We start from the raw sequence: 230,686 nt of genomic DNA, 5'->3' as shown, positions 1-230,686 counted from the left end.
ATTTGCTCAAAATGCAGATATGATGAAATCTGAATCAAAGGATAATGAAAACTTTGTCCTTGAAGATAAAGAAAATAAATATAGCTATTCACAGGCCACAATTTGGTTTAGTAAGGTGAATCAATTTTTTATAGACTTTCCTCAAGGACCTGACGAATTTCATAGTCCCTACCAAATGGGCCATTGGTATCCTAAAGCAAAATTCCCTATAGAAATGACCCACAAAGGGATATTAGATACAATCGGTTTTGAATTCAAATTCGAAATCCCCATTTTCTTCCATAATAATTATCCTGCAATGCTCCAATTTTACCATAGCTACTATGGCCTTTGGATAGATCGTAGCTTTGAGCGCAGAAAAAGAATCCATGTATTTCAGCGAAATTAATCTATATATGCCGATGAAATATAAATCCACTCTTTCCACTTTCTTCCTTACTTTGTCAGCGGCTTGTATTATTGCAAAGCCTTCCATTACACTTGATACGATGCCGAATTTCGGTCGTGCAGATATAATTCTTACAGATTTCTGTGGCGTGAATGGAAGAGATATAGTATTCGATAATTTATTGCCTGAACAACTTCCCCAAATAGAAATAAAAAACTGCCTCAGAACTAAAAACTCTCAGCAGAAAAAAATAAATTTTGTCAAAAAGAAATTGAATAAACTAGGGTACAATTTAGAAGCATCCTTTGACTCCATTGAAATATGGAAGATTTACGTATATGACACTCTCCAATTTTATCAGAGTGCGCATGTCAGGTCTATCAGTCAATTAAAAGACTCCCTGATCAATCCCGGTGAAAGACTGGATTCCAATGCATATTTCCAGAAAGTAATGCTGAGAAAAAATTATACTAAATTTGAGATCTCTTTGAACTTAAAGTTCCATCCTTCCGAGTACGGCTATTATTACGACAGCATCTTTTGGTTTCCAAAAGCGATCTACCCCATAGAGATCGACTATCAGGGCATTTTAGACAGTGATGACCTGATCTTCGACTATATCATACCCATTTTCTTTCAAAACAATTTTCATGGGATGCAGCACTATTATGCCATGTACTATGGTCTTGAAACTATGAGAGAATATAGGCTCAGGAAAAGAATCCATATTTCCAGAAAAATTAATAGTAATTATTCAAAAAGATATATCTTGATATATTGAATGCTTACTTTTAAAGCCGAAAGCAACTATAGAATTAAATATATTTTATATATGCCCTTCTTGAATGTGCAGACTATAATATATAGTCGATTTTGATTAATCTATAAAGGATTCATTTTTTATTGGAATAGCTATAAATTTGACTTTATTATATCAAAAATTATTGATTATTAAAAATACCCAAGATAGGGTATTTTTTCGCACGCTGTATTCTGATATCTTTGTTTCTAAATACTAATTCTCATCAAATTACAAATTTTTAAAAAACAAAATACTACTATGAATAAATTCTATGTCTTTATTGTTTTTCTTAATTCTAATGTCCATAATCTTTGGGGCCTGTGAGAAAAAAAATGAGATTGCTGAGTATAATATTATTCCTATTACTGTGGAAAATGCAAAAGAATATTATATTAAATCAAAACCTCTCACAATTCGGTCTGATGAACAAACCATGCCTACTGCCCTTCCTGATGTAAAACTGGCTTGGAATTTAGCTTATTACCCTTACCCTTCTACTCAAGCTATATTATTTGTCCCTATAAAAGATACTTCGCTTAACACAAATAAATATTGTGACGCTACAATGGTATTCTTGAGAGATTCACTCCAGAATATATCAAAAAGAATGCTCGTTTTATTGATGGATAAAAATTACTATAATTCCCTCAACATCTCACCTACTTTAGATAATTTCACCGGAATTTCCTTCCAAATTAACGAGGACTTTGAAGCAGGTGTTCTCTGTGAATATTATCATGGAGAAATGTACAATTATCTTGATACTTGCTTTTCACAATTAGAAACTAATCTTAATACTATAACAACACGTGGATGGCCTATAAAATGTCCTCGCTTTAGTAATTCATGGTGGGAATCATTCAGATCTGGATTTGGGGATTTACTTTCCGATTTCTTCGATTGGCTAGGAGATATATTTAATGGGAAAGGATCCGGAACTGGTGGTGGAGGTACCGGTACCGGAAATACTTCCGGTTATAATGGGCAATTTGGGGGTTCTGGTGGCCCATCTGAAGGAAACTATGGTAGCGGAGGTGGTGGAACTTCTAACAATAATCCAAGAATAAATATAAGAGATATCTTTGGAGAATATGAACTCAAACTCATTACAAAAGTCATTGATAAACTAAATAACTACTTCCAGGTCGAGTTTGACATCTACCAATGGTTGCTTTTGGTCGATCCTGATTGTCTCTTTGAAATAGCAGGATTAAAGCAAATTTCAATAGATAGCATAGGGGAACTAGATTGCATCCAAGAATATCTTAAATTTAGAGATTCTGGACTCACTGCTGAGGAGTGGGAGGATTACAAAGAAGATAAAGAATGTAAGCGGAATACCGCAAATAAAACAAAAGTAGATGAATTTAAGGCCGAGATTTCAGAGATTCTTAAGAATGAACTTCAGCAATTAGCATTAGACTTTCCAGGGGCAGAATTAGATGCCGACTTGCTAAAAAAGATTGCTTCAAAAGTTATACTAAAGAAGACAGGGAAATTAATACCATTTGTTGGAATAGGATTCGACTTAGTTGAATTGAAAGCTGCTTATGCGGCAGGTGATTATCTTGCAGCAGGGTTAGCATTCGGGTCGATTCTAACAGAAATCATTCCATGCACTATGCTTGCTGATGTAGCTATTGATGCAGCTTCAATTGGAAATGCTATTTTTAAAGCTTATAAGTCATTGAGTGAATTAAAGACTTTTCTTGGTGCAAATAGCTCTATCTTTAAGGCTATTTCGGAGATAATAGATGAATTAGGTCTTATAGACGCACTCGAATGGGTAAAAAAAGGATCTAGCAATGTTGGGCAATTTGCTGTGTCTCTAGGTAGTAAATCTGTTGAAGAATTCTTAGAATTACTAGGTACAAAGTTAGGTAAAAATTGGATTCAAAATGGAAATGTGAAAATTCTTGATTATAGTGGAATTATATTAACAAGTTATATTGATGCAAGTTTTAATGGACCAGCTATTCAGATTCAATTACCTGGAGGTGTTAAATTCAAAATAAGATTGCAATGACAAGTATTACAAAAGAAATTTTCATTTCTAATACGAATTTAAGATTATTAAAATCATTATTAGGAAAAAGCTTAACAAGTTTTGATTTTGATCAGTCTCAATATATAAGATTTAATTCGCAAGACAAGTTAATAGAAGTTGCTTGGCCAGGTGTTTTAACTTTAGTATCTCTAAATGGAATTGAATCAGTTGTCAACTTAGATTTTGGAGGTGAAAATACTTTAGATGAATGTGGATATGAAATTGTAAATTTAAGAATTAGCAATAGTAATAAGGATTACTCTAAAGGGCAAGGAATATCAATGGACTGGTTTGAAGTTTCAAAAATAGAAGTTTATAGTAATCATATATCGGCACATTTGAATGACGATGAATTTTTTATAAACCCAGCAGCAAATTTTGTAAAATCTCATAATTGTCATGAACTGGAATATATAGTTAATATTGACGAAATATTATTATTTTATTCATCTAATAATAAGAAAATAATGTTACAAGTAATTGAGAGTATGAATGGCTCTGTTAAAATGCATTTTAATGAGACACTAATAGATAAAATACTTGCAAATGAATATCATGTTCATTCGCCTAAGAAAAATTTTGTAAAACGATTGACATTATAATAAATTGAGGTTGAAATGATATGAAGTTGAAAGCTTTACATGCCTCTGCTGGTACAAGGTGTGACTGTGCTGGCATTCCCTCTGCTGGCGCAAGTTTTCAAACTTGTGTCAGCTTGGCATTGACTAGTGTTACGGGTCTGGTTGATGCTGTGCAAACTTTAGGCAATAATAAAATTCCATCATTTTTGTGTTATAAAATGATATTAGAAACGTTTAAATTCAATTTAACCCAGTCTTCTTGTGCAACTGGTTATAATACGGCGACAGAATGTAACAGTCAGAATTGTGTAAGTTATAAAAATGCAATATACATGCCTGGATGTGGCTGGACATTGTCAGAATCTGATTATGGGTGTCGATAAAATAATATTATTATTAATAGTCAAATTAATACTTTTAATGAATGAAGTTAATGCTCAAGAACAAAATATTGATTCATTGCCAAATGATCTAAATGAATCCTTACAGAATTTTTTCAATGAGTATTTACTTCTAGATAAAAAGTATAATATTAATTACTTCACTAACCACAATAGTAGATTTTACATTGAAGAATTAGATTCAAATGAATTTACTAAGCCTCTTAGTTTAATTACGCCGAACGGCGATTGTATGTTGGTTGATTATATGCCTTTTGTTATCAGATCATTGTATCAATTATTTCCTGAGAATAATTATACTATTCCAGAGCAATACAAGAATAAAATAGTAAAAATAGTGAATGTGTCTACAGGTAGATTTAAGTCAGATGTTCTGCATGAAATTCTATCAAAGTATAATTTACTCCTTGAAGAATCAAAGTATGCTGCTCAAGTCTTGGAATTAGACTTTAACAGTTTCAATGGTCAAGATATACCTGAAATCGATTCAATTTCCTTTAATTCGTTGAATGGCTATATGGAAGATAGTATTTCTTATCTTAAAGATTTTAATTCTTCTGAATTAGAGTATCATTATTATTTCATGACCAAGCATCAATTGAAAACTATTAATTCTGATGATGTTGTTCTTCCTTATATCAAGTTAGATGTTTCAACTAAAGAAAAACTTGACGAGCAACTTAAAAAGTTATTTCATAAAAGTAGATTTGTTGAAGTTGAGCAGGATTTCATTACAATTTCGGAAAGATAAATATTTAAAAATTCTTAAATCAAAAACTAGTAGAATGGAGCACGAGAGCTGTAAGTATAGTTTCTTTAATATCCAATGCCAAACCATACAAAATTAAGTATTAAAAATGAAAGTTTCAAGCTTTTTAAATTGCAAAATAGTTCTAATCTTAAGTTGGATAATTTTTCTATTTTTTTCTATGTGTAGAGACAAAAGCACAAGAGAATAGAGGATCTAATAAACATACCTATAAGTAGAGCATACGATATATATGACTACAATGAAAGTAAGAGATTGACCTATTCTTTCAATGGAAAATTGTCATTATCAAATTTTAAACCGATGGAATCACGAGTGGAACTATTGGAAAAAAATATCATGAAATTACTTATGATTCATTAGTCTATTTTATTGAGAAAGATAGTTTAGAAACTATATTAAGTGATAATATTTTTAGAGTAGATAAAAATGAAATAAAGGACATACTAAAACCAAACGAAAGCTTGTTTTACAAAAAAAATACTTATTATAGAATTGTCATTTATCAAGATACAATCTATTTCCGTCAATATGATGAAATTTTTGATTGAGTGTGAGGTAAATTATAACGTATCTCTTCAAGGGGATATATAATATTGAAGAAGTTGACCATATTCTTACTAATTTTCATTTTAACCCACCGCGATCTAATGCACAAATTTCGACTGCAAAAGCTGATTCTCCTTCTATTTTAAATGTGATCTGATTCTGAAAGTGCAGATGCGAAACTGGACTTACTCCTGACTTTCTAACTGTTCATTGTTTGGATTGTTGAAATTGCATTGATCGCATGAGTATTAGAAATTTTTCTTTCGCTCCCAATAATTTTTTCCTTCTATCTCATCAAGAATGTTGAGGTAATTCTGGTACCTGATAGGACTGATTTGACCTTCTGCCAAAGCCTGGAGAACAGCACAATATGGCTCATTGCGATGAAGGCACGCTCCTCCGAATTTGCAATTTTGCGAATACTGAAAAAATTCTCTGAAGTTGTGTGCGACATCCATCGTACTCAGGTTATTGTAACTCAGGGTTTTGATACCCGGCGTATCAATGATAAAATGAGCGGTGTCAATACTGAACATTTCTGCGAAAGTCGTCGTGTGGGTTCCTTTACCGCTACTCTCTGATATTTCTCCGGTTTTCAACTGTAACTGAGGATACAGTATATTGAGTACACTGCTCTTCCCGACACCGGATTGCCCTGAAATTAATGTCGTTTTGTCTTGAAGCAGACTTGCGAGAAGCTTGATTTCTCGTTCATCAAACAGCGATGTAGATATCACCGACCTGGTGATTCCCTTATAAATTCCAACCTGCTCCTCAAAAAATAATCGTTCCTCTTCTTGCCATAAATCTGACTTGTGAAAGGCAATGATAACAGGTATATTTTGTGGCTCTGTCAATAAAAGAAATCGATCGACAAAGCCCGCCTTGTAATGGGGTTGAATGAGGGTAGTGATCAATAATACTTGATCCACGTTTGAGGCGAGCAAGTGCAATTGGTGTTTATTGCGTGGTGATTCTCTCGCGATATAATTTTCCCGTGTCCCTATAGAATGAATGATACCATTTGTCTCGCCTTCGGGTTCAAACTCCACTACGTCACCTACTGCGACAGGATTTGTGAGATCACGATGCTCCAATTTCATTTTACCGGCAAGTCTGCATGCAAAAGTTTTCATACTGACTGTTTCCAACACTTCATACCAACTGCCTGTGGATCGCATTACCTTGCCTGTATTCATCCTTTATTTTTTGGCAGTAAGGCTCACAGCTTCTTGTACAGCATGAGACAATGACCGGATCAACGAAGGATCTTCTTCGATAGCATTGCCTACGACAATGACATCCGCTCCTGCTCTTAAGATCTGATATGCATTCTCGCCATCCCGAATTCCGCCACCGATTACCAGGGGGACCTCGAGCACTCTTGACAACTTTGTGACCATATCTAGTGGAACAGTTTGTCTGGCACCACTCCCTGCATCCATAAATATGGTCTTCAAACCAAGAAACTGGCCTGCCAGTGCTGTCGCCTGTGCGATTTCGGGCTTGTCATAAGGGATTGGTTGAGTTTGACTGATGTAGGCTGCAGTGTTATTGCTTTTGCCATCAATCAGCATGTAACCCGTAGGTATCACCTCAAGGGACGATGCATGCAATCTAGCTGAAGCCTCAACCTGTTTGCCGATTAGATACTCCGGGTTGCGTCCTGAGATCAGCGACAAAAAAAGTAAAGCATCGGCATTAAGACTAATTTGAAATCCACTTCCCGGAAACAGTACCACCGGAATCCTGGAATTTTCCCGAATCAGCTTAATACTCTCTTCAAGACGATCCTGAAAAATAAGACTGCCACCAAGAAAAAAATAATCGACATTACTTCTTATAGACAGGTCAATGATGAGTTCTAGATGCCTTAATTTCTGATGGTCAGGATCTATCAACACCGCAAGGCTCTTTCTTCCCTGAGTTTTTCTCTTCTGCCATTCCGTTAGAATATGAGGTTTCATTTACCCAAAGGTAGTTTTTTTCAACAAATCCGACTACACCCTGATTCATTCAATCCATTTTGATTCATAGTCATCTTCCCGTATTATAAAATTTTTAGCAAATCCATACTATACATACTCTTATTTTCTAACTCGCCAAATTGAAAACAAAAAAAACGCATAGAAATATCAATACAAATTACAAATTTGAAAATAATTTTTCTGAAAATTTAAAGATAAAATCCCGCTTCAGATTAAAAATAACCTTCGATGAATTCGCAAATTATTTTAAAAGCCACCAAATGATAGGTGCGGTCCAAACAATGTAACAAACTACAATCCAAAAATCAATATGAGCTGTTGTATTTTTAATTAATCACTTCATCAAAAAAAAAATACCTCGCTTCCAATTTACTCGATCTCTGAAAACGAAAAAATTTTGGTTAAGATTCAGCTCCAATAAAAGTATAATTAAATACCTAAAAATATAATCCTCCGATGCAAATTTTTAAACCTGCCAAAGCGAAAATAAACAAATAAACACATAGAACAAATGAATACTTGCAAATACAATTCCTCAGCGACGATAATTGGAAAACGGAGATCAGTAGTCAAAATTGAATATAAAAAATGAACGGCTGGCTCAAATTCAAATTATAAAGGCAGTCCTAAATACGTCGATATTGCGCAAAAACCAGCTTGAATGAAATTCAAGCTTTTCATTCAACTTCACAGAATTTCGGTGTTCAACAGTCAGTTAGAATGCCGTATTAATATCTTTGTCAGGTCTTATTCTGTTTTGTATTATGAATTTTTGAATCAAAGAAGGTTTTTGGAAGTATCCTTAATTTGAAAATTCTTAGTTTTACAGTCGAATCAGCTCAAAACCAAGACCGAATGAGTCCTTCAGTACATCGTTGGTATATCGGAATTCTTACCGCAATAGTCGTCGCAGTCACGATTGGCTTGGGAATTGGTGGATACAGTTATTACAATACCGCATTGGAAGAGAGATTTTATCATCCTTTACATCAATTACTAGATCCGGCGGGAACCCTGGGTCATGGGCTTGGGATTAGCGGAACATTGCTGATAATGATTGGTGTTTTTGGCTACATGATACGCAAAAGGTCCCCAAGATTGAGAAGAATCGGAGTTTTAAAATATTGGTTGGAGTTCCACATCTTTTTGTGCACTCTCGGGCCTGTCCTGATCTTATATCATACTGCATTTAAATTTGGGGGAATTGTTTCGATTGCATTCTGGAGCATGGTAGCTGTAGTCGCATCGGGTGTTGTTGGCCGGTTCATTTATATTAGAATTCCCAGAACCATTCAAGGTAGGGAACTCAGTCTCGCAGAAATCAATGCTGACATATCCACTTTCCAACAGAAAATCAAAGAATCCCTCCCACAAGGTATTGAAGTATTTGAATCAAATAACTATCAAGTAGGCACTTCAAATTCAGCAAATAATCCCATATCATCCAGGGAACAAATCAAACACATCAAAAAACAACTCAGGGAAAATAAAATTCCTGAATCTCTGCAATCAAAAATTATCTCCTTGCACAAATCCCAATTTTCCTTGCAAAATCGCATCAAAAATCTGTCTCAAATGCAGCGGCTCTTCCGGTACTGGCACGTGGCACATTTGCCCTTTGCAATCATCATGTTCGTCATTGTACTTATTCATGTTATTGCCACTTTAGCCTTTGGGGTGATGTGGAACAATTGACAAGCATATGATCGAGTGGTTGATTTATATTGCGGTATTGATTTTTGCAGTGGCAGTATTCTATTTTTATATTGGGAAGATAAAGAAAGAATCAGCCAGATCAACACATAAAATTGAACAAGCCAAAGAAGCCGGCACATTCGAACCCATTTCATTACATCCTCATATAGATACCAATACATGTATACGCAGTGGAGCTTGCCTAAAGGCCTGCCCGGAACACGATGTCATTGGTATTGTCAACGGCAGAGCTACCTTGGTCAATGCGAGTCTCTGTATAGGACATGGAGCTTGTTTTCACGCTTGTCCCGTTGAAGCCATTTCTCTGCGAATCGGCACAGAAAAAAGAGGTGTTGATTTGCCTCATCTCAACCAAAACTTTGAAACCAACGTGCAGGGAATTTTCATTGCTGGAGAGCTTGGAGGTATGGGTCTGATCAAAAATGCAGTCGAGCAGGGCAAGCAAGCTATGGACGCCATCGTTGCAAGCCTTCCCTCAAAACGAAGACATCCGGTGGATGTTATCATCGTTGGCGCAGGTCCGGCAGGAATCGCTGCGGCACTTCAAGCAAAAAAATCAGGTGTAAAATATCTATTATTGGAACAAGATACACTAGGAGGTACCGTGTTCAGTTTCCCTAGAGAAAAAATAGTGATGACAGCTCCAATGGATCTCCCCCTTTATGGTAAAATAAAATTATTTCAAACAAAAAAAGCAGAACTGCTACAGCTGTGGAGCAATGTATTTTCTAAACATGAAATAGAAATCAAGGAAAATCAAAAAGTGGAAAAAATCCTAATGGTCGAAGATGGATTTGAGATGATTACAAATCGATGCTTGACTTTTTATAGCCACAAGGTTCTACTTTGTTTGGGTCGTAGAGGTACTCCGCGAAAATTGGGTGTTCCGGGAGAACACCTGGAAAAAGTTGCCTACCGCTGTCTGGAACCTGAGAGAATATTGAATCGGAAAATAATGGTTGTAGGTGGTGGAGATTCCGCTATAGAAAATGCGCTACTACTTTCGGAACACAATGCGGTAAGCTTATCTTACAGAAGTGATAAATTCAGTAGACTCAAACCACAAAACAAAATAAATATTGAATCAGCTATCGCCTCCGATAAAATCAAAATTTATTTCAACTCCCAAATTGTTGAAATAGAGCCTGACAAGATAAAACTCAACTGGACCGAAAAAAGTGAATCTATCACTTTGGAAAATGACCTCGTGTTCATTTTTGCAGGAGGTGAACTTCCCACTCAGTTTCTACAAAATGCAGGAATCGAAATCAAAAAACGTTTTGGTTATACTGTAAAATCACATGCAAAAAGTTGAAGTAAATATTAAAATCATTATTCTCTTCTTCAGCTGCATCACCGGTGGCTATCAAATCAATGCACAGATTTCACCTGGCAAACTCAGTGCAGCACATAGCCATTTGGAGGGCTTGTCCAATTGTACACAATGCCATGAAATTGGTAAAAAAACTCCGGACTCAAAATGTCTGAGCTGTCACGCTGAACTGAATAACAGGATAAAAAACAATAAAGGATACCATGCTTCTTACGAGATAAAAGGCAAAGAATGTATCAGCTGCCATAGTGAGCACCATGGAGTGAAATTTGAAATGATCCGTTTTGATACAAAAAATTTTAAGCATGAATTGACAGCTTACAAACTGACGGGTTCGCACCAATCTGTAGATTGCCGGAAATGTCATGATCCAAAATACAATCAAAATGCTGAACTCAAAAAAAACAGCAAAACCTACCTCGGTCTATCTCAAAAATGCAATACTTGTCATGAGGACTTTCACCAGAATACACTTTCTTCAGATTGTGCATCTTGCCACCAAACGGACAAATTCAGGCCTGCTCCATTATTCAATCATCAAAAAAGCAACTTTGCTTTAAATGGTGCCCATAAGAACCTTGATTGCAAAAGTTGCCACCCTACTGAAATGCGCGGTGGAAAAGAATTCCAAAAATTTTCAGGCATTGCTTTTCAGTCTTGTGCATCTTGTCACAAAGACGCACATGCAGGCAAATTTGGAAGCAATTGTAAAGCATGTCACAGCGAAGAATCTTTCCAAAAAATTTCCGGAAACTCCGGATTCAATCATAATCTCACCGGTTACAAACTCGAAGGAAAACACAAGCATCTGGACTGCAGATCCTGTCATGACAACAGAAATCAGCCACCACATAAGTTTCAAGAGTTTTTGCTGATCAAAGATATACAATGTGTCGCTTGTCATAAGGACGTGCACGATGGCAAATTTGGTATTGACTGCAAAAACTGCCACCAGCAGGAGTCATTTCGTATAAACTCTATTCCTTCCACTTTTGACCATGACCTGACGACATTCAAGCTGGAGGGAAAACATGAACAGGTGAATTGCAAGAACTGTCACAAAACCAAGATGACGGACCCTGTTGCACACCAACAATGCAATGATTGTCACACTGATTATCACCAGGGAGAAATCTACCGGAATGCGGAATACAAAGATTGTGATGACTGCCATAGTGTACAAGGGTTTGCAGGCAGCCGATATGGCTTAGATCAACACCAGAAAGGAAATTTTCCACTTCGTGGAGCACATCAGGCAGTCGATTGTAAATCCTGTCACCTGAAACGAGACCGATGGACTTTCAACCTGCCAAATCAAGAGTGCAGGAACTGTCATGGAGACCAACATAAAGGCCTTCTCCCTGAAGAATATTACAAACCTACAGATTGTCGATCCTGCCACAATGAGGATTCCTGGCAGTCAATCACGAGCTTTGACCACAGTCGTACCGATTTTGCTTTGAAAGGCAAGCATTTGAGTGCAAATTGTGGGGCTTGCCACACCGTACAAAAACCTGAAGGCAAAAAAGAACAATATTTCCAAAAAGAGAGCAAGCAGTGCTCTTCCTGCCATGATAATCCGCACGGCAATCAATTCCAGCAAACCACTGCCAAATCTTGTAATGACTGTCATGGTTTTGACAATTGGACCGCAGCAAATTTTAATCATGATTCAACCCGATTTCCATTAACAGGCGAACACAAAGTCGTATCTTGCGCTAAATGTCATTTTCCCACAGTGGTGGATGGCTTAGAATTTGTCTTGTACAAATCAGGAAAAGTAGAATGCAAAGATTGTCATTTATAGTCTTCTTTTGCTTTATTGGATTAGGTCTGGGATATGCTCAGTCACCTCACGGTGATTTTCTCAAAATAGACTGCGCCTCCTGTCACAATCCGGATTCTTGGGGATTTTCTGCTCAGGCAAATTTCAACCACGACAGCACCCATTTTCCACTGACAGGACAACATCGAGCTCTCAACTGTAAAAATTGCCATCAAAGTTTAAAATTTGAACAAGCAGACGAGACTTGTATAAGCTGCCATGCAGACATTCATCAAAACTCCGTTGGCACAGATTGTAAGCGATGTCATTCAAGTCAAAATTGGCTTATCCCAAGCGCGCTGCAAATGCATGAAAATGTAGCTTTTCCATTGATAGGTGTACATAGAAATGCAGACTGTAGACAATGCCATACATCTGCTTCCGGTCTGGACTTTACAGTCTCAGGAGTACAATGCATAGACTGCCATCTTCAAGATTTCAAGGGCAGTACCTCCCCCTCTCACGAAAAAAATCATTTCTCAACAAACTGCACCGATTGTCACTCATTGTCAGACGAAAATTGGAAAACCGACAAGGTCGATCATGCATTTTTCCCACTTGAAAAAGGACACGATATTCAAGACTGTAAAAGTTGTCACCAAAGCTCGGACTATAGTGTAATAGATGCGGCTTGTGTCTCTTGTCACCTTGCTGATTACCAGTCCACCAACAATCCCTCGCACCTCAGTGCAGGGTTTGAAAATAACTGTGCATTATGCCACACGACAGATCCGGATTGGAAACCGGCAAAATTCTCCAAACACGATGTTCATTTTCCAATTTATTCCGGGGGTCACCAAGGAAAATGGATGGTCTGCACAGATTGTCACCAGAATCCCTCCGATTTTAAACAATTTACCTGCACAACTTGCCATACGAACCCTGAAACCGATGAGCACCACCAGTCAGTCAACGGTTATATTTACAGTGACAATGCTTGTCTAGCCTGCCACCCTTCCGGTGATGTTCAAAATGGCTTTAATCATGATCAGACCGCTTTTCCTCTGACTGGAGCACATCAGGCTGTAAATTGTCTGGAGTGTCATTCATCCGGATTCAAGGGAACGCCTACAGATTGTCAGTCATGCCATACAAAGGATTATCAGTCCTCGCAAGAACCTTCACACAGCAAGCTAAACCTGAGCACCAACTGTATCGAATGCCATACAACTGCTCCGGGTTGGGCACCGGCAAAATTTGATATCCATGATCAATATTATGTTTTGGAAGGCGCTCATCGAAATATAGCCCAGGATTGCAAGAAATGCCATGTACAGAGTTTCTCCGGAACAGCAAATACCTGCACCGGATGCCATAAATCGGATTATGATCAAACCAAAGATCCTGACCATCGCTCTGCACAATTCCCTGAAGATTGTGCCAGTTGTCATAACCAGACTGCATGGGTGCCAGCTACTTTCAATCACGATGGATCTTACTTTCCAATATATTCTGGTAAGCACAAGGGTGTTTGGACTCAATGCATTGAATGCCATAAAAATCAACAGAATTATCAACAATTTACTTGCATCGGCTGTCACACCAATCCTGAAACTGATCAGAAGCATACCACTGTAAATGGTTACTTATATCAAGACAATGCCTGCTTCGCATGTCACCCTACAGGTGATGCGGATTTCAAATTTGACCACAATGCCACTGCATTTCCTCTTACAGGTGCACACCAGGCTGTAAATTGCCTTGAGTGTCATTCATCCGGCTTCAAAGGAACATCTAGTTTATGTCAGGACTGCCATACCAAGGACTTTGAGAGCAGCCAAGACCCAAATCACCTTCAGTTAGGACTGTCCAAAGATTGTTCGGGTTGTCATACTACAAATCCGGGTTGGGCACCGGCAAAATTCGATATCCATGACCAATATTATGTATTAAAAGGTGCACACAAGCAGATCGCCATGGATTGTAAAAAATGTCACCAAAACGGCTTCACAAATACCCCGAATACCTGCGTGGGCTGCCACAAAACAGAATACGATCAGACGACAAATCCAAACCATAAAACAGCACAATTTCCTGAAGATTGTGCAAGTTGTCACAATGAATCCGCATGGATGCCGACACAGTTTGACCATGATGGCATGTTTTTTCCGGTATTTTCAGGGAAACATAAAGGTGTGTGGACTCAATGTATAGAATGTCATACCAATCCCACTAATTTTTCGCAATTCAGTTGCCTGGCTTGCCACAATAATCCGGAAACAGACGAGCAACACAAGACCGTAGGTGGATATGTTTACGATAATAATGCTTGCTTTGCTTGCCACCCTACAGGTGATGCGGATTTCAAATTTGACCACAATGCCACTGCATTTCCTCTGACAGGTGCGCATATGACTGCAAACTGTCTCGAGTGTCATCAATCGGGTTACAAAGGGACCTCAAGTTTGTGTCAGGACTGTCATAACAAGGACTTTGAGGCAAGCCGCGATCCAAACCACGTTCAATTGGGTATTAGCAAAGAATGTTCCCTCTGCCATACTACCAACCCGGGATGGAGTCCTGCCAAGTTTGACAACCATGACGCTCTTTATCCTTTAACAGGAGCCCACTCACTGATCAAAAATGATTGCAATAAGTGCCATCAGAATGGCTATAACAACACTCCAAATACCTGTGTGGGCTGTCACTTGACAGATCATGAAACTTCGCAGAATCCTCCACACAAAAATCTGGGAATATCTACTGATTGCGCAAGTTGCCATACAACTGCTCCGAGTTGGGCACCGGCAAAATTTGACGTTCATGACGATTATTATGTGCTTCAAGGTGCACATAAGACAATTGGGAATGACTGTATTCAGTGCCACAATGGCAATTACACGAATACTCCAAACACCTGTGTAGGCTGCCATCAGGGTGATTATAATAATACTACCAATCCAAATCACCAGGCTGCTCAGTTTCCAACAGATTGTACCCCGTGCCACGGGCAAAATAGGTGGTCGCCGTCAACTTTCAATCATGATGGCTTGTATTTTCCTATTTACTCAGGCACACACAAACCCCACTGGAGTCAGTGTATGGATTGTCATTTGAATCCTTCTGACTTCAAGCAATTTACCTGTATTTCATGTCACAAAAATCCGGAGACCGACCAACAACACCCAGGTATTGGTGGCTACGTCTATCAGGACTTTGCCTGTTTGGGATGCCATCCGACCGGTGAAAAAAATATGGCATTTGATCACAACCAAAGCGCATTTCCATTGACAGGGGCACATATTCAAACAGATTGTAAAAGCTGCCACAAAAACGGGTTTCAAAATACTCCAACGGATTGTTTTGAATGTCATAAATCGGATTTCGACCAATCAAATGATCCGGATCATAAGGCATTAAGCTTCTCCAATGATTGCGCACAATGTCATACCACTGCGCCGGGCTGGAAACCTGCAAAATTTGACGATCACAACAGAATCTGGGTCATCGATGGCGAGCATTTAAAAGTTGCTAATAATTGCACTGCATGTCACCAAAATGGTTACAGTAACACCCCAAATAACTGTTATGGTTGCCACCAAAGCGATTATAATAATAGCACCAACCCAAATCACAACTCTGTAGGATTTCAGACAGATTGTGAACAATGCCATACCAACCTTACTCCGGACTGGAAGCCTGCAAAATTTGATGATCACAACAGAATCTGGGTCATAGATGGCGAACATTTAAAAATTGCAGACAACTGCGCGGCTTGCCATCAGGGAAATTACAATAACACACCAAGCAATTGCAGTGGCTGCCATTTGTCGGATTACAACAATGCAACGAACCCAAATCATAAAACACTAAATATCCCATTGCAATGTGAAGATTGTCACAGCACGTCAGGTCAATGGACGCCGGCAAGCTTTGATATCCATGACAATTATTATCCATTATTGGGAGCCCACGCCTTGATCAAAAATAATTGTACCCAGTGTCATTCCGGCAATTACAGCAATACTCCAAATACCTGTTATGGCTGCCACCAATCTGATTATAATGGCACCAATAATCCGAACCATAGCCAAGCTCAGTTTCCGACAACTTGTGAGAATTGCCACTCGCAATCTGCCTGGGATCCTTCAACATTTGACCATGATGGAGCCTATTTCCCAATTTATTCGGGCAAACACGACAATAAATGGAATACCTGCTCTCAGTGTCATCCCAATTCATCGAACTATACCGTTTTCAACTGTTTGGGTTGTCACACTGCTGGAAACACGAATCCTGACCATAATGGGGTAAGTGGTTATCAATACAATAGCAATGCTTGCTACAGTTGCCATCCCGATGGAGATAATTGATTGAGAAGGGGAGCATGAAAAAATCGAGTTTTATCTATTTGTTTATTTTGGCTTTTTTGTCTTTCAGTCATGCACAGGACAGCACTATCATCAAAGAGGGCTTTGTCAGTTTTTTAAACAGCCAGCACATGTATTGTCGTTTTGATAATACCAGCGGAATAAAGTCAGGCGACACATTATACTACAAACCGCAACAATCTTTTAAACCGACTTTAATAGTCCTCAATACTTCTTCTAATTCCTGTGTATGCAAATCCATTGATACTCTGACCACTTTGCAAGCCGGAGATAAGGTTTATGCATTTAGATTGGTAAAATTGTTTGGAACAACAGATTCATTGATTCATTCAAAAAAGATACAATCGAATTCAATGGTTTCGCCCGACACTTCCAAAATGCCCATCTCTACCCAAAAGCAACAAACTGAACTTCTTTCCGGAAAAATAAATTTTTCCGCTTACAATGATTTAAGCCAGGCATTTGACTCCAGATCTACAGGTATAAGAGTTACAACTTCCTTGAACTGGATGAACATCAAAGAAACTAAACTGTCCCTGGAATATTACCTTTCTTACAGGCACAGATATGGCTTAGATCAATTGAATAATGACTTTTTTGACGATTTAAAAATATATTCTTTATCCTTAAATTACAAGTTGAACTCAAATCATCAGCTCTGGATTGGAAGAAGAATAAATCCTAATATTGCTGCCATGGGTGTGATAGATGGTCTTCAATATGATTGGAAAATAAAAAATTTCAGTGCCGGTATATTAGCAGGGAGTCGTCCCCATTTTCAGGACTATGGTTACAATATTCGTCTGCCGCAAGCGGGAGTTGTTTTGGCTTATCAAAACACAAAAAAAACACATCAATTCTCAGCAGCGTTTATTGAACAGAGATATCATCAATTGACTGATCGAAGATTCAGTTATTTTCAATACAATGGCATCCTGGCAAATAAATTATTTTGCTTCGGATCAGTTGAACTTGATCATTACAGTAAAACGGACAGCAGTACATCAAATCAAATCAGATTGACCAGTATTTATTCACAAGTAAGATATAGATTCTCACGCAAGATCTCCGCTAGTATTTCCTATGACAATCGCAAAAATGTAATTTATTATGAAACTTATTTTCACATCATAGATCAACTCCTGGCTCAAGAGACGAGACAAGGTTTCCGCGCACAAGTTTCCTGGCAAATTCTCAAAAATGTTTCTCTCAATCTCAGTCAGTTTTTGCGTTTTCAAGGACACTCTAAACCCAATAAAACATTTTTGGCTTATTTGTATCTACCTAACCTGCTCAAATCCAAAATAAACTGCTCACTGCAATTTCAGAATCTGGAGACTGATTACATAAAAGGGCTGACTTATGGCGGACGAATCAGTCGCGACTTATTCAAGTCCAAAGCAAACATAGAGTTATCCTATAGAATCAATCAATACAACTATCTGAATCAGGAAAATAAAATCAACCAACATATCCTTGGTACCACTCTATATTTGTACCTCAGTAGAAGATTGTATTTCTCTATGAATTTTGAATGGGATAAAACACCCACAGTACAGTCTCAAAGAATGTTTACTTCGATAAACTTTAGATTTGATAATAAAAAAAATAAAGTAAAAAAATGAAATCCGCTTTCTTATTTTCATTTGCAATTTTCGCCCTCATGTCCTGCAATTCTAAACCAAAAGTGGTAGAAGAAGTCTCAAAAGCAGAACCGCCAATCCAAAAGTTGGAAGCACAAACGGAAATGAACGCATCTGCTAAAGGACCGGTTGGAGCAGATGTACATCAGGTTGTAGCTAAAGAAACTCTAGAGACAGAAAGATATACATACATACTGGTCACCGAAAACAAAGAAGAGTTTTGGATCGCCGTAGCAAAGCGAGACATTAAAATCGGAAACACATATTATTATCGCAATGGTTTGAAAAAAACGGATTTCTATAGTCAGGAATTCAAACGTACATTTCCGGTCTTATATTTGGTAGGAAACATCATAGACCAATCAGAGCATCCGGGTGGGAATATTTCTCAATCTGCCTCTACTCAAAATCCAACAAGCCCTGCAACTAAAATTGAATCAATCGACGTTCCTAATAGAATAAAACTCAGTGATCTTTTTAAAAATAAAAACAACTTCAACCAGAAGAAAATTATCGTCAGTGGCAGCTGTGTCAAAGCAAACTATCAAATCATGAACAGGAATTGGTTTCACATCCAGGACGGATCTACCCACGATGGCAAAAATCTAGACCTGACCATCACTTCACAAGACCAGATCCAGGTAGGAGATAAAGTTGTTTTTGAAGGAGTCATTTCCCTTCAAAAAGATTTTGGCGCAGGATATAAATATGACATTATCATGGAAGACGCGAAAAAAAAATAATTTGAGCCTCACACGATAAAATTCTTATCAAACTGTTTTCTATAATTGAAAAAGGCAAACACACTCAGCACGACAAGAAATAAGGTAGTATAATAGACTTGTGGAGGAATAGGTACAGGATCTCCTGCAGCATAAGAATGTAATCCGGACAAATAATAATTCACTCCGTAATAAGTCATGATTACCGTCGCAAATCCAAATAATGTCGCCAGGTTATATGCGAAAATGGATTTGAGCCCTGGAATAAATCTCATGTGCAAAATAAATGCATATACCAAAGTCGTCACAAGAGCCCAGGTTTCTTTGGCATCCCAACCCCAATATCTTCCCCAGGATTCATTTGCCCACACACCACCAAGATAAGTACCGATACTTACCATGATCAATCCTCCGGTGACCGTGATTTCACTGATGATGGTCAGTTCAACAATCGCCGGTTTTATTCTTTCAATATTGGACGGTCTAGCGGCGATCATCAGTATCAGATTCATCATTCCGATCACTGCACCTAACAGCAAAAATCCGTAAGATCCGGCTTCCATAGATACATGTATCGTGAGCCAGTACGAATTTAAGACCGGCACCAATGGTGTGATTTCAGGGTCTAACCAACTCATCCCTGCTACCAACAATATTGTGGCTGCCAACACGCATGTCGCCGCCAATCCTCCAAGGCTTTTCCTCGAAAAAATCAAACCTGCCAATACCGTTGTCCATGCAATATAAATCATCGATTCATAACCATTGGTCCAGGGCGCATGTCCTGAAATAAACCAGCGAAGTGCCAGGCCGATCGTATGAAAAACAAATGCCCCTATCATAATGTACAAAACGATGGAAGCCAACTTTTTTGCATTGAGCTTGTGCGTGATAGCATTGTATAAAAAAACAAATAATACTATGATCCCCAGTAAACTATACACATTTCGCAATTTCGAAAAAACCGAAAGCTGATTAAATAAAAGTTCTGCTTTGACCTTCGAATCTGAAGGCACTACTCTGCCGGAAACCCTAAGCTGCTCCTCGTGCAACTGCCTCAACCAATCATTCGCTACCGAATAATCTTTCGTGTCCAACGCTTGCTGGATAGCAGGAAAATAATTGGTAATAAATGCTCTGGCAAATCCAAACTGATCATCTGTCGGACTTTTTCCCGAAATATCTGAAGGTGAAACCCAGGTATTATTCTGATCGCCTTCTACCGGAAATACTTTCAATATCCGAGCGGTAAAAATCATATTGGCGATATTCAGCTTTTCATCCAACTTGACGATTGCTTTTTCGAAAGTCCCCTGATCTTTTGGATTCATATGTTGCGCATTGCGAACCTGCTCCTTTAAGATATACTCACCTTTATCATCAAAAAATTTCTGATAGGCGACCAAGCCTTTTTCTGCATTCAACAATTTTAAAATATCTGGATGTGAACCGGCATCAATCAGAGGTACTTTCTCCCATTCTTCCGGTTGCATCATCATTGAAAAAAACAGTTGAGACTCTGACATATTATAAAGCTCCGATTTCTTGGAAATTTTCCTCAATACTTCACTTGCAGAAGTCTGAAATGGTTTCATCCTTCCTTTAAAATCCTGAATGATCATTCGTGAAATCACATCAGCATGATCTTTCGAAATTGCGGGATCGGGAATACTTTGAGAATAAATAAATCCGGGTACGAGGAAGATCAAAACAACACTGACCACGCGATTTTGCACTTGATCCAATTTTTGTATCAGATAAGAAAACCTCGTCTTTTTTGAAAAAAAGATCATCATCAATCCCAATGTCAATAAAAAATATCCCAAGTAAGAAATCCATGTACCCCAAAAATCATGATTGACACTGAGATAGGTTCCTTTCTCATCAGGATCATATGAGGATTGAAAAAAGCGGTATCCTCTATAATCCAAAATATGATTCATATAAATCCTCTGATCCCGTAATACTTGTTTTTCATTGTCCTCCAAAGTAATTTCACTGGCATAAGATGAAGGATTATCTGTTCCAGGATATCTGTCCATCTGAAAATCTCTCAGGTGCAACTGAAAGGGTAATTTCATTACAGAGGAGCCATAGCTCACTGCTACTTTCACTTTCTCATTTTCAAATACTTGTGGTGTACCTTCTTCACCTTTTCTCCCATAAAGTTCCAATACTTTTATATTGCTGCCGTCAGAAATCTCCAGCATCACGCCTGAGGTACTTTCATTTTTGATCTTCTTATTCTCAGAATATGTTTTGACAGTCGCCTTTGAATTGTATTCAGGTACCACCAAGTTTGCATTTCCAATGGAATACAATGCACGCAGTCTGAGGGGTTTTTTGATTCCGGCTTTGACACTGTCTTTCTCCTGAGTGGCCATGACCATATAATTGGCATCTTCTGCGGTTGTGATAAAGAGAGAATCATTTTCCAGAGATATATTTTGATATCCGGGCATCGCTTCATTCCCAAAATTGATCCTTGTGCCGGCATAAACTCCCTTGTCTCCAAATGGAATAAAAAACTCCTCTCTACCTGAATTTCCTGCCACAACAACTTTGATCACCGGTTTTCCTACAGGACTGTCTTCCAGTTTATTTTTAGGATTTGGGATGAAGCCAACCAGGCGCGTATGCAAAAGTTGATCGCCGATCTGATAGGACTGTTCAAATGAATTTCTCCCCAATGATGCAAACAATACAGGTTCAGAAATGCGATATAGTTTTTCGTTCTGCTGAATGGCAAAATTCAGATGCGTCTCAGCACTTAAAAACTCCGACGATGAATCCCCTTCACGAATATGCATCATCCCCTCAAAGCCAAAAAATCTGGTCACAGCCGCACCAGCCAAAATACAAATGATAGCCATATGAAAAGTCAGAGAAGCCCATTTTTTCTGTGGAATCAGCCTGTGTAAATAAATATTGCGTAAAATACTGGCTGCAAATACAAACATCAATACCTCAAACCATCGAGCCCTAAAGACCAGTTTTTGAGCAGCACTGGTTCCAAAATCATTTTCAATGAATGTCGCCACCGCAATAGAGACGGCGAAAATAGCTACATACAGCATGCCTGCTTTCATAGAAAACAGACCATCTAGAACCTTTTTTAACACGTGTGACGGGGAATTTGATTACTGCAAAGATACTTTGCCATGCTCAGAAATACCATACCTCTCCGCCGAAATCAAACGTCAATCTGAACCTATAAATCAGGCTTTACACCAAACTGTCTGAGATGGTGCAGAGCGTGTTTGACCAACAAAGCTTTCCAATGCTCGAAATCCAGGTCTCCAAAGAAAGGATTTCGAATGATGAGCTCGGGTTGTCGGTCAAATAATTGAAGAAAATCATTCACTTCTGTGTTTAATTCTGCCAAGGCATCATCCAGATTACCGTGCCTGTGAGGCAATGGCTGGTCAGGCAGCAATAAGTTCTTTGTATTCTCCTTAAACTCTTTGTCGCTCATGATAAACTCCTGCATCTTTGGAATTCTTTCCTCCTGGGTCAGTATGCCGGTGTACACTATCTTGCCATTCGCATTGCGAAATGCGTCTGCCATATGTTCCACCATATTCTGGGTATCCATTAATCCCCACATTGGTTTTTGATCTGCCGCTATACTACGCACTGCGGACATATAATGGTTTTTTAGAAAAGCTTCAGAATTCATTGCAAACTTTATTGATTAGGAATATCATCTTTTGTAAATCCATATAATTTTCCTGCCTCTTCCTCCTTATACTTTTGGACCAAAGAAAGTGCATCAGGTACGACATCGCTACAGATCACGATCAAACTACCCGTTTTGGCGTTTTCGATCGCATAGCGGATCGCTTCTTTTTCACTTGGAATGATCGTGGTAGGTTTATTGAGATTGAATTTTTTTATACCATTGCTGATCATTTCGATGATTTCCTGATCAGTCCTACCCCGTAAATGCTTGTCTTGTCTGATGATGATCTCATCGAACATCTCCGCCGCCACCCGACCTATACCTTCGTTATCCTCCTGGCGTCTGTCACCTATACCTGCAATGATGCCCACTTTAGGCGTTCCGGGCATTTTGTCTATGAGCTTCTTCAAGGCTGTCAATCCTGCGGGGTTGTGAGCGTAGTCCAGCAAGACGTCAAAATTCTTGAAGTTGAAGAGGTTGAGTCTACCGGGCGTCTGTGCCGGCGAAGGAATGAAGGTCTCGAGAGCTGAGCGAATATCATCCAGTTCAAATCCCTGAATATATCCTGCGAGTACTGTCGGCAGCACATTCTGTATCATAAAACTCGCCTTGCCACCGAAGGTAAGGGGAACATTCACAGCCTTGGTGATGCGCAATTTCCATTCACCACGGCAAATCGTGATAAATCCATTCTCATAGATAGCGCTCAGACCACCTGCCTTCATATGAGATTGGATGCGCGGATTATTCTCATCCATCGAAAAGTAGGCCAGCTTGCATTCCAAATTCGATCTCATCGCATAGACCAGGTCATCGTCAGCGTTCAGGATGGCATGTCCATCTGGCAGCACGGATTCCACGACTACACCTTTCACTTTGGCCAACTGTTCTAAGGTGTGGATGCCTTTGAGACCAAGATGGTCAGGAGCCACATTAGTCACGATGGCGATATTGGAATTTTTGTAACCAAGTCCTGCCCTGAGAATTCCGCCACGTGCTGTCTCAAACACCGCAAAATTGACAGTGGGATCTTTCAGTACAAATTCTGCACTTCCCGGACCTGAGCAGTCACCCTGCATCATCAGGTGGTTCTGGATATAAATGCCGTCTGTCGTCGTATATCCTACAGTGAATCCTTTGAGCTTGGCCATATGAGCCAGCAATCTGGTCGTGGTTGTTTTGCCATTTGTACCCGTTACTGCAATGATGGGTATGCGGGATGGTTTGCCCGGTGGGTACAACATATCGATCACCGGAGCGGCCACATTTCTTGGTAAGCCTTCAGCAGGAGCAAGGTGCATCCTGAAACCCGGACCGGCATTGACCTCAATCACTGCCCCACCGATTTCGGATTGTGGCTTGGTGATATCCTCACACATGTAGTCTATACCGCAGATATCCAGTCCTATCAGTCTTGAAATCCTTTCAGCCATAAACATCACAGACGGATGCATGATGTCTGTGACATCAACAGAGGTACCGCCTGTAGAGAGGTTGGCAGTGTCTTTGAGTACCAGTATTTCGTCTTTTGAAATCACAGTATCCAGAGAATATCCTTTAATGGTCAGCAACTTGCGCGTGATATCGTCTATGGTTATATAAGTCAGCACTTTCTCGTGCCCATATCCTCGTCTGGGATCAGCATTTGTCTTGTCGATTAGCTGTTGGACAGTGGATATGCCGTCGCCTATGACCCTTGCCGGAAGACGCTTGGCAGCAGCGACCAGCTTGTAATTGATTACCAGGATTCTGAAGTCTTCGCCTGTGATAAATTGTTCTACCACCACTGATGAAGATATTTTCTTTGCCGATTCGAAGGCTACCACCGCCTGGTCCCAGGTCCTGATGTCGGTCGTCACTCCCCGGCCATGATTGCCGTCGATGGGCTTGATGACCAGTGGATACTTTAAATAGTCAACTGCGTCTTTCAGACCCGATTCAGAACGTATGATTTCACCTTTTGGCACGGGTATTTCAGCTTGACTGAGGATGAATTTTGTATCTTCTTTGTCTCCTGCCAGCTCCACTCCGATATTACTTGTTTGGCTAGTGACCGTGGCTTGCACCCTCCTTTGATTCATACCGTAGCCCAACTGACAGAGGGAGTATTTATTGAGTCTTATCCATGGGATTCCCCTCGAGATGGCCTCGTCGATGATGGATGCCGTACTTGGACCCAACCGCTCTTTTTCTCTCAGCTCTCTCATCTCCTGAATATCTTCTGTAAGGTCATATTCCTTTGCATCGATCAGTGCTTGTGCGATACGCACGGCAGCCTTACCAGCATAGACACCTACTTTCTCCTCCAGATAATCAAAAACGACGTGGTACACACCTTCTTCACCATAACTCCTCGTCCTACCGAATCCGACCTCCATCCCTGCTATGGATTGGATCTCCAGCGCGATATGCTCGATGACGTGTCCCATCCAGGTTCCCTCCTGTATTCTTTGGAAAAACCCACCCGGCTTGCCAACACTGCATCTGTGGCTGTAGGTGCCGGGAAGTAAGTGCTGGAGACGTTCCAAAAATCCCGGGATTAGATTGGTTGGTTTGTGCTCCATTTCTTCCAGGTCAAGCACCATCACTATAAGTTTGTGCCTTCTCACGGACCAATAGTTTGGCCCTCTCATTACATTAATTTCGCGGATACGCATTCTGCGGGAATTTTATAGATTTTGCTGAAAAGATAGACCGAATTCATCACAAACCGCCAAGACCTTGTATAAAATTTTTTTTGGCATGACTCCCCAGCAAACTGTGGAGTCGGAGGCTTTCGGGGTTCACTTTGTTCCGTCCCACCACGAGCACAATCGCGGTGGGACCAGACCCTTCAGCCTCCTCATGCAATGCCAAAGGGACAAAGGAGGTCCCAGCCAAATATTGTAGATCATACTACTATTGCATTTATTTGTATAGGCATACAGATACTGCAAATCCCAATTCCTGAGATACTATATACAGACACAAATGTTCAAATTAAACAGACAAACTTGCTGGGGCCAACAACTTTGAAGGGCTCACAGCTTGTAATTTTAGCTACAAACTGTTTTAATTCAAATTTTCTGGCAAATGCAATAGTTGCCGCCGAATTAAAATGAGCGCTTGAAATATTGCCTCTTGCATAATTCATTGACATAATGATCAATCACAGATAGCTACCATACCCTCCCGGTTTAGAATACCATTCATTTATTTGCTGATAAAAAACTATTGTCCCGCAATCACAGAACACAATTACATTAGAGTACTTTGGAAGCTGCAAACAGTCTGGAAAATCTAAGACGGTTTATGAAAACTTAAGATGTAGTTTTGCCTACATAAGTATTTAGATATATTTCACCAATATCTTAGGATCCCGACTAGCTCTATAAAATTCACAGAGATTTCATTGGCCCCATTCTGAAAAATGGAATGCCGAATACATTTCCACGATTGAACTTCCCTGGATGAGTATATATATATGTCTGCTTGGTATTATACAGCATACCAAAGCAAGAGGGCTACGGCACTTACTCATGCCACTATACACTAGGACATACACAGCCAGACAACACACTTGCACCAAACGGGAGAAGATCTGTGAGGGATACAGGAAGCCTTGGGCCATCACACTATGAAGACTACTTAAATATGCCCATGAGCACAGGATACGAACGGATAGCGCGTTAACTGACCGATAGACCATACCGACCCAAAGAAAAAAAATCTCTCATTTGTTATCAAATACGAAATAAGTTATTTAACTTTGGCACTAAGGCCTAAATTACCTTAAATAAGAAAAGTAACCACGATTACCTACAAGATATTCATAATTATAAATATCTGCCATTTTGGCAATGATAAAAATGCTATCAAAAATAAAAGACTAGAAAAAGCGACTATGACCTTGGATGACAATATAAAAAAGAAGAAAAACTAAAACTTGCTATTCAAAATACTGTAGTCAGGCTTCGGAGAAGTGTTTCTTAAATTTTAAATTTGATAGCGGGATATCAATAATTCTGTCAGCTGGCCCTCAAATCAGTTTGGAACGAGTCAGGTAAGACTTCCTACAAGATTGACAGCTTTATGGTAGTATTATGTCGAACAATTTAAATATTTTTAACATGAAAAATGCATCTGTATTTTTTAGTATTTTACTGTTTTTATTTTGCTTTGCTTCTTGCAATAAAGAAATAAGTAACGCATCAATTTCACAGGACTTACATCCAACTCAAACGCAATTGAGTTCTTCAAATTATCGTGAATTTGAAACTTTTCTAAATTCAACATACATATCGAATCCTGGGCTTGTGGATGTTCCTACTGTGCAGTCAATTGGCTTTACTCATGTAAATGGATTTATCTCTGAGTCAGAAAAGCAAAGAATTGAATCATTGGTTGCGTCATACTTAAGTGAAGGAAATCATTGCAGAGTGATTGACATAGATATTAAGAATTGTAAGGTAGAACTGATCAGTGAAGGAAACGGGGGAATTATTCTTCCAAATTTTCCCAATAACCTACATCCTGATGGAGGATTAAACGCAATTGGAATTGTACCTGGTACTTGGTGTGACAATACTCAAGATCCATTGGGTGGGGGCTGTGGCAGAGTAGCTCGAGCCTATTTCAATGGATTGATCCAGCCATCAAATTTAGAGTATTGGACTGATATTAGATCCTTTGGCTTAGTTGGCAGCTGCGACAATATAATTATTGACGAATTTCAGATCTGGGATTATATTGAGATTGAGTCCACCGACTTTTGGCATTATACAACTTCATGCTTATCTACGAGTGGACCTTTGTGCTTACAGGCAAGCGATATGAATAACTATTTACAAGTCTTCTTAAATAATCTACAAGCACATCTCCCAGCTCCATACCAAGTGATTGGGAACTATAGCTGCACGTATAATTACTTTCCACCTACTCAAACTGCCCCAGCAAATTGGTATTGGTACTTTTATGTTAAAGTAGGAATTCCGGTATATAGCGGAAATGAAAATTAAATTCTTCACACAATGAGCCAGTTCATTACTGGCTCATTTTATCTTAAAATTAAATATAATGAAATCAATTTCCAATTTAATCATCCTAATTCTTACTCTATATCCATTATATAGTCAAAATGGAAATGCAATAGTATTTGAAGAAGAACAGGATAATTTAAAGTTAAGAATCAATCAATTTGAAAATCAAATCTTCCTATTAAGTAAAAATCTAGAGATAATCAATAAAAAAAACTTATTAATTCCAAAAATTATCCAAAATCCAATATTGCAATTAAATTTTTTCTATCCTATAAATGTAAAATTAGTATATAGCAATGTTTTTATTATCACTTGGAAGTCAGTGTTAGCTGATAAAATTATTCTAGCTAATTACATGTATAATCTGACGACGGAGGAGATGATTTTTAAAGACTCCATACACATTAATGAGATATCAACTTACGAGTCAATTAGTTACAAAGCTAGTGCAAACAATAATGATTATTTTATCTTAAACATAAGAAATCCGGGAAGCACTTTTTCCAACAAGATGAATTTGATCAAGGTGGATTCATATGGTAAATTTAAAATAATGGGTCAAGCAGACAAGTATCTCGATCCTGATCCGGAAAAAAGAAAAATGTTTACACTTAAGTTTGGAATCGGTCTGATAGCTCAAAGCGAAAATAGATTTTTGATTACAGGACAAGTACCGCTGATCTTTGTCATTGATTCGAATTTCAATCTGGTAAAGAAATTTAATCCGGCATTCAATCGAGGTATGTTGGATCAGGTTTTTTTCTTGGATCCAAGAATCCGCAAAGAAAGTGATACCACTTTCGTAGCAGGTGATGATTTCGTGCTAAAGGACAACTTCCCTGAATCCTATGCGCGAAGATATCTTTGGGTAAATGACAGCATCAGTCCTCTACTTTCAAATCAGCTTGTTAATCCCGAGAAACTTCCAAAGGATTTGGTCAACATTAGCACTCCAAGAAATGATATTTACTATGTTCTCTCTAATGTGTATGATGAATACCTCACATTCAAAGCTCCTTATACCAATAAATTCTATATCTCGAAATTCGTCAATGATAAGCAAGTCAGTCATTGGGAGTATGGCGGAGATTATTATTATCGCGTGTTTGATATAGAGGACATCGGGGATGGTAAAGTAATGGTCGTAGGCAGTATCTTCGATTTTTACAAGAACGGATTTTATCAAGGCTTCTATCTGATCATCGACGAAAACGGAAAAGTTATTACAAGTAATATTGAGATAAAAACAGAAGATGAGTATTTTCAATTATTGCCAAATCCAGCCATTAATGAATTAAGAATAGTGTTTAAAGAAAAATTGACAAAAAATTGTGAAATAAATATTTACAATGTATTAGGGGAGAGAATTTTGCATTTAGACATTCAAAGTAATAAAATCGATATTTCTAGCCTTAAGCAGGGACTCTATTATTTTGAAGTCATTAATGGGAGATTAAAAAAAACTAAGCAATTTATAAAAATGTAACTTTTAATAACAATCCATCCCCGCAGATAGTTGCCAAGAATAGTTGTTAGTCTTTCAGTCGAGAGTATTTAGTTGGAAAATGCTTTTTATCATCGCTTTCGGCATTAGGGAATTGCATTTTTACATGGGTAGATTTTGTTTAAGCATAATGGATTCAACTTTTATTAATTGGATAATCTCCATTAGAGGCTTTTTGTGAAAAAGTTCATATATTAGCAGCCTAATACGTATTCAATTTGTCCACTATAGTGAGGAAGTCCACAGCCCTCTATCTTTCAATTTTCAGTTTATGAAATATATATTTTTTATTATATTTGTTAGTCATTTACAAGCCCAAAGCCACTCTTATTTTAGTATTATACCAGATCTTGGAGCAATTGACGATAAATGTTATCTCAATGCTGTAACTTATGACTCAAACTATATTTATACACTCGGATCATTACTTACTTCTCAAGATTCAAATGGAAGGAATAAAGTATGGGATAATCAAATTGCTAGGTTTAATTATAGTGGCACTTTAATAGAAACAAAATTATTAAACGATAGCAGTTTAGGCTTAAACAGACTGTATGCCAATAATCCTCTTGTAAAAATAAATGATTCCATATATTTTACAACAATTCTTATTGATAACTTAAACAAAAGATGGAGTGAATTAGAGGCAGTAATTATTGATTTTAGAAATGAAATTATTCTTAAACATAAAAGGATTCCTCAACCCTACATTGGAGATTTTGATTTTTTCCATTACTGCAAAGCTCATTTTAATAAAGGTAAAATCAATTTAGTTTTTGAAATCTATATTAATAATTCAGTAAATGATGGTCGATATTATATGTATGAAATAGATACCAGTTTAAATAATTTTAAAATAGATAGTATAGGAAAATTCAATCAAAAATTGACTTTTAGATGGGTTTCAAAAAATCAAAAAAATGAATATGAACTTGTTGGATCTGCAAGAAAAATTGTTAATAGTCAAATCACTTCAGAAATGAATTTATTTTATATGAAGATGGATTCTACATTTAAAATTATCAAGAGAAAAGATTATTTAGGAAATTTCAACTATGGATTCGTCACAGCTGATAATTTTACTATTCTTAGGAATGAAGATAATACATGGGTAATGTCAGCCTATGACTGGGTCATCACCAAAGAGCCTGATCCCAACTATGGTAAGCCCACAACGCTCAAGTTTAGCCCGGAGTTCGATAGCCTCATCTGGAAGCGATCTATGTATGAAAAACCAGTAGATGTTAAGTTAATGAATTCATGGATATATTATGCAGATAAGATGAAAGATGGATCAGGATATATCACCGCTGGAGATCAATATGATCAGAGAGTTGGTGGTAGAGAAAATTATGCAGTACTCTACAAAGTCTCAGAAAATGGAGATAGTCTGTGGACGAGAAAGTATATCCCACTTGGATGGAGCCAAGAACGCACCGCAGGAACGGGAATGTCCCAAGTAAAAGTATCCGACTATAATACGATCATCATGGGAGGCATAGCAGGAGATCGGGATCAGAACTATGCAGTAAGAGCATGGCTCTTGCACTTAGATAGTGATGGATGCCTGGTCCCGGGATGTAATACCACCATCAATACAAAAGATATCATCGACAAAAAAGAAAAAGCATTCGTGGCCTATCCCAATCCCTCAAGTTCAGGAAAAATATATCTATTATCTCGTATATCATCCAACGAAAAATATAATCTATCTTTGCTAAACCTTCAAGGTATAGAAATCTATAAAAATGAATTCTTACCAATGGAAGGAGCTCAGTATTTTATAGAAATACCAGAAAAAATAAATCCGGGGGAATATATTTTACAAATTAAAAATAAGTGCAACGTGCAGATAGAAAAATTAATTATTAAGTAAATGAATAACATAGAGGTTCAAAAAGTGTACCCTAACTATTTTTAATATCCAGCAGTTTATGAAGTCATATTTTTTATATTTGTTAAACCATTGATATTTTTGCAACCCAAAAGCCCAGGATCACTCGTTTTTTAGTATTATACCAGATCTGTTGAGCAATTGACGATAAGATGTTTTCTTTATGCTGTAACCTGGGACTTAACCCTGAGAATTTTATATACATACGTTGATATGCTTCCTTTCAACATTCAAATGCGACGAATTGCTGGGATATTTATTTATCCACAAGTCCTTGACTCGATCTGGCTTGCAAACTTGGAACGGTGAAACTATCTTTCCAGATTCCTTCCCAGAATGGTATTCCATATGTAGATGCTCAATTATCCCATGAGGGTAGGTGCTTTATTGATCTTGGGAAATATCCTCCCAAAAGAAGCTTTATTAATGGCTTATTTTTGGAATCTAGAATTAATATAATGCACAAAATAAATTGCCCGCCTTTAGGTGACTATGAAAATGTAACATAAACGCAAATTGACTCACAATATATACTTTAGAAAACGCCAAGACTCAACAGAAGTACAAAGCCTGCACTTTAGAAACATTATTTTATACATTACTTGTAAAAAAATGCATTTTTCATTATTGATAACTTAAAAAGAGAGTGAATTAGAATTTGATTTTAGAAACGAAATTATCCTAAACAATAGGTCCAACCCTAGATATTCACCCATATAAAGGAGGTATTATATGTACGAAATAGATACCAGTTTAAATAATTTTAAAATAGATAGCATAGGAAGATTCAATCAAAAATTGACTTTTTATTGGGTTTCAAAAAATCAAAAAAATGAATATGAATTTGTTGGTGAAGTAAGTAAAATAAAAAATGGAGAAATAACATCAGAAATGAATCTATTTTATATGAAAATGGATTCTACATTTAAAATTATCAAGAGAAAAGATTATATAGGAAATTTTAATTATGGATTCGTCACAGCAGATAACTATACTATACTTAGAAATGAAGATAATACATGGGTAATGTCAGCCTATGACTGGGTCATCACCAAAGAACCAGATCCCAACTATGGTAAGCCCACAACTCTCAAATTTAGCCCGGAGTTCGATAGCCTCATCTGGAAGCGATCTATGTATGAAAAACCAGTAGATGTGAAGTTAATGAATTCATGGATCTACTATGCAGATAAGATGAAAGATGGATCAGGATATATCACCGCAGGAGATCAATATGATCAGAGAGTTGGTGGTAGAGAAAATTATGCTGTCCTATATAAAGTCTCAGAAAATGGAGATAGTCTGTGGACCAGAAAATATATCCCACTCGGATGGAGCCAAGAACGCACCGCAGGGACAAGAATGTCTCAAGTAAAAGTATCCGACTATAATACGATCATCATGGGAGGCATAGCAGGAGATCGGGATCAGAACTATGCAGTGAAAGCATGGCTGCTGCATCTCGACAGTGATGGGTGTTTAGTACCGGGATGTAATACCACCATCAATACAAAAGATATCATCGACAAAAAAGATAAAGCATTCGTGGTCTATCCCAATCCGTCAAGTTCAGGAAAAATTTATCTATTATCTCGTATATCATCCAACGAAAAATATAATCTATCTCTGCTAAACCTCCAAGGTAAAGAAATCTATAAAACTGAATTCTTACCAATGGAAGGCGGGCAGTATTTTATAGAAATACCAGAAAAAATAAAGCCGGGGGAATATATTTTACAAATTAAAAATAAGTCCAACGTGCAGATAGAAAAATTAATTATGGCGAAATAAGTATTGAGCCTAGGTTACAACATAAAAATACTATAGACTAATTTTTGCTATAGGCTAGCAGCAAATACATTGTGCAGTATAGAGAAAAGCCAATCAAAGAGCTAAGCTTAGATTTCTTACTTAATGAATCCAGAAAAGCAAAATGAGCTTTCCGCTATGTAGTGTTCAGCGACATTATTGAAGCCAAGAATTGAAGGGTTTTTATAAGTAGTTTTGAAGTGTTTTTTGGGTGATGAGGGGCGGGGGATCTCTCTCTGGTTATTTCAGCATAATCCAGAGTAATGCTTACCTTCTTTTTCGGAGCAAAGCTTACCACCTATGGACGTTCAAGTTTGGTTAAGCATCCAATAAGCTGATTCCAGGAATAGTTTCAATTAAGAAACTCACTTTTCATAAAATTGCCTCGTTTTAAATCTGTGGAAGCGTTTATTTATTCGGCAAACTATGTGAGGATCTATAAAAATGTTGCCCTTTATTGGTCCTATCAAACGTGTCCACAAATTATTACAAGATTTTAATATATTTGGAAACAATAAAATAGTATTTTCACATTTTAACGGTAGTGGCTATTTTGCCAAATCTCCGTAAACAGTAAAAAATATCCATAATAAGATTCAAATGAATATTAATAATTTTGAATTCAAGGCTAAAATTGATGAGATAGAAAAATACGAAAATAAATTGCTCATGCTTCATCCATAATTTCAAGGACTTGACCATCAAATTGACACATATTTTAACGTTCAAAAAGGAAGATTAAAACTAAGAGAAGGAAATATTGAAAACTCTTTGATAAATTATGACAGAAAAAATGTTTCAGGCTCATAAAAGTCTCAAATAATTTTATATCAGCACGAACCAAATATTGCATTGAAAAATATTTTGATCAGACAACTTGGAGTTAAAATAGTGGTGGACAAAAGGCGGAAAATATATTTCATTGACAATGTTAAATTTCATTTTGACGTTGTTGAAAATCTAGGGACATTCATTGAAGTTGAGGCAATTGACAGCAAAGAAGAGTTTAGATTAGAAGAATTGGAACGAACTGTGACAAATATTTTGACTTTTTTAAATTAACGCTAAACAATATCTATGATAAATCGTATAGCGATTTGACACTGGAACTAAATTATAATTAGAGCCACTAACATATAAAGATTAATCGAAGTTTAGCCTCGATTTAAACCTGAGTTGAATATAGTGCACATATGATAGCTTTGTGTTTGATGCTTTATAGAATTTATAATTGTATATTATCTCAATCACAAACCAATAATTCAAACTTCTGGATTTTGCAAAAACATTTGTAACATCCCTGGTGCAGGATTCACGCTGAGGTTCAATATCCGAATCATCCTGCCTGATTTGCAACAAGGATATAAGTCCTGCTCATATTTTGCTTAGCTTAAGACTTTAGGGCTGCTTTTTTCATCAACCTATTCAATGTTGCAAAAAATAATACCGTCATGCCTTCAAAAATTTATTTTATCGAATTATACAGTTTATATTTTGTATTTGAAAACAAAATAAGTGGTATTTTCACCCCCTGAGATTAGTAAGAATTTTAATTCATAATAACTTAAAATGAAAATTTGTAAAAATTGTTCAAACAACTTTGACACAAAATTTTGTCCTTACTGTGGGACTTGCTCAACCTCAAAAAGAATAGACAAACATTACTTATTACACGAAATTCAACATGGAGTTTTTCATTTGGAAAATGGATTCTTTTATACTACAAAAGAACTTCTAACAAATCCTGGAAATTCTATTAGACGATTTATTGAAGGTGACCGAACGAAGCATTTTAAACCTATTGGTTATTTGGTTGCCACATCTATTCTTTACGTTTTTATAAAGCATTTGTTTCACTTTGATGAATTATTAGAATTACAAAATAAAGATAAAGTAGTAAGTGAAACCTATTTAAGTCTTTTGAATTGGGCAACTGAACACCAAAATTACTCCAACTTATTTGAAATTATTTTTTTAGCAACATTTACAACAATTCTTTATCGAAAAAAAGAGTATAATTTTTTTGAATATTTTGTACTATTCACCTATTTAACGGGGTTTTTTATGTTAATTGGAATTTTAGGTTTGTCTTTTACTTATTTTACAAATAACAGATTGTTTTTTAAATTTTCTGAATATTTTGGTTTCATTTATTTCAGTTGGGGATTAGGGAAATTTCTTTCTGAAAATAAATGGACGGCCTATATAAAAACATTTTTTGTTTATTTAATTAGTGTCATTTCATTTTTTGGACTCCTTTTATTAAGCGGAATAATTTTGGATTATATTAAAATAAACATGTGAGAAATAAAATATAGGAACACATACCTATTGATAGCATAAAGTCAGAATTTCCAAAACAAATTTAAACAAAAGTCCTCAAAATAAAGAGTTCTTAAAAATGATTAACAAAATAGGCATCTCAATATGAGATATTCCAAAAGACCTCATTGAATATGCCTCAGTACTTATTAGCCTCAAGAATCGTTCATCCAAGGATTAAGGGATACGAATCAATGCCAGCTATTTGATTTGGCAACACCATCCAAAAATCAGAATAAATTATAATAGAGAAAATACTACTACACTAATTTTATAAAAAATTTATTGAAATCTCAGCATCCCCATTTTCAACCTGTCGCCCTATCTCCTCCGACTCTTATCACAAGCTACTTCCCCAATAGCATCGATTTATCAGTTTGACCTTCTACACTCCATCTGACAAAATAATGCCCCAAAGGGTATGAAGCCATGATGTCAGCTATGTTTATTTCATAATGATCTGAGACTTTAGAAATGCTTTTCCTGAATATTTCAGATCCAAGGCCGTCGTACACCATCACAGTCCCCGACAAACCATTTGGTTTATAAAATTGAAGAGTGGAGGCATTTAATCTGATGATTCCGGATTCGCAGTGTTCCGATTCTACTGAAACTGATCCTCGAGTCGTTACATCAGATTGCCCAACCATTCTGTGAGCATCCTTGCAGCTCTTGATATACTTTCCATACCACACACAATCGCCTTTTTTGACAGTCACAGTAAGATTGTTATAGTAGGCTCCCATCAGTGTCACATGATTTCCTGTGGCACCTGTCGACCATCTGATGTCGTAATCGGATGCATTTACTACATTTCCGTTTTGTTCAAAAACAGCGATGATATAGGTACAGGGATCAAGGCATATCGACCGACATAATGCAAGCGGAAAATTTAACCCGTTCTCCACGTCATAATCGTCTTCACAGGAAGAAAGTATAAAATCAAAATTATCACATGGTCCCGCACATTGCGGGTCCGCAACCAATATGGACTCCCTAAGACAAATCTCGGCAAACTCTATTGTCTTAGGTACCCCTGAAGGCCAACTGTACAATTTTGATATCAGTTTGACACGGCTATTGGCCGGTACGATGACGGGATTTTGATTATTTATAGTGATCAGATTAGCTCCAGGTCCCGGGATCACCAACCAAACAAGATCATGCTTCCTATACTTTGGCACAATCAAATTATTCCGAAAATCCACCGCTCTGAGCTCGACTGTACCGGCGGGCAAGCATTTCTGCCTAACGATCACTTCACAACTGTCTGCACTGCAGTTGAGTACATCAACCGGAATGAAATACTTCTTTTCACAATTCTGATCCTTCAATGTCAAAGTATAAGTAGTAGAACTTGAAGGAAATGCAAGAGGATCTGGGCAGTTACTGCAACTCAGGGAAATAGCTGGTTCCCACAAATGTGAAAGATTGGGGTCGGTGGAACCCGTGAGCCTTGTCGTGTCCCCTTTGCAAATACGGATAGAATCTGATTTTGGAATAAATACGACGGGTTTGAAATTGATGGTTTTTGTAATACTGTCAAGACATCCGATAGCGGACTCTACAATCAATTTTATTTCTGCAGAACCGCTTCCCGGAAACACAAAAAGTGGATTGCTCACACTGGATTGTAATGTGCCAAAACTACTCGTCACCTTCCATTTTTTCGATTGAATCGTAGAATATTTATCTTTGGAGAGGTCAAAACATTTGACTTCTATACTGTCTTTACAATTATTGACTTCAACATTAAAATCTGCTTCCGGTTTTGATTGGCAAGCCCTGACATTGAACTGGAATTCCCTTCGCATCAGGCTCAACAATTGTCCATGTCGGTATTCTTTTACACAATAAGACACCAAATATTGGGCTATGTCAGGAGTCGTGTGCCCAATCATGCGACCATTATTGCTTTCAATATGAAGAAATGGATTGCCACCAATCATATTATCAGTGGAATAAGCAGCAGACCAAATCACTTCTCCAAATGGAGTGACAGGACGCGTCGGCCTGGGCATAATCTCTGTAGCTCCGGCAAAAGGCAAACACATCTCATAGACGATAGAATCGCCCTCAAGATCCGTTGCATGCAAATCCAAATCGACAGGATTGTCAGCACAAATATAGATCGGAGGATAATCATTCAGCTGTGGACTATTGTTGCATAATTTCAATGACTCCTCGCTTATAAAAACCGTAAAAGTCGATCCTGTTTGGCCCGGATCCAAAATATTGGCAATGGTAGAATTCCGACAACACCTCTGGTAAGCAACCAAATAACCTCCTGATCTTTCAGGTAAAAATATTGTATCAATATAGATCGTTTTGTGGACACAAACATCTCCTCCAACAAAGCCACATCGGGCCTGCAAAATTTCGTTGAGCGTATCTGTTGTCCTTAGTTTCATATCAAGAATACCTGACCTTCCAACGCTGTTAATAATTGAAGTAGCTGAAGCATCAAAAAATCCAACATAAGCCGGATCATCGAATGCAGCACCACTGCTAAAGCAATCTCTACGCAATGTGAGTCTGATCTCATACTGATGGTTTCCCAAACACCGGTACTCCAAATCACCACCGATGATATGCTCCGACCTCAGCTCAGGTGCGATCAGAATCCCAAAACATACAAATAAGGTTAAAAGCAATCTATTATTCATACCATTCATTTTCGTAGTCAAAAATAGAAAAATTCACTACTTCGAAGCAACATATTTTATAAAGTCTGGCTGTCCAGTTGAGTGACCTAATATTATTTTTCATCAAAACAGACTGTTGCAGATACAATGACTCAAAATTGATATTCAATAAAGCACTTGCAAATCGAGCAGGTGATAGCCTGAAATTAATACATTGCGGATTTATTAAAACCTCATTATTCCTCATCTTCATTAAACTAATATATTCAGGGAATTAGCTGTCCATTATTTCAAAACAAATTCTGAGCTTCCTTACCGAGTAAGCGAAATCCATTTGTTGAAGCCACATAAATTTTCATTAACTCATTTTTTTACTTCACTTCTAAAAATCTTTAAAACTATACCGACTCGTCCAGATTAGATGGACCAAATATTCTCTAAAGAAATGATACACCAAAGTCACGTTTGTATCAATTTAGAGAGTAAGCAGTCCAAACATATCAAGTAATAATTAAAAATGCAAAACTTACCCTAGTTCAAGCTTTCCCTTCTTTACAAGAGGCTACACCATCAAATTTCGTTGCCTGAAAGCCAAATTTAGTAACTGAATTTTTATACGAATCAAAACATCATTGCATAAAATAAATTTGGCTTTCATGGCGTTCCTCCATGATAAAAATTTGGTAGAAAAATGAAATTAATTATTCTCAATGCTCAATCCGAACAAGGCATAATCGAGAAGACCCGGATCTTCTGGTATTATTTCGGAACAATATGAGCTCAACTCAAGAACTGCTTTCCAGTCCAAATTTTTCCTCTGGAGTAATCCATATTTTCTTGCAGTTTTTTCCACGTGAATATCTAATGGTATCTTCAACTGTGACGCTTCGATTTTATTCCACATACCAAAATCAACTCCACGATTATCTTTGCGCACCATCCACCTCAAAAACATATTCATTCGCTTACATCTTGAACCGGATTTAGGTTGCGCTACGTGCTTTCGTGTCCGATGATTCACTTGGTCCGGATCATCATAAAAAAATCTTTCATGAAACAGGTTTAGACTATTTTCTACAGATTCACAGGAATTGAATCCTTCCGGAATAAACGCATCTTCCAGTGAGGAGTGCTTTTTGTACCAGCTTGACAAAAATTGCAAAAAATATAGACTGTCCGCATACTGAAATGTTCTGTGAATAAATTTACTAAATTTTAATCCGTCTTTCTCTTGATAATTTTTCACAAAATCAAGAGGAGCATTATCCATCAATCTGCTCAGCTCATTACAGTTTTTGATGATGGATTTACGATTTCCCCAAGACAATATTGCTGTCCAAAAACCAGAGATTTCAATATCTTGCTTTTTTGAAAAAGAGTGAGGAATGGATATCGGATCATTTTCAATAAATGAACTTTGATTGAAGCGCCAAGCTTGCTCCAACAAAAATGATGTAACTTCAGAAGGAATTTTCATTCAACGATTCGTCGAATAAATGTTTACTCAGAAAGGAATTATAATTTTTGTTTTACCTCTGTAATCTCGTAAGCTTCTATGATATCTCCTAATTTGATATCATTAAAGTTTTTAACGGAAATACCACATTCCATATTTTCTTTCACTTCTTTAACATCTTCTTTGAAGCGCTTGAGTGAAGCCAATTCCCCATTGCCTCCTTCACGAGAAGGATAAATCACAATACCATCACGGATTACGCGAACAAAATTATTTCTTGTGACTTTTCCATCGATCACAAATCCCCCCGCTACTGTTCCTACCTTAGAGATTTTGAATACTTCACGCACTTCCACCTGACCGGTGACTTTCTCTTCTTTGGTAGGTTCCAACATCCCTTCCATGGCGAGTTTGATTTCCTCAATTGCTTCGTAGATTATGGAATACGTTTTCACTTCGACACCTTCCTTTTCTGCCAGATTTCTAGCAGCCACAGAAGGCCTCACCTGGAATCCAATTACAATCGCATCGGAAGCTGAGGCGAGCAAGATATCAGATTCTATAATTTGCCCTACAGCTTTATGAATAACGGATACTTGTATTTTTTCGACAGACAACTTGATCAAACTATCTGACAAGGCTTCTACGGATCCATCCACGTCACCCTTGACAATGAGCTTCAACTCTTTGAAGTTTCCTAATGCAAGCCTTCTTCCAATCTCATCCAAAGATATGCGCTTGGAAGCTCGGTTGGCCTGTTCTCTTGATATTTGAGATCTGCGTGATGCTACTGCTCTTGCTTCGGATTCGTCCTCCATCACTTTGAACTTTTCTCCTGCAGTAGGGGCACCTGTGAGACCTAGAACCATTACGGGAGAAGAGGTTTTTGCTTCTTTGAGCTTTTGTCCTCTTTCATTGAACATCGCCTTGATCTTGCCAGCAAATTCGCCGGCCAAAATTGTATCACCTATATACAGTGTTCCATTTTGCACCAATAGCTTTGCTACATAACCTCGCCCTTTGTCCAGAGATGCTTCCAGTACAGTACCAATCGCCAATTTTTCCGGATTAGCTTTTAAATCAAGTACCTCTGCTTCCAAAATAATCTTTTCAAGCAGTGCTTCTATGCCAATACCGTTCTTGGCAGAAATTTCCTGAGATGAGTATTTACCTCCCCATGAATCTACGAGGAAATTCATCTGAGAAAGTTCGTTCTTAATTCTCTCCGGATCTGCACCGGGCTTATCTATTTTATTGATGGCAAAGACTATAGGAACATTGGCTGCCTGAGCATGCGATATGGCCTCTTTGGTCTGAGGCATGATGTGATCATCTGCTGCCACTATGATGACAGCGACGTCAGTTACCTTTGCTCCACGAGCACGCATAGCTGTAAAAGCCTCGTGACCGGGAGTATCAAGGAATGTGATTTTCTTGTTGTCAGGTCCTACTGAAACTTCGTAGGCTCCAATGTGCTGAGTAATCCCTCCTGCTTCTCCGCTTGCTACGTTTGTCTTTCTGATATAGTCAAGCAGGGATGTTTTTCCATGATCGACGTGACCCATCACGGTCACGATCGGCGACCTAGGGACGAGGTCGGCAGGATCATCTACTTCTACTTCCTCTTCTACTACTGTTTCTTCTGAACTGATAAACTCTATCTTATGGCCAAACTCCTCTGCTAATATCTCAATCACTTCAGCGTCAAGTCTTTGGTTGATGGATACAATAATACCCATATTCATACAAGTCGTGATGACATCAATGACCGGTACATCCATCAGATTGGATAATTCCTGTACGGTCACGAATTCAGTCAACTGGATTTTCGAACGATCCGAAGCTGCTTCAGCCAACTCGGCTTTCTCACGCATTTCTTCTCGCTTATCCCTACGTATTTTTTGTCTTTTATTTTTTCCTCCGACATTGAGGCGAGCCATTGTGGCTTTGATCTTTTCCTCAATCTGCTTTTGAGAAATTTCTTTTGGAGCTTCTTCCTTTTTGTAGCCTCCACCTCCTGCACCAGTTTTTGCCCGGTTGCCTTGGTTCTGACCGGACCCAACTTCTTGTGTACCTATTTTCTTGCGCTTACGCTTCCTTTTTTTCTTTTCAGCATCCGCTGCACTATTGGTATTGGGCTTGGCAGTGTCAGGAGTATTAGGTTTCCTTTCGTCCTTTTTTCTAGTTTCTTTCTCTTTTAGCTTGTTCGTATCAATCTTTCCCAGAATTTTCAAGCCTTTGAGCTCAGGTGCTTTTATTCTGGTGATCTCCTCGGAAGCCGATGGTATAGGAAGCTCTTGAGGAGCTACCGGAGGGGTAATTACTTCAACCGGTGGTTCAATTACCGGCTCTTCCTGCGGAAGAGATTTTTCTTCAGCTTTCTCCAGCTCGATCTTGCCCACAACTTTCAGTTTTGGCTTGAGAGTTTCATCTATTTTAACAGGAATCAACTCTTCCTGTTTTGGCTCTGTCTTTGGCTTTGCCACTGGTTTTTCGGGAACCGGATCACCGAAAAGATTAAAATCAAGCTTAGGGGCCGGTTTTTCTTTAACTGGTGTAGCAGGCTTCTGGAGCTGCGCAGCTTGCTCTTTCTCTTTTATAGAGCCCTGGAATTCTTTGAGCAACTCAGCATACATTTCATCGCTCACCTTTGCAGTGGGTCGAGGATCGATCTCGAACCCCTTCTTTTGCAAATGGTCCACAATGGTCTGCAAGCCAAGGTTAAACTCTGTCGCAACTTTGATTAATAATCGGGTCATTAGTCTGCTTTACCTTATTTTTTTTATTCCTTAGAAATCTCAGGAAGTTTAATCTTCGAGCTCTTCTTTCAGAATTGATATGACATCTTGTATTGTTTCTTCTTCAAGGTCAGTTCGGCGTATCAACTCGTCTACACTCAGATTGAGAACACTTCTCGCTGTATCACAACCTATACTCTTGAAGGCATCGATGATCCATTCTTCGATTTCGTCTTTGAATTCATCTAGGTCAACGTCGTCCAGTTCTCCTTCTTCCTGATCTCTGTAAACATCTATTTCGTAACCGGTCAGTCTGGACGCCAATTTGATATTTGCACCTCCTTTGCCGATGGCCAATGACAATTGGTCTGCTTTAAGATAAACGTTGGCTCGCTTGTTGGCTTCATCGATCTCGATGTTATTTACTTTTGCGGGAGTCAATGCCCTTTGGATATAGAGATTGAGATTATTGGTAAAATTGACTATGTCAATATTCTCATTTCGAAGTTCGCGGACGATTCCGTGTATTCTTGACCCTTTCATTCCGACGCAAGCGCCAACAGGGTCAATCCTGTCATCAAAGGACTCCACTGCAACTTTTGCCCTTTCTCCCGGCAATCGCACGATTTTCTTGATCACAATCAGCCCGTCTTCGATTTCGGGAACTTCTTGTTCCATCAATCTTTGTAAGAAAGCGCCATCTGTCCGGCTGAGTGTGATGACCGGTAAGTTGTTTTTCAACTCGACCCTTTTAATCACTGATCTTACAATATCACCTTTGCGAAAATGATCCGCCTTGATCATTTCTGTGCGTGGCAATATAAGCTCATTGTTGGTGGCGTCATCTATAATTAGAATTTCTCTTTTGAGCACCTGATTTACTTCTCCGATGACTATCTCGCCTTCGCGCTCAGCATATCGTTTGTAGACATCATCTTTTTCAAGTTCCATTACTCTGGACACAAGAGTCTGTCTGGCTGCCATGATCGCCCTGCGGCCGAAATCATCAAAGTGCAGCTCTTCAAAACACTCCTGACCAACTTCATAATCCTCATCAAATGCAAGTGCTTCTGAGATGGCAATTTCCTTCAGATCATCCGTCACCTCACCATCGGGTACAATATTCCTGATACGCCATATTTCAAGGTCACCTTTTTGTGCATTGACAATCACATTGAAGTTGTCATCAGAACCATACTTCTTGCGTATCAAGGAACGGAATACGTCCTCCAGGACACGCACCATGGTTGGTCTGTCTATATTTTTACCTGCTTTAAACTCTGAAAAAGTATCGAGCAATTTCATATTTTGATCTGAATTTTAGCTTCTTTAATTTGATTATATTCCAAAATTAACACTTTCTCTTCTTTTATTTTTTTCTTCCCCTCTTTTTTGATTTCTTCCCATTTTACAGTAATTTTTTCCTCATCTGCATCACTGAGCATTCCTTTATACATACTGCCGTCTGTGGTCTCTACTGATATCCAGCGACCAATATTCTTCACATATTGCCTGGCAAATCTCAGGGGTCTTGTAATCCCCGGTGATGACAACTCCAGGATGTAGTCGTCTCCAAACCAGTTCTTTTCGTCAAAGATACCTTCGAGGTAGCGGCTCAACTGTTGACACTTTTGAAACGTCATGCCGGAATCACTGTCTACAAAAACAGCAATTTTCTTAGCTGATCGTTCAATATCCACCAAAAAACAATCCATAAAGCTTTCTTCCTGGAATTTCGCCAACAACAGATTTGCGATGTTTTCTGTATCCATAAGCGGTAGTTTTGGGAAACAAAAAAGGGAACACTCTGTTCCCTTTTTACAAAGTCCACGCAAAGATATAGCTTTTTAAGCAATTATTATGCCTGTCAAACAGCTTTTAAACCGCGCTCTCAAAAAAGAATTCCTCACAGCTGAAGAAGGATTGACGCTTTTTCAAAAAGCTCCTACTACCGATCTGATGATGGTAGCTGACTACCTGAGATTTCAGGCAGTGCCTGAAAAAAAAGTCACCTGGATCATCGACCGCAATTCAAATACAACTAATGTTTGTATTGCCAATTGTAAATTTTGCAATTTCTACAGACCTCCCGGTCATCAGGAGGCTTATATCACGCAACCGGAAGAATATCGAAACAAAATCGATGAAATGTATCGATTTGGAGGAAGGCAACTTTTGTTGCAGGGAGGGCATCATCCCGATCTTGGTCTGGATTATTACAGCAGTTTGTTCATGGACCTCAAGTCCAGGTATCCCGACCTCAAACTTCACGCATTAGGTCCGCCGGAAATAGCACATATAGCCAAATTAGAAAAATTATCGCATACTGAGGTCCTGCAATCCCTGATGGAAGCAGGTCTGGACTCCCTACCCGGAGCGGGCGCGGAGATACTCGATGATCGTGTGCGAAGATTGGTCTCAAAAGGCAAATGCGGAGCAAAAGAATGGCTCGATGTTATGCTTGCAGCTCACCAATTGCGGCTGACAACCTCAGCTACCATGATGTTTGGACACGTGGAAACACTACTGGAAAGGTTCCAACACCTCGAAAAAATCCGTGAAGTCCAGTCACAAAAACCTGTCGATGCCAAAGGCTTTGTCGCTTTTATACCCTGGCCATTTCAAGATGAGGGTACAATGTTGGTCAAACTCAAAAGGGCGCGCAATTCTGTCACAGCGGATGAATATATCCGGACAATAGCTTGCTCTAGGATCATGCTCCCCAATATCACTCATATTCAGGCCTCCTGGTTGACAGTAGGCAAACGAACCGCACAGATCTGTCTTCATGCCGGAGCTGATGATTTTGGTAGTATTATGATAGAAGAAAATGTAGTATCAGCAGCTGGCGCACAGTATCGTTTTACAGCACAGGGCATCCAGGATGCAATAAGAGAAGCGGGATTCGAACCACAACTCAGGAACCAACAATATGAGTATGATTCACTTCCCGTCAATCTGCAACAGCAGGAGTTGGATACTTTAACTATGATCGTGGATTAATATAAGAACATGAACAACAGTTTATTCGAAGATATCAACGAAAGTGCTTCCTATATAAGAGAAAAATTGCCAAGCATTCCGGACCACGCGATGGTCTTGGGAACCGGTATGGGTGGATTAACTGAACACATAGAAATTGTCAAAGAAATTTCTTACAGATTCATTCCACATGTGGTGCCCACCACTGTAGAAAGCCATATCGGTAAATTGATCCTGGCGCGTTGGCAAAACAAAGAGATCCTGATTCTCTCAGGGAGATTGCATTATTACGAAGGCTATTCACCGGTACAAGTTACTTATCCGATACGCATACTTCAGGCGTTGGGGGTAAAAAGGCTTTGGTTGACAAATGCCTCAGGTACAGTAAATTCCAATTTGCACGCCGGAGATATTGTCTTTATTCAGGATCATATCAACTTCCATCCGGAAAATCCATTGCGCGGTATTTATGACCAGAGATTAGGAGTCAGATTTCCGGATATGTCTCAGATATATACGCGCTTTGAGTTGGACCTGGCACGCCAAGCATGTAAAGAAATTGGATATGAATTTCATCAAGCTGTCTATTTTGGATTGCAAGGCCCAAGTCTGGAGACGCCTGCCGAATACAGGATGATAAAATTATTAGGAGCAGACATCGTTGGCATGTCCACAGTACCGGAAGCGATAGTAGCCCACCACAGCAATATGACAATCCTCGCTGCTTCCATTGTGTCCAATGACACGCCTGAGAACGGTGCTGACAAAATCACCACCATCGATTCTGTCCTGCAAACTATCCGAGAGTCATCCCACAAATTGTTTGCAGTACTAGACAGAATCATGCAATTTGAAACTAATTAATCTATTCTAAGCGTTAATTGTCTAATGAGCATGAATTCAGATTTTTTCAAAAGATTGTTGGGTATCTGCCACTCTGCAAACCAAGTGTTTGCAGAAAAACTCTTTCCGGCTCCTGATAATCCTGATGAATTCATATTTAAGACTTTCACTCATATTCTGATGGCAGAAAATATCTGGTATCGAAGAATATTAAGGAAGACAATTGACAGACCATTTGATCGAGCTTACTTTAACTTCGAGGAATGCAATGAACTGATATCCGAAAATTCAGAATTTCTTCAGGAAGTATTGACTACAAAAAAACTGAATGAAGAAATTTCTTATCAGAGATTGAGCGACGGAAAAAGTTTTACTAATTCTATCTCAGACATTTTTTTGCATATTAGCCATCATGCTGCCCATCACAGAGGCCAGTTAGCAAGAAAATTGAGAGAACGGGGGATAGCTCCGCCTCATTCTGATTTTATTGTATTTTGCAGAAAAGAAAATTAATAAAAATGAAACTGAAAAAAAATTTATACCACCTCATTTTAACTATAACAATTCTGGCAGTCTTTTTTTCCGTCTGGTCATGTAGTTCGATTAAAAAAACCTGGGATAATGCAAATTTATTTCCGGTCTCACAAGACATAGAATTGGGGAAACAGGTATATGATGAAATTCTAGCCAATCCATCAGAATACCCAATAGTCCCTGAAAAAGGTAATGAACAGATTTATTCCTATGTGAGAGGGATAGTCAGCAAATTACTCGCTACAGGCAATGTGAGCTATGCCAGAGATTTCGCTTGGAAAATAAGCATCATTAACGATCCGAAAGTGCAAAACGCTTTTGCAACTCCGGGAGGATATATTTTTCTCTATACTGGTTTGATGAAGTTTCTGGATTCAGAGGATCAATTGGCTGGTGTTCTGGGACATGAAATGGCGCACGCGGCAAAAAGACATTCTACCCGTCAGCTGACCAAAATATTAGGAGTACAAGTTTTAGCTGATGCCGTTTTAGGCAAAAAAGAAACCGTTAAGCAAGTAGCAACCGCAATTGTTGGCTTGAGCTTTAGCAGAGACAACGAAACAGAGGCGGACTCTTTTTCTGTAAAATATTTATGCCCGACTCCTTACAATGCAAGTGGTGCAGCAGGGTTTTTCAAAAAAATTGCTGGACAGGCCACCCCTCCGGAATGGATGAGTACACACCCAAATCCTTCAAACAGAATTAAGAATATTGAGTCTAAAGCAAAGGCATTGAATTGCAAAGGCACACAAACATATTCAAGCCAATACCAAACAATCAAAACACTCATAGACAATATACCACCGGCACCAAAAGTGCAGTCCACCAAAGTGAATCCAACAGGATCCAATAATAAACCTTCCGGCTCCGGCAATACGAAGACTGATGATCCCATGAATAAAAATAAACCTGGGACTTCCGGTACGAGTGGCACTCCCGGAAAAGTGATTAAAAAGAACTAATATATTTACATTTGTAAAAGTTAAATGCAGCTCGAATAGATAAAAAATAATTGAATCCTTTCTTGCTAATATTTAATCAATAAAGTAGTTTGAGATTTAAATTTTGAATTTTCTTTCATGAAATAAACGCCTGCAGGAAATGAAGTAAATGAGATAACTTCAACATGAGGAGCAATTCGCATGATTAATTGTCCGCTTAGATTATAAATTTCGGTTTCGAAAGTTTCTTTCCTGAGGTAATCATCAGAAATCAACCGGGTTTTGACGATATTTTTCTTCAATTCACCCTGCTCTTGAGTGCTAGTTAAATCGAGTTTGGCGTGATAAAGATTTCCGTTTACAGATGCTCCCGGTACTGATTCTTCACTGATAAAAATATCAGAATTAGTTGAAAAACTGACACCTTCCTTTTGAGAAAGAAATGGAAATTTATACTGCGTTACATTACCTTGCAAAAAACTACTTCCAACAAATGATCGAAACAACCACATTTTGTCGTAAGACAATAATATTAATGATTTTTTATCAGGGCTTAATGCAGCTCCAACCACCCAATTCTGAAGATAATTGGCACCACCGGTATTAAAACTATCCCTTGGCAATAATGTATAATCTCCAGCTAGAGCCGGAATGGTATAGTGATAAGTAATACCGGTATAAGGAGTTGTCCTGTTTTTACTAAATAGATGCAAGCTATCATTAAAATAAATCATTGCTTCCATGTCAAAATTCTTGGAAGCATCCGGAGGAGGGAATGCGCTTTGGCGTTCGTACTTCAGTCTGATGATTTCAGCATGTATGCTACTATCCTTGTGATCAAAAAAATGAGGTAAAATATAAATTTTCAAATCCTGTCTATTATTGCTGTTGTTTCCAAAGTCACCGATATACATGGTTCCCTCATCGTCCGCAGTCATTTCTTCCCAGTCAATGTTAGTGGCATTGGAAATAGGATATGTAGCTATCCATGCTCCGGTACTGTCAAACGAATGAAACTCATTTTTTCTATCACTGTCATTGAGTGAATAAAATACCCTCTCATCCCGATCAAACCACAAAGCTGATGACTCCCTTAGAGCATCAGGTAGTTTACATACAACATCGAGGTTTAAAGTCTGAGCATTGATTTCTGCCCATGTACACAAGAGCAAAATGAAATTTGATGCAGATACTAACTTCATGATTAAACCTTTTGTTAAATTAGCTGTCAAATTTATAAAATTAATCCATAAAATGAAAAATCAATTATCGCTTGGCTGGATGCTTCTGTTTAGCCTTGTACTACAGGTTTACAGCTCGGAAGCATTTGCACACACAACGAATCCCCCACAAGGACGCTGGGAAATTCTAGGAAAAACAATGGTCAACTACAGTCTGGATCGTGACGAAATATCTGTCACTGCAGCTGAAGGAGAATTCTCAGCCATTCAACTTAAAGTAAAAAAAGCCGGAATTAATATGCACAAAGTCACCGTTCATTTTGGTGATGGCAGTACTCAAGACGTGGATATCAGAAATGATTTTTCAGCAGGTTCAGAAAGCAGAGTTATTGATTTAGAAGGCAAAAAAAGAATCATCAAAAAAGTCGTATTCTGGTACGACACCAAAGCTTTAAGAAAAAACAGAGCACTCATTGAACTCTGGGGCAGACATTAATGATACAATGCTTAACCCAATTTTTGGATTTGAAATTTTATTACAGTTCAAATGATCTGCAAAATTGAATTCAATCATAAAGGGTTTCCAAATTTTGGGGGCCTTTTTTTTTGCTTTATTGTTACTAGTAAAAAATTCGAATCGGCTTCAATCAAATGATTGACCTGAAAGTCGTTCTTCTACATTCGCTTAGAAAGCTTTTGACAACAAGACTTGGCCTATGGCTACGAAGTTTCTTTCTCCCTGAAATACATTTATCAATGAAGGAGCTGTAATCTTCAACTGGAAATTATCTTTTCTAAATACATGCATCTGTATTCCTGCATACCAATTTCCATGAGAGGACAAGCCTCCAGTTACTCCAACTTGGAATCCATTCCAAATATTATAATTTAATCCAGCCGCAACTTGAAATTTTGAATATCGGCTGATGTATTTCTGAATATACAGATTTGCAACAAACTTATTGTTCAAAAATTGTCTACGAAATTCCAAACTCAGAGATGCAGGTAGGACAGCAGCCGGAATTTTCTTTCTCTGTTCTTTCAAAAACTCTGATTTGAGGTCAGAACCCGATTTAATTTCAACAAATATACTATCAAAGATGGAGCCGATTTCTACACCTTCAAATCTGAAAGATGAGTCAATCTGACTCATCTGAGCATCACCATCCCAGCTGATAACACCCAAATCTTCAGCCATTAAAATAAATGCAGAATGCTCCCTGAAATTCCATTTCCAAAATAAATCGGCACCAATGCCAACTCCTGAATTCGACATCAAATGATTTTTATCAGGATTACTTTGCTCAAGTTGCCACTTCAGGTCAAAATCTAAATACCTTCCATCTTGCGCAGTAAAAATACTGCCCCGATCTGTGGATGATTTGTAATATGAACTACCTAACACAGGCCCCAAGAATACTCCAAATCGATGTCCGGCAGATTGTTTACAAAGCCCAATTTGAAGTTTATGGTATAAGATGGACTGGAATCCGAATGGATGGATATAAGCAGTTCTGTTTTCAAAATTTTTATTCCCGGAAAAAATCAATTCAAAGAAATCAGATGGAAAACTTGCTTCAGCAAATCCTCGACTACTGAGTTGCAGCATCCAATGCATATTGTCAGAACCAAAAATCCTTTTTCCGGAATGTTGATAAAATAAAGCAGGTCGCAGATCAGTACCAATAGTTTGGGTACCGTTCAAATGTTGCAGAATATCGTCAATGAGCTGTCCATCTATATACCCTCCATTGATAAATTTAGAGACAAAATTTGTATTCAGCCCGGTAGATGAAACATTGGTATAAAGCCCGAATGATAGAGATGCTTTGTCTTGAGACTCAAGGTAATCCAAGTCATACAATCCCTGAGCCCAAGAAACAAATGAACAATATAGAAAAAAAATGCAAGTAATTATTCTCTTCATCATCCTAGTCTATTAAATAATTAAACAAACCCGTAATTTTTAAATCAATGCCTGCATCACTGAATATTTTTACTTGAGTATTCGGAGGCGCAGTGGAAAATGTTGCTTTTGCTAAAATCTTTTTTGAATTAAAAAGTTGTTCGATTTTTGATTTTGTAAATTCAACAGGAATTTTTGAGAATGTAGCACTTGTGACCTTTTGCAATACAGGATCATACAGTCCTGCTTTGATGACTGCATTTTGAGGCAGCAGTGCGGTCATAGTAGAGAGCACCGGATCAAACAAATAAAATTGCAATTCACAATCCATAGGAAACGAATTGTCGGCCAGAAAATATAAAGTTGCACTTTCTACTTTTGATACATCATCATAATTCAGATCCAGATCTATTGTATCCATTAGACTTATCCCAGAGGCAGAAAATTCTAGTGGAACATCTACCAACAATCTGAGATTTAAAAACTTTCTGTCATAAACAAAGTCCCGATAGTTGGCAGTGTTGCCCTGAGGATTGGTTTGTAAAAAAAGCGAATATTTTATTTTATCCGGAAGATTTGCAACAAATTCCTTGATATTTGAATTTGACTGATCAATGTTCAACTGAGTATAGGATGGCCTCACCAATTCGGGAGCTGGAACTTCGTTCGCTCGAGGTACGGTGATAGAACCTGAATTATAGGAACCTGTTAAATCTACAGTTTTATTATTGCGCGAATTGACAGAAGAGAATTCCTTGATTTCAAAACTAGCATCCGCTCCAATGAAGTTTTCTGCTTCTACATCCAATTTAACATTTGCCAAATCCAAATGACCATTGATATCGCTCAAGCCATCTATCTCTATTTCTGCAGGTCCATAATCGAATGTTTGATTTCCCAGATACCCACGTGCATATTCCGGCTTCAAATTGAGGAAAGACAGCTGGGCATAAATACTGTCCTTCTTGGATAAAGTTTTTTTGATTCCTGTGTATTCTATGCGGACTACAAATTCATTGTATGCCGTATTTATGGTATCACCATTTTTTCCTGAGAGATCGAGTAAATAACCTGAAAAATCAAATAATTTTTCAAAGCTTGAAAGTCCTCCCGGTGGTGCTGGTGGAAGCGTTTTTTTAACCTCGAATGGCACTCCGTTGAGTGTGGCACTGGGGAGACGATATGTCATATAAATAGAATCCTCTAAGGTTGAAAACATTTTGATCAAGATCTGACCACTTTTTGCTTTGGATTCCTTCAGAAAAACTGGTAAATTTTTTAACACAAAATTCTGCCCATTATTGATGAGATTTTGTGCTGGAAATACAGCCGTAGCGGTAATCGGATGCAGGTTATAAACTTTTAATCCCGCTCGTATAAAATTGTTCGTATCAATTAATACAGGAATTCCATTGCTGCCTGGTGAAGACAAACTGATCAATTGTGCATTGAGTTTACCTTCAATGGTTTTTCCATTAAGTAGAAAGGTTCGAGTCATAGTTGTTCCAGGTGGGATCGAAGGGAAACTGCCTTGCAACACCAAACTATTGTCAGAGCTGTTTTTAAGATCAAACAAAACATTTGTAATTTCAATCGGTAATCCATTGTACATACTCACGTCTATATTCCCTTCATTCAAGGTCATTGTCGTAAACAAACTATCGCCATCAAACGGCAGGACAGGTGAACTGATCGGCGAAATAGCAGGTACGGGAATTTGTTTGCCATGTTGTCCCAAAATTAAAAGTCCCGCTAGGCCGGCATTTCTAGCTATATCTCCCAGAGTTATTTTAAAATCTGTTTCAGTTGTAAACAATGAAAGTGAGTCAATATTGAATGATCGTATGACTCCTGTATCAGAAAAAGAAAATATGGAATCAACAGCAAGACCATACAATTCCTTTGAATAGACAATATGAACATTACTGTCTTGTGAAACTTTCACAAGTGAATCCGGCACGAGGTCTTTTATCAATAACTTTGACTTCGCAAGAGGAATGAGAAAATCAGAATTCCAGGAAGGGTCTTGCATTTTGCATGAATTCAAGACGAGCATTACAGCCACAGCATAAAAAAATATTCGCAGTATTTTCATAAATAAAAATATTGAGGTAAAATCACATCAATTGATAATGATCAGCAGTTAAAATTTGTTCCTGTTCATCACCCTCATTAAGGTTAGACGATCCAGAATTCCAAGTATTTCATTCGCGCCATTAATGACAACCAACACGTCACTGTTCCCTTTCACCTGGGGATAAATTTCAGCAAGCATGGCATCTTCATGCACATAATGCAGGATAGAGTTTTTGATTTGATTGACTCTTGTGTTTGGTTCTTGCCGCGCTGTTTGTTCTAGTTTTTTGAAAGGTACACTCCCACTCACGTCTCCGGACAAATTGACTACCAACAAATTTTCTGTAGCATCTTGCGGAGGGAAATTCAATGCTGATGAGACATCAAAATATTCAGGAACGGAATTAAAATTTTTGATACAACTTTCTCCAACAGTAATTCCTTTGAGCACTTCATCATACGCGACATGTCTGTATTCCATTGCGCCCATGAGAAATATGACTACCCCGATAATCACTAGATTCCAATAGCTGTAATATGACCCAACCAAGATAAATAAAATACAGATCAATTGGCTCAGTCGCGTCGCCCATTTTGTGGCAGTAAGTTTACCCCACTTCATCGAGAGTAATGCCCGAAATACCCTTCCCCCATCCATTGGAAAACAAGGAATCATGTTAAAAAGTACTAACAGAACATTGGTAATGATCAAATATGGGACGAGTGAAGACCATTGTATTCCCCCGTTCTCAGCAGATAATGTCAGCTGAGATATGATATCTACCTTAAATATCATTAGCCCCATCCACAATATCAATGCTATTATCACATTGACAGCAGGCCCCATCAATGCTATAACTACTTCTTGTATTGGCTTTTGGGGTAATCCTCTCAAACGAGCCACTCCTCCTATCGGAAGGAGTATGATGTCTTCCGTCTGAATATCGTATTTTTTTGCAGTTATTGCATGTCCATATTCGTGCAAAAGCACACATAAAAAAACTGTCAGTACAAAAACTACTTCTACTAAAATAGAATGCCAACTTTTTCCTTCCTGAAGTGCAGATCCCGCCGTGTAAGCTATGATCAACAAAAATGACCAATGTATCCTGGCAGGGATGCCAAAAAACTTACCTATGTTCCATGAATTATTCAACATTTATGCATTCATATTCCACATTGGTTGGTAAAGTTGACCCTGCAATATGGCTCTAGATATAACAATTCGTTGCACCTCAGAAGTTCCCTCATAGATTTGAGTGATCTTGGCATCACGCATAAGTCTTTCTACATGATACTCTTTTACAAAGCCGTACCCCCCGTGTATCTGCACAGCTTCGACGGTTTGTCTCATAGCGACATCTGAAGCATAAAGTTTTGCCATACTGGCTGCAACAGAAAAATCCATGTTTTGATCTTTCATCCATGCTGCTCTCAAAACCATTAAGCGTGCAGCTTCGACTTCAGTACCCATATCTGCTATCTTGAAAGCAATAGCTTGATGATTTGAAATGGGCACCCCGAAAGTTTTTCTTTCTTTACTATAAGCAACAGCCCTTTCAAAAGCTCCTGATGCGATACCAAGTGCCTGTGATGCTATTCCTATCCTGCCACCCGTTAGAGTTTTCATGGCGAATTTAAATCCGTCCCCTGCCGGTCCCAATAGATTCTCCTTGGGCACTATGACATCATTATACATGATCGTATGTGTGTCAGATGACCTGATGCCAAGTTTGTCTTCTTTAGCTCCAATGACTACACCCGGCCAATTCGTTTCGACGATAAAGGTACAGATTCCCCTATGTCCTAAACTAGGATCCACCTGTGCCATCACCAAATGTACTTGAGAAGAACCTCCATTTGTAATCCAGTTTTTTGTACCATTCAAAAGGTAATGATCACCTTTATCAATGGCCGTGGTTTTTTGGCTGGTTGCATCTGAGCCGGCTTCAGGCTCAGACAGACAAAATGAACCAATCCATTCACCGGAAGCTAATTTTGGGAGGTACTTTTTCTTTTGTTCTTCAGTTCCCATTTTTTCAAGTCCCCAACAGACTAAGCTGTTATTCACAGACATGATTACGGAACAGGAATTATCAACTTTTGATATCTCAGTCATTGCCAATACATAGGATATTGTATCCATTCCGCCGCCGCCATATTCCGGAGACACCATCATACCGAGAAATCCCATTTCTGCCATCTTCCTCACTTCTTCTTCAGGAAATTTCATTGCTGCATCTCTGGCGATTACACCCGGCAATAGTTCTTGCTGTGCAAAATCTCTAGCAGCATGTTGTACAGCTATCTGGTCTTCGGTCAAACTGAAGTGCATGTTTTAAATTTTAGGCAGTAAATGTACGAAGCAAAAAGCCACATAAGTCGGGTTTTTTAAACATTTGTGCCGGTCTTCTCCTTTTCATTTGCGATATGTTCAAATATCTGATTATCGTTCCGGTTCGTTTATACCAAATCTTACTTTCGCCTCTATTGGGCAAAAACTGCAGATTTGACCCTACTTGTTCTAATTACATGTTGCAGTCCGTAAAAGAATGGGGCACATTTAAAGGCCTTTGGCTTGGAATGAAAAGAATCAGTAGATGCCATCCCTGGGGAGGTTGTGGTGAAGACCCCGTACCGTTAAATCCTAAGAAAAAAGAAAGCCGTTAATTTTTTTTGTTGGGAGCTTTCGCGTAATCCAGAGTTGATTACCTTTGCCTTCCGTTCCGGATCTTTCAGCCGAAATGGCGGAACTGGTAGACGCGCTGGACTCAAAATCCAGTGAACCTCAAATTCGTGTGGGTTCGAGTCCCACTTTCGGCACAAAAAAAGGCGTCTCAAAGGACGCCTTTTTCTTTACATTCATTCAACATTCAAACAAAACTTATGAAGAGTTTTTTCATCTTCTTTTTTCTTCATTGAGCAAAAGAATCAAATCGCCTATTGTTTGATAAACTTCTCATACCAAACATTTCCTTCCGAACCACTAATCTCTAACCAGTATATTCCCGGCGTCAAAGTTGAAAGAGAATAAGATTTTTGAATACTTCCATTTTTGAGTTTTAATTTTTTATCCAACTGCATTGTTCTGGAACCGTCCATTGAAATAATTCGCAAACTCACAAGCTCTGAACTAGGATGGTAGATATTGAGACTCAGATGATCAACTACAGGATTAGGATTGATAGTACAGTAAGCTCCACCTACCTGAATATCAATGCCTACGATTTCGCTGTAACGGCAACTTCCATCTTCGTCAGTACGCTTTATACGATAATGAATTCGAGTAAAGCCTTTATCTTTTACATCCTTGTATTCAAAAGTCTGCTTCCCAGATTGAATGCCTTCTGTGATTTTGTAAATACTCTGGAAGCCAGAAGCAGGAGAATTCATTTTTTCCAGTTCGTATGATTGCACATTAGCCGGTGAAATACAATTCCACTCCAGCAAAATATGATCTTCCAGATCCCTGCCACTAACCGTGAGATCATCTATCGCCAAGACAGATCCTACTGCTCCGGCATCAATGTTCATGTAGGATTGTCCAGCATTGAGACGCATCAGGGCGGTTGTACCGTAACCCATCTTGCCATTCACATCTGAATCCGCTTTGTCATCAGTACCGCTTTTTGCTGTAGTAAATTGGTAGCCGGCAGGTAGTTGGAATTTAAAGTAAAGGTCAATACCAGCCGGTGCAGTCAATTGATATCTGCCATATTGATCAGAAATGGTTTTTGCCAATTGGGTGCCGTCTGGTTTTAATGCTGATACTGTAACTCCCTGAAGATGTGTTTCACTTTCTTCCTGGATTCCATTATAATTTCTATCTATCCAAATATGGTCTCCTACCTGAGATCCTGAACTAAATCCTGCATCATAATCACAATACATCTGATCATCCAGGGCGGTGAAATAATTAGTAGTGTTAGGTCCATTCGCATGCGAAACGTCAGAATCTTTGGTATTGTCTAGTCCGACATGATAAGGGCTTGCAGTCAATGATGATATCTGAAACTGTATATAATACTCGCCGGCACACTGACAAAACTTATAATACCCATCCTGATCGGAAGTACCCGGTTTAGTTCTTGTCCGATCCGCATCAATGACCTGACCGGCTTTATTATATAAAAATACGCTCACACCATTGATTCCTTTTTCTCCCACATTCTGGATGCCGTCACCATTGGTATCATTCCATACAAAATCACCAATTGGTATACACGGTTTACAATAAGGTTCAACGAGTTTCACCCACACAGGACTACAATAACAGGTTCCATCCAATAAAATGAAAGCATGCTTAACTTTTACACTGTCGGCTATCAGTTTTTGGTTGACATCATTGTTTCCAATGACGAATGGTCCCTGGAATATTGCTTGCGCGAATACTGCGTTTGCAATTTCAGAAGGATCCAATTGTCCATTAAAGTTCTGGTCGTGGACCAACCTGACACGAATATTCTGCGATGCATCCAGTGCAGCTCCAGACACATTTATTCGCATCGATAATTCTGATTTTCCGCTGGCATCAGGACAAGTTAAATTATGGAATTTGATTGAATAGGATGCTTTACCATAAGTCACCGGAGGATTTGCTTCAGCCAAAGTCAATTGCGTGCGACAAACTTCTCCATTGTCAACGCATACGAGATCTCTAGTTGTAATGACCATGTTCATAAATTGTGTTACACCAGAACATGGCAATTGAGTAGGATCAACATCAATCTGAAATTCGAATTTCACAGAGTCGCCGGGAGTTGTTACGGTCCCGATTGCCCAGCAGAGTTTTGTGCCATTTGAACCCATATTCATCACCACGGGTTCTGCCCCTCCAAATTGATGTATATTTTTTGAAGTACCCGCTATGTATTTAAATCCAACAGGTAATTTAAGCTTAATAGAATCAGTAGTTCTTGTTGATCCCGGACCAAAATTGTACAAGATAATCTTCACTGGGTTTTTGGTCCCACAGGCATCCAAACGCACTGTATCTGTATCAAACTTAATCCTAGCTCCGTACAATGTCTTTGGATCGATGATGTGTATTGGAGCTGAGGTTTTTAAGAGTGAAGAAATCCTGTCCGTCCCGGCCAACTGACACGGTGATTGTGCCGAAGCTACAAAAGGTATCCTCGTACCGGTTAAAAATCCACAAGAAGATTGAGCGAGGAATCGAATATAAAATTTGCTGCTGTCTAAGTTTTGTATTTGATATGGAAACGAACCACCGGGACCTCCCAGCAAATTATTTCCTGTTGCTGCTTGCCATAAACTCGTGACATTCCATCTATAATTTTGACCTAAAGCAACATTGCCGACAAAACTTGGGTCACCAATTTTTTTCCATGAACCAGAGTTAATATTGGGAGTTGGTGGAACTGTATTCACTATTTTGTATTGGATATAACTTGAACCGGGAATTAGCTCCATTCCCTGTGGAACATATGCGTCCAGTAGGATATTGGAAGCTTCTGCTTGGCCGATATTATCCACCTGAACCACGAACTCAATGTCTTCGCATAAATCATAAATTTCCACAGGATTGCTCTCCGCAGGAAGTAGTACGGATACATCCATATTGGTATGTAATGGCTTTACAAAGAGTGGGAATTTAATTGGTGAACAAGTAAGATTGTTCAAATTTTGAGGGTAGGAATTACAAGCCCATCCAACAGTTGCGACAATACTATCCGACAGACATCCTCCTGTTTGGTTTGCAAAAACTTCTAAATTCATTTCCTGGATGGAAGTTGTTAGGTCTCCTAGAGCAAAATATCCTCCTCCTTGCACTGTAACTACATTGCCATTCAACAGCACTTTACTGATTTGTGGACCAGTTGGATTGGTCTGAAACGAGATCCAGATATTTTTTGCGTTCGCATTATTAGAGACATTAGTAATATTGACAGGCCAACTCACATTAGCAGAATTTCCATTGAATGTTTGCTGTGAAGATTGGATAAATAATTCTGGTCTGCTAAAGAAAAATTTGAATTGGTCAAAAGCAGGATAGTTGCTCAATAAATTATCTGTAGTGTCTAAATTATTCCCATTCGGATCAATGGTTGTCAGTATCGTTTTCGGTTGGGATCTTGCTCCTCCGGTCAAATAGGATTCCGTCGGGGCGTCACACTCAGGAGAGGAGAAAATTTTCATAATGATGATAAAACCATCATCAGGATCTTGCCAAGGACCATTGACTTGGTTTGATTTATAAAATGAAGTCAAATCAAATTCCAAACGATTTCCGTTCTGAGAAGATGGCAATATACTACTTGGACCGATGTCAGTACTTTTTCCTGAACCGCTACCTTTTCTTAAAGTCACCTCAGCTTTTGTAAAATTAAACCCGCTAGGAATATTAGCGTAAATATTATTCAAATTCATGAGTGACCTGTATTCCCTTGGAAATAAATTTGAAGCAGCAGGATTTGCAGAATTCTCTGTATCGAAATAATATGTCAGATCAATTGATTTTTCTTCACAACCAGCAAATACTGCAGGTTCAGATAAATAAATCATCTTGTATCCATGATAGATAAAATTTCCGGTATAATTGTCACATAGGTATTTCGAACTTGCATTTGGATCTGGAATTGATGAAATATAAAATTCATTATTCAAATGATTTTCAATAACCGCTCCTGGAATATTCTTGATCATTTTGTATTTCACCTTGAGCGAGATAGAATCTCCATTCCTATATCTGGATATTGCTGACAAATCCGGATCAGCACAAGAATGCGACTTCAAGCTTGGTATACTCAAATCAAAAGTCCATCTGTCATTAGTTAAAGTACCTTGAATATTATCACAATCTATTATCGTACTTCCACCTGCGGTCCATAATGTCAACTGAGCGGAAACTAACTGCGTTTCTGATGCATTTTCGAATTCACTTTCTGCATAAAGAAATGGCCAATTGGAATTTCCGTCATAATCACGCACCACTCCTACAAATTCTGAAATCAACTCATCTCCGGTAATTACTCTTTTATATTTCACACCCGGAGTTTGGGCATTGACAAAATTATTATTGTCAGCAACACCATCATCATTTGCATCCGTCAATCCAAAAGTAGATCTCTGAATAGAAAATCCCACAAACTCCAAACCATCACAATTTGGATCTGGTCTGCAATGCATTTTCATATTTGCTGAACCATCTGCCAACAAAAAACTACATGCGCAGTTCGGATCTGAGTTGTATCTTACTTCATATTCAAATGCTCTTTGGACTGTTGATAATCCCGTTGAATTGCAGTCAAAAGACAAATTATTTAAAGAAATCTCCGTATTCGTTTTCGCGATTCCAAGATTTATAAAATCAATCACCTTTAATCTTACTTCTAGCAATTTTGTGGCTACATCATAATTAAAATCACTTACTGTCCAACTCAGGCCACTTGGATCACTCCAACTAAAATCATCTTGGCTACCACTCCAAATCACACCATCAGGAATCTTCAATTTGAATATCACTTCCGAATTATTATTGTAATTGCTAAAGCTCAGTTCGTGATAAATCAGATTGATCGAAAACAATTGTCCCGGATTCACATCAGTAACGGATTCGTTCTGAATTCCTGATCTGCTCAATGCATATATCTGTGACATTTCGACAGGCAGCATCAAAAGCGGTGTACCACAATTATCAGTAAATCTTGCACGAGCTGCCTCTCCTAAAGCATAATAATATCCCGCTTGAGTGGGGCAACACATTTTCTTGATATATTTAATTTTTACTGAGTCACCTGCTGCTAAATCAGGTAGTCGCAGAGTGGATAACACGTGTGCGGGCTCACCTGCAAAACATCCTAAAAATGAACTACAGTCATTTATGGAATAATTTGATGTAGGTATGATAGATTGAAACGGACCTCCGTTTACACTGATTTGGTAGGACTCAACATCCAAAGCATTACCATTACAATTGAGCGCAGGTTGTATTCCTGTAGTACTCAGATAAATGTCAAAATCAATATTTTTCGCAGTTCCTTTTCCAATATTTGTCACTTTGAGTTCGCGTTGATAATTCAACCCGGGACATAGTTCATTCGAAAAATTTTCTGAAACAGCGAGTTTTGCTCCGGCATTAATATCTATCTCAATTCCCGGATGAATAGTTTCGCTGGAAGCGCAATAGGTACCTTCACATCCCCAAAAAGCGGTGACAGAAGAATTGATATCTTCACACGAATTTACTTCCAAAATCTCGGTGATAACCAAACACTCCGGTTTTGAACCAGGCACTCCACCTTCAGGGCCATCTAAAAACAAATTGGAATTACCGGACTGAGTTGTACCTGAATAAACAGCATTGCTGAACTCGGATGGTGGTATTTTAATGCTTTGGTTACCTGCATTCCCACTGATGTATGTGTTGATCTCAGGACCGTTATTTATCCTGATTCCTCTTACTCTCATACCTGCAGAGCCTAATTCAGTAATCAACAATGTATCTTTGATATAAGCATCTACAGCTGTTTGACATATTGTAAAACTACGTTCGGTTACAGATCCAGGAGCGCTGATGACAGAAGCAGGCTTACTTAAAGTGAGCTGTGGTTTATGAACTGCTGACAAAGGTGTTTCTATTCTGGTATCTGCACCACCATCGTAAGTCATTGTGTATTGCCAATTAAACTGAGAATTCGGACTGGCCTCCAATATATCGAGTACGCTACAATCTACTTTTATGTCAAATTTCAAAACAATAGAGGGGCAATTGTTAAAATTCATGTTCGGGAAATCAAAAACAATCTTACTTGTATTTGACAGATCAGATCTAAAATTAACTGTCCCACCAGGGCAATTTCCTGCTGTAAAGCTACCTGCATATTCTAAGCCGTTGTCCAGATCTATGGTGAGCCTTGCATGATTGATCGTGTTGCCGGTGGCAAGCTTTATTACTTCAATACTGGCGGTACCTTTGTTACCACAAATAACCAGTTGCGGCAATACAGGATTGATAAAATCCACTTCATCCTCATTTGGAGCCAATACAGGTAGTACTGGTGCAAGGACTTTTGTATTTGAAATATTTTTCTTGGAAGGGGCAGATAAAGATTTTGATGATCTAAGCCACGACGATTCGCTTGCACCTATAAGCAATAGGCTGCAAATGAGGGATAGTCCCACAATTTGGAGATAGGTTTTCATTACAAACATTCAATTTTAGGTCAATATTGACTTCCTGAAGAGCACTCAAAAACTGTTCCAGTTTTGTCAATACAATTAAAAAAAGTTTACATCACAAGATATTAATAATGAGGCAATTATTTCAGTATTTGCCTACATTTCTCCGTGAAATGAGCGGAATGTTTATAAAGAGGAAAAAAGTGTCTGGATTTTAATCAACTATTTCTTGGCAGGAGCCTTGCCACCAGCTTTGGGAGCAGCTGCCTCTGCGGCTGCACTCTTGAGGGCGCGAGGGATCTCGATGGACACCACCGGAATGGCCCCGTTATTGACAATTTCAACATTTTTTGGAATAGAAATGTCTCTGATCCTCATGGATTGTCCAAGATCTAAAGCTGAAACATCTAAAGTTAATTCTGAAACCATATTGTCTGGATCCACCTTGATCTTGATGGATCGAACTCTTTGTATCAACTTACCTCCAGACTTCACACCGGCAGCATTACCTGCCAGACGGAGCGGAACTTCGATCTTCACTTTGGTACCTTGCACCAACTTAAGAAAATCTACGTGGATCAAGGAATCAGATACCGGATGAAACTGCAAGTCTTTCAATATGCAACGGTGCACTTTTCCATTGATGCTTATATCTGCAAGTTTGAAATCCGGAGAGTAAACCAATGGCTTCAAGTCAACCATAGCAGTGTTGAATTGAATATTTTCTTCTTTAGAGTACAATACACATGGCACTAGACCCTGTCTTCTGTATACTCCTGATGCAGATTTTCCTGTAAGTGGTCTTTCCTGACCTGTTATGTTGACCGTTTGCATGATCTTAATCGAATTTGCGTTAAGGGTCGCAAAGGTAGAAAGATTTTATTATTTTTTCGACAAATTTGATTATTTATCAATAAATAATGCTGTAATGGACCTATGTTCATGAGTATTCCGTATCGCCCTAGCAAATAATTTGGCAGACGATAGTACTTCAATCTTAGGAGAAGCTTGCTTTAAAGGGATAGTGTCTGTAACATAGAGCTTAGCCAATTGGGAATTTTCGATGTTATCATAGGCCTTGCCCGAAAGCACCGGATGCGCACAAAATGCTGATACTTTGGTAGCCCCTTTTTCAATGAGTGAATCCGCTGCTTTGCACAAAGTCCCCGCAGTATCCACAATATCATCTATCAGGATAACCTCTTTTCCTTGAACATCGCCAATCACAGTAATCCCTTCTACTTCATTGGCTTTTTTCCTGTATTTGTCACAGATCACCAAATCTTTTTGAAAGTACTTCGCAAAAGCCCGAGCACGCTTTACTCCACCAACATCCGGACATGCAAATGCCACTTTGTCCAGGCTGAGCGACTCCAAATAAGGCATAAAAATTGCTTCCGACTTCAAGTGATCCACCGGAATATTAAAAAATCCCTGAATCTGGTCAGCGTGCAAATCCATAGTCATAAGTCGATCTGCTCCTGCAGCCTCAATCAGATTAGCCAGCAACTTTGCAGAAATTGGTACCCTTGGTTTATCTTTTCGATCTTGTCTGGCATAACCAAAATATGGAATCACAGCGGTAATATATCCTGCTGATGCCCGCTTGGCAGCATCGATCATCAGCAACAGCTCCAACATATTATCTGCAGGGGCAAATGTGCTTTGTATAAAAAATACAAACTGTCCTCTGACAGACTCATTGATGATAGGCTGCATTTCCCCATCGCTAAATTTATTCACGGTCACATTACCCAAAGTGTCACCATAATAATCAGCTATAAGTTTGGCTAGGTATTCTGATGCAGTTCCTGAAAATAGTTTTACTTCCTGCATGATTTCTGATGGATTGTATTGATCGATATGCAAATGTAGTAGAAAATCCGGCCACTAAAGAGCTCGGTTTTAATAATCCCAATCTTCTGACAATCTTTTTACAGGTGTCTCCATCTTGTTTTTTAATCTTTCTTTCTGGCGATGCCAAATTTCCAAAGCAAATGCCTGAGGTACATCCATCGAAGGAATAGTTTGAAGGATATGGTTCAATTTCTTTTCGGAAATGTCAAGTCTGTATAAATGACTAAAAAGCAATCCGGGATCGTTTTGCAAAAGCTCCTCAACCCGCTCTCTGATCTGGTCAATGTAAGCTTTCTCGGCATCAGGGTTATTCAACAAGGCGATTTGCGCTTGCGGTAATATGTTTGGCTCCATCGGATAAAGTTCTACATTCAAAACAAAATAGCCTGTATAGAAATTCCGGTAAGAGATAAATATCTAAAGCAAACTCATAAAATACATGGAAAAACTTTACTTTTGCGTCCCGTTTCATCGCTCTCTGTGCGCTTGAAGCAAAAACACAATTTAACACACCAGCTTGAAGGTGTTTTTGTGTTGCAAATTATGGCGTGGTAGCTCAGCTGGTCAGAGCGTGCGATTCATAATCGCAAGGTCGGGAGTTCAAGCCTCCCCCACGCTACTCAATCGAATCCAGCATGCATCTTTTCCGGAGTAATCCAAGTTCTCAGTTGTCTATTATAAGCCATAGTTGGGGATGAACCAAAAGGAAAAGCATATAGCTATTCAGGCAACAATATTCAGTCTCCTGACCAATACAGCACTCGCTTTGGTAAAGGGTGTCACAGGTATATTAGGTCACTCCTATGCATTAGTAGCTGACGCTATAGAGTCCTGTACTGACATTTTTCTTCGCTCCTGGTACTGATTGGTTTAAAATTTGCCCACAAACCTGCCGACGAAGACCACCCTTTTGGACATGGAAGAGCTGAAACTCTGGTCACCTTTGTCGTGGTAATGCTCCTTATTATATCTGCAACTGTCATAGCATATACAAGCATTTTAAACATCATGAGTCCTCAACGTATGCCGGAATCTTATACGCTTTGGGTGCTTGGAGCTATAATCATTTGGAAAGAGCTGTCTTACCGTTACGTCATCCGTCAAAGCACAAAATCAGGAAGTCCTGCTGTACATGCAGACGCGTGGCACCATCGCAGTGATGCCATTACATCAGCATCCGCTTTTGTGGGAATAAGCCTTGCATTGCTGCTCGGTCCTGGTTTTGAAGCATTAGACGATTGGGCTGCACTCATCGCAGCTTTGGTGATATACTTCAATGCCTATCTGATTTTCAGACCACTACTCGGCGAATTGATGGAAGAACAGATATATGATGACCAAGTGCAAAAAATAAGGAAACTCTCAATGGATATTCCCGGAGTAAAAGGCACAGAAAAATGCTTTGTTAGGAAAGCAGGAATGGCCTATAATGTCGAGCTCCATGTCCTGGTGGATGCTAATCTTACTGTCGCTCAAGGGCATGATATAGCACATGATCTCAAAGATTATCTCATGGGTCGTCTTACTGACTTAGGCCATATATTGATTCATATTGAACCCTGCTAAAATGCTTCCGAAACAGTTAAATAAAATCCTTTAGATTGAATTCCCCAACCATAGTCGAGTCTAAGATGCTGCTGAGCATCTTTGTCAAACAGGATCCTCAATCCTAAACCATAATTATAAATGGTGTACAATTCATCCCATCGCGAATGTTTAGACCAGGTTGTACCTACTCCTCCAAATAATGCTAATTTGAATCGGTAAAACAAAGGAAACCGAAATTCAATTTGTGAAAGTATTCCATGTTGGTCACGAAAGCGCCCATCATAATAACCGCGCAGCCGACGAGATCCACCTAATGTAGACATCTGGTGAAAAGGTACACCATTCGAACTCATTTGCAATGAAAATCCACCGGCCATAACCAGGGATTTGTATAATTTAATATACCGCGCAAAATCAAGGTTAAATTTTACAAAATGAAAATCACTTCCCCACAATGGTTGATCTACTGTAAAGCCAGATTCAGCCAAAAAACCTTTGCTGGGATAATTGACCTGATTGCGATGATCCATCAAAAAAATCAATCCTATTCCAGAGGTATTTCCATTTTTATTTCCAATGATATATTGACTAAAAAGAAGTGAGCTCGTATCTTTTTTGGTAAATCGAAAATCATCTGCAGAGTATTTAAAACCTAGATACAATCCATCTCGGATTTTCTTTGAAGCATTAATTCTTATCCTGATGAGATTGGCTGAATATTTTTCCAAATAGTCATTTTGCGGCGGACTCTGAATGCCATAATAATTAAAAACGTACCTGTAATACCCCAATTCACCAAGCAACCAATATTTATTCTGTTCAAAATAAAATTGATAAGGAATGTAACTTAACACTTGTTTGTTTTGTGTATAGGAGACACCAAAACTAAAGTTGGATTTATACTTCCGCACTCTATCTTTCTTCCAATAATAAGATAGAACACCCGCTCCTCCAAATCCCCATCTTGTATCAGGCGTGTAAAAGATACTTGGCACAATAAGAACATTCATTCTCCGCGCCAGACTATCTGATGCAAATCCAAAATTGATTAAAAATGCAAAACCAAAAAATAATGTGAATCCAATTTTTCTCAAAGACATTCTGTAGATAGCTTTCACAGGATACAATTCTGATAACTTGAATTTAAAACTCATAGATCAGACGAAAAAAAACTTTTTCACGCGAGCGTGCCAGGCTGCAACATCAGCAGGAATATTCTCTTGAAAATATGTACAAGTATAAAGCAGGAGCGAACTCGTATCTATTTCCGGTTGGCCCATGTAAGCTTCTAATCTTTCTTTTTCAATGTTGGTGTGACCGGCAACAAAATGCCATATGAATTCATCACTCATATTTGTAGGCTTCAAATGTTGATTGATACCAAAAAAAATACGAGACCATTCATAAAAAGCAGAGTTAAAATACCTTAAGGGATCTTTATAAGAAATCTGAAGTTCTGCCAATGAGAAAATCAGCAATCCGTCTTCATCATGGATCTCTGAAATATGGATATAGTTCTGTTCCGGTGTTATAAAAGGATGCAAATACAATGCTACGCGTTTAAAATTTTCAGAAATCTGAAGGTTTTCATGAAGTCGCATATAAATCATTGGGGCGATGACCATCATTTTGATCTCCTGGGGGATAGATTCCATTCCTTTTGCAATAAAATCCGTTTGCGCACAGACACGACCTAGATTTTGGCCAAACTCCTTTTTCCTGAAATCAGACAAATTATTGTAGAAATGAACATAAGATCTCATCCAATGCTCCTCATCCTCATCGAGTTTTGGTGGCCAGCGTCCCAAGCTATAATCATTGATTTTGTGTTGAAAAACAAAGAGTGCAACCACCAACAAACAGGCTGGTAGTATGAGTCTGATGTCCATATGTTCTTGTACCATGCCCCAATATATGCTCAATGCCAAAAGCAATATAGAAGGCACCAATAACATGCGTCCAAGTAACATTGTATAAAATTTGTGTCTGCGGTAAAAGTAATATAAAATTTTTTATATTTGCACCCCAATTCAAGCTGACAGGTTCGCCTGGAGGTTTGTGGAAGGTACCTTAGCTCAGTTGGTAGAGCACAGGACTGAAAATCCTGGTGTCCCTGGTTCGATCCCTGGAGGTACCACATCATAGCCTCGGAATGATTTCCGGGGCTTTTCTATTTTATTTCAAACAAAGAAGAATACAAATCCGGTAAAGCCATGCTTTTCTCAGCCCGCTGATTAAAGATCAGATTTGTTGCGATGTATTATTGTTAAGACAACAGTGGGACTTTCATCCTTTGAGAATCATGATCTGTCAATGACAAGCTTCCTGATAATCTTAGAATTGCCCTCAAGTATCTCAACAAAATAAATCCCTGCAGTAATATTTACTAATGGCAATTCTAATGCTTGAGATTTATCTGATATTTCAAGTTGCTTGAATTCCGCCACTTTTTTGCCCAATGATGAATAAATGGCCACAGAAGTTGGTTTGACATTCCACCCTTTAATAAAGATCAATGAGGATGCCGGATTAGGATAAATCATCACTTTGTGGTCTTGGACATTCTCTATCCCGGTGCTTCTGTTTATACTAAAAAAATACATACCCGTGCAACCATTTGCATCTATAATGCTTACTGAATAGTCCCCCGGGGCCAACCCACTAATCTTGTCTGTAGTATCTTGTGTGGACCAGAGATATTTGTATGGTGGGACTCCTCCGCTAACACTTGCTTTTGCCGAACCATCATTACCTTGACTTGGCGTGGTTTGAACATCAATGAAAATATAGCCTGGCGACCGTATTTCAAAGATATTTTCATACTTGCAGCCATTTTGATCAGATATGTACACGGTATACTTCCCAAGGCCAAGGCTTTCATTAACCAGAGCATTATTCCCATTGGACCAATTAATAAAAAATGGTTGAGTTCCAGAAACCGGAATGAGCTCAATTCTACCATCATTCTTGCCGGCACATTTAATGTCTTGAATTAGCACAGTAATGCCAATAGAATCATAGTTAGCCACCTTCAATGTATCCAACCAGGTACAGGCAGCAGCATCCACGACTTCAATCAAATAAGTCCCTGAGTGAACCTGAGTTCTATTTGCCTGATCAAATCCATCAGGCCATAAAAAAGTAAATCCTCCACTACCTCCAGATAATGAATAATTGACACTTGCACCTTCATCATCACAAGCGATCTGGACAGATGCAGATCCTTTTATCTCAGCATTGACATGAATGAAAGTAGTGTGCAGACTATCACAGTTTTGATCAGAAGTAAAGCTAGAATTCACAGTGGTATCATTGTAAAGAGGTTGAGACAAAAATAAATCTCCATAACACAACTCCAAGCTGTCAAAAGTGTGGTACACGGGCTTGACCGTAAGTCTTGTAGTAATGATGCTGTCACAATTATCTCTATCCAAAAGAGTATCTATATAAATTCCCCCCAGATTGTATTCATGGTTGCCAACTTTGACTTTTTCGTTTGCACAAATCACTCGAGGATTATCATAGTGAATTGTTTTAGTGGTAACATGGATCTGGTGTGAGCTTGTTCGACCGTTTTTGGTCACAGTTACAGCAAGCGGTCCCTGCGTTTTGGTGCTAATTTGCTGAGTGGTGTCACCTGTTGACCATCGATACTGTGCCCCTGTGATCCCTGCGTCAAATGTTCTAGGCTGTCCTTCGCAGAGTGGAATATCGCAAACCTCAACAGTGTCCGGCATTCTCCATGTAAGTATAATCTCTTGGGTCACCTTGGCATCGATCCCCACTTCCGGCCTCAGATCTCTTGCAAAAAACACCCATTTACCTTTTGGGTCAAACCTACCCAATATCCTTGTATACGTTTTTACGCCGCTGAAATAATACTGTTCAAATTCGTTAGGATAATAATTTGTATTGCTCACATTTGTACCGATTGGTGCATTGTAAGCCATGGTTACACTTTGTGTCCAAGAGCTACCAATCGGTGCTATTTTCGTACGTAGCACAACAAGTATATCCAGAGCAGCAGCTGGGATGGCATTGAAAGCGTTAGCGGGAAACACTAAGCTGTCTTTGGATTCAGCATCATCAGCATTCATGGTTAGAGTACTGATAACACTGTCTCGCTTACCCTTTCGCACAGGACAACCTAGGTTCACCTGAAAGTCGGCGATTGTAATGGAGTCAGATTTACTAAAATTGGTGCATCGGTTTGACATCGCAAGTTTATAGACACCAGAATAATTTATTTTAAGTGAGCTGGAATCTTCTCCAGGGATGGGATAATCATAATGAAACCAATCGTACAAATAACTCACCAGCTTCGGCGCGGCATTTAAATACAAGTTGTCCCCTTCCCATACTTTGGAAAGCGTAGTCCTATTGGTCTGTGGTGAAACCAAGTCTTCAAAGCACGATCTGGTACTTACTGAATTTCTCAATAAATCTCCTGGTTCTTTCCCGAATCCTTTGCTGAAATTAATACCATAACTGGTTAAATGACAGTAACTCATGATCGTGCCACCACCTGTGGGTGCAGGACCGGACGCGCAAGAGCCAAGGTCTGGCGGCTGACAGTTGTCTAATTGTGAATTTTTATTGACTCCCCAAACGCAACTATGCGTATGCCAGGAACCATAATTGTGACCCATTTCATGAGCCATTACATATACACTCCAGGAATAAGTCGGGAAGTTGGAATAGGTGTTGTAGATAAATGCAAATGAATGGGGGCCGGATTGTCCATTATAATTTTGACAAATCGTTCCGACAAATGCGATACCACCAGGCTGTTGTGGTTCGAATGTACTTATCAATTGAGTGATATTACCCGTGAAGTTGTCTTTGCGATAACCTGCATAATGGTAAATAATATTGGCCAAAGTGGTATGGAGATAAGGATCCTGATTTGTCCAAACCAATATATCAGAAATTTCGATTTGGATGTATTCATTATAATAAAGGGTTTTTACTACATTGAACAAACCCGTCATGTAATTTTTGACTTGATTTACACTTCTCGCTTGATCTTGATAAAGTTTATAGTCACATTCAAGATGAACTTTTACTTTCCTACATCGCACATCGTAAACGGGAAGTTGAGAAATTCCCTGTACGGAGAGCTGTTGCTCTCCATTGAGTTGTGAAATCTCCTCAGTTCCGCATGAAAAAGGCATTTTAGCAATCAAGTCACGTTCATAAAAAAGTACATGAGCATTTAGCGACAATTCTGTTGAACTGCTTGATTTAGATTTTCCGAGGACTAAATTGCCAGATACCGGAAGGCTTATAACCCCTATCAATTGATCCTCAAAAATACTCAGGGCCACTAGACTCTGAGGGAGGCCAATTGCAACGCCCCTGTAATAAACTCCACCTGATGTTTCCCCTATGATTTTATGGTCAGAATCTAGAATTCTGGATTCTTCTCCAAAAACCTCCTGACGCTCAAGATAAAGACTCAATGATTTACGGTCCGGTGTCATGACATCCACCTGAATAAAATTGAGTTTCTCAGACAGCAAATGATGTACCTCTTGCATATTCAATTGGAGAGAAACAAAAGACGACCCTGACTTCAATTGATCTTGGCCAACAGGACTGGCAGTTAAGGTGGAAGTTCTCGAAAAAAGATCCACCTCTTGAAATGTTTGTTTGTCGGAAATTTTTCGAGTCAGCTCTTTGTACAGGATATTTTGCTGCGCGTAAAGACAAGCAGATTTAGAGATAATCAGAATCAATAAAACATTGAATATTGAGCGGTGAAAAATCATAAGATGGTTTTAGTAAATATTTTGATTGATGGCCAAAATTACAAAAAACATTTGCTAATGGATCAAAATCAAGTCAGAATAAACAGTAAGTAGGCAGAGTGGAGCAATTCTTTTTTGATTTTATATATATCTGATTATTAATTATATATACATAATAAAAATAAATATGTTAAAATATTTTTACAAAGACTTACATATTAATAAATTATTATATATAAATTTGTTCTTATATAAAACACTTTCGTTATGAATGGATGGAAAAAAATTATGTCACTCGGAGACAAGTATAAGGCAGAAATCAAGCGTCTCCAGTTATTGAAAAATGGAATAGAAGCCATGGTTCAGGAAAAGACTAAACAACAGGAGGCTGTCAGGCTGGCCATGCCAGGAGCAGATCTCTATGTAAAAGAAGGTCAATATGAAATTGCAAACATTCTCTTATTTGAGAATGATGATGACAATTAAGTAAGGTTCTTCAGATATTTAAAACTTGGTTACCCTTCCTGTCTGATATATATATATAAGCATGATGGCGAACAAGATGATGAATATCAGGAAATAAACAAAGCATCTACCCTTACTGCCTTTATTGAATTCTTTGATTTCCATGGATTGGTTTTGTCTTGCAAAGTAAGCGTATTGTCTTTGTCCTACAAAAGATTTTGACAAAAAGATGTCTTAGGATTTGATCTGAACACATTTTTCCATGAAAAACCTGTTCGAGCTTTGGCTGAGATTACTCCATTCTAAATTATAAGTACTTCCAATTTTCTATAACTCTGATTTGTAGCAGTTATTTTTTTCTAATTCCTTTAGAGTTGCTTTTCTACACATTCCTTAATTTTTTCCAATATCGGCATCCAGCCCAATCCACCATTTAATCCCTCTTGATACCTTTTTTCTCCTTCGGCTACGCCGGAATAATCGCCTTGCCTAACCTGAAAAAGACAACTGCCATTCTTCAAATCCGAGATCAAATAGCTGACATGGAGATAGTTATCCGGGATGTCCGGTATTTCCTGATTCAATGGATCAATCACCGAATATTGCAAATGAAAAGGAGGCTCAATGGCTTCAACAATTCCTTTGACAAATATCATTTTGGTTCCTTCATATTCGCCCTCCCAATTCAATGAATCACCGACTTTCCAATCACTCAGAGCAGCACAGCCAAACATATACAATGGGGTTTTCTGAGGGTCTACCAAATACTTCCAACACTCCTCTACAGAAGATTTGATTTCAATTTCGTTTTGAATATAAAGTGATGGCAACATGCTTCAAAATTTTGCTGATTAACAGAAAATGCTTGCGCTGACAAATAAAAAGACCTCTTCCAAAATGATTTGCAAGAGGTCTTTCTACTAGAGGTCGAAAGCGGATTCGAACCGCTGTAGGAGCTTTTGCAGAGCTCTGCCTAGCCACTCGGCCATCCGACCCTTTAAAACGGGATGCAAATTTAGCACATCATTCCGAATTCCACCCATTATTTTCGAATTTGATTTTAGCTTTGGCAGATGCAAGACAGCAGCTCCTTTATTAACTTATATCGACTAAATCCCAGACCTCAGGGCAAATGGCTTTATGTCAGGTCTCCCGGGAGAATCAATCTCATTGGAGAGCATACAGACTACAATCGAGGCTTGTGTTTCCCTGCCGCGATTGACAAAGCCGTCTACTTTCTTGCGGAAGAGGATACCAAATTCTCAATACATGCTTTGGACAGGAATCAAATCTTTATACAAAATCAAAGATCCGTCATACCAGACTGGCTAGTCTATTTTGATGGAGTGTTGAAAGAACTGAATTTGATCAATGACAAACTCCCCAAGATAAAAGTCTCATTTGGAGCTGACTTGCCCAGCGGTGCAGGGTTGTCATCTTCTTCTGCTATCAGTTGTGGTTTCGCATTTGTCCTAAATGAATTCTTGGACCTCAAAATCAATAAATCGGACTTGATGCATATTGCCATCAGAGGTGAAAGACATTCAGGTCTTGAAGGCGGGATGATGGACCAGATCAGCATTTTTAATGGTAGAAAAGATCAGGCCTTACTGATTGATTGCCAAGACTGGACTTTTAAATACAAAGATGTTCAATTTAAAGATTATCAATGGCTCGTTGTGGATACCAAGGTGCACCATACCTTGGTGGATTCGGAGTACAATTCCCGTAGTAGGGCTTGCCGTAGTATTGTTTCAAAAATCAGCTTACACTATCCAACATGGTCTTCAATCCGGGATATTGAAAATGATTGCCTTCAAGCTTGTTACTCTTTATTGGACGATATAGAAAAAAGGCTTCTGCAGTACGTTGTAGAAGAAAATCAGAGAGTTTTAGAATTTGACTCTGCTCTGTTGGGACAAGATCCTGAAGCTGCCGGACAGTTACTTTTAGCCGGACATGCGGGATTAAAGGATTTATATTGTGTGAGTTGTGCTGAACTGGACTACCTGGTGAGTTTTGCCAAGACCGATCCACGTGCCACCGGTGCTCGTATGATGGGAGGTGGATTTGGGGGGAGTACCCTGCACCTGGTGAGACGAGATGATATCCGTTCCTACACTGAGGATATTTCGGACTTTTATAAGAAGGCAACTGGTATGGAACCCCGAATTTTTGAATTAATAGTCTCAAACGGCTTGGAAACTTTGGAAATGGGACAATCCGTTTGACAATTTTACAGAATGTATCCACTCTTTGGCTGAATCAAAGTATTTTTGGGCCTTTAAAGTTGCCAAATTTATGGATCCATTTGTAGTTTCTGCCAGAAAATACAGGCCACTCAGGTGGGCTGATGTGATGGGACAGGAACACATTTCCAATACTTTGAAGAACGCATTGAAAAATGAAAAGGTAGCTCATGCTTTTTTATTTTGTGGTCCAAGAGGTGTTGGAAAAACAACATGCGCTAGAATTTTAGCTAGAGTCCTCAACTGTGAAAATCCTACAGCAGATTGGGAACCTTGCAATGAATGCAAAACATGTATTGCATTTCAAGAAAATACTTCCTTCAATATTTTTGAACTGGATGCCGCATCAAATAACAGCGTAGAAGATATCAGAGGATTAATCGAACACGTGCGCTATCAACCACAATATGGAAAATTCAAGATCTATATTGTAGATGAAGTCCATATGCTGAGTCAGCAAGCTTTTAATGCATTTCTCAAGACATTGGAAGAACCTCCGCCCTATGCGAAATTTATTCTGGCTACGACCGAGAAACATAAAATACTGCCTACTATTCTTAGCCGTTGTCAAATCTACGACTTCAAGCGGATAAGTGATCAAGTCATTGTGCAACAATTGCAAATGATTAGTGATAAAGAAAAGATCACTTCGTCAGAAGATGCATTATATCTCATCGCACAAAAATCTGACGGAGGGATGCGTGATGCATTGAGTATGTTCGACCGTATAGTCAATTTTTCAGGAAAGAATATTGCTCGACAAGATGTACTCAATAACTTGAATATTCTGGACGATGATAACTTTTTCCAAATCACTGAGGCATTTTTAACAGAAAACAGGACCCGAGCTTTAATATTATTAGACCAATTGATCGCCAATGGCTTTGATGTTCAAGTCATCACTGAAGGTCTTGCGAATCACATGAGAAATTTATTTGTCACAAAGGAAGCCAGCCTTGATCCTTTATTGAATTCTATTGCCACACGCAAACAAAAATTTGCAGAACAAGCAGATGCATGTAGTGAAACATTTTTGTTAAATGCATTGTACTTGATCAATGAATCGGAAATTAATTTAATCCGAGCAAACAACCGCAGGTTGCACATAGAAATACTATTTCTTAAACTCTGTTCGATGAGGTATAAAATTGAAGGTACTTCGACAGAAACAAATATTATCTTAGAAAAAAAAAAGTCTGAGCATATAATTCCTGAATCACTCCCGGAAATCAGATCAAATAATACCAGCAATGCAACACCATCGGAAAACATATCCGAAGTAAATTCAACAATTAGTATAACAAATAAACCTGTTGTTGAATTAAAATCGAATCCTGTAGAAAAGAAAAACGCGGCTGCAGCTCTACCAAAATTAATGGATATTGGTAGTCTAAGAAAAAAAATTAACGAAGAAGATATTCAGAAAAAAACCCAACAAAAAGAATTGAATCTGGATTCACTTCTTGATTTTTGGGAACAACTCAAATCCAAACAGGACTCTCAGTTGCTTCGTGTCAATATGAATACTGTAAAACTACAACTCAATGGTAACATTATCTTGATCAAATGTGGAAGTATGGTAGCGAGAGAAAGCATCAGACAAGAATTAAATCTCGAAGAGAGTGTAAGAAAGTATTTCAATCAAGCCAATATTCAGCTTACCATTGAAATTGATCCTCAACTTTCAGAAAGAGAGGACAAACCCAAAAAAATATGGAACTCTCAGGAAAAATACGATGCGATGCTGCAAACAAATCCTAAGCTCCAAAATTTTGTAGAAACCCTCGGCTTAAAAATTGTTCATTAATAATAAGTAGTCCATGCAATTAATATGGCCTTTGATCAGGTTGATGTTTTTCAGAATGGACCCTGAAAAAGCACATTATTTTGCAATGGATTTGCTTGCCAACGGATTGAAGATTCCATTAATTTCATTCTTGATAAGAAAAAGTTTCCAAATTCATCTCCATGAAAGATATTCCCATACTGTTGCAGGACTTCATTTTAAACATAGGATTGGATTAGCAGCCGGATTTGACAAAGATGGAAAATGGTTGGAGCTTCTAGCGCTTCTTGGATTTTCATTTATAGAAGTTGGAACTGTGACACCTGTAGCTCAATCTGGAAATGAAAAACCGAGATTATTCAGACTGATCAAAGACAGAGCAATCATCAATCGTATGGGCTTTAATAATCTGGGAGTGGATCATCTCGTCAGGCAATTAAAACTTTTTGAAAAGCCTAAAAATCTTATTATAGGCGGTAATATCGGTAAAAACAAATCGACCAGTACTGAGAATGCTGCTCAGGATTATTTAATATGCTTTGAAAAATTATATGATCACGTTGACTATTTTGTAATCAATGTGTCTTCACCTAACACACCTAATCTGAGACAACTCCAAGATAAATCACTATTGAGCGAATTATTGCAGACTATTCAAACATCCAATTTTAGCAAGAATTATCCAAAACCGGTTTTTTTAAAAATTGCACCAGACCTCAGTGATGAAGCTATAGAAGAGATTGTTCCATTGGTATTGAAGCAAAAGCTAACAGGAATCATTGCAACTAACACAACTATTGATAGACCAGAAAACTTGATCGAGAAAAAATTGGCGTCAGAAAGCGGTGGATTGAGTGGCTCTCCCCTTAAATCAAAGAGTTTGTATGTTCTCAAAAAAATCAAAAGCATATCCAACGAGCTAGTGGTCATCAGCTCAGGCGGGATTGAAACTGAGGAAGATGTCAAAGAAAGGATCCAAGCCGGAGCGGATTTGGTACAGATTTATAGCACAATGATATATAAAGGACCATGGATATGTAAATCAATGATAAACAAAGACTTATTGCAGTAATACGCAAACTTTGAAAATATTTTTTCCTAAAAAGATCACTTTTATCTGCTTGAATCAATGATTCCTGTTAATTTTATCCAAACGAAAAATCATTTATTCATTAAATTCATCTAATTATGTCTAGTCAAACCGGACACCCAAAAGGATTGTATCTCTTATTTTTCACAGAAATGTGGGAGCGGTTCAGCTATTACGGAATGCGCGCCATACTTGTGCTTTTCCTCACCAAACAATTGATGATGGACAAAGCTTTTTCATCAGAGCTTTATGGTAGTTTTACAGGTCTGGTTTATCTGACTCCGATCATTGGCGGGTATATGGCTGACAGATATTGGGGCAATCGCAAGTCGATTATACTTGGAGGATTACTCATGGCCGCAGGGCAATTTGCATTATTTTTTAGTGGTGCATCCAGCAGTTCTCTCATTATGTACATAGGTTTGGGATTATTGGTTTTTGGAAATGGATTTTTCAAACCTAATATTTCAACAATGGTTGGACAGCTCTATCCGGAAAATGACAAAAGAATTGATAGTGCCTATACAGTTTTTTATATGGGTATCAATCTTGGTGCCTTTATTGCTCCTTTGATCTGTGGTTATCTGGGAGAAAATATCGCTTTCAAATGGGGATTTTTTGCAGCCGGTGTTGGAATGTTAGTAAGTACTGCATCTTTTTACTGGATGAAAAATAAATATCTGGTTTCTCCGACAGGATACCAAATAGGTGAAGAGCCGAATCGAGCAAGATTAAAAGCTGATGAGAGCTCATCTGCAGAAATGAAATTTGACAATGCGCAGCTAGCTATGATTATAGGTGGATCCTTGTTACTTGCACTATTATTTTACTATGTCATAGGCTTTGATTTTTTTGGCTCCATGATATTTGGTTTTGCCATAAGTATACCGGCAACTATCATTTTGGATAAATCCCTGAGCGCGGTGGAAAAAGATCGAATATGGGTTATTTTTATTGCAGCATTTTTTGTGATTTTCTTTTGGAGTGCATTTGAACAAGCAGGTGCATCACTGACATTTTTTGCAGATGAACAAACAAACAGAAATATTCTTGGGTGGGAAATGCCTGCAAGTTGGTTCAATAGTTTCAATGCTGTATTTGTAGTAATATTTGCTCCAGTCTTTTCGGCATTGTGGCTCAAAATGGGTGACAAACAACCTTCATCTCCTACTAAACAAGCTATTGGATTATTACTTCTTGCATTGGGATATCTCTACATTTCTTTTGGAGTAAAAGGAACAGATCCAACATCTAAAGTAAGCATCCTGTGGCTTACAGGTTTGTATTTGATCCACACTTTTGGCGAATTATGTCTTTCACCTATTGGACTTTCAATGGTCAATAAACTTGCACCTGCAAGGTTGGCTTCATTGCTGATGGGAGTTTGGTTTTTGGCAAATGCGACTGCAAATAAATTTGCAGGTATGTTGTCTGCACTTTATCCACAGGAAGGCAAACCGAGTTCCTTCCTGGGTTATGCGATGAATAATACATATGACTTTTTCTTGCTTTTTGTTGTGATGGCTGGCATTGCTGGAATTATATTATTATTGATGTCCAAGTGGCTTCAAAAAATGATGCATGGTGTAAAATAAATTATCTAACTATAGATAAAAATCGCCCTCACCTTGAGGGCGATTTTGTTTAGCACAATTTCTTTCTATATAATTTTCAGGATTTCATTGTTTATAAATATGAAAAACGAATATTTCGTCATCGGTTTAATGTCGGGTACTTCGCTTGATGGTCTAGATATAGCAGCTTGTAAATTCAACTATAATACGCAATGGAACTACCAAATTATAAAGGCTTTGACGATTAAATATCCAGATGAATTAAAACATGAACTCAGTAATGCTTTTTATTCTGGTGATCAGCAATTGACTCAACTTGATGATAAATATGGAAACTATTTAGGAACACAGCTCCAAGAATTCATATTAGGGTTACCTGAAATACCTGAATTAATTTGTAGCCATGGACATACGGTTTTTCATCGTCCGGCAGATGGAATCACTATTCAGATTGGAAGTGGAAAAAGGATTCATGAACTAGTCAATATTCCTGTCGTAAATAACTTTAGACAACAAGATGTATTGCTGGGCGGACAAGGTGCGCCTCTGGTACCCATAGGTGATGAAATACTTTTTTCAAATTATGATTGCTGTATCAATTTAGGTGGTTTCTCCAATATTTCATGGAAAAGTGCTAACAAGAGACTTGCTTGTGATATGAGCCCTTGCAATATTTTATTAAATTCAATAGCTTCGAAACTTAATCTTGCGTTTGACAAAAATGGAGAAATATCGAGATCCGGAACATTGATTGAAGAATTGTATATAAAATGGAATCAAATAGAATTTTTCAATATGAAGGCACCAAAAAGTCTTGGGCGAGAGTGGTTTGAAAATCATTACTTGAATGATCTCTTAGAAAGTAGATTTGAACCCAATGATTTATTGTTCACTGCAACAGAACATGTAGCAGAACAGATCTCAAAATTTATTTTGACCATTGGGACCGAAAACGCAAACTATCTGTTCACCGGAGGTGGAGCACACAATATTTATCTTATGGAACGTTTAAGTCATTATTTTGGACAAAAATTAAATCCATCTGAAGATTACCAATTAATTGATTTTAAAGAAGCGATCGTTTTCGCCTTCCTTGGTTTACTGCGGATCCTTGGTAAAATCAACGTTCTGTCTTCTGTCACCGGTGCAGTTAAAGATCACTCCGCAGGAGATATATGGACCTAATTTAACCCGAAATTACTTACTCCTATAAAAGGTGTTCTCATAATGATTACTCAAAATTATTTCAGTCCATTGTCAAAAAAACCTAATCAGAATCAAACCAGAAACATAAATTTATACCAAGGGCAATGAAATACTCATGTTGATACTCAACTCTCTGAAAAAAATAAATGACATGGATGGTCATGGTCTCTACTTAACCCTTCACAAGAGATTAAAATCGAAAATCATCAGAATTAAAGCCAAACTCAGCAACTGTTAATAGTTTATATTTTAGATAAATTAAAAATTATAATTCAGAGCCAATTTTGCTGCCGGACAGGAAAATTTCATCAAAGAATTTAGCTGATTGCTTGTAAATATGTTAAATCCCAAATCTACGCCCAAACCCACATCAAAATTATTAGTCAATTTCTTTGTCAATCCGGCTCCAAGAATCGATTTAAACTGAATAGCAATATCATTACTGGAAGAATGTTTGATTGTGCCTTCTGCGACATATGCATCATCAGAATCAAAAATAGCACCAAATATTGGCAAGAGTTCACCTACTGGAGGAAGTTCATCACCCTCAAATGTGATTGTACCACTAAACCTCTGTCTCGCATGTATGTATTGAAAAGCACCCACCCCCAAACCTGCCTTCCATTGGAAACCAATACCAATTCTCTTCTGACGATTCCAGACTTTTACCAATTCCAACCTACATTCATTATTAATGAACAATTTGTCAGAGTTATATCTGTCCTTGGATGGAGGCAAACCGTGTTTATAAAATAGAAAAGTAAATTCTAAAGGCACATAAATTCTTTCTTCCAAAAATCTGTCCGCTTCGCGTTGATACAAATGTTCCAAATGGTCAATATTGATAAAAAGATCAATACCCAAAGATGTATTGGGTTTGACTTTTGTTCTATATGAAAGTGTTATTTGCTTGTAATACAATTGAAATTGTTTAGGCGTTGAGGTTGAATTCAAGCCATTTTTTACAGAAGACATCCAATCGAAAATTACTCCGATCGAGTGCTTTTTTTGCGACTGTGCAATTAATTGACCATCTCCTGGAATCGGAGAAAGCAAAAAAACTCCTATCCATAAAATTATTGGTCGAGCTGCAATCTTCATATACATTTTTTTAACAGAATTTGTTATTGAATCAACTCTACCCTACAAAATTGCAACAATGGTCATTTCACAAATGGAAATATTTATGCCTGCGTTTCTCATTTTTTTACAATAAAGACCTACAAGGCCAGACAAAGTGTAATATCTTTACAAAAGGTACTGTGAAACTTTAAAATTTCTAAATATGGACACAAAAGGATGGAAACAATTTCAGGCAGAATTCCTAAAAGAAGCCATTCAGAAAATACGATTCAAGAAACCTGTACACGAATTAGCCTCCATTCTGGGAATCAAAGAAAATGCAATGTATAAAAAAATTCAATTGCAAACTCAACTCAGTTTAGAAGACTTAATTTTATTGAGTACGGAACTCCAAATATCCTTAGATCAATATCTCGGCAGCAAACTCTCTCCTGTCCCTTTTTACTTGGATTCTTTGAGGAAAAAACCAGAAAAATTTGAAGACTATCTTGAAAATTTAGTCAAACATATGCAACTACTCCATGAGATGCCTGACTTGCAGTATTGTTATATTGCTGGTGAGATTCCTTTATTTCATCTAATGGTCTTTCCTGAACTATTTAGTTTCAAGTTATGTGTTTGGAATATGACACATTGGAATCTTCCTTCTTATAGTGAAAAAGTCAATTTAGATCTTGCTGCAATGCATACTGAAGTTCACACAAAGCTGAATACTTGAATTAAAATTTATTATGGATTTCCAGGAACAGAAATCTGGCATTCAAAAATGTTTGATCATTTATTGGAGCAAATAAAGTATTTTGTTCTACTCAGGAAGTTTAATAGTCGGAATGAGATAGCCAGATTAATTTATGTAATCTATCAACTATCTGATCACCTCGAGTTGATAGCTGCCCGAGGAGAAAAAACCACAGAAGAACCCGGATATAAAGTGAAGTCGCCAATAAATGTATATCAAAACGAAATAACGCCAATAAGCGAAAGCATATTAATTCAAACCAAAAATGTCGATTTTTCTTTCCTCTGTTTTGACATGCCACATATACTCAGGTCCACAGACCAAAGATTTACGACACAATCAGCATTAAGTTTGGATACAATCCTCAAATTTAGTACGCTGGTATCTAAAGAAGGTCAGGCAGAAAGAAAAGATCTGTTCGATCATATTCGTAATAAGATAAGTTTATCTGAAAAAGAAATTCTGGCATTACGTGATATGAAGTACTAAAGCTTATACCTTCACTTGAAACAGCTTTTTAAAATATATTTATTCTATGAAGACGCATATCTATATCCTTAAGGGTCTTTATTGAAACATTAAGCTTGACAATTCAACTAACATCTTTAAAAAAAAACTATGAAACTATTTTTATTTTTAACTGCTTTTATTTCAATAAGTTACGTCAAAACTGCATCTGCACAAAATTTGACTCCTGGCGCAAGCAAATGCGGGAAAGCAAATATGATATGTTCTGCATCAGAGTTAAATAGTTTCTGCAGTTCGAATTCACCGATCAGCAACGGATCCGAGTTTCCCTGTGTACCAGAGTTCACTTGCATAAATACAGGAGAATTATTTGTCCCGGAAAACACCAGCTGGTGGGCTTTTTCAACGACTGGTGGTCAAACTGAGTTAAGTGTCAGTTATTCTAACTGCACTTTGGGAAAAGGATTGGAAGTCGGAGTTTGGGAAAATTGTGAATGTGGTGAAGGAAAATATTGTATTGCAAAATGCGATACTGTATCTGGAATAATTCAGCTAAATTATATGCTCACTCCCTGTAAAACGTACTATTTATTCATAGATGGTTGTGATGGTGATGTTTGTGACTTTTGTTTAACAACTTCAGGCGGTGGTGCGCCAAATTTATCGCCATTGAGCAATATCATGGGCAAGGATAAGGTATGTGAGGGATTTTGTGGAGAGAAATGGAATGTCTACGATCAGCCGGGCGGTTGTGATCCATATTATGAGTGGACCTGGGATGGAGTCCCTGTAGGAGGCAATGAAAGTGAAGTGACGCTGGATGATGAGTGGGGCCCCGGACCATACACATTATGTGTAACAGCATTTATCGGCAATGAAGACAGAAGCAGTATCTGTGACGAAGAAGGTCCAAAATGTAAGACAATTACGGTCCTTCCAAAACCAGAATACAAAGGACCAGATAAGTACATCTGCTCGGAGGATGTGCCATATGATTGGCATGGTGCAAGTATTTTTGCTGATGGTGAGTACGAGGTAGAATTTACAGGACCTAACTGCTGTAAATTTGATTCAATAAGGCGATTTTATATATTGCCAAAGCCGGATGAGCCTGATGTTTACTATATCGGTTGCGATCCCGGGGATACCTATATAGATCCTACAACTCATAAGCGATTCAGTGGCTGTAATAACTATGCAATAGTGAAATTGCCAAATTCAACTTCTCCGTATCGCTGTGATTCTTCATATAAATTATTCGCAATCAATCCCGGATATGATGTAGTTTTTGAATTTGACACCACAAATAAAAACAGATTATATACTGCTCATGTACTCGACACCGGCCATTACTGTGGAAATGAAAAACGAATGGTAAGACAATACTCATATAAATGGTTTACAAAGCAGGACAGCAACAAAATACTGGGTACCGATACTTTCTTACAGACAAAATCAAAAGCTGATTATTGCTTCCAGCTAAGCGTCTATATCACATTTGGGACAATTGAAGATTCTTGCACCTTCAGCTTCTGCGAAAATCTTGACGAAGATCAATTGACAAATTCCTTTCAACAAAATCTCGCTTCAAAAACAATTTTATTTCCAAATCCGGCTGAGAATACGCTACATATCAGTGTCCCTGATTACATACTAATCCAATACCTGGAAATCTTAAAAAATGATGGCTCAAAACTCCTTCAATTACAACTTAAAAACAAATCAAACTATACTGCTGATATATCCGGACTGAATAATGGTGCATACTATTTGGTCTTACATACCAATAAAGGAGACATCATCAAATCGTTTGTCAAAAGTGAATTCAAATAACCCCCCCCAACTTAACAACTATCAATCTATTTGTCATGATCTTTTGAGAAGGCAATGGATTATTTGAATTTTAGCTTATAAATAATGTTTAAAATAAATAAATAATTCGAATATATAACTATATTTGTGGTAAGGCATTTGACTTTATCCTTAAGTTAGGCTTTATTTTCAATTTTCGGAAAATGCACCTAAAAGAATGGAAGATAGATCCGATTCACAATATCTGACTATTGACCAATACTTTGGAAACCATTAATATCACAGTATATGAAATACGTAATTTATTTGTACCTGATTCAATTATTATTTTCAACGAATCATCTTCATGCACAATGTGACCCAATTTCTGCTAGCAGTTGTGAAAAAGCCACAGTATTGTGTTCTCTGCAAGAACTCAATAGTTATTGTTGTCAAAACATTCAAGTCGAAAACCCTGACGACTATCCCTGTGGTAGAAATGCTTTATGTAATGCAGGAGGAGCTCCACATAACACAAGTTGGTGGGCATTTGTGACCTCAGGTGGAGAAATTAAGATTTCCATATCTATAAACAACTGTACCAACAATCAGGGACTACAATTTGGTATTTGGGGAGATTGTAATTGCGGAGAAGAATTGGCATGTAATCCGTTCTGCAGCGGGCCTTCAGGTACATTAGAAATTAGTGCAAACTTAGAAGCATGCAAAAAATATTATTTTTTTATTGATGGTTGTAGCGGAGAAGTATGCGATTTTTGTTTGAACATCACAGGAGGAGATTCGCCTCAACTTTCAGCTTTAGGCGATATTATTGGCACAGGAAATATATGCGAAGGCTTTTGCAATACAACGTGGTCCGTTCATGAATTATCAGATAATTGTCCCCACTTCTTTGAATGGACATGGGACGGTAAGGTCGTCGGAAATAATGCAAGAGAATTAACTTTAGATGATGAATGGGGACCAGGAAGCTATACTCTTTGCGTAAATGCATACGTAGGAGATGGAAATAAAAGCAGCATATGTAATCAATCAGGTCCCACATGCAAAACCATATTAATTAACCCAAGAATTGAGTACAGAGGACCGGACAGGTCCATTTGCATAGATAGGTTTCCTTTTGAATGGCAGGGCGTAACTGTTGACAAGGCAGGAGATTTTAAAGCAACTTTTATTGAGGCTAACTGCTGTAAATATGATTCTATAGTCCAATTTCTTACCCTGCCGACACCTCTCACTGATACCGTTTATTACATAGCTTGCACGAATTCTGATTACTATCAAGATACCATTACAAAAACATATTATAAATCCTGCGCAAATCCTGTATTGGTAAAATTACCAAAAAGCTCGAAAGAATGGGCCTGTGATTCCAGCTATCATTTATTTGCTATTTACCCTGAATTTCAAAGCACCATCAAAGGTGAATTAAGGTATGGAAAAAAAATAATGCATGTCCAAACGGTGGATACAACCCACTACTGTGGCAATGACACATTGATCAAATATGAGTTTAATTACAGATGGTACCTCAAATCCAATCCAGGTATTACACTTAGCCTAACAGATACTTTAGAAGTGACCGGTAATAATGACTATTGTGTAGATCGAATAGTCCGAATAAAATATGGTAAAATTTATAAAGAATGTATTCAAGTGTTATGCGATTCAATAAATGAAGATGACATTGTTGGATTTAATGAAATAGAAAAACAAAAAACATCCATTCAACTCATTCCGAATCCTGCAAATCAGGCAATTTATCTATTTTACCCGCTAGACTTGAAAATAGAAGAATTGCAAATATTCAATCAACAAGGCTTGCCGGTATTGAATGCAAATAAATTAAATTTAGTTCATTCAAATCCTTATACTATCCAACTTAACATTGGTCAACTAGTGCCAGGTATCTACTATATGAAGATAAAAACGAATAGAGGAATTTTGTTCAAAAAATTTTCAGTGATAAGGTAGGTCTATTTGATAAATTGTTTTCACTTTACAGAACTAACTATAAAACGAATATATAAAATCATGAATAATTTTGTTATACCAGCAAAATTAATTTATACTATTGTAGGATATTTTTTTATAACTGATCATTTTCTAACCATATTTTAAATCTGACAACGTGCGGCGGAGTGTATTTATAATATTAGTTGCATCATTAGTAGTCAAATCCAAGATTTTGCATGCACAGTGTGTACCACCAGCAGCAGATGAATGTTCTGCGGCAAACGTATTATGTTCATTGGACGAAGTGAATGGATATTGCTGTCAAAACACGTTCGATATTCATTCAGCTTTATATCCTTGCGGTGCAAATTTATTGTGCCCTAGTGCTGGAAGAGAATATGTTCCACATAATACCAATTGGTGGGCCTTGGTGACAACAGGTGGACCAGTTACCATCACAATTACATTTAGTAATTGTGTAAATAATCGAGGTGTACAAATGGGTATCAGGGGGATTGTAGTTGTGGTGAAGAAGTAGCATGTAATCCATTTTGCAGCGGCTCTTCAGGAACATTTACAATTACAGCCAACCTCATTCCTTGTAAAACGTACTATTTATTCATAGATGGTTGTGCTGGTGATGTTTGTGACTTTTGTTTAACAACTTCAGGCGGTGGTGCGCCAAATTTATCGCCATTGAGCAATATCATGGGCAAGGATAAGGTATGTGAGGGATTTTGTGGAGAGAAATGGAATGTCTACGATCAGCCGGGCGGTTGTGATCCATATTATGAGTGGACCTGGGATGGAGTCCCTGTAGGAGGCAATGAAAGTGAAGTGACGCTGGATGATGAGTGGGGCCCCGGACCATACACATTATGTGTAACAGCATTTATCGGCAATGAAGACAGAAGCAGTATCTGTGACGAAGAAGGTCCAAAATGTAAGACAATTACGGTCCTTCCAAAACCAGAATACAAAGGACCAGATAAGTACATCTGCTCGGAGGATGTGCCATATGATTGGCATGGTGCAAGTATTTTTGCTGATGGTGAGTACGAGGTAGAATTTACAGGACCTAACTGCTGTAAATTTGATTCAATAAGGCGATTTTATATATTGCCAAAGCCGGATGAGCCTGATGTTTACTATATCGGTTGCGATCCCGGGGATACCTATATAGATCCTACAACTCATAAGCGATTCAGTGGCTGTAATAACTATGCAATAGTGAAATTGCCAAATTCAACTTCTCCGTATCGCTGTGATTCTTCATATAAATTATTCGCAATCAATCCCGGATATGATGTAGTTTTTGAATTTGACACCACAAATAAAAACAGATTATATACTGCTCATGTACTCGACACCGGCCATTACTGTGGAAATGAAAAACGAATGGTAAGACAATACTCATATAAATGGTTTACAAAGCAGGACAGCAACAAAATACTGGGTACCGATACTTTCTTACAGACAAAATCAAAAGCTGATTATTGCTTCCAGCTAAGCGTCTATATCACATTTGGGACAATTGAAGATTCTTGCACCTTCAGCTTCTGCGAAAATCTTGACGAAGATCAATTGACAAATTCCTTTCAACAAAATCTCGCTTCAAAAACAATTTTATTTCCAAATCCGGCTGAGAATACGCTACATATCAGTGTCCCTGATTACATACTAATCCAATACCTGGAAATCTTAAAAAATGATGGCTCAAAACTCCTTCAATTACAACTTAAAAACAAATCAAACTATACTGCTGATATATCCGGACTGAATAATGGTGCATACTATTTGGTCTTACATACCAATAAAGGAGACATCATCAAATCGTTTGTCAAAAGTGAATTCAAATAGAAAACTCATCTGAATTCTTCTTGAAATAACTCATCAGGTTTCTAACTGCTTTTGCTCGATGACTGACATTGTTTTTGTCTTCTTCGCTCATCTCAGCAAAAGTTGTAATATAAGGATCGGGTATAAAAATCGGATCATACCCAAATCCTGCTTCACCTGATGGATGGATAGCAATTCGTCCATGACAAACTCCTTCAAAAAAATTCAAATGATCATTTTCAATGAGAGAAATTACAGTTCGAAATCTGGCTGTTCTATTTTGACAACCTTTCATTAATGTCAACAATTTTTCAATATTCTGCAATGAGCTAGCTTGTGGTCCTGCAAAACGAGCTGTGTAAACACCTGGGGCTCCATCTAAAATATCAACTTCCAGTCCAGTATCTTCTGCTATTACCGCCCGCCTATATTTTTGATACACTGTTCTACACTTTATCTCAGAGTTCTCATATAAGGTCGATCCCGCTTCGGGTATTGCATCTTTCCATGACAAATCCTCCAGTGATAACAATTGCACATCATCAGGAAATATTTTTTTAAACTCGTCCATTTTGTGACGACTGTGTGTAGCAACTATAAATACTCTTTGTGTCATTACTTATTGAATAATGCTTGTAATACAGTCCACAGCAATTTCCTGGAAGCATTTTCCTTATAGAAGGAAGCTTCATCAGCAAACATCAAAGAGAAATCATTTAAATAATAAATATGGTGTTTCTTGTCAAATCCATTCAAGTGTATTTCAGAAGGACGAATGCCGAAAAACACAAAACGAACATTAGATTTTGTTTTCCTTCCCATTGAATATGAATAAAATGGTCAGCAGGTAATACCTCAATCCTAAATTGATCATCAGATTCAAACTTCAAGGCATCAATAATTTTATGATACAACTCTTTGTCTTCAGGCCTATGATAAGATTCTTCCCTGAAGAAAAAGCAATGTCGATCATCTGGAATAAATACCACAGCTGATCGTAAGTCCATAACATAAGCTTCATGATTCCGGTCAAATTTTTTCATATTCCATTTTGAGATTCAGACACTGATTCATATCGAAACACAATTTACATTTAAACTAACTCAACACATAAAAGTTTCTCTTGTTAACTCCTTTGAAACAAGCTCGGGAGAGCGAATAATGGAATTTTATTCCATTATTGAATGATAAAAATTTAACTTTGTACCAAACTATACCCAGATGCACAGTACAATAACCGTCAGACAGACAACACATTCGAGAATCGGGGAATTGGATTTTTCAAACATTCCATTCGGCAAAGTATTTTCTGATCACATGTTTGTTGCGGATTATGATGGTGTACAATGGAAAAATTTTGAAATTCGCCCATTAGAAAGAATTCCTCTACATCCGGCGACCATGGCATGGCATTACGGTCAGGCTATATTTGAGGGGATGAAGGCAGGTATCAGTGACGAAGGAGTGCCCCTGTTATACAGACCTCAAGACCACCTTCATAGACTCAATGCTTCTGCAAGAAGAATGTGTATGCCTGAGTTTCCTGAAGATATTTTTATTGAAGCTTTAGAACAGCTCGTTTATCTCGACAAAGCTTGGATTCCTCAAGAAGCAGAAAGTGCACTGTATATCAGACCTGTGATGATGGCTACAGATGAATTTGTAGGTGTCAGGTCTTCAGATACTTTCAAAATGATGATTATGTGCCTTCCTTCAGGACCTTATTACAATAAACCCATAGGATTGTTGGTAGAAGAGCATTTTGTGCGTGCGGCTGAAGGCGGAGTGGGTGAAGCAAAAGCAGCCGGAAACTATGGCGCCAGTCTCTACCCTGCCAAAATAGCAAAAGAAAAAGGCTACGATCAAGTGATGTGGATGGATGCCAAGGAATTCAAGTATATTCAGGAAGTAGGTACCATGAACATATTTTTTGTACTAGATGACCTGATCCTGACTCCAAATCTAAGCGGAACAATTTTAAAAGGCATCACTCGTGATTCTATCATTACTTTACTCAAAGATGAAGGTTACCGAGTAGAGGAGCGTCCTGTAAGTATGGAAGAAATCGAAAAAGCCTATGATTCAGGTAAGCTTAAAGAGGTATTTGGTTCAGGGACAGCCGCAGTAGTGGCTCAAGTTGCCAAAATCGGATACAACGGAAGGGATCTGGTCTTAGATCTCAACACAAACAAAGTATCTACTCATATGAAGCATCTGATCAACCAAATACGTAAAGGCAGAATTACTGACAAGCACCATTGGATCAGCCCGATCAAATTGCCAGCTTTAGTCTAACCTTTAAAAACTTTAGTCTGGGCTTAAGTTCCTGTAAAAAGCATTACCATTTACTTTTCTGCCAATTGAAATAGCAATCATCTATACCGTTTTAATATTTTATATTAACTATTTTTATAATACGTTATCTTTGCCTTAATCATTTTACTCAAAGCTCATGAGCCAAAATCATCAATATACTGAAGCCAATATCCGATCCCTAGACTGGAAAGAGCACATTCGTCTTCGGCCAGGTATGTATATCGGAAAACTTGGAGATGGCAGTACTATTGATGATGGTATTTACATTTTACTCAAAGAAGTGATTGACAATAGCATTGATGAGTACGTAATGGGCTATGGGAAAGATGTCGATATTGAAATTAAAGACGGTACAGTTACAGTAAGAGATTACGGTCGCGGCATACCATTGGGTAAAGTCATCGATTGTGTTTCTCAAATCAATACAGGTGGAAAATATGATAGCAAAGCATTCAAAAAATCTGTTGGTCTCAATGGTGTTGGTACCAAAGCAGTAAATGCATTATCCGAATACTTTAAAGTGAGTTCAGTACGAGACGGTCAAGAAAAATCCGCGGAATTCGAATATGGTAATTTAACAAATGACCATCGTCTTAAAAAAACGAATGAGACAAATGGCACAACGATATGCTTTAAACCGGATTCAAAAATTTTCCAAAAATTCAAATTTTTCCAGGAGTATGTTGAAAGCCGAATCTGGCATTATGCCTACCTGAATGCCGGGCTAAAAATCCATTTTAATGGTAAAACTTATTTGTCCCGCAATGGATTAAAAGACATGTTAGACAAAAAAACGGAAGGCGAACATCTCAATTATCCGATAATCCATCTCAAAGGCGAAGATATCGAAGTAGTGATCACGCACGGAACTCAATATGGAGAAAATTATTATAGCTTTGTCAATGGTCAATTCACTTCACAAGGAGGAACACATTTGAATTATTTTCGAGAAGCCATTGTTAAAACAATTCGTGATTTCTACAAGAAAGACTACGATTCAAAAGATGTGCATACCAGCATCATTGGTGCCATTTCAGTAAGAATCGAAGAACCGGTATTTGAATCCCAAACTAAAACCAAACTTGGATCTACTACTATTTCTCCTGAAGGATCTTCTCTTCGATCATTTATTGTAGATTTTGTATGCAAAGAACTGGATAATTATTTACACCAAAATCCTGATACGGCAAAAGAACTGCAATCAAAAATTTTACAATCCGAACGCGAAAGAAAAGAAATAGCAGGTATTAAAAAACTTGCAAACCAACGCGCTAAAAAAGCAAATCTTCACAACAAAAAGCTCAGAGATTGCAGAATTCATCTCACTGATTCGAAAGCTAAGCCTGAGATCAAAGACAATACGATGCTTTTCATCACAGAAGGAGATTCTGCAAGCGGTTCTATAACTAAATCCCGCAATGTCGAAAACCAGGCAGTTTTTAGTTTGAGAGGAAAGCCTCTGAACTGCTTCGGAATGAGTAAAAAAATAGTATATGAAAATGAAGAGCTAAATTTATTACAACATGCGCTCGATATAGAAGACGGCATTGAAAATTTAAGATACAATAAAGTCATCATTGCCACAGATGCAGATGTAGATGGAATGCATATCAGACTCCTTTTATTGACATTTTTCCTACAGTTTTTTCCGGAACTCGTCCGCAATGGCCATCTCTTTATTTTGGATACACCTTTATTCAGAGTGCGCGATAAAAAGCAGACCTTTTATTGCTATAGCGAGAAAGAAAAAAAATCTGCTGTTCAAAGACTTCGAGGAAAAGCTGAAATTACGAGATTCAAAGGTCTTGGAGAAATATCTCCGGATGAGTTTGGAACATTTATTGGAGAAAATATCAAATTGGATCCGGTCATACTAGGAGAAAATTCCCATATCGAAAATATATTGGAATATTATATGGGAAAAAATACTTCCGAAAGACAAGAATTTATAATCTCAAGTTTACGCACAAATATCGATCAGCTCAAACCTGAAGATGAAGCAGAAATCCTAGATCAAATAGAAGAGGAAGTGGAAGAAGAACTTGCGGTCTAATCCGAAATCAATAAATTGAGGATTCTGACACTAAATTAATATTGAGTAGTAATTTGTTCAAATAATTGAAGTTTATCCACATCCGAAAACACCCTGATCACCCGACCAAAATAACCGGAGTGTAAAAGTTCTATTTTCACCATTCGATATTTACCTATCGGTCTTGAAGAGAATTGTTTTACCTGTGCAAAAGGAATTTTTATAGTTTGAATAAAATTTGTCACATATAAATTTTCCTGATCATACTCCACCCTCTTGAGTTTCATGCAATAAAAATAAATCAGGATAAGGAACAACAAAAAAAGGACAAGCAATCCAATGCGAATAAACCAAACAGTTCCCATAGCAAACTCTTCAGAATCCACAAGCCACATGCTAGCAGTAAACGAACCAAAAAAGACAAAATAAAAAACCGGGACAAAAATGACCAATATAATAGTTGCAGAAGATGAAAGTCGATTCATAAAGGTCATTCAGCCTTGGGATAATACTTCTTTGCTATGAAAATACTCATTTCATACAAGAATAAAAGTGGGATAGTCACGATGATCATCGAAGATACATCAGGCGGAGTTATAATAGCCGCGACAATCGTAATAACCACAATTGCATGCCTTCGATATGTTCTCATGAACTGATCACTCATTATACCTAACCTTGCAAGAAAATAAACCAAAACGGGCAACTCAAACACTGCTCCTGTGGACAATGTAAACATTGTCATATTGTCTACTATTGATGTGAGTGTAGCAGTATTTTCTACCCGAGAACTTACATCATAAGATGCTAAAAAACTTACAGAAAAAGGAGCAATGACATAAAATCCAAATAAAATACCTGATATGAAAAGTAAAGTACAAGCTGCAATGATACCTGTAGTTGCATCTATTTCCTTTTGATATAAACCAGGTTTGATAAATTTCCAAAGTTCGTACAGACAAAAAGGAAAGGTTATTATAATTCCTATGAAAAAACTCACTTTCAGGTGGACAGTGAGTTGTTCGCTCAACTCTCTTGTGATAATTTTGATATTGCCCGGGTCAAAGCAGGTAAATTCGGATAATCCACAGAAAAAACGATAAGTGATAAACTCTTTGTTGAGTGGTGCCAAAATAATAGAATCAAACACAAACTTCTTCTGCAAAAAAACGATCACTGTTCCTATGGTAATGTACAATGCGATTCTAAACAAATGCTTTCTCAGGGCATCAAAATGGTCCAGGAAGCTCATTTCAGCCGCTTCATTTGGGTCGTTAGGCTTTCTGACCTTGGAAAAAAGAGATAACATGCTTGATAGTCCAGACAATAAGCAAGTATAACGCATGGCGATAAGACTGGTTCATTCAGTTCCAGTGTTTAGGCTGCTGTCATTGTAAGTATTTTAGACTAACTTTGCAGTATGATGAAGAATTGGCTTGTGATGGCTGTTTTGGGCTGTTTTGCATCTGTCTTACCGGGACAAAGGCAGCTCATTTTTGAATTTGATAACTGTTCTCTTAGCTCCTCTTCCGGAATCGCACTTACCACAAATTCTACTCCGAATTGTCTATGTGGGATCGAAGGCGATGCAATTTCCATTAGTGGGCAGCAAATTACATGGCCTCAAATAGTAGATAGTTTTTTCAAAAAAGACTATAGTGTTTGCTTTTCAGTCAGACTTTCCAATCCATCCGGATTCTTAGACCTTCTCTCTAAATCAGCCCGATGTAATGCGGACACATCCTTGGATTTTACATACAGAAGTATTGATTCAGTATTTATTTTCACAGCTCGGGAGGGATTTTCAAAGACTGTCAGCTTAGCTGCTAAAGCTGATTTCAACCGCTGTTGGCAACAGATTTGTATGACTAAGACAGGAGGACTTTGGAGGCTTTATCTCAACAACCGATTAGCTAACCAAACCACAACAAATGAGGAAATCCGCGTAGACAACGGCCAGCCTCTCCGTTGGAATCAATCGCCCTGCCAATCTACCGTATTGAGTCCATCTTTTGGAAAAATCGATAAATTTCTGCTTGCAGATTACGGTTTGAACTTTGACGAGGTAATGGATTTTTATGTTGACGATCAACGTATTTTTACACCCGATACTCTAATATTGAAAGGTGATCCTATTGTCTTAAGGGCTGGAAACAATTGTCCGGGATCAACACAGTGGACACCTATTATTGACTTGGATGATCCCAGTTCTTTGACGACCACAGGTACACCTCAACAAACCACCACTTATAGCCTAAGAATGGTGAGTTCCGAAGGTTGTGTCACTTCAGATACCGTATTGGTAAGGGTAGTCGATCCTTCAGCAATTGAATGTGATAAATTACTGTTGCCGACAGCATTCACCCCCAATGGTGATGGTCTCAATGAAACATTTGGAATCAGCAATTTTTACCTCGTAGAGAAATTGGAATACTTCGATATTATTAACAAAAACGGTGGGATCATGGCATCTTTCAGCTCTGCTACTGATCAATGGAATGGTTACTGGAAAGGGAAAATAGCTGAACCTGGAAATTACTTCTACAGAGTGTCTTACCAATGTCAAAATAAAGAATATACCAGGCAGGGTTCTTTTTTTCTTTTGCGATGATACAATCTTTCTGATTTGATTCCCAATTTCCATTATTATGTCAACAGCTTACAACGCTTTACCTTAATCCTGACATTTGCCTTTATTTTCAATGACAATTTACTCTTCTCACAACTAAAAATAGACTCAGCATCAGAAAGCAAGTTGCATTTCACAGCTCATCGCCGTTCTTGTCTAGATTTTGTTGCGCCTACTTTGACCTTGGGATTAGGCACAAGTTGGCTTTTTAGTCGCAATGTGCGAGAACTAGATATTCTGACAAATAAACAATGGAAGGGCTCTAACCACACCGATTTTCACATTGAGGATTATTTACAATATTCACCCACAACATTGCTTTTACTGCCTGATCGAGTTGGCATAAACTATCTCCACCCATACTACCAAAGGTTCATTTATACATTAGGCACTATAAGCTTAAGCGTTGGTGTCACTCATGCCATTAAGGCTCTCCAACTCAGACAACGTCCGGACCAAAGCGACTCCAAATCTTTTCCCTCAGGGCATACTTCATTTGCATTTGCAACAGCAGACCTAGTCTATTTGGAAACTCGGCACAATACAAAATGGATAGGGATATGCGTATATACTGCTGCGACAACGGTAGGATTTCTGCGAATTCGGCATGAGAAGCATTGGCTTACTGACGTCGTTGCAGGAGCCGGAATTGGGATTTTAACCAACCGTACGTCTTTCTACTTGCTGAAGAAAATGAAAAAGCAGCCAAATAGGTGGAATGAGCAAATGTTTTGACTATTAAAATCCCAGACAAATAGTTCAATAAGGCAAATTAACTCAAATCTCAATCTTCAAAGATCGCTTTTCTACCATCTCATCGTACGATCGTCAAATCTCCTCTATAGACTATTTTGAAGCCATCCTTGAATTTGACTCCAGCTACATAAGCAAAAACTCCCGGATTAACTTTCTGGCCATGTACCTCGCCATTCCATAAATTTGCTGTCCCTGAACTGATATCCGGATTTTCAATGTAATACACTTGATTTCCCCAGCGATCAAAAATCTCAACGTATTCTACCTTGGTGACACCTGTGCCCGTGTATATCGTAAATCCATCATTAACTCCATCATCGTTTGGTGAGATCACATTAGGCGCAAAAAATTCCCTTCTGTTTTCTACTATTACCAGCACTTCATCACTTGCCAGACATCCATTTTCATCGATGACGGTGAGGATATACTTAGTAGTTACACTTGGGTCCACAAAACTAACTGAACTCTGAGGGTCCTTAACATAAGTCACAGGAGTCCAAATGATTGTATCCAGCAAAGAGCTGGAGTTGACCTGTCCATCTAATCTCACACTATCTCCCAATTGGATGGTTTCCTGATCTTTGGTGAAATTGACTGACAGAGCATTCACAGGATCAGGTACAACTATTGTTGTATCTGTAAAACAATTGTTCGCATCATATACCCTGATACTGTATGTTCCCGGGTCTAGGCCTACAAGATCAGCTAAAGGATGTGGCGCTCCACCGTTTATGGTAAATCTGAAGTTTGATCCACTTCCACCAAATGCCTGTAAAACTGTAAAATCCACTTTATCACCTTCACATTTTGGTTCATCTATCTGAGGATAGACACCTTGTATTTCAGATGGTTCTTTTATTGTATAACTGGCTTCACCTGTGCAGTTATTTTTATCAGTGACTATCAACCTATATGTGCCACCTCCCAGATCTGTCAAGATCGAATCTTTACCTACATTGGGAATCCATTGAAAACTACCATTTCCACCATTTCCTCCGTTCCAAATAGTTACTATTTTACCATCCTTGGCGCCAAAGCAACTGATATCCTTCGAAGCTCCGGCGATGACATCTACTCGAATGGAGTCAGGTTGTCTTAACCGTACTGAATCGACATGCATACACCCGTTTTGATCGATTACTGTAAAGTAATAGCTGCCTTCCTTCAGTCCATTTACTGTGGGTCCTCGTCTGGAATCTGCCCAAACATAAGTCAGGGTTCCGACACCACCTGTAGCACCAATAGTCGCGGTTCCATCTGAGTATCCGTAACAACTTGGTGGAACTATACTGACTTTGGTCGCATCTAGTTTAATCTCAGGTGGAGCGTTCATTTTAAAGTCCAAAGTATCACTGCATTGACCATTCGACACGATCACGTACTGATCGCCTGCACACAACATGCGCGCTGTGTCCACGTTGGAGAAGGATTTTTCTCCTGAGGACCAGACCACAGTGTAGTTTGGATGTATGCCGGTAGCATTGACTATAGCCCTTCCATCACAGGTCTGTTGTTCAAAACAACTTGGGTCACTGGTACCACTGACTTGAATATTGATATGTGGAGGATCTGTAATCATAAAGGTGTCTATGATAGCGGGACATGGGCCGTTATCTTCAAGGAAAAGGATATAATTTCCTGCTCCCAAATTTGAATTCACCTGACTTCTGGCACCATTACTCCAGTTATAATTATAAGGGGTTTGTCCTCCACTTGGAAATACAATGATTACTCCATCTTTACTTCCAGGACAGGTAGGAGGTCGTATTGTCACGGAATCCAGAATAATTCCGGCTGAAGTTGAAATCAATCTCGTGGAGGCAGTGTCCGAACACCCGTTGCTATCCGTGATAGTTACAGAATAAACACCTGTACCCAAATTACAAATCTTCGACATAAAACCTGTTGGGCTCCAACTAAACAGATTCACAGGTACAGAGCCGTTGGTATATAAAACTTCCACACAACCATCCTTCGCGTTTGGACAAGACACATCAACATTATTAAATCCGGTAATCACTGGCATCATCGGCGTGGTAATAAGGAAAGACTTTGTTGCAGTACATAAATTAGCATCCGAAACGGTAACATTGTAAGTCCCAGGAGGCAAAGCAGATATAGAATTGTTGGTATTACCATTATAATCCCAAAAATATTTATAACCGGCAGTTCCTCCAACTCCGTTTACAGACAAATATCCATCGTTGCCCGGTACACAGCTGACTTCCAAATCAATACTATCATCTTGTATTTGGAGTGGTGGGGGTTCTAGTACTTTTATAGTATCATAGATTGTACAATTAGAACTGTCCCTTAGTTCTAATCGATACGTTCCTGCTCTTAAGTTCGGACTGGTATAATCTGCCTGATTTGCATTGCCTCCCGGTATAATAGTACCTGTCAGGTTATCGTACAATGTAAAATTGATTGGCAGTTTGAGGCCACCTCGAGATGTGGCATATGCCTGAAAAGACCCGTCATTGCCTCCAAAACAACTGACATCAACCACAATGGCTGAATCCATTAAGGAGTTTGCAGCGCTCACGATATCAAACCATACGATAGATTTACATTTCAGTTTATCTTCTACTATGACAAACTGCCTACCTGCTGGCAATGCTGAATTTCTGCATGCAGTATCCATTGCGCAGTTGGCCGAGGTGTTCTTGTCCCATGAAAAATTGTATCTGTTTCCGGAACCCGGGAATGGATCACCTCCTGAAGCTCGCACGCTGACTGCCCCATCATTCAAGCGACAGCTTTCATCATTTTCTACGACAAGATCAACTTTGATGGAATCTTTTTGAAGCGTAAAATCCTGAGTAACAGTACAACCCAAACTATCCTGAACACAGAGAGTATAATTCCCAATGCCAAGATTTCTAATGGTAGACACACCGTATATGTTTACCGGTTTCCATCCAACCAATAGGGGTCCAATACCACCACTTACCCTCACACCAATACGTCCATCCTGAGTATTCCAGCAAGTGGGATTTCGTGTCTGGTTAAAAGATATTGTGTCATTTGTAATCACTATGGTTGGAGCAATAGGCACCGTCACATTAATGATAGTATCCAGGCCATTTATATCCGTTACGTGTAATGTATAATTGCCCGATGGAAGATTGGTGTATTTTAATGGATCACCGGCAACTTTAATGGTGTCTTTGCGCATAGGTGGGCCACTAAAATCAACTATATAGGGAGCAGTCCCTCCCCAAGAACTAAGAGAAATAATTCCGGTATTGTTCGTTGAACCACACACATCAACCAGAGCGCACATGTCTGAAGGAACCTGGATTTTTATCACACGAGTCGGATCTTCTTGCCTTACACACATTTCCACATCATTACTACCCTGCTTTTGAATTGCTTCAATGCTTGCAGGGAAGTTCGATAAAAACAAGCTCGTGCATTCACCGGGTTTGCCAACTGCTTGGAAGCATAGTTCAAACAAGGTTGTTCCATCAGGAACAGATTGACCTTTTGCATTTATATCATCCCATAAGAAAATTAAAGCTTTTTTTAAGGTATCATTTCTTATCAAACCAGGATCTAGATTTACAAGATTGGTGTACACATTTTGAACTCTCTCCAAGCTTACTACAGTTGGATCATATCCAATAGAAAATTGTAGCGATTGCATATTGACAAAATTTTTCACTCTTACGGCTATACATATTTCACCGCCTTTTGTGACACTTTTGGTTTCAATATCCAATATCAAACATGAGTCAGTTTGTGATAATAGCGGCGCACCCGCTAACATTATACACAATACAATAAAATTCTTCATCCGTAAAACCGATTGAGTAAAAAACGATATGTCTTCAAAGCATTTTCCCGAAAAGCAGCCCCAAAGATATGAGAATAACTTATAATATGAAACAGGAATCCGATTGATTTTCAAACGCTATCAAGGTAGTTTCATTGTATTCGGTTGCAAGTTAATTCATAATTTGATTAATATTAACTACCTGAGATCCCTTTTCTGAAAGGTAAATTTGGTCTATCCAATCCGGACTCATACTGTAAGGAATGTAAGATAAATCAACATCAGGCTTGGAAATCAAAAAAGAAGCATGTTTGCCGGGTGTGATACTTCCCAGTTGGTCAGACCATTCCAGTGCATATGCGGCATTGATTGTAAGTCCTGAAAGCGCTTCTTCAGGCAACAATCTCATTTTTATACAGGATAAAGAGAAAGCTTGATTCATGTCACATGAGGGAGCAGTTCCCGGGTTAAAATCCGTAGCTATTGCTACTCCAAGACCTTTATCGATCATATTTCGAGCCGGTGGCATCTCGAGATTCATAAAATGCGCCGCAATCGGTAACACTACAGGAATAGTATTAGACTCAGACAACATATTCAACTCTTCGTCATTCAATACCTCTAAATGATCTACAGACAGTGCATTCCGCCTGATCGCAAGCCCTATACCACCACTATGAGTGAACTGATTGGTGTGAATTCGTGGCTTCATACCATACTTGGTAGCTTGCTCCAGAATCAAATCAGTTTCTTCAACCGAAAAAAACTTGTCCTCACAAAAGACATCACAATAATCAGCAAGTTCTTCCTCCTGGATAATGGGCATAATGCGCTCTGTCAGCAAAGCGAGATAAGTGCGATGATCTTGTTTATAAGCTTCAGGGTACGCATGGGCCCCGAGGAAAGTAGATCGTATCGGAATGGATGAATCTAGCTTCAATCTTTTGATCACTCTCATTATTTTGAGTTCGGATTCAAGACTTAAGCCATAACCTGATTTGATTTCGATACCCACTGTACCATTGCGAATGCATTGTTGTAATCTGGATTTGGCCAATTCATAAAGCTGATCTTCGCTCATTGCTCCCAATCGGGCAGCAGACTGGAGTATACCTCCTCCACGGGCTGCTATTTCTTGATAGCTCAGACCTTTTATTTTATCGACAAACTCTTCATTTCGCCAGGTACCAAATACAAGATGAGTGTGACAGTCAACATATCCGGGGATCACTATACGCCTGCTGGCATCAATGATATGCGAAATGTCAGGAAGCATCCTGAGATCTTTCATCAAACCAACCTCGGCAATCCTACCGGATTGAATGTAGATGTAGGCATCTTCCAATACAGGAAGCTCAGCCATCTTTTTTCCTTTTAAAAAAGCCAATGGTGCCTCGTGAGCACCATACGCTTTTTTGATATTTTTTATAAGTGTGAGCATTATCGGATTGAATTTGCGCCCGGAAAGTTCAGCTTACGGATCAATCTCTTCGTTTAATTTTTGCAGTAATTTCAGAATCTTTCAGATAACTGATAAAAAGTTGCGCCTCTTCCTCCGTTTCAAAAGAACCCATACTCACCTTGTATTGAGGGTTTCCCTGCTCATCAAAATCCTGTTCAATTTCACTATTCTGCTTGAATTTTAGGTCCCATTTTTCGGCCATCTGAACTGCTTCATCCATAGTAGCATATAGTCCGGCTTCGATGTAGAAAGCGCCACGAACGAATACAAATTCTTCAGTATCAGAAATCATGTCCTCCACTATCTGTTCATGGATTGGCTTCTCCATTTCTTCTGAGTCAAGGTTTGACGTCGTGTAATTCTGTCCATTGGCATTTGCTATCAATTTTGCTTCCATTTCGTCCTGCGGTTTGATTTGGTCTACAGGCTCCTTATTCTTTTCCGGTATTTGAACTTCGGCTTTAGTTTCTTCTTCGATAAAAGGCACAATTTGTCTATTTGACATTTCATTTTTTATCCATCCTGTCAATACCTCGAGGGTCATTGATTCTTCTTTACGGCCCAAGTTCTGTCCTTGAGGGTCCAATAATATGGTTGTAGGCAACAAACTCACGTCATAGATTAATTTAAGAGTAATCCCATCGAGATCATCTACATCCACTTTCAATATGATCAGATTTTGTTTTGCAAATCCATGGAATGACTCTTCATTGTAAACAGTCTTCTCCATCCATCTGCAAGGCAAACACCATTTGGCAGTAAAATCCAACAACAAGATCTTATTGCTAGCTTTGGCTTGGAGCTGTGCTGCTTCAAAACTACCTTCAAAAAAGATGGTAGAATCAGCTCGTAATACCGTCGATAATACTGAAGTGAGTATCGCTATTTGGAAGGATTTTCGAATGAGTTGAACGGCTGAGTATTTCATTATTTTCAGTTTGAACTAAATTGTCCAAAACTTGTACCAAAAATTAAATTTTCTATTATATTATATTATTTAAAATATGTTTTATTTTGTATATCATATCATTATACTTTATAAAAATATTTAATATTTTTAAATTCTTTTTTAAAGAATCCGATGTGGGGCGTATCTTTGATGGCAAATGCCTCACACCTTATGGCCAGACAACTCGCAGCAATAAAGGGAATCCAAGGATATGTACCAGAGTATGTATTGACTAATGCAGAATTGGAAAAGATGGTGAACACCAACGATGAGTGGATTACCAGCAGGACAGGGATAAAAGAGAGAAGACTCATCAAAGGGACGGGAAAGGCTGCCTCGGACATGGGTAAAATCATGGTGGAAAAGCTGCTTCAAAAAACGAATACCTCCCCTCAAGATATCGAGCTGGTCATCTGCTGTACAATCACCGGTGACATGGTCTTTCCGGACACTGCCAACACCATTTGTCACAAAGCCGGAATCAAAAACGCTTTTGCATTTGATATCAACGCAGCCTGTTCAGGTTTTCTATTCGGGCTAACAACAGGTGCAAAATTCATAGAAGCAGGGACTCACAAAAAAGTCATCGTAATCGGTATGGATGTGATGTCATCCATCATCGACTATGAGGATCGCGCAACTTGCATCATATTCGGCGATGGAGGAGGAGCAGTCCTCCTGGAACAGGCAGAAGAAGCTTTCGGTATCATCGACAGCGTTTTCCATGGAGATGGTTCCGGTAGAGAATATCTACATATGAAAGCAGGCGGATCTCTCAAACCACCTTCGCTGGAGACCATTCAAAACAAAGAGCACTACGTTTATCAGGAAGGCAAGGCTGTATTTAAATCAGCCATCAATGGAATGGTAGACACTATTCAGGAAGTGTGTAAGAGAAACTTTCTCAAAACAGATGAAATCGATTGGCTGGTACCTCATCAAGCAAACATTCGCATCATCAATGGCGTCGCTGAAACCCTTAATTTTGATAAGCAAAAAGTAATGATCAACATAGAAAAATATGGAAACACGACTTCCGGAACATTACCTCTGTGCCTTTGGGAATGGGAACCTAAATTAAAAAAAGGAGATAAAATAGTTCTCTCTGCTTTTGGAGGTGGATTTACCTGGGGATCTACTTACCTGCGTTGGGCTTATAATTCATAAAGGACCTCTGCACTGATGTCACACAAACTACAAGAGATACTGAAAATACAGCATCCGGTGATCATGGCCCCCATGTTTCTGGTGTCTAACGTCGCCATGTCTTTGGCTGCAATCGAAGCCGGCATAGCCCCTTGTATACCAGCTCTCAATTATAGATCCATCGAAGAGTTTAAATCCGCTTTAGATAAACTCGCAGCAACAGCTAAGTCTTATGGTATCAATCTGATCGTCAATCAATCAAATATTAAACTCAAAGATCAACTTCAAGCATGCCTTGATTATAAAGTTCCCTTTATCATCACTTCCCTTGGCAGTCCCAAAGTCGTTATAGAGAAAGCGCGGCCACTTGGGATCAAAGTTTTTTGCGATGTATCCGATCTTGAATACGCAAAGAAGGCAGCTGCTCTTGGACCGGACGCGCTAATAGCCGTAACAAACCTTGCAGGTGGACATGCAGGTCAATTAGCGCCCGAACAATTTATACCCGCCCTCGTGAAAGCATTCCCAAACCTCCCTATAATTTCAGCGGGTGGAGTATATAACCGATCTCACATTGATAAAATGTTGTCTCTCGGCGCCTGTGGGGTTTCTGTTGGAAGCATATTTATTGCTTCAATTGAATCTCCTGTAAACCAAGAATATAAGCAAGCATGCGTAGAATACGGTGCAAAGGATATCGTGATGACCACCAAACTTAGCGGTGTGCCTTGTAGTGTAATCAATACTCCTTATGTCAGGGAAATAGGCCTGAACCAAAATTGGATAGAACGTCTGGTATCAAAGAACAAATGGTTGAAGAAATATCTGAAAATGATCATCTATAAGCAAGGAATGGAAAAACTAAAACGCTCAGCTTTTCAAGCGACATACCAAAATGTGTGGTGCGCAGGTCCTAGCATCGAAGGCGTTCATGCCATAAGACCTGTCAAAGAAATCATTGCAGAACTCTTGAGCTCTTAATCCTAAATATTTCCATTCCAAAAATTTTCTCCGTTTCGAAAAGTTAGCTTCAAGTATTTTTACTTGATCATTTTAATTTCATCGACAAAAATCCATGGTTTATCGCCTGCCCCTACATGCCATGAAGGTACTTGACCGATAGAGTTTAGTTTTAATTCAAGCAATCTCACTCCCGCATCTATCGGAATCTCAAATTCATGTACAAAAGCTTGTTCAGTTTGTTGTGAATGTGGATTACTCACGCTTTTCCAAGAAGAAATACTTCCGGAAACCGATGATCTGTAATCAACTGAGGCAGGTAAGAAAATCCATGCTCTCTGGTTCTGAAGACATCTTACAAAACATTTTTTATAGTGCATGGATGTGTCTAGTTTTAATTCTATCTCAACATTGGAACCTTGATAACCCTGCCAATATCCATCATGGAAATCTAAAGAGCCTTGCATGCCATCGATTAAGGCAACTTCTCCACCTGCAGAATAATGATTGGCATAAGCTGTTTTCAATTTTAATTCAACACCATTTGGCAATGGTTTAAAAGCAGCTTTCAATAATGCACTGCAATTTTCAGTCCCTCTGATACAATTTCGAAAATAAATATCTGAGGCCTCCTTGATCACAAAAGGAGTTCGCGCAATTTTTTCTTCTGCTTGAATGGAATTGAGTCTGTACTTTATTTCAGTTGGCTCGGATTGACCCATAGCTCGAAAACTGACTAATGTGCTATCTTCAAATACCTGATTTCCTAAAAAAACCATTGGCGCAAAAATGAATCGATGTGGATGAATGGATCCTGGAATACATGGACTGATTTTTATAGCCTTTTCATCGCTACCCATTTCATAAACAATTTCGTCTCCAAAATTGATCGACAAACACGAATTTGTGGAATATCCGTTCACTTTGCAAATGGATAAATAATTATTCCCTTGCTCTTTTAATTTTTTAAAATGAATTGGTTTTTTATCAGGAATTTTAATCCAAAATTCATCAAACATGGGATAGCCAAGTATATACTTTTTTTCCAGAGGATTGACAGGATAAAAACCCATGGAGCTGAATACATACCAAGCTGACATTTGGCCGCAGTCTTCATTGCCGCACAATCCATCAGCTGCAGATGTATATAATTCTGTCATAATTTTTTTACAGAGAGTTTGTGTTTTAGCAGGTTTCCCTGTAAAGTTATACAGGTATGCTACATGATGTGATGGTTCGTTACCGTGGGCATACTGACCGATTAATCCGGTTATATCGGACTGGTCTCTTCCTGACATTGTTGATGATCGTCCAAACAAAGAATCCAATTTTCTTTCAGTCATTTTTTCTCCGCCAAAGAGATCCATGATTCCTTTGATATCATGATGTGCACCAAATAAATATTGCCAGGCATTGGCCTCCGTATAATGTTGGTTTACTTCTTCTGGCACAAAAGCAGAAACAAATTTTTGATTTAACCTTGCTTGAAAAAAACCAGATAGCGGATTGAATAGATTTTTATAATTCAACGAAAAAGTGTTTGCTCTGATCACTTCATCTTCTGAAGCACCGGCGATCTCAGCAATTACAGCCAATGCCCGGTAGTCCAAACTATTCTCTATCGTTTTGGATACTGACTCACCTTCATTCTCTGCGCTCAACATGCCGTTTCTGAAATTTTCTTGCCCGCAAAAATTATTCTCAAATAAAGTTTTCTTACAGGCTTTATAGAGTCTTTGTATTTGCTCCTCCGTGTAATCTTCTCTTCCATGGTTGAGTGCGTTGGCAATGACCGGAATTGAATGACTTCCGATCATACAAAATGTTTCATTCGCAGATAACTCCCATACGGGAAGTCTGCCAACTTCATCACTCATTCCGAGCATGCTGATCACAAATGCTTTATTGTATTCAGGATAAAGTAATTGATACAATGGGTGTGCTGCACGATAGGTGTCCCACAAAGAAAAAACAGTATATCTAGGCGCCTCAGCACTTCCGGTATGGATTTTCATGTCCATTCCTCTAAACCGGTTATCCACATCTTGAAACAAACATGGAGCCATAAGACAATGGTAAAGTGAGGTATAAAAAATCTTTTTATTGTTTTCACTTTGATCTTTGATACTTACCCTTTGGAGCATCTCTTCCCATTTGGAAACGGCTGCTTTTCTGGCTGTTTCAAACCTAAAATTAATCCATTCTTTTTCCAGATTCTTTTTTGCCCCGGCTTCATCTACGGCCGAAATCGCTGTCTGCAAAACCAATTTTCTCTTGCCTTTTAGATCAAAGTACAAAATTACTTTGCTACTATCCTCGTTGAATTCATGTCTCAAAATGGGAAGAGAAAGTTTTGTTCTAAAATACACATGTTGCTCTTTTGCCCAGGCTCTTGAAATACGACTACCTCCAATTTCACCAGAATTGTAAATGCTCAAGTTATGAGCAACCAACTTGTCTCGATGACTCAAATCAATGATGATCCACCCTTGATCAGAATTTTTAAATGTGTATTGTTGAATCCCAGTTCTCGGGGTGACTGTCAGCTCGACTTCGATATCCGGTTTCGTTAGCAAACATCGATAATATCCTGCTTGACATTGTTCAGTGGATTTATCAAAAGGTGAACGGTAACCTTCGCTTCCATCGCTACCATTGTTGAATACTGCTTTTCCTACACCGGGCATGATCAATACATCAGCATAGTCAGGGACTCCGGTACCAGATAAATGCGTATGCGAAAAACCATAGACTATCGAGTCAGAATGATGATAAGCAGAACATCCATCCCAACCTTCCAATCTTGTATCAGGACTACATTGGACCATACCAAAAGGCCACGCTGCTCCCGGAAAAGTATGACCATGCGCGTCAGTACCAATTTTAGTATCAACATAGGGAGTAACTTGAGCACTTAAATAAGTGAAAGTTAAGCAGCAAACAATACCACCAAAGAAGAGCAGGCTTTTATTTAATTTCATCTTACAAATTTAACTCTTTCAGCAAAAGATTCATCACTTGAATCCGTAGCAAAATCGCGATAGAAGAGAATAGGCCGGAATAAGGCATTAAATTTGCAAGATTATGCTGACCTATTGGATTTTCAGGGCATTTGTTGGCCTATTCAGGCTTATTCCCTTTTCAATACTGTATCGGATTTCCGACGTGGTCAATTTTATCTTAATGGACCTTCTCGGTTACAGGAAAAAAGTGGTGACAAGCAACATGAAAAGATGTTTTCCGAACTGGAGCGATACTGAGCTTAAACACCATATTAAGTCCTCATATAAGAATTTGACAGACGTACTTCTAGAAGGAGTAAAAGGGCTTTCAATGAATGAGGACCAAGTAAGGCAGAGGTATATACCGGTGAATATGGATAGCTTTGAAAAATACCTCGCGTCAGGACAATCCCTCATGGTTGCAGCAGCTCATATTACCAACTGGGAATGGGGGGCGATGGCCTCCGGCTACTTATACCCAGGTAAAGTATGTGGCATTTATAAAGAAATTTCGAACACAAGAATCAACGATGCAGTAAAAGAAATCAGAGGTGCTTGCGGGATACAGCTAATTGGAACTAAAAACACGAGATTCATCCGTGAAATGATGACCGAAAATAAATTTTTCTTATTCGCTTCAGATCAAAGCCCTTCCAATACTAAGACAGCCTTTTGGGTCAATTTTTTTGGACAAGACACTCCATGTTTGAATGGTTTGGAAAAATACAGCCGCGAATTTTCGACACCGGTTTTCTATGCTGATGTAGAACGCATCTCGCGTGGAAAATATACATTTACTTTCCAACTCATGTGTGAAAGGCCTCAGGAGCTTAATCCCGGTGAACTTACTCAAATGTATATGTCAAGATTGGAAGCGGTAATCCGCAAGAATCCAGCCTGGTGGCTTTGGACCCACAAACGATGGAAACACCAACGAATCGCTTGATTTATACTATTGGTATAAAGTTGAACTCATTCCTTTTTCAAGGCAAGTGTAAACCAAAATGTACTACCCTTGCCGACGCTGCTTCTGACCCCAACTCTTTGGCCATGAGCTTCTATTATATGCTTGACAATAGATAAACCAAGGCCGGTACCTCCGACAGATCTATTCCTGTGTTTATCCACCCTGTAAAATCTTTCAAACAATCGTCTAAGATGTTGTTCCTCAATACCTGGACCATTGTCCGTGATTTCTACCAGAACATGGTCTTCCATTTTATAAAGACCCACATTGACAATTCCTCCTGAATTGCCATAATTGATGGCATTTCCTATCAGATTAATCAGCACATCAATGATCTTGTTCCGGTCAGCATATGCAAGGATAGCAGTATCACAGCCCTCTTTAAATCCACACCTGACTTGTTTTGTATCTGCACGCAAATCCATTGTATGAAAAACTTCTTTAACACAGGCATGAATATCAATATTCTCAAAATCAAACGTAAGTTCTCCGGATTCGTACTTCGTTATTTGAAGCAAATCATCTACAATCAACTGCAATCTATCAATGTTTTCTGCTGCTTTGGCCAGATACTTTTTTACGTGTTGTTGATCATTCAAATCACCATCCAGTAATGTTTCAATATAGCCCTGAGCATTAAAGATCGGCGTCTTCAATTCGTGAGAGACATTTCCGAGAAATTCCCGTCTATATTTTTCACTCTCTTGCAAGCGTTCCAGTTCTACTAATTGTGCATTTTCAAACTCCTCCACATCTTGTTGAATATAACCAATCAAATCTGTGCTGTTTATCACTTGCTTAGCCGCATTCTTTTTTCGGTCTCGTGTGATAATTTTGTAAAGAACCTTAATTTTCCTGTACAGGAATCGATCTATCAAATTAAAAACAAGCAAGTACAAAACAATAGAAAATATGATCCAAATCAAAATGTACTGCCATTGGCGAAAACGGCTTAAATCAAACGAATAATAAACTAATAGTGAGATCATGTTAAATACCAGAACACTTGCTGTGATCCACAAGCTCACTGACCTGATGGAAATATTCTTATTCTGAAAAAAATCGAGTTTCAATTCCAGGAATTCAATTTTTTGATTCAAATTTATATCCTACACCCTTCAGAGTTTTAATAAAATCATCGCCTATTTTTTCCCTCAATCTTCTGATATGAACATCAATTGATCTGTCTCCAACAATCACGTCATTGCCCCATACTTGTGAAAAAATTTCTTCGCGACTGAAAACCCTTCCCGGTTTGGATGCCAACAGATACAAAATACTGAATTCTTTTCTCGGCAATACAATATCTTCCTCATCCAGTTGAACCGAATGCTGTGATTTATTCATGATCAGTTGACCAAATCGGAGAATATTCTCGGGTTCAGAATTTTCAGTTCTTCGTAATATGGACTTGATGCGGCTGACCAAAAGTTTTGGTTTGATCGGTTTTGAAATATAATCATCTGCTCCATTATCCAGTGCCTGGATATGGCTGATATCTTCCTGCTTCGCGGTCAAAAAAATGATTTTAGAGTTTCGCAACTCAGGTAATTCTCTCAATTTGGAATAAGCCTCCATGCCATCCATCACAGGCATCATAAGATCTAATATGATCAAATCAGGTATGACACCTTGAACGATCTGCAAGGCGTCCTGACCATTTTGAGCCAAGATTACTTCAAATCCTTCGTGTCTAAGATTGAAAGAAAGAAAGTCCAAAACATCGGGTTCGTCATCGACGAGAAGTATCTTTTTCAAGGCTGACGATTTAGTAAAATACAATAAGTATGCGCAAAGATCGCCAGTAATTGGCAACTTTTCGAAACCTCTTTGTAAACAAATGGTTACTTTTTGCCGGACATCTGCAAAGAAGTAAATGAAAGTGACAGCATCGGGCTAAATATTGTCTAATGAAAGAAGTCATACTTAGTGGTGCCTTGATGATCAGTTTGATGCATGCCATCATTCCGAGCCATTGGTTGCCCATTTTGACCATCGGCAAAGCCTACAAGTGGTCTAAAAATGAAGTCATGAGACTGACATTCGGAGCAGGAATGGCCCACGTGTGCAGTACTATCTTGCTCGGATTATTGGCGAGTTTTCTGGGTGAAACTATGAAAGAGAGTTTCCATCAGTGGTTTGAGTGGCTCCTCCCTGTATCCCTGATTCTCTTTGGGCTTTATTTTCTTTACAGACACCACACCCACCATCATTTTGATTTGCATGCTGACCAAATCCAAAAAAACAATCACAATAAAAAAGCTGTCTTTTACTCTGTACTTGGTATGATGTTCCTTTCACCATGTATAGAAATCGTACCTTATTTCCTGATGGCAGGTAGCTATGGCTTTTCATTCTTGGTTATACTTTCACTTCTTTTTCTGGTGGTTTCTGTGGGTGGCATGATGATCTGGATGGCTGCCATGTACCATGGACTCAAGAAGCTAAACTGGCACAGGATAGAGCATAATGCAGGCTTGTTAACAGGACTGGTGCTCATCGTCAGTGGATTGTTGATGTACTTCTTTCACATGCACTGATTCTGGGGCAAACATTTAGCATTTAACTCAATGCGATATATCTTTGCTTTATACAATTACTGAAAATGAAAAAATTTATCTTGCTTTTCTGCTTAGCGTTTTCTGCATTTCTGTCAGCTCAGAAAACTGTCAAACAAGTTTTTGTGCTCAATGAAGGTTCTTTCAATTACAGCACTGGTCAAATCGAAGTACCTGTTTCCATTGGTGCTTTCAATCCAGCTTCGGGTCAGTACAGCAAGATATTTGAGATTCCAGGTGCCAGATTTGCTTCGGATATTCTTTTTGAAAATGGGCTAATTTGGGTTGCTGCTGACAAATTTCTTTCGGTCTTTGACACAAAGTCCGGTCAGATCATAAGACAAATTGAAATAGAGGGCATCAGGAAGATTGCTCTGACCAATGGTCTTGTCATTGTAACCAGAGGTGAATACAATAAATCATTGGATAGTTATATTCAAATTTATAATCAATATGACCTTAGCCTCAAAACAGAAATTCATAGCAATCAATTGGCTTACACTTGTGAAAATATTTTAATCAGGGATAATCAAGCTTACATCGCTGTAAACAACGGCTTCGTTTGGGGAGAAGAAGTAGGAAAATTGGCAGTAATTGATTTGGAACAATTGGAATTAGAGAAAATGATTGAATTGGGTCCAAATGCAAAAAATCCGGAAAATCTCATCGAAAAAAATGGAAGATTATATACGCTGAATAACAAAAACTACACCGGAAGTTCTATTTCAGAATTCAATCCATTGACAAATGAAATCCATACATTGGACTTACCGGGTATCACTTCGCTTTGTGGTACTTCTGCATTGGCAGGAGAGTCTATCTATTACCAGGAAGCCGGCAAAACACAGTTGGGAGCATATACAATTCCGAGCAGGACTGCCGCTCCATATGTGGACGCAGAGCGATCTTTTTACGGAATGACCGTGGAAGAAGAAAGTAATGACATATACGCTGCCGTGACAGATTACAAGACATTTGGTAAAGTATATGTGTACGACCATAATTTCCAAGAAAAGTATTCATTTGATGCAAGTGTTTCACCGGGAGATTTTGCATTTGAATATGCCGCAACCAACAATCAAAATGAATGGGTGATCCCGAAGTCGAGATGGTATGTTGCACAAGACGAATTCATATTGAAATCGGATGAAAATATGATTTCATACAAATTGATGGATCTTTCCGGAAATGAAATTGCAAGTCAACAAGTTGGTTCAAAAGAAATGAAAATGGATGTCGAAAACCTCAATTCAGGCTTATACTTATTGAAAATCAGCTGGAATTCGAATCGCACCCATCCTCTGAAAATTTTAATCCCATAGTTTTGGCCAAAAAATCAGTTCAGAAATATTACGTTGTTTGGCAGGGGATTGAACCCGGTATTTACTCTTCGTGGGCGGCTTGTCAAAACCAAATCAAAGGATACCAGAATGCTTTGTACAAATCTTATTTGACAAAAGCTGAAGCTGAGAAGGCTTATGAAGGAGGCTGGGAATCACCCCAAGGCAAACATACCACTCGTGTACTTGTCCAAGACTGGAGGGATCATGTACCTCAAGACTGTATTGCAGTAGATGCTGCCTGTGAGGGTAATCCCGGCAATATGGAATACCGCGGAGTAGACCTTGCGAGCGGTCAAGTCATCTTTCATGTTGGCCCCCTTGCTGAAGGGACGAATAACATTGGGGAGTTTCTGGCCATCGTGCACGCACTCGCATTGCTCAGTAAACAGAATAATACAAAAACCACCATAGTCACCGACAGTAAAACTGCCATTAGCTGGGTTCGACGAAAACTAGCCAATACAAAGCTAACTTGGAATTCCAGAAACGAGCCTGTCCGTCAATTATTGATTCGAGCTCAAAAATGGCTTCAAGAAAACCCCCACTATCCTAATCCTATCGTCAAATGGGAAACGGAAAAATGGGGTGAAATTCCGGCAGATTTTGGACGAAAATAATTTCTGCCAGATTTGAAACTTAAAGCAAACTAAATTTGATCGGCAACATGAAAGCTACTTTGACGGCTTGGCCATTATGTTTCCCGGGTTTCCAGTTTGGCATAGACCTCACAACTCTGACGGCTTCTTCATCGCATCCTCCACCAATACCTCTGGCCACTTGAACTTTCTCTATAGCTCCAACTTCTGAAACTTCGAAGGAAATGATTACTGTTCCTTCAATTCGGTTCTCTTTTGCGATAAGTGGATAATTCAGGTTTTTCCGGATATAATCACCCATCCCTTGAAGACCATTCGGAAATTCCGGCATTTCCGCAACAAATTTGTACACTTTACTTCCATCGGATTTAACAGCCTCGCCTCCGGTACTTTCATTCCCGGAAATTATTTTTCCCAAATTGCCTTCTTCAATTCCAACACCATTGCCTTCCTGAGGCAAGTTCGCAGTCTGAGTAGATATTTGCTTTTCTTGTAGCTCTTCAATAGTAGGAATGTTTGCTTCATGATCTATGTCGTCGTCCTCTTTTACAGGTGGCGCAACGTATTTGAGACTTTGTGCCTTGGGTTGTTGATTGGTTTTAATTTTTTGTTCCGGTTTTTTGTGAAAATTCGTATTATCAATAAATTCTATGATTGGATCCGCTACAACTACATTTTCAACAATTTTATCTCCCTCTATCCACTTGCGGATCACTGGTGTCATGATTCCAATAATAAAAATTAATATTCCAAAAAAAATTCCTTTAGCCATGTGATGTCCGTATTCTTGTCTGATAAAATACGCACCATACGATTTATTTCTGTTGTCAAAAATCAGATCATCCATTGATCCGACCACCGGTGAGAAATTAGCTAGATGATTCATATGCTTAGTTTTATTTATTACTTATGATATGGTGGGAACCACATTTACAATATGAACGATCTGGTATTCTACAATGCTGTTAAAAGAGTAATAATTTATTCCCAATTTTTTCTTAGAGTTCCTTCGTGAGTCAAATTGACTGCAAAATTTGAGTACATTCAGAATTGAAAATTTATTTATCGTGTTCATAGGCAGCCTTATTGAATCCACATTATTTAAATAAAAATGGCCGATACAAGGTATCGACCACAATTATAATCTATTAAAAACTAATTTTATTACAGCTGGAATGCTCGGTACAGCCTAAAAACCCCATATGCTACAAACAACACTCCGAGAATATATTGCCAAGGAGTTTGTAATATCCCTGAACCCAAAGCGATGAAAACACCACAACCGATATAAGCCAATGCTAAAACGATGTAAAATATTTTCAGTGAAGGATTCATGATCAAAATTGAGGCTTCTCTTACTCCAGCTTAAATTTAATCGGTAAGTTGAAGCTCACTTTAACAGCTTGACCATTGTGCTTACCCGGTTTCCAGTTAGGCATAGAGCGAACCACTCTGACCGCTTCTTCATCGCATCCTCCGCCAATTCCTCGGGCTACCTGTACTTTTTGGATGTCTCCGGATTTGGAAACTTCAAACGACACGATTACAGTACCTTCAATACCGTTCTCTTTAGCGATAGCAGGATACTTCATATTGGATTGGATATACTTCATCATGGCAGCCTGACCGTCAGGAAATTCCGGCATTTGCTCTACGAATTTAAATACTGCTTCTTCTTTTGGTTTTTCTTCTTCTACTACCGGTGGTGGTGGTGGTGGTTCAAGCAAAGAAGCATCTATTCCACCCTCTTCACCTTTTTTTGTTTCCGTAGCTATCTCTTTATCCTTGATTTCGTCAATGGTTGGCGGAGGTGGTTCCTCTTCCTTCACCTCTTCATCTTTCTTCACCTTTGGAGGGACAAATTTGATCTGATCCTTGATAGGTGGCGGATCCACTTTAGGTGGTGGTGGTGGTGGTGGTTTCTTAGGATCAATCGGTGGCGCATCTGCCAGCACGACCTCTTTCATCATTTCAACTTCCTTTTCTTTTGGAATCCAGCCTTTGATCATCTTAGTAATCATAGGAGCTGTGATTGCCAATATAAAGAGTAAAATCCCGATGATCGTACCTCTTGTCATGTGACTGGAGTAGATCTGGCGCAGAAGATAAGCACCATAGGACCTATTCCTTTGCTCAAAAATGAGATCATCCATTGATCTTGATTGAGCGGAAACAGCAAGCTTATTTTCCATACTTTGTATTTTTTGATCGTTCACCTGTCTGCTACAGGCACCTTTTGGTATAACGTGTAGCAGGCGTGATTCATCGCTGTTTTTACATTTTTTTTAAAAAATTTCTATTTTCTGGATTGATTGATTTTAATCGCCACCAAAGAATCAATAGGATCGTTTGGTTCCAATATAGCATATCTCTTGACATTGTTGATAGTCATTTCATCCAGAATATCTACGGTATTTTTCAATTTTGATTTTGGTAATGGTTTGATCATGACAAAGAGATCTTCTCTATTTCCCCACTGAGCCTGAACTTCATCTTGTCGTTGCTTGATCACTTTACGTATCCCGGTTGAGCCATAATCTACACTGTCTAAAGTCAGCTGAGTATTGGCATCAATCTCATCCGGTGAAACATACCAATATGCTTTATCATTTGACCCAAGCATGATAGTCAATGTTTTGGACATTTTGATCGGTGGTTCCTCTTCCTTTTTTTCGTCTTCTTCCTTGGCAGGTTTATTTACCTCCATAGTCTTAGGTTTATTGAAGGTAGTAGCTAGCATAAAAAATGTGATCAGCAGGAATCCAAGATCCACCATAGCTGTCAAATCGACACGCGTTGACATTTTTTCGACCGCGCCTTCTTGTGTCCTTTCTTCGCCCCGGATTCGGGTACATTCATTTCAGCCATAATTCTATTTTAATTTGAACAATGCTTTTTTAATAATAATTACTCCTGCTTGGAACGTGCTGAAGTGATGATATTGAATTTATTCACCTTTCGATTCTGCAGTGCCTGGATCAGCTTATCAAAGGATTTATACTCTGTAGTTTTATCACCTTTGATGGCGATGCGTAAGTTGTTGTTAGCTCTCCTGGAAAACAAGATCAAATCCTCCACTTGAGTTTCACCTCCTGTAGTATCAATCTTTAGTCCGGGCTGTTGAATGGCCGCTCTTTCATTTGGTTCTTTGTCCAAGAACGCTGGCAGTTCGCGAATATCCATACCCCAGATTTCAAGAAGTTTGAAAGCTTGTTTCTGTTTTTCGGATAAAGCAAGCTGATAGTTGGTAGACAAAGCGTCCAATAAAGCTAATCTTGTATTTTGGTCATCGAGACCGAAGAACAAGCGTCCATCAGGAGCAATCTGAAACATCATGATATCCTTATCCGGAATTGGAATTTGAGAAGTGGAAGGAGGAATATCAATCTGTACTGCCTCCTGAGGTCTGAATTTTGTCGTGAGGATAAAGAACGTCAACAACAAGAATGCCACGTCACACATAGCAGTCATGTCAATAGCCGTACTTTTCCGCGGGACTTTAACCTTTGGCATAGTCAGTTGGATTAATGATAGATTAAAATGGAATTAATGCTTAGCAGCAAAGTTTTGCGCGATCGTAAATCCCGCTTCATCTATGCCGTAAGTCAATCCATCTATCTTCGTTGTAAAATAATTGTATGCAATAATCGCAATAGCTGAGGTCGATATACCTAAAGCTGTGTTGATCAAGGCTTCAGAAATACCGGTAGAAAGCGCTACCGCATCCGGAGCACCTGCTGTTGCTATAGCTGAAAAGGCTCTGATCATTCCAAATACGGTTCCGAGAAGACCCATCAAAGTTGCAATCGATGAAATCGTTGCGAGAATGACGAGATTTTTCTCCAGCATTGGCAATTCAAGAGAGGTACTTTCTTCTATCTCCTTGCTGATGGCGAGTACTTTCTGATCTTTGTCCAGACCGGATGTCTTCTCCATTTCCTTGTATTTTACCAAGCCTTCGCGAATGACATTTGCTACTGAACCTTTCTGTTTGTCACATTCACCTATGGCCGCTTCAACATTGTTTCCGTCCAATAAATTTTTGACTTTACGTACAAATGCAGGAATGGAACCTTTACCATTGGCTACTCGTAATGTGATAAAGCGTTCGATGATTACACTAATGACTATAATCATCAATGCCATCAACACCGGTACCAAAATACCACCTTTGTACATCATACCAAGATAGTCTCCGGAATGAGGATGTTTTGTGTTGTCTCCACCTTCAAAGTGACTTGGGTCACCCAATATGAATTTGTAAATCAAGATCGCCACGATGAGAGCCAGAGGGATAAGAATGCTGGCAAACATGGTGCTAAACTTTCCGCTAGATGCTTGGGATGCGTTTTGATTGCTCATAAAATTGATTTAACCGAATTAGTAAATAAAAATTTAATTTGTTTGATGAATAAAAAATACTATCAATTTGAAATAATATTCTGCGAATGAACGAAAAATAAGATTTCCAGCCGTAATAATAAAACGTTTCGTCTAATAATTTGTGATCCTCCTTTGAAGAAAATATAAATTTTGTCACATTATAACTTATTGAGATATTTAAATATATCGTTTGTAAGTAGTTAGAAAAAATGAGTTTATATGATAAAAATGAATATTTGGGATTTGGTGAAATTATGCATTACAAATTGCCTCTCAAGGCTTGTTCCCGTTCGATGGCTTCAAACAATGCTTTGAAATTTCCCTTTCCAAAAGATTTGGCTCCTTTACGCTGAATGATCTCAAAAAATACGGTAGGTCTGTCTTGAAGCGGCTTGGTGAAAATCTGAAGCAAATATCCGTCCTCGTCCCTATCAACAAGAATATTTAGTTTTTTGACGTCTTCCAAGTCTTCCTCGATCATGCCGACTCTTTCCGGAACAGTCTCATAATAATTGTCCGGTACATGCAGAAATTCTACGCCATTGGATCTGAGTTGAACTACTGTCTTTAGAATATCATTTGTGATAATTGCAACATGTTGCACACCGGCACCTTTATAAAAATCCAGATACTCGTCGATCTGAGATTTTTTCTTGCCCTTGGCCGGTTCATTGATTGGAAATTTTACATAACCTGTACCATTGCTCACCACCTTGCTCATCAGGGCGGTATATTCTGTTGAAATATCTTTATCGTCAAAAGTGATTAAAAGTTTGAAACCGAGCACATCCTGATAAAATTTGACCCATTTGTTCATATCCCCAAGTTCCACATTTCCTACACAATGATCTACATAACGCAAACCGACTTCCTGACTTCTATGTATACCTGACACCTTTGGAACAAAACCCGGGAGGAAAATGCCCTGATAGTTTTTTCTTTCTACTAAGGTGTGGATCGTTTCACCATATGTACGGATGGCTGCCATTCTCACTACACCGTTGTCATCTTTTAAAGTGTAAGGCGCAAATGCAGATTCGGCTCCACGCTCCATAGCAAGATGATACGCACGATCACAGTCTTCAACTGTCAATGCCAGCACTTTGATTCCATCTCCGTGCCGTGCCACATGTTTTGCGATTTCGTGATCAGGTTCCAGCGCTGATGTCAAAATAAAGCGAATCCGATCTTGCTGCAAGGCATATGAGCAAAAATCCCTGTTTCCGGTCTCCGGTCCTTTATAAGCTACCAGATCAAATCCAAATGCGGTCTGAAAAAAATGTGCGCTTTGCTTAGCATTACCGACATAAAATTCAATAAAATCGGTTCCCAATATTGGGAAAGTATCTGTTGAGTTTGATTGAATGGCGATTTGACTTACTGTTTCCATTTGCTGAAATTTTATTTTAAAAAACAATAAAAGAGTAAATTCTCTTATATTACAAGAACAATAGAGATCAAAAGTAAGGTTTTGCAAAACGAAATAAGGCAATTGCACAGTATGAATTTCGATGTATTTTCAATTGCATTCATATTCAAACGGAAAGCTGTCATACATTTGGGACCGGTTGACAGATGAAACAAAAAGAATTTCAGATTTGGCTCAGAACTCTTTCGATTACTAGAATCTCAAATCTGGTATCACTTTATTTATCATTTCAGCTCTCTAAACTATTGAGGCGTCCAATGATGATAGGCCAGCCTGCTTTCATCTCTATCGAGCCAACTACAGCCTGCAACCTCAGATGTCCGGAATGTCCATCAGGCTTAAGAAAATTTGACAGACCGACAGGAAACATGAAGCTGGATCTGTTCGAAAAGATATTAGGGGCTATTGGTAAACAGCTGATTTCGATTCATTTTTACTTTCAAGGTGAACCGTATATCCATCCCGATTTTCTCAAAATGATCCAAAAAGCAAAAAATCAGCGAATCATGTCCATCTGTTCTACCAATGGGCATTTCCTGGATTCTGAAACGTCTAAAGCTACAGTTCAATCCGGTTTAGACAAACTCATAATCTCTATTGACGGGACAAGTCAGGAAGTTTATGAACAATACAGAGTTAGTGGCAATTTGAATCAGGTCATTGAAGGTGTAAAACAGGTAGTCGAGTGGAAACGGAGGTTAAAAAGCAAGACGCCCTACCTGATCATACAGTTTCTGGTCGTGAGACCAAATGAACACCAGATTGGTGAAATTCAAGATATGGGCATGCGTCTGGGCGTCGATGAAGTCAAACTAAAGACTGCACAAATCTATGATTATCACAACGGCTCAGCCTTGATCCCTGAACAGGATCTGTATTCAAGATATGCTCGACAAACGGATGGAAAATATCAAATTAAAAATGACCAGTTGAACCAATGCTGGAGAATGTGGAGCGGATTTGTTGTATGCTGGGATGGCAGGGTCGTGCCCTGTTGTTTTGACAAAGATGCACAGCATCAGTTATTCAAGTTTCCTGATTCATCTATGCGGGAAGGTTGGAAATCGGTTGCTTACGTGGATTTCAGACAGAGATTGCTCCGCAGTCGATCCGAAATTAACATTTGCCAAAACTGTACAGAGGGCACTAAAGTGTGGATTTGAGAGATAATCCAAAGTTTTTCAAGCGATTATATAGAAAATCTCTTTAAAAATTTGCCTGTGTAAAAGACATTTCAGAAATTTGCATCTGATCCGACTTGGCGATATTATATTATTTTTTTTATTATATATATATTTTTTTAATTTGTGATCCTAATAGAAAGGTCATATAAATTTTTTACATATATAATATTTATAAATGTATTAAATCAATTTTGGGTCTAGGTAGGTAAGAAAACAAACAAAAATGAACCATCAACAGATTTTTTATAAGGCGATCATACAAGGTAACTTGGAATTCGGGAACGAAAAGTCCTATTCCAAGATTCAGACTTTGTACACGCAACGTATGGAGACATTGTACAAGAAGGACGTGATCTTTAAGAATCCGGAAGCTCTCTTTATTCCCGAAAGTTATCGTCTTCAGCTTGGTCGCCATATCTGTAACACATCTGAAAAATCATGGAAAAACACCATATCTCTTCTGGAATACTGCGCACAGTTTTCATTCTCAGGCACAATTAATGCCTGGCTTACTGACAATGGTAAAATTCTGCAGCACTTTGCGATAGAGCCTATGGGAGAAAAATCCATGGTCACTCTCTACCAAGAAGGAAAAAAATTATCCGAGCAAATCGGTTCTGAGGAAGAGGCGATCAAACTTTTCACAGAGGCAATAGAAAAATACGACAGGCATAGTCAAGCATATGAGAAGCGAGGATACATGAATTATCATTTGAAAAATTACGATGATGCGATCTATGATTTCAAAAAAAGCATCCATATAGATGATATGAACGCATCAGCATATTATGGCTTAGGACGAGCATATGCTATCAAGAATCAGTGGAATGAAGCCATACAAAATATGGAAGAAACCTGCAAACACTCGGTTGCACTCCAACCATTGTACTGGACTGCCAGACGATTCAAAGCTCAATGCCATATGGAGTTGAATGATTATGAAAGAGCTTCTGCTGAATACAAGCTGTTCACCACACGTCAATACGGTAAAACCGATCCCAATTACAAGCATCTGCCAATGGCTTGGTTCAACTATGGCAAATGCCTGTTTGCCATAGGAAGATTGGACGATGCTCTGGAGGCATTTGACCAGAGTTTAAGTTTTCAGGAGGATCCAAACGGAGGTGTACCAAAAGCAACGTTATTGACCCATAGGGGGATAGCCCGCAAAGCGGCCGGCTTGCCGGATTATATTGTGGATTTGCGCAGAGCATCTGAGCTGGGATCAGAAACAGCTGCACGGATACTGGCAGAGACGGTCTAAACGTTATCAGATTATTGAATTTATTATCTCAGCCTCACATTTTATTATCATGTCTAATCGGACAGTGATCTGGACTTTTTTCAAAACAATACTCTTCCTGATATGGAGTGTGGACATGTGCTTTTCACAGGAGTTTGTGCTGACAAAAGATGCAGCTCCCAAGGTTCAAAAAATGCTTCTAAAAGCGAACCAACTTTACCAACAAAATAAGTATCCAAAAGCCATAAGTCTGTATAGAAAAGCCCTGGATGCAGAGCCTAAGTTAGTGGAAGCAGAAATCAAATGGGCTTCAATTTGTTTTGACTTAGAAGATTATAATTGTGCTGAAACACATTTTGATCGAGCAATCAGTCTGGCCCCGGAATGGATGCCAAAAGTTTATTACACCCTCGCCTTATGCAACTACCGCAGCAGACACTATGACCGAGCAAAGCAAAACATGCATGCTTTTCTGATGAGGGAAACCAAGAATAAGGACTTGATCGACAAAGCGAATGAACTGTATCCGAATCTGGTATTTGCAGATTCGGCTGTGAGATATCCACTCCATATTGAATTAAAACCTGTCCAATCTCTGAATACCTATTATTCTGAATATCTACCTTCCCTTACTGCGGACGGTAAAACGATGGTATTTACAAGGAGGTTAAATATGGACAATGAAGATCTTTTTATCAGTCATCTTTCGGATACCGGCTGGACAGAATCACAGCCCATCAGGGAACTCAATACATTATTTAATGAGGGTGCGCCAACGATTTCGCCCGATGGCAAAACAATAGTCTTTACTTCATGTGACAGGAGGGAATCTTATGGCGGGTGCGACATGTTCAGATCAGAGTGGACTGAATCAGGCTGGGGGCCGGCTGTCAATATCAGCGATATACTGAATACTCCTTCGTATGAATCACAGCCCTGCTTTGCAGACAACGGCAAGACTATTTATTTCAGCAGCAATCGCAAAGGTACTCTGGGAGGAAGGGATATCTGGGTAAGCCAAATGTTGTCTGACCACAAATGGTCTGCACCGGAAAATCTGGGACCATCCATCAATACATCAGGCAATGATGAATGTCCGTTCATGCATCCAAATGGCAGAACTTTGTTTTTTAGTTCAGATGGTTGGCCCGGAATGGGGAAAGCCGATCTGTTTATGACAAATAAATCAGGTCCTCAAAGTTGGAGCAAACCTATCAATCTGGGCTATCCGATCAATAGTCCCTTGGTTGAATCAGCGATCATGGTGGATTATACAGGAATGAATGCATATATCGCCAGTGACAGGGCTTATGATAAACCTGGTGATTTGATGTCGGCTAAAATCAAAAATCTCGACATCTATCAATTTGAATTACCAGCCTCTATCAGACCAGCTGCAGCAAGCTATGTTTTGGTGAGAATCACAGATGCAAAAACCAAAGAAGTATTGCAAGGACTACTGCATATTCAGGATATAAACTCTCATAAAACGGTCTATAAAGCTTTCTCTGACAAAAAAGGTGTCTCTCTCGTTGCACTCGAACCTTCAAAAAAATATGCCATCCACGTCGAAAAAGAAAACTACACATTTGAAAGTTTTTATTTCGAAACCGCAGACAGCTCTCGAGTAGGAAAACCCAAAATTATTGATGTAGAATTGAAACCGATTTTGCAAATCGAATCCAAGGTCATCGTATTGCGAAATGTATTTTTTGAATCTGGCTCTGCACAATTATTATCCGACAGCTATTTCGATTTGGACAGATTGGCCAAATTTCTCAATGACAATCCAAAAATAAAAATACTCATTACAGGTCATACAGATGATGTAGGAACAGAAACGGATAATCAGCAACTCTCAGTAAACAGATCTGCATCAGTTGAAAACTACCTCATCAGCCATGGAATTGACCCTCAGCGCCTTCAACATGAAGGGAAAGGAGAATCTGCTCCAATTGACATCAACTCCACCGAAGAGGGCAGACAAAACAACCGACGTGTAGAAATTCATATACTCAATCCATGAGCCGAAGAAAAACCAACAGAATAGAAGAAGTCGAAGTAACCGGAATAGCCCACAAGTCTTATGTGGTCGGAAGAACGGATGAAGGCTTGGTTGTCTTTACAAAAAATGCACTCCCGGGTGATCGTGTCCGAGTCAGCTTAAATAAAAAAAGGAAAGGCATATTTGAAGGTAAAGTAACCAATAGAATTTTCTCCTCTCCCTGGAGAGTAGAGCCCGTTTGTTCTCACTATGGTGTTTGTGGTGGTTGCTCAATGCAAGATCTATCGATAGAAGAGCAGTTGCGACAAAAATCAAAACTGGCGCTGGATGCATTCCAACGCATTGCAAAAATCAGCGACTTCGAATTTGAGCCAATATTAGCCTGTTTAGCTCAATATGCTTATAGAAATAAAATGGATTTTACTTTCGCACCTGACAGATGGAAAACGAAAGAAGAGTGGGAGTCTGAAGACAAAACCAACACTTTACCGGCATTAGGATTTCACAGACCGGAGTCATTCCACAAAGTGGTGCACATCCATCAGTGTCATCTCCAAATTTCAATATCAAACCAAATTCGAAATTTTGTTTGGAGTTTTGCTATTGAAAATAATTGGACATTTTACAATATCAAAAGGCATGAAGGATGGCTAAGAAATTTAATGATACGCACCAATCGAGAAGGTAAAGCGATGCTCATACTTTCTGTCAACCAAGAAGATAAAGAAAAAATAAAATCATTATTTGAAGCATTAAAATTAAAGTTTCCGGAGGTTGTCTCTTTGTTCTATACGATAAACTCAAAACTAAATGATGCCTGGTCTGATTTGGATATGATTCACTACAGTGGTGCAAAATATCTACAGGAATCATTGGATCATGTAAATTATTTCATTAGTCCAAAATCATTTTTCCAAACCAACACTTCACAAGCAGAAAGATTATATCGCATAGTCAAAGAATATGCAGAACCCAATCCAAATGAAGTAATCTATGATTTGTATTGTGGTGTGGGAAGTATTGGACTCTATTTGGCTAAAGACGCCAAAATGATAATCGGCATAGAACAAATCGAAGAAGCGATCGAAGATGCCAAATACAATGCCAATCATAATGCGCTGAGCAATTGTCATTTTTTTGCTGGAGATACAAAAAAAGTCCTTCAAGCAGATTTTTATACAAAATATGGAAAGGCGGATACTGTAATCCTGGATCCACCCAGGTCAGGGCTTCATGATGCGGTAATACAACAAGTTCTTGAACTCGCTCCCCAAAAAATAGTGTATGTCAGTTGCAATCCTGCAACCCAAGCTCGTGATATTTCTATGTTGGAATCAGCCTATAAACTCACAAAGCTCCGACCTGTTGATATGTTTCCAAATACACATCACGTAGAGTCGGTCGCACAATTGATTAAAAAATGAAAAAAGTCAATATAGAAGCTTTCCTGGATTTAGAAAATGATTTGCGTAGATATCGGAAAGCATTACATGAAGCTCAGGATATAATGCTGGCACAGGAAATCAGTCTATTTCCTATTTTTATCATGCATCAACAAGAACTTGAGATGGGAGTACCGCTCATAGTAGCAGGTCCGGCGACAGGGATATGGTCAGTACATGCGTCGAGCCTGGAAGAATTTGTAGTAAAAAATATCATTTTACCTGAGAAAATTGATGAATTCAAAAAAATATACCAAGATCACGACCATCATCTTTGCCTGTTTGTATTATCTGAAATGGGAGCACAATTTATTTACTTCCCCCTTGAAGAAGAATTGAGAAAAAAATATGAACACCTCAATTGATCTCCATCTCATGCGCCAAATTGTTTTTGACGATGAAAAACTTCTCGAAGAAATGATTGGCGAATGGATTGCTGATACAGAATCGAGAGTAATTCAAATGGATTTACATTTCCGTGAAAAGAATCAACTGATTTTCAAAAATCTCCACGATCTGAAAACAAATCTAAGCATGATTAGCTGTCATGATCTTGTTCAAAAATGCCAACTCATGATTGACACCTCTGTTTCAACAGAAAAGCTAATGGATGAAAAGGCCTGGTCCGAATTGCTCCATGAAATCAACCAACTTATTGAAATGATGAAAATGAAAATTGTATAAATTTATTTGCGCACGATTTTTATTTCATCTGATTTTTATTGATTAATCATTTATTTTCAACCTGCATACGAAAAAATGCAGAGCTTGAATTTGAAAGATTCAAAGCAGATTGAGCTGAAACCGCAAAACGATCAACACTCACCTTGAACCCGAATTTTACGGTTGAAGATCTATTGGCAACCAAATTGAAAACAACATCTGGTTTAATATAAAATACACCGTTGTTTAATAATAAGGTCTATTATGTAATTCATTTTATACTTTTACTCATTTACCTCTAACAACACACGTAGATGGCAATGATTGGGTTAAATTCTTACAAAAAAAAGGTCCAAAGAACAATCTTCGGACCTTTTACAGATATCTCTGTTAAATCGTTTTAATCCAATTTGATAAAGTCATTTGAAGTTGCAGGTCGAGGTGTATCCACGCCTTTAGTTCTTACAACTTTGTAATTTTCATAACCTGCGCGCACACCTTTTGCCTCCCAGTCAACTTTATAGTTTCCTGTACCTTTTCTCAATTCCTTTACGCGGAATCCTTTCGATGTCTTTTCAATAACAGCCAGGCCTTCTGAATCTGCGGATAGCGGAGTCATTTGTACAGTTAATGTACTAGGATTGATCACGTTTTCAAAATGATCTGAGAATGGAACAAACGCTTCGCCATTTACCAATGTAAAAGTTCCTCTCTCATAAGCGCCTGCTTCAGGACCTTCCAAGCTGGCATACCAGATTTCCTTTGTAGGGTCCTTTGGATGATCCATCCAGAAATTCTTAACGTTGGCATTGACGATTGATTTTGATCCATCCCAATAAATTCCCCCAACAAGTTGTTGAGGATTTGTTGGGTTAAATAAACCGACATAAGGCACTAATACATTATTTACGATTGCTGCAGTCAAAGCACCACCTGGTCTACCACCGATAGCATTTGCAACAGTTCCAAGGCCTCCTTGGGCTGAAATATATGCAGAAGTAACATTGACCGGAGTATTGCCATTCAAGGCTAAACTTGTCACATTCATAAAGGAAAGCGGGTTGATAATAGTACTATTTGGGGCAGGGAAAACGAAGTTGCCTCCTACACGCATAAAGAACATGGTGTCTTTATCTTTTCGCAAGTAGTTCTGAACATATCTGCCATTCTGATATCCTTGGATTGAATTCCCCCAAGCATATTTGTCCAAGTTAGTTGAATTGTCTGGAAAATATTCTTCTGAATTGGTGATGCCGAGAGAATTTAACTTGTATGCTGTTCCTGTTCCAAAATTTAATGTAAAGTTGGAAGGGCTGAATTTTATAAATGCATTGGGATTAAATTGGTGCGTCAGATCTGAAGCAGTCTTTACCCAAATTGTGCTACCTAATCCACCTAGCTTCACAGAACCACCACTTTTGGACAGGCTTAAAATACTGTTGACAGTATCCAATGCAAGTACTTGAATTTCATTTGTCACATCTGCATCCGCATCATTCTTGAGTGGAGTAAGGTCAACGTTATTGCCTTGGGAGATTGTCAATTTGTTGGTTGCATTATCAAAAGCGAGTTGCTGTATCTCGTTTGTAGGACTTGGGTCCGTATCTCCCGGAACAGAACCTGCTTTTGCTGCATAAACAGCAATGGGGACTGCCAATATTGGAGAATTGCCCATGTTGAGATAAGAGGTGCCTCCTGCAGGATCCATCTCTACTTTGAGCTGATAACCCGGAACGCTCCAGTCTATAGTGCTGCAACTTCCTTGCGGATTTTGTCCAGAGCATATGTTTACACTAAAGATACCAAGCTCTGATGTTCTGGTAAGAAATGTTTCTGAATACACAGCAACATTACTTGAATTGAGAATGGTCATTTTCAGTCCTACAGAAACATTGGTTAGAGCCACATTCTGCGAATTGCGAGCTACACCTTGATACTTAAATGAAGGTACTGTTTGTGCCACAAGCAATCCTGCAAAACCGGCACACAACAGGGTTAGTAGAAATCTATTCATTTTTAAAAGTTTGTTTTTGAAAGATTAATATTTTTCGATTTTATAAGTTTTTACTTCAGAGTTTTTGACAAGCTGCATAATATAGGTTCCCGCAACCCAAGAACTGATGTCCACGCTATGTGTGCCGTTTGCATATTGTAACTGATTATTCACTTTGCCGTCAATGCCCAATACTTTTACTTGAATTGTTTCTCCTGTTTGGTTGTCCAGTGTGAGTTGTGTAGAAGCTGGATTTGGATATAAATTCACTCCTTGAAGTTCAGGTGAATTGGTATAAACGCCTACATGCTGAAGCTTATACTGTTGAAAACCCTGTTGGAGGTTGATGTCACCATTCACCAACAATTCTGAAACGATCTCACCAAAAGTGAAATCCAAATTGTACCCTCCGGACTTGCCAAACCCACCGGCATTAGCAAAAACAGTAGCACCGATATACTGTGCCTGGGATGTGTTCATGAGTGCTACAATCATAAATGCAGTCAGGTATAAATACTTCATCTGTTGAATTTTTGCTAAGTTAACAATAATTTCACACTCTATCCATAAAATTCATGCCACAATAAGCATATTTATAGGATTTATATTTAAAACATTGATTTATAAGCAAATACACATTAAACTTCAAGTTCTTTAACGGAACCATTGTATTTTGTAAGTAGTGCTTCACAAGCCAGGTTGATGAGTTCATATGATCTTTCAAAACTGTTGTCATAATATGGGTCAGGTACAAAAGAAAAAGGTGGATCCGGAGCAAAATCCATAAGTAAATAAACTTTATCACGGGAATATGGGGGAGCTAATTTGGTGACGGTATGATAGTTCATGTCATCCATGACACAGATGAGGTCAGCATCCAGAAAATCATCAGGAGTAATTTTCCTGCTGATCTGATTTGATATATCAATACCATGAGTAGCAGCACATTTTATTGCTCTCGGATCAGGAGATTCACCATCATGATAGCCATTTGTACCCGCTGAATCTACTTTCCAGCTCAAACCTCGTTCGAATAGTTTCTGTTCTAACACACCCTGAGCCATTGGTGATAGGAATATATTGCCAAGGCAAACCATCAATACTTTCATGTTGTAAAAATATCTTAAGCTTTTGGTATGTTCAAAACGGCTGGAAAACTTGATGAAAAAAGAACTGTTGCGAAGGAAAATATCTGAAAATTTTCTGCAGTGCTAAGGGCTAAATGAAACAAGATACTCAATCAACCAATTTATTAGCAGTGTGCGAATGAGAGGATTTATCTACATTAGCGGTGATGCCTGAATTGAGTATAGTCATAATTGCAAAAAACGAAGTCGAAAATCTCCGCAGATTACTCCCTGAACTCAGGACTGTGTCGTCCGACATTCTGGTGGTTGACAGTGGCAGCACAGATGGCACTGCTGATCTTGTTAAAAACTTGATGATAGGGCTCGTTGAGACAGCTTGGCTAGGCTACGGCTCCACTAAAAACCTCGGCAATCAAAAAGCTAAAAATGATTGGATATTGAGTCTGGACTCAGACGAAATCCCTGATAAAAGAATGATTTCTGAACTTATTACGATTACTAAATCTAAGCATGAGCTTTCTGCTGATACCATATTCCTGCTGAAAAGAAATTTATATTATTGCAAACGCAAATTAAATTTTGGAGGTGTCGGAGACGAGTGGCGGCCAAGAATTTTCAACCGCCGTCATGCCTTCTGGGACGATAAACTTGTCCATGAAGAGTTGACTGCATTGGGCCCTAGTTCATATAAAAAACTACCGGGAAATCTCAAACATTATTCATTTGGGTCGCGATTAGAACATCGAATAAAAATGGACCGATATGCTCAATTTTCAGCCCGCGAAATGTATCAAAAAAATAAAAAAGCCAATTTTCTTAAATTGTATCTCAATCCGACATTTCAATTTCTTAAAAATTACATTATTAAGTTCGGTTTTTTAGATGGTGTGGCTGGTCTCACCTTTGCTTATGAAAATGCAAGATATGTCTATCTCAAGTACAATTACCTTAAAGATCTAGAAAAGAATTGATTATACGAACACATGTTTGAGGAACTAATTTTGAAATCCAATCATTATTTATGAAAAAACAAATCCCTGCAAATGGAAGTTCTTACAATACTCTCTGTCGCTTTAGTCGCTCTCATATTGTTCACAGGAATCGTGACGGTCAATCAAGGTACTGTTGCTGTACTCACTATGTTTGGAAAATACTCCAGGGTACTCAGGCCAGGTCTCAATCTAAAAATTCCGATTCTTGAATCTGTTTACAAGCGAATTTCTATTCAAAACAGATCCGTTGAGTTAGAATTTCAAGCTGTAACTGCAGATCAGGCTAATGTCTATTTCAAATCCATGCTATTGTACAGCGTATTGGGAAATGAAGAAGAGACGATTAAAAACGTAGCCTTCAAATTTATCAGCGAGAGAGATTTTATGCAAGCACTTGTACGCACAGTAGAGGGTAACATCAGGGCCTTTGTGGCTACTCGAAAACAAACTGAAATCCTTGGTCTTCGAAAAGATATCGTCGATTTTGTTAAAAGCCATGTTGACTCCATTCTAGAAGACTGGGGTTATCATCTTATGGATTTGCAGATCAATGACATTACCTTTGACAAAGCCATCATGGAATCCATGAGTCGGGTGGTTGCTTCAAATAATCTCAAGGCAGCCGCAGAAAATGAAGGTCAAGCACTTCTCATCACAAAAACCAAAGCAGCTGAAGCTGAAGGAAATTCAATCAAAATTGCAGCAACTGCAGAAAGAGAAGCTGCAATGTTGCGTGGACAAGGTGTTGCATTGTTCCGTGAAGAAGTAGCAAAGGGAATGACTCAAGCTGCAGAACAAATGAAGCAGGCTAACCTTGATACAAATGTGATATTGTTCAGCATGTGGACAGAAGCAGTAAAATATTTTGCAGAAACATCAAAAGGAAATGTCATCTTCTTAGATGGTAGCGCTCAAGGAATGGAAAAAACTATGAAACAAATTCAAGCCATGATGCTCAATAAATCAATGGACAACGAATAAGATTTTTATCGTAAAAATTTTTCCTTCAATTTTAATAGCTAAAGGCATACCCAAAGACTTTTCTGTGGTGCATAGTTGATTATACAACACAGAATGAGGCGTACCGTAAAAAGCTTTAAAGAGTTATAACTGACTAAAGAACAACGAAATTCAGTGAAGTAGAATGAAATGTTGAATTCCATTCAAGCTGGCTTGTGCGCAATATGAGCGTTTTGGAATGGCCCTTAATTCGACGATGTATTTGGAACTTGTTTTTCTTCGCTTGTATTCCAAATTTCACGGTAAATTTTCCAAGTTTCGCCTTCTTTTTTCCATAAAGTAAGAAACTTGCCAATGTCCAAAAGTTGTCCCAGCTTACCATACATTTTGTACTCACCTTCTTCTGTGATCTGAAATTCGTTGCCCTGGATTTTAATTTGGTCAAATTGGATCTTCATACCACGATTTTCCCCATTGGAATAAAAGAAACTCGTAATTCCCGGTATCCCACAAATACGTGGCTGTCCGGGAGGAAAAATACACGCATCAGTAGTATATCTGGATTGTAATGCTTCAGGAATGGATGCCGAAAATCTCTCGTTGTATTGTGTATTTTGTCGTCCGATAAACGACTTGACTTCATCCAGTGAAAACGACTTCACATGTTGATTGGAATTACATCCTGTCCAAATACATGCAAAGCTTAAAAATATCAACGACCAACAAAAGTTTACTTTCAAGTGAGATTGGAATAATAATGATTGATTTAATGCCGCCATAATTTTATAATATTTTCAAAAATATCAATTCATGATCGAACCCAACCATTTTTTTTGTTCATCAGAATTCCAAGATTTTCGCAGTGCATAATCCTTTGCCTGATCTTCCATGATTTCGCTAATCCCAAAGTATTTAGCCTCAGGGTGGCTAAAATACCAGCCGCTTACTGAAGCTGCCGGCCACATTGCTTTTGATTCAGTTAATTTTATTTCAGTGTTCTCCTGTACCTGCAATAATTTCCATATCAAGTCCTTTTGTGTATGGTCCGGACATGCTGGATAACCAGGAGCCGGACGTATCCCCACATAATCTTCATGAATGAGCTCTTGATTTGATAGTTTTTCACCCGGACTATAGGCCCAAACTTGCGTTCTGATGTAATGATGCAAATACTCAGCACATGCTTCAGCTGCTCTATCTGCCAGTGCCTTTATTAAAATTGCTTTGTAATCATCATTTTCTGCCTCATATTTTTTTACCAGCTCATCTACACCAAATCCTGCACTGACAGCAAATGCTCCTATATAATCAGTTTTTTTTGAGCTTTCAGGGGCAATAAAATCACTTAAGCAAAAATTCGCTTGTCCTTCAGTTTTATGAACTTGTTGCCTGAGCTGTGGTATTATTAAACGATTACCCGAATTTTGGATTGCAATGATATCGTCGACTTCAGCGTAAGCTTGGAATATGCCGAAAACAGCTCTGGCCTTGATTTGCTTAGCTTCTTTCAGCTCATTCCAAACCTTAATAGCATCAGCGTGCAAAGATCTCGCTTCTTTTCCTACAACCGCATCTTCCAGTATTTCCGGGTATTTTCCTGCCAGTTCCCAACTCTGGAAAAAAGGAGTCCAGTCAAAAAAAGCTTCCAGTGTATCCAGCTCAATATTTTCAATTACTTGAACACCAATCTGCTTAGGTACAGGTGGTAGGTACTCTGCCCAATTTGTTTTGAATGCATTTGCCCGTGCAGATTCCAGGTCGAGCATCTTTTTCAGTGACTGTCTGTTGGCTCTTTGTACCCTTACCCTTTCATAATCTTCCCTTACAGAATTGATAAAATTCTGCCTGTGATCATCATCCTTGCTCAGTAACGCAGAAACAACACCGACGGCGCGAGAAGCATCCAGCACATGAACCACAGGTTGTAGGTATTCTTTTTCCACTTTAATTGCTGTATGTAATTTTGAGGTAGTAGCGCCACCAATCAAAAGTGGAATTTTCATTTCTCTCTTCTGCATTTGTGATGCTGCATACACCATTTCATCCAGACTCGGTGTAATCAATCCACTCAAACCGACTATATCTGCTCCAATTTCCAATGCGGTATCCAGAATCTTATCGCAGGGCACCATCACACCTAGATCAATTATCTCATAATTATTACAGGAAAGAACAACGCCTACAATGTTTTTTCCAATATCATGTACATCACCTTTGACAGTAGCCAGTAGAATCTTTCCTTTGCTCCGGTTCTGGCCTGTCTTTTCTTGCTCCATAAGTGGAGTTAACCAAGCTACAGCTTGCTTCATGACCCGCGCAGACTTCACTACCTGAGGCAAAAACATCTTACCAGAGCCAAATAGATCTCCTACCTCATTCATACCATCCATCAACGGCCCTTCAATAATTTGGAGCGGACTCTCATAATGATTGAGAGCTTCGCCAACATCTGCGACAATATATTCTGAGATTCCTTTTACCAATGCGTGTTTTATGCGAAACTCTATGGGAGATTGCCTCCATTCCAGATTGGCAACAGCTTTTTGAGCGGATTTATTTTTTAAGGATTCGGCATAAACTGTCAGTCTTTCGGTAGCATCAGGTCTTCTATTAAACAAGACGTCTTCGACATATGTGAGCAGATCTTTATCAATTTGATCATATACTTCAATTTGTCCGGCATTGACGATACCCATATCCATTCCGGCTTGAATTGCATGATACAAAAATGCCGAATGCATGGCTTGGCGAATGACTTCGTTTCCCCTGTATGAGAAAGATAGATTGCTGACGCCACCGCTTATCTTAACACCAGGACAAAGTGCTTTAATCCTACTGGTAGCCTCAATAAATTGGATGGCATATTCGTTATGTTCTTCTATACCTGTAGCTACGGCAAAAATATTGGGATCAAAAATGATGTCTTCGGGAGGAAAGCCCACTTGTTCCGTTAAAATTTTGAAAGCCCGTGTACAAATATCAACTCTCCTCTGGAGTGAATCCGCTTGCCCGGCTTCATCAAAGGCCATCACCACTACTGCAGCGCCATACCTGCGAACTTTTTTCGCCTGGTCCACAAAGCGTTCTTCTCCCTCTTTCAATGAAATTGAATTGACTATAGATTTGCCTTGAAGGCACTTCAGTCCTGCTTCAATCACTTCCCATTTTGAGGAGTCAATCATCACCGGGACTTTGATGATATCGGGTTCTGAGCTGATCAAATGCAAAAAATCCTGCATGGCTGTGACACCATCCAGAAGACCCTCGTCCATATTGATATCAATGATTTGTGCTCCTGCCTCTACCTGTTGTAAGGCCACGCTAAGAGCTTCTTCCATATTGCCACCCAAGATGTGACGCGCGAAAGCCTTTGAACCCGTGACATTAGTCCTTTCACCTACGTTGACAAATTTGATCTCAGGGCGAAAACTAAAAGATTCCAATCCCGAAAGTTGCGTGAGAGAAGGCTTGTTAATGGACCACTTGCGGGGAGGAATGCCTTGTATGGCGCGTTTCATACAACGGATATGGTCAGGTGTGGTTCCGCAACATCCTCCGACTATATTGACATAGGAGGATTGAGCAAAATCGCGAATGAATGTTTCCATTTCTTCCGGCCCCTGATCATATGCTCCCAATTCATTTGGAAGTCCGGCATTTGGATAAGCACTGACGAGACAGTCTGCTATCCGCGACAACGATTGAAGGTGAGGCATCATTTCTTTGGCTCCTAGCGCGCAATTGAGGCCGATAGAAAATAGTTCTCCATGTTTCATAGACACATAAAAAGCCTCTACTGTCTGTCCGGAAAGCGTTCTCCCACTTGCATCGGTGATCGTGCCGGAAATCATCACCGGCATCCGTAACTGCCTCTCCTCCAGCAATTCTTCGATGGCGTAAAGGGCTGCTTTACCATTGAGCGTATCAAAAATGGTTTCTACCAGTAGTATATCTGCACCGCCATCGATGAGACCGCGAGCCTGTTCTCTATATGCCATCTTGAGTTCGTCGAAATAAATAGAACGAAAACCAGGTCTGTTCACGTCGGGGGACAAAGATGCTGTTCTGTTGGTAGGCCCGAGTGCACCCGCTACAAATTTGAATTCTCCGGGATGTTCTTGTCTATATTCGTTGCAGGCCTGTCGGGCTAATTGAGCAGAGAAAAGGTTCATTTCATAACTCAAATCCTGGAGTTTGTAGTCAAGCTGAGATATCGAATTGGCGTTGAATGTATTTGTCTCAATAATGTCTGCTCCAGCTTCTAAATATCTCTTATGGATAGAGAGAATAATGTCCGGCCTGGTGATAGACAATAGGTCGTTATTCCCTTTGAGATCCTGGGGATGTTCTTTCCATCTCTCCCCTCTGAAATCATACTCTTTCAACTGATACTGTTGGATCAGAGAACCCATCGCACCATCCAGCAACAAAATGCGTTGAGATGCTAAATCACGAAGAAGGTCGATGGTAGTCATACAGTCAGTTTAAATGATCATGAATCAAATAGAGTAAAGCAAAACAGCTATGGTTTGTTTTTGTAAAAATGCGGGAAGCAATGTAGTTAAATACCGCTCAGTGCCTAACAATCCAACGCAATCCTGTTTCAGGACGAAAATTAAGCATAGTTACACCCTTATTTAAAAATTTCTCCTTACAGAAAATTCCAAACTCAATGAAAGGATTAAAAGATAAACCCAAAAAGATTTTCTAAAATCAAAACATTAAAATTAACTGCTTGCAATCTTTATTAAAATGGATTCCCCGACATTTCAGAAAAGTTGAAATATGAGCCGGGCTGCCCGAATTTGAACTATTGAAATGCATTAAAACCTGTCACATCCATTCCTGTTATGAGTAAATGAATGTCATGTGTACCTTCGTAGGTGAGAACTGTTTCCAAATTCATCATATGTCTCATGATTGGGTATTCGTTTGTGATGCCCATACCACCAAAAATCTGTCGCGCTTCTCTGGCAATCTGGAGAGCCATGTTGACATTATTTCGTTTTGCCATCGAAATCTGGGCAGGTGTCGCCTCGGATTTATTAGCTAGCGACCCCAATCTCCAAGCCAGCAACTGAGCCTTTGTGATTTCTGTAATCATTTCAGCCAGTTTTTTCTGGGTCAACTGGAATGCGCCAATGGGTTTACCAAACTGAATCCGCTCTTTGGAATACTTTAATGCGCAATCATAACAATCCAGAGCTGCACCAATAGCTCCCCAAGCGATGCCATAGCGCGCCTTGGAAAGACAGGACAAGGGACCTTTCAAACCTTTTACATTTGGGAATACCTGAGATTTCGGAACTCGTACGTCCTCGAAAACCAGTTCACCCGTGATAGAAGCGCGCAAAGACCATTTTCCGTGGATTTCAGGAGCAGAAAACCCTTTCGCATCTTTTTCTACAACCATTCCCAGTATATCTCCTTGTTCATCTTTTGCCCAAACCACTGCCAGATCGGCGACCGGCGAATTGGTAATCCACATCTTCGAACCATTGAGGACATAGGCGTCTCCATCATCTACAACTCGAGTGACCATTCCAGCCGGATTGGAGCCAAAATCTGGTTCAGTCAAGCCAAAACAACCTATAAATTCACCCGATCCAAGTTTGGGTAGGTACTTCAATTTTTGTTCTTCGGAAGCGTACTTATATATGGGATACATGACGAGAGAGCCTTGAACTGATGCCATTGAGCGGATACCACTATCGCCCCTTTCGAGCTCCTGCATGATCACACCATATGCTATTTCATCCATGCCGCCACCTCCGTACTTGACAGGCAAGCTTGGCCCGAAAGCACCAATATCTGCCAGCCCTTTGAACAAGTGAGTGGGGCAACTGTGCCTATCTGAGTAATCTTCTATGATAGGACTAACTTCGCGCTTTACCCAATCCCTGACGGCTTGTCTTGCCATCAGATGATCTTCTGACAACAGTTGATTCAGCGCATAATAATCGTGTCCTTCGTAAGTATCTTCTCTGTGTTTCATCAGATTTAGATTTTGTGGGGCAAAAGTAAGTCAAATCAGGCAGAAGATAGACCGCATGATCATCTTGTATTTACATTTGCTTTATTTATGGCAAGTCAACAAATCTCACTTCACATCATTGACATGAGTTTTCGTGAGAGTCACGGACTCTACGAAATCGAAAACAAAACAAAGCAAGATTTTCTGGTTTCCACTTGGATCAGGTATAGTTTTGATCCTGATCATCCGGAAGAATACATAGATTATGTCGCTGTTTATGCAGATGTACGAGCTCAGATGAAAATTCCTGAGGGCTTGATGGAAAACCTGGTCATCCGCATTCAAGAATATTTGAGTGATCGTTATCCTATGATTGAATATTGCAAGGTTTGCATTAGGAAATCACCTGTACTTCATGGGCCATACGGTTCACTCGACATCTGCTATGAAGGTCTTGGAGGTTTAAAATAAGAAAGATCAATGTTGGAGCATCCGGATTAGTTCAAACGTTATAGCTTTGTATCTGAGGAGTCTGATATGAAAAGAATCATCATTTTGATATGTTGCTTTGCATTAATGACATTATCGCAGCGCAGTTTGGGACAGATCGTCATAGATTCTACTGACGGTCCGAACATAGGAGAGGTAATGATTAGAAAGAGCTTAAAGCCCGAAGTAAGCGTGCTGAACGAATTGATAAAACCATCTCATTATTGGGATTTTAGCGTTCTAGGAGACCTTCCCCTCAAGAAAACGATTGAATACACCGAAAGTCCGAGCAAATATACCTTTAGCAGTAATTTTCCAACATCCAACGTTGTATTCAGAACGATGGATCAGGACACGAGTTGGACTTTTGCACTTAATACAGCCGAAGGCTTGTATGAACTCGGAAGTTATGACAAAAGCGGTCCTTTGCTTTATGGCAACGGTGCTCTGGTCTATGCTTTTCCTTTGCGCTATAACTATAGCTATGGTGATTTGGACACAGTCATTATCTCGGCTGCTGACAAACTCTTATTGACTGTCGAAAGTAACAGTGATGTAGATGCTTATGGGGATGTCAAATACGGGCCAGGTGTTGAACGGCCTTGTCTTCGCGTCAAAACCCATATGAAACAGCGACTGTATGAAAATGGTCGCCTGATCGTCAAGGGAGATTTTGACATTTATGAATGGCTTACAAAAGGGCATAGTTGTCCAGTAGCATGTATTGAATATTCAGTTATCGAACAAGCCGGATTGGAGCATCATGAGACAAGCGTTCAAGTGATGGAAGATGTCTTCACGGATCAGAAAAAATTGAGCTATATACCTGAATTTGACATTTACTTTTCAGGGCAGGAATTGCATATCAACTCAAATCAAGCCAGGAAGATTCAATCTCTTGAAATACTCGATCTATCAGGTAAAATCGCTGCTTCTTTAGATCCTTTTACCGCAGAAGGACGGGAAAGCCTTTTTATAGGCAAATTATATCCCGGAGTATATTTGCTCCACATGTGTATAGAGAATGAAGGTACGTTCAGCTTTCCATTTTTTTTCAAGGGATAGTGTGGTGGATTAACTTGTTGTAAGCCAATTTTTGAAGTTGAAATTTTAATTCGAGTCAAATTATTTGCAAACTCAACGCTTTCAGGTATGTCTGATATGCAAGGTAGTTTTTTATTAAAAAAGCCAAGTGTTGCTGCAATGGTTCCTGCTGTATTGGTCTGAATAAAAGTCAAACCGGATTTCACTTTGAATATCTATTACGAACCAAATTGACTTCAAATTCGTGTGAGCTGTGGGAAGGGCTTGGTGCTTGCACGGAGCGAAGCGAACCCCTGTACACGGCGACCCTCGTTCCGTCAGGGACGAAGGGGCACACCCACTGATATTTCATCGATTCTGGCTCAGGGCAGCGTCAGTATCTCTCGTCGCTGACGTAAGGGAGCTTTTTGTGAGCTGTGACTTCTATGGAGGGAAAACCAAAATCTTCGGTAATGATGCCGTACAGCTCGTAAACCCCGCGCCCTTGTAATGGATACTTTTGCAAGGACTGGGGGAAATGTGTGCTGTCGAAAAAACGGCCTTCGCGATCCAGCCAGGTGCCGAAAGCCATGTGCTTGTGGTTGGACGTAGTGACGGGTTTATATGTCACGTAATAGCCGTGCATGGTGACCTTGCGACCTATGAAGTCCTTCATCCTTGCTGTGGGCACACTTCTCGGAAGGCTATCTTTGAGTAAGTCGAACGGGCTGCACAATGGAAAACCCAGAAGTTCGATCTCGTCAAAAGCCTGGTCATACTTACCATCTTCGAGCAAAGGCAATCGGTACTCGTCTTCCGGAATGGCAAATATCGGTCGGGAGGCCGTATAGTGAGTTTTGGGTTCGAACACTGCGGTTTTCTCCCACATCATCTCGCACTTGTGTCTTCCCGTAAAACGGAAGGCGCCTATGCGTACGAGCAAATTGAGCTGCTCGCGTCCTATGCGTACGCGCTGTACAAAGTCCTCGAGACCCGCAAAAGGTCCTCTCTTGTCGCGCTCGCTCACAATCTGCCTTGATAAGTCGGCCTCCAGAGAGGAGACATGTACAAAGCCGAGGTAGATAGTCTTATCATAGATATGGGTCAGGTATCTGCTATGATTGACACAAGGAGCTTCTATCGTAGCGCCTGCCATCCGGGCTTCGTGGACATACACCTCTGTACGATAAAAGCCACCAAAATTATTGATCACCGCAACCATAAACTCCAGGGGATAATAGGTCTTGAGGAAGAGGCTCTGGAAAGACTCCACTGCAAATGATGCCGAATGTGCCTTGCAAAACGAATACCCGCTAAAGCTCTCTATCTGACGCCACACCTCCTGCGTCAGTTCGTCGCTGTAAGCTCTCTCCTTGCAGTTGCGGAAGTACTTCTCCATCAGATTGCGGAAGGTGTCAGATGACTTCTTCTTGCCGGTCATGATACGTCTCAGTACATCGCTTTCGTCGAGGTCAAGGCCCGCAAAATGATGGACTATCTTCATCACATCCTCTTGATAAACCATGACTCCATAGGTCTCACTGAGATGCTGTTCAAATACAGGATGGAGGTAGCGTATCTCTGCCTGATTGTGGAACCGTTCAATGTACTCTCTCATCATTCCGCTCTTGGCTACACCGGGCCGGATGATGGAGCTGGCGGCCACCAGATGAACGTAGTCGTCACATCGCAACTTTGTGAGTAGTCCACGCATGGCGGGTGATTCTACATAAAAACAGCCTATGGCCTGACCACTGCGGAGTTGTGTTCTGACCTGAGGATCTGACTTGATGCGGATGATGTCATGGATATTGACCTGTTGGCCGCGATTTTGGCGGATAAGATCTACGGAATCTTTGATATGTCCAAGTCCACGCTGGCTTAGGATGTCGTACTTGTGAAAACCGAGATCTTCTGCACCGTACATGTCAAAATGGACGATGGGAAAGCCCTTGGGCATTTGTTGCAAAGCGGTATGATAGAACAATGGCTTCTCAGAGATCAGGACTCCACCTGCATGAATGGAGAGGTAGTTGGGAAAGCCCTCCATCAGCTTGCCATAACGGAAGATGTGTCGCGCATAGGGGTGATGTCTGTCAGAAGCAAGGGGATGATCGACGATCGTGTCGATGTCGGCTTTGGGCAGTCCGAGCACTTTACCCAGTTCGCGGATGATGGATTTGCCCTTGAAAGTGTTGTATGTGGCAAGCAGAGCAGTATGTTCGCGACCGTATCGTTCGAAAATGTACTCTGTGACATCATCGCGTTCGTTCCAGGAAAAATCGATATCGAAATCCGGTGGGGAACTTCTGTGTGGGTTGATAAATCTCTCGAAATAAAGATCTAGTTCAAGCGGGTCCACGTCTGTGATATAAAGGCAGAAAGCGACAATACTGTTGGCGCCGCTGCCGCGTCCGATGTGATAATAACCGGCGCTCTGGGCATAGCGGACGATGTCCCAGGTGATGAGAAAATAAGAGGAAAAGCCGAGGTTGTGGATGACACGGAGTTCCTTGCGCACACGCTCCAGAGCCTTTTCGTTTGTAGGGCCATAACGTCGTCTGCAGCCCTGCAAGGCAAGCTTGTTGAGCAACTTGTAATCATCCGATACGGAGGCGGTAAAACTGATGCGATTGTTGTCCATTCCGGAAGGCAGGTCGAGCGTGCAAGAATCTAAAACAGATCGGGTATTGGCGATGATCTGCGGATATTTTTCAAATGCGCGGACTAGGTCATCCGGTCGACGAAAATGCTCATCTTCGGCTGCATAATCTGCGGGTTCCAGTTTGCCGAGTATGATGTTGCGGTCGATGCATCGGAGGAGTTTGTGCAAGCGATAATGCTCCTGATCTCTAAAGGTCACGGGAGCATAGATCACGAGTTTGTCGAGGTGCTGACGCAGCGGAGAACGATACAAGCTATGCACTTCTCCCGGGCTTATACCCAGCCATTCGTGGGGAAGGAAGCTCTCTATTGGCTTGACCAGTTTGCGGTAGACGACATGACAGTGACGCCATTCGGGAGCGAGCAAAGGCATCGTCTGAGAATGTAAGCTGTGTTCGCTGAGATATCGACAGAGCTCGTTCCACCCTTCGTTGTTGCGGGCAATGCCGAGATAACGAAACTCCAGCTTCTTAGTCTCAGGATCCACCTGCCTGAAGTCAACCCCACAAACCGGATGGATGTTCCACTTTCTGCATGCACGAATGAAGGCAAATGTCTCTGAAGTATTGTTGATGTCAGCCAAGCACAGACGGTCTATTCCCATGTCAGCAGCTATCTGCGGTAGGTCTTCGGGCGGAATCGTCCCATATCTCAAAGAATAGTAACTATGACAAGACAGATACATTGGTCGATTTTATCGCCAAATGTATTACATAATGTCGATTTTAATGACTTTATTCATAAAAACAGCATAGAAAATCAAAAAAAATAAATTCACTGGTGTAAATCAGGTAATCTTTTAGCACACAAAAAAAAGCGCTGCCAAAAAGCTTAAAAAATTTAAAAAAACGAATTAGATTTGCAAGGTGTTGTATTAAAAGAATATGCTTATGAAAAAAATCTACTTTCTAGCAATTTTCATTAGCTTGGGAATATCCCAGCTCACCGCTCAATCGCGATTTGCAGCAACACCTGCACCTTGTTCGACTGAGTTTACATATGATGAAAACGAACCAGATAGATATTGTGGTGTGAAAGTAAAAAATCAGATCAACAGCAGCATCAATATTTTATGGCAAAGGGAAGATCTGATCCTGCCTGAAACCTGGAACGCATACGTATGTGATGGCAACTCATGCTACTCTCCATTTGTAAAAAAATGTCCGGCGGACAATCCAAATATTGTAAAAGCAAACTCACAAGTTGAACTTGATGTGCACGTCAATACTGACGGCCAAGATGGTGCACATATAGTAATGTGGGTATTCGAAAAAGAAGACACGACGCAAAGAATAAAAGTGGACTACCTCTTTAACAAGACACTCAGCTCAAATCAGGTAAAGAACATTTCCATGAAAATGTATCCTAATCCTGCCCAAAATGCCTTTACACTGGAATACAACACAGGTGTAAAGAGATTGGAGCTCATTTCACTACTTGGAAAACAGCTCGCCAACTTCAAAACTGCTCCCAACAAGAGCTACGACATCTCTTTCCTTGAAGACGGGCTTTACATGGTACGCATCATCGGAGACAATAATCAGGCGATACGAACTGTACGACTGGAGAAAAGGTCTCTAAGACCATAGGAAAACTTCTCAAAAGAATAAGAAAAGTGCCGTTTGCAGAGTAAATTCAGCAGCGGCATTTTTTTTTAACTCACAGGATATTCTACAAAATTTCTGGGGGTCTCGTACAATCTGATCTGCAAATCCATACGGGGATCAATCTGCTCCCTAAGAATGTTGTATATCTCGATACAAATGTTCTCCGCAGTAGGGATTTTATCCTTGAATTCAGGTAGATCCATGTTAAGATTCTTGTGATCGTACCTGAGTTCAACATGCTCTTCTATCAACTCCTTGAGTACTTTAAGATCCATAAGGATACCTGTCTCTGGATCCAACTCACCGCTCACTTTGACATCCAGTTCGTAGTTGTGGCCATGAAAGTTAGGATGAGAACAAATCCCAAACACCTCCTTATTCTTCTGCTCGTCCCAAGCGGGATGAAACAACCGATGGGCTGCATTGAAATGTGCTTTACGAAAAATGGCTACTCGCATGGTCAATAATCGATAGGATAGTCTAAGAAACGATCCGGGTTATGAAAAGTTGGGAACGCTAATTCTCATCCTTTTGAAAAATAATTTTGGCTATTACTTCAGCGGATTTATCCCAATCAAACTTCGTTCGATGAGATCTACCCAATTCTATCCTATGGGGCAAATCCGGATCTTTCAGCACTGTCTCCATAGCATAGCTGATTTGCTCCGGAGAATCAGGATCAACCAGATACGCACCTGGTCCACCAACCTCCGGTAAAGAGAAGCGATTCGATATAATCACGGGTACATCGCACATCAATGCCTCTAGGACAGGTACTCCAAAACCCTCCAAATAAGATGGACAAATCAAGGCTGATGCTGCTGCTACGGCATCAGCAAGATCATTTGCTGCGAGATAGGGCATCCAAATCACAGAAGATCTATGGCTCATGCTTGCCAAATATCTATCCAGATCCTCTGTCATCCAGGCTTTTCTCCCAACAAGTATGAGCTTGTGACAACTGCCCGAAGACCATTTAAAACGCTCAAATGCCTGAAGCAAATGCAGCACATTTTTGCGAGGATGAATTGCTCCTACGAATATGAAATAGGGCTCTCCAGCTGAGAGCTTTTCTTTTACTTTTTGAATAGATGCACCATTTAGCGGTCTAAACTCTGTTCGGCATCCGTTGTATGCAACTGAGATAAGGCCGGTATCTATCCCGCTCATGTCGCTTACATCCCTTCTGCTCGCTTCTGACACTGTGACCAGATGATCCGCTTTCTGTACATAGCGTGGCACATAATACTTGTAAAATAGCCTGACCCATAGAGGTACTTGTTCTGGAAAATGCCTATAGGCAAGATCGTGAATAACCATCACCTGCTGACGTTCTGTAGTCAATGAACAATATCCATCCATAGAAAGGAAAACATCAGCGCGACAATCTTTGAGCACCTTTGGGATGCTTTTCTCAAACCACCAATACCATAATATAGGATGCCTCGCCTGCGGCCCAATAATGATCGGATGAATAGATGGGTGAAAAATAAATGCTTGGTCAAATGCTCTGTCAAAAATGAAAAAATACCGGTGTTCCGGATGAAGTATGATGATTCGCCTGATGATCTCCCAGGTGTAATGCCCTATACCTTCCATCTTGTCTTTCAGAAGAAACCGCGCATTGATTGCAACATTCAAAATTTAAGAGATATGAAAATTTATCTGGAAAGTAGTTTCCGTACGGCAGCAATGATATCTTGAACTCCCAATCCGTATTTTTCTAAGAGTTGGAGAGGTGTACCGCTTTCACCAAAGCTGTCCCTAACAGCAACGTACTCCTGTCTGCAGGGATGATTCTGAACAAGGAGCTGAGCAACACTATCGCCAAGGCCACCGGCCATTTGATGTTCTTCTGCAGTCACCACATAGCCAGTCTTACGGACTGAGTCCAAAACTCCTTTTTCATCCAGAGGTTTTATCGTATGAATATTGATCAATTCGCAGTCGATACCCTCTTTCTCGAGTTCTCTTACAGCTTCAAGTGCATACCAAAGCATGTGACCCGTAGCAAATATGCTTATATCATTACCTTTTTTGATGGTAAGGGCTTTTCCTATTTCAAATTCTTCATTTTTGAGAAAAACAGGCCAATCCGGTCGGCCAAATCTCAGGTAAACAGGACCATCCCACTCAGCAATAGCTATCGCAGCTGCCTTTGTCTGAGCATAATCAGCAGGATTGATCACAGTCATTCCGGGAAGCATCTTCATCAATCCTATATCTTCAAGTATTTGATGGGTGGCGCCGTCTTCTCCTAAGGTCAGGCCAGCATGTGACGCACAGATTTTGACATTTTTGTTGGAATAGGCTATTGATTGCCTGATCTGGTCGTAAACTCTGCCGGTGCTAAAGTTGGCAAAAGTGCCTGTGTAAGGAATAAATCCTGCTGTAGCCATACCCGCAGCCATTCCCATCATGTTGGCTTCACATATTCCGGTCTGGATGAATCTTTCAGGATATTTTTTTTCGAATAAATCCATTTTGAGGGAGCCAGCGAGGTCAGCGCAAAGTGCAACAATATTTGCATTGGTTGTTGCAGCTTCCAGAAGGCCATCTCCAAATCCATTTCGAGTGGCTTTTTTCTCAGTGAATTGATATTTGTCCCAGTTGCTCATCGCTTAGAAATCTCCAAGTGTTTGTTCTAATTGACTAAGGGCCAGATTGCACTGTTCATCATTTGGAGCAATGCCATGCCACTTATGAGTACCCATCATAAAATCCACTCCGTAGCCCATTATAGTTTTCATCAAAATGGCAAGGGGTTTGCCGTTAGCTGTCAATTTTCGAGCACTTTCAAGCGTTGTGACAACTTCTTGCATGTCGTTACCATTCATCTCTAACAGATCCCAACCAAATGCCCGAAATTTGGCCGGAAGGTCTCCAAGTGACATTACTTTTTCAGTCGGACCATCGATTTGTTGGCCATTCCAGTCAACTGTAACAATGATATTGTCTAGTTTGAGGTGAGGCGCAGAGAGTAGCGCTTCCCATATCTGACCTTCCTGAAGTTCGCCATCCCCTGTGAGGACGAAAACCAATCCTTTATCTTGTTTTAGCTTTTTCGCTTTGGCGATACCCAAACCTACACTCAGACCCTGTCCCAAAGAACCTGTAGAAACTCTAACTCCCGGAAGATGTTCATGGGTCGTAGGGTGACCTTGCAGCCTTGAATTCAACTTCCGAAAGGTTGACAATTCAGTGACCGGAAAATATCCTGACCGCGCCAAAACAGAATAAAAAACAGGTGAAATATGACCGTTGGATAAAATAAAAACATCCTCACCTTCTCCACTCATGTTGAAGTTCGGATGATGATTCATCACCCGAAAATACAACGCGGTCAAGAAATCAGCACAACCTAAAGAACCTCCAGGATGTCCGCTCTTTGCCATCCACACTTGCCGGACGATATCTCGCCGAACTTGTGATGCGATCTGCTTCAGCTCTCCGATTGATTTCACAGCTCAAAGATAAGCGCAAAACAGAGAGCTAATGCTTATATGGAAATGAAATTCATGGAGATATAACTATTCCTGTTGTGAATGCGTTACACTTAGATGCATAGACTAGGTGTTTTCTTGATTTTCTCGTGGTTGGGTGCAATGACTATTTCTTGTACTAAACAGGAAGTAACACCTTATCAGATGGAACAGTCTCTCAACTTTACCATCTCCGCAGGTTTGAGTCCTTCTCTGAGTCACGTTTTTTTTTGGAATTTAGAGTCTCCGCTTGATTCATATCTCAAAACTCATGGACTTAGCTTAGATCAGGTCACTGCTGTGAAGCCCGCTGACATTTATATCGAACCCGTGTTGAATAGTTCTTTTTCCTATGCTTTAATCAACAGTGCTAAAGTTACAGTAGCTCCCCGTGAAGATCTCAATCTATTCATACCTATCGCTGAGGAATATCCCCTACCAAATATTGGATCTGGTGTGTTACATCTTACAGGAGGTATTGCTGATGTAAAATCCATACTTAAAACAATAGAAAATCATACTGAATTAGTCCTCAGATTTCGAGATATCCCTCGCAGCACCAGCAACCACAGGCTTGTCGTGCGATACAATGTGTTTGTGAAATAAAAAGGATTTTAATTGATTTGAATTTGGAAGATATGGTTTTGCGATATTGGATTAATCACTTCATTTGATCCAATGCACCAAATAATTGCTATAGCGAATCATCGAAACAATTCAACCACAAAGCACTTACTTATACCCTTATTAAATCTAAACAAAATACTAGCTGGTATTTTTTATACTCCACCCTTGCAGATTACTGTCTGTTTTCATTGTTCCTCATTTTTTTTCGCATTTCCTGTATTGAGAACCGTCTTGGCAGACAATTAGGCTAAAACACAAGAGGACCAAAACAAAGCTTAGATATGATCGAATGGTTTTGAACTGCGAAAATAAAGTGAGTGATTTCTCTCGAGGATAAAGTAACCGAGCAAAACTTTGTTCGACTTTGTGATAGACCTTAAGAGAGTATAATCAAGCTTACTTAAAATATATTTGCATCAATTGAACAGTAACAACATACAGTTTCACAAAGCCCGGTAAAAAAAATTCGTGCGCAGGTCGCATAGCGGCAAGTTTTTAACTTGTAGATAATTTGACCTATTATATAATTAGATCTTATAATTCCGGGAAGAAGGTAAAACTTAGAATATCCCATGACGAGATCCTATGCAACGACTATGTTGGCATTCTCTTATATCAATCTATCAGCTAAAATATTAACTCATGTACTTATTGAGCCATTCATGAGTTTCAGTCTTATACGTGATACCGATTGGCACAATTTTCTTATTAGACAATTTTATGTCATTCGCCTTCAATTCGCTAACATGCAAAGCATTGACTATATAGGATCTGTGTACTTGGCGCAATAAGGTAGAATTTTTGAACAAATCACAAAAATTCTTGAGTCTCTGATAATCATGTTTGACCGTCCCATCACTTATATAAATATTAAGCAAATTATTTTCTGCTTCAATGAACACAATATCCTTCAATTTTACTTTAGAATTCACACCATTATTAATTGCTATCTCCATCTCCTCTTCAGTCTTTTGTTGTTCTTTAGATTTTATGTCACTCAATTGAATGAATAATCCTTGGTTTGATAATTTAAGTTGTTCATTTTGGAAATCCAAATATCGATTAATTTCTGCTTCCTTTTTCTTTGCAGAATAAAAATAAAATCCTATTCCGAAAGTACCTAATAATAAAGACGACAATATACCAAGAAAAAGATTCTTATTCTTTAGTTCTAAGCTCTGGTTAGTAATTGTGGCTTGCTTTTTCTCTGTTTCGTATTTGGTTTCGAGGTCTTTTGTTACTTTTAGCACCTGAACTCCATAAAGTGAATCTTGAAACATAGAATAATTTCTATAATATTGACTTGCCAAGGCATAATTTCCATACAAATAGTTGTGTTCCGCAATATTCCTATAAAGCTTGGATAATTGGTCAGAATTACTCAATTTCTCAGCTATGTTCAAAGAATTTCTGTAATAAGTATCTGCCTCTTCAAACTTTTTTCGACGTGACAAATTATTTCCCATATTCAAATATGCATTAGAAAAACTTAATGAATCATTTAATTTTAAAGCGATCTCCAAAGAAGTTTTATAATACCCGAATGCTTTTTCATGTTCACCAATATTGGAAAAATAATTTCCTTTTACACCATTTAACAAACCTATTAGATAATCTGATTTTATAATTGTACTGTAATACAAAGCTGAATCGGAATATCTATTCAATTTCACTGAAGTTGCGTTTTTATTATCCTTAATAGAATTCATTGATGCCAAATTAGTATAAGTATTAGCCAAATTGGTATAATTTCCATTTGCTCTATGAAATTCAATAGCTTTTAAGAAATATTCTTCAGATTTTTTATAATCCTTAATAGAAAAGGATAGGGTTCCCAAATTATTAAGTGTTTTCCCAATATTAATTTTTTCATCCAAAGATTCATAAAGATTAAGAGCAGCTAAATATGAATTCATAGAAGTTTTAAAATCACCTAAATTTGAATACACATTTCCCAATTCATTATATGCATTTGCTTCTACATTTTTTATTCCTGCAACCTTTGCCAAATTCAATAATTCTTTCAATTCATTTAAGGCAGCCTCATTATTTCCCAGTCTATTTAAAATTGAACATTTCAATGTAATTGCCCTTAATAGTAAAACCGTATCTTTTAATTCAGTAAATATTGTCAATGCTTTGTTGGCATGGTTTAATGCAAGATCATTTTTAGCTTGTGATCTTAAGGAATTAGCAATGTAAGCATGAGCAGTCCCAATTTTGCTCTTATCCCCAATGGTTTTTGCAGTTTGAAGAAATTGCTCTGAGTAATAGTATGAGCTGTCTAAATCAAATGCTCTATAAATCTCAGTCAATGACTGATAAATATCAACTTTATCGGTTTCCTTAGGGTTGTTTAGCAGAACCCTCAAAAGGCTATCTTTTTTGTAATCTTGTCCATAAATCTTTTGTGAATAAAAAATAATACTTATACTGTAAATGAAGATAATAACTTCTTTCATGGGAATAAATTTACATCAAAAGTAAATAAATCAATCTACTTATAACTAATCTAAGTTCTATTTATTTTCACAGATGAGCTCAAGTAAACAATCCTTTTTGACAAATTTAATGAACAGTAATATTAAATTGCAAATTTGCTAAATAGCCAGTATATAGTTCTATTATGAAGCAACTACCCAATTTCTCCTCAAACAAGATTAGTAATTTACAGCCTACCTAAAACACACAGGGAACTCCTTAGTAAGTGATAACTCTGTGTATAATCCTCCATGGGATTTTCTGATTTTAAATAAATATTGCGTACCTACGGTACGCCATATGCTTTCCCTGCTTTCTCCTGACCAATATGTCGTCCCTAACGGGACTTTATATATTGCGCACAAATTCTGTTCCGTTAGGGACAAAACACAAACACAGGTCGCGCTTATAATAAAGAAAATTCTTCGCCCAACTAGTCTTTGAAGCCTGCAGATAAAATGCTAAAAACAAATTATCTTCAAATTACAATAACTATCCCAAGTTTCATTCTTGAGTTGACCACATACTTTAAGATCAACCCATCAGCAAAACTATTGATCATAATGATATCTGCATTGAATTATCAAACACTTTTGACTTCGCTTTTTCTCGCTGGATATTTTATAAACAAGTCTATGTTCCGCAGTAATCCTCCTAGACCAAAATCCCTGCAAATCATATTTTAATGGCTCAGTCTTTCCCAGTCCATGAAATGGTGTAATTTTAATATCCCTTAATAAATTTTTAATTTTCTCTATTATCTCAGGATCGTTTTCCATCCAATATTCAAAATCTTCCCAAGCGTGAGAAGTAAATTCGAAGTTCATCCCATAAATTTTACAGATCCTTCAATTTGAGTTTTTTAACCTGCCTTTTCTCAAGCTGCTGTATGGACTCTTGCAGTCTTTTTCTATTGCTCTGTGAAGAAAGTAGATATCCCGTTTCTTGCATTGCATTATATTCCTTCATAGAAAGAATGACCACTGCATCATCATCAGATGTGCGCGGAATGATAAGAATATCGTCAGACTCTGTCACTTCGTCCAGATATTTTTTGATATTGCTTCTTAATTGGCTAATGGTTGCGGTTTTCATAACAAATATTTGTACGCCCAAATGTACAATATTTTGTACATAATATATAATTTTTTTCATTTTACAATAATTAATGAGTTCTAAATAAAAGATAAATAAACCCGATTTGGCGCCTGCTCACAGCTTATCAAATCCTCTATTAATCTGCCCAAGTAAAACTATACGGCTTGAATTTGAAAATGAGAATGATGAAAAATGACCTAGCTACGTCAAACAATACAGATTTCTCATCAAATATTACCATTCTTTTGCCTCAAGTGGAACTAACACAAAATAGAAATTTATAGAATTGATATTGCGTACCTACGGCACGCCGACCGCTTCCCCTGTTTTTCCTGACCAATCTGCAGTCCCTAACGGGACTTATTTATTGATCACAGACTCAGTCCCGCTAGGGACAAAACACAGGTCGCATTAGGCATCCATTATTGAAAATTTTAGCTTGATTACTTTACTAAAACTTGTACCACTTATATTGCGTACCTATGGTACGCCAACCTCTTCCCCTATTTTGTTCTGACCGTTATGTTGTCCCTAACGGGACACTATATAATGCTCACAAATTCTGTCCCGTCAGGGACAAAACACAGGTCTCTCTTATAATGAAGAGTTAGCATCCAGGTGCCGTAGGCATCCAATATTGAATTTTTAGCTTGCTTATCATTCTATAAACTTATGCCATTTATATAGCGTACCTACGGTACACCGACCGTTTCCCCTTTTTTGTTCTGACCGCTATGAAGTCCCTAACGGGACACTATATAATGCTCACAAATTCTGTCCCGTTAGGGACAGAATAAAGGTCGCATAGCATCCAATATCAAATTTTTAGCTTGCTTATCATTCTATATAAACTTGAGCCATTTATATTGCGTACCTACGGTACACCGACCGTTTCTCATATTTTGTTCTGACCGCTATGTTGTCCCTAAAGGGACTTTATATAATGGTCACAAATTCTGTCCCGCTAGGGACAAAACACAGGTCGCGCTTATAATGAAGAGATAGCATCCAGATCCTGTAGGGGTCTGATATAAAAATTTCCAAAAAGATGAAAAAATCCTTGCCTTGTATTAACTCCAAAGCAAGGATCAAACAATATTCTATCTGACTAATGTAACATCACCTACCAAGGTTTCTATGCTATTAGACTAAATTACAAAATAATAGAAAATGAAAACTAAAAAAATTTTACTTCATCACACTAAACCTTCCTGCATATACATCCTGTCCAGAATATATCTTCAAAACATATACTCCATTCACTAACTCTGCTGTACTTATCTGAAGTATAGATTCTTTGTTTCCTGCAGATAGATTTCTTGACACCAACTTTCCATTGAAATCATATATTTCCATATGATGGACCGTGAATCCTTGATTTGTTTTGACATAAAGGACGTCCTGTGCTGGATTAGGATAAATCTGCACTAGACCTGACTTTGACATATCTTTGGTCGCTACTCCTGGGTTGATGGTGATGTCTTTACAGAAAGTAATAGAGTCACATCCATAAGCTGTTAGACACACTATATAATGACCTGACTTATTATAGGTATGCTTAGGACTAAACTCAATGGAGTTATTTCCATCACCAAAATTCCAAAAATATCGATTAGCATTAGTTGTTAAATTGGTATACTGTACCTCATTTTTAGAAATTGATATGCTAAAGTTATTGTTAATTTGCTCCTTTTCCTTCACTTTAAAAGCAAAAGCAGCACTGCAGCCATTTGCATCAGTAACGGTTACTAGATAATCTCCATAACCAACATTGGACAATTTCTCGGATGTTTGCCCATTGCTCCACTTATACACATATGGGCTTTTGCCCCCACCTATTGCGATGAGAACAGATCCATCTTTTTGCCCTGAACATTCATTGTTAATGTTACTACTCCATAGAGTCGGTTGTGGCAATTCAGCTACATTGACAATGTGAGAAGAAAAACAACCATTAGCATCGCTTACTGTCACTGTATAATTTCCAGCAGATACATTGGATAATGTAGAAGTAGTTTGATTGTTGCTCCATTTGTATTGATAAGGTGCAGTTCCAGAACTAACAGAAATTAACGCATTTCCATTGGATTGATTTTTGCAAGAGCCGTTGGTGGAAGAGATGGAAATTACAGGACGTGAAAAACTCGATACTGTTGCAGAAACAGTAGTTGTGTGGATACAATTAGCTGATACAACTCCCGTTATTGTACAGGTGTATGTACCAGGAGCCAAATTATTTATTGTTTGAGTGGTTCCACCATTACTCCATTTATAAGAAATATTAGATCCACCATTTGAGGTAACTGTAAGTGAGCCATTATTTTGACCACTACATGAACCTGTGTTGGATGTCACCGATGCTTTCAAAGGACTTGAGTTTTGAGCTTTATACAAAGCCATCATTTCATTTTCATCTAATAACTGTCCAAAGATGTGAATATCATCCAGCCAACCATCAAAATAACTTAAACCCGTTCCCCATATTTTTTCATCCTTAGACTCTTTACCGATATATGATTTGTAATTATAGTCATGTAGATTTGGAACACCATAGCCACCATCAGGAAAAACAAAAGGTTGTGAATTTTGAGGAAACCACTGTCGCACAGTCTCATAACCATCATAGAAATAACCTGGTGGGAATTGACCATCTATCATAATCCTAAAATGATTGTAACTAGAAATATCTCGACTGATACTTACAAAATGCCAACCTGATTTTACTGCATCAAACGGGACAGCAATATCTCTATCCCATGTATCGAAAAAAATACCATAAGTATTATCAAAATTTGCTTGTGCTCCTAAACCTCCAGGCTTGTATATTGAGATATTCAAATCCCATGATTCCATGCCATTAGGGCCTCCATCATAGATGACCATTTGTTCTTGTAGATTGACTTTAAACCAAAAACTTATTGCACGTTCATTTATTACGGGAGCTTCTAAAAATGTCCCATTCCCTAGTCTAATAGCACTATTACAATTTCCAAATCGATCTTTATCATATCCAACACTTCCGTTTCTTGGAATAGGATGATTAGAAAAACTTGATTTATCGTTAATATTTCCATCACAGTCTAAATAAAGACGCTCTGAACAAATTGAATTTGTTGGCTTCTGTATAACTTCAAATTTTTTGGATGACATTAAACATAATTCTCCATTGTCAGCTTTTTGGTAAAAGTTCCAGATATGTTGACCTAACTGAGTTGGTAAAAATTCATGCATCCATCTTTTCCAATATAAAATTTCAGATCCTGAATTTGAGTTAATATCATAAATATCTTTTTGTCCATCAGGTAAAATTAATTCACTTTTACCTTGAATTGTTATGTTTGGTGAAATTTGATCAATACTCCAATAACGCCAAATGGGTTCACATTCATAAAATTTCGTCTGTTCTAATATTTGATAAGGATGTCGAAATCTAAACCCTTCTTCAGCGATTTTTGCATATTCAAAATGATATGGAGTACAAGGAAATAGGCATTTGTTGTTAATTAACTCATTAATATAAGGATTAATTTCATTTTTAGATTTTGAGCTCCAATGACCAACACGAGCAGCATCTTTTAACATTATTCCATCTCCATCATGTGTCGCACCAAAACTGTGACCAAGCTCATGAGAAACTGTACATCGAAGGTAATCTAAATCATTTGTATAATCTCGAATGACTTGCTTTGCATCAAATACACAAATTGCTTTTATTGTGGCCCAACCTACAAATCCATTAAACTCTCTATTCGACCAAAGTTGGCTTAGATCATGATTAATATTTAGAAAATTATTATCTCTAAAGGACCAATCACGAAATTGAATTTGGAGGTCATTAATATCACTAGTCCCATTCCATGGATCACATGAGCTACAATTTGAAATCCAAGTTCCTGCTATCCTTAAGTAAATTTTAGAATTAAATGAGTTTTCAAAATTTGGCTGGCTTAAACCAATTATTGCTGCCATTCTGCCATTTACACCATCTGCGTTTCCATATTTTTGGAACATACTAAAATCAGCAGCTTGTGCAATATCTAACTCATAACACCCTGCCATACTTGATTCTGCCTGTATATTTGCCTTAGCCAAATGAACATCTTCCGCTAAACATTTATATATTTTAGAATTTGTTATATCAGAAGCCTTGTAAAATAATAACTTTGAAGAATTCATAATTCCGCCGTCTTCAATTAATGGTTCAATAACATAGGTCTCTTTTTCGTTTATATCTGCCACACATACAAAGTAAGCGTCAGATAGCATTAAAAAAACTTTGGATTCATTTAAACCTTTTATTTGTCCAGAAAATGTTGGAGAAATTTTAAGGTCTGTTTCTATTATACCAGCTTCGCCTTGTATATAGCATTTACTTCCGGGTTTGGCAATATATGTTCTATCAAGATCAGAATTCAATCTTCTGCCATCAGGTAATACTATTTCCAAATTTAATTGGTAAATTTCTTCTGATTTATTCGGAATTTTTTCTTTATCGAGAATATAATAATTTTTAAATTTCGCAGAAAGAGATCCAGATCGACTTGTATTCATCGCAATATCTTTAATAGAAATAGATAAGCTCTCTGATGGCCTTGCATTGTATGCTAATCCATGAGAATAAATCTTGCCAGAAGCTTGAGAAAATAATCTCAATGTGCTAAAAAAAAGTAAAATTGTAATAAATTTAATTTTCATAATCGTTGGTTTATTTAATTAAAGTAATGTCGCCTGTAAATAGAAAAGGAGTTTGATCAAAATATTTTCCTTTGATGAGAAAAACAAATACTCCTGGATTCATAGCTTGTCCTCTGAATGTACCATCCCATTTTTTCTCTATTTCTTGTGTATAATAGATCTGTTCACCCCATCTGTCATAGATATAGAGTTCAAATTTGTCTACGTCTATTCCATAAATATCAAAATAATCATTAATATTATCTCCATTTGGACTGAAGACATTGGGTACATAGATGTGATTGCATTTTCGTACTCGTGCATCCAATGTCACCAAGCTATCACAGCCATATTGATTAAGATATTTGAGATAAAAGATCTCATTTTTATCTAAATGTTTTTCTACTATTTTTAGATATGAGTTTATGCAATATGTGCTATCAAGACTTAGGTCTTGTGTTGGATTTACTTTTATTCTAGATGTCAATACGCTATCACAATTATTTTGAGATATCAAGGAGTCAGTATAGATTCCATCCGCATCATATATATTTGATCCTACTGTAACATAATCTCCATCACAAATCGTAAACTCTTGTGATTTGAAAGAATTTACCCTCACTTCTAAGTCTAAAATGACAATACTATCGCAACCTTTACTTGAATTTAAACTATCTTGAAAAATTCCAGCATTAGAAATTTGCCTGTTGCCAAACTTAAAGTAATCTCCTTCACAGATACTTTTTTCGATATTAATTTTATAAATTGAGTTGACTTTCAACTGTGTTTGAATTACACTGTCACAGTTAAATTCATTTTTCAACGAATCAATATAAATTCCTGATTCAAAATATGTGTTATGCCCCACTTTAACTGAGTCTGATTCACAGATTTCTATAGTGTTCAATTCTACATTATGAGAATGAACTATCAAAGAAAGCTCGACTACACTGTCGCAATTATAAATAGTCCACATTGTGTCTACATACAATCCAGCTTTAAAATAGCGACTATTGCCCACTTGAAAAAAATCACCTTCACAAATTTCTTTCTGCAATTGCTTGTATTGAATGGGATTTGCCTCAAGGTTTAAAGTATAAATAGTGTCACAATCAAAAAGCGATCTCAATGTATCAATGTAAATACCAGGCATATTGTATTTCTTATTATTTACTTCAAAAAATTCATTTTCGCAAATACTAATAGCTCTAGTCACAGTATTCAAATCATTCTTCGTTAAACTCAACTCTACAATACTGTCACAACCAAGATATGTAGTTAGGGTATCAAAATAAATACCTGGAAAACTGTGCCCTTCGAATGGAAAACGATTAGCGCAGACAGCAATAGTTCTTGTAAAATTCTGAATAGGATTTACTTGAAGATTTAAGCTCACAATACTGTCACATCCCTTTATAGTAAATAATGTATCAATATATACCCCAGTCTTGTTTCTTCCTTTGTAATTCTCTCCCTCACATATCATTCTAGTTTCTGTGAAGTTTTCACTTTGATGAACAGTAAGATTCAAATTTCTTATGCTATCACATCCATTAGAAGCTATGAGCGTGTCCATATAAATCCCAGATGTAGTGTATCCATGATAGGAATTTCCTTCACATATTTCTGCACTCACAAAAGATTCGGATGGTTCCAATATATCTATGAAAATTTCACTATGGATATTCATGTCATTTTTTCCACAGCCAAACTCTACAATATAATCTTTGACTTGACTCACACCATTCAATGGAAAATCATTCCAAGTCCCATCGCCTATACCATTGACAAATATAAAGTGGGCATAGTCTTCGCAGTGGTTGGCAGGCCAACATTGGCAGTCATTTGGCTCGCCGCTTACCATATCCACATACCAATTGGCATAATATCCATTGACTCCACTGGATTGTCTAGCACGACAAAACTCGTATTTGTCTTGATTAGAGAAATGTCTTCCTTTCCCTCCATCTTCAAGACCTTCGCATCCAGTAACCCAGCGCCATTCTCCTTCTTTTTGTCTATCACTAGCTCCTATCCAAGAATTACTTTGAATCAATCGTGATAAAAAATTGTTTTCTCCACTATCCGTTATAGTAACAAGATATCCTTGTACACCAAAGAGGTTTTGGGCCTTAGAGTCTCTTTCTGCTGTATTCCAATCTATGTGCACATTGCTCTTGATCAATTTGTAATAATGCCCATTTTCTGAATTGAACAATGCATCTCCCAACACTATGATGATTTTTTTCGATTTTTTACTTCCTTTTCTAGTTTGCCGATAGCAAATAGTTCTGATGATTTCTTCCCATACACCAAAATTAGAATTTCCACTTAGTGTCAATACTCCTGTATTCGAATCAAAATTAGATGTGATCTCATGCTTAGGTTTGAGAATCAACGTGTCAACAAATTGTTCATAGCCTTCTTCAAAATATATCTTGACAGTCGATAGAGTAGTACAATATCTTCCTGCTTCTATTTGATAATTTGGAGATATCAATTCGCAATCTTTACAGACCTTTATTTGATGATCCCCTATAACAATTGGAGGTTTATTCTCAAAACACGCCTCTTGTAATATCGTGCTATCTGATGAAATTGATCTTATGGATCCATCTATATTAATACTTACACAGCCCGCAGCAATTACTTTTCCATCATTATAGTCACTAAAAGAACAAGTGATATCATGGCACCCTTCATGTAAGAATATTGTGGTGTCCAAGGCAAGATTTGGACTTGTAAATGGCCATTGCAAAGGGGTAGGTGTAGATGAAAAATATTGAATTCCATCAATAGAAAAATAATTAATAGCTGAATTCAACATTTAAGTGCGACAAGGTTCAAAAATACTTCATTTGGTGTTTTGTAGCCTAATTTTTTTCTTGGTCGATTATTTATTTGGGATTCAATTCGATCCAAGTCAGTTTGCTTGAGCATGGAAAAGTCTGATTTTTTGGCAAGTATTGTCGTATTAAACCATTGATATTTTCATTGCAACCTCTTTCATAAGCGGAATATGGATGAGCAAAGTATATCTTAGTATTCAATGCTTTTGCCAATGTTTGATGATCTGCATTTTCTTTTCCATTGTCTAATGTAATTGTATGGCATAAGTTTTTATATTTTTTCAATTTGCAACTGATTGTTTTGGCTGTGAATTTAGCTTCTTTGGACTCCAGCTTAATGATCTTGACAAACAAGGATTTTCTTTCCACCATACTGGCAATTTGGGACTTATGATTCTTTCCTACTATAGTATCTCCTTCCCAATCTCCATACCTTTTTGAGATTCAACAATCTTTGGTCTATCTTCAATACATACTCTGTTTTTGATAATTCCCCTTTGTTTATAGGTATTTTTGCGTCTTCGCCTACTTCTGTGGGAATGTCTTAAATTACTCCATAGATCACCTCCTTTCCTTTTATCTTCATATACATATTGATATATGCACTCTTTACTAACCCTTTCATACTTATCAATATTCGCTCGACCTTCGATTTGCTCTGGGCTCCACTTGATTTTAAGTAATTGATCCACTTTGCTTTTAAGATCGCTTGTAATTTTATTCTTCCTTCCCTTTCCTTGTGCTCTCTGTTCACTCCGATCCTGAGCTCTTGCGCTTCCATATAACTTGTATGAACCAGGTGAAGAGTTTCTATCGAGTTCCCGATATATAGTGCTTCTATGATATCCTAATTCCACAGCAATCTGAATAATGCTCATTCCTTGCCTTTTAAATTGTTCAATTAATACCCTTTGAGGGTAGGTGATTTGTTTATACATTTGTGTACAGTTAAAAATCTTGAGGGGAAAGTACCTATTTTTATAATAGGTCTTTCTCCAAAAGAATGTTTTATTAACTGTCGCACTTATTTATGGAATCTAGTATATAATTATCTACAAGAAATTGAATTTTTACTCTGAATGAATCTGGCATTACAGTAATGAAATGTCTAGCCATCACTATTTCGGGATCTTGAGGTCCAGTGGGTTGTTGCCCTGATTGACAATTTGTTTTTGAAAAACTCAAGTATCTGCTATTGCTCGTCGAATAATAAGGACCGATAGTAGGTGTAACAAATGGATGATAAGGTAATGTATAGCCCGGCTCTACATACGCGTTTTTGACAGAAACGATTAGCCAATATTTATCCTCGGTATTATTAGATAATAATGCACCTGATACGGGATCTCTCCCTGTATTCAAGCTTATTTCGGGACCAATACAAGATTTAATACATTTGTCTAATTTTATTTCAATGGTATCTCTGCTTATACTACAATTTCCCACTCTTACAGTCAAGATATATTTGCCTATATTTTGTTGTGTAATAGCAGGAATTGTGTTGTTCTGGTTAGCTGAGCTATAGCCGTTTGGTCCTGTCCATGAGTATGTTGCATTTTTTCTGGTATCTGCTGTTAATATTAGACTATCTCCTATGCAGTATAATACTTTATTGGATCTTGCCTCTGCAGAGCTCTGTAGTGGATCTGAATAATCACCGTATAGAGAATCAATAGTGTTCTGATCTATCGCACAATTATATAAGTTGATATCATCTATAACTCCATTGAATGGATACCAGATGGTGCCACCACCCAACATTCTTCCTATCACAAGATCTCTATTATTAGCTTCTATAAAATTTGCATTGTTGATTCTTTTTTGTTTTTGTAATCTCCCATTGAAGTACATACTCCATAAGTTATTGTTGACCACTACAACCATATGCACCCATTCGCAGGTATCGAAGCAAGTTACAGTAGTATCTTCTGCAAAATTAATGGGGCCACTTTGTCCATTTCTATTATTAAAACCAACTCGCAACAATCCTGTATTGTCTGTGCCAGTACCACACCATATGCCAGGTTCAGCCGTTATGCCATCACCTGCTTTACTTATCAATTGAAAGTAACCATTCTGTGCAAATCTTCCATTTCCGTCCATTCCTGCAAAACTACATTGTTTGAACCACAGGGATAACGATACGCTTTTTCCTAATGCTAAAGATGGACTATTAGGAACAAGAATCCAATTCTGATTGTAATATCCTCCAAACTGATAAGCGCTTTTAGGATTATTGTATCTATCATTCGTCAAGATAGGATTATTACTTACTCCATTGAGCATTCCGTGATCATTATTCCCACTTTGATCTTGAGTATTCCCTGAAAAATGAAGGGAAAGTATGGGCTTACATTGAGAAAATGCAAAATTATGAAAGAATATTAACGAAAATGAAATTATGAATTTTATTAAATTTGCATTAATTAATTGTATAAATTTATTACTTGAACTAAGTTTACTGGTCATTTTTAATATAGAAAAATTATACATAAAAAAATAGTTTGAGGCTCTAATATTATCTCGATACATTCACAGAACCTTTTATAACTTTTTAAATGCATGCACAAATTCAATTTCTGTAGCATATTTTTCAATCTGTGAGCTTTCTTTGGTACAAGAAGTCGCAAGGCTTAAAATGATCAAAAGACAATTATAAGGAATAAAATCTAATTTTTTCATATATAATAAATTTTGTACCACAAAGATGAGCCACATCTAGATATCAAAAGGGCAAGTCACCACGAACAGGCTTCGAAAGCTGTTAAAGAGGCTTTTTTTCGACACGAAAGGGGATTTTTAAAATGACTCAATTCGCAAATTTGCAGCAACAACTTCTCCATCATTTTAATCTCTTCAACAACTCACTATAATAATTATCTCCTATGTCATGTGATGTTTCTTTCCCGCGTCGAAGAATAGTCAATATGCGTTCATCACGAATGAGGCGTTGTATCTTGTCTATGGCAATTATTGTCTCGCGAGAGATGCGGATGAATCTGTCCGGGTCTAAAAAATCCAAAATACTATTGAGACTATTGTCCACAGGTATATCTTCTTGTTCTGTGACGTAAAATGATTTGCCATTGCCCGCAGCAGTGATCCACAATATTCTGTCATATTCCAAGCGAATAAGCTGGTCTTTTTGTTTGATAAAAAAATGATTTTTAGCTTGGATAGCTTCTTTATCTTGTATTGCATACCTGCGTTTATGAATCTCGTCCAAAGCTTCGCGAAACTTGACTTCCCAATGATGTATAAATGGCTTGTCGATATATTTTACAGCACGATGACTGAATTCATTGATGATATTGCTGCCATACCCCGGATGCCCTGTAAGAAAAACCAACCAAGGAATTTCGTATCCATTGAGCTTTAGTTTTTGTAACACCTGTGTGATTACAATTCCTCCTCTGATCTCAATATCCGTAAAAAGTGCATCGGGTTTGTGCTTGATGATGAGAGCATAAGCAGTATCTACATCCTCTGCCCTGTCTATCAACTCTACATCCGACATTTTCTCAAGTGCAGTACAAACAAAATCGAGAAGTGTAAGGTCGTCTTCTATAGCGATTATCCTAACTTTCTTCATAGATCATATTTGTAATTCATAGGAATAAGCCAGTGTACCAGGGTCCCATGGGTGCGGCCCTGCTCATCTTTATAGATCTCATCTTCATACCACATTTGGAGCTTGTTAGAGTTGTGGATATTATAGATGTCTATGAGCTGTTTGAGCATGTTTACTCCTTGCTGTGTGCCCTGACTTCCTGCTATTTTTGCAGCCTCTCTCCCTACACCGTTATCTTCAATTTTGATGTGAATGAAATCACTGTTCGGTTGGTGTATTTGTACGATGATATGGCCACCGTTTACTGCGTTTTTTATTCCATGTTCTGCTGCATTTTCTACATGTGTAAGAATGGACAGTAGTGGGACCTGTACATTTTCTATGTTTATTATTTCACTTTTGTCCGGAACCTGAAATTTTAATTTTTCCTGATATCTCGTTTGCTGGATGAACAGATAGTTTTCTACCAACGTGAGCTCGTCCTTGAGGCTATGATAGGGTTTTCTCTCTTTGCTGTTTCTAAAAATAATTTCGATGTTGGCACCCAATTTTCCAATCACCTGTGTAGCTTCCGGCACAGAGATGGTTTTGACCTGGATCCAATTGAGTACATTTTTCAAAAAATGGGGATTGAGCTGATTTACTATCGCCTGCACCTGAAGATTCATTTTATCTTGAAGCATCTGCTGCTCGCGAGAGTGCATCTGAGACAATTGGTTGTGTTGCTCCAAAATTGTTGTTTCTTTGGTCACCAGTAATTTATTTTTTTGAATAATCCTTTTTAGAATTCGAATCAAAAATAGGTTACTCGCGATGACAATAAGGGTCAACAGCCACCAAAGGGTCTTATTCTGCCACCAATGCCCCTTTATGAGCCACGAAAGGCTTTTTTCTTCCGAAGAAATATTGAGATTTTTAATGGCTTTTACCCTAATTTGATGTGTCCCTTGAGCCAAATTTTGAAGTAAAATTATGCCGGGGTCTGTCCCTTCTATCCATCCCTTATCATCCAAGTTGTAACTCAATCGGACATTATCATACAGGCATTCGGACTTTCCTATATCAAAATAAAGCTGAACTGAATGGGTCCCTATCTCGAATTCGAGGTTCTTGGATTCATTATAACAGCTGTCCTGAGAGCAAATTTTGCTAAAACTCAGTTCAGGTCTCAAGCTGTCTTCTTTGTATTTCTCCAAACTGAGTTTTAAAACTCCAAGAGTATTGCATACCCATAGATTTTTTGCGTGATCTATAAACATTCCGTTTTGTTCTACGCCTCCTCCCGAATACCCAGCTCTGCGGTTGAAGTAATGCAGTTGTGGTGAACTGCCGTAAACTTCATTTTCATCAAACCAACCTATGCCATCCTGATTGCCAAAATAAATTTTCCCATCCTGACATAATAAAGAACCAACAGTAGAATTCCCAATGAATTCTTCAAAGCGATATTCTAAGACGGAAACCAATGTATAATTCGATTGAACAAAACGATCCACATCAATAAAAACCAATCCAAAATCTGTTCCCATCCATATATTCCCTCTACTGTCAGTACATGATGAAATAGCTCCGGGTATTTTTTCGTTCTCCTTTTTGAGAAAATTGATTACACTATCACGGCCGGTAATGTAAACGGATATACCCTGAGAAATTCTACCCATCCAAACATTTCCCAACTTATCCTTAGAGGCTGTAAGCACATTAAATAATTTTAGCCCCTTGCTTGAATCTATTTTTATATAATCTTGATGGTCATTTGTCATTTCATTTTTTGTGCAAATCCAAAGTCCTGCTCCTCCACTTTTCCCCATCACCGGTTCTCCTGAACGGAAACGGCTCAAAAAATAGACAAATTCTTTAGAATCTATATATTCTATCTTGTCGGGTCCTTTTATTTTAACCACAGAACAAGGATTGGAAATTGAAAAATAACAATTGCCGTAATCATCTTGCAAACTGCTATTAAGTGCATATACCACTTGGTTTTTCCAAAGCGGAGTTTTTATAACTCCATTTTCTAAAAAACGAAATCCATCCCTCTCGGAAGAAAACCAAATGCGATGTTTACTGTCTTCGTTGATGGCCCAAATCGATGGCGGTATGTTTGAATGATCGTCGTCCAATTCCTCCACCCACGCAATGGCATTGAACAATCCGCGATTGCCGGCGCACCAAAAGTTACCTGCTTTATCTTTGACAACCGATGTAATTCTATCTGCACTTTTGAGCTTGAATTGACTTGTGATCTTAGCTTCATTGTTCAATTCTGTAATGAGGAATTCCTTAGCATTATAATATTCTATCAGATACAATTCTTTCTCTCGCGGTTCTACCTTTAGGATATGGTATTTTGAGGAATAAAAAAGTGAAGCTTGATCATTTGATTTGGGATTTAATTTATATAACTTATTTCCTGATTGATATATCAAAAAGGAGTCTTGCCAATGATATACATTGTCTTTAGATTGTAGTAGTAGCTTATATACAGAATCTCTTATAAGATAGGTAGAATCCGGATGTAGGTTATTGTAAGATATGAAGGAATTAAAATCATTAGCAGCAAGCAAAGTGTAATATTCTGATTTCTTGAAAGTGGTTAATGGATCAATAGGTATAAATTCCAATTTATGAAAATCGAATTCATAATATCTTGACAAGTGAACATCACAGCAGATCAGTCTCTTGGTGTTGGCATTATACTTCAACAAGTGCTGTTCAGAAAAAGCAATATCTGGAAAGAGTGCCTTATAGCTATAATTCCGAATAGACTCGGATTTGATCCTTGAGAAACCTTGATTTCCAACAATCCAACTGGCTCCATCATGTGTATGCAATAGATCGAGTACCATTGTACTCAGTAAACCCTGTTTAGTACTGATCTGAGTGAACTTTGTACCATCAAAACAGACAACCCCATCACCATAAGTGCCTATCCAAAGTTTTCCATCAGGTGCGACTTTTTGAACTATGCAATTTCTTAAAAAGGGATAGTCCTTTGTTGAGTATTCCTGCACAGCGAGATATTGTGTATAAGTAACGTTACAAAATCCTAAGAACAGAAGGTAAAGGAAATATTTAATGTGTTTCAATGGGATAGATTAAAATTAGTATTGGATTGTTTGATGAAAAAATTGGTTTGCAAGGAGTAAAAAAAAGATAAATCTGTATTTATCTATCCGTATTTTCCGGAGGCTTTAAAATCCATTGATGTGTTTTTTCTTTATAGGTGATCCCAATTGGAAGGACAGTTCCGTCGGTTAACTGTAGCTCATTAGCTCTACTCTTGACTACATAAAGACGATTGACTATATAAGATCTATGGATTCGTAAAAAACCAACCTGATCCGACAACATCAGGTTGAAGTATTTAAGCGGCTTCCATTCCAATAGATTTCGGCCTCCTTCTATATACAGTTGTGAAGCATTATCCTTTGCTTGAATGTATAGAAGTCTATTCAGAGGAACGATCAGGCCCTGATCGGCGGAGAGTACGAGATTGGTATTTGTGTTCATTCAAAACTTTATTACACCATTTAATTGAGCTCAAATCGAGTCAGCTATAGAGCAAAAATATCGTCTCTACACTCAATAAATCAAGCTGCACCGGCAGTAAAAACGTGAATTCGAGGTTTTTTTAGGTGAATTTGAGGTAACCACTAGAATGGATGTCAAGAACTTTATGATGTACCTACGGCACACCGACTGCTTTCCTTGTTTTCTGATGACCAACATGTCGTCCCTAACGGGACTTTATCTAATGGTCACAGAGCCTCAAATTCTGTCCCACTAGGGACAATATAGCAGTCGCACTAATAATGATGAGATAGTATCAGGGTGCCTTAGGCATCCAATATCAAAATTTTAGCTCGATTGCCATTCTAAAATTTGTATCATTTATATTGCGTACCTACGGTACACTAAATACTTTCCCTGCTTTCTTCTGACCAACATGCAGTCCCTAACGGGACTTTATCTAATGGTCACAGAGCCTCAAATTCTGTCCCGCTAGGGACAATATAGAGGTCGCACTAATAATGATGAAATAGTATCAGGGTGCCTTAGGCATCCAATATCAAATTTTTTAGCTTGATGAATTAAAAAATGTACCATAGAAAAATACTACAGAATTTTGATGGAAATAATATCAATATTCATAAGCCCAACAATGGCAAAAGAATACAACCTGTACCATTGTTGAGATTTTTATCAAACCATTTTTTATGACTATTTTTTTTCAAAAAATACTATTGTAAAATATATTTGATAGAACGTTTCTTTCCTGATTGTATAAAAATAATCCCTGAAGGTAAATGGTCTAAATTAATCATTTGCTTTTCAGAAGACAACAATAGTTTGCCAGTTATATCATATATTCTGACTTGATGGAGATCGGGATTGGATATCTCATCATACTTGATGATGATATCATCACGTGTATCGCCTGGGTCAAAGGTGATAGTGCCGGTTGTGCCGCATGGTTTAAAAGTAGTACTGAGACAAGAAAATGTTTTGATATTCATTCCATTAATAGATGTTGGATCCCACTTATCCGTCAGGGTCCAGATATTGGTAGACATCAGATATCCATCAAATGGATAGACTGATATACCCATCTTTGTCATAATCGCTCGAGCTCCTACGTTGATATAAAATGGAACGTTGTAGTTTGGTAAACTATCATTACGCACAATTACTATCCCATTTCGAGTATAATTTGGGTATCCCATGGCAGGATTACAAATCGTCCAATTATAGATATTAGTAGGATAATTGATAGTAAACATCCGTAGATTACCCAGATAAATCGGTAAAATAGTCGTATCAGGTTCAAAATATTTTAGATAACCACCAAGAGTTACACTTTGTTGAGATTGTCCTAATCGTTTATTCCATTCAAACCTAATCGTATCTACAATTTTTGTCATACCTTTGTACTCCAGTACAAAGCCTTTGTTTAGACCAGAAGCATTGTTTAGAACTTTTTCGAGCTTTGCCGTATAATCTTTGAGTATTATACTATCTGGAGTCCAATAACTGGAGTCTGAGTAGTAGTATTTGATCTTGAGGACATAGCATGTTTTGTTTTGCGCTTTCGCTTCCTGTGGGAACCCAGAAAACAGGGCTACAACCACGAATGATAAAAAAGTAATCATTTTTTTCATAAAAATTGGTTTAATCAAGCAAAGGTCAATAGACTAAATGAGAAAAATTGAGGACTGACCACGAAGAGGCTTTTCCGAGCCACGAACAGGCAGTTTTAAGCCATGAACAGGCTTTTATCAAGGCTCATAATACCCATTTTGTGACTCTGAGTGAACTATAGAGAAGCTTGTTCTTCTATTACTTTATATTGCGTGCCTACGGTACGCTAAATACTTTCCTTGTTTTCTTCTGACCGACATGAAGTCCCTAACGGGACTTTATCTAATGGTCACAGAGCCTCAAATTCTGTCCCGTTAGGGACAATATAGCAGTCGCACCAATAATGATGAGATAGTATCAGGGTGCTGTAGGCATCCAATATCAAATTTTTAGCTTGCTCCCATTCTATAAACTTGTATCATTTATATTGCGTACCTACGGTACGCTAAATACTTTCCTTGTTTTCTTCTGACCAACATGTCGTCCCTAACGGGACTTTATCTAATGGTCACAGAGCCTCAAATTCTGTCCCGTTGGGGACAGAATTGGCTTAGCAGTTCTTCATCTATTGTTGCTCACAAATTCTGTCCCGTTAGGGACAGAATAAAGGTCGCATAGGCATCCAATATCAAATTTTTTAGCTTGCTTCCATTCTATAAACTTGTATCATTTATATTGCGTACCTACGGTACGCCAAATGCTTTCCCTGCTTTCTCCTGACCAATATGTCGTCCCTAACGGGACTTTATTTAATGGTCACAGAGCCTCATATTCTGTCCTGCCAGGGACAATATAGCAGTCGCACTAATAATGATGAAATAGTATCAGGGTGCCTTAGGCATCCAATATCAAAATTCTAGGTTGATGCTATCATAATAAAAATCATTTTATTAAATCCAGAATTCAATAATCTTGCTATTTTGCAAAACAATAATATTCATCTACTAAAATATTAGCTCATGCCCAACACATATACACAAATTCATATTCAAGCTGTTTTTGCTGTGCAATTTCGTAAATCCTTGATCTTGTCATCTTGGAAAGATGAATTGCATAAATATATCACAGGAATTATTCAAAATCATTCTCACAAAGTCTTAGCTATAAATGGAATGCCTGACCATATTCATATATTATTTGGAATGCGTCCGACTCAATCTCTTTCTGAACTTATGCAAGATATCAAAGGAGATTCTTCCGGATGGATCAATAGAATGAAGTTTACATCTTCGAAGTTTTCATGGCAAGGAGGTTATGGTGCTTTCTCTTATAATAAATCTACTATCCCTACAGTCATAGAATATATTAAAAATCAAGAAGAGCATCACAGAAAAAAAGATTTCTTATCAGAATATAAAGCCATGCTACTAGAATTTGAAGTGGATTACAAGGAACAATATTTATTCAAATCTTTAGAGTAATGATTCTTTGATCTTGTTCCAATATTAAAAGATATTATATTGCGTACCTACGGTACGCAATATGCTTTCCCTGCTTTCTTCTGACCAATTTGCAGTCCTTAACGGGACTTTATCTAATGGTCACAGAGCCACATATTCTGTCCCGCTAGGGACAATATAGAGGTCGCACTAATAATGTTGAGATAGTATCAGGGTGCTGTAGGCATCCAATATCAAATTTTTTAGCTTGCTTCCATTCTATAAACTTGTTTCATTTATATTGCGTACCTACGGTACGCTAAATACTTTCCTTGTTTTCTTCTGACCAACATGCAGTCCCTAACGGGACTTTATCTAATGGTCACAGAGCCTCATATTCTGTCCCGCTAGGGACAATTTAGCAGTCGCACCAATAATGTTGAGATAGTATCAGGGTGCTGTAGGCATCCAATATCAAATTTTTAGCTTGCTTCCATTCTATAAACTTGTTTCATTTATATTGCGTACCTACGGTACGTCGACTGCTTACCCGATTTTGTTCTATTATAGAATAAAGCGGCAAAATCAGGCTTGAATGATATATCCTCGCAAACAAATGGATATTACATTGAATACTTCAAACAGAAAAAGGAATTATTGCTTAGACCCACTATATAATTCAAGTTCGGAAAGACGGCCATTCCATAGCCTTCCTTCATTCCGGCCACGCTGAAACAATCTTCATATGGTGCAAAAATAATTCCTGATTTTTCAGGGCGATTCAAATTCATAACCCGTATTACATTCCCATTTTCGATTGTAAACAAATAATCATTGACGAGATTCAAGTTAAAATTTGTTTGAAAACAATCGCAAAGTATAGTTGATTTATACAATGTTCCATCACTGGCACTGATTTGTTTTATAGTGGATACCATGTTTTCATAAAAATTGAAAATGAGTTTATCGTTGTACTTCAGTGGCTTAAAGAAGCCCTGAATAAAATAAGCTGAACTCCAATTAACGTTTCCTGTTGATTTATCTACTTGGACAAGGCTATTAAAGGCATTGTTATAGTACAATTGATTATCCAGTATAAAAAGAGAAACGGGAGGAGAATGCACTTCACCTATTTCTTTCTCCCAAACCTTGTTACCAGTTGAGAGATCATACGTAACCAAGTTTAATTTATTGCTGTCAGCACGATATTCGTAAGTAAGTTGCATAGCTCCGTTATCTGTCCTATATACTTCAAAACTAACAACAAAATTAACTTCAGGGTTTGGAAGTGGAATAATCAGAACATTTTGAAATGACTTGTTCTCTCCAATTTTTTTCTTTCTAATTAGAGCGACTCTTGCATGATTAAAGGTGGAGTTCTGTAAGCAATAAATTTCATCATCGAATATTATTAAGTGTTCAATGTCTTTATCGTTATCCTCTTTAAATAACAAAGTGCCATCTATAGCATTATACTCAGAATAGTCGAAATTTGAATCTAAATAAGCAACAGTATCTCCATATGAAGTAAAATATTTTCCAAAAGTAATTTGATTGAAGACTTTAGAGCCTAAAGTCCTAATTAGCTTGCCATCCAAAGGATCCCAGACCATAGAGAACTCGTTTTGGACGTAATTGGTAAAAACCCGCGTCCTCAATGGGATGATATTTGCTATTTGGTAAGCCCTTTCTGTTTTATAAAACCATATAGGTGAAGTGTTTTTAATGATACTGTCCTGAAGAATTTCATCACAGGTACTTTCATGAGCCATATCGTTATTTTGGGGCTTATGGCAAGATAGCGCCACGAAGGCCGTGAATAGCAGGTATCCTAAAGTTTTCATATTTATTATAATTCAGCTACAATATTACAATACTTATCTAGTTTGGCAACAATTATTTCTCATTTTAAAAAAAAATTAAACATCATGTGTTAGTTGTGTTCATCCTAACAATGATTATAGCGTCAAAATAGAAACCATAGTAAAAAGACCTTGACTTAAGACCTTAGCAAGAATCACTTTGAACTATATTCTTGGACATCCGCTGCAGCCCAAAACATATTAAAGAAAAAATAAGTTGTAGGGTATTTTTCAGTTAGACATCGTTGTATTTAAATGGGTTTACAAACTCTTGAGATAGTCTTCGATCGCCATGGCATTCATTTCAAATGGAAATATTTTAATTCCCTTTTATACCTTGGTTCGGATTTTGAAATTAATATAGTTTGAATCGACCCATATTATATTCCAATCGTTATTGTTTTCTTACTCTGATCTTAACAGCCGGCATTTGGCTCTCCAGCAGGGAGTCGGTCTTAGTTTCTTCATTTTGAAATTTCATATTGCAGTATATCGTACATTCGCGTTAGAACCAATAATTGAAATCATGAGTGAATCAAAACATGTAGTAAAACTACACCGTGTCATCAAAGCTAGCCCGGAAAAACTGTATAGAGCATATACAGACCCATTAGCTATAGCTTCTTGGATTCCTCCTTATGGCTTTCTTTGCCAAGTCCACGAAATGGATGTACGAGTAGGTGGAAATTATAAAATGTCATTTGTAAATTTCACCACAGGTAATGGTCATTCATTTGGTGGCAAATACCTGGATCTTAAAGAAAATGAATTAATCCGCCAGACGGATATTTTCGATGACCCCAATCTACCGGGCCAAATGATTACCACTGTTCACTTGAAACAGGTCACTTGTGGCACTGAAATTTCGATAGTCCAAGAAGGAATTCCAGAAATGATTCCCCTCGAAATGTGTTATCTCGGGTGGCAAGAATCATTGGAAAAACTCACCAAATTAGTAGAGCCTAATATTCCTGACGCCTAGTGTAAATTTCAATTCACACGCTTCCAACCAGAGCGGAAGCTACTGAGGAAAATTCATTCAATTCCAATAGTAGATGCCTTTGTCTTAACTTTGCCGACCATGCAATACAGATGGAATGAATGAGTCCGGAATATTTCCTCAATATGACGTCATTGTAGTTGGAGCCGGTCATGCAGGTTGTGAAGCCTCGGTCGCTGCAGCCCATATGGGTTGTCGGGTGCTTCTGATCACGATGAACATGCAAGCTATCGCACAGATGTCTTGTAATCCGGCTATGGGTGGCGTCGCCAAAGGACAGATCGTCCGAGAGATTGATGCCCTTGGCGGATATTCCGGTATCGTGACAGATCATACCATGGTGCAATTTCGTATGCTCAACCGCTCAAAGGGGCCTGCGATGTGGAGTCCACGCGCTCAAAGTGACAGAGCGCTCTTTGCCAGAAAATGGAGGCAAATGCTAGAAGCTCATCCTCTCATTGATTTCTGGCAGGACATGGTCTCCGGTTTACAAGTCAAGGAGAATCGGGTTTGCGGTATTGTAACCAGTCTTGGAATCCATATCCAGGCTAAAACGGTGGTATTAACCAATGGAACCTTCCTCAATGGAATTATACACATTGGTGAAAAACAATTTGGCGGCGGTAGAGCCGGAGAATCGGCTGCAAAAGGCATCACAGAACAATTAGTCTCTTTGGGATTTGAATCCGGTAGGATGAAGACAGGAACGCCTCCTCGTCTGGATGGCCGAAGTATTGATTATTCGAAAACTGAAATCCAGGAGGGTGACAACAATCCTTCCAGATTCTCATTTACGGAAACTCCGCCACTTTCACGTCAACTTTGTTGCCATATTAGCTACACCAACCCTGAAGTCCACGAAATTCTCCGTACCGGCTTTGATAAAAGTCCCATGTTTGCGGGAAGAATTCAGGGACTTGGTCCACGATACTGTCCGAGCATTGAGGATAAAATAGAGCGGTTTGGTGAGCGCGACAGACACCAACTATTCATCGAACCAGAAGGATGGGATACGCAGGAAATATACCTGAATGGATTCTCTTCCTCTCTTCCTGAAGATATTCAGTACAAAGCACTCACGAGGATTCCCGGACTAGAAAATGTGCGCATGTTCAGGCCGGGATATGCTATAGAATATGATTATTTTCCGCCCACTCAGTTAAAACTAAGTCTGGAGACCAAACTCGTGCAAGGCTTGTTTTTTGCCGGTCAAATCAATGGGACAACAGGCTATGAAGAAGCTGCTTGCCAGGGATTTATGGCTGGTTGGAATGCGGCAAAATTTGTCAAAGACGAATCTCCTGTCATCCTGAGCCGATCTGATGCATACATAGGGGTACTGATTGACGATCTTGTCAACAAAGGCACAGATGAACCGTATCGAATGTTCACCTCAAGGGCAGAATTTAGGATTCTTCTGAGACAGGACAATGCAGATCTCCGACTTACTCCTCTCGCACTCGCGCAAGGCATGAATGGAATGGAGGATCGCATGCAAAGAGTCCGACAAAAAGAAGAAGCCCTGGTAAAAATCAAAGAGTTTCTACAGACCAATACTGCATCCCCTGAGCAGATAAATTCATATCTCGAGTCAAAATCCTCAGCTCGGGTAGATCAAAAAACCAAGTGGCTCCAGCTCTTGTCTCGACCTGATATAAGCCTCAAGGAGCTCAAATCTCTTGAGGCCGGAATTGATATTTTTCTTTCACCGTATGACGACGAAATATTGGACCTGACTGAGACTCAAGTGAAATATGAAGGATATATCAAGAAAGAACAGGAAATGGCTGAGAAAATGAGTCGTCTTGAAAGCGTTCCTCTACCGGAGTCCTTTGACTATTACTCTATCGCTGCACTTTCCAATGAGGCAAAATCAAAACTCAGCAAAATAAAACCAATCACGATCGGCCAGGCAACAAGGATCAGTGGTGTCTCACCTGCTGATATTTCCATACTGCTGATCTATGTGGGTAGATGATTGATATTCGATTCAGATCATTCTGTCTTATCCCCAAAAAAATAAAGATCAATTTGTCTGTTTTTAGGAATTCGTTGTACTTTTACATATAAAAAATTTTAATATGCAATTTTTAGCACCGGCATATCAAGACCTTTTAGAGGTGGCTCGCCAGAATAAAGACAAATACAAAAACGCTGATCCGTTTCCAAGCGCATACTTCGACAATGTGTTCAATCCCGAAGTACTGGATCAGGTTTTGGCAGAGTTTCCCGATATGGAAAAAGGAACTGACTTGCATTACAATAATCCCAATGAAAATAAATATGCGAGCAGAGGTGAGCACCGGTTTGGTGAAACGAGCAAAATGTTTGCACATTTTTTAAATTCTCAGACCTTTCTAGAATTTCTAACTGAATTGACAGGAATCGATGCACTGATTCCGGATCCTTATTTTGAAGGTGGAGGCTTTCATCAAATTAAAAAGGGCGGATTTCTAAAAATTCATGCTGACTTTAATAAAAATAAATTTACTAAACTTGACCGAAGGTTGAACGTATTGGTGTACCTCAATAAAGATTGGAAAGAGGAATATGGAGGTCATTTCGAATTGTGGGATAAAGAAATGCAACATTGTGTCAAAAAAGTGTTGCCTGTATTCAATCGAATGGCGATGTTTTCTACCACAGATTACTCTTGGCACGGACATCCAGATCCATTAAGCTGCCCGGAAGGATGGAGTCGCAAATCGCTAGCACTGTATTACTATACCAACGGTCGCCCCCAGGAAGAAATAGATCCCTTCAAAAAGGAACATATGACCATTTTCAAAGAAAGAGCCGATGGCTTGGATGGCAATAAAATGAAAAATTTCAATACACTGGTCAATATAGTTGAAAATGTTACACCACCAATTATTTTAAAAGGTGTAAAAAAACTATTTATGAAAGGATAAGAATATTTTTGTCCCTCACTTAAATATTGAAGGATTGACATATTATCAACAAATTTCAAAAATTCGTGGATTGGTTCTGGATATTGACGGTGTGCTTACTGATAATACAATATTGGTTACCGATCAAGGAGAATTTCTGAGGAGTATGAATGTACGAGATGGTTATGCTATCAAACGCGCATTGGATGCAGGAATAAAAATTGCAGTGATTTCAGGTGGTAAATCATTTGGCTCCAAAAAAAGATTAGAAATCATTGGAATTAGTGATGTATATCTCGGAGTGGAAGATAAGTTGCCAGTACTTAAACAAGTCCTTCAAAACTGGAGCCTCAGTCCGGAAGATATTGCATACATGGGTGATGATATAATGGATATCAGTTGCATGAAATACGTGGGATTAGCTTGCGCACCTGCAGATGCAGTTCCTGAAACTCTGGAGATTGCAGATTATATTTCCCCACGCAAAGGAGGTGATACATGTGTAAGAGATATCATTGAAAAAATCCTACAGGCTAAACAATTGTGGTGATTGCTGTTCTTCGTTTGGTGCGATGGCCAAATCTACTGATCATTGCTGCAGCTCAATTATTAATTTATTTTAGGTTTATCCATCATACCATCCCTGAGACATCGCTATTATTTTCATGTACAGATATTGCACTGCTGGTGGTTTGTACTCTCTTGGTAGCAGGAGCAGGATTTGTGCTTAATGATATCTTCGATCAAAAAACAGATGCTGTCAACAGGACAAAAAATATAGTACCGAAACTGATATCTGTTCGTAGGGCTTATCAGATTTATTTCTCGATGATCTTTCTAGGTACTTTGATCAGTATTTATCTGGCGTGGAAATATGGATTTTTAATGTCTTGGATAATTTTTCCTGCAACAAATTTTCTCCTGTATCTGTACTCCTCTTCACTCAAATGCAGTCTGCTCTTGGGGAACATTGCTGTATCGGTTTTTATTGGTTTCTCCCTGCTATTAATTCCTTATGCAAACTGGCAAGTTTTTCTCAACGAGAATTTTGATAATAAATGGTTTGCCTTTCAACACATAGCCATCTTGACTTCATTTGCTGTATGCAGTAACCTGTTTCGTGAAATCATAAAAGACATCGAAGATATTGACGGTGACAGCTCATGCGATTGCAAGACCTTAGCTGTCGTGTATGGATCATCAGCAGCAAAGATGATCGCTGCCTCTGTACTCATGATATTATTTGGAATTGAGCTTTTGTATTTTCTACAATCGAACGATGCATCAGCGAAACTAAAGTTTGGTGTTTTGATATTACTACCTCTGATTGTATTGACGACGATGTTGATTAAAGCAAAAGAAAAAAAACAATTTCATCAATTGAGCATTGCCGCAAAATGGTATATGCTTATCGGTATGATTTACTTTTTACTGTATTAATGTAATCAGATACTTACAAATGGATAACAGATATATCAATCGACGAAAAATTATTCTTGCATCCGGTTCCCCAAGGAGAAAACAATTATTGGAAGAAGCATCATATGATTTCGAAGTAAAAAAAACAGAAATTGATGAGAATTATCCGGATGAAACTCCTTTGCACGAAATTGCTCAATTTCTAGCTGAAAAAAAATCTGAAGCCTCGATTTCATTTATACAGAATGATGAAATACTGCTGACTGCTGACAGCGTAGTTGTCATGGGAAATCAAATCTTTGGCAAACCAGTGGACGCCAAGGACGCTTATCGCATTTTGGCCCATCTTTCCGGCAAAATGCACACTGTCTATACAGGAGTGTGCCTTCGCGATAAGTCCAAAAAATTATCATTTACAGCTACTTCAGAAGTTTATTTTCGCGTTTTTGATCATGAAGAAATTTTATGGTATATCGATACTTTCAAACCATATGACAAGGCAGGTTCATATGCTGTACAGGAATGGATAGGATTGTCTAAGATAGCGCGCATAGAAGGTTCATATGCAAATATCATGGGACTACCAACCGACATGGTTTATGAAGGACTAAAATCCTTTGAAGGCGTTTTTGAATTTTCGATGTAATTTCGTGGTGACTCACTTTACTTTAGATCATCATGTCAGATTCGTATTTCATAATGGATTTTGAAACCGATGCAAATGAGATATAACCAAGCTCAGCTCGTGGCATTGTCGGTAGGATTGGTAGGGGTCATTACTACCTCGTATTTAATGTCACAACAACGCTTTTGGTCTTATCTCCCTCTTGGTTTGTTCCTGGCAACTTGGACAATAATTGTCAGTCTGAGTAAAAAACTATTGTGGTCAGACGATTCAAAAATAAAATACCTGATCTATTCCACTTTGAGCGCCATTATATTGAGTCTTGGATTTCCTCCACTTCCTCTTGCTCCATTAATGTTTGTAGCCTTTGTGCCCTTAATGATAGCAAGTGAAGAAATTGAAAAATCGGAAAGAAAGAATAGAACTTTGATACAATGGACATATGCTTATCATACATTTTTGGTATGGAACATTTGTACCACATTCTGGGTAGCTAATTCAGCTTTGATACCTGCTGTTGCTGCGTTTACACTGAATAGTTTGTTCATGACGATCCCCTGGATGGCAGCCATCTGGACAGGACGCTTTTTCAACAAACTCAGGTGGCTTTCACTTCCTGTTTTTTGGATGAGTTGGGAGTACATTCATCTCAACTGGGAAATTTCGTGGCCCTGGCTCAGCATAGGTAACTCATTTGCATCAAATGTCAGATGGATCCAATGGTATGAATTCACAGGAATATTTGGTGGCGCCCTTTGGATATGGTTGATCAATGTCTTGTTGTTCTTCTGGATTAAAAACAGGTCAAATATTTCTCAGAAAAGTGATTTTCCCAAAAGAGTTCTATACCCAATTGCAATTTTGTGCTCCATATTGATTCCTTTGCTAATTTCATTATACATTTTTCATCATTATGAAGAGAAAGGAAGAAGCAAAAAAGTACTTATTGTTCAATCCAATTATGAGCCACACTACCAAAAATTTGAGGTGGATGAAGACTTGCAATTCAACAAATGTATGCAATTGCTGGAACCATACCTTGCAGATAGTGGGCAGCTTGTGATTTTCCCTGAAACTAGCTTTGGAAATTCATTACCGTTTGAGTTGACTGCTTTGGAAGCAGACAATCGCCTTCACCAATGGAGAGAAATGATCGTTGACTCCAATCATAGGAGTTTGCTCTCAGGTATAACAGCGAAAAGACAGTATTTTCCGGGTGAAGTTCCAGGCCCATCTGCTCGAGAAAGCAGAAGACGTCCCGGTCATTACTATGAAATTTCGAATGCAGCACTTTTAGCATTACCCGAATCTTCCGCATATTATAACAAATCCAGATTGGTGCCTGGAGCTGAAATTTTTCCGTATAGAAAAATATTACCTTTTCTGAAGCCTATTGTCGATATGTTGGGTGGATCCATTGAGGGATTTGCACGTCAAAGTCAAAGGACCGTTTTTAATGAGGGAGATTGCAAAATTGCACCTGTGATCTGCTATGAGAGTATTTATGGTGAATTTCTCGCCGGTTTTATCCGCAATGGTGCAGAAGCCATTTGTATACTGACTAATGACGGATGGTGGGACGATACTCCAGGCTACAAACAGCACCTGATGATCGGTGCACTCAGAGCCATTGAATTTCGTCGGGACATAGCGAGGGCGGCAAATACCGGAATATCATGCACCATCGACCAACGAGGTATAGTGCATCATGCGCGGGCTTATGACACTGAGGGCGTCGTAGCTGCCGAAATCCAACTCAACGACGAGCATAGCTTATATAGTTTTACAGGTGACGTCATCGCTCATATCGCCATAGCAGCTAGTGCTATATTTTTGATCCTATGTTTATGGAAAGCTTTGAGATTTCGTTTCAAAAAAAGGAATTGAATCGGGATTAAGCCAACTTTTTCAACAATACCAATTCGTCTTTCATCAACATCAAAAATTTCTGGATCTGAGATTTGGCTTCTTGAAGTACCCCTGAAGTCGTGGTGGAGTTTATTTCCTTCAATTGTGAAATTTGCTGTAACAAAGATTTTTGTTTTTTACTCAATTCTACAAAATCACCAATTTTCTCATTTTGTTTTTTAGCTTTTTCGATTTCTTCCTTGCTCAGGTTTTTAATCTGGCCATTGACATGTGGATTGTATCCTTGTGGAAGGTCAGCCATCTCAACTGAGTCTTGTGCATTCATCTTGTTGGGACGAATCAAATTACTTTTCTGCATCGTGCCTACTCTTGAACTGGTCTCTTTAATTTCCTTATCTATATACACCCTTACACGCTGCCAGATGACGTTCTGGTAATCAAGGTTAGAAGACTTGATCGCGCTATTAAATTCTTTTGCCAGCTTTTTGAATTCCTTGAGATCCTGCTTCTCTTTCTTCAGCTGTTCCTTGTCTATCATAGGCTTCAATTCAGCTCTCGTTACGCTAAGAAATGATGTAAAAGCCAATATTGCGCTGAGCGCCTGATTTATCTTTCTCATTGGGCGGTACAAAATTTTTCAAATGCTTTATTCAAATCAGCTGCAATCATATCTGCCGACCTTCCCTCTATGCTGTGTCTTTCGATCATGGTAACCAATTTGCCATCTTTAAACAGCGCCATAGCCGGTGAACTAGCAGGATAGGGCAACAAATATTCTCGTGCTCGTGAGGTAGCATCTGTATCTACACCTGCAAAGACAGTCACTAATTTCTCAGGTCTTGGGCCTTTTTCCAGAGCCACCCTGACAGCAGGGCGAGCATTCCGTGCGGCACACCCGCAAACCGAGTTGACTACTAATAGGCAGGTCCCCTGAGATTTATTGAGTTCCTGATCTACTTCAGGGACAGAATGTAAGCTTTTGAAACCCAGCTCCGTGAGTTCCTGTGTCATGGGACGAACAAGTTCTATTGGATACATAATTTTACGATTGAGCTATTGTAAACGCACAAACTTTAAAAAAAGTTTATTTCATGTGAATCAGTAGCATCCTGATCAAGGACCAATCAACTGGCCTGGTACCGAATAGCCCGATATGATCTACAACAGAGAAACAGATTACATTACATTTGTAGCAAGAATTACATTTTGAACTCCAATACTTGAATTGTATTGAGATCAATGTAATGGATCGAATCCTGTTGATTTCAATTTAATACAAATAGGATTCCGGAATCATTCATAAATCTTAAATACTGTGGTGTGGATCACACCATCTTCAAATAATACAACTTTTGGTGAGCTTAGATATTTTCGCTTGTCATTAGCATCCATTTCATAGTGAACTCGAAATCTTGCTTTGAGTTCCCCGGTTTCTTCATTGTAGCTTATTATTTTTAAAAAAGATTTTACTTTCTCATCCACCACAATTCTATAATTTTCTTCACCGCTGCACCCATGTTGATTCTGAATATGGTAATAGCCATCCTCCATAAAATTTATATTTTTAATATCTGATATACCTTTTTTGAATCTAGGTCTCATAAAAGATAACAGCCCCATTGTTTCGCCATCTCCAAATAAAATATAAAGATTCAAGGCATTGTAAGTTTCTTTCTCTCTGATTTGAGAAGTTGCAATAGGATACATCTTTACCTTTCTTTTATCTTTCAAAGCAGAAGCATAACCTATACTCGTGAAGTCATTGTACAGTTGCACAGTGTCAAATCTGCCTGAAAATACCAGATGATCCGCAGTCTTTAATGGATAAGGATTGCTGCTTTGCTTAGGACTCATTTTTTTTACCTGAGAATAACTCAACAGAGGTAAAATAATTAAACAAATAAAGAATAGTCTTCTCATATTTTTGGATGAATTGGTCGAAATAATAAACAATTTCAATTCAACAAATTTTTCATCGTATATAATCAGTAATGATAACAAATATTTTACTATTTATAAAAACTTCGTCATCCACTGAATATTTGGTGAAAAATCACAGGCCATCCAATCGGATTTGTTTTACAAATATAATACTTTTAATTACAATCTAAAAATTTTCATTCTCCGATTAAAAATGGTTCCCTGGAGGATCCCAGCTGCCATTTGCTCTATATCCACATCCTTCCTTATTATTCAGAAATCTTTTCAGGCAAAATGACGTTTACATAGTTAAATCATGAAAAGCCGATCAGATAGCAATCCATACATGTTATTTTTTCAACAAACTCTGCGCCTGTATTTGAGTTTATGCCTATGCTTGTTTATCTGGAATGGTCGTTTGTTTGCTCAGGAATTCGTCCCCAAAGACACCATCTATGATTCAAAAGTATATACAGTTCAGCTCTTTCACAATTCCGATAGTATCGTTGCACCTGTGCTCTATCTCAAAAGCAACCAAAGTCTAAGTCTGCAGTTCGATCTCCTTGAATCACAGGGACGCAGACTTTATTATTCAATCTATCATTTCAACTCTGACTGGACCCCTTCAGACCTGGAATTACCAGAATATATGGAGGGTTTTGATAGAGCTGATATCACCGACTATTCTACCTCTCTGCGGACTCTTTACCCATATACTCATTATTCTCTCAGTTTGCCGAATTCTAACTGTAGATTTTTAGTGTCAGGAAATTATATCGTACTAGTTTATGAAGAAGACAACACTCTGCTTCTGAGCAGACGTTTTTTTATTACAGACCAGAGCTTTTCCGTCAAATACAGAATTGAAACCCCTTATCGTCCTGCAGAGGTGCACTCCCATCAAGAATTCACTTTTGAAGTGCAAGCCATTCATTCTGAAAAACACATAGCTACGAATGAAGTTACCCTCCAAGTATGGCAAAACCAGAATCCCTATTCTCTGATAAGCAGCAATGATCCCAACAGTAGCCTCGATAACATATTCCGCTTTGATAAAAGGTCAGTGTTTAGCTTTCCCGGCCTGAAAGAGTTCAGGCAAAAAGATATCAGGACAGTGGTCTCAAAAACTAGAGACATCGTCACTTGGGACGAAAAGGGTGGGGACTATCACGCATACTTGACGACTGACTTTAGTAGAGCTTACAAGCCTTTCGTAAGCGATTTTGACTTTAATGGCAAATATGTCATCACCGGAATTTCTGACCAAAATAAGAACACATCTGCCGAATACTTTAAAGCCCACTTCCGGTTGGAGGTTCCAGAGGTCGATAAAGCTGTTTATATCGTAGGCGCATTGACTGATTGGCAATTGAAGCCCGAATTTAAAATGCAATACGACCAATCCGACCAATCCTACAAAGCCTCAGTATTGCTAAAAACCGGTATTTATAATTTTTTCTATGCTGTCCCGGATGAGCGCGGACTGCCTGATTTTTCTGAACTGGAAGGCAACTCACAAGAAACCGAAAATGAATATTATATGGGAGTGTATTATCGACCATTTGGTGCCCGATACGATCAATTGAAATATTTCAAGCAGTTTTTTTCTTACAACAAATAATATACAAGGTCCTGTCTGGCATTTATAGACCGATTTTTCTGTAAATTCATCCGCCAAATCCGCCTTTTCTTCGAATAATTGTGCTCAGAGCAAACCAGATCATTTAATATTGCATTAGAAATGAAAGCAAAAATTCAAGTCCATGCGCATGTTACATCAGATTAAAAACAAGGCAGTGAGAATAACGCTTGTTGCCCCATCTTTGAATTTTGCTGCAATCGCTGCACTCTTCCTCCTTTGGGCAACGCATTTCAAGCTGCAAGCTCAAGAAACGTGGTCGCTTCGAAAATGTATCGACATCGCTGTAGAAAATAATTTGAGCCTGAAATCTCAACAACTCAGACTTGAGCAAGCCAAAATTCAATTGAGTGATCAAAAATCTCTCATGACCCCGCAGCTCTCAGGTTTTGCGAATGGTGGGATTAATTTTGGTAGAAATATCGATCCCAGTTCCAATGACTATATCACCCAAAATATCATTTCAGGAAACTATGGTTTGAATGCAAGTATCACTTTATTTCAGGGTGGATATATTCGCAATTCAATCCGGCAGGCAAAGCAACTTTATGATGCAGAAAATCTGGATTATCAACAGGCAGAGCTTGACCTGTCACTTCAGGTAGCAGCATATTATCTAAATGTGCTGTTGACTGATGAAAGCATAGACATTGCATCAGAAAACCTCCTTGCCTCCAACAGGCAACTAGAACAGGTCAACAGTCTTATCAAGGCCGGTTCAAAACCGGAACTGGATGGATTGGAATTGCAAACCCAGGTGGCAAGATCTGAGCAGCAACTTGTCACAGCTGAGAATAATTTTGATCTTGCCTGGCTCAAACTTAGACAGGCGCTCAGAGTTCCAGAATCTACCCTCTTTGAGCTTGAAAAACTGAGTGATGCTCAGCTGAATACAATAGTCATAGAAACCTATGAACCCGGCTTTTTGTATGATATTTCTGTCGAAAATCAACCCGGGCTGAAAGCTGCAAAGCTCCAGTTGGAAGCAGCCAATATAGGTGAGAAAATCTCGCGCTCACTTTATTTTCCATCTGTAGGAATTGGAGCCAATTTAGGATCAAACTATTCGAATGCAGCAAAAGAAATCAGCGGGTACACGATCAAAAAGACAATTGTCCCCGGTATCTACATCGATGGACGCCAGGTAATATTCGAACAAGAATCTCCGGTCGTCGATGGTTTGAGATCCATCCCGTTCAGAAGACAGTTCGATTTGTTTCTAGGCTATGGTTTAGGTTTAAATATCCAAATACCAATCCTCAGCCAAAACCGGACAAGAAATTCTGTAGCCAGGGCAAAGATCAATAGCAGGCAGCAGCAAATCAATCTGGAATCAAAAAAACTAGCCTTGAGTCAGGATATCCATACGGCCTCCAGCAACCTCAAAGCAGCTGAAAAAGAATACCAAGCTGCCGACAAAACCTACCAGGCGAGTAAAATCACTGCAGAGAAGCTTGAAAAAAAATTCTCTATCGGAGCAGCTACCACATATGAATTGGATGCTATCCGAACCAATTTACTCAACTCACGTGTCAGCCTCTTGATTTCAAAATACGACCTGCTTTTCAAGCAAAAAGTGTTGGATTATTATGCAGGAAAGAAAATCAACTAAAAGTTCTCCATTTTAAGTTTATGAATCGTCAACTCAGTCCAAAAAAATCAAAAAAATGGTGGTGGATCATCGGCATTTCACTTGCCCTGGTCCTTATCATTGCCGCTATCATCAAAGGTAAGTCAAGGCCGAAGGGTACGGAGGTTTACCTGGAGAAAGTAACAAGCAGAGACATTATAGAAACTGTTTCTGCCAGTGGTAAAATCTATCCGGAAAAAGAAATCAAGATATCATCAGACGTTTCAGGTGAAGTCGTCGAATTGTATGTCAAAGAAGGTGATTCTGTCAAGGCAGGACAAATACTGGCTCGTGTCAATCCGGATATGTACCAATCTGCAGTGGAACGGTCTACGGCCGGTGTCAGTGTAGCCAGGTCTCAGGCAGGAGCCTCCCAATCCAACGTTGAGACTGCCCGTGCGAATCGGGATCAGGTGAAAGCACAGTACGAGAATGCTGTCAAGAGCTACCGTAGAAATCTCAGTTTGTTCAAAGAGGGTATTATCTCTCAGATGGACCTGGATGCCTCTGAGACAGCTATGAAAAATTTGGAGTCCAACCTGAGAGCAGCAGAAAATTCTATCAAAGCAAGCCAAAATCAAGCACAGTCCGCAGGATTTCAGGTACGTGATGCGGAGGCTGTACTCAAAGAACAAAAAACTAACCTGGGCAGAACTACTCTAAAAGCTCCTGCTGATGGAATCGTTTCCAAACTCAATGTTGAAAAGGGCGAACGAGTCGTAGGTACTATCCAAATGAGTGGAACAGAAATCATGCGCATAGCTGATTTAGGAGCTATGGAAGTTCAGGTTGAAGTCAGTGAAAATGACATCGTACGTGTAAAAACAGGACAGACGGCAGACATTGAAGTAGATGCTTACCAAAATAAAAAATTCAAGGGAACAGTCACTGAAGTTGCCAACAGTGCTTCCAATCTTGGTGTTGCGAATGCACTATCTACAGATCAGGTAACGAAGTTTGTAGTAAAAATCAGAATAGACAAAGAATCTTACAAAAACCTGGTCGACTCCAAAAACGGCTCTCCTTTTAAGCCGGGCATGACTGCTACGGTTGACATTATCACGAATCAGGTAAAATCGGTATTGTCAGTACCGATTACTGCTGTAACAGCGTATGATCTCCGAGAAGAAGAAAAGAAAAAGAGGGAAAAATTGGGAAATAATTCCAACGAAATCGGCTCAACGGATCAACCAGTGCATGAAAGTGAATTTATGGAAGCCGTTTTTTTACAAAAGGGAGACACTTGTGCCAGAATAGACGTCACCACAGGGATTCAGGATGAAAACTTTATTGAAATCAAATCCGGCCTAAAACCTGAAGATATTGTCGTGATTGGGCCGTATTCGGCTATCGCGAAATCGCTCAAGAATGGGGATAGAATCAAAGAGAAAAAAGAAGAAAGCAAGAAAAAAACCGGTTCGGAGTAGTCCAAAACTCATCTCCAATTTTTATGGAGCCAATCAAATCCTATGCAAAGGCTTTAGAACTGATGTATCAGCAACTGCCGATGTTCCATCGTATTGGAACCGCGGCTTACAAAAAAGATTTGACCAACACGCTTGCACTTTGTTCTGCCAATGACCAGCCCCATTTAAAATTTCCTACGGTACACATTGCAGGGACAAATGGAAAGGGTTCTGTCAGCCACCTCATTGCTGCTTTGCTCCAGTCACATGGATATAAAACCGGATTATATATCTCTCCACATTACAGGGATTTTAGGGAACGTATTAAAATCAATGGCGAATATATTCCCCAAAGGAGAGTTATCGACTTTCTCCAGCGAAACCGTGAAGTTATGGCAGAAATACAACCTTCATTTTTTGAATTGTCTGTAGTGATGGCATTTGATCATTTCGCAAAAGAGAATATTGATATCGCTGTCATCGAAACGGGATTGGGCGGCAGACTCGACTCAACAAATGTCATACTACCATTGCTCAGCATCATCACCAATATTAGCAAAGATCATACGGACATTTTAGGTGAATCTTTACAACTCATTGCTGCCGAAAAAGCGGGTATCATCAAAAACAAAACTCCTGTATTGATAGGCCGAAAGCAAGAGGAGACGCAAAGGGTTTTTGAGGAAGTGGCAGCATCACGGGAAGCTCAACTTTATTACGCAGAAGAAATGTTAGAGCACAATTTTCTTCGGTCTGCCACATCAGAATTCAGGTCTCTGATTCATATGAAAAAACCGAACCTGGATATCGAACTCGTACCTGACTTACAGGGGATTTATCAACAGGAAAATATCAGAACTGCTATTGCCGCATATGCCTTGCTACACCAAAATCAGAATTATAAATTTTCTCCTGCCAAAGTCAGATTTGCTCTGGAGAACTGCGTCTCCCTAACGAAAATCATGGGAAGATTCCACTGGTTGAGCAAGCATCATCCTCGTGTATTATGTGAAAGTGCACATAATGAGGATGGGATACGTTTGACCTTCGAACAAATAGCCAAAATATCCTTTCGAAAGTTGCACATTGTGTGCGGATTTGTCAAAGATAAATCACTTGATCATTTATGGAATTACTTTCCTAAAGATGCACAGTATTATTTCTGTAAAGCAAATATTCCTCGTGGTTTAGATGCAGCAGAATTACAACAACAAGCCTCGGGCCATGGCTTGGAAGGGAGATCATATTCCAGCGTCCGTAAAGCATTGCAATATGCTAAACTTTCTTCAAAAAAAGACGATTTAATTCTGGTAACAGGGAGTATATTCGTTGTAGCGGAAGTGATTTAACCCAAATTTTACAGTTTCTCTTTCTTCCTTCAAGTTGGTCAAAATGAAATTTATCCCGGATTCTACAATTGAAAATCTATTACGAAACGAATTGACTGCAAAATCTGGGTTTTTGAAAACTCAAGATTACTCACTTGAGAGTGACTGCTATGCCGGGCAAAGTTTTGTTCAGTTCACTCGGTTTTCACATCGCCGTCCATCCGGTCACATTAAAATTCTTTTATTTATTTTCCGATTTAATTCTCATTTTGGTACCCAAAACCAAATCTCCGATTAAAATAAGTTGTATCACTCGACATATCTTAACTGCAAAAAATAGCTTTAGTGATCATTGTACATATTAATTTGTTTTGAGAGTTGATGAAGAATAAAATAGTGGTTGGCATTTCAGGTTCAAGTGGCTCAATTTATGCCAGAGTGTTGCTTCAAAAGCTTGCTACATTGGAAAATGTAGCGGTTTCGGTCATTTTTTCCAAAAACGGCCTAGTCAACTGGGAACTGGAAAATACCGGTGTTGATCCTCAGAGTTTTGGATTTCATATTGCGGACAGAAATGACTTTTTTGAGGGATCTGCTTCCGGCTCTTCCGACTATTCAGCCATGATTGTTTGTCCTTGCAGCGCAGGTTTTCTGGCTAAAGCCGCCCAAGGGCTATCCGATGATCTCATGAGTCGGACAGCAGATGTGATGCTGAAAGAACGGCGAAAACTTATCCTGATACTGCGTGAAACACCTTTTAGTTTGATCCATATCGAAAATATGAAACAACTTACCTTGGCCGGTGCTATAATCTGTCCTGCAATTCCTTCATTCTATAGTAAGCCACAGAGCATGGATGATCTGGCTAGTACCGTCACAGATCGAGCACTCCATCTTGCCGGAATAAACATCCAATCATTCAGATGGGGTCAATAAAATCAAGGGTAAACGATTCTCTGTATGTGGGAACGAGCTCCACAAACAAATTCCAAGAAATACATACCTGAATTCATTTCCGGAAGCTCCGCCTCAAAAGAAACCCTATTCTGCATTTCGGAAAGACCGCAATAATTCATTTCCATCAGCTTTGCACCATGTAAATTGTACAGTCTTAGTTTTTTGATTTCAGACAAATTAATTTTACCGTTGCAAACTAATTTTCCATCTAAAATTTTACAGCTAAGTACATTTGATTTGTCAGCTATTTCCGAATCCGTTGTCTGATCCAACTTTCCATTTATTGTTATCACGCTAAAAGGTTTCATGGAGAAGGTCAAATCTCCATTAGTAGGAATTAATCCAAAAGTATCCAACAACTTTCCGCAATCACTGGAAATGAATCGGAATCTCCCTTTCAAAGGTATTGAACCTTGTCGCCGAACGATCACAGCTTGGTTGACAGTCGATGTATTAATGAGTACTGATGTCCAGTTGAGATTCTGTGGGTCAACGAAGGAACTAGCCACTACCTGTGTACTATTAGAGTTCATTTCTGTTCTTTGATATCCAGGGCGGATCCACTTGCAAAAATGTTTGAATGCAGCATATTTGGGACTGTTCTCTCCCAAAGCAACAGTGGTCAGAGATTGATCACCTACATTTGCGGTTCCTGCTTCTTCAGTAAAATTCCAATACAACCAAGCGCTCTGCATTCCAACAGTGAGCGCCTGGTGCAACTTCAATGCTATACTCCACCCACCGTTAGAAGGAAAACCGGATACAGGAGCAAGCCATTCTGAATTTTCTCCGGAAGTCTCTGTCATCCAGGACTTTTTGCCATAGCTTGACACGCCTTTTACTTGATTGGGAAGCCCGGGTGCAGGTCTTGTATTCCAACCATTGTACCACCAATTCCATAGGCTGGAATTCGCTCCGGAAGAGCTAACTCCATTGTTGTCATATCCATGCACGCAATAAAAACTGACGGCCCTTGAAGCTGCTGAATCAGATTCGATTGCCTGAATATACTGTAAGTTTTTATGAACAGGCCCGCCATACTCCCACATGCCATAAGCATCACCACCCAACAGATCTTCAGGTCCCATGATTTGAATATCTTTCAACTCGGGGTGCTTGTCAAATTCAATGCGGACTGCTTTAACCGCCTTGACATACTGAGATGCAAGCGGATAGGTTGCACTATTGTAAAACTGTTCGAAATTGAGTTCATTTTGAATACTGATTGCGGCGAGTTTGATCTGGTGAAATCTTTGAAAACCAAGAATGTATGCTGCTGTGCTCCTCACAAATTGAGTAAGCGAAGAAGTTGGCCCCGTACCACCCTGTGATTTGTCATCAAATACTGCAAGCGCAGTCTCTGACAAATCTAATTTTCCCCCGGCAAAATTGCCACCCCAGATAAAAGGCCAGGCTTGATTGGCAACCGGGCCGGGCCACCAGTTGTCTCCATATCGATTTCCCGAACTTTGTTTCACCCACGGCACCGGAGACCATAACGATCCGATCAGCCTGAACGATTCACCTGCTTTAGACCGCTGCAAACCTGCTGCAATAGCACCATCAGGAGAATAAACGAAGTAAGTGAGGTTTTTTTCTATGTCAGGGCCCATGACCGCTATGGGTGCCGATCTCCCGCCAAAAAGCCTGCTGTAGTCTGCCGGACCTGTATAAGTGCGGACGCGATTATTCTCAGGCCCGTTTGGGTTAGACTGATCTTCCAGATTAAAAACACTGCGCACCTGACTGCCCATGAACCAGGGACTATAATAACTCAAATCCGAATAAGGACTTTTCAACCTTGGAGTAAGATCCACTCGGTACATGCTTGCCCCAAGTTTGTCAAAAAAGAGCTGCTGCCAAGCAGTGGTATTCACCTGTAAGCTCGACTCATGTGCTCCAAATCCGTCAATTGTCTGAAATCGTCTGTCTGAATTGACAGTAATCAATGTAGTCTGTGCAAAAATATAATCATCAGTGTACGGAACCAATAACATTAACGAAACGATCTTCAGGCAAAAGCGAATTGATATCATATATTTTGGAATTAGACAGACAAAGAAAACAATTTTCAGCTTTATTTGTCACTGTATGTCTTAATCATACTGATAATTGTAATAGAATATTTACTGATCTCCGAAAGTTTGACTCGTTACAAAGAAACATTAAATTGGGTAGAAAGAAAATAAAATAGACCAAGTTGAATAAGATTCTCGCTTTACTTCTCTCTCCTGTCGCATTCCTGTACGGTTTAGGCGTAAGTATCCATCAAGGACTTTATTTCAATGGTTTTCTAAAATCGACTTCTTTCAGCATTCCTGTCATTTCGGTCGGAAATTTATCTGTTGGTGGCACGGGCAAATCTCCACATATTGAATACTTGTTGAGATTTCTCCGGCAGTATTTATATCCCGGGGTGATCAGCCGAGGATACAAGCGTAAAACCGACGGATTTAGATTGGTCACTGTAGTCGATTCTCCGGAGCTTTCCGGAGACGAAGCCCTACAGATCAAAAGAAAATTTCCGGAGATACCGGTAGCAGTTTCTGAAAGTCGCGGTCTTGGTATCCCTTTATTTCTGGCAAAACACCCGGAAATCCAAACCATTTTGATGGATGATGGATATCAGCATTTGCAGGTTAAACCCGGCATGAATATTCTGCTGACAGAATACGCAAATCCCTATTTTAAGGATTACTTGTTGCCCTCAGGTCGATTGAGAGAATGGAGGTATGGCTCGCAAAGAGCGGATGCAATCATAGTCACAAAATGTCCACATCAACCGGATGAACAGGAAAAAAAAGCTTGGGCCAAGCGATTAAAATTAACTGAGCATCAAGCTCTCTTTTTTTCAGAAATGACGTATGGCGATCCATACTCATTATTCAACCCTTCCCGAATTTTCAAGCTCAACGATGGCTTGCATGTCGTTTTACTTTCTGCCATTGCACAATCAGATTATATCACTGACTTTTTAAAAGACCAGGTGTCTGCAGTCACAGAGTTCCCTTTTGAGGATCATCATTTTTTTACAGAAGAAGAAATAGACACAGTAATCAAAAAATATCAAACCATTAGTCATTTCAACAAACTTATACTCACTACTGAAAAAGATGCGGTCCGACTAGAAAAATTTAAAGAAAAACTTGAAGGAGTTGAAATTTTTATTTTGCCGATGAAGATCCATTTTTTTGAAGAAGATAAATTTCTTGCTTACTTGAAAAATTTTCTATTGGAATTCAAGATATGATTCATTTGTCTTTTAGACAAAATACATCATCCCTATTACTTGTACACAACTCGCAGCTTCAATTTACATCGCATCGAAAATTGCCTAAATAAGAAGCATGGAAGTAAGCATTGATAAGCTTGATGAAAGAAAATTCAATCACTTTGCTTAAATATTTTGCAAACTTTAACTTCCTGATTTTTCTGATCCATTACTTTCAATAAATAAAGTCCATCAGGCAAATAATTTATTTCAATTTTGCATTCACCTAAACACTCTTTATTCATTACCTGACGACCCTGAATATCTAATAATGTCAACTCTCCTATAATTGAATCTTCCAGATAAAAATCGCCCCTTCCGGGATTAGGATACACTCGAAGTCTCTTTGCCACTTTTTCATCAAATACTCCAGTCTTCAAACCAATATGCTCGCCACTAATCTTACAAAAATAAGGCCACCCTCCATACTCTAAAGGCTTGTAACCTGAAAAACTGGAATCTACAAGAACCATAAAACTTAACAACGCATCATTGCTTGGTGTTACATTCACTCGCACAGGAATATACATATAGATATGCGACCCTTCATTAAATAGAGAACCTACCTTTTTGAAGTTTCCAAATTTATCCTCTAAGTATATAAATACATTTTTTTCATTCAAAAATTGAACTACATGCAACACACCTTCTGCTAGATCTGTTGAAACAATTTTACTCAAATATTTACCATCAATTTGCAGATTTCTTTGGTCCTTGATCAAATTCCCATTAAAATCTAAATAAATATAACCAGGTACACCATCACGCTGTAATGCATTTGTAGTTGAAGACTGCACTTTCATACGAATACTATTACCAGAAATAACTGCATTTCCGCCATAGTAACCAAATGTAGAGTCTTCGCCTCCTATTATTTTAGTGATATCGAAGAGCTCAGTAGGTTGTCCATCAATATTTACTTTCCACATAAAATGTCTCCAAGACAAATTGGATTTTATTTGCGTGCTACCAAAGTGTATAAAACTATCTTTTCCTATGCAAAGTGGTCCACAAAAAACCATGAGATTATTTGCCGGTATGTCAAAATAAACAGCCTTGGTACTATCCATTAACTGTGAGCTTAAATCAGACTTGAGTTGATAAGGTCTTACATATGCTTTGGCAATGGTATCAAAAGGAGGACGGATAAGTTGAAAATAATAAAACCAACGATCATCACCATTTTTATGCCAAGTATTTGGGTTAGTATATCCGAACAAATTTTTAAAATCTACGCTATACTCATGCTTCACCGTACTTCCTGTAATTGTAGATACTTGCCTTCGAGAAGGAAATCCATTCAGGTGGATCTTCCTACCGGATCCATTGACTGTATCAATTCCCAAATAACCATACAAATGAATAATAGTATCTTCTACATAAAACTCAGGAAAATAATTATATCCATTGTTTCCAACTTCCCCTAATGCACTGTACTCTCGTTGCCAGATTGTATCACCAGTTGATAAGTCATATTTTATCAAAGTAGATCCTTCATCATAATTTCCCAATTCAACAGGATTTGTCAACAAAATATACATATAATCATTTGTTAAAATAGGAGCATTCCTTTGCAAAAACAATTCAAAGCTTTTATTGCTATAATACAATTGGTTTGGCCTCTTAGCCCATTCAACAGGAGTACCTGAGAATTGCCACACAGGAGCAGCAATTTGTGATGTAACTGCTTGGAAATACAAACAATTTAAAAGCAAATAAGCGAGTAATTTTTTCATAATATATATTTAAAATTTTCGGGAACAATGCTGTTCCCGATAATAATTATTGATTATAGATTTCCACAAGTAACTGCGCAAGGGCCGCTATATATTGTGTTGTATGGGCATTGGAGTTGGGCACCATAAGAAAAACAATTAGTTGGGTTTGCAGGACTGGATGGCAAAACCGTTGTTACAGGGCTCTGTGTGATAGGATCTATACAGACCTCAATCAGTGTTTCACAACATCCTTCTCCACAATAAATTGTAATCGCTCTATAAGTATAACCTCCATCAGGTTTAGGAACTCTGACTATGCACCTTTTACTGCATGCAGCATTGGTGAATGATGCTAAAAAACTTTGATTTACACCACATATAGTATTATAAGAAAATCCTATTATTGTAGCAATTTCAACCATCAATTTTTTCTCAAATTTGTAAATCCATAAAGTAATATTGCCCTGGGCATTGGCCACACTGTCTATATCCTGATCCCATTCATCACAAAAAGGATCTGACCAGTATTTTAACAATTTCACATCTGCTTCAAAGGAATTGGGACAAAATTTTGCCGAATACTCTACCTTAAAAACACAGTTCGGATATTCAGGCAATATAATATCCAAAGTATCCAGAAGCCAAACTTGATTCTCACAAATACCTTGTGCCTGACTACAAGGATTCTCAATGGTCTGCAATGATAAGGCGGATACTTCCGGATCATCTTGTGACATCTCGTGCTTGCAGGAAATGATTGCCATCATACAGATAGCTATCAGCACAGTTTCCAATAAAAATAAAAGTCTCATAAAAAAAGTTTTAAAAGTTAAAAAAATTAAACCGCATTTTCACAAGAAAAACCATATTTTCGCAGTCTATTGTTGCGAATAGTTGGCCTGCGTTACTTATTTCGATAAGTGGTCGTGGGCTTTTTTGTTCAAATGCATATTTTTTATTTTAAAATATCGAACTAACACCATAGAGTCACCTTCAATCACTTAAAGATCAACTCTAATTACAATAGATAAGAAAAAAGGATGTAAAATTTAAGTGCAAAATAAAATTTTTCAAAAAATGAATATCCTATTTTCTGATTATCATATGTGATTTATCCATCATCATTTACAAAACTATATAAAAAAAAAAAAAATGACATAACATATTTAAATATATTTGTTTCTATAATATGTTAATCAATTCCCCTTTTCAAAGAATTCAAAATAAAATTCTAAATTTTCATAACCGATACCTTATTTCCAACTTTTGGAAACAACATCCTATTTTCATATATCTTTTATTTGGCGCTCATATTCTAAGTGCAATCTATCTGAGAGGAAGATCAAAGGATTTCATTACTTTTGCATTTGGAAAAAAGCTTTGAACGTGTCCAAAAATAGAAATTCATTTATGAAAAGAAGGAGGTCCAAAAGTAATGGTATGTTGATGTGGAAAACGCTAACCCTAATTTTATTTCTGGTTTCGTTATCCATTTTACCTTGCATCGCTCAAGGAGATTACGTTTCACCCACTTTAATTGATAAGCAATTCATTGAGGATAATGAAATCAATTCCGGAACTTTAAACTCCATACATTCAGATGTCAGGCCAATGAGCAATGCCAGACTACTTCAATCTGTTGAGACCATAACCACTCAGGATAAGTTTCCCAACCTTTTGTTATACCAAAATTTGTCCTGCAACTATTTGCCTTTGTGTAAAGAAGACTCATTATCCTCTACAATAAAATCAAAGTCCATACTCCGATACTTCTTCACGCACCCGCCTCATCTTTTTGCTGTATCTGGACAAGATTATCAACTAGCGATAGATCCTATGTTAGAAGAAATGGTTGGCAAGTCTGATCATTCGGTTCTACTAACAAACAAAAGGGGATTGAGCATAAAAGGCCACCTAAAAGAAAAATTATTTTTTTCTGCATCCGTGACTGAAACACAAGAAGTCGTTCCTGAGTATGTGCAAGAATATGTCAACTTATACAATGCACTTCCGGGCGCAGGATTTCTAAAGCGTTACGACAGTAGATTTTTTAAATCAGAATCTGCTTATGATTATCTGAGCTCTGAAGGAGGAGTCAGCTATCATACAGGAAAACATATCGATGTCAGCCTGGGACATGGCAGGCATTTCATTGGATATGGTGTGAGATCATTATTTTTATCAGACGACAGTGCTCCTTATTTTTACCTGAGACTTAATAGCTATTTTTGGAAAATTAATTACCAGAATATATTTGCAGAACTGACCCCTGAAAGCAAATTTGAGACCACAGACCACTTATTAGACAAAAAGTATTTGGCAGCGCATTACCTCAGTATCAACATCCTCAAAAACTGGAGCCTGGGTTTATTTGAGTCGGTCGTCTTCTCCAGAAAAAACCAATTTGAACTTCAATATTTGAACCCTCTCATATTATATCGCTCTGTTGAACAATCCATAGGCAGCCCTGACAATGCTATGATAGGTTTACAGTCACAACTCATACTATGGAAAAAAATCAAGTTATATGGTCAACTGCTGTTAGATGAATTCGTACTCAAAGAATTGGTTTTTGAAAATAAAAACTGGTGGGCGAACAAATATGGAATTCAAGCAGGTGTACTTTACAGTTCTGCATTTGGTATTAAGCAATGGGATTTGCAGATGGAATACAATACGGTGAGACCGTACACTTATTCATTTCGGGATAGTTTAGCCAATTATAGTCATTACCACCAAGCTTTGGCACATCCACTTGGTGCAAATTTCAAAGAGCTGATATTGAAATCAAGGTTTAATTATAAAAGACTGCAATCTGACTTTGGACTTTTTTTCATCAACAAAGGCCTGGATGATAGAAACTCAAACTACGGAGGAAATATTTTAAAATCTCATTTAAGCAGGGTGTCGGATTATTGCAACTTTACCGCACAAGGAATCGCTCAAACTATCATGTTCACTCAACTAAACTTTCAATTCAGACTATGGCAAAGCATTTACCTGACAACTGAATGTGCTGTAAGAAATGAAAATCTAAAACAAATTTTAGCCAACGAAAAAAAAGATTGGTGGTTAAAAGCAGGAATTCGATGGAACATTCAACCAATGTATCGTATCTTTTAATTGTTAGATTACAGTGCTGAATACAATAGTTATCAAAAACCAATTGAATATTTCTCAACTCAAAATCCATAGATTTTATACTACTTGCATTAATATCTCAATGATCGAAATGGATTCTTCTGTGCCTGAATACTTGAATTCATAAACTTCAAAATCGCTTTATTCAGGGTAGAATAATTTACTTTCTTTGCTTTTGATTTTGGAAAATTGATTTCTCGTGGCTCTTCAGAAAATCGAACTGAAACTGCAGTGATTGTCGCTGAGCCACCGTTAATGTTTAACTCCATAATTGCTCCCGGTAAGCCAAAATAAGCTTCTGGACCAGCTTCGGTCAGTATCTGATCTGTAAACCAAGCCACAACTGTTTGATTTTTTACTGTATCTCTTGTTTCAGCTTTCATGCAAAGATAACCATTGACGTCTTTGATTTCATTTCCGATTTTCCAGACCGGTTTGATCAAATCATCTTCACACAGATAAATCTTATCCAACATTTCATGCCACTCTCTGACCTTCTTTTCTTTAAAATTTCGGTAAATGACGTACATAGAATTTCTCCAGCTATATCTATACGAAGACTCGTTAGCCAAATTTTGCTTTTGTTGATAAAAAGATACCTCAGGTGTAAAATACAATTCGTAAGTTTCTTTGAATTCATTTGTATTTCTGGAATTTGTAATCGCAATGCGGTCTTTTTCCTCCTGACTTAGATATGGCATTTGCGACATTATTTTAGACCAGGATTCCTGTCTTTCATAAGTGATAGTTCCGCTGGTTTTCTTTTGAGCAAAAACCGAACTTTGGAAAGCCAATATGCAAATAAAAAAAATATACCTGTTCATGATTTTATTATTTAATCCCACCACCCTCTGTTTTTCTGTAAAGAGGTTTTAAATCCTCGCATGTTGTAACTCAGTGTCAACATCAGATAACGCGATAAAGTTTCAGTCACGGAGGTAGTCAGATAATTGGATTGAGCTACCTGCGAAATTCCTTGATTCTTGTTTAGCACATCATACGCCGAAAGTCGGATTTCGGCGCGTTTATTTTTCAAGAATAAATAATATAAAGAACTATTGAGTATTGGCGTTTCTGAAAAATAATCCGTCGTCAGATTCTTTACTGAACTATAAGCAAAACTTGTGGACCAAAATAATCCAAAGGGAAACTTGAAATTGAGTTCGGCTGAGTGATTTGCATTTTCCAATTTTTGAGATTTTAGCTCATTACTTTCGTAATCCGTAGTAGAAAAACTCATTCGCCCATTGAGAAATAATGAAAACCAATCAACCAAAGTGATGTTGACCCGTACTGATGGTGTATGTCTGAGAGTAATTACATCCGACACTACTTGGTTAATCAACAAGGAACTCAATGAATATCCCATATTATAATTCAACCTCACAGTTAATTTATTCTGAATGACAGGAAAACCAAATCTCAATCCTCCATTGATATCATGACCTTTTCCAAAATTGATCGGTTGGGTCTTTGTGACACTAAATGAATCCACCTCTTGAGATCGTATAATTTTATCTTCTGTAAGTGTATACGTTGCGTTAAAACCATAATCCATAGATGTGGCTCTGCTATGTTTGCTTAGTTCTCCATTAAAACGATGTCTCAATTCTGGATTCAAATCTGGATTACCTACAAAAATACTGATAGGATTCGTAAGATCTATTACAGGAATCAGATCGCGGACACTCGGTTCACTGACAGACATACCGTAATTTAAACTGAACCATCTGTTTCTCTTCATGTCATAATTCAATTCAAAATTCGGAAGGACGTTGTTGTAATTCTTTTCAGCAGAATAATCCACTCCGGATAATGGCCAACTATAGTCACCGATTATTTTAATGTTTTGTAACGCAGCACCCAAGGATATATTCAAACCATTGTAACTATATCTTATGGAACTTCCTATCCTGGCAGTATATACTCTATTATCATTCAATCGGGTAAGCGTTGAGTCCGGAATGGACAATGCCTGCTCTTGATTGAAAACATCTCGGTTGTAGTCCGTTTTCTGTATAAAATAATTCACAAATGATTCACTGAAAAATCTCTTCTTGATAGGTTCAACATAGAGTGCAGCCGTTTTGAATAATTGCTTCTTATTGATACTTTCCGTCAACTGATCCAGGATATAGAATGAATCCAAGGCATTATTGTCATAATAATTTGTGTAGGCATCTTGCGTCAGGTCTCGAACAGAGTTATTCAGACTATAAGATCCGCTCCATGCCATTGCCCTTCCCTTCTTTTTCAATTTTTTTCTAAAAATCATACTACCTTGAACGTACTGAATGTCATTATCCGTAAAATTATCTGATTTCAGGTCATTGAGTTTCTGTTGATTTTCTGAGATACTTTCGGAAATAAAATTTTGATCGCTTCGCTTACTTCCCAAATTGGATTTGAAAGAACTGACAAGCGTCGTCGCTGAATCAACAGAATGTTCTACACGAATATCAGCAGCATGCGCGAAATTTGAATTTGAAGATTTCCTGGTTTCGTCACGATAGTAGTTGCCTTCAGGAATAAAATACTGTGATTCTGTAGCAGTCAAGCGATCCAACTTATCCAAATTGTAAAAATACATTGAACTCAACTTTGTCTTTTTCCAATCATAATTGAGATTCACACCGGCAGAATATTTTTTTGGAAATCCACTCGCCTCACCACTGAAAAAACCCGAACTCAATTCATCATTGTCTTCAGAATCTGAAGATCCCAACAGGATGTATCTCCTTCCTGAACTCTCTGCAAATCCGAAATCCCCACCATCATTCCAATTAAAAGAATTACTTCCTCTGAAATCCTGATAGTCATTCCATCCTAAACCATTCCGTCCTGTGTTATTACTTACTCCTATCAAACTCAATTGCCATTTGTCGTTAAACTGATTATAGTTTCCTTTTATCTCTAATCTCTCTTCTGTACCTCCACCGGCTGCAATTTTTCCGAATCCACCTTTCTTAAATTCATCTTTCATTTCCACATTGATGGCTTTGTCACTAGGTCGCGAACTGTATCCGGTAAGTTTTTTTTGCTCGTCTACATTATCAAATACCTGGACTTTCTTGATACCTTCAGCAGGGAGATTTTTTGTGGCTTGCTTTGGATCGTCCCCAAAAAAACGCTTGCCGTCGACTGTTACTTTTGTCACATCTTTTCCATCAGCTTTTATGCTTCCGTCATTTTCAACTTCGATACCCGGTAACTTTTTCAGGAGTTCCTCCATAGTAGATCCTTCAGGGACTTTGAATGCTGATGCATCGTATTCGATTGTATCACCCTTGATAATTAGTGGTGCTCGTGCCTCTTTAATTACAACTTCAAATAACTGAGTAGAAATTGGTTTCAAGACGATCACTCCCAGGTCCTTCATTCCACCTTGATCTGGAGTTACCATCACTTCATGTGGAAGAAAACCCACATAATTGCACCTGACTAAATAAGGTCTACGATTCAATCCCTGAGCCAGAAAAACTCCATCTTCATCTGCCCGCACATACTCTATTAATGTGGTATCTGAAGGATTGAGAAAAAAAATGGAAGCCAGACTCAATGGCTCTCCTGTTGTATCTCTGAGAATTCCTTTTATCGAAAAAGATTGAGACCAAGCATGTTGGAAAGTAAATAACAAAATAAACAGGAGTAAATTTCTAGTCAGTTTCATTCGTTTTAATTTTAATTCCTTCAGACCTATACTTGATGAGCGATAAAACGTAAAATCAATCAAAATGTTGGCCTCTTCAGGCGTTCCACAGCTTGTTCGACAGTACTTTCCTTTTTTGCAAAACAAAATCTAAGCAAATGTGGATCGTATCCATCATGATAAAATGCAGATAGAGGGATCAATGCGACCTTGTTGTTTTCTACGATATGGTCAGCAAATACAATATCTCCCATTCGCTGCATGGCCTCATGCGAAGCCAACAAAAAATAAGAACCTCTACAAGACAATGCACTGAATTCTGTTTGCTTCAAAAGATTTATCATGTGATCCCTTTTTTTCTGGTAAAAAGAAGATAGGTCCTTGATAAAATCAAAATTTCTTTCCAAAAAATATGAAGATGCCACTTGAGACGGATAATTTACAGAAAATAATGTAAACTGGTGCAGTTTTCTGTATTCGGCAGTAAGATGTGGAGGTGCGATATTGTAACCAATCTTCCAACCTGTATTGTGAAAGGTTTTACCAAAAGAAAATGTGACAATACTGCTTTCATACAACTCCGGATATTGAAGTGCGGATAAGTGCTTTTTACCATCATAAACCATAGCATCATAAACCTCATCCCATATCATCAATGGCTTCTGGAAATGAAGCAAAGAAATCAATTTTTGAAAATCCTCTTCTTCCCAAATCACCCCTGTAGGATTGTGAGGATTATTAAACAGAATTAATCTAATTTCTTGCGTACGAAGGGTTTGTTCTAATTTATCCCAGGGAATTTTAAATTCAGGCTCCTCCAATCGGATATAAATTGGTTCACCTTTATTCACCAATACTGAAGGTGCATAACTATCATAGGCAGGTTCGAAGATGATGACCTTATCACCCGGTGATACGAGAGTCGAGATAGCAGAATAAACACCTTGTGTAGCTCCAGCTGTAATGGTAATTTCTTCTTGGGCATCTATTTGAACACTGTATGTTTTTTGGATTCGCTTCGAAATATTTTCACGAAGGGGCAAAAAACCAGGCATTGGACCGTATTGATTATATCCATCTTGTGTAGCGCGATATAAAGCTTCACTCAGCTCACCGGGGCATGGAAAATCAGGAAACCCTTGTGCTAAATTTACAGCATCATTTTTCAATGCTAAGCTAGTCATCCTACTGAAAATCGATAATCCTGATTTTGGTAATTTGCTATTTAATAATTGCTTGTCCATGCGAATTGCTTTTGTGTTTAGCTGTTTTACGTTCAAATCTCAGACCCATCACCATTGCAAAATGATCCGCTGCTCCTTGATAACTCTTTAAGCAAAATCCTATATTTGGCCTCAAGATTTGACAAATTGAAATTGGAATCTGATACAATAAAGTTAATTTATTATACAAACGAAAAACATTTAAAATTTCATTTGATGAAAGTAAATATCCTAAACGAAATTCAAATGAGAGGTCTCCGAATAACCATTCGTGTGATGCAAAAGCTTGAATCTGAACGCTTTTTTTCCAGCGCTCATGCGTATCAGACTCAAGTTCACTACGGTAAAGCCAATAAGACGTTCTCCCGTGATACTCTAGATCCATACCAGTCCTGACATACCTGTATGGCTTGTATTGATACGCAATATCGTCGCTGAAACCTACAACAGGAAAAGATGGCCCACCTATTATTTTCCCTTCTTTGGCTGCATAGGAGATGAGCCATTGAGAAGACCACTTTGATCGAGGTTCATGGATTTTTAGATCTGATGACCGAGCTGGTCTATTCATGGAATATCGCAACGAAACATCTGCCTGAAATATATTTAAACCCAGATTTGGTGCTTTCCTGTTGCCATTGGAAAAATGTGCAATGTATATTCCCAACCTCCAACACATTCTCTCTCCAATTCTTCGCTGAAAACCAGCGGATGCATTTACAGAAATATTATAGTGCGATCCGATAGCCGTCTGTAGAGGATTATTGACTATATGGAATGGTTTTGTGAGGTAAGCCATACCAAAACCAGTTCTTACATACATACTCCATTTGTTTGAATCTCTGGTATTAAAATCCAGAAATGGGTTGATGCTCCACACATCTCCCAGAATCTGTTGAGGCGCCCCGAGCTCACCATGATAGAGCTGCACTCCAACTCGTGGAAATCCATAATATCGCGTCCAATCATGTGTTCCACCCGTCTGCCACAACACTGCACCACGAAAAAACTGGCTCACCCCTCTGGGACGATAAGCGAACTTTTCAGAATGTGGTACGATTCTACCAACTGAATAAGCGATCTCCCAGTCAGGCACACTGACCTGTGCATAGAGGGAAATGCCCAAACAATAAAAAATGAAACTGGAAAGCAATCTGATCATTGAGGAAAATCTAACTCCCCGAGAAAGTTAACTGTCGGTTTGTATTCTTCAGAAGGAATATGGTCTTGTATCTTGAGAGCTACTACAGACCTATAATGAGTGATCCATTTTTGAAGTATGTCGCTCGTATTCCACCCTGCGCGCCAACACCATGCTCTGGAAGCAGTCATCCATTCCATGGCGAGTATTTGCCACAAGTGTTCGATGATCCGATTGCATTGCAAAGCAGCATTTGCTGCCATACTTACATGATCTTCTTGACCTTTGCTGGTCACTATAGAGTCAACCGAAGCTGGAGTAGCGAGTTGTTTGTTATAACTAACCAATGAAGCTGCAGAATACTGAACGATCATATAACCTGAATTGACTCCTGGTTCTTGCGTCAAAAAATCAGGTAGGCCTCGCTGACCAATGATGATCTGGTACATCCTGCGCTCTGCAATATTTCCAACTTCTGCCAGGGCAATCTTTAAAAAATCTGTAGCAAGAGCCAGACTTTGAGCATGGAAATTCCCTCCTGACAAAACATCTCCATTTTCAAAAATAAGGGGGTTGTCGGTGACGGCGCTGATCTCCTTTTCGGCAACTGATTTCACATAATCCACAGCGTCCTTGCTCGCTCCGATCACTTGAGGTATACATCTGAACGAATAAGGATCCTGAACTGAATTCTTGCTTCTTGTGAAAATCTCACTCCCTGCCAAAATGCTGCGAATATGGCTTGCTACCCAAATCTGTCCATCCTGGTTTCTCAATAAATGGATCCGTTCATCAAAAGCATCCATATTTCCGTTAAATGCTTCTAAGGAAGCACAAGCGCAAATTATTGCGGTTTGCAGTAACTTTTCAGCTTCAATTGTGCAATTGATCAATTGGGCCAGGCTAAATTGGGTTCCGTTGATAAGTGCAAGACCTTCCTTTTCTTTCAATCCGGGCAATACAGTTTGGTGATTCCTGAAAAAGTCTGCAGAAGCGTACCGAACACCATTGTGGTACAAGAAACCCTCACCTATACACAGAAGGCTACAATGTGAAAGTGGTGCCAAATCTCCGGATGCTCCCAGGGAACCTTGTTCAGGTACTTCTGGCAAGATATTTTCATTGAGTAGCATGATCAAAAACTCTATTAGCTCATACCTGACCCCGCTGTGACCTTTAGCTAGGGATATGATCTTGAGAAGAATCATCCACCTGACTACCCTTTGGTCTGCGGACATGCCTGTACCACAACTATGAGACCTGATGAGATTGTGCTGAAGAGTCTCCAGTTGATCCGCATTGATGACTTTGTCACAGAGTATACCAAAACCGGTATTGATACCGTAAAATGTCTTACCGGAGCCTAACAAATCTTCTTCGACCATCCTGCGATTGTCCCGAATCTTCGCAATTGTCGATTCGGACAATCTTATCTTTCGTGTATGATTCGCTACAGGGAGTAAATCCGAGATCCTTTGATTTTCACTTGAGTCTAATATCCAATCTTGCATAAGCCCCAAATATAAATATAATCTCTACCAGCTAGTTTCAGTATTTTCATTTTACCTAATGAAATTTTACTCGAGTTTATTGATTATGCTTTGATAATGAATAAGGAATTATTGAAATAATAAGTGGGTATGATGGCAACAAAAGATATGATATCACTTTATCAGTTAATAATCAAGTAAAGAACATCAAAAAAAATGGAATCAGGTTTGTCCTTTCATCATCAAACTTACCTGATTCCACTGATTAAATAGGAAGGCGTAATAAAGATAATATCCACCCTATATAATTTTCACCTAGAAATGAAAACAAAATAAATAATTAAAAGTCATTAATCAATTTGGCAATGATAATGCCATCTTCAAATTGCAAATCCCTAACTTCAAACATATTGTTGTGCAAATCAAAATCATATTTCAACATGCACCTGAATCTTGCTTTTACAATTCTTGTGACAGGATTAAAATCTATTATTTTCAATACATTGTGCGAATTATCCTCCCGGTTACTTTCAAAATGATAACTACCAGAAGCAGTACAACCTTCTTCCCTCAAATAATAATAAGTTGCATTACAGTAAATCGTTTCTCCTAATGTGAAACTTCCGGGTGCTGCATCAAATTTCTGCAACAATAGCTGTTCTACTGGAGAACCAAAGTCATTAAACTGGTACAAAGAAATGTCAATTTTATTGAGTTCAGGATAATAATATACATTTGGATAATAGAACTTCTTCTGTCCATTTACAACGGCAGTAGCACAGCCATTATATCTCGTATTTCGACTGTTTCCCTCCTGCATTTCGCAGCTGGTAAATGCAATTGCATCAGGTGTCTCCCAGTTCAGCTGAAATTCAGCTGTTTCATCAATATTAGCTTGGACAGGATTTTCTTGTGCGTGAACGTATGTATAAACCATACAAACTAATGCAAATAGGAATGTGCTTTTCATATTAATTTGCTTTGAAAAATGACTTAATTTCTGTCTGATGGTCATAAGTCATCTGAACATAATATATCCCGTTAGCCAAACTCCTCGATGGTACAAATATATCATATTCTGACTTCCCAGTGATTTCTTTAATCACTACTCCTTGAACATTATAGATTCTGAACACAGGACTGCCAGCAGAAATTTGGTTGGAAGACTGATACCAATGAATTTCAATTTGATCTTCACTTGGTGAATGAAACACATCCCACTCCATACTTTCTTTTGCTCTGCTAGTCACACCTGCTATGCACTGTTTGCGCAAAGTTTTACTATTGATAAATACATTGCCCTGATGATAAATTTTTGTCTTAACAAAAAGCACATTGAATATCGGAACATTGAATGTACAGATATTACTGGTGGATCTTGGGCAAATCAAAGTATAATTTACACCATTTGTGCTGTAGAAAAATTCATACTCTGTCACTCCAGGTACGTGGCAATTTGTGGGAGAATTTCTTGTTGGCTTGGTTTCAATGGTTACAGTAGTTGGTGTACAGTCATTGTCAAAGTCTGATGTGCTTGTGTAAGAGCAGGTAGAACTGGGTTTTAGTTCTGCTACAGTGCATCCATAAGCATTCATATTGCACACATTATTATGATCGGCGTCACCGATAGGTACACCCAAATGTTTCAATTTTGGGGTAGAGTAATAATTTATCCTCTTCATGTTTTTGGTATTATCCATCAGCGTTCCTCTGGTATAAACATTGGGTACTGTAAAAATATAGCCTCTTCCCGGAGGTGCAGTAGGATCGTCGGTATGCCTTCCGTTGAGCCAATGTCCGATCTCATGTATTCCAGTAAAGTCGGCATTGAGTACCTGAGCCACTTTTGCGACCGCACAACAGCCGGCATAATTGCTTGGAGGTCCGTTAGTTGCTGGAGTAGATGCTGCTGCATAGGTCTCTCCCGGACCGCAAATATCGTTGATCACTCCAAACAATACATCAGCTTGATACTGTTCTCTCAATGTTTTTAATTGCCCGGAAAGTAAGATAGAGTAAATATTCATTCTAGCTAACTCATACAAAACGTCACCATCTCCACCTACGTCGTTTGAAATCTCCATTCCTACTAGAGTAATTCTGTGGACTACTCCAGATCTTTTGAATGAAGAATTTGCTTGATCCACAAGTGTAACGGCAACCGGCAAAAAGTTGGCACCATTGTATCTACTTGCTACAGAAGCGGTTATAATGAATAACATCCTAATATCACAAGCAGGTACCCGGATATTACAATCAGGCTCGATCCAGGTGCCATCTCCCGGATTGCTTAAGCCCACACAGGTTTGATCACCATAATTGTCCTGGTAATTGAGAAATACCTGCACATCATCGCTCAGAGGCATTAGCCTGTAAAATCCTGTGGCAGTGTTGATTTCCATATAGAGCTGATTGTCATGCATATTAATGTTGATGTATTCTTCACCTGCATCGTCTGTAATCAGTCCAATGTATTCATAATTCGTTTCTGAAGTATAATCAAAATGAAGAGTTATCCAACTCATGGGAGATCCGTCTCCTGGTAGTAGGGTGGACAAATTGCCATTGGTAATCGCTTGGATCAAGTTTGATTTTGACACAGAGACAATCTGGGAGTTGATCACGTCAGCACTCGAGATCAGATATTGATGTAAACCTACTTGTCCGGCTGGCAATCCCGGAGGCATGGGCACTTGTGGAAAGTTTACCACTTGGGCAAACATTCTGCTCGATGTTAACAATAGGAGAAAAAGCCACAGTTGGCGGGATAGGATTCGGTTTTTCATGCGGAATATTTAAAGTGATTAAAAGGCAAAACTAAATAAGTAATTTGAAAAATTAATGAGCATAAAAATTATTTTTTTCAATATTTTATATTGTTAATTATTATATTTAAAATATTTAATATTTATTTAATTTATATATAAATAAATGCCGGTGGTTAAATTCTCGTTAAATCCATTATTTGCCAAACGGTTGACTTTTAAACGGAGTTAGAGTCCCTGAGTCTCAGTAGTGTGTAGTTCGAAAAAGTCCACTACCTTTGAATCAGAGTTTTAAAACATCAAAAAATTAAAAAATGAATTTATTGAAATCCCTCTTTTTTGCCGCTCTGGCAATGTGCTTTAGCCAAGTGAATGCTCAAAAGTTTGCACTCGTTGATGTAAACAAAGTGCTCGAAAGTGTCGATGATTACAAAAAAGCCCAAGAAGAATTAGACAAAATGGCTGCGACTTGGAAGCAAGAAATTTCGTTGGAATATGACAAGATCAAGGCCATGTACAATAAGTACCAGGCGGAACAGGTCCTTCTTACTGAAGAGCAGAAAAAAGCCAAAGAAGAAGAGATCATGAACAAGGAAAAGGACGTCCGTAAGCTCCAAAAAGACAAATTTGGTGAAGAGGGCGAATTGTTCCGCAAACGTCAAGATCTTGTCAGGCCGATTCAGGAAAGGGTGTATGGCGCCATCCAGGATTATGCCGTCGGAAAAAGTCTGGATGTAATATTGGATACTAGCGGATCCGCCGGAGTCATATATTACTCTAAAGAAATGGACAAGACAGAAGAAATCATCAAAAAGATAAAGATGATGCCTCGCTAAGACTTTTGCTATCTGTCTAAAAGTCTATATTTGCACACTCAATTATTAAGCATACAAAATGAAATTCAAGTTATTTTTATTGTCATTAGGAATAATCCTTATTTCTTTATTTAATTCTTCGAATCTTTCTGCACAAAAATTTGGCTATTTGAATTCTCAGGCATTGTTGTCTGAAATGCCTGAAGTCAAACAAGCTGATGCAGAACTGCAAGCTTTACAAACTCAATTGGAGAAAAAAGGCCAACAAATGGTACAGGATCTTCAAACCAAATATCAAGATCTACAGAGAAGAGAACAATCAGGAGAAATCTCGCCAAAAGCTCTTGACGAGGAAGCGGGCAAACTGAAAGCACAAGAAACCGAGATCAGTAAGTTTGAGGAAGACATGCAAAAAGAACTGGCCACAAAACGCCAGCAGAAATTGCAACCACTTCTGGACAAGGTAAATACTGCTATAAAGCAAGTGGCCACAGAAAATCAGTTTACCTACATATTTGATTCAAGCGCAGGAATCCTTTTGTATGCGCAAGAAACCATGGATGTAACGGCTCTGGTAAAAACAAAGCTGGGCATTTAATTTCGTCGAAAATAATTAAAATACATTGTCTGGCCGCCGGGAACTTCCAATAGGCATATTTGATTCAGGCATAGGTGGCTTGACAGTCGCCCATGAAATTGAAAAGATCCTTCCCGGTGAGCAGATCCTTTACTTTGGTGATTCTGCTCACATGCCCTACGGAGACAAATCAATTGATTTGATCCGCTCTTATGCACTTTCAATTGCAGATTTTCTTGTCAACAAACAACATTGTAAGGCTCTCGTTATCGCGTGTAATACGGCTTCAGCAGCTGCTTATGAAGTGCTTAGAGACGAATTCAAGGGCAATGTCCCGGTGATCAACGTAATCGACCCCATGGTGGAATACATCATATCCAAAGAGGAAATTCACCACGTAGGTCTCATAGCAACCAGTACTACTGTCAAATCCAATGTCTATCAAGAAAAATTCAGTCGGAGGAAACCGAAACTCCGATATTCGGCCTTGGCGACGCCTCTCCTTGCTCCCATGATTGAAGAGGGATTTTACAACGATCATATCAGTGATGCCATCTTGCACCAATACTTAGATGACCCACACCTGGCAGGAATTGATACCTTGGTACTCGCATGCACACACTATCCTTTGATCAAAAAAGAAATTTCTGCTTTTTTCAAACATCAAATCGGTGTTGTCGATTCTGCAGAAGTAGTAGCTACAAAACTTAAACAAATCCTCAAGAATGAAAGCTTAGAGAATCTTTCAGGTGCAAAAAATACAAACCGATTTTATGTTTCTGATTTGTCGAGTAATTTCGAAAAAACTACAAGGATTTTCTACGGAGAAAATATTCAATTGGAATATTGTTGGCCTCATCCCGTAATTTTATAAAAATTTCACAAGATTTTAACCAACTAAATTCAAAACCATTCGTCTAATTAATAAAAATGTCAAACATGATAAATCGATTTTATATTTCAATACCGGTAGTTGTTCTGATGCTCACATTTGTGTCATGCAGTGGACAATTTGGTAACATTCTAAAAGAGGTTGGTCTTGAAGAAGTAAGTACTGAGGAAGTCGCAATGGGTTTGAAAGAAGCTTTGACTTCAGGCACAAGTAAAGGCTCTGATCAATTAAGTGCAAGGGATGCCTTTTATAAAAGTATATACAAGATAGCCTTGCCACAAGATGCCAAAAATGTTTGCGACAAACTTCGAGTAATTCCGGGATTTACAAAACTCGAAGATGACATGGTCCGTAAAATCAACTACGCTGCTGAAGATGCCGCAAAAAAGGCAAAACCAATATTCGTACAAGCGATCAAGCAAATTACTATCAAAGACGCCTGGAATATTCTACGTGGCTCAGACAATGCCGCTACCGAATATCTTCAAAAAACGACCACCCAGGCATTATACGCAGAATTTAATCCGGTGATCACTCAGGCACTAAATCAACAGGGTGCTCTTGATTTGTGGTCCTCGGCAGTGACTAGTTACAATAAAATTCCTTTTGTCAAACAAGCAAATCCTGATATAGCTGCGTACGTGACAAACAAGGCTTTAGACGCCCTATTCAGCAAGATTGCAATTGAAGAAAAAAATATCAGGAATAATTTAGCAGCCAGAACTTCTGATCTTTTGAAAAAAGTATTTGCCAAACAAGACAAATAATATTGATTCAAAAATGAATTTATTCTTCTTTAAAATCTCTGCACTTTGTCTTGCTCTTGGAGCTTGTGCAACCAAATCCATTTCTCCAAGACAACAGTTCAGCGGAATGTACAAGGTTCGCATCGAACTGCAAAAAAATAAATTGCAAATGCCGGGATTGAGGGACTCTGTGGAAGTAGGAATGAAGTCCGCACAAAAAGCATTGTCAGAAGCACAACATATGACTGATTTGGATTTGACCAAGATTGATACGAGTACCATTGAAGGAAAGGTAGAATATTCAGCTACTGCATTTGCTAAGTCTATATCCCAAATAGGAATTCAGTTAGGAAATGTAGGAGATGAGATCGGAAAATATGCAGACCAACTCTCAACAGAGTCTATATCAGGATTGGCTAGTTTTCTTGATCAGCAGATTTTTGAGGTACAGCTCTTTGAAGATGGCTCAATCAAAACTAAAGGAGATTTGATTTCCAGATTCATTTTTAAATTGTATCAATGGGATGTGAAAGACAACCAATTTGTCTTCTCTGATGAAAATAAAAATATAATTCAAAATTTTGAAATCCAAGAAAGAACTCAAAATTCTTTTGTAGCCCAAAACGATTTGCTCAAACTACATTTCCAAAAAATACAATAAGTTGCAGATTGACAAACTCATTCGATTTGTTTATAAGCCTTTCTCAAATAATTCTAATTCCACAGTCCATCATTTGAGTTTATGATGTAAGACATAATTACCAATTTGACATTGTAAACATTTCTTCAACGAACAATACTGCTTATTCAATTGGAGCATAGCTTGACTATCACCTGCATGCTGAGCTAGCCATGATTCAGAAGAGTACAGTTTAAGAATTGAATTTTGTTCTGCCGGTATAGTTTGAATCCATCGAAATGCTTTATCACATAACTCAGTTTTATTCATAACTTGTCCATAATAATATAAAACAGGACAAACTGCATTGATCAAGAGCAAATCCTGCACTTGCTTTCCAATGTGTTTAATTTTCTTAGGATGAGCGCTATCTTTAAAATGAAAATGATCACACCAAAAATCGCTTACAGGTTGTTGAAGTAATCGCCGGACTTCGCTCGTATCTTGTGCTTGCAGGATTTGATCAAATAAAGGAATGCTATGGCTCATCATTCCGGATAGTTGAGCCAATCTCAAAGTTGGAAAATGTTGTGGCCTCATTCGTAAAAATTTCCAGATGTGCCACGCCATTTTTTGAATTCCAAATTTTCTTTCTTGGTATTTGAACTCATTCAGCAATTTTAAGTAATACTCATCTCCCTCTTCATCATTCAAAAACCCCGCCGTCCCAAATAATAATGCTTCCATTTCAAACTGACGATTTGCCAAGCGTCTTATGATACTAAAATCAAGTTTCCCAAATAGCATTTCCATTGCATCACTGTTGGCTGGGGTCACCATGTAATGTGCAATGTATTGCCAGAGAAGATGTTCCCAATCGTAATTATTCCCCAAATGTGATTTTATTTTTACAGCTCTGTTTTCCCAACGTTCTGCCAGCATTCGATCTAACTGGTTGTTTTTGATGTGCTCGGGTACTTTTTGGATCCATTCTGCACAAGGCAGTTTGTAAGCTGTGTTTTTTAAAGCTTCATATTGTATGAGCAAATCCGGAGATAACAGTTCCTTCAACTCCAAACAATAAGATTGGTCCGCAGGGAAATTCTGCTTACTGTCATTCTTATACACAACATGAAGAATTACATTTTCATATCTTTCATCTCCTTTGTGTCCATGCAAAACCCAGTCTGAACTGAAGACATGTATTTCAATATGCCCTACCCAGACTACCTCATCTATCTTGACCTTAGCCATTAAAAAATCGGGACCCTGATGAATATTCCAAACACCGGGGTGAATTATTTGCAATAGTTGTCCCGTGGTAGTTTGCAATATTTTGCCTGAGAGCAATCTAGAGTTCCATACGTATTGTATCAGATCTTCTTTGATGTTTTTTTCATCCATGTACTAAATTGATAAGGGTATTTATTCTGTTCATCCGGGAGATGAGATTCAACATTGAGGCGCTCCCACTTACTGAAATCCAATGCAGGAAAAAATGTATCGCCATCAGGTACATTTAAATCCACTTCCGTCATATAAATTTTATGCCAGTAATGTATAGTTTGATTATAAATTTCACCTCCTCCTATGATGAAAATTTCATCGTTATCAATCTCTGAAGCCATTCGTATAGCTTCTTCCGAACTGTGAGCTATCAAGCAGTTACTCACAATATAATATGGATCTCTGGTAATAATGATATTTGTCCTGTAAGGCAATGGTCTGCCTATACTCTCAAAACACTTTCGGCCCATGATCACAGGATGCCCGCTGGTGACTTTTTTAAAAAATTTTAAATCCGCCGGCAGATACCATGGAATCTCGTTTTTTCTGCCGATTACTTTATTGTGAGCACAAGCAACTATACTGGAAATGATCATGAATTTATATTAAATGAGAAACTCTCCGTTTTCATAAATTAATTTGTCATCTACTATAATTTTGCCACCATCGCGCATATTTTTTATCAAATCCCAATGAATGCTGGATTGATTTTTTCCTCCACATTGCAAATATGATTGTCCTACTGCCATATGTACGCTACCTCCTATTTTCTCGTCAAATAAAATATTTCGTGTTGTCCTGGTGATATTATAATTTGTGCCAATTGCAATTTCCCCAAACCTTCTTGTACCTTCGATGGCAAAAACTTTCTCCAAAACATCTTGACCTTGATCTGCTTTGAATTCTTCAATCCATCCATCCTTGACTTTCAGATAAATGCCATGTACATCTTGACCCATCATCATTGTTGGAAAATCAAAATAGATTTCTCCATTGACTTGATCTTCAATTGGGCTGGTAAAAACTTCTCCAGAAGGCATGTTGGATTTGCCATCAGAATTGATCCAGGTTCGTCCCTCAACTCTAGCTGTCAGTTGATGTTTGCCATGAATATAACTGATCCATTTGCTTGAATTTAAATAATCTACAATTCCTTGCTGCATGTGACTCAATTTTTTCCAATGATCACTAGGTTCATCCTTATCTAAATAACAAGCGTGTATGATGAAATTTTTGTAATCCTCCAATGACATTTCTGCAAAGTTTGCTCCTGCTTCGGTTGGATATTGACATAAGGATCTTTTCAAACTTCCATTCCCCAATCTTTGGAAATAAATTTTGGAAAACTCTGCGCTTGCTTGTGTCCTGAGTTTCAATTTCTCGGCATCAGCTACAAATCTATTCCTATTGATAAATGGTGCTCTTATCAATAAATATGCTGTACACTTGGAAATCAAATCAAGCAAATTTTCATCCGGTTTGGCAATGATTTCCTTGTCGGCATAACTCAACAATATCTCTTCTTGTTGGTCAAACTCCCATACAATATCTACACGAACATTTTTTTGACTTGCAAGCCTGAAAATCTCCCTGACCAGTGTTTCTGCCAAAGTGGTACTTCGAATCAACAAATGGTCACCCGGTCTCAAATAGAGGCTATACTCTGTGATTAACTTTGCATATTTTTCTTCAAAATTCATATGGTCAATTAATTATTTATTTTGTTCTGGATTCTCAAATGTTCTATTTTTAAATGCAGTGCTTTTGAAAGGTAAATATTCCTGTACAAATGTTGCCATTGACAAGGCGTGATCGAATTACCTTCAGCATTGTACCCCATGATATTTTGACTTCCGCTGTCCCAATTGTTGCAAGTACCGCCATGGGGACCTCCGCAATCGTTAAAACAAGGATTGCTGTGACACTCTTTATTGGGATCAATATCAATACCCTTGCATTCATTATCACAATAGAAACTGTGACAGAGCCCAAATGTATGGAACACTTCATGATTCATCAAACCTGCAAAAGCCCACCAACCCCAGGGACCATGATATCGGGCATTATCATGAGCATCCATCATGACGACTTCATTACAATAATGCATCCCGCAGGCATATCCCCTGCACTGAAAATCTTTCTCTTTATCAATATCGTAAAATACAACGTGCATTACTTTTTGGTCATACACTCTCTTGATATCGCGATAAGATTTCCAAAACCAAATGCCACCAAAACTGTCCCTGCCTTCATTTGGCTCAGAATAAAGTTGATAGCGTATATGGCTGTCTCCTACATAACTTCTCGGACTGCTAGGCGAAAATTTCAAGTCTCGCAATACCCAATTTGCATGATTGATGAGCAACTGGGTCCAAAAAATTCCATTGTAATACAAGGTATCATCCTTGCTTCCCGGGTAGAAGTTTCCTGTTTTAGAATCTACAAAATGAATATTCACGAAAATGGTAACATAAGGCAATTGAGCTGTGTCTAGGTTCTCAATGGCCTGCCTGATCAAGCTTGAATCAGAAACTTTCAACTGGCTGCTTGAATCAATGGTGCGATGTTTATGCAAAATACTACAAGAAAACATGGCTACAATAAAAAATAAGATTAGTATGGCCTTCAACAACGCTGACATAATCCGATTGTACTTCACAAGATAGCATAAATTTAATCTACTTCGGGTATTATAACAGTTTGGAAAGGAAGCTTATGCTTTTATAAAATGGATCGATAACAAGGTTTTAACCTTTTGTTTAAAGCATAAATGGACCAAAAAGAGTTAAAATAGGAGGACTTTCCTATACTTGAGGTTGAGAGGGTCAAAGTTTATGTGAACAATATATTAAATACATTATTAATATATAATATGCTGTACTTTAAAAATATAATGCTGGTATTTGCCATATTGACTTCTAGCATACCAAAGTCTGATGTCAATGGATCCACTTCACCATGGCACTCAGAAAAAGTCTCCATACAGTCCAAAGAAGATAAGCTTAGACTTGTAATCATCACACTTGCACGTGAAATGAAGGGAAGCAAATATCGCAAAGCCGGAAAAAAGCCGGGTGGATTCGACTGCTCGGGCTTAGTTCAATATGTTTATGGGAGAATGGAAATGCCCATGGCAGCAAGCGCAGACGCCCAATCTCAACAGGTAAAGAAAATTAAAGCAAAAAATGCTAAGCCGGGAGACTTGCTTTTTTTTGGAACGAAAAGCAGGATTCAACACGTGGGCATCGTGACAGAAAATGAAGATGACCATTTCCTCATGGTTCATTCATCCTCGACATTAGGAGTAATCGAGGAAGATATATTAACATCAGAATATTGGATGGATCGACTACAATTTGCAGCTTCCCTGACAGCGATCCAGAAAAAACTTAAGCAGGGCGATAAAAAAGAAAACGAAAAATAATTCAAAAAGTAGTTTTAGTCTGTTTAAAAACATCTCACAGATATACCCATTATATTTGCAATCGTTATGGATAACAATAAAATACATATTATCCTTTTTGGCCCTCCTGGAAGCGGCAAAGGAACTCAAGCTCAAAAACTCGTAAACCACTACGGATTGTACCATATTTCTACAGGAGATCTATTCAGATCAGAAACCTCTCAAAAAACTGAGTTGGGCTTAAAAGCCTTAGAATTTATGGCTAAAGGACAGTTAGTTCCTGATGACGTGACTATAGATATGCTCAGAAAAAAAGTTGCCTCGGAACCAAATGCTCAAGGATTCATATATGATGGATTCCCCAGGACAACAGCTCAAGCTGATGCATTGGATAGAATGCTTCAAACCTCAGGTGACAAAATCAGTTGCTTAATCGCTTTGGATGTCTCAGATGATGAAATCGTGAAACGAATATTGTTGCGGGGGCAAAGCTCGGGAAGGCCCGATGACAGCGATGAAAGTATCATCCGCAAAAGGATGGAAGAATACCGCAATAAAACTTCAGAAGTATTTGATTATTACAACCGGAAAGGTCTTTCATTCCAAGTATCGGGTTTAGGATCAATCGAAGACATTTATACTCGACTGACAGGATGCATCGACGAGGTTATTTGCTGAAACATTTTTAAAATTGGCTGAACAAAATTTTGTTGATTATGTAAAAATCATGTTTCGTTCCGGACATGGTGGTGCTGGATTTGTCCATTTTTTTCGATCTAAAGGTGTTCCTAAAGGTGGACCGGATGGTGGTAATGGTGGGCGAGGTGGACACATCATATTGAGGGGGAATGGACAACTTTGGACACTATTGCATCTCAAATATCGCAAACATATTTTCGCCAAAGATGGCACAGGAGGTGGTGAAAACAATTGTACGGGTTCAGATGGCGAGGATGTGATCGTAGATGTACCCCTGGGAACGATAGCTGTTGATCCTGAGACCGGAGACAAACTGCTTGAAATAACTAATGAAGACGAACAAAAAATACTCCTGCCAGGAGGAAGAGGTGGCAAGGGGAATGCCTTCTTTACTTCCTCCACACATCAGGCACCGGACTATGCCCAACCCGGAGAGGATGGTAAGGAATCTTGGATCGTACTTGAACTCAAGATTCTTGCGGATGTAGGTTTAGTAGGTTTTCCGAATGCCGGTAAATCAACCTTGCTTTCTTCATTATCAGCAGCCAGACCTAAAATAGCAGATTATGCTTTTACGACCCTAACCCCACAGTTGGGAATCGTCGCTTATAGAGATGGCAGATCTTTTGTAATGGCAGATATACCCGGAATCATCGAAGATGCACATTTAGGCAAAGGTTTGGGAACTCGTTTTCTAAGACATATTGAGCGTAATAGTTTACTCTTGTTCATGATTCCTTGTGACAGTCATGAGATCAAAAAAGATTTTCAGATCCTGGTTAATGAGTTGAAACAACACAATCCTGAACTACTGGACAAACCTCGTTTACTGGCAATTACCAAAACCGACATCGTGGAACCGGAGTGGCTTAAACTCATTAGACCAGAATTGCCTGACGGAATAGAAACGGTATTTATTTCTTCGGTTACAGGAGCAGGTCTGGATGCACTCAAAGATTCCATTTGGAAGTTGCTTCAAACTTAAGGTCTTACTTAGCCTACAGTTTTTTGAGGCAAACCACCAGTCTTTCTATTACCAGTTCCAATTCACTATCTGAGATGATAAGTGGCGGTGCTATTCTCACACATTGCGGCGCAAATAAGAAACTCTCCATCAGAAGTTTGGATTGAAATGCTAAAGCCAACAACTCAAGGCTTTTGACTGTAGTGGACATGTCAATGGAAATCAATGCTCCCGCAGATCTGATGGATGCTATTCTGGAATACTTTTTCAACTCTGAAGTAAAAAATTCTTCAATCACTATAGCTCTGGAACTCAGATTTTGATCCATTAAGGTCCTCAATGTAGCTGCAGCTGCTGCCGCACTCAATGGGTTCCCGCCAAATGTGCTCAAATAAGATAAACCTGGCTTGGATGCCAATAAGCCGATATGTACCGATGATCCAACCACGGCTGAAATAGGTAAACCTGAACCAAGGGCTTTGCCTGTGAGCAACAGATCAGGAATAATGCCATATTGTTGAAATGCATATAGGCTTCCTGTCCTGCCTATACCCGTCTGTATTTCATCAAAGCAAAGCAAAATATTCATTTGCTTGCACTTCTCCCTCAATTGATAGAGCCATTCAGGATTTGCCTTGATGACACCTGCTTCTGCTTGCACCACTTCCAGGATAATTACTCCAATATCCTCTACAAGTTGATCCAGTTCATTTTCTTCGTTGAATCCCAATTGCAAAATACCGGGTACTAAAGGTCTAAAAGCTGCACTATGTCCCTTATCTGATCTCAGAGACTCAGCAGCCAAGGTACTTCCATGGTATGCTTGCCGACATGCAGCTATTCTACAGCCGGGTTTATGAAGTCTAGCTATTTTGAATACAGCATCGATAGTTTCACTACCCGTATTGAGAAAGTAAAAACAATCCAATGACTCAGGCAATACCGACCTTAAAATTTGAGCTAGCTGGAGTTGAGGGCTCTGCAGGTGTTCTCCGTATACCGTAGTATGCAGGTACAAAGCCATCTGTTCACTTATGGCTTTGAGCACATTCGGATGGCGATGGCCCAGATTGCTCACGCTGAAACCACTGGAGAGATCTATATAATCCTGCCCGTGTTCATCTCTCATCCAACATCCCTCTGCATGAACGGGATGAAACATTTGTGGTGTGTGACTCGTTTGTCCTATTTGATTCAGGAACTGCCTGCGTAGATACATTTCGATGATTTGCGAATAGAATTTTCTGAGTCAAATTTCGTTTTTTCTTCACCATCTTTGCATGAATCTAAATTCTATTTATGGTAATTCGGGATATTAAACTGATTTTCAGTCTCTTTATCATGAGCTCCACGATATTTGGACTCAACGCTCAAGAGTCTGGTATCGAATTTTTCAAAGGAAGCTTTCAAGAAGCGTTGGATAAAGCAAAAACTGAAGACAAACTCATCTTCATGGATGCATTCACCACCTGGTGCGGTCCATGCAGGAGAATGTCATCGAACGTTTTTCCTGATCCTGCAGTGGGTGATTTTTACAACCAAAATTTCATCAACTTAAAAGTTGACATGGAAAAAGGAGAAGGCCCCACTTTAAGCGGTAAATATAGTGTAGCTTCTTACCCCACTTTGCTTTACATCGACTTCAATGGCAAAATAGTCCATCGCTCCTCAGGAGGCAGGCCACCTGAAGCTTTCATAGAGCTTGGCAAGGAAGCGCTCAAAAAACAAGGTCGAGCAGAGGATTTTGAAAAAATGTATAATGAAGGAAAAAGGGATCCAAAAACTGTTTTGAATTATATAAGAGCCCTCAATCGGTCTGACAAATCTTCATTGAAAGTAGCAAATGATTACCTCGCATCGCAGCCTGATCTTTCGACAAAAGAAAATATTGATATCATCACAGAAGCTGCAACCGAAGCTGATTCTAAGATTTTTGATTACCTGATTCAATACAAAAACGAAATTATTAGAGATAAGACACTTACCGTTTTTCAAACAAAAGTTTATAATTGTTGTCAAAAAACCTTCAAGAAATCACTCGAATATAGAAACATTGAATTATTGAAAGAAGCTCAGGCGAAAATGAAACATTTTCCTGAAAAGCAACAGTTGTTTACATTACAAACCAATGTGCAATATTATTCAGAAACCGGCGAAGCAAAGTCTTTTGTAAAAAGTGCAAAAACTTATGTTTCTAAAATTGCAAAAAACGATGCTACAAAGTTATATGAAACCGCACAAACCGCTTTAAAATACTTTAAGGGAAATACAATGGTCATGTCTGCAGCAGAAAAATGGTCTAAAAAAGCTATGGAAAATGGAGGACAGGCGCATCAATATCTCAATTATGCTCTCATATTAGATGAAAACAAAAAACGTGCAAAAGCAATTGAAATATTGAAAATGGCCAAAACCCTACCATGTGACAAACCGGAAGTGATAGGAACGATAGATTATTTACTGAACGATTACCAAAAATAATTCCACGCAAATTCTATAATCTCAGATCATGGCATTGATTGAAGAATTCAATTCACAGGGAAACATATTATTTCGCTACAGGAGCTATATACCAATAATAATTCTCATTGCTGCATTGGTCTTATACTATTTTCAGCTCCACACCGGATTGGATAATTTTCACGGGTATTACCCTTGGCTTTGCCTCGGAGTTTCATTACTTGGGTTGATCATCAGAGTGTACACCGTAGGACATACACCCAAAAACACTTCAGGTCGAAATACAGGTGAAGGTCAGCTTGCTGACACTTTAAATCAAACTGGAATTTATAGTTTGGTGAGACATCCGCTTTATTTAGGAAATTTTTTAATGTACTTAGGACTTGCTATGATTACCGGTCACTTGTGGTTTGTGATCTCATTTGTGTTATTATACTGGTTATATTACGAAAGGATAATGTTTGCGGAAGAGCATTTTCTAAGAAATAAATTCGGTGAACAATACCTAAAATGGGCTGCAAGTGTACCAGCATTTGTCCCGAAATTAGGAAACATGGCCTCTCCGAATTTGAGCTTTAGCTGGAAAAAAGTATTGAAGAAAGAGAAGAATGGAATTGCTGCCTTATTCGGCTTATTTTATGTCTTTTATGCTTTCCACATTTGGGCCCTTCATCCTGAATTGTCTTACTGGAACAACATTTGGTTCTGCTTATTCGTAAGCAGTCTAACTCTTTATCTCATATTGAAAATCTTGAAATACCAAACCAACTGGTTGGAGCAGGAAGGTCGTTAATTCTAAATCTTATCCTGAATGAACTGATGCAAATGATGAAGAATTTGTATTGCAGTGTTCAGATGCTTTACTTCTTCACGAATTAAAATCAAAAGTTGATTGGATTGTTTGAGCGTAAATTTAAGTTGAATACCTTCCTTTGATATTGTCTCAACAAGTTTTTGAAAATAAGTCGATTCGAAAAATGCGGAACTGGGATTAGATATAAAAAAACATTGCAATTTATTTTTTTTCAAAACGACCCTTTCAAAATTCATTTCTTTTGCAATCCATCGCAATCTGAGACCTTGAAACAATTCGTTCACCGCATTAGGTACAGGACCGAATCGGTCTTTCAAAGAAGTCACAAATTTTTCTATTCCTGCCTCATCTTTGATTTTATCCAACTGTTGATAAAGAATTAATCTTTCCTGAGTATTCGAAATATACTCATCCGGTAGATGCATCTCCACGTCTGTATCTATCGACACATCGCGTACATACTGTTTGAGGATTTGCGGAGGTGCTGCAAAACTTTCTTTGAATTCATTTTCTTTCAGCTCATCAATAGCTTCCTCAAGAATTTTATGATAAGTTTCATATCCGATATCAGAAATAAAACCGGATTGTTCTCCTCCCAGCAAGTTTCCGGCTCCTCTGATATCCAAATCTCGCATCGCCACGTGAAATCCACTTCCCAGATCTGAAAATTCTTCGATGGTCTTCAATCTCTTTCTAGTTTCCATCGTCAAAACGGACGAAGGCGGAGCAAATAAATAACAATATGCCTTGCGGTTCGATCGTCCCACCCTACCACGCAACTGATGTAAATCGCTGAGTCCAAACTGATGTGCATTATTGATGATGATCGTATTTGCATTTGGAATATCCAATCCAGTTTCTATAATATTTGTACAAACCAGCACATCAAATTTGTGGTCAATAAAACGCAATAACACTTCCTCCAATTTGTCAGCTTCCAGTTGACCATGTGCTACTTCCACATCCACATCCGGACACAAACGCTTGATCATTGTGGCAACTTCTGCCAGCGTTTTTACTCTGTTATGTACAAAAAATACCTGACCACCTCTATATACTTCATACATGATAGAATCGCGAATCAATTCATCGTTGAACACCCTTCTCTCCGTATGTATTGACTGACGATTGGGAGGAGGAGTATTGATCACGCTCAAATCTCTTGCCGACATCAGAGAAAACTGCAATGTTCTGGGAATAGGCGTTGCAGTCAGCGTAAGTGTATCTACATTGACTTTAAATTGTCTGAGCTTTTCTTTGGAGGCTACACCAAATTTTTGTTCCTCGTCTATGATAAGTAGGCCCAAATCTTTGAATTCTGTTTTTTTATTCAGAAGACTGTGCGTCCCGATGATAATCTCAAGTGTTCCTTCCTTGAGTTTTTTCAAAATTTGATTTTTTTCTTTGGTTGTGCGAAATCTTGATACATAATCGATATCCACCGGAAAATCTTTCAAACGATCCGAAAAAGTTCTGTAATGCTGCAAAGCCAATATCGTTGTTGGCACCAAAATAGCTACTTGTTTTCCATCTTGTGTCGCCTTAAAAGCTGCCCTTAGCGCTACTTCTGTTTTCCCAAAACCGACATCACCACAGATTAACCTGTCCATTGGACAATCTTTTTCCATATCTCCCTTTACATCCAATGTCGCCTTGTATTGATCCGGTGTATCCTCATAAATAAATGAGGCTTCCAGCTCAGCTTGCATATAATTATCGGGACTAAAAGCAAAACCATGAGAAGCTTTACGTTCTGCATACAGTTTGATCAACTCTTTCGCAATATCTTTGACTCTTTGCTTCGTTTTTGCTTTGAGTATCTTCCATTGATCAGATCCCAATTTATGCAGGACGGGTTCGGTTCCTTCCTGACCAACATATTTAGAAATTTTGTGCAAGGAATGAATGCTGACATACAAAATATCATCATTTCGATAAATTAATCTGACAGCTTCTTGAATTTGTCCATTGATATTAATTTTCTCCAAACCCGCATACCTCCCTACCCCATGATCTATATGTGTGACAAAATCACCGGTTTGTAATTCTCTCAACATCTTGAGATGGATGGCTTGATCCCTTGAAAATCCTTGTTTTAATTTGTATCCATGAAACCTGCCGAAAATCTGATGATCTGTGTAACAAGCTATTTTCATTTCATCATCGATAAATCCTTCTCGCATAGATTTTACTTCCGCAAGTATTTGAATATTTGCTTTCAGATCATCGAAAATATTATAAAATCTCTCTATTTGTGCACTGCTATTGGTAAATAATACACAGGTATAATTCTTTTCTTGAAGGGTACGAATATCTTCAATCAAATATTGAAAATTCTTATTAAAACTAGGCTGTGGTCTCGAAGAGACTTTTACTTTCTTCAACTCACCGAGGTTTGTTGGTAGAGTATGAAAATAAATAACAGAAAAATTATCTAAAGCTTTAATGATATCTCCGGGAAAAATAAATGATCTCTCCCGAATGAGTTTGACATGAAGCTCCTCATCATAATGTATCATTTTTTCACCAAAATGTTCTGCCGCATCCAGGCATTTTTGGAGAGTGTCCAATGTGGAAGATACATCCTTTATCCAGATCACTGTTTCAGATGGAAGTACTTCAAACAAGCTCAACTTTTCTTCGTGTTCATATTCTGCATGAATATTTGGTATCAAAGTGAACTTTCCTATATTCTTTACAGAAAGCTGAGTCGTAGTGTCAAAACTTCTTATGCTTTCAATGATGACATCATCTAACTCAATGCGATACGGATGATCTGCCGCCAAACTAAAAATATCTAATATTCCCCCACGCAAACTGAACTGTCCCGGTTCATAAACAAAATCTACTCTGACAAAGCCATAATAAGCAAGTCGGTCAAGCACAATATCCATATCCAATTCCTGACCGCTTACAAAATTGAGTTTTGCCTCCTCAATGGCTTTTTTCGAAACTATTTTCTCAAATAAGGCTTCAGGATATGTCACCAATAAATGAGCTGATCCAGAACCTATCTGTTCGAGAGATTCCATCCTTTGCTGCACTTGAAATGCATCGATCTCTTCAAAATGCAATGGACGCTTGAAAGAATCCGGGAAAAAACTGCATGCATTCCTGAGCATTAGTTGCTCCAAGTCATTCATCAGATAGGCTGCATCCTCTTTATCCGACGCAATGAGCACAAATGGTTTTTGACTTTGTAGAAAACTTGAATAGATGAGAAAGCTATCACGCGAACCAGCCAAACCTTCCACCACAATTCGTGACTGGTTCTGATACGACAGAATCCCGGCAATTTCTTTGGCTGCCTTATCTTTTTGATAATAATCTGACAAGCGAAATAATTCTGCTGTCACAAGCTAAATTTTTATTTTGAACACATGTCAATTTAAGATGCATCCGCTTTTATAAATGAAAAAATGATTTTAAATCCATACATCACTAACGAACCCACAAGCACACCAATACAATTTGCTGCAACATCATAACCATCAAACGTTCTACCGTATCCCATTCCTTCCTGAATGTACTCTATGGTTATTCCATAAGCTGACATGATTGTTGCTGCCCATAGCATCGAGGAAACTAAAGATTTTTTGAAATACACATGTATGCTCAAATTCATCAACCATGCTCCAAGTGCATAAAACAGCATATGCCCCAATTTATCCATTTCAAGTAAAGCCATCCAGCTCATACTTGCCATCGACCGCGATGGAAGCAAGGATACAAAGGTAATCATCAACAGAATCCAAATGGTGCACACCACCGCCCAGATTCCAATGTCTTTCATTTTTATATTATACTCTGGTCTTACTTGCCTATCAGCGCTTTATAAGCTGATGCATCAAGCAAATCCTCCAATTGTGACAGATCTGTCAATTCTATTTTGATGATCCAACCATCACCGTAGGGATCAGAGTTGATCAAAGTTGGGTCGTTTCCTTCATTCTCGTTGATCGCAGGATTGAATTCAAGTACTTTACCGGTCACAGGCATAAATAGATCTGATGTGGTTTTTACGGCTTCTACTGTGCCGAAAACTTCATCTCTTTCGATCACGTCGCCGATAGTGTCTATCTCTACGTATACAAGATCGCCAAGTTCTGACTGAGCAAAATCAGTGATTCCTATCAAAGCTTGATTTCCGTCAATTTTGATCCACTCATGTTCTTTAGTGTATAGTAATCCGTCCGGGAAATTCATATTGATGATTTAATTCGTTGAGTTTGCAATAAAATTTTCGATCTCTTCGGATGTAAGCGATTTTGGTCGCTCCAATGGTAAATTATAAGACCTGTCCCAGCACAATTGTGCTAACACTCCCTGTGCTCTGGACACACCAAACATCACCGTATAAAAATTATGTTCGTTCAGTCCATAATGCTCTAATAATGCACCACTATGGGCGTCCACATTTGGCCAAGGGTTCTTTACTTTTCCTAAGCTGTCCAGTATCGGCGGCACAACCTCAAACACTTTCCACACAATCTGTACGAGTTCATCGTCCGGACAATGTTTTTCTGCAAATTCCTTCTGGGCTAAAAATCTTGGATCAGGTGACCTCAAGACCGCATGGCCATATCCGGGAACCACCACTCCTTGTGCAAGAGTTTTGGTGACATAATCTGAGATTTGTTCTTTGGTAGGAGTACGTGTACCTAGATCTTCTATGAGATCATAAATCCAATCCATTACTTCCTGATTGGCTAAACCGTGTAGTGGTCCTGCCAATGCATTCATTCCTGCTGACAAAGACAAGTATGCATCACTGAGTGTTGACCCAACAAGATGGACTGTGTGAGCTGATGCATTTCCCCCTTCGTGGTCTGCGTGGATAGTCATATAAAGTCTCATCAAATCCATAAACTCCGGATTGTCTATGCCAAGCATGTGTGCAAAGTTTGCACTCCAATCCAGATCTGTTCTTGCCGGAATTTGCTGATTATTATGAAAACACTTTCTGTAGATATATGCAGCTACCAAAGGAAGTCTTGATATACAGTTCATCACATCTTCGTACATGATGTCCCAATAATCCGTCTTTTTCATACCGGACTCATACTTTTGGGCAAACAACGACTCGGATTGCATGGCAAGAATACCAATACTTAACTGAGTCATTGGATGTAATGAGCAATCTAACTGAGATAGTAAGTGAGTCACATGCTCAGGCAGTTTGCTTCTGCGCTGCCATTCCTGACTCAACCATCTCACATCCTCTTCAGTAGGAATCTCACCTGCAATCATCAACCAAAATAAGCCTTCTGGTAATGGTTCCGTAGCACCATTAATTCTAGGTAATAATTCCCTCAACTCAGTGATAGAAAAACCCCGAAATCTGATTCCTGCATTGGCATCCAAAGAAGATGTTTCCCAGATCATGCTCTTAATCCCACGCATACCACCATAAACCTGTTCTATCTGAACCTGATCGATGACTCTTGTACCGTGGTCTTTGACTAGCTGCTTGATCTCATTGACTGCTGCGCTACTTTTATCTTTAAATAATTGCTTCAATTTGTCCATAGGACATATATAACTCTAAAAACCCTAAAATAAAAAACAGGCTGCAAATCTATAAGATTTCGCCCTATTTATATATATTTTCGAAGCATTAACAGCTTATTATTCTCATTGACGGAGACCTTTGGTTTATCCCAAGCTCGCAAATAAACTTATCAACCAAATGAGAGTACAAATTCAGTGATTCCATGAGTAGAATCAAAGTACTACCTCGTTTTTTCGACCCCTATCTTATACAATACCCAAGCCATGAATCCAAAAAACAAAACACCAAGCAAATGGTAACCACCAATTCCAAAACTATTGTGCAAAAATGGTTCTACGCTGATTTTTTTCAAACTATTAGCTACGGATTCATTTACGGTCAAAATGGCAACCACCACGCCGGCTAAAGCACCTCCTGCGACCAGTCCGGTAGCGAATAAGCTACCTTTTCCCAGTTCGCTATCTTCGAGTTCACCTTTATTCTTTTTCGTTCTCCAGTCAACTACGCCTTTTACCAGGCCACCAATAAATATAGGCAATGTAGTAGATAATGGGAGATACAATCCAACTGCGAATGATAGTGATTTGACACCGCACAGTTCCATGACAATAGAGATAAACACTCCTGCCAAAACAAATGTCCAGTCCAGGTTAAAACTCAACAATCCTTTGATTAAAGTAGCCATTAAGGTTGCTTGAGGAGCGGCATACTTTTCCCCTATAGCATGATGAACACCTCTGGCAAGCATATCAGAGGTCGGTGTGTCCAAATACTGGACAGTTATACCAATGACAATTGAGGAGAAAATCGCACCAATAAAAAGTGACAACTGTTGGTATCTCGGCGTTGCTCCCACCAAATATCCCGTTTTCAAATCTTGCGATGTCGCCCCCGCATTTGCAGCAGCGATACAAATCATCCCTCCTACCACCAAAGCCATCGGTTCATATACCTTGCCTGTCCATCCTACAGCAATAAAAATCAGTGCCGTAGCCATGATAGTCGCTATTGTCATTCCTGAAATCGGATTGTTACTGGATCCAATGATTCCAACTATTCTACTCGATACTGTGACAAAGAAAAATCCAAAAATGATGACAAGTATGCCCACAAGTATTTTACTAAAAATAGAATCTCCAGGTATTTGTGGTAGCACTCCCAACAAAATGACAAGTATCAAACTACCGATCAGCACCACTTTGAATGAAAGATCATTTTCGGTACGCAAGCTCGCCCCATCTGCACCCTGCTTCAATGAACTCATACTTTCTTTGAAAGAAGAAACAATAGTGGGAATGGTCTTCAATAATGTGATAAAACCTCCGGCAGCAACGGCACCTGCTCCGATCTGACGAATATATGCCCTATACACGGCTTCCGCCGTTTCCTGAATAGTCTTTGTCGTCGGATCCCATCCAAATTTTTCACTCACCTGATTGATATCCAGGAGGTTTAGTTTAGAAAGTTGAAGTGCAATCGTCTCAGCAGGGACGAGATAAGCCAATAGAGGAATCAAAGCAAGTGAGGCCAAAATACCACCGGCAACAAGTACTCCCGCAATACGTGGACCAATAATGTATCCTACTCCCAGATATTCCGGCGTTACTTCAGAAGCTACTGTAGCTGAAGGAAAGTACTTATTTGCTTGATTAGTTCCCCAAGTTGGCAACTCACTGATGACATGGAAAACTTTTTGTAAAATCGCATACATCATTGCAAAACCGAGACCTTGAAATGCTGATTTTGCAAAATCTCCTCCCTTCTCACCCGCAATGAGTACATGCGCACAAGCGGTTCCTTCTGGATATGGGAGATTTTCGTGTTCTTTGACGATCAACGACCTCCTCAAAGGTATCATCATGAGCGTTCCTAATATTCCTCCAATTGTCGCCAAAGTGAATATCGTCCAATACTGGAAATAGTTATTTCCAACTGATGCATCACTCAAAAATAAAAATGCTGGTAGAGTGAATACAACACCTGCTGCAATGGATTCCCCGGCCGAACCGGTAGTTTGGATGATATTGTTTTCTAATATTGTTGTTCCAAGAAATCGCTTTCCCAAACTGATAGCCAATACAGCGATTGGAATGGATGCTGAAACGGTCAATCCAGCTTTGAGTGCGAGGTAGACTGTAGATGCTCCAAATATAATCCCAAAAAGTATACCCATTAAAATGGACTTTAGGGTAAATTCAGCAATCGATACATGTGGGTCTACGTATGGTCTAAAGGTGCTGGTTTTGCCGTTTTCCATAATTTCAAAATTTTTGAAGCAGCAAGATATTGAAAATTGGGTAATGCCTTATGCTAATTTCTCAAGCTATACGAATATCCTGATCTTAAGGACCATCAAAAATTTAAATCAAATAATCTAAGCGGATTCTGGGTGTGATATATCTTATTTCTGATGAAGCATAAATGTGACCAAATCAGATTTCGCAATGATGTGTTGTTCGCCAGTTTTCTGATTTTTCAAACTGACTTGTTGATTATTTTTCTCGTTTTCCCCTAAGATGATTGCAAATCGCGCACCTATTGATTCTGCATGAGCAAATTGCTTCTTAAGCTTGTGAGCCTCCGGATATAAATCAGTAGGTATTCCATTGCTCCTCAACAAACCCGCAATCGAAAAAGCATACTCTATGGTTGAACTGTCCAATGGCATGATCAATGCTTGAACGGATTGTGCCAGATGTTCCGGCCATAACTGGAGTTCTTCCATGACATCGTAGATTCTGTCGGCCCCAAAAGAAATCCCTACACCGGACATTCCAGGCAAACCAAAAGCTCCTGTGAGGTTATCATATCTGCCTCCACCACCCAAACTTCCCATTTTAATTCCTACAGGAAGAACTTCGAAAATACAACCGGTATAATAACTTAGTCCTCGGGCTAAGGTAGGTTCAAAGATCACTTCATTATTTAATCCGGAATGCCTTAGCAAATCAAATACGGTTTGCAAGTCTTTGACTCCTTTAGTTGAGTTTTCGTGAAAATGAAAATCATCCAATTTCTTATTTTGGATCTGAGCCAAAATCCATGATGCTTCACTGGTAGTTAGACCTACTTTTTCTAGATCCTGAGCTACCTCATCGGTACTTGTTTTATCCAATTTATCCAAAGCTGTAGTTATGGGGATAAACAAATCAGGTCTTTGCAGATGCATTGCAAAGGACTCCAGGATGGCTCTATGGTTGAGCTGTATTTTCACCGGAATCCGTAGGATTTTAAAGACCCTATCATACATTTCCATCAGCTCTGCTTCAAATACCAAGCTGCCTGAACCTACAACATCAGCGTCACACTGATAAAACTCCCTATATCTTCCCCGTTGTGGTCTGTCAGCTCTCCATACAGCTTGAATCTGGTATCTTTTGAATGGAAACGAAAATTGATGTTGATTCATCGAAACTACTCTGGCAAAAGGAACAGTGAGATCATAACGAAGCCCTTTTTCTGAGACTTGTCGCAAGACAGCGTTTGAGTTTTTATCACTAAGCAATCCGGCATCTGCATCTTTCAAAAAATCACCACTATTGATAATTTTGAATAAAAGCTTGTCCCCTTCATCTCCATATTTTCCCATCAATGTGTCCAGTTGTTCCATTGCGGGAGTTTCCAATGGTTGGTATCCAAAATTGGAAAACACAGATTCAATCGTTTGAAATATATATTTCCTTCTCCGTGCTTGCAGAGGTAGAAAATCACGCGTGCCTTTGGATAATGATACCTTCATATTCTAGATTATCGATTCAGTCAGATTCAACCCCATGAATGAGAGGAGAAAAGAAGTGAAATGGTTTGCCTTGTAATAAATGGATTTATGCTATTGTAACGGCTGATTCCAGATAAACATCTTGAATCGCATTCAGAATTTTGATACCATCAGGCATAGGTTTTTGAAATGCCTTCCTGCCTGAAATCAATCCCATCCCACCTGCTCTTTTATTGACCACTGCAGTCGTTACAGCCTCAGCAAGGTCCGATGCACCTTTTGACTCCCCACCTGAATTAATGAGACCGGCTCTACCCATATAGCAGTTCGCGACCTGATACCTGCAAAGGTCTATTGGATGGTCTGAAGACAATTCTGTATACATTTTCGGATTCAATTTACCATAAGATGATCCTCCCATATTGAGAGCTTCATAACCTCCGTTCAAAGTAGGGAGTTTTTGCTTAATGATGTCTGCCTGGATAGTTACCCCAAGGTGATTGGCTTGTCCTGTCAAATCTGCAGCACTGTGATAATCCTTGCCATCTTTTTTGAAGGCATTATTGCGGATATAACACCAGAGTACTGTTGCCATACCTAATTCATGCGCATATTGAAATGCTTCGGCAATCTCAACAATTTGTCTGCCACTTTCTTCAGATCCAAAGTAAATAGTCGCTCCAACTCCCACAGCACCCATGTCCCAAGCGTCCTTGATAGTTCCAAAAAGTATTTGATCAAACTTATTGGGATATGTCAACAACTCATTATGATTGATCTTGACGATAAAAGGAATGCGGTGGGCATATTTTCTAGCTACAGAACCTAATACGCCATAAGTCGACGCGACGGCATTACAGCCTCCTTCAATGGCCAGTTTGACGATATTTTCCGGGTCAAAATAAATCGGGTTGGGAGCAAAAGAAGCTCCTGCACTGTGCTCTATACCTTGATCTACCGGAAGAATAGAGAGATAGCCTGTATCTTTCAATCTACCATGGTTATAGAGTTGTTGTAAGCTGCGTAATGTGGGTAAATTCCTATTGGAATGAGCCCAAACTTCATCAATAAAATGAGCTGATGGCAGATGAAGTTGATTTTTAGAAATGGTATTACACTGGTGTGACAGATAATACTCTGCTTGATTTCCAAGCAATTCTGAAATACTTTGTAGAGACATCCGGATGCAATTTTTTCAGCACTGAAAACGAACTTGCTATAAACAGCAATTAAACACCCAAAGTTAGTCTATTTTAGACAGAAACATCCCGGATTCCCAGAAATACACATAACAAAACCTATCTTGAAGAATAAGAGAAGAGAAATCTCTACTTACCCAGTAAGGACTTTAACTTTTTATCCAGTTCAAATTCGTCACCCGGAGTATATCCAGAATGAGAGTAAACGATTTCACCCATATTGTTGACGACAAATGTCTGCGGAATGGTTTGAAAGTTAAGTAAACGTAAACTTTCACTGTTGACATCTGAAAGCACGATGTAAGACCACTTTTTCTGGTTGGCTAGTGGTTTCACTTTGTTGAGTTGCTGAGCATTGTCTATTGTCACGGCGATGACCTCAATGCCATCCTTTTTCCATCCATCATACAGATTCTTGACTGCATCGAGTTCTTTTTTACAAGGAGAGCACCAAGTAGCCCAATAACTCACAACGGTGAGTTTATTTTTTGCAAAGCTTTTATTCAATTCAACAGATTTGCCCTCAAGGGTCTTCAAGTTCAAATTGGGGAATTTCTTGTCTACAGGTACAAATGACATTCCCAAGAATGTGATCAGTGCGAAAACGAAGTTGTATTTACTCATTGGTTTGAAAAATTAAATATACAGATTGAACGTAAAACTGAGAAGAAAATTCAATTACTTTTGACGTAGCTAATGTATTTAACGTATGTATAACAAGTTGATCGGCATTATTTGCGCATTTTTTTCTTTGTATCAAATTGATGCACAAGAAAATTTAATTCTGGGTGGTGGCTTTCAGTCCAATGCCAACATTTTCCTGAGAGACAGTCAGATAGGTGCAGCTAACATCCCACAGTATGACCATCAAATTTTTGGCGGAGAAGCCTGGCTCAACTTAAATGCCTCATATGCAGGATTCAATGGGGGTATCCGTTTTGACCTTTTCAACAACAGCAATTTGCTAAACCCCCAAGGTTCATACACAGATCAGGGGATAGGTCAGTGGTACATCACCAAATCCGTAAACAAACTCGATTTATCGGCAGGACACATTTATGACCAGATCGGCACAGGCATCATTTATCGCGCATATGAAGAGCGAACGCAACTGATAGACAATGCTCTTATCGGGGTGGCCGCAAAAATGAATTTTACTCCGGACTGGAATCTTCGTGGATTCTTTGGCAAACAAAGGAACTTATTTTCATCCTACAGATCCTCCATTAAAGGACTCGCATTCAATGGATTCTATCAACCAAAAGGGGACTCCGTCAACTGGAGTATTTCACCGGGTGCCGGATTTGTCAACCGTACTCTTTCCAGTGAAATGGCTGAAGAATTGCTCGGAATTGTTGCTGGCTATGAACCTGTGGATCAGTTTATTCCGTTTTACAATACCAATGCGTTTACCATCTTCAACACTTTAAACTACAAAAATCTGAGTTGGTACATTGAAACAGCATTCAAACCAAAGGATATCTACTTTGATCCCACAGCGATCAGATCATTACCCAGAGGAAACAGTACCCTTGGAAAATTAGTCTCCAAAGAAGGGTATGTTTTTTATTCAAGTTTATCTGGAACAATCCAATCTCTTGGATTTACTTTGGAAGCCAAAAAAACACTGGGAATGGATTTTCGCGCTGAACCTTTGCTTTCCCTCAATAAAGGCTTGATCAATTTCATCCCACCTATGGCGAGAATCAATACATATAGGCTCAATGCATTATATTATCCCGCAACACAGTTTCTCAGTGAAATGGCCTATCAGGTCGATCTGAAATATGCTTTGGGTGACCACTGGAATTTTGGAGTCAATTATTCAGACATACGTGACCACAGTTTCAAAAATCAATTGTACAATGAAATCTACGGAGAAATCATTTATAAAAATGACGACTCTTGGCAACTGACCGCCGGCGTTCAGCACCAACTTTACAATATTGCCGTTTACTATGGTGAAACCGGAGAAGAAAATGTGAACACCATCACGCCATTTGCAGAACTTCTTTACAAATTTAATCGAAAGACTTCCATCAGAGTGGAAAGTCAGTATATGAATAACAAAACGGATATTGGTAGTTGGTTGAATGGTGTGGTCGAAATAGGTTATGCGCCACATTTTTTATTTGAAATCTCTGACATGTACAATACGCAGCCAACTAAAGGAAAAAAAGCATTGCATTATCCGGCCTTGGGAATTGTCTATACTGATGGTCCTACGCGTTTTGGTGTAAGATACGTTAAACAAATCGAGGGTATCGTTTGTAGTGGAGGAATATGCAGATTAGAACCAGCTTTTAGTGGTATCAGAGCTAGTATAAATACGACATTTTAATCGAAAACAACAAACATGAAAAATATTGCAATTCTTTTCGTTCTAGTTGGTAGTTTGCTGACTATTTCTTGCAATCAATGGGAAAAAGAACTTTCCCTTCCTCCCACTAACAAACCAACTTCAGGCAGAGTAGTCCTTATGGAAGATTTCACAGGGGCAAGTTGTGTAAATTGTCCTGCCGGTACCGCTGTTGTTGATGGTCTATTGGAGGAATTTCCTGACAATCTAGTTGTTGTTGCTGTGCATTCCAATTTTTTAAGTACTCCTGCAGTTTCAGGTGAGGTAAAACTATCAAATCCCGATGCTCAGGCAATAGAAAATTTTCTTGGAGGCTGGACTGGAAAACCTGAAGCTTCGATCAATCGATTTAAATTTCCCAACAAAGATTATATACGCCTCGACAAACCAGATTCCTGGCGCTTGTTTCTCAAGTCAGAACTGGATCAAAAACCAATCATTGAACTTTCAATCAACCGTAGTTATGATTCAATTACGCGAAATCTTCAAATTGAATTTATAGCTACTCCAAAGCAAAACATCAGTGAAAATCTACATTTTCATGTAATGCTTACAGAATCAGGCATTGTTGCTTCCCAGAAGGATCAGCAGGTTGGCATCATTTCAAACTATACATTCAATCATGTATTGAGAAAGCTGATCACACCGGTTCCCGGCGAAAAAATTACCGGACCATTTGTTGCAGGAACGGCAATCAACAAAATCTATAGCTTTACGGTACCACAGGATAATATCTTATGGCAAGACAGTCACTTGAGCATAGTTGCTTATGTAAGTGCCGACGAAAGCTCAAAATACATTTATCAAGCTGCCGAAACCAGCATCAAATAAAAGCTAAATATCTTTTTTGTGACTATTTTTCTAGTTGCACCATTACAATGGGATTAATCTACCACTGACGCTTTACGGTGGAATCTTGTGATGATATTTGGATTCGGATGAAGAGATACTGCTTTTTCGTCTTTCCCTTCATAAGGTATCACTGAAAGAACGTACCTGATGCTTTCCAGGCGAGCTTTCTGCTTATTATTTGCTTTGACCACAATCCAAGGTGAGAACGAATTATGCGTTTTACTAAACATGTCTTCCTTGTACTGAGTGTAGATATCCCACATGTCCTGAGCTTTCATATCCACAGGACTGAGCTTCCACTGTTTGAGGGGATTAGCTTGTCTAGATTTGAAACGGCGCAATTGTTCATCTTTAGAAATGGAAAACCAAAACTTGATGATCGTGATGCCATCCTCGTGGAGCATATGCTCAAACTCAGGCACCTGATGCAAAAAAGTATTGTATTGATCTTTTGTACAAAAGCCATTCACAGGTTCCACCACGGCACGATTGTACCAGCTGCGATCAAAAAACACCATTTCACCGCGATTTGGTAGCTGTTTGGTGTATCTCTGGAAGTACCATTGGCCCTGTTCTTCTTCAGTAGGTTTGGGAAGGGCAACCACACGCATAGCTCTTGGGTTGAGGTGTTCAGTAAATCTGCGGATGGTACCTCCTTTTCCGGCAGCATCTCGACCTTCAAACAAAATAGCCAACCTCTT

At 38.6% G+C, this 230,686-nt stretch carries 177 protein-coding genes, 4 tRNA genes and 2 pseudogenes (2 of these 183 only partly in view); 89 read left to right on the top strand and 94 right to left on the bottom strand.

Translation table 11 applies throughout. From position 1 onward, the window contains the following. The 6 genes from IPI99_07225 to IPI99_07200 all read left to right on the top strand — a co-directional run. Nucleotides 1-388, top strand: partial view of a hypothetical protein gene (locus IPI99_07225; protein ID MBK7340300.1) — the 3' portion only. It extends 326 nt beyond the left edge of the window; only the last 388 of its 714 coding nucleotides appear in the window; its start codon lies off the left edge, out of view; its stop codon occupies nt 386-388. 13 nt (nt 389-401) lie between these two features. Continuing rightward, the gene (locus IPI99_07220) at nt 402-1,169 is read left to right on the top strand and encodes a hypothetical protein (GenBank protein MBK7340299.1); all 768 of its coding nucleotides are present in this window, start codon (nt 402-404) and stop codon (nt 1,167-1,169) included. Nucleotides 1,170-1,488: 319 nt separating this feature from the next. Then, entirely contained in the window at nt 1,489-3,216 is a 1,728-nt protein-coding gene (locus IPI99_07215) for a hypothetical protein (GenBank protein MBK7340298.1), read from the top strand. Further along, nucleotides 3,213-3,839 carry a hypothetical protein gene (locus IPI99_07210; GenBank protein ID MBK7340297.1) on the top strand — a complete coding sequence of 209 codons (627 nt, stop codon included), beginning with the start codon at nt 3,213-3,215 and terminating at the stop codon, nt 3,837-3,839. The genes IPI99_07215 and IPI99_07210 overlap by 4 nt, the downstream gene beginning before the upstream one ends. A gap of 20 nt (nt 3,840-3,859) precedes the next feature. Continuing rightward, on the top strand, nt 3,860-4,201 hold the full coding sequence (locus IPI99_07205) for a hypothetical protein (GenBank protein ID MBK7340296.1): 342 nt from the start codon (nt 3,860-3,862) through the stop codon (nt 4,199-4,201). After that, nucleotides 4,188-4,970 (top strand): hypothetical protein, encoded by a 783-nt coding sequence (locus IPI99_07200; protein MBK7340295.1) that lies wholly within the window; start codon nt 4,188-4,190, stop codon nt 4,968-4,970. The genes IPI99_07205 and IPI99_07200 overlap by 14 nt, the downstream gene beginning before the upstream one ends. An 815-nt stretch (nt 4,971-5,785) precedes the next feature. Here IPI99_07200 and rsgA read toward each other — a convergent pair. After that, a complete protein-coding gene (gene rsgA, locus IPI99_07195; protein ID MBK7340294.1) occupies nt 5,786-6,736 on the bottom strand; it encodes a ribosome small subunit-dependent GTPase A in 951 nt (316 codons plus the stop codon). Between the two features lie 3 nt (nt 6,737-6,739). Further along, on the bottom strand, nt 6,740-7,504 hold the full coding sequence (locus IPI99_07190; protein ID MBK7340293.1) for a geranylgeranylglyceryl/heptaprenylglyceryl phosphate synthase: 765 nt from the start codon (nt 7,502-7,504) through the stop codon (nt 6,740-6,742). 876 nt (nt 7,505-8,380) lie between these two features. Here IPI99_07190 and IPI99_07185 point away from each other — a divergent pair. From IPI99_07185 to IPI99_07160, 6 genes are read left to right on the top strand one after another with little or no spacing between them, the layout of a single operon-like run. Continuing rightward, entirely contained in the window at nt 8,381-9,220 is an 840-nt protein-coding gene (locus IPI99_07185; GenBank protein MBK7340292.1) for a hypothetical protein, read from the top strand. 7 nt (nt 9,221-9,227) lie between these two features. Beyond that, entirely contained in the window at nt 9,228-10,556 is a 1,329-nt protein-coding gene (locus tag IPI99_07180) for an NAD(P)-binding domain-containing protein (GenBank protein MBK7340291.1), read from the top strand. Next, nucleotides 10,543-12,381: a cytochrome c family protein gene (locus IPI99_07175; protein MBK7340290.1), complete on the top strand. Its 1,839-nt coding sequence runs from the start codon at nt 10,543-10,545 to the stop codon at nt 12,379-12,381. The genes IPI99_07180 and IPI99_07175 overlap by 14 nt, the downstream gene beginning before the upstream one ends. Beyond that, on the top strand, nt 12,360-16,712 hold the full coding sequence (locus IPI99_07170; GenBank protein MBK7340289.1) for a hypothetical protein: 4,353 nt from the start codon (nt 12,360-12,362) through the stop codon (nt 16,710-16,712). Before IPI99_07175 ends, IPI99_07170 begins: the two co-directional genes overlap by 22 nt. Before the next feature lie 14 nt (nt 16,713-16,726). Further along, nucleotides 16,727-18,355: a hypothetical protein gene (locus IPI99_07165; protein MBK7340288.1), complete on the top strand. Its 1,629-nt coding sequence runs from the start codon at nt 16,727-16,729 to the stop codon at nt 18,353-18,355. Then, nucleotides 18,352-19,116 (top strand): hypothetical protein, encoded by a 765-nt coding sequence (locus IPI99_07160; protein ID MBK7340287.1) that lies wholly within the window; start codon nt 18,352-18,354, stop codon nt 19,114-19,116. Before IPI99_07165 ends, IPI99_07160 begins: the two co-directional genes overlap by 4 nt. Before the next feature lie 8 nt (nt 19,117-19,124). Here the strand turns inward: IPI99_07160 and ccsA are convergent, their stop codons facing one another. The 3 genes from ccsA to cphA all read right to left on the bottom strand — a co-directional run bounded on the left by ccsA (nt 19,125) and on the right by cphA (nt 25,434). Continuing rightward, entirely contained in the window at nt 19,125-22,184 is a 3,060-nt protein-coding gene (ccsA, locus tag IPI99_07155) for a cytochrome c biogenesis protein CcsA (protein ID MBK7340286.1), read from the bottom strand. A gap of 122 nt (nt 22,185-22,306) precedes the next feature. Continuing rightward, the gene (locus tag IPI99_07150; GenBank protein ID MBK7340285.1) at nt 22,307-22,741 is read right to left on the bottom strand and encodes a hypothetical protein; all 435 of its coding nucleotides are present in this window, start codon (nt 22,739-22,741) and stop codon (nt 22,307-22,309) included. A gap of 41 nt (nt 22,742-22,782) precedes the next feature. Continuing rightward, on the bottom strand, nt 22,783-25,434 hold the full coding sequence (cphA, locus tag IPI99_07145; protein ID MBK7340284.1) for a cyanophycin synthetase: 2,652 nt from the start codon (nt 25,432-25,434) through the stop codon (nt 22,783-22,785). Nucleotides 25,435-26,886: 1,452 nt separating this feature from the next. Between cphA and IPI99_07140 the strand changes: the two genes are divergently transcribed. From IPI99_07140 to IPI99_07115, 6 genes are all read left to right on the top strand, one after another. Next, a complete protein-coding gene (locus tag IPI99_07140; protein MBK7340283.1) occupies nt 26,887-27,774 on the top strand; it encodes a hypothetical protein in 888 nt (295 codons plus the stop codon). Nucleotides 27,775-27,832: 58 nt separating this feature from the next. Then, nucleotides 27,833-29,281 (top strand): T9SS type A sorting domain-containing protein, encoded by a 1,449-nt coding sequence (locus tag IPI99_07135; protein MBK7340282.1) that lies wholly within the window; start codon nt 27,833-27,835, stop codon nt 29,279-29,281. Between the two features lie 289 nt (nt 29,282-29,570). Continuing rightward, nucleotides 29,571-31,175, top strand: coding sequence for a T9SS type A sorting domain-containing protein (locus IPI99_07130; GenBank protein MBK7340281.1), 1,605 nt, complete (start codon nt 29,571-29,573; stop codon nt 31,173-31,175). 750 nt (nt 31,176-31,925) lie between these two features. Further along, a complete protein-coding gene (locus tag IPI99_07125; GenBank protein MBK7340280.1) occupies nt 31,926-32,984 on the top strand; it encodes a T9SS type A sorting domain-containing protein in 1,059 nt (352 codons plus the stop codon). Nucleotides 32,985-33,854: 870 nt separating this feature from the next. Then, the gene (locus tag IPI99_07120) at nt 33,855-34,064 is read left to right on the top strand and encodes a CYTH domain-containing protein (GenBank protein ID MBK7340279.1); all 210 of its coding nucleotides are present in this window, start codon (nt 33,855-33,857) and stop codon (nt 34,062-34,064) included. Nucleotides 34,065-34,571: 507 nt separating this feature from the next. Continuing rightward, on the top strand, nt 34,572-35,306 hold the full coding sequence (locus IPI99_07115; protein ID MBK7340278.1) for a DUF3667 domain-containing protein: 735 nt from the start codon (nt 34,572-34,574) through the stop codon (nt 35,304-35,306). 365 nt (nt 35,307-35,671) lie between these two features. On the opposite strand, the gene IPI99_07110 is transcribed toward IPI99_07115, so the two are convergent. From IPI99_07110 to IPI99_07090, 5 genes are all read right to left on the bottom strand, one after another. Continuing rightward, nucleotides 35,672-37,990, bottom strand: a complete 2,319-nt coding sequence (locus tag IPI99_07110; GenBank protein ID MBK7340277.1) for a hypothetical protein — start codon at nt 37,988-37,990, stop codon at nt 35,672-35,674. A 676-nt stretch (nt 37,991-38,666) separates the two neighbouring features. Beyond that, entirely contained in the window at nt 38,667-39,446 is a 780-nt protein-coding gene (locus IPI99_07105; GenBank protein MBK7340276.1) for a TIGR02757 family protein, read from the bottom strand. Between the two features lie 38 nt (nt 39,447-39,484). After that, nucleotides 39,485-42,184: a translation initiation factor IF-2 gene (gene infB / locus IPI99_07100; GenBank protein ID MBK7340275.1), complete on the bottom strand. Its 2,700-nt coding sequence runs from the start codon at nt 42,182-42,184 to the stop codon at nt 39,485-39,487. A 48-nt stretch (nt 42,185-42,232) separates the two neighbouring features. Beyond that, the gene (gene nusA, locus IPI99_07095; protein MBK7340274.1) at nt 42,233-43,468 is read right to left on the bottom strand and encodes a transcription termination/antitermination protein NusA; all 1,236 of its coding nucleotides are present in this window, start codon (nt 43,466-43,468) and stop codon (nt 42,233-42,235) included. Continuing rightward, nucleotides 43,465-43,935 (bottom strand): ribosome maturation factor, encoded by a 471-nt coding sequence (locus tag IPI99_07090; protein ID MBK7340273.1) that lies wholly within the window; start codon nt 43,933-43,935, stop codon nt 43,465-43,467. Before IPI99_07090 ends, nusA begins: the two co-directional genes overlap by 4 nt. Nucleotides 43,936-44,023: 88 nt before the next feature. Between IPI99_07090 and mqnC the strand changes: the two genes are divergently transcribed. From mqnC to IPI99_07070, 4 genes are read left to right on the top strand one after another with little or no spacing between them, the layout of a single operon-like run. After that, nucleotides 44,024-45,166, top strand: a complete 1,143-nt coding sequence (gene mqnC / locus IPI99_07085) for a dehypoxanthine futalosine cyclase (GenBank protein MBK7340272.1) — start codon at nt 44,024-44,026, stop codon at nt 45,164-45,166. 9 nt (nt 45,167-45,175) lie between these two features. Next, entirely contained in the window at nt 45,176-46,009 is an 834-nt protein-coding gene (locus IPI99_07080; GenBank protein MBK7340271.1) for a purine-nucleoside phosphorylase, read from the top strand. Nucleotides 46,010-46,039: 30 nt separating this feature from the next. Next, complete coding sequence (locus tag IPI99_07075) at nt 46,040-46,501, top strand: DinB family protein (GenBank protein MBK7340270.1); 462 nt, start codon at nt 46,040-46,042, stop codon at nt 46,499-46,501. Between the two features lie 5 nt (nt 46,502-46,506). Further along, nucleotides 46,507-47,484: a M48 family metalloprotease gene (locus tag IPI99_07070; protein ID MBK7340269.1), complete on the top strand. Its 978-nt coding sequence runs from the start codon at nt 46,507-46,509 to the stop codon at nt 47,482-47,484. 65 nt (nt 47,485-47,549) lie between these two features. On the opposite strand, the gene IPI99_07065 is transcribed toward IPI99_07070, so the two are convergent. Next, nucleotides 47,550-48,665, bottom strand: coding sequence for a T9SS type A sorting domain-containing protein (locus IPI99_07065; GenBank protein ID MBK7340268.1), 1,116 nt, complete (start codon nt 48,663-48,665; stop codon nt 47,550-47,552). 52 nt (nt 48,666-48,717) lie between these two features. Here IPI99_07065 and IPI99_07060 point away from each other — a divergent pair, with 52 nt between their 5' ends. Next, entirely contained in the window at nt 48,718-49,140 is a 423-nt protein-coding gene (locus IPI99_07060; GenBank protein ID MBK7340267.1) for a DUF2541 family protein, read from the top strand. 189 nt (nt 49,141-49,329) lie between these two features. Here the strand turns inward: IPI99_07060 and IPI99_07055 are convergent, their stop codons facing one another. Genes IPI99_07055 through IPI99_07040 form a run of 4 tightly spaced genes read right to left on the bottom strand, consistent with a single transcriptional unit; the run spans nt 49,330 to nt 54,961 of the window. Continuing rightward, the gene (locus IPI99_07055; GenBank protein MBK7340266.1) at nt 49,330-50,574 is read right to left on the bottom strand and encodes a hypothetical protein; all 1,245 of its coding nucleotides are present in this window, start codon (nt 50,572-50,574) and stop codon (nt 49,330-49,332) included. Between the two features lies 1 nt (nt 50,575). After that, entirely contained in the window at nt 50,576-52,645 is a 2,070-nt protein-coding gene (locus IPI99_07050; protein MBK7340265.1) for a hypothetical protein, read from the bottom strand. A gap of 48 nt (nt 52,646-52,693) precedes the next feature. Then, nucleotides 52,694-53,785, bottom strand: a complete 1,092-nt coding sequence (locus tag IPI99_07045) for a site-2 protease family protein (GenBank protein ID MBK7340264.1) — start codon at nt 53,783-53,785, stop codon at nt 52,694-52,696. Continuing rightward, a complete protein-coding gene (locus IPI99_07040; GenBank protein MBK7340263.1) occupies nt 53,786-54,961 on the bottom strand; it encodes an acyl-CoA dehydrogenase in 1,176 nt (391 codons plus the stop codon). Between the two features lie 95 nt (nt 54,962-55,056). On the opposite strand from IPI99_07040, the gene yidD reads away from it, so the two are divergent. Both yidD and IPI99_07030 read left to right on the top strand, forming a co-directional pair. Beyond that, entirely contained in the window at nt 55,057-55,296 is a 240-nt protein-coding gene (gene yidD, locus IPI99_07035; GenBank protein MBK7340262.1) for a membrane protein insertion efficiency factor YidD, read from the top strand. A 68-nt stretch (nt 55,297-55,364) separates the two neighbouring features. After that, nucleotides 55,365-55,449: transfer RNA gene (locus tag IPI99_07030), tRNA-Leu, on the top strand. Between the two features lie 117 nt (nt 55,450-55,566). On the opposite strand, the gene IPI99_07025 is transcribed toward IPI99_07030, so the two are convergent. From IPI99_07025 to IPI99_07010, 4 genes are all read right to left on the bottom strand, one after another. Next, complete coding sequence (locus tag IPI99_07025; protein ID MBK7340261.1) at nt 55,567-61,791, bottom strand: T9SS type A sorting domain-containing protein; 6,225 nt, start codon at nt 61,789-61,791, stop codon at nt 55,567-55,569. A gap of 198 nt (nt 61,792-61,989) precedes the next feature. Beyond that, on the bottom strand, nt 61,990-62,601 hold the full coding sequence (locus tag IPI99_07020; protein MBK7340260.1) for a 50S ribosomal protein L25: 612 nt from the start codon (nt 62,599-62,601) through the stop codon (nt 61,990-61,992). Between the two features lie 69 nt (nt 62,602-62,670). Further along, nucleotides 62,671-63,603 (bottom strand): ribose-phosphate pyrophosphokinase, encoded by a 933-nt coding sequence (locus tag IPI99_07015; protein MBK7340259.1) that lies wholly within the window; start codon nt 63,601-63,603, stop codon nt 62,671-62,673. 69 nt (nt 63,604-63,672) lie between these two features. Continuing rightward, nucleotides 63,673-63,978, bottom strand: a complete 306-nt coding sequence (locus tag IPI99_07010; protein ID MBK7340258.1) for a hypothetical protein — start codon at nt 63,976-63,978, stop codon at nt 63,673-63,675. A gap of 191 nt (nt 63,979-64,169) precedes the next feature. On the opposite strand from IPI99_07010, the gene IPI99_07005 reads away from it, so the two are divergent. Further along, nucleotides 64,170-64,243: transfer RNA gene (locus IPI99_07005), tRNA-Met, on the top strand. A gap of 75 nt (nt 64,244-64,318) precedes the next feature. Further along, nucleotides 64,319-65,190, top strand: a pseudogene (locus tag IPI99_07000) (cation transporter). Here IPI99_07000 and IPI99_06995 read toward each other — a convergent pair. Further along, nucleotides 65,187-66,326 (bottom strand): BamA/TamA family outer membrane protein, encoded by a 1,140-nt coding sequence (locus IPI99_06995; GenBank protein MBK7340257.1) that lies wholly within the window; start codon nt 66,324-66,326, stop codon nt 65,187-65,189. The pseudogene IPI99_07000 and the gene IPI99_06995 overlap by 4 nt on opposite strands. 3 nt (nt 66,327-66,329) lie before the next feature. Next, a complete protein-coding gene (locus IPI99_06990) occupies nt 66,330-67,142 on the bottom strand; it encodes a hypothetical protein (GenBank protein MBK7340256.1) in 813 nt (270 codons plus the stop codon). A 94-nt stretch (nt 67,143-67,236) separates the two neighbouring features. On the opposite strand from IPI99_06990, the gene IPI99_06985 reads away from it, so the two are divergent. Further along, nucleotides 67,237-67,309 (top strand) — tRNA-Phe (locus IPI99_06985). 163 nt (nt 67,310-67,472) lie between these two features. Here IPI99_06985 and IPI99_06980 read toward each other — a convergent pair. Next, nucleotides 67,473-70,943, bottom strand: coding sequence for a T9SS type A sorting domain-containing protein (locus IPI99_06980; protein MBK7340255.1), 3,471 nt, complete (start codon nt 70,941-70,943; stop codon nt 67,473-67,475). A gap of 246 nt (nt 70,944-71,189) precedes the next feature. On the opposite strand from IPI99_06980, the gene IPI99_06975 reads away from it, so the two are divergent. Beyond that, the gene (locus IPI99_06975) at nt 71,190-71,408 is read left to right on the top strand and encodes a hypothetical protein (GenBank protein ID MBK7340254.1); all 219 of its coding nucleotides are present in this window, start codon (nt 71,190-71,192) and stop codon (nt 71,406-71,408) included. Between the two features lie 347 nt (nt 71,409-71,755). On the opposite strand, the gene IPI99_06970 is transcribed toward IPI99_06975, so the two are convergent. Together IPI99_06970 and IPI99_06965 are read right to left on the bottom strand one after the other, a co-directional pair. Continuing rightward, nucleotides 71,756-72,220 (bottom strand): SRPBCC domain-containing protein, encoded by a 465-nt coding sequence (locus tag IPI99_06970; GenBank protein ID MBK7340253.1) that lies wholly within the window; start codon nt 72,218-72,220, stop codon nt 71,756-71,758. A gap of 91 nt (nt 72,221-72,311) precedes the next feature. Then, nucleotides 72,312-72,382, bottom strand: a tRNA-Cys gene (locus tag IPI99_06965). 78 nt (nt 72,383-72,460) lie between these two features. Here IPI99_06965 and IPI99_06960 point away from each other — a divergent pair. The 5 genes from IPI99_06960 (at nt 72,461) to IPI99_06940 (ending at nt 79,271) form a co-directional block, all read left to right on the top strand. Next, nucleotides 72,461-73,618: a hypothetical protein gene (locus IPI99_06960; protein ID MBK7340252.1), complete on the top strand. Its 1,158-nt coding sequence runs from the start codon at nt 72,461-72,463 to the stop codon at nt 73,616-73,618. 70 nt (nt 73,619-73,688) lie between these two features. Continuing rightward, complete coding sequence (dnaX, locus tag IPI99_06955; protein MBK7340251.1) at nt 73,689-75,443, top strand: DNA polymerase III subunit gamma/tau; 1,755 nt, start codon at nt 73,689-73,691, stop codon at nt 75,441-75,443. Between the two features lie 13 nt (nt 75,444-75,456). Further along, the gene (locus IPI99_06950) at nt 75,457-76,494 is read left to right on the top strand and encodes a quinone-dependent dihydroorotate dehydrogenase (protein ID MBK7340250.1); all 1,038 of its coding nucleotides are present in this window, start codon (nt 75,457-75,459) and stop codon (nt 76,492-76,494) included. 116 nt (nt 76,495-76,610) lie between these two features. Then, the gene (locus IPI99_06945; GenBank protein ID MBK7340249.1) at nt 76,611-78,107 is read left to right on the top strand and encodes a peptide MFS transporter; all 1,497 of its coding nucleotides are present in this window, start codon (nt 76,611-76,613) and stop codon (nt 78,105-78,107) included. A 99-nt stretch (nt 78,108-78,206) separates the two neighbouring features. After that, the gene (locus IPI99_06940; GenBank protein ID MBK7340248.1) at nt 78,207-79,271 is read left to right on the top strand and encodes an anhydro-N-acetylmuramic acid kinase; all 1,065 of its coding nucleotides are present in this window, start codon (nt 78,207-78,209) and stop codon (nt 79,269-79,271) included. Between the two features lie 279 nt (nt 79,272-79,550). Here the strand turns inward: IPI99_06940 and IPI99_06935 are convergent, their stop codons facing one another. After that, entirely contained in the window at nt 79,551-80,393 is an 843-nt protein-coding gene (locus IPI99_06935) for a hypothetical protein (protein MBK7340247.1), read from the bottom strand. 184 nt (nt 80,394-80,577) lie between these two features. Between IPI99_06935 and IPI99_06930 the strand changes: the two genes are divergently transcribed. The 6 genes from IPI99_06930 to IPI99_06905 all read left to right on the top strand — a co-directional run bounded on the left by IPI99_06930 (nt 80,578) and on the right by IPI99_06905 (nt 87,210). Further along, entirely contained in the window at nt 80,578-81,093 is a 516-nt protein-coding gene (locus tag IPI99_06930; protein MBK7340246.1) for a hypothetical protein, read from the top strand. Between the two features lie 48 nt (nt 81,094-81,141). Next, the gene (locus tag IPI99_06925) at nt 81,142-81,603 is read left to right on the top strand and encodes a hypothetical protein (GenBank protein ID MBK7340245.1); all 462 of its coding nucleotides are present in this window, start codon (nt 81,142-81,144) and stop codon (nt 81,601-81,603) included. 129 nt (nt 81,604-81,732) lie between these two features. After that, nucleotides 81,733-83,415 (top strand): T9SS type A sorting domain-containing protein, encoded by a 1,683-nt coding sequence (locus IPI99_06920; protein MBK7340244.1) that lies wholly within the window; start codon nt 81,733-81,735, stop codon nt 83,413-83,415. Between the two features lie 267 nt (nt 83,416-83,682). Further along, complete coding sequence (locus tag IPI99_06915; protein ID MBK7340243.1) at nt 83,683-85,368, top strand: T9SS type A sorting domain-containing protein; 1,686 nt, start codon at nt 83,683-83,685, stop codon at nt 85,366-85,368. Between the two features lie 157 nt (nt 85,369-85,525). After that, nucleotides 85,526-85,888, top strand: a complete 363-nt coding sequence (locus IPI99_06910) for a hypothetical protein (protein ID MBK7340242.1) — start codon at nt 85,526-85,528, stop codon at nt 85,886-85,888. A 158-nt stretch (nt 85,889-86,046) separates the two neighbouring features. Then, nucleotides 86,047-87,210 carry a T9SS type A sorting domain-containing protein gene (locus tag IPI99_06905; GenBank protein MBK7340241.1) on the top strand — a complete coding sequence of 388 codons (1,164 nt, stop codon included), beginning with the start codon at nt 86,047-86,049 and terminating at the stop codon, nt 87,208-87,210. Here the strand turns inward: IPI99_06905 and rdgB are convergent. Both rdgB and IPI99_06895 read right to left on the bottom strand, forming a co-directional pair. Then, a complete protein-coding gene (gene rdgB, locus IPI99_06900; GenBank protein ID MBK7340240.1) occupies nt 87,203-87,805 on the bottom strand; it encodes an RdgB/HAM1 family non-canonical purine NTP pyrophosphatase in 603 nt (200 codons plus the stop codon). The two genes, IPI99_06905 and rdgB, sit on opposite strands and share 8 nt — an antisense overlap. Before the next feature lie 136 nt (nt 87,806-87,941). Further along, on the bottom strand, nt 87,942-88,232 hold the full coding sequence (locus tag IPI99_06895; protein MBK7340239.1) for a hypothetical protein: 291 nt from the start codon (nt 88,230-88,232) through the stop codon (nt 87,942-87,944). A gap of 178 nt (nt 88,233-88,410) precedes the next feature. On the opposite strand from IPI99_06895, the gene IPI99_06890 reads away from it, so the two are divergent. Together IPI99_06890 and IPI99_06885 are read left to right on the top strand one after the other, a co-directional pair. Continuing rightward, a complete protein-coding gene (locus tag IPI99_06890) occupies nt 88,411-89,484 on the top strand; it encodes a branched-chain amino acid aminotransferase (protein ID MBK7340238.1) in 1,074 nt (357 codons plus the stop codon). 157 nt (nt 89,485-89,641) lie between these two features. Continuing rightward, complete coding sequence (locus tag IPI99_06885; GenBank protein ID MBK7340237.1) at nt 89,642-91,558, top strand: type IIA DNA topoisomerase subunit B; 1,917 nt, start codon at nt 89,642-89,644, stop codon at nt 91,556-91,558. A 35-nt stretch (nt 91,559-91,593) separates the two neighbouring features. Here the strand turns inward: IPI99_06885 and IPI99_06880 are convergent, their stop codons facing one another. Further along, nucleotides 91,594-92,022, bottom strand: coding sequence for a hypothetical protein (locus tag IPI99_06880; protein MBK7340236.1), 429 nt, complete (start codon nt 92,020-92,022; stop codon nt 91,594-91,596). A gap of 5 nt (nt 92,023-92,027) precedes the next feature. Beyond that, complete coding sequence (gene tatC / locus IPI99_06875; protein ID MBK7340235.1) at nt 92,028-92,846, bottom strand: twin-arginine translocase subunit TatC; 819 nt, start codon at nt 92,844-92,846, stop codon at nt 92,028-92,030. A gap of 111 nt (nt 92,847-92,957) precedes the next feature. Here tatC and IPI99_06870 point away from each other — a divergent pair, with 111 nt between their 5' ends. Both IPI99_06870 and IPI99_06865 read left to right on the top strand, forming a co-directional pair. Further along, complete coding sequence (locus IPI99_06870) at nt 92,958-94,148, top strand: gliding motility-associated C-terminal domain-containing protein (GenBank protein ID MBK7340234.1); 1,191 nt, start codon at nt 92,958-92,960, stop codon at nt 94,146-94,148. A 15-nt stretch (nt 94,149-94,163) separates the two neighbouring features. Beyond that, entirely contained in the window at nt 94,164-94,901 is a 738-nt protein-coding gene (locus tag IPI99_06865; GenBank protein MBK7340233.1) for a phosphatase PAP2 family protein, read from the top strand. Nucleotides 94,902-94,980: 79 nt separating this feature from the next. Here IPI99_06865 and IPI99_06860 read toward each other — a convergent pair whose 3' ends face one another. From IPI99_06860 to IPI99_06850, 3 genes are all read right to left on the bottom strand, one after another. Further along, nucleotides 94,981-98,571, bottom strand: coding sequence for a gliding motility-associated C-terminal domain-containing protein (locus tag IPI99_06860; protein MBK7340232.1), 3,591 nt, complete (start codon nt 98,569-98,571; stop codon nt 94,981-94,983). Between the two features lie 301 nt (nt 98,572-98,872). Next, on the bottom strand, nt 98,873-100,141 hold the full coding sequence (locus IPI99_06855; protein ID MBK7340231.1) for an imidazolonepropionase: 1,269 nt from the start codon (nt 100,139-100,141) through the stop codon (nt 98,873-98,875). Between the two features lie 40 nt (nt 100,142-100,181). Beyond that, a complete protein-coding gene (locus IPI99_06850; GenBank protein ID MBK7340230.1) occupies nt 100,182-101,090 on the bottom strand; it encodes a thioredoxin family protein in 909 nt (302 codons plus the stop codon). Nucleotides 101,091-101,282: 192 nt separating this feature from the next. Here IPI99_06850 and IPI99_06845 point away from each other — a divergent pair, with 192 nt between their 5' ends. Together IPI99_06845 and IPI99_06840 are read left to right on the top strand one after the other, a co-directional pair. Beyond that, complete coding sequence (locus IPI99_06845) at nt 101,283-102,278, top strand: ketoacyl-ACP synthase III (GenBank protein MBK7340229.1); 996 nt, start codon at nt 101,283-101,285, stop codon at nt 102,276-102,278. Nucleotides 102,279-102,293: 15 nt separating this feature from the next. Next, nucleotides 102,294-103,238: a nitronate monooxygenase gene (locus IPI99_06840; protein MBK7340228.1), complete on the top strand. Its 945-nt coding sequence runs from the start codon at nt 102,294-102,296 to the stop codon at nt 103,236-103,238. Between the two features lie 59 nt (nt 103,239-103,297). On the opposite strand, the gene IPI99_06835 is transcribed toward IPI99_06840, so the two are convergent. Further along, nucleotides 103,298-106,198 carry a GH92 family glycosyl hydrolase gene (locus IPI99_06835; protein MBK7340227.1) on the bottom strand — a complete coding sequence of 967 codons (2,901 nt, stop codon included), beginning with the start codon at nt 106,196-106,198 and terminating at the stop codon, nt 103,298-103,300. A 103-nt stretch (nt 106,199-106,301) separates the two neighbouring features. Between IPI99_06835 and IPI99_06830 the strand changes: the two genes are divergently transcribed. Then, nucleotides 106,302-107,165 carry a lysophospholipid acyltransferase family protein gene (locus IPI99_06830; GenBank protein ID MBK7340226.1) on the top strand — a complete coding sequence of 288 codons (864 nt, stop codon included), beginning with the start codon at nt 106,302-106,304 and terminating at the stop codon, nt 107,163-107,165. 26 nt (nt 107,166-107,191) lie between these two features. Here the strand turns inward: IPI99_06830 and IPI99_06825 are convergent, their stop codons facing one another. Continuing rightward, nucleotides 107,192-108,286 carry a sensor histidine kinase gene (locus tag IPI99_06825; protein MBK7340225.1) on the bottom strand — a complete coding sequence of 365 codons (1,095 nt, stop codon included), beginning with the start codon at nt 108,284-108,286 and terminating at the stop codon, nt 107,192-107,194. Beyond that, the gene (locus IPI99_06820) at nt 108,270-108,944 is read right to left on the bottom strand and encodes a response regulator transcription factor (protein MBK7340224.1); all 675 of its coding nucleotides are present in this window, start codon (nt 108,942-108,944) and stop codon (nt 108,270-108,272) included. Before IPI99_06820 ends, IPI99_06825 begins: the two co-directional genes overlap by 17 nt. A gap of 152 nt (nt 108,945-109,096) precedes the next feature. Between IPI99_06820 and IPI99_06815 the strand changes: the two genes are divergently transcribed. The 3 genes from IPI99_06815 (at nt 109,097) to IPI99_06805 (ending at nt 111,704) form a co-directional block, all read left to right on the top strand. Then, nucleotides 109,097-109,726, top strand: coding sequence for a hypothetical protein (locus IPI99_06815; GenBank protein ID MBK7340223.1), 630 nt, complete (start codon nt 109,097-109,099; stop codon nt 109,724-109,726). A gap of 65 nt (nt 109,727-109,791) precedes the next feature. Then, nucleotides 109,792-111,066: a T9SS type A sorting domain-containing protein gene (locus IPI99_06810; GenBank protein ID MBK7340222.1), complete on the top strand. Its 1,275-nt coding sequence runs from the start codon at nt 109,792-109,794 to the stop codon at nt 111,064-111,066. 2 nt (nt 111,067-111,068) lie between these two features. Continuing rightward, nucleotides 111,069-111,704, top strand: a complete 636-nt coding sequence (locus IPI99_06805) for a ribonuclease H family protein (protein ID MBK7340221.1) — start codon at nt 111,069-111,071, stop codon at nt 111,702-111,704. Between the two features lie 19 nt (nt 111,705-111,723). Here IPI99_06805 and IPI99_06800 read toward each other — a convergent pair whose 3' ends face one another. The 7 genes and pseudogenes from IPI99_06800 to hppD form a co-directional block, all read right to left on the bottom strand. Continuing rightward, a complete protein-coding gene (locus IPI99_06800) occupies nt 111,724-112,569 on the bottom strand; it encodes a TonB family protein (GenBank protein MBK7340220.1) in 846 nt (281 codons plus the stop codon). Nucleotides 112,570-112,847: 278 nt separating this feature from the next. Next, complete coding sequence (locus IPI99_06795) at nt 112,848-113,018, bottom strand: hypothetical protein (GenBank protein MBK7340219.1); 171 nt, start codon at nt 113,016-113,018, stop codon at nt 112,848-112,850. 20 nt (nt 113,019-113,038) lie between these two features. Continuing rightward, complete coding sequence (locus IPI99_06790) at nt 113,039-113,875, bottom strand: energy transducer TonB (protein MBK7340218.1); 837 nt, start codon at nt 113,873-113,875, stop codon at nt 113,039-113,041. A 104-nt stretch (nt 113,876-113,979) separates the two neighbouring features. Further along, a pseudogene (locus IPI99_06785) lies at nt 113,980-114,551 on the bottom strand (biopolymer transporter ExbD). A gap of 39 nt (nt 114,552-114,590) precedes the next feature. Further along, nucleotides 114,591-115,196 carry a biopolymer transporter ExbD gene (locus IPI99_06780; protein MBK7340217.1) on the bottom strand — a complete coding sequence of 202 codons (606 nt, stop codon included), beginning with the start codon at nt 115,194-115,196 and terminating at the stop codon, nt 114,591-114,593. Between the two features lie 33 nt (nt 115,197-115,229). Beyond that, nucleotides 115,230-116,045 carry a MotA/TolQ/ExbB proton channel family protein gene (locus tag IPI99_06775; GenBank protein MBK7340216.1) on the bottom strand — a complete coding sequence of 272 codons (816 nt, stop codon included), beginning with the start codon at nt 116,043-116,045 and terminating at the stop codon, nt 115,230-115,232. A 280-nt stretch (nt 116,046-116,325) separates the two neighbouring features. Next, the gene (gene hppD / locus IPI99_06770) at nt 116,326-117,456 is read right to left on the bottom strand and encodes a 4-hydroxyphenylpyruvate dioxygenase (GenBank protein ID MBK7340215.1); all 1,131 of its coding nucleotides are present in this window, start codon (nt 117,454-117,456) and stop codon (nt 116,326-116,328) included. A 185-nt stretch (nt 117,457-117,641) separates the two neighbouring features. Between hppD and IPI99_06765 the strand changes: the two genes are divergently transcribed. From IPI99_06765 to IPI99_06740, 6 genes are all read left to right on the top strand, one after another. Then, a complete protein-coding gene (locus IPI99_06765; protein MBK7340214.1) occupies nt 117,642-118,658 on the top strand; it encodes a radical SAM protein in 1,017 nt (338 codons plus the stop codon). A 244-nt stretch (nt 118,659-118,902) separates the two neighbouring features. Next, on the top strand, nt 118,903-119,943 hold the full coding sequence (locus IPI99_06760) for a tetratricopeptide repeat protein (GenBank protein MBK7340213.1): 1,041 nt from the start codon (nt 118,903-118,905) through the stop codon (nt 119,941-119,943). Between the two features lie 49 nt (nt 119,944-119,992). Then, nucleotides 119,993-121,948, top strand: coding sequence for a PD40 domain-containing protein (locus IPI99_06755; GenBank protein ID MBK7340212.1), 1,956 nt, complete (start codon nt 119,993-119,995; stop codon nt 121,946-121,948). Next, nucleotides 121,945-123,351: a 23S rRNA (uracil(1939)-C(5))-methyltransferase RlmD gene (rlmD, locus tag IPI99_06750; protein ID MBK7340211.1), complete on the top strand. Its 1,407-nt coding sequence runs from the start codon at nt 121,945-121,947 to the stop codon at nt 123,349-123,351. Before IPI99_06755 ends, rlmD begins: the two co-directional genes overlap by 4 nt. Then, on the top strand, nt 123,348-123,734 hold the full coding sequence (locus IPI99_06745; protein ID MBK7340210.1) for a hypothetical protein: 387 nt from the start codon (nt 123,348-123,350) through the stop codon (nt 123,732-123,734). Before rlmD ends, IPI99_06745 begins: the two co-directional genes overlap by 4 nt. Further along, nucleotides 123,718-124,053 carry a hypothetical protein gene (locus IPI99_06740; GenBank protein ID MBK7340209.1) on the top strand — a complete coding sequence of 112 codons (336 nt, stop codon included), beginning with the start codon at nt 123,718-123,720 and terminating at the stop codon, nt 124,051-124,053. Before IPI99_06745 ends, IPI99_06740 begins: the two co-directional genes overlap by 17 nt. Before the next feature lie 379 nt (nt 124,054-124,432). On the opposite strand, the gene IPI99_06735 is transcribed toward IPI99_06740, so the two are convergent. From IPI99_06735 to IPI99_06725, 3 genes are all read right to left on the bottom strand, one after another. Then, nucleotides 124,433-126,046 (bottom strand): hypothetical protein, encoded by a 1,614-nt coding sequence (locus tag IPI99_06735; GenBank protein ID MBK7340208.1) that lies wholly within the window; start codon nt 126,044-126,046, stop codon nt 124,433-124,435. Nucleotides 126,047-126,070: 24 nt separating this feature from the next. Continuing rightward, nucleotides 126,071-126,547, bottom strand: a complete 477-nt coding sequence (locus IPI99_06730) for a T9SS type A sorting domain-containing protein (GenBank protein ID MBK7340207.1) — start codon at nt 126,545-126,547, stop codon at nt 126,071-126,073. 116 nt (nt 126,548-126,663) lie between these two features. Next, nucleotides 126,664-127,134, bottom strand: coding sequence for a low molecular weight phosphotyrosine protein phosphatase (locus tag IPI99_06725; protein ID MBK7340206.1), 471 nt, complete (start codon nt 127,132-127,134; stop codon nt 126,664-126,666). Between the two features lie 185 nt (nt 127,135-127,319). On the opposite strand from IPI99_06725, the gene IPI99_06720 reads away from it, so the two are divergent. Together IPI99_06720 and IPI99_06715 are read left to right on the top strand one after the other, a co-directional pair. Beyond that, the gene (locus IPI99_06720; GenBank protein ID MBK7340205.1) at nt 127,320-128,084 is read left to right on the top strand and encodes a glycosyltransferase family 2 protein; all 765 of its coding nucleotides are present in this window, start codon (nt 127,320-127,322) and stop codon (nt 128,082-128,084) included. 72 nt (nt 128,085-128,156) lie between these two features. Beyond that, a complete protein-coding gene (locus tag IPI99_06715) occupies nt 128,157-129,086 on the top strand; it encodes an SPFH domain-containing protein (GenBank protein ID MBK7340204.1) in 930 nt (309 codons plus the stop codon). A gap of 224 nt (nt 129,087-129,310) precedes the next feature. Here the strand turns inward: IPI99_06715 and IPI99_06710 are convergent, their stop codons facing one another. The 3 genes from IPI99_06710 to IPI99_06700 form a co-directional block, all read right to left on the bottom strand. Further along, nucleotides 129,311-129,844, bottom strand: a complete 534-nt coding sequence (locus IPI99_06710; protein ID MBK7340203.1) for a DUF4440 domain-containing protein — start codon at nt 129,842-129,844, stop codon at nt 129,311-129,313. Nucleotides 129,845-129,868: 24 nt separating this feature from the next. Beyond that, nucleotides 129,869-133,540 (bottom strand): methionine synthase, encoded by a 3,672-nt coding sequence (gene metH / locus IPI99_06705; protein MBK7340202.1) that lies wholly within the window; start codon nt 133,538-133,540, stop codon nt 129,869-129,871. 335 nt (nt 133,541-133,875) lie between these two features. Beyond that, complete coding sequence (locus IPI99_06700; GenBank protein MBK7340201.1) at nt 133,876-135,060, bottom strand: acyl-CoA dehydrogenase family protein; 1,185 nt, start codon at nt 135,058-135,060, stop codon at nt 133,876-133,878. A gap of 87 nt (nt 135,061-135,147) precedes the next feature. Here IPI99_06700 and IPI99_06695 point away from each other — a divergent pair, with 87 nt between their 5' ends. Together IPI99_06695 and IPI99_06690 are read left to right on the top strand one after the other, a co-directional pair. Then, nucleotides 135,148-135,510 (top strand): dihydroneopterin aldolase, encoded by a 363-nt coding sequence (locus tag IPI99_06695; GenBank protein MBK7340200.1) that lies wholly within the window; start codon nt 135,148-135,150, stop codon nt 135,508-135,510. Nucleotides 135,511-135,576: 66 nt separating this feature from the next. Next, entirely contained in the window at nt 135,577-136,593 is a 1,017-nt protein-coding gene (locus tag IPI99_06690) for a hypothetical protein (GenBank protein MBK7340199.1), read from the top strand. A 352-nt stretch (nt 136,594-136,945) separates the two neighbouring features. On the opposite strand, the gene IPI99_06685 is transcribed toward IPI99_06690, so the two are convergent. Then, on the bottom strand, nt 136,946-139,900 hold the full coding sequence (locus tag IPI99_06685) for a DNA polymerase III subunit alpha (GenBank protein MBK7340198.1): 2,955 nt from the start codon (nt 139,898-139,900) through the stop codon (nt 136,946-136,948). Nucleotides 139,901-140,105: 205 nt separating this feature from the next. Between IPI99_06685 and IPI99_06680 the strand changes: the two genes are divergently transcribed. After that, nucleotides 140,106-140,804 (top strand): T9SS type A sorting domain-containing protein, encoded by a 699-nt coding sequence (locus tag IPI99_06680; GenBank protein ID MBK7340197.1) that lies wholly within the window; start codon nt 140,106-140,108, stop codon nt 140,802-140,804. A gap of 65 nt (nt 140,805-140,869) precedes the next feature. Here the strand turns inward: IPI99_06680 and IPI99_06675 are convergent, their stop codons facing one another. The 4 genes from IPI99_06675 to IPI99_06660 are packed head-to-tail and all read right to left on the bottom strand — an operon-like array spanning nt 140,870 to nt 144,286. Continuing rightward, nucleotides 140,870-141,280, bottom strand: a complete 411-nt coding sequence (locus IPI99_06675; protein MBK7340196.1) for a 6-carboxytetrahydropterin synthase — start codon at nt 141,278-141,280, stop codon at nt 140,870-140,872. Nucleotides 141,281-141,338: 58 nt separating this feature from the next. Next, entirely contained in the window at nt 141,339-142,463 is a 1,125-nt protein-coding gene (locus IPI99_06670; GenBank protein MBK7340195.1) for a glycosyltransferase family 4 protein, read from the bottom strand. A 20-nt stretch (nt 142,464-142,483) separates the two neighbouring features. Next, nucleotides 142,484-143,440, bottom strand: coding sequence for a transketolase family protein (locus IPI99_06665; protein ID MBK7340194.1), 957 nt, complete (start codon nt 143,438-143,440; stop codon nt 142,484-142,486). 3 nt (nt 143,441-143,443) lie between these two features. Then, nucleotides 143,444-144,286 (bottom strand): transketolase, encoded by an 843-nt coding sequence (locus IPI99_06660; protein ID MBK7340193.1) that lies wholly within the window; start codon nt 144,284-144,286, stop codon nt 143,444-143,446. Nucleotides 144,287-144,382: 96 nt separating this feature from the next. Between IPI99_06660 and IPI99_06655 the strand changes: the two genes are divergently transcribed. Next, the gene (locus IPI99_06655) at nt 144,383-144,910 is read left to right on the top strand and encodes a hypothetical protein (GenBank protein MBK7340192.1); all 528 of its coding nucleotides are present in this window, start codon (nt 144,383-144,385) and stop codon (nt 144,908-144,910) included. A gap of 656 nt (nt 144,911-145,566) precedes the next feature. Here the strand turns inward: IPI99_06655 and IPI99_06650 are convergent. From IPI99_06650 to IPI99_06590, 13 genes are all read right to left on the bottom strand, one after another. After that, complete coding sequence (locus IPI99_06650) at nt 145,567-147,393, bottom strand: LytTR family transcriptional regulator (GenBank protein ID MBK7340191.1); 1,827 nt, start codon at nt 147,391-147,393, stop codon at nt 145,567-145,569. 570 nt (nt 147,394-147,963) lie between these two features. Then, nucleotides 147,964-148,239 (bottom strand): Txe/YoeB family addiction module toxin, encoded by a 276-nt coding sequence (locus tag IPI99_06645; protein ID MBK7340190.1) that lies wholly within the window; start codon nt 148,237-148,239, stop codon nt 147,964-147,966. Between the two features lie 10 nt (nt 148,240-148,249). Continuing rightward, nucleotides 148,250-148,567: a type II toxin-antitoxin system Phd/YefM family antitoxin gene (locus IPI99_06640; GenBank protein ID MBK7340189.1), complete on the bottom strand. Its 318-nt coding sequence runs from the start codon at nt 148,565-148,567 to the stop codon at nt 148,250-148,252. Between the two features lie 1,131 nt (nt 148,568-149,698). Further along, nucleotides 149,699-153,205, bottom strand: a complete 3,507-nt coding sequence (locus IPI99_06635) for a T9SS type A sorting domain-containing protein (GenBank protein ID MBK7340188.1) — start codon at nt 153,203-153,205, stop codon at nt 149,699-149,701. 10 nt (nt 153,206-153,215) lie between these two features. Next, on the bottom strand, nt 153,216-156,011 hold the full coding sequence (locus IPI99_06630) for a gliding motility-associated C-terminal domain-containing protein (protein ID MBK7340187.1): 2,796 nt from the start codon (nt 156,009-156,011) through the stop codon (nt 153,216-153,218). A gap of 70 nt (nt 156,012-156,081) precedes the next feature. Next, on the bottom strand, nt 156,082-156,477 hold the full coding sequence (locus IPI99_06625) for an IS30 family transposase (GenBank protein ID MBK7340186.1): 396 nt from the start codon (nt 156,475-156,477) through the stop codon (nt 156,082-156,084). Next, the gene (locus tag IPI99_06620; protein MBK7340185.1) at nt 156,438-156,971 is read right to left on the bottom strand and encodes an IS30 family transposase; all 534 of its coding nucleotides are present in this window, start codon (nt 156,969-156,971) and stop codon (nt 156,438-156,440) included. Before IPI99_06620 ends, IPI99_06625 begins: the two co-directional genes overlap by 40 nt. A gap of 73 nt (nt 156,972-157,044) precedes the next feature. Then, nucleotides 157,045-158,502, bottom strand: coding sequence for a hypothetical protein (locus IPI99_06615; GenBank protein MBK7340184.1), 1,458 nt, complete (start codon nt 158,500-158,502; stop codon nt 157,045-157,047). 75 nt (nt 158,503-158,577) lie between these two features. After that, a complete protein-coding gene (locus IPI99_06610; GenBank protein MBK7340183.1) occupies nt 158,578-158,715 on the bottom strand; it encodes a hypothetical protein in 138 nt (45 codons plus the stop codon). A gap of 160 nt (nt 158,716-158,875) precedes the next feature. Next, nucleotides 158,876-159,625 (bottom strand): response regulator transcription factor, encoded by a 750-nt coding sequence (locus tag IPI99_06605; GenBank protein MBK7340182.1) that lies wholly within the window; start codon nt 159,623-159,625, stop codon nt 158,876-158,878. After that, nucleotides 159,622-162,693 (bottom strand): histidine kinase, encoded by a 3,072-nt coding sequence (locus IPI99_06600; protein ID MBK7340181.1) that lies wholly within the window; start codon nt 162,691-162,693, stop codon nt 159,622-159,624. The genes IPI99_06605 and IPI99_06600 overlap by 4 nt, the downstream gene beginning before the upstream one ends. 79 nt (nt 162,694-162,772) lie before the next feature. Beyond that, on the bottom strand, nt 162,773-163,117 hold the full coding sequence (locus IPI99_06595; protein MBK7340180.1) for a LytTR family transcriptional regulator: 345 nt from the start codon (nt 163,115-163,117) through the stop codon (nt 162,773-162,775). Between the two features lie 731 nt (nt 163,118-163,848). Beyond that, nucleotides 163,849-164,766 carry a hypothetical protein gene (locus IPI99_06590; GenBank protein MBK7340179.1) on the bottom strand — a complete coding sequence of 306 codons (918 nt, stop codon included), beginning with the start codon at nt 164,764-164,766 and terminating at the stop codon, nt 163,849-163,851. Nucleotides 164,767-165,705: 939 nt separating this feature from the next. On the opposite strand from IPI99_06590, the gene tnpA reads away from it, so the two are divergent. Beyond that, nucleotides 165,706-166,167, top strand: a complete 462-nt coding sequence (gene tnpA, locus IPI99_06585) for an IS200/IS605 family transposase (protein ID MBK7340178.1) — start codon at nt 165,706-165,708, stop codon at nt 166,165-166,167. A 581-nt stretch (nt 166,168-166,748) separates the two neighbouring features. Here tnpA and IPI99_06580 read toward each other — a convergent pair. After that, nucleotides 166,749-167,969 (bottom strand): hypothetical protein, encoded by a 1,221-nt coding sequence (locus tag IPI99_06580; GenBank protein ID MBK7340177.1) that lies wholly within the window; start codon nt 167,967-167,969, stop codon nt 166,749-166,751. A gap of 544 nt (nt 167,970-168,513) precedes the next feature. On the opposite strand from IPI99_06580, the gene IPI99_06575 reads away from it, so the two are divergent. The 7 genes from IPI99_06575 (at nt 168,514) to lnt (ending at nt 175,809) form a co-directional block, all read left to right on the top strand. Next, a complete protein-coding gene (locus IPI99_06575; GenBank protein MBK7340176.1) occupies nt 168,514-168,969 on the top strand; it encodes an SRPBCC family protein in 456 nt (151 codons plus the stop codon). Nucleotides 168,970-169,099: 130 nt separating this feature from the next. Next, entirely contained in the window at nt 169,100-170,965 is a 1,866-nt protein-coding gene (gene mnmG / locus IPI99_06570) for a tRNA uridine-5-carboxymethylaminomethyl(34) synthesis enzyme MnmG (protein MBK7340175.1), read from the top strand. Between the two features lie 346 nt (nt 170,966-171,311). Continuing rightward, on the top strand, nt 171,312-171,899 hold the full coding sequence (locus IPI99_06565; GenBank protein MBK7340174.1) for a 2OG-Fe(II) oxygenase: 588 nt from the start codon (nt 171,312-171,314) through the stop codon (nt 171,897-171,899). Between the two features lie 25 nt (nt 171,900-171,924). Continuing rightward, the gene (locus IPI99_06560; protein ID MBK7340173.1) at nt 171,925-172,428 is read left to right on the top strand and encodes an HAD-IIIA family hydrolase; all 504 of its coding nucleotides are present in this window, start codon (nt 171,925-171,927) and stop codon (nt 172,426-172,428) included. Beyond that, nucleotides 172,422-173,318 (top strand): UbiA family prenyltransferase, encoded by an 897-nt coding sequence (locus tag IPI99_06555; GenBank protein MBK7340172.1) that lies wholly within the window; start codon nt 172,422-172,424, stop codon nt 173,316-173,318. The genes IPI99_06560 and IPI99_06555 overlap by 7 nt, the downstream gene beginning before the upstream one ends. A 19-nt stretch (nt 173,319-173,337) precedes the next feature. Then, nucleotides 173,338-173,943: a septum formation protein Maf gene (maf, locus tag IPI99_06550; GenBank protein MBK7340171.1), complete on the top strand. Its 606-nt coding sequence runs from the start codon at nt 173,338-173,340 to the stop codon at nt 173,941-173,943. Between the two features lie 75 nt (nt 173,944-174,018). Next, nucleotides 174,019-175,809 (top strand): apolipoprotein N-acyltransferase, encoded by a 1,791-nt coding sequence (gene lnt, locus IPI99_06545; GenBank protein MBK7340170.1) that lies wholly within the window; start codon nt 174,019-174,021, stop codon nt 175,807-175,809. A 7-nt stretch (nt 175,810-175,816) separates the two neighbouring features. Here lnt and IPI99_06540 read toward each other — a convergent pair whose 3' ends face one another. From IPI99_06540 to IPI99_06530, 3 genes are all read right to left on the bottom strand, one after another. Further along, nucleotides 175,817-176,410 (bottom strand): hypothetical protein, encoded by a 594-nt coding sequence (locus IPI99_06540; protein MBK7340169.1) that lies wholly within the window; start codon nt 176,408-176,410, stop codon nt 175,817-175,819. After that, nucleotides 176,407-176,829, bottom strand: coding sequence for a BrxA/BrxB family bacilliredoxin (locus tag IPI99_06535; GenBank protein ID MBK7340168.1), 423 nt, complete (start codon nt 176,827-176,829; stop codon nt 176,407-176,409). The genes IPI99_06540 and IPI99_06535 overlap by 4 nt, the downstream gene beginning before the upstream one ends. 255 nt (nt 176,830-177,084) lie before the next feature. Next, nucleotides 177,085-177,645 carry a hypothetical protein gene (locus IPI99_06530; protein ID MBK7340167.1) on the bottom strand — a complete coding sequence of 187 codons (561 nt, stop codon included), beginning with the start codon at nt 177,643-177,645 and terminating at the stop codon, nt 177,085-177,087. A gap of 382 nt (nt 177,646-178,027) precedes the next feature. On the opposite strand from IPI99_06530, the gene IPI99_06525 reads away from it, so the two are divergent. The 5 genes from IPI99_06525 (at nt 178,028) to IPI99_06505 (ending at nt 184,650) form a co-directional block, all read left to right on the top strand. Next, nucleotides 178,028-179,332: a DUF5103 domain-containing protein gene (locus IPI99_06525; protein MBK7340166.1), complete on the top strand. Its 1,305-nt coding sequence runs from the start codon at nt 178,028-178,030 to the stop codon at nt 179,330-179,332. A 148-nt stretch (nt 179,333-179,480) separates the two neighbouring features. Next, nucleotides 179,481-180,962, top strand: coding sequence for a TolC family protein (locus tag IPI99_06520; protein MBK7340165.1), 1,482 nt, complete (start codon nt 179,481-179,483; stop codon nt 180,960-180,962). Nucleotides 180,963-180,982: 20 nt separating this feature from the next. Beyond that, entirely contained in the window at nt 180,983-182,407 is a 1,425-nt protein-coding gene (locus tag IPI99_06515) for an efflux RND transporter periplasmic adaptor subunit (GenBank protein MBK7340164.1), read from the top strand. Nucleotides 182,408-182,469: 62 nt separating this feature from the next. Beyond that, nucleotides 182,470-183,735, top strand: a complete 1,266-nt coding sequence (locus IPI99_06510) for a bifunctional folylpolyglutamate synthase/dihydrofolate synthase (GenBank protein MBK7340163.1) — start codon at nt 182,470-182,472, stop codon at nt 183,733-183,735. Nucleotides 183,736-184,095: 360 nt separating this feature from the next. Further along, nucleotides 184,096-184,650, top strand: a complete 555-nt coding sequence (locus IPI99_06505; GenBank protein ID MBK7340162.1) for a UbiX family flavin prenyltransferase — start codon at nt 184,096-184,098, stop codon at nt 184,648-184,650. A gap of 2 nt (nt 184,651-184,652) precedes the next feature. On the opposite strand, the gene IPI99_06500 is transcribed toward IPI99_06505, so the two are convergent. Then, entirely contained in the window at nt 184,653-186,707 is a 2,055-nt protein-coding gene (locus tag IPI99_06500) for a hypothetical protein (GenBank protein MBK7340161.1), read from the bottom strand. A gap of 164 nt (nt 186,708-186,871) precedes the next feature. Between IPI99_06500 and lpxK the strand changes: the two genes are divergently transcribed. Then, nucleotides 186,872-187,921, top strand: coding sequence for a tetraacyldisaccharide 4'-kinase (gene lpxK, locus IPI99_06495; protein ID MBK7340160.1), 1,050 nt, complete (start codon nt 186,872-186,874; stop codon nt 187,919-187,921). Between the two features lie 134 nt (nt 187,922-188,055). On the opposite strand, the gene IPI99_06490 is transcribed toward lpxK, so the two are convergent. Both IPI99_06490 and IPI99_06485 read right to left on the bottom strand, forming a co-directional pair. Next, the gene (locus tag IPI99_06490; GenBank protein MBK7340159.1) at nt 188,056-189,678 is read right to left on the bottom strand and encodes a T9SS type A sorting domain-containing protein; all 1,623 of its coding nucleotides are present in this window, start codon (nt 189,676-189,678) and stop codon (nt 188,056-188,058) included. 53 nt (nt 189,679-189,731) lie between these two features. Then, nucleotides 189,732-190,472 (bottom strand): hypothetical protein, encoded by a 741-nt coding sequence (locus IPI99_06485; GenBank protein ID MBK7340158.1) that lies wholly within the window; start codon nt 190,470-190,472, stop codon nt 189,732-189,734. Nucleotides 190,473-191,070: 598 nt separating this feature from the next. On the opposite strand from IPI99_06485, the gene IPI99_06480 reads away from it, so the two are divergent. After that, nucleotides 191,071-192,783, top strand: coding sequence for a hypothetical protein (locus tag IPI99_06480; GenBank protein ID MBK7340157.1), 1,713 nt, complete (start codon nt 191,071-191,073; stop codon nt 192,781-192,783). A gap of 89 nt (nt 192,784-192,872) precedes the next feature. Here IPI99_06480 and IPI99_06475 read toward each other — a convergent pair whose 3' ends face one another. The 7 genes from IPI99_06475 to IPI99_06445 all read right to left on the bottom strand — a co-directional run bounded on the left by IPI99_06475 (nt 192,873) and on the right by IPI99_06445 (nt 203,090). Beyond that, nucleotides 192,873-193,625, bottom strand: coding sequence for a GLPGLI family protein (locus tag IPI99_06475; protein MBK7340156.1), 753 nt, complete (start codon nt 193,623-193,625; stop codon nt 192,873-192,875). Between the two features lie 11 nt (nt 193,626-193,636). Continuing rightward, nucleotides 193,637-196,471: an outer membrane beta-barrel protein gene (locus tag IPI99_06470; protein MBK7340155.1), complete on the bottom strand. Its 2,835-nt coding sequence runs from the start codon at nt 196,469-196,471 to the stop codon at nt 193,637-193,639. Nucleotides 196,472-196,530: 59 nt separating this feature from the next. Beyond that, nucleotides 196,531-197,694 (bottom strand): aminotransferase class I/II-fold pyridoxal phosphate-dependent enzyme, encoded by a 1,164-nt coding sequence (locus IPI99_06465; protein MBK7340154.1) that lies wholly within the window; start codon nt 197,692-197,694, stop codon nt 196,531-196,533. Then, nucleotides 197,672-198,835, bottom strand: coding sequence for an acyloxyacyl hydrolase (locus tag IPI99_06460; GenBank protein MBK7340153.1), 1,164 nt, complete (start codon nt 198,833-198,835; stop codon nt 197,672-197,674). The genes IPI99_06465 and IPI99_06460 overlap by 23 nt, the downstream gene beginning before the upstream one ends. Further along, complete coding sequence (gene hutH, locus IPI99_06455) at nt 198,832-200,325, bottom strand: histidine ammonia-lyase (GenBank protein MBK7340152.1); 1,494 nt, start codon at nt 200,323-200,325, stop codon at nt 198,832-198,834. The genes IPI99_06460 and hutH overlap by 4 nt, the downstream gene beginning before the upstream one ends. Nucleotides 200,326-200,644: 319 nt before the next feature. Then, the gene (locus tag IPI99_06450) at nt 200,645-201,274 is read right to left on the bottom strand and encodes a hypothetical protein (protein ID MBK7340151.1); all 630 of its coding nucleotides are present in this window, start codon (nt 201,272-201,274) and stop codon (nt 200,645-200,647) included. 1 nt (nt 201,275) lies between these two features. Next, nucleotides 201,276-203,090 (bottom strand): T9SS type A sorting domain-containing protein, encoded by a 1,815-nt coding sequence (locus IPI99_06445; GenBank protein MBK7340150.1) that lies wholly within the window; start codon nt 203,088-203,090, stop codon nt 201,276-201,278. 293 nt (nt 203,091-203,383) lie between these two features. Here IPI99_06445 and IPI99_06440 point away from each other — a divergent pair, with 293 nt between their 5' ends. The 5 genes from IPI99_06440 to IPI99_06420 all read left to right on the top strand — a co-directional run bounded on the left by IPI99_06440 (nt 203,384) and on the right by IPI99_06420 (nt 206,760). Further along, nucleotides 203,384-203,905 carry an OmpH family outer membrane protein gene (locus IPI99_06440; protein ID MBK7340149.1) on the top strand — a complete coding sequence of 174 codons (522 nt, stop codon included), beginning with the start codon at nt 203,384-203,386 and terminating at the stop codon, nt 203,903-203,905. 58 nt (nt 203,906-203,963) lie between these two features. Further along, entirely contained in the window at nt 203,964-204,482 is a 519-nt protein-coding gene (locus IPI99_06435) for an OmpH family outer membrane protein (GenBank protein MBK7340148.1), read from the top strand. Nucleotides 204,483-204,507: 25 nt separating this feature from the next. Then, nucleotides 204,508-205,335: a glutamate racemase gene (locus tag IPI99_06430; GenBank protein ID MBK7340147.1), complete on the top strand. Its 828-nt coding sequence runs from the start codon at nt 204,508-204,510 to the stop codon at nt 205,333-205,335. A gap of 65 nt (nt 205,336-205,400) precedes the next feature. Next, on the top strand, nt 205,401-206,120 hold the full coding sequence (locus IPI99_06425; GenBank protein ID MBK7340146.1) for a DUF4197 domain-containing protein: 720 nt from the start codon (nt 205,401-205,403) through the stop codon (nt 206,118-206,120). A gap of 13 nt (nt 206,121-206,133) precedes the next feature. Continuing rightward, nucleotides 206,134-206,760: a hypothetical protein gene (locus IPI99_06420; GenBank protein ID MBK7340145.1), complete on the top strand. Its 627-nt coding sequence runs from the start codon at nt 206,134-206,136 to the stop codon at nt 206,758-206,760. Between the two features lie 69 nt (nt 206,761-206,829). Here the strand turns inward: IPI99_06420 and IPI99_06415 are convergent, their stop codons facing one another. From IPI99_06415 to IPI99_06400, 4 genes are read right to left on the bottom strand one after another with little or no spacing between them, the layout of a single operon-like run. Beyond that, a complete protein-coding gene (locus IPI99_06415; GenBank protein ID MBK7340144.1) occupies nt 206,830-208,122 on the bottom strand; it encodes a DUF2851 family protein in 1,293 nt (430 codons plus the stop codon). Beyond that, nucleotides 208,092-208,598 carry a dihydrofolate reductase gene (locus IPI99_06410; GenBank protein ID MBK7340143.1) on the bottom strand — a complete coding sequence of 169 codons (507 nt, stop codon included), beginning with the start codon at nt 208,596-208,598 and terminating at the stop codon, nt 208,092-208,094. Before IPI99_06410 ends, IPI99_06415 begins: the two co-directional genes overlap by 31 nt. A gap of 12 nt (nt 208,599-208,610) precedes the next feature. After that, the gene (locus IPI99_06405) at nt 208,611-209,705 is read right to left on the bottom strand and encodes an aminopeptidase (GenBank protein MBK7340142.1); all 1,095 of its coding nucleotides are present in this window, start codon (nt 209,703-209,705) and stop codon (nt 208,611-208,613) included. Nucleotides 209,706-209,713: 8 nt separating this feature from the next. Next, entirely contained in the window at nt 209,714-210,646 is a 933-nt protein-coding gene (locus tag IPI99_06400) for a hypothetical protein (GenBank protein MBK7340141.1), read from the bottom strand. Between the two features lie 231 nt (nt 210,647-210,877). Here IPI99_06400 and IPI99_06395 point away from each other — a divergent pair, with 231 nt between their 5' ends. The 3 genes from IPI99_06395 to obgE all read left to right on the top strand — a co-directional run bounded on the left by IPI99_06395 (nt 210,878) and on the right by obgE (nt 213,092). Continuing rightward, on the top strand, nt 210,878-211,429 hold the full coding sequence (locus IPI99_06395; protein ID MBK7340140.1) for a C40 family peptidase: 552 nt from the start codon (nt 210,878-210,880) through the stop codon (nt 211,427-211,429). Between the two features lie 66 nt (nt 211,430-211,495). Then, the gene (locus IPI99_06390; protein MBK7340139.1) at nt 211,496-212,086 is read left to right on the top strand and encodes an adenylate kinase; all 591 of its coding nucleotides are present in this window, start codon (nt 211,496-211,498) and stop codon (nt 212,084-212,086) included. A gap of 13 nt (nt 212,087-212,099) precedes the next feature. Then, nucleotides 212,100-213,092: a GTPase ObgE gene (gene obgE / locus IPI99_06385; protein ID MBK7340138.1), complete on the top strand. Its 993-nt coding sequence runs from the start codon at nt 212,100-212,102 to the stop codon at nt 213,090-213,092. A 13-nt stretch (nt 213,093-213,105) separates the two neighbouring features. Here the strand turns inward: obgE and IPI99_06380 are convergent, their stop codons facing one another. After that, nucleotides 213,106-214,290 carry an aspartate aminotransferase family protein gene (locus IPI99_06380; GenBank protein MBK7340137.1) on the bottom strand — a complete coding sequence of 395 codons (1,185 nt, stop codon included), beginning with the start codon at nt 214,288-214,290 and terminating at the stop codon, nt 213,106-213,108. A 122-nt stretch (nt 214,291-214,412) separates the two neighbouring features. Between IPI99_06380 and IPI99_06375 the strand changes: the two genes are divergently transcribed. Next, nucleotides 214,413-215,552: a DUF255 domain-containing protein gene (locus IPI99_06375; protein ID MBK7340136.1), complete on the top strand. Its 1,140-nt coding sequence runs from the start codon at nt 214,413-214,415 to the stop codon at nt 215,550-215,552. 28 nt (nt 215,553-215,580) lie between these two features. After that, the gene (locus tag IPI99_06370; protein MBK7340135.1) at nt 215,581-216,324 is read left to right on the top strand and encodes a DUF1295 domain-containing protein; all 744 of its coding nucleotides are present in this window, start codon (nt 215,581-215,583) and stop codon (nt 216,322-216,324) included. Nucleotides 216,325-216,326: 2 nt separating this feature from the next. Here the strand turns inward: IPI99_06370 and mfd are convergent, their stop codons facing one another. The 8 genes from mfd to IPI99_06330 all read right to left on the bottom strand — a co-directional run bounded on the left by mfd (nt 216,327) and on the right by IPI99_06330 (nt 227,398). Further along, nucleotides 216,327-219,680, bottom strand: a complete 3,354-nt coding sequence (gene mfd / locus IPI99_06365; protein MBK7340134.1) for a transcription-repair coupling factor — start codon at nt 219,678-219,680, stop codon at nt 216,327-216,329. A gap of 53 nt (nt 219,681-219,733) precedes the next feature. Beyond that, nucleotides 219,734-220,138 (bottom strand): VanZ family protein, encoded by a 405-nt coding sequence (vanZ, locus tag IPI99_06360; GenBank protein MBK7340133.1) that lies wholly within the window; start codon nt 220,136-220,138, stop codon nt 219,734-219,736. A 20-nt stretch (nt 220,139-220,158) separates the two neighbouring features. Beyond that, nucleotides 220,159-220,551, bottom strand: a complete 393-nt coding sequence (gcvH, locus tag IPI99_06355; protein ID MBK7340132.1) for a glycine cleavage system protein GcvH — start codon at nt 220,549-220,551, stop codon at nt 220,159-220,161. Nucleotides 220,552-220,560: 9 nt separating this feature from the next. Beyond that, nucleotides 220,561-221,874, bottom strand: coding sequence for a citrate (Si)-synthase (locus tag IPI99_06350; protein ID MBK7340131.1), 1,314 nt, complete (start codon nt 221,872-221,874; stop codon nt 220,561-220,563). Nucleotides 221,875-222,077: 203 nt separating this feature from the next. After that, on the bottom strand, nt 222,078-224,114 hold the full coding sequence (locus tag IPI99_06345; GenBank protein ID MBK7340130.1) for an oligopeptide transporter, OPT family: 2,037 nt from the start codon (nt 224,112-224,114) through the stop codon (nt 222,078-222,080). Nucleotides 224,115-224,258: 144 nt separating this feature from the next. After that, nucleotides 224,259-225,596 carry a histidine--tRNA ligase gene (locus IPI99_06340; GenBank protein MBK7340129.1) on the bottom strand — a complete coding sequence of 446 codons (1,338 nt, stop codon included), beginning with the start codon at nt 225,594-225,596 and terminating at the stop codon, nt 224,259-224,261. A gap of 85 nt (nt 225,597-225,681) precedes the next feature. Continuing rightward, nucleotides 225,682-226,755: a class I fructose-bisphosphate aldolase gene (locus IPI99_06335; protein ID MBK7340128.1), complete on the bottom strand. Its 1,074-nt coding sequence runs from the start codon at nt 226,753-226,755 to the stop codon at nt 225,682-225,684. 148 nt (nt 226,756-226,903) lie between these two features. Continuing rightward, the gene (locus IPI99_06330; GenBank protein ID MBK7340127.1) at nt 226,904-227,398 is read right to left on the bottom strand and encodes a TlpA family protein disulfide reductase; all 495 of its coding nucleotides are present in this window, start codon (nt 227,396-227,398) and stop codon (nt 226,904-226,906) included. 85 nt (nt 227,399-227,483) lie between these two features. Here IPI99_06330 and IPI99_06325 point away from each other — a divergent pair, with 85 nt between their 5' ends. After that, nucleotides 227,484-229,115 carry a hypothetical protein gene (locus IPI99_06325; GenBank protein MBK7340126.1) on the top strand — a complete coding sequence of 544 codons (1,632 nt, stop codon included), beginning with the start codon at nt 227,484-227,486 and terminating at the stop codon, nt 229,113-229,115. Between the two features lie 15 nt (nt 229,116-229,130). Next, nucleotides 229,131-229,964 (top strand): Omp28-related outer membrane protein, encoded by an 834-nt coding sequence (locus IPI99_06320; protein MBK7340125.1) that lies wholly within the window; start codon nt 229,131-229,133, stop codon nt 229,962-229,964. 53 nt (nt 229,965-230,017) lie between these two features. Here the strand turns inward: IPI99_06320 and ppk2 are convergent, their stop codons facing one another. After that, on the bottom strand, nt 230,018-230,686 hold the 3' portion of the coding sequence (gene ppk2, locus IPI99_06315) for a polyphosphate kinase 2 (GenBank protein MBK7340124.1). The gene runs 297 nt beyond the window's last position; 669 of the gene's 966 nt are visible here — the last part of the coding sequence; its start codon lies off the right edge, out of view — the gene reads right to left on this strand; it ends in the stop codon at nt 230,018-230,020.

This window comes from Saprospiraceae bacterium, assembly GCA_016710235.1.
Classification (GTDB): domain Bacteria; phylum Bacteroidota; class Bacteroidia; order Chitinophagales; family Saprospiraceae; genus Vicinibacter.
The sequence above is the reverse complement of the archived record's forward strand: the minus strand, read 5'-3'. Positions and strand labels throughout refer to the sequence as shown.

Excerpts from the sequence above, each read along its gene's own strand:
- IPI99_07220 (MBK7340299.1), top strand. The coding sequence starts at position 402 with ATGAAATATAAATCCACTCTTTCCACTTTCTTCCTTACTTTGTCAGCG.
- IPI99_07215 (MBK7340298.1), top strand. The coding sequence starts at position 1,489 with ATGTCCATAATCTTTGGGGCCTGTGAGAAAAAAAATGAGATTGCTGAG.
- IPI99_07210 (MBK7340297.1), top strand. The coding sequence starts at position 3,213 with ATGACAAGTATTACAAAAGAAATTTTCATTTCTAATACGAATTTAAGA.
- IPI99_07205 (MBK7340296.1), top strand. The coding sequence starts at position 3,860 with ATGAAGTTGAAAGCTTTACATGCCTCTGCTGGTACAAGGTGTGACTGT.
- IPI99_07200 (MBK7340295.1), top strand. The coding sequence starts at position 4,188 with ATGGGTGTCGATAAAATAATATTATTATTAATAGTCAAATTAATACTT.
- rsgA (MBK7340294.1), bottom strand. The coding sequence starts at position 6,736 with ATGAATACAGGCAAGGTAATGCGATCCACAGGCAGTTGGTATGAAGTG.
- IPI99_07190 (MBK7340293.1), bottom strand. The coding sequence starts at position 7,504 with ATGAAACCTCATATTCTAACGGAATGGCAGAAGAGAAAAACTCAGGGA.
- IPI99_07185 (MBK7340292.1), top strand. The coding sequence starts at position 8,381 with ATGAGTCCTTCAGTACATCGTTGGTATATCGGAATTCTTACCGCAATA.
- IPI99_07180 (MBK7340291.1), top strand. The coding sequence starts at position 9,228 with ATGATCGAGTGGTTGATTTATATTGCGGTATTGATTTTTGCAGTGGCA.
- IPI99_07175 (MBK7340290.1), top strand. The coding sequence starts at position 10,543 with ATGCAAAAAGTTGAAGTAAATATTAAAATCATTATTCTCTTCTTCAGC.
- IPI99_07170 (MBK7340289.1), top strand. The coding sequence starts at position 12,360 with ATGCAAAGATTGTCATTTATAGTCTTCTTTTGCTTTATTGGATTAGGT.
- IPI99_07165 (MBK7340288.1), top strand. The coding sequence starts at position 16,727 with ATGAAAAAATCGAGTTTTATCTATTTGTTTATTTTGGCTTTTTTGTCT.
- IPI99_07160 (MBK7340287.1), top strand. The coding sequence starts at position 18,352 with ATGAAATCCGCTTTCTTATTTTCATTTGCAATTTTCGCCCTCATGTCC.
- ccsA (MBK7340286.1), bottom strand. The coding sequence starts at position 22,184 with ATGAAAGCAGGCATGCTGTATGTAGCTATTTTCGCCGTCTCTATTGCG.
- IPI99_07150 (MBK7340285.1), bottom strand. The coding sequence starts at position 22,741 with ATGTCCGCAGTGCGTAGTATAGCGGCAGATCAAAAACCAATGTGGGGA.
- cphA (MBK7340284.1), bottom strand. The coding sequence starts at position 25,434 with ATGCGTATCCGCGAAATTAATGTAATGAGAGGGCCAAACTATTGGTCC.
- IPI99_07140 (MBK7340283.1), top strand. The coding sequence starts at position 26,887 with ATGAAAAATGCATCTGTATTTTTTAGTATTTTACTGTTTTTATTTTGC.
- IPI99_07135 (MBK7340282.1), top strand. The coding sequence starts at position 27,833 with ATGAAATCAATTTCCAATTTAATCATCCTAATTCTTACTCTATATCCA.
- IPI99_07130 (MBK7340281.1), top strand. The coding sequence starts at position 29,571 with ATGAAATATATATTTTTTATTATATTTGTTAGTCATTTACAAGCCCAA.
- IPI99_07125 (MBK7340280.1), top strand. The coding sequence starts at position 31,926 with ATGTACGAAATAGATACCAGTTTAAATAATTTTAAAATAGATAGCATA.
- IPI99_07115 (MBK7340278.1), top strand. The coding sequence starts at position 34,572 with ATGAAAATTTGTAAAAATTGTTCAAACAACTTTGACACAAAATTTTGT.
- IPI99_07110 (MBK7340277.1), bottom strand. The coding sequence starts at position 37,990 with ATGAATAATAGATTGCTTTTAACCTTATTTGTATGTTTTGGGATTCTG.
- IPI99_07105 (MBK7340276.1), bottom strand. The coding sequence starts at position 39,446 with ATGAAAATTCCTTCTGAAGTTACATCATTTTTGTTGGAGCAAGCTTGG.
- infB (MBK7340275.1), bottom strand. The coding sequence starts at position 42,184 with ATGACCCGATTATTAATCAAAGTTGCGACAGAGTTTAACCTTGGCTTG.
- nusA (MBK7340274.1), bottom strand. The coding sequence starts at position 43,468 with ATGAAATTGCTCGATACTTTTTCAGAGTTTAAAGCAGGTAAAAATATA.
- IPI99_07090 (MBK7340273.1), bottom strand. The coding sequence starts at position 43,935 with ATGGATACAGAAAACATCGCAAATCTGTTGTTGGCGAAATTCCAGGAA.
- mqnC (MBK7340272.1), top strand. The coding sequence starts at position 44,024 with ATGCCTGTCAAACAGCTTTTAAACCGCGCTCTCAAAAAAGAATTCCTC.
- IPI99_07080 (MBK7340271.1), top strand. The coding sequence starts at position 45,176 with ATGAACAACAGTTTATTCGAAGATATCAACGAAAGTGCTTCCTATATA.
- IPI99_07075 (MBK7340270.1), top strand. The coding sequence starts at position 46,040 with ATGAATTCAGATTTTTTCAAAAGATTGTTGGGTATCTGCCACTCTGCA.
- IPI99_07070 (MBK7340269.1), top strand. The coding sequence starts at position 46,507 with ATGAAACTGAAAAAAAATTTATACCACCTCATTTTAACTATAACAATT.
- IPI99_07065 (MBK7340268.1), bottom strand. The coding sequence starts at position 48,665 with ATGAAGTTAGTATCTGCATCAAATTTCATTTTGCTCTTGTGTACATGG.
- IPI99_07060 (MBK7340267.1), top strand. The coding sequence starts at position 48,718 with ATGAAAAATCAATTATCGCTTGGCTGGATGCTTCTGTTTAGCCTTGTA.
- IPI99_07055 (MBK7340266.1), bottom strand. The coding sequence starts at position 50,574 with ATGATGAAGAGAATAATTACTTGCATTTTTTTTCTATATTGTTCATTT.
- IPI99_07050 (MBK7340265.1), bottom strand. The coding sequence starts at position 52,645 with ATGAAAATACTGCGAATATTTTTTTATGCTGTGGCTGTAATGCTCGTC.
- IPI99_07045 (MBK7340264.1), bottom strand. The coding sequence starts at position 53,785 with ATGTTGAATAATTCATGGAACATAGGTAAGTTTTTTGGCATCCCTGCC.
- IPI99_07040 (MBK7340263.1), bottom strand. The coding sequence starts at position 54,961 with ATGCACTTCAGTTTGACCGAAGACCAGATAGCTGTACAACATGCTGCT.
- yidD (MBK7340262.1), top strand. The coding sequence starts at position 55,057 with ATGTTCAAATATCTGATTATCGTTCCGGTTCGTTTATACCAAATCTTA.
- IPI99_07025 (MBK7340261.1), bottom strand. The coding sequence starts at position 61,791 with ATGAAAACCTATCTCCAAATTGTGGGACTATCCCTCATTTGCAGCCTA.
- IPI99_07020 (MBK7340260.1), bottom strand. The coding sequence starts at position 62,601 with ATGCAAACGGTCAACATAACAGGTCAGGAAAGACCACTTACAGGAAAA.
- IPI99_07015 (MBK7340259.1), bottom strand. The coding sequence starts at position 63,603 with ATGCAGGAAGTAAAACTATTTTCAGGAACTGCATCAGAATACCTAGCC.
- IPI99_07010 (MBK7340258.1), bottom strand. The coding sequence starts at position 63,978 with ATGGAGCCAAACATATTACCGCAAGCGCAAATCGCCTTGTTGAATAAC.
- IPI99_06995 (MBK7340257.1), bottom strand. The coding sequence starts at position 66,326 with ATGAGTTTTAAATTCAAGTTATCAGAATTGTATCCTGTGAAAGCTATC.
- IPI99_06990 (MBK7340256.1), bottom strand. The coding sequence starts at position 67,142 with ATGTTACTTGGACGCATGTTATTGGTGCCTTCTATATTGCTTTTGGCA.
- IPI99_06980 (MBK7340255.1), bottom strand. The coding sequence starts at position 70,943 with ATGATTTTTCACCGCTCAATATTCAATGTTTTATTGATTCTGATTATC.
- IPI99_06975 (MBK7340254.1), top strand. The coding sequence starts at position 71,190 with ATGAATGGATGGAAAAAAATTATGTCACTCGGAGACAAGTATAAGGCA.
- IPI99_06970 (MBK7340253.1), bottom strand. The coding sequence starts at position 72,220 with ATGTTGCCATCACTTTATATTCAAAACGAAATTGAAATCAAATCTTCT.
- IPI99_06960 (MBK7340252.1), top strand. The coding sequence starts at position 72,461 with ATGCAAGACAGCAGCTCCTTTATTAACTTATATCGACTAAATCCCAGA.
- dnaX (MBK7340251.1), top strand. The coding sequence starts at position 73,689 with ATGGATCCATTTGTAGTTTCTGCCAGAAAATACAGGCCACTCAGGTGG.
- IPI99_06950 (MBK7340250.1), top strand. The coding sequence starts at position 75,457 with ATGCAATTAATATGGCCTTTGATCAGGTTGATGTTTTTCAGAATGGAC.
- IPI99_06945 (MBK7340249.1), top strand. The coding sequence starts at position 76,611 with ATGTCTAGTCAAACCGGACACCCAAAAGGATTGTATCTCTTATTTTTC.
- IPI99_06940 (MBK7340248.1), top strand. The coding sequence starts at position 78,207 with ATGAAAAACGAATATTTCGTCATCGGTTTAATGTCGGGTACTTCGCTT.
- IPI99_06935 (MBK7340247.1), bottom strand. The coding sequence starts at position 80,393 with ATGAAGATTGCAGCTCGACCAATAATTTTATGGATAGGAGTTTTTTTG.
- IPI99_06930 (MBK7340246.1), top strand. The coding sequence starts at position 80,578 with ATGGACACAAAAGGATGGAAACAATTTCAGGCAGAATTCCTAAAAGAA.
- IPI99_06925 (MBK7340245.1), top strand. The coding sequence starts at position 81,142 with ATGTTTGATCATTTATTGGAGCAAATAAAGTATTTTGTTCTACTCAGG.
- IPI99_06920 (MBK7340244.1), top strand. The coding sequence starts at position 81,733 with ATGAAACTATTTTTATTTTTAACTGCTTTTATTTCAATAAGTTACGTC.
- IPI99_06915 (MBK7340243.1), top strand. The coding sequence starts at position 83,683 with ATGAAATACGTAATTTATTTGTACCTGATTCAATTATTATTTTCAACG.
- rdgB (MBK7340240.1), bottom strand. The coding sequence starts at position 87,805 with ATGACACAAAGAGTATTTATAGTTGCTACACACAGTCGTCACAAAATG.
- IPI99_06895 (MBK7340239.1), bottom strand. The coding sequence starts at position 88,232 with ATGAAAAAATTTGACCGGAATCATGAAGCTTATGTTATGGACTTACGA.
- IPI99_06890 (MBK7340238.1), top strand. The coding sequence starts at position 88,411 with ATGCACAGTACAATAACCGTCAGACAGACAACACATTCGAGAATCGGG.
- IPI99_06885 (MBK7340237.1), top strand. The coding sequence starts at position 89,642 with ATGAGCCAAAATCATCAATATACTGAAGCCAATATCCGATCCCTAGAC.
- IPI99_06880 (MBK7340236.1), bottom strand. The coding sequence starts at position 92,022 with ATGAATCGACTTTCATCTTCTGCAACTATTATATTGGTCATTTTTGTC.
- tatC (MBK7340235.1), bottom strand. The coding sequence starts at position 92,846 with ATGTTATCTCTTTTTTCCAAGGTCAGAAAGCCTAACGACCCAAATGAA.
- IPI99_06870 (MBK7340234.1), top strand. The coding sequence starts at position 92,958 with ATGATGAAGAATTGGCTTGTGATGGCTGTTTTGGGCTGTTTTGCATCT.
- IPI99_06860 (MBK7340232.1), bottom strand. The coding sequence starts at position 98,571 with ATGCAATCGCTACAATTTTCTATTGGATATGATCCAACTGTAGTAAGC.
- IPI99_06855 (MBK7340231.1), bottom strand. The coding sequence starts at position 100,141 with ATGCTCACACTTATAAAAAATATCAAAAAAGCGTATGGTGCTCACGAG.
- IPI99_06850 (MBK7340230.1), bottom strand. The coding sequence starts at position 101,090 with ATGAAATACTCAGCCGTTCAACTCATTCGAAAATCCTTCCAAATAGCG.
- IPI99_06845 (MBK7340229.1), top strand. The coding sequence starts at position 101,283 with ATGGCCAGACAACTCGCAGCAATAAAGGGAATCCAAGGATATGTACCA.
- IPI99_06840 (MBK7340228.1), top strand. The coding sequence starts at position 102,294 with ATGTCACACAAACTACAAGAGATACTGAAAATACAGCATCCGGTGATC.
- IPI99_06835 (MBK7340227.1), bottom strand. The coding sequence starts at position 106,198 with ATGAAATTAAATAAAAGCCTGCTCTTCTTTGGTGGTATTGTTTGCTGC.
- IPI99_06830 (MBK7340226.1), top strand. The coding sequence starts at position 106,302 with ATGCTGACCTATTGGATTTTCAGGGCATTTGTTGGCCTATTCAGGCTT.
- IPI99_06815 (MBK7340223.1), top strand. The coding sequence starts at position 109,097 with ATGAAAGAAGTCATACTTAGTGGTGCCTTGATGATCAGTTTGATGCAT.
- IPI99_06810 (MBK7340222.1), top strand. The coding sequence starts at position 109,792 with ATGAAAAAATTTATCTTGCTTTTCTGCTTAGCGTTTTCTGCATTTCTG.
- IPI99_06800 (MBK7340220.1), bottom strand. The coding sequence starts at position 112,569 with ATGAATCATCTAGCTAATTTCTCACCGGTGGTCGGATCAATGGATGAT.
- IPI99_06795 (MBK7340219.1), bottom strand. The coding sequence starts at position 113,018 with ATGAATCCTTCACTGAAAATATTTTACATCGTTTTAGCATTGGCTTAT.
- IPI99_06790 (MBK7340218.1), bottom strand. The coding sequence starts at position 113,875 with ATGGAAAATAAGCTTGCTGTTTCCGCTCAATCAAGATCAATGGATGAT.
- IPI99_06780 (MBK7340217.1), bottom strand. The coding sequence starts at position 115,196 with ATGCCAAAGGTTAAAGTCCCGCGGAAAAGTACGGCTATTGACATGACT.
- IPI99_06775 (MBK7340216.1), bottom strand. The coding sequence starts at position 116,045 with ATGAGCAATCAAAACGCATCCCAAGCATCTAGCGGAAAGTTTAGCACC.
- hppD (MBK7340215.1), bottom strand. The coding sequence starts at position 117,456 with ATGGAAACAGTAAGTCAAATCGCCATTCAATCAAACTCAACAGATACT.
- IPI99_06765 (MBK7340214.1), top strand. The coding sequence starts at position 117,642 with ATGAAACAAAAAGAATTTCAGATTTGGCTCAGAACTCTTTCGATTACT.
- IPI99_06760 (MBK7340213.1), top strand. The coding sequence starts at position 118,903 with ATGAACCATCAACAGATTTTTTATAAGGCGATCATACAAGGTAACTTG.
- IPI99_06755 (MBK7340212.1), top strand. The coding sequence starts at position 119,993 with ATGTCTAATCGGACAGTGATCTGGACTTTTTTCAAAACAATACTCTTC.
- rlmD (MBK7340211.1), top strand. The coding sequence starts at position 121,945 with ATGAGCCGAAGAAAAACCAACAGAATAGAAGAAGTCGAAGTAACCGGA.
- IPI99_06745 (MBK7340210.1), top strand. The coding sequence starts at position 123,348 with ATGAAAAAAGTCAATATAGAAGCTTTCCTGGATTTAGAAAATGATTTG.
- IPI99_06740 (MBK7340209.1), top strand. The coding sequence starts at position 123,718 with ATGAACACCTCAATTGATCTCCATCTCATGCGCCAAATTGTTTTTGAC.
- IPI99_06735 (MBK7340208.1), bottom strand. The coding sequence starts at position 126,046 with ATGAATAGATTTCTACTAACCCTGTTGTGTGCCGGTTTTGCAGGATTG.
- IPI99_06730 (MBK7340207.1), bottom strand. The coding sequence starts at position 126,547 with ATGAAGTATTTATACCTGACTGCATTTATGATTGTAGCACTCATGAAC.
- IPI99_06725 (MBK7340206.1), bottom strand. The coding sequence starts at position 127,134 with ATGAAAGTATTGATGGTTTGCCTTGGCAATATATTCCTATCACCAATG.
- IPI99_06720 (MBK7340205.1), top strand. The coding sequence starts at position 127,320 with ATGCCTGAATTGAGTATAGTCATAATTGCAAAAAACGAAGTCGAAAAT.
- IPI99_06715 (MBK7340204.1), top strand. The coding sequence starts at position 128,157 with ATGGAAGTTCTTACAATACTCTCTGTCGCTTTAGTCGCTCTCATATTG.
- IPI99_06710 (MBK7340203.1), bottom strand. The coding sequence starts at position 129,844 with ATGGCGGCATTAAATCAATCATTATTATTCCAATCTCACTTGAAAGTA.
- metH (MBK7340202.1), bottom strand. The coding sequence starts at position 133,540 with ATGACTACCATCGACCTTCTTCGTGATTTAGCATCTCAACGCATTTTG.
- IPI99_06700 (MBK7340201.1), bottom strand. The coding sequence starts at position 135,060 with ATGAAACACAGAGAAGATACTTACGAAGGACACGATTATTATGCGCTG.
- IPI99_06695 (MBK7340200.1), top strand. The coding sequence starts at position 135,148 with ATGGCAAGTCAACAAATCTCACTTCACATCATTGACATGAGTTTTCGT.
- IPI99_06690 (MBK7340199.1), top strand. The coding sequence starts at position 135,577 with ATGAAAAGAATCATCATTTTGATATGTTGCTTTGCATTAATGACATTA.
- IPI99_06685 (MBK7340198.1), bottom strand. The coding sequence starts at position 139,900 with ATGTATCTGTCTTGTCATAGTTACTATTCTTTGAGATATGGGACGATT.
- IPI99_06680 (MBK7340197.1), top strand. The coding sequence starts at position 140,106 with ATGAAAAAAATCTACTTTCTAGCAATTTTCATTAGCTTGGGAATATCC.
- IPI99_06675 (MBK7340196.1), bottom strand. The coding sequence starts at position 141,280 with ATGCGAGTAGCCATTTTTCGTAAAGCACATTTCAATGCAGCCCATCGG.
- IPI99_06665 (MBK7340194.1), bottom strand. The coding sequence starts at position 143,440 with ATGAGCAACTGGGACAAATATCAATTCACTGAGAAAAAAGCCACTCGA.
- IPI99_06655 (MBK7340192.1), top strand. The coding sequence starts at position 144,383 with ATGCATAGACTAGGTGTTTTCTTGATTTTCTCGTGGTTGGGTGCAATG.
- IPI99_06650 (MBK7340191.1), bottom strand. The coding sequence starts at position 147,393 with ATGAAAGAAGTTATTATCTTCATTTACAGTATAAGTATTATTTTTTAT.
- IPI99_06645 (MBK7340190.1), bottom strand. The coding sequence starts at position 148,239 with ATGAACTTCGAATTTACTTCTCACGCTTGGGAAGATTTTGAATATTGG.
- IPI99_06640 (MBK7340189.1), bottom strand. The coding sequence starts at position 148,567 with ATGAAAAAAATTATATATTATGTACAAAATATTGTACATTTGGGCGTA.
- IPI99_06635 (MBK7340188.1), bottom strand. The coding sequence starts at position 153,205 with ATGAAAATTAAATTTATTACAATTTTACTTTTTTTTAGCACATTGAGA.
- IPI99_06630 (MBK7340187.1), bottom strand. The coding sequence starts at position 156,011 with ATGTTGAATTCAGCTATTAATTATTTTTCTATTGATGGAATTCAATAT.
- IPI99_06620 (MBK7340185.1), bottom strand. The coding sequence starts at position 156,971 with ATGTATAAACAAATCACCTACCCTCAAAGGGTATTAATTGAACAATTT.
- IPI99_06615 (MBK7340184.1), bottom strand. The coding sequence starts at position 158,502 with ATGACCAGTAAACTTAGTTCAAGTAATAAATTTATACAATTAATTAAT.
- IPI99_06610 (MBK7340183.1), bottom strand. The coding sequence starts at position 158,715 with ATGAAAAAATTAGATTTTATTCCTTATAATTGTCTTTTGATCATTTTA.
- IPI99_06605 (MBK7340182.1), bottom strand. The coding sequence starts at position 159,625 with ATGAAGAAAGTTAGGATAATCGCTATAGAAGACGACCTTACACTTCTC.
- IPI99_06595 (MBK7340180.1), bottom strand. The coding sequence starts at position 163,117 with ATGAACACAAATACCAATCTCGTACTCTCCGCCGATCAGGGCCTGATC.
- IPI99_06590 (MBK7340179.1), bottom strand. The coding sequence starts at position 164,766 with ATGAAAAAAATGATTACTTTTTTATCATTCGTGGTTGTAGCCCTGTTT.
- tnpA (MBK7340178.1), top strand. The coding sequence starts at position 165,706 with ATGCCCAACACATATACACAAATTCATATTCAAGCTGTTTTTGCTGTG.
- IPI99_06580 (MBK7340177.1), bottom strand. The coding sequence starts at position 167,969 with ATGAAAACTTTAGGATACCTGCTATTCACGGCCTTCGTGGCGCTATCT.
- IPI99_06575 (MBK7340176.1), top strand. The coding sequence starts at position 168,514 with ATGAGTGAATCAAAACATGTAGTAAAACTACACCGTGTCATCAAAGCT.
- IPI99_06565 (MBK7340174.1), top strand. The coding sequence starts at position 171,312 with ATGTTTGCACATTTTTTAAATTCTCAGACCTTTCTAGAATTTCTAACT.
- maf (MBK7340171.1), top strand. The coding sequence starts at position 173,338 with ATGGATAACAGATATATCAATCGACGAAAAATTATTCTTGCATCCGGT.
- lnt (MBK7340170.1), top strand. The coding sequence starts at position 174,019 with ATGAGATATAACCAAGCTCAGCTCGTGGCATTGTCGGTAGGATTGGTA.
- IPI99_06540 (MBK7340169.1), bottom strand. The coding sequence starts at position 176,410 with ATGAGAAAGATAAATCAGGCGCTCAGCGCAATATTGGCTTTTACATCA.
- IPI99_06535 (MBK7340168.1), bottom strand. The coding sequence starts at position 176,829 with ATGTATCCAATAGAACTTGTTCGTCCCATGACACAGGAACTCACGGAG.
- IPI99_06530 (MBK7340167.1), bottom strand. The coding sequence starts at position 177,645 with ATGAGTCCTAAGCAAAGCAGCAATCCTTATCCATTAAAGACTGCGGAT.
- IPI99_06525 (MBK7340166.1), top strand. The coding sequence starts at position 178,028 with ATGAAAAGCCGATCAGATAGCAATCCATACATGTTATTTTTTCAACAA.
- IPI99_06520 (MBK7340165.1), top strand. The coding sequence starts at position 179,481 with ATGTTACATCAGATTAAAAACAAGGCAGTGAGAATAACGCTTGTTGCC.
- IPI99_06515 (MBK7340164.1), top strand. The coding sequence starts at position 180,983 with ATGAATCGTCAACTCAGTCCAAAAAAATCAAAAAAATGGTGGTGGATC.
- IPI99_06510 (MBK7340163.1), top strand. The coding sequence starts at position 182,470 with ATGTATCAGCAACTGCCGATGTTCCATCGTATTGGAACCGCGGCTTAC.
- IPI99_06505 (MBK7340162.1), top strand. The coding sequence starts at position 184,096 with ATGAAGAATAAAATAGTGGTTGGCATTTCAGGTTCAAGTGGCTCAATT.
- IPI99_06500 (MBK7340161.1), bottom strand. The coding sequence starts at position 186,707 with ATGATATCAATTCGCTTTTGCCTGAAGATCGTTTCGTTAATGTTATTG.
- IPI99_06490 (MBK7340159.1), bottom strand. The coding sequence starts at position 189,678 with ATGAAAAAATTACTCGCTTATTTGCTTTTAAATTGTTTGTATTTCCAA.
- IPI99_06485 (MBK7340158.1), bottom strand. The coding sequence starts at position 190,472 with ATGAGACTTTTATTTTTATTGGAAACTGTGCTGATAGCTATCTGTATG.
- IPI99_06480 (MBK7340157.1), top strand. The coding sequence starts at position 191,071 with ATGAAAAGAAGGAGGTCCAAAAGTAATGGTATGTTGATGTGGAAAACG.
- IPI99_06475 (MBK7340156.1), bottom strand. The coding sequence starts at position 193,625 with ATGAACAGGTATATTTTTTTTATTTGCATATTGGCTTTCCAAAGTTCG.
- IPI99_06470 (MBK7340155.1), bottom strand. The coding sequence starts at position 196,471 with ATGAAACTGACTAGAAATTTACTCCTGTTTATTTTGTTATTTACTTTC.
- IPI99_06465 (MBK7340154.1), bottom strand. The coding sequence starts at position 197,694 with ATGGACAAGCAATTATTAAATAGCAAATTACCAAAATCAGGATTATCG.
- IPI99_06460 (MBK7340153.1), bottom strand. The coding sequence starts at position 198,835 with ATGATCAGATTGCTTTCCAGTTTCATTTTTTATTGTTTGGGCATTTCC.
- hutH (MBK7340152.1), bottom strand. The coding sequence starts at position 200,325 with ATGCAAGATTGGATATTAGACTCAAGTGAAAATCAAAGGATCTCGGAT.
- IPI99_06450 (MBK7340151.1), bottom strand. The coding sequence starts at position 201,274 with ATGAAAAGCACATTCCTATTTGCATTAGTTTGTATGGTTTATACATAC.
- IPI99_06445 (MBK7340150.1), bottom strand. The coding sequence starts at position 203,090 with ATGAAAAACCGAATCCTATCCCGCCAACTGTGGCTTTTTCTCCTATTG.
- IPI99_06440 (MBK7340149.1), top strand. The coding sequence starts at position 203,384 with ATGAATTTATTGAAATCCCTCTTTTTTGCCGCTCTGGCAATGTGCTTT.
- IPI99_06435 (MBK7340148.1), top strand. The coding sequence starts at position 203,964 with ATGAAATTCAAGTTATTTTTATTGTCATTAGGAATAATCCTTATTTCT.
- IPI99_06425 (MBK7340146.1), top strand. The coding sequence starts at position 205,401 with ATGATAAATCGATTTTATATTTCAATACCGGTAGTTGTTCTGATGCTC.
- IPI99_06420 (MBK7340145.1), top strand. The coding sequence starts at position 206,134 with ATGAATTTATTCTTCTTTAAAATCTCTGCACTTTGTCTTGCTCTTGGA.
- IPI99_06415 (MBK7340144.1), bottom strand. The coding sequence starts at position 208,122 with ATGGATGAAAAAAACATCAAAGAAGATCTGATACAATACGTATGGAAC.
- IPI99_06405 (MBK7340142.1), bottom strand. The coding sequence starts at position 209,705 with ATGAATTTTGAAGAAAAATATGCAAAGTTAATCACAGAGTATAGCCTC.
- IPI99_06400 (MBK7340141.1), bottom strand. The coding sequence starts at position 210,646 with ATGTCAGCGTTGTTGAAGGCCATACTAATCTTATTTTTTATTGTAGCC.
- IPI99_06395 (MBK7340140.1), top strand. The coding sequence starts at position 210,878 with ATGCTGTACTTTAAAAATATAATGCTGGTATTTGCCATATTGACTTCT.
- IPI99_06390 (MBK7340139.1), top strand. The coding sequence starts at position 211,496 with ATGGATAACAATAAAATACATATTATCCTTTTTGGCCCTCCTGGAAGC.
- IPI99_06380 (MBK7340137.1), bottom strand. The coding sequence starts at position 214,290 with ATGTATCTACGCAGGCAGTTCCTGAATCAAATAGGACAAACGAGTCAC.
- IPI99_06375 (MBK7340136.1), top strand. The coding sequence starts at position 214,413 with ATGAGCTCCACGATATTTGGACTCAACGCTCAAGAGTCTGGTATCGAA.
- IPI99_06370 (MBK7340135.1), top strand. The coding sequence starts at position 215,581 with ATGGCATTGATTGAAGAATTCAATTCACAGGGAAACATATTATTTCGC.
- vanZ (MBK7340133.1), bottom strand. The coding sequence starts at position 220,138 with ATGAAAGACATTGGAATCTGGGCGGTGGTGTGCACCATTTGGATTCTG.
- gcvH (MBK7340132.1), bottom strand. The coding sequence starts at position 220,551 with ATGAATTTCCCGGACGGATTACTATACACTAAAGAACATGAGTGGATC.
- IPI99_06350 (MBK7340131.1), bottom strand. The coding sequence starts at position 221,874 with ATGGACAAATTGAAGCAATTATTTAAAGATAAAAGTAGCGCAGCAGTC.
- IPI99_06345 (MBK7340130.1), bottom strand. The coding sequence starts at position 224,114 with ATGGAAAACGGCAAAACCAGCACCTTTAGACCATACGTAGACCCACAT.
- IPI99_06340 (MBK7340129.1), bottom strand. The coding sequence starts at position 225,596 with ATGAAGGTATCATTATCCAAAGGCACGCGTGATTTTCTACCTCTGCAA.
- IPI99_06335 (MBK7340128.1), bottom strand. The coding sequence starts at position 226,755 with ATGTCTCTACAAAGTATTTCAGAATTGCTTGGAAATCAAGCAGAGTAT.
- IPI99_06330 (MBK7340127.1), bottom strand. The coding sequence starts at position 227,398 with ATGAGTAAATACAACTTCGTTTTCGCACTGATCACATTCTTGGGAATG.
- IPI99_06325 (MBK7340126.1), top strand. The coding sequence starts at position 227,484 with ATGTATAACAAGTTGATCGGCATTATTTGCGCATTTTTTTCTTTGTAT.
- IPI99_06320 (MBK7340125.1), top strand. The coding sequence starts at position 229,131 with ATGAAAAATATTGCAATTCTTTTCGTTCTAGTTGGTAGTTTGCTGACT.